The following is a 230,686-nucleotide window of genomic DNA, read 5'->3' as shown; positions in this document are numbered from 1 at the left end:
AGTTTTTTTAATCCATTAGCAATAATACAGCATGAAGCCAACCAATATCACTCGGGAAGAAATGTGGGCCAGACAACATTTATCGATACATGACATTGATTATGCCGCGTGGGAACGGGATAAAGCCATGCTCCACCAGATGGCAAAAGTAAATCAGAGTTGCACGTTTGTTGTTGATGTTTACAAGAGTAAGTATGTATATGCCTCCTCTAATTTCGCAGATTTACTAGGATATGATTCAAACAAAATTGCCACATTGGAAAGGCAGGGAGATTATCTGGAATCCCGGTTCCATCCAGATGACTTCGATCAATTAGTGGATTTACAAATCAAACTGGGACAATTCATTTATAGCCTGCCCGTGGAACAACGAAATGATTATTGCAATATTTACAGTTTTCGGGTACGTAACGCCAAGCAACAATATGTAAGGGTAACCAACAGATTGCAAGTTTTGGAACAAGGACTTTCAGGAAAAGCATGGCTTATACTAGGCAACATGAGTATTTCTCCGGATCAGAAGAATTCAGAACAAGTTGACTGTACCGTTCTCAATCTCAGAAACGGAGAACTATTTTCCCCGGCATTATTATCCTCCCCGACCATCCATCTGACAAAGCGGGAAACGGAAATATTCCACTTGATTCAAAAAGGCTTACTAAGCAAAGAGATTGCCAACAAACTCCAAATCAGTATTCACACGGTAAACATTCACAGACAAAACTTACTACACAAACTGGAAGTACAGAATTCCATCGAGGCTATCAACAAAGGGATCGAATTAGGGCTATTGAAATAATTCGTATTTGTCATCATTTCTATTGACTAAACAGCTACAAAATAGTATCTTTGTAAGAAACAAGAATCATGATCTTTAAAGCTAATATCAAGTTTATGAATTCCGAGACAAACCGCATAGAATACAAACAAGAACTCACTGATGATTTAGAAAAAGAAGCCGTAGCCTTTCTCAATTACCCGGAAGGAGGGGTACTCTATATCGGAATTGAAAAAACGGGTACAGCAATCGGAGTTATTGATATTGATAGCGATATGCTCAAAATCAAAGATCGTTTGAAAAATAACATTACACCATCTTGTATGGGGTTATTCGATATCGCGACGGAAAATATTGATTCAAGGGATGTAATAAAAATTACATTTGCCAGTGGTCCGGAAAAACCTTATTATATAAAAAAGCTTGGAATGTCAGAAAAAGGCACATTCATCCGAGTCGGGACTGCAGCAGAACCAATGCCTGTAAAAATGATTGAATCACTCTTTGCCAAACGAATCCGGAACTCTATTGGCAAGATAAAATCACCCAATCAGAATCTTACTTTTGAACAATTAAAGATATATTACGAGGGGGCTAACAAAGCATTAAATCAACAATTTACATCAAACCTTGAATTGCTCTCTGAAGAAGGACAATATAATTACGTGGCTTATTTATTAGCCGACTTGAATGGAATGTCTATAAAAGTTGCCAAATACGAAGGGGTTGATCGGGTAGACCTAATGGAGAATAATGAATACGGTTATTGCTCGTTGGTCAAAGCGACGAAGCAAGTATTAGACAAGATCAACGTGGAAAATAAAACCTTAGCAAGGATTACCCCAAAAGAACGAGAGGAAAAAAGATTATGGAATTCCGTCGCCCTACGAGAAGCGGTAATTAACGCCATCGTACACAACGATTATACTTCAGAAATACCTCCTAAATTTGAATTTTTTGATGACAGAATAGAAATCACTTCATTTGGAAGTTTACCACAGGGTATGACCGAAAAAGAATTCTTTGAAGGATATTCCGTACCCCGCAACAAGGAATTGATGCGAGTATTCAGAGATTTGGATTTAGTAGAACATCTAGGCTCAGGAATCCCCCGTATTTTAAGGAGTTACGGAAAAGAATGTTTCAAATTCACAGAGAACTTTTTACGCATGACATTCCCAGCTTTAGAAAAGGTTACCCCCCAAGTCACCCCGCAAGTCACCCCGCAAGTTACCCCGCAAGTTACCCCGCAAGTCAAAGAACTTTTAAAAGTATTGACGGGAGAGATGAATCGTTTAGAACTCCAAGAACAACTAAATCTTGCAGATAGAGAACACTTCCGGCGAAGTTATTTAAAACCTGCACTAGAATATGGTGTTATCGAAATGACAAAACCAGATAAACCCAACAGTAGATCTCAAAGATACCGCCTAACAGAGCAAGGGGAACAAATAAAGAAAGATTACAATAGATAAATCAAACTCATTAAATAGCTATAAATAACTATTTCCCCCTCCACGTTGTTGCATTAACTTTGTTCCTCTTTTCGCACAATTTTAATTAAAACAACTAGGAGTCTATGGTATTCAACAAAACGGAAGAACAGGAAAAAGAATATTTACGACAGATTATCAACACTATAAACGATTCGATCAATAACACGGACAAATCCGTCAAGGAACACGTTGACACGTTACAAGAGTACAAGGAATATCTGTGGTCGAATAAAGACATCGATCCACACGAGATACGCTCCATGAGAGAAAGCATCCTACGTCATTTTGCAACAGGCGAGAGCGTCATTGATAAACGCAAACGACTGGGAAAGATTCTGGATATTCCCTATTTCGGACGGATAGATTTCACGGAAAAGAAAGAGGGATGCGAAACAATGGCATTATATATCGGGATTCACACGTTCTATGACCCCAGCCAAAAAGCCAACCTAATCTACGATTGGAGAGCGCCTATATCCAGTATGTTTTATGACCATGAACTAGGGAACGCATCCTATTCTTCCCCCTCCGGAGAGGTTGACGGAGACATTTCCCTCAAAAGACAATATCGTATCCGCAAAGGTAAGATGGAGTACATGATCGAGAGTTCATTGACCGTTCACGATGATATCCTGCAAAAAGAACTGAGTTCCAATGCCGACGATAAAATGAAGAATATCGTGACCACGATACAACGGGAACAAAACCGGATTATCCGAAACGAAGAAGCACAAACGCTCATCATTCAGGGAGTGGCAGGATCAGGGAAAACATCCATTGCCTTGCATCGTATCGCTTATTTGCTTTACACGCTAAAAGGGGAAATTACTTCAAAAGATATTCTGATTATCTCCCCGAACAAGGTTTTCGCCGACTATATCTCGAACGTCCTCCCGGAACTCGGCGAAGAAACGGTTCCAGAAACCAGCATGGAACAAATCCTTTCGGGGGTTCTCGATAACAAATACAAATACCAAAATTTCTTTGAACAAGTAACAGAATTACTAGATAAACCGACACCGGAATTTATTGAACGGATTCAATACAAAGCTTCCTTTGATTTCATCTCGCAATTAGAAAAGTTTGTTCTTTACATGGAGAACAACTATTTTAAGGCAACAGATGTCAAACTGACCAAACATATTACCGTTCCGGCCGAGTTTATCGATGAACAATTCCGACGGTTCAACCGTTACCCGATGCGCCAACGTTTCGAGACGATGACGGACTATATCTTAGAAATGATGTCTTTGAAACATTATTTCAAAGCGACAACTGCCGAAAGGAACCTGTTGAAAAAGGAAATTCAAAAGATGTTTGCCGGGAACAACGACATTCAAGTTTACAAAGACTTTTTCACGTGGATCGGGAAACCCGAAATGTTCAAAATGCGCAAGAACCGTACGCTGGAATACGCAGATCTGGCCCCCTTGGCATATCTCCACATAGCGTTAGAGGGCACTCCTACCCTTTCCCGGGTCAAACACCTTTTGATTGACGAGATGCAGGATTACTCACCCATACAATACAAGATCATTCAGAAACTTTATCCTTGTCGGAAAACGATTCTCGGGGATGCCTGTCAATCGGTAAACCCTTATGGGTCATCAACCGCCGATATGATTCAGAAAGCATTTGTCACGGGAGAAGTAATGAAACTCTGCAAGAGTTACCGATCCACGTTCGAGATCACGAGTTTTGCACAAAGAATTCAAACGAACGAAGAACTGGAAGCCATCACCCGACACGGGGAAGAACCAACTGTCCTCTCTTTCAAGAATTCGGAAGAAGAACTTTCCGCCATCTCGGAATTAATTGTCACGTTCAGAACGTCGACTTACAAATCATTGGGGATAATATGCAAAACCGAGATGCAAGCACAAGAAATCACAGAGAAACTCAAATCGTACACGGACAACCTCTATTTCCTATCCCATCAGAGTACGGCTTTCGCTAAAGGAATCATTGTCACCTCATCCCACATGGCAAAGGGGTTGGAATTCGACGAGGTGATCATTCCGCAAGCGAACGACACCAACTACAACACGCTTATAGACAAAAGTATGCTTTACGTTGCCGTGACAAGAGCCATACACAAACTAACCATCACGCATTGGGGCAAACCCAGTCGATTTATTCCTTAGACCAATCCTTGCACACGTCAATCCACTCCCGGGAACGGGAACAATCCTCCAGTTCTTTGATAGATAACTCAACCGCACTGTTACTTGTCCCCGCAGCCGGGTAAACAATCTCAAAGCGTTTGAGCGAAACATCCAAGAATACACGAGTTTTCTCCGGAACAACAAAAGGGCAAACTCCCCCGGGCGCGTGTCCGACATATTGTTCCACCAACTCTCCCGGTATCATTTTCGCTTTTTGATGAAAATGTTCCTTGTATTTTTTATTATCAATCCTCGCATCCCCGGCCGTAACGATCAATATTGGTTCCTCCCCCAACAGGAAGGACATGGTTTTAGCAATACGCTCCGGTTCACATCCCACGGCAACAGCCGCTTCTTCCACGGTGGCACTCGATTGAGCCAATTCATGCACCCGTTGCCCTAAACCCAAGCTATCAAAATATTGTTTTACTTGTTCCAATGACATAACAATTCCTCTGTAATTATCGTCTAGCAAAGATAAAGTAAAAATAATTGCAATAGAAGTAATCTAAAAATAATCCCGGGTTCAAGCCCGGGATTAACTGCAAAATCCAATTTATTACTTTTGAGAAGTAATTTCAGTTAACAAAAGACTCTTATCAGACTGTTCTTTCACGTTCACGATGATTTTCATTTGTTCAAAGAATCGTTTTATTTTCTCGTCAATACCGGAGACGTAAATCATTTTTATACCGCAGTCCACTAACCACTGGATAAAATAATTCATATTCCGATTTTTCACTTCACTATTCTTTATAGAAACGACCTTATCATCTTCTGTCGTAATTGTAGATACTTTAATCGCCTTTTTCCCGATATTTTCACCGAGGTGGCAGAGTTGGTTATCTTCAAAAAACAAAGCTGCTTTCATAACTTTATTTTAATGGTTTATATCATTATTATCACAAAAATCACACCAGAATTATACGAATGAAGAACAATAAAAGTTTATTTTTATTCTTTAATACATCTCGGTTTTTTCTAAAGAATTTCCCCATCTTTGTAAAGATCAGGAAAATAAAATCTCCCCCTCTTTTTTCACTGTTCTGCCGGGAAAGACCGCACGGGTATGGGAGTCGCTCTGATATTATATGCCTTGGGGATTAATGAACAAACCATGATGGAAGATTACCTCGCCTCTAACGTTTACTTGAGCGATAAATATGCCAAAGAAATCGCCATCCACCCAAATCTAAAATCTGTACTCACTGTCAAGAGAGAGTTTCTGCAAGCCGAACTAGACCAGATCAAGACAACACTCGGTAGCGTGGAAAAATTCCTAAAAACAGTACTTGAAGTAGATATTTCGGCATTTCGGAAACAATTTTTGTACTAAGAATTCTACTTTTGAATTATCTTTGTCGCTTGAAAATACAATGATATGAATCACGATTATTTCAAGCATATATTCTTATACATTATTCCTTTATGGATAATACTCATTTCCGGGTGTAAAAATATCGGGGAAAAAGAGATCGTGATCATATCAACCAATGATATACACGGGAGAATCGAACAATTCCCCAAGTTGGCCACTTTCGTGGAACGCATAAAGACGAAACACCCGAATGTCATTCTAGTGGATGCCGGGGATCGCTTCACGGGCAACCCATACGTGGACCACGCGCAAGAAAAGGGTCTACCCATAATCTCATTAATGAACGATCTGGGTTACGAGATCGGAACGCTAGGAAACCACGAATTCGATTTCGGACAAAAAATCCTTCGTGCCAGAATTAACAATGCATCCTTCCCGATTGTGTGCGCTAACATCAATTCTTCCCGGAGCGAATTAGACAGCATTCCTCCTTATCACGTAATCGAAAAAGATGGCATCAATCTAGGTTTTATTGGCCTTGTACAAACAGGTGTAGACCAAATACCAAGCACGAACCCGGAGCATTTGAAAAATCTTACTTTTGACGATTATCTCGACAAGGTAAAAGATTACAGATCACTCAAGCAACAATGTGACGTGCTGATAGGCCTCACTCACCTCGGGATCGAGGCTGACTCCATTTTAGCGACACAAATGCCGGAACTGGATATCATTATCGGGGGACATTCCCACACGTTACTAGAAACTCCGAAAGAGATAAATAACGTCATGATCGGTCAAACTGGACTCAAGCTGCAATACGCAGGTTTGACCATATTAAAATTCAAAAAGGGCAAGCTCACCGAACGCTCCTATCAATCCTGTTTGATTGATACAATTACACAGGTTGATCCTTACATAGCACGGAAAGTTAACTCTTTCATGGAGCAACCCGAATTTAAAGAAGTCATCGGGGCAACCTCCCTCCCGTTCAAATCTCAAGAAAGTATCGGTAATATCGTGACCGATGCCATGCGATGTTCAGCTGCATCCGACCTTGCCTTTTACAATCAGGGTGGCATTCGTCTTTCCGAACTTCCTCTAGGAGACATCACGCTGGAAACCATCCTCTCCATAGAACCCTTCGGTAACCATATCGTTATTCATGAATTATCCTTGGCTGACATAAAAGCGTTAATACTAAATCATTTCAACCAAGGGGATCATATGATCGACCTATATGTATCACCCGGGAATTACACGATCATCCAGGACCAACAGGGAAAGGGAATAAACGTCATTTTTAAAGACCATCATGGTAGACCACTCGCAGAAAAAAACACCTATAAAGTCGCACTCAATAATTATGTAAGTATTGAATATGATTTTCCAGACAAAGGGAAAGGGCTACATACGGATATTTCCGTAGTAAATGCAATGGTTGACTTTATCCGAACAAATTCCCCTCTCGCTCCAACGGATAAGCGCACTTATCTATCATCCGTTAAATAACACAATCGCAAGACAGGCCTTACACGGTGCCGGAGTGAAATGTTTTTCTCTATTTTAAAAAACGTTCAATAAATGATACATTAAAAAAAGGATGGTAAATAATTATCTAAACACAAGTCCTTTAATGCAGTTTGTTGACAATCAGCATATATTAAAAATGAATGCCGTTGTTTGAAGATTCAATATTTTCACTATATTTGAGATCAATAAATGAACGTTTAATGATATTACACCATTTGTTGTAATACCATTTTACCTGTATGGATTGAGTGATATTTCCCCGGGCGGGAAGTGCGATAAAATCTTGGAATGGGCGAGAAAGAGATGATAAAAGCGATACTTGAAGGTGACCAGAAAGCCTTTAAGCTATTGGTTGACACCTATCAGTTGATGGTTGTCAACACTTGTCATGCTTTCGTACACGATCGGAATGAAGCGGAAGATATTGCCCAAGACGTTTTTATCCAAGTCTTTGAATCTCTAGGTAAGTTTAGATTTGAAAGTAAATTATCCACGTGGTTATACCGGATAGCAGTGAACAGGTCTATTAATCACTGCAAATCTCCCAGGGGACGAGCCATAAAAGTCGATATTGAATCATGGAAACAACAAGAGGTGGCACAATCGGTTGAAATGCCACAACAACAGTTATTGGAAGAACAGGAACAACTGGAATTATTACACCGGGCTATCGACCGACTTCCTGAAAATCAACGCACGGCGCTAATTTTAAATAAGTATGAAGAACTTTCATACAAGGAAATTGCAGAGGTCATGGGGGTTACTCTCTCCTCCGTGGAATCACTTCTTTTCCGTGCGAAAAATAATCTTGAGAAAATATTCAACACGAAATAAAAGACATTGTCATGAAAAAGATAAATAAAAAATATTTGATTTACTGGGTGAACATTATTCTGCTAATGTTGAATACGGCACTCCTCGTATTCTTTTGTTTTACCCCCGAAAAAACAATATATAAGAATGAAGATTCCACCATTTCTAATGAATTCCTTCGCAAAGAATTGGATTTCACGGATGAACAATATAAACTCATTAATGAATTGGATTCAATCGTCTTGAGAAGGCATCAAACCGTTTTAAAACTACTCTGTCAAAGACGCTATCAGATGTTGAACGAACTGGCAAAGCCCAACCCTTCCTTGGAAGAGCTCAACAAAATAGCCACGTCCGTGGGACATTTGCATAAAGCATTAAAAACACAAACGGCTCGTCATTTACTCAATATAAAAAAGGTATGCACCCCGGAACAATCAAAAAAACTCGAGAAAATGTTCATCGATTTATTGGAGATCAACAAACATTGTGCGGAATGTGCAGAAAAATGCACGGATCAAGAAAAATGTAAAAGATGTCCTAAGTTCCATCATTACAAGAACATAGAATCCGATTCACTAGAAATAAACAGGGATTCTATAAAAAATATTACGAAATAATGAAAAAAAGTATCTTGCCAGCGCAAGTTTTTAAAATAAAGTCTGTCATATAACCAAAGAGAGAGAAAATCATGAAAGTTGAAGAGATCATCGAAAAGGACAAGGTAAGGGAAGTGCGTGAGGACTTTTATAACGGGATCATGAAAAAGATGGCCCGGAATAAAATGGATGATGCCGGTCCCGTGATCCGCAAAAGACACCTAGGCATGAGCATTGCCGCGGGAATTGCACTAGGCATTCTGGTGGGCAGTATACACCACCACATGCACAAGACCGATCGGCAAGTGGCGATGCAGGAGTGGCTAGGAAAGTATAATATTAACGACACTAAACTTGAATGTATTGAGGACAGACTTTTTAATTAAAAACAGCTAAACCTACAAGATCTTACTATGAGTTTGAAAAAATTGTTTTTTTTAAGCACGGTCATCTTTTTGATCGGGCATATGAACCTGTTTGCCCAATCTGAAAAGGTCAGCCTATCCGGAACGATACAAGACGCAAAATCCGGTGAAACACTACCCTTCGTCGTGGTCAATATCAAGGACTTAAATCTATGGACCACGTCTGACATTAACGGAAAGTTTTCTTTTAAAGACGTAAAAAAAGGAGAATATACTCTAACCGCATCCTGTCTCGGCTACAAAGATTATGAAATGAAAATTAATCTGAGTAAAAATATTGAAAAATACATCCTAAAATTAGAGGAACAAACCCTAGCTCTAAAAGAGGTCACCGTGACCGCTACAGCCGGGAACAAGTTAAACAGTTCTTCCTCTATTAAAAAAGCAGCATTGGAACACGTGCAGGCTTCCAGTATCGTGGACGTGATGCAATTGTTACCCGGCTCGCTGACCGTCAATCCAAACTTGAACGACATCTCGAGACTGACTATCCGTGACGTCACGGGGAAAGACGCCACCAATGCTTTCGGGACAGCCGTAATCGTTGACGGGGCAAGAATGTCAAATGACGCCAATATGCAAATGGCCTCCACGGCCCTATCAACCCAAGGAATAAGCACGTCGGCAGGAACCGGTATTGACGCCCGCCAGATAGCTGTCGATAACATCGAGTCTATCGAGGTAATCCGGGGAATCGCTTCTGCCGAATACGGGGACTTGAACTCGGGAGCCGTGATCGTTAAAACAAAGGCAGGAAAATCACCTTTGGAGGTTCGTTTCAAGACAGACCCAAAAATCAAACAGGTCTACGCCGGTAAAGGTTTTGCCTTGGGAGAAAATAAAGGATTTCTAAATATTGACGCTGATTACGTGCAATCACAGAATGACATTCGTACCCCGGCAAAGTCTTACAACCGATTGACCGCGCAAATCGGTTATTCCAACGTGTTCAACCCGCAGGGAAGAGCCTTTAGCCTAAACGCTAAATTTAAAGGTCTGACCACACTGGACAAACAAAAAAGTGACCCGGACAAGCAATCCGAAGAAAAGACAAAAGTTGAAAATCAGGAAATCAGCTTGAATATATACGGTAACTGGATGATAAACAAGGCGTGGCTAACCAGTCTGAAATACACCGTAGCCGGTTCCTTGGGAAAACAATATAACTGGGACCACGAACAACATACAACCGTCGGGGCCGCCAACACAAATTCCATGGAATCCGGGGAACACGTGGCAGGTTTCCTCCCCTACGAATATTACAGTGACTTGAAGATCGAAGGAAAACCCGTTTACGCACAAGCCAAATTAACGGCTAATATCTCCGGCAAATACGGGATTTTCTACAATAACTTCATGTTAGGTGGCGAGTGGAGTACGAAAGGAAATGAAGGTAAAGGGAAAAGTTTCGACCCGAACAACCCGCCGACTCAAAATATACGCCCCCGTTCATTCAAAGATATTCCCTATATCAATGAATACAGCGGCTTCGTTGAGGACAAAGTAAAAATTGAAATGGGTAAAAGATCATTAGAACTTTCTGCCGGAAGTCGGTTCACCAAAATTGACACCAAAGGAGCTGATTTTGACGTGATCGTAGACCCGCGTTTTAATGCCCGACTAACATTATTTGAAAATATCTGGAACAAGAAAGGCTGGCAAAGCCTGAGCATTCGTGCCGGATGGGGAATCCAGCATAAAATGCCGACACTTGCCTACTTGTACCCGGACCCGGCTTATATCGACAAAGCTAGTTTCTCATTCAAAGACGATGCCAATGACCATAAATTAGCCGTGATTACCACGAATGTGTTCGAAACGGACAACGATCGCCTGAAAATCCCGAAAAGTAACAACTTCGAGATCGGCGTGGACTTCAAGGTACTCAATGTCAATGCCAGCCTAGCCTACTTCAAGGAAAAATTGACCAATGGATACAATCAAGCCGGTTATGCAGTTCCTTACCAATACCGGGAATACAACTACAGTTCCAGCCTGACCAACCCGGAATACGTGAACGGGGAAGTCGTGGAAAACGGGACACCCGTGGGTTACCGCACCTTGCAAACGTTCGGGGTTTTCCAACGCCCGGACAACGGGATCACAACCGACAAATGGGGTATCGAATACTCCCTTGATTTCGGAAAGATCGACGTGATCAAAACATCGATTCTCGTGGACGGAGCATTTTTCCATACCAAATCATTCGACAATAGTCTTAAAATGAGTTATGAATCCCGATACATAAATAATGAACCTTATCCTTATGTTGGATTATACGTGGGCGGAAACACTGTCGGAAACGGGAATCTCTATCAACGTTTGAACACGAACCTACGTCTCGTAACCCACATCCCCCAATTGCGTCTTGTTTTCACGTTAGGAGCCCAATGCGTGTGGATGGATAAATCAAAAGCCTTATCCAAATACCAAGGACAATGTCTGGCCTACATGAAGGATGACGACGGAAACATCGTCGAAGGAAATGTGGAAAAAGACAAAACCTATAACAAGTATATTAATCCGGTAGCATACATGGACCGGGATGGAGCCATCCACCCGTTCACGGAAACGGAAGCAAACGATCCGGTATTCCAACACATGATCAAAAGCGGTAAATCCACCTATTTCGTGGAGGATTCCCTTGACCCGTACTTCATGTTGAATCTGCGCATGACGAAAGAAATCGGAAGGTTTGCCTCTCTTTCTTTCTATGCAAACAATTTCACGAACGCAAAACCTTGGAGATATTACAAATCCAGTGGTTCTGACTTTAGAGTAAACAGCGACATCAGCTTTGGTGCCGAAATCAGTCTGAAATTTTAACGGATAAAAAAGGAATAAAGATGAAAACATATCATATACTTACGCTTCTGGTCATATTCCTTTTCACGGGATGTCTGAAAGAAGAAAAAATGAGTATCGGAGCCCTAATCAAGGTGAATATGCCGGAAGGTTTTGAAAACACCAGCCCGGAAGGGATTGACGTGAAATTATACAGCACGACATCAGGTCTGACCTACACGAGCAAATGTGATGCCTCTGGTATCGCCACGTTCAACGTGGAATACGGTTTTTACGAGGCTGTTGCCCAACACCGGGAAAGGGGAGAAAACACGATCGACATCTTTAACGGGAGAATGGAGCGAATTGTACTGAGTGAAGGGACAAAAGATGGGGATACTTACACGATAAACCTGACTCATGCCAAATTACAACAATTAATCATCAAAGAGATTTACTACGCCTCCTGTAAAAAAGATGATGGTAAAAATTATGGAAAAGATGCTTATATGTCAATCTACAACAATTCCGACGAGATCGCCTATCTGGACAGTCTTTGTATCGGAACCGTAAACCCTGTCACGAGTACCAGTCCCAGTAACTTCACCAAACCGGACGGAAGTTTATGGGATGAAATTCCGCTATTCATGATGGCATGGCAATTCCCCGGAACAGGCACAGACTACCCCTTACAACCCGGGGAAGAAACGATTATCGCACTTAATGCCATCAATCACGTGGATATTGCCTCGCAATCCGTGGATCTTTCCAAAGTTGGTTTTGCATTTTGGGACCCGCTGTTGACAGGAGCATCCGTTCCCGCACCGGGAGTTGAACCATTAAAAATGATATGGAGAAATAGTGGTAATGCATTTACCATCAGCTTGACAGGCCCGGCTATGGTCATTTTCAAAATTCCAACATCCGAAGCAATCAGCGCACAAGCCTATGCTGAAGATCCCGGAAATATTCAACAAGATCCGGTAAAACCTTCCGCAACAATGAAATTTTTGATGATTCACAAGGATTGGGTAATCGACGGTGTTGAATGCGTGACAAGTGCCAGTAAAGCAAATAAGCGAATCCCTAATAACATCGATGCAGGATTCACTTATATACCGACAAGTTACCTAGGGAATTCCGTTTGCCGAAAAGTGGATGAAGTTGTCGATGGCAGGACCATATACATGGACTCCAACAATTCCAGCGAGGATTTCGAAGTAGTTCCGAATACATTAAAAAACAGATAGACGAACTGTATCTAAAAATGAAGATTATGAAATTCAAAAAAATATATACACTTGGTCTGGGTCTACTCATCGCCGGGATGTCGGCCGTAAATGCCCAAACCCAAGACAACGAGAAGATTTTTTACCGGATGGATCGGGTCAAAGCGAACAATCCTTGGACGAAGTCTTTAAACTACGCTGGATTAACGTTCAACGAAAATCAGGATTTCACCATCGTAGAAATCGACTTTCAATATGGAAAAGGTAGTTTTAGAAATGTGAATGCCCCCACGGCATCCAATAAAACAAACTTGCAAACAGAATCCTTCCGAAGATTGAATAAAGTATTCTTTTACGGGAAATTCAGTTTTGACTACATGAACCGCCTGAAAATGGGATGGTGTAACGTTATCAACCCGTATCGCTCTCCAATATTCTTTGCAGACAGCATGCCGGGACGTCAGACCATGGAAACTTACATTCTGGAAGGCGGCATCGGCTACATGATCGGAAAACACTGGAGCATCGGGGCTAAAATCGATTACCTGACCGCCAGTAACGCCAAGAAGAAAGACGCCCGTAACAAGAACACGTACATGAACTTGAAAGTATACCCGGGAGTAGTTTACCGATCCAAATATTTGAACTTGGGACTGAATTTCATTTATCAGAAGGAGACTGAAAACATTGATATCAGGACAATCGGAACAGGCCGGACACCGGAACTTCTTTCCGTCGAGGGATTGTGGTTCTACACGTCAGAACAGGTGAGTTCAACCGTAAGCATCATCCGGGACATTCGGGATGAAGCGCTAGGAGGTGCCGCACAAGTGGAATTCCATACCCACCGGACCCGATTCTTTAACCAATTCTCCATGCTGGAAAAAAAGCAGGAGATTTTCAAAGCGAACTATAACAAAGAGCGCGGAGGTGAAATGAAACAACGTGCGTACAATTACACCGGAGCATTTAATGTCAGCGGAGAAAAGTACAGCCACTACATTAACCTGCAAGCCAATTTCTCAAATATGCTAGGCTACGAGAATATCCAGCAAAAAGAAGTCATAAACCAAAATAGCACTTGGACACAATTCGGAAAAAAGAATAAATCTTCCATCGAATCCTCCGTTTATGACGTAAACTATAACCTGTTTCGCAATCGCACCGCATATAACAGTTGCTGGAATGCACAAATTGGCGCCAAAGGCTTTTATGCAGAAAGAGAATACCGGCTATATCCAGCTAAATTCCAACAAATATTGAGAAACACCGAAGGTTATCTTTCATTCGAGAAGAATTTCCTTTTCAAAAAAGGGATGTTGGATTGCGGCATAAACGGGGCCTACACCATCGGGGGAGGCACGATGTTAAAAATGAAACAAGAAGCCGAAACCGGCTTGCCGAATATCGACGCATACCCGCAACGAAAAGATTTACTGGAACAGGAATTCGAGTATATCACATCGGATAAAATAGCCGGAGGAGTAAACGTTCGCTACACTTATTTCCTCAACAAGGAGAAAGGGATGAACCTGTACGCTATCGGTAATGTCAATTATAAAAAGTCCACCAGCGGCCTGTATGACGGTAAAGACTGGACAACGTTGCAAGCCACGATAGGACTATCATTCTAGGGGATCAAAAACAACAAATATCAAAAAAGAAATGAGCAAGATTAAGAAAAATTTATGGAGACATGTTACTGCAATTGGGTGTAATTGCAGTCATTGCCGGATTCATTCTGAAAGTATTTTTCGGGGGTGCGCCAGCCGACGTCGAGGCCTACTGCCCGTTCGGGGGACTGCAATCTCTCGTAACCTACTTGAATTCAAACACACTGGCATGTAGCATGTCGATCGTACAGATCATGATGGGGGTAACCCTAGCAATCGGTGTTATTCTTTTCAGTAAACTGTTCTGCGGTTACCTCTGTCCCTTGGGCACGGTAACAGAATGGATGGCCGTTTTGCGCAAAAAGATGAAGATAAACATCAACATCACCACAGGTTCGATTGTCGACAAAATCTTAAGAGCGATCAAGTATATCCTGTTATTCTGGATATTCTACATGACGATCTCAAGCAGCGAACTATTCTGTAAGAACTTTGACCCGTACTATGCTATCGCAACCGGATTCAAAGGCGAACTTACCGCATGGATGGCGTTGATTTCCATCGTCTGCCTATTCCTAGGTAACTTATTCATCAATATGTTCTGGTGTAAATACATCTGCCCGCTCGGAGCGTTGAGCAACGTGTTCAAATTCACGCTCACGTTCCTAGGCTTATTGATACTTTCATTAATTCTAGGCTATTTCGGCCTACCGATGCAATGGTATTGGTTACTCGGTGCAAGCTGCGTGATCGGTTATATCTTCGAAATTGTGTACCACGAAAGCAAGGTATTCCCGTTACTCCACATTACTCGGGATGACGAGAAATGTAACCATTGCGGTTTGTGTAGCAAAAAATGCCCACAACAAATTGACGTGGCGAACCTGAAAGTCGTGAAAGACATCGATTGTACCTTATGTGGTGAATGTATGGGATCATGTAATAAAAATGCTTTACAGATAAACCGTAAACCGGCATTCCGATGGTTACCCGCAATTCTAGTCGTTGTTCTCTTCTTCGTCGGGCTGTGGATGGGTACCCATTGGGAATTGCCGACCATAGATGAACGTTGGGGAGACCCGGCAAAATTGGAACACTTGGAATCCTTCGAACGCGACGGCATGAGAACCGTGAAATGTTTCGGCAGCTCCAAAGCATTTGCCGCACGAATGAAAAACGTCCCGGGAGTTTACGGGGTAACGACCTACGTGAATCGATTCGCCGTCGTGGTTTATTATGATCCGAGTGAAACGAGTAAAGAAAAAGTAGAGAACGCCATGTTTACCCCGGTAAAACGGAAACTGAATACTCCTCCTGCCGGAGTGAAACAAGTAAAAATAGTCACCTTGGGTGTTGAAAAACTATTTGACCAAATGGACGTGACGTTCCTAGGAAACATCATCCGTGAAAAAGAAGGTTTCTATGGAATACAAACCGAATACGACTGCCCGGTAAGAGTGAAATTATTCATGGACATCAATAAACCAATCGACAAAAAAGAATTAAGAAGTATCGTCGAAACCCGTGAATTCGAGATGCCGGTGCATGGTGGTGGAGTTAAGAAGATCGAATGTGACTACGAACTGGTAAACATCTCGAATCAAGTGGACACGATCGGTCGTCAGGCATTCCTTGAAATGATGTTCCCGGCAACCAAATCTCGTTTTCAAATTGCCTTGAAGAAATACGGGGAAGACGCTGCCACGGCAGTTTACGAGATGCCCTATCCGGGATTGGATAAACCGTTAGTTCAGCGCCAAGTACCCTATTTGGGAAGCTTCCTTTCCACGCAAGATGGAGTGATGGAATTCGCCACGGCTCTGAACGGTGACATTCCGGTTATCCGGATCACATACGTGAAAGAGGTTCTGGACGATGATAAAATCTGGGAAATTCTTCAAACCCCGAAATGGAAAATCCATTACACGAACGGGACAACCAAAGAAATTGATGCTACTCTAACCTTTAAAACACCGGGTAAAACCGTTGAATAAACAACCGTTTCCAAGGGGCTTTCAAAAAGTCAATTTTAAAAACTACCCCCACCAGCTCCCCCTTGCACAGGGGGAGAGCTGATTACCAAGCGTTTTCTCCCCCTGTGCAAGGGGGAGTTAGTGGGGGGTAGTTGATAAATACAAATACGACTTTTAACATATCCTCCACGGGAAACTTGAAATCATTTTTTACGATGCTTTTATCTTGTCAGAGTAATCCGTTTGGATTACCCCGCGAGACTTATACCCATACAAATTGTAAATCACCATGATAAAAAACATCATCTACACCATATTACTCACCCTGATCATCAGTCCCTTGGTGGCTCAGGACATCGGTACAGGCCAAACAATTCCGATGGATCCCGATATACGGATCGGGAAGTTGGATAACGGGCTGACCTATTACATTCGTCATTCCAAGAATCCTAAAAACAGGGGAGAATTTTATATCGTTCATAACGTGGGGGCAATGCAAGAAGAGGACAACCAGAACGGCTTGGCCCATTTCCTTGAACACATGGCCTTTAACGGAACAAAGCATTTCCCGAAGAAAACCATGTTGGAATACCTTGCCAGCATCGGTGTACGATTCGGCACCAACGTGAACGCTTTCACGTCCAGAAACGTAACGGCATACAATATCTCCGAAGTTCCCTTAATTCGGGAAACGATCATCGACACCGTGTTGTTGATGCTTCACGATTGGTCCAGTTACATCACCTGCGACTCGGCTGAAATCGAGGCAGAAAGAGGAGTTATCCGGGAAGAGTGGAGAACCCGGGACATCCCCCGTATGCGCCTGTCGGAACAACTGAACCCCGTGATGTACAACCATTCGAAGTATGCCGAACGTAACGTGATCGGTGACATAAATATCATCATGAACTTCAAACGTCAGACCTTGTTGGATTTTTACCACAAATGGTACAGGCCCGACTTGCAGGCCGTGATCGTGATCGGTGATTTTGACGTGAACATGATGGAAAATAAAATCAAGAAAATTCTATCACCACTACCTAAAGCACAACATCCGGTACAAAAAGAAGTGTATTCGGTCCCCGACAACCGGGAGCCTCTCGTTGGCATCTCGACCGATCCGGATGCCGGTGCCATGGTAGTCAGACTCATGTATAAACTGGATCTTCCTTCCCCAAGTGAAAGACAAACGGTGAAGGCCTACAAAACCGACTTGGAAAGAAGCTTTGTGTCGGAATTATTCAAAAAAAGAATCATCAACAAAGCTGCACAAGGCAATCCTTATATCCGTCAGGGATCAGTAAACTACACGGACTTAACGCCCGACAAAAAGATGGTATTCATCATGGGAGCCGTGAAAGACAATAAAGTCAATGAAGCCTTGAACGAACTGGCTATCGAAGTGGAAAGAATAAAAAAGCACGGGTTTACCCCGGAGGAGTTCAACGAACTACAAGCCAACATGCTTAAATCAGTTAAACTCCAAATGAACCAGAGAAAGAATCTTAAAAGCGTAGATATGGTGAAAGCCTGTTTGGCACATTTCACCACAGGCGCCCCAATCCCGCCGAATGATTTCTTAGAAAAGATGTCAGTCTCCACGCTACAAAATCTGACCTTAGAGGAACTGAACCGTACAGCCCTAGAGATGTTCTCCGATGACAATATACTCATCACGATACTCGGTCCCCGACGAGAAAGTATCAGTTATCCCGGCGAACATGAGTTAATCGCTACCGTCCGGAACGCCAAAAACCAAAACATCACGCCTTATGTTCACCGGACTCTAAAAGACACCCGGTTAATCACGAAGACACCGCAATCCGGGAACATTTTAGAAGAGAAGAAGAATGACACGATGGGTACTGTTGAATGGACTCTTTCAAACGGCGCAAAGGTCATCATAAAATCATACCCGAACAAAAAAGACATTGTTGACATCAAAGGATTCAGCGAAGGAGGAACCTCCACTCTGCCGGAAAAAGAACTTGCCAATGGATTCATGGCCAACAATTTCTGCCAACTCATAGGAGTGAAGAATTTCTCCCGGGCCGATTTAAAACAAATCAATGTCGGGAAAGTCATCTCCCTCACGCCGGAAATCGGGGAGTATTACGAAACATTGAGCGGGTATGCAGCCAAACGAGACCTAGAAACCTTGATGCAAATGATCCATCTTTATGTCACGGAACCGAACTTTGACCAACAAGAGTTTAACCATCAAATTGAAAAAATAAAAAGTACACTAAATAATCGCAAGGGCCTCCCAAAAGCCGAGTATAGTCAAGAAGTTCAAGGCGTGAAATACAACCATCACCCGAGGAAAACAAGCCTAACCCTTGAAAAAGTAAACACGATCACCTTCGAAAAGACAAAACAAATATACCAAGAACGTTTTGCCAATGCCGGAGACTTCACGTTCATTTTCACGGGAGACATTGACTTAGAAAAATTAAAACCACTCGTGGAAACGTACATCGCCTCTCTACCGACAACAGGGGTAAAGCAGGAATACAAAGATAACCACGTGCGTTACGCCAAGGGAAAAATCATCCGGCATATCGAGAAAGAGTTGACAACCGACAAAGCTTCAATCAGTGTGCTTTACACGGCAAAACTCCCCTACTCCGCCGAAAACAAAATTCTCTCGGCTGCCTTCCGCTATATTCTCCGGGACAGATACATGAAATCCATCCGTGAGGAAAAAGGGGGAGCATACAGCGTCAGCGTGAATGCCACGGAAGAGGCTGTCCCGACAAACCAGATCACGATAGAGGTGAATTTCGACACGGCCCCCTTCATGGCCGACGAAATGCTGGAGATTGTCCAGAAAGAAATCGATGATCTCGTCAAAAATGGCCCCTCATCTTCCGAATTGGAAAACGCACAACGTTATTTCAACAAACTTTACAAGACAAACATTTCCACCAATTCTTATTGGCTGGAAACTTTATCAGACTATTACCGATACGGAATTGACAATTTCACGAATTACGAAAACACGATGAGTGGCCTAACACCATCAGATATTCGTAAATTCGCCAAAACCGTGTTTGGACAGAAAAATAAAATGGAATTCGTATTATTACCAAAAAAATAACGGGATGAAGAAAACAACATTTATCAAAAGCATTATTGCCGCCCTCTTAATTGCAGGTAGCACGTTTACAGCAAAAGCTGACAAAGGTATGTGGCTGATCCATCTTATGGCCCAAACCAATTACGAGGCAATGAAAGCCAAAGGGGTTGAACTCTCGGCAGAAGAAATATATAGTGAAACCGCTCCTTCTTTAAAGGATGCCATCGTGGCCCTAGATTTCGGAAGCTGCACGGGAAGTATGATCTCCAAAAACGGCTTGATGATCACGAATCACCATTGCGCTTACGACGACATCCAGAAGTTGAGTAGTCTTGAACACGATTACTTGAAAAATGGTTTTTGGTCAAAGAATCAAGGTGAAGAAATCCGTATTCCGGGCAAAACGGTCATGTTCCTAGATCGGGTGATCGACGTCACGGACGAGTACAGGGAAGTACTGAAAAGTTTCGAGAAAGACGACGAGGCAGCTCCTTATACTTCAAGAAGAGCCAACTCCGTGATCGAAAAGAAATACGCGAAGAAAGGGTACGAAGCCTCATGCGCGGCCATGTTACGAGGTAACAAATATTATTTGTTCTACTATAAAGTGTACGAGGATGTGCGCCTTGTGGCGGCTCCTCCCACTTGCTTCGGGGCATTCGGGAAAGACACGGATAACTGGTCGTGGCCACAGCATAAAGGAGATTTTGCCATGTACCGGGTGTACGGTGACAAGGATGGAAACCCGGCCAAATACTCTCCGGACAACCAGCCGATCACGCCGAAATACGTGTTACCCGTGTCAGTAGCCGGGATTAAGGAAGGTGACTACGCCATGGTATTGGGCTACCCGGGGTCAACTGCCCGCTACACGCCATCTTTCGGGGTAAGCGAGAAAATTAACATCACGAATCCAGCCATGATCAAGGTTCGGGACACGAAATTAGCTATCCTGAGGGAAGCCATGAATGCCGACGAGAAGATCAACCTCCAATACGCTTCCAAATACTTCATGAACAGCAACTACTGGAAATACGCCATCGGTGAATGTGAATACACAAAAAAATATGATGTTGTCGGCCTTAAAACAGCCGAAGAGGCGAAACTAACCGCATGGATTAACGCAGATCCCACCCGCAAGGCTAAATATGGTAACCTAATAGAGGAATTACGAGCTTGCTATGCATTCTCCGCTCCCTATATGGCCACCGCCATCTTCCACCGGGAGGCTATCATAAACGGGGCAGACTTAACCCGTCTCGCCATGCGCTTTAAAGGATTCGAAAGTGCCATGGAAAAACAAGGATGTTGTGTCCTACACAAAGACTGCGCACAATGCAAGAACCTGAGACATTTCTGCGAACAATATTTCAAGGACTATGACGAGCAGGTTGACCGCAAGGTCTTCACTGCCATGATCGAGTTATACGTGAATAATATCGACCCGAAATTCTTCCCGGAAGAAATTGGTAACCTCGTAAAAAAATTCAAAGGTGACTACCAGAAACTGACGGACTATGTTTACAAAAATTCCGTACTAACAACGAAAGAACGCTTGTTTGCTTGGTTAGACAAGGGTGTTGACCAAAAAACAATCGACAAAGACCCGGCATACCTGATCACGAAATCCGCCCAAACGAAAAACTACGAACTGCGTGATTATTTAAAAGACAATAACCAAAAAATAGGTGCTTTACGCACGCTTTACATGGAGGCTCTTGTCGAGATGAACAAGGGTACCGTGCTTCCCCCGGATGCGAACTCGACAATGCGAATCACCTACGGAACTGTTGGCGGTTACTCCCCTAAAGACGGAGTGACTTACGATTACCGTTCTTCCATCGATGGTTACAAGGAAAAATACGTGGAAAATGACCCGGAATTTGACTTGAACCCGGACTGCTGGGCTGCCATTCAAAAAGGAGACTGGGGACGTTATGCCGATAAAGACGGAAAACTTTATACCGGATTCGCCACGGATCTCGACATCACAGGAGGAAATTCCGGCAGTCCGGTGATCAATGCCAAGGGCGAATTGATCGGTTTGGCATACGACGGCAACTGGGAATCCATGGCCGGAGACCTTTATTACAATCCGAAATATAATAAATGTGTATGCGTTGACATTCGTTTTGTACTGTGGATTATAGACAAATACGCGGGGGCGTCAAATTTACTAAACGAAATTAGCATTGTTGAATAATAAAAAATTACTATATTTGTTTGGTCAAGGAGTGAGTAATCTTGATACGAAAAGCACACTACGATTATTTAATGTTTTTAATCAATCGGTCACTGAAGCACGCACCAAAAAGTGATCTTAGTTTGATTCCTTGACATAGCGGTCTCCGAACGGGACCGCTTTTTTCGTATTTCACTTACCACACTCTCGCCAGTATTGCAGTATACTCTCTTGGGTGTCTCGTTAGTTAGTCCATTACAAGTCCAGTAAAGATCCGTGACAAATTCTCCGCGTTCGCTCGTTGATTTCCCGTTAACTTCCCGTTGACTTCCCGTTAACTTACTAACGAGACTCCCAAGAGGGTACGACGCGAGTAACCGACAAATATATAGATTGTCCGAAAAACAAGACCATCAAAGGTAACCCGCAAACCAAGGCAAGGTTCTAACATATTATTCACTGACTTCCAACTCACAACGATTTAACATCAAAAATAATCCAAAACATACACGTTCATTAAAAATAATTTCTATCTTTGTCCCGCATTTGGAAAGATGCAGGAGTGGCTGAACTGGCACGCCTGGAAAGCGTGTAAACCTCTAAAGGGTTTCGGGGGTTCGAATCCCCCTCTTTCCGCTAGGAAATATTGAATTTCAGAGAGTTGGAAGTTAATTCTAACTCTCTTTTGTTTTAATAGCATGGTCTGTTTTAGGGTGTTTTTAATGTCGGTTTTCGACTGAAAGTTAAACCAAGAGTTAAAACGAAAACGAAGTTGTTATTCCCAACGTTTTTGTTTTGTCTTCAACAATCACTATCTTTACAGAAAGAAGAATGACAACATGAATTTAATAGAATTAAATATGGATAAAATAATTGCCTTGTGCAAGAAGTACAAGGTTCGTAAATTATTCGTGTTTGGTTCTATCCTCACGAATCGTTTCAACAAAGAGAGTGATGTTGATTTTATAGTTAATTTCGACAAAGCACAAGTAACAGATTATTTTAATAATTTCTTTGATCTGAAATACGCTTTAGAAGATATTTTGGGAAGAGAAGTTGATTTGCTAGAAGAACACGCCATTCGTAACCATTACTTGAAAGAAAATATCGAGCAAACCAAAGCGTTAATATATGGATAACTTTACCAAGAATTTCTAACAAACAAGAATGCAAACAACAGTAAGTAAATCAGGTTGTTCGTTCACGTGTTGCAAAGGTACTACTTGCAAGCAAGGAAACCAAATGAATATTGCAGAATATCAAACATTTATATGTATGATAATATATTGATTTGACATTCTATTTCCAACTTTACCATACAAGGAAATTACACACGTGAATATCTTTAATTACAGAAACATTCTAACAAATGAAGTTATTTTTCATTCTAAAATAGAAATATACCTCTCCAAAGAAGCTTTTTCCGCTTCGGCAACTAGCAAGTAAAAATCATCATGTTGTTGCTCCGTGTGAGAAACCTCCAAAGCCTTGTAATAACGTAACTTCATATCATTATCACTTTTAAGAGTAACGATAGTATAACCTTTTTGCAGTAAATAAAGATTCATCAGAAGTCGAGAAGTACGCCCGTTACCATCTATAAATGGATGTATCCTCACCAGTTCACCATGCAAGTAAGCGGCGATAATAACAGGATGAATATTTTCTTTTTCCATGCTTTGAAATGCAAGCATGAAATCTTCCATTAGTTTCTCTAACAAACAAGGTTGAGACGGTACGTGTGTGCTACCCGAGATCATTACAGGTACGGTTCTATAACTTCCAGCATTCTCTCTATCTATGCCATGTAACACAAGTGCATGAATCTCCTTGATTGTCCTTTGGCTTATTTCAATATCCTGTTGGGCAACCTCCTTTATATAGTCAATAGCCTCTGCATGATTGATTGCCTCCAAGTGTTCACGCATGGATTTACCAGAAATGGTGATTCCTTCATTCACAACAAGTGCTGTTTCTTGTAAAGTGAGGGTGTTTCCCTCTATACGGTTGCTCTCGTAAGTGTATTCTATATCCAAAGCATCTTGTATTTTCTTTAACGCCTCAACAGGTAAAGGACGCAAGGATGATAACCGCACTTTCAATAAATCCACTTCTTTTAATAAATCAACCAACTTGCTATTCATGTTGCCATATTTTTAGTTGATTACAAAGGTAAGAAATTATCAGTGTTTATATCTAGTGGGAAAATACAAAATTCAGGGCGGTATATACATTTGAAAAGAAGTAATAGGAATCCTACCGAGAATTAAGAGAGAAAATACCTCTTTTTCGAAACTGATTCAGAGCTTACTCGTGGCTCATGCAGCCCGGATAGAATAAGCCCCGCTTAAGCTCTGAATAAGCAACGAACGAGAGGTAGTTTCTCGATTACTTCACGGTTAGATTACACTTGATTCTCTACACAAACTGAAGAGCAGAACAACATGAATTTGTTCAAAACTCCCTATATCACATATAGCTAATTACAAAATTTACTTTTAGTAGTAATACAACCGAAACATCCTATTAATTGTCAAACAACACCAAAATTTTGTATATTTACCAATTAAATCAACATTATCTATAAATTATTTGCATGTCGACACCCAATTTAATAATAGGTACATTCTTTATTGTATTGAGTATTATAATCTTCACATTTCCCAATACAATAGCGGGGTACAATACGCTTTCAAATGAAGAAAAGAAAAAAATTAAAGTAAAGCAACTTGCTAAATTCGTATTTAAAGTACTTTTTTCTGTGGGAATAATCATTATTATTGGGAATTACATTTTCACTTGGCTAAAAGTTCCATATTTAAACTATATCCTTCATCCGATTTTGTATATTTTAATGTTAATAATTCTGTTCAGCAACAAGAACAAATATATTCAACAAGATTGAAAAATATAGAATAATACAATTTAGTTCATAAAAAACAACTCTAAAGTCGCCTTACAGTAGAGTGAATATTAACATGAAAAATGTACATGCATGAAGAAGAAAAACACATTTTTAGAACAACAATTATACATTTATAATTAGATAGTTAGATAACATTATTAATCCATCTTGATTTGACTAGAAAATTAAACCATCAGTTAAACCACGCTAAAGACGATCGGAAAGCATTACATGTAATACATACTTTTGTTTGCCGGAGACATCCTTGTGACACGACGAAATTGAAATCACCTCCTATTAATTTTACTTATCGCTCTTTAAAATGGTGGTTATCATCAAGCGATAAGATACGAGTATGCGGTGATAGCACCCAACTGTCACTCAACAACCGGAAAATTCTCATAATTCTGACGAGAAAATAGATTCTAATTCTTCTTATTTTTCACGAGAACTGCAAACAATCCCAATTCTTATCTATTTTTAACGGGAATTCTACAACGATTTTTCCTGCAAGGCGTATCAATAGTACAATTTCACCAGACAGATGATAACATCAAAAGGGAAATAAAGAGATTGCTAGCATAGGTAGAGAGTGAGAATTCCCGGGGTCACAGCCAGGGAGTATAGTGAATGTAGATTGTTGCTAGTCTCGGTGCGGTTACTTCGCGATGAACGTAGCCGCACTTTTTTATTCCATATTATTGAACAATCATGAAAAACTTTCCCGCAGATTACAGATAGTCTAAGATATTTGGTAATTTTGTGGTGAAAATAAAAAAGATTATGGACGATTTACAACATATAGGATATAGCCGGGAGGTCATTGAATTCGTTGCTGTTGCGAAAGAGTTTTGCGGATACCTAGAAGGTTCCCACGAAGAAGATGCCAGCGAGTTACTTTCGAAGCTACAAAAATTCATCCCGCTAATTTACTTGAAAGGCAGTTTGTTACCCTCGTGCGAAAGTGACAACCTCGGTATGATGGAAGAGGTGGTAACCGAGGAGGATTACAACGCCTTGCTCGCGACATTAAGCCGGACACTGGGCGAGAATGACGAATATCTGGAAGTTTTCGACGAGAATATGCAATACAGCGAAACTCCGGTCGTGAACTCGATTTCCGAGAAACTTTGTGATATTTACCAAGATTTGAAAAATTTCATTTCCGCATATCGCAGTGGGATGATCGATGTCATCGAGGAAGCATTATGGCAGTTAAATAACAGTTTTGAATTATACTGGGGGAAGGCGTGTGCCAGCGTATTAAGAGCGATACACTTGGCAATATATAAGGTAGTAGACACGGACGACTCCATGTAAGAGAGATAGACATGGAATACAAGACGAAGATCAGCGAGGAAGAAATAGAAGAATTACCAAACTTCACGTTTGACGGGGAGATCATCGTGATTGATCATGAAGATAAAGTTGACGCGGCCGTGGACGATTTATCGTCCTACCCGTACATCGGGTTCGACACGGAAACCAAACCGGCATTCAAGAAAGGGGTAACACATCAGGTAGGCCTGTTACAACTGGCCACCGACAAACGGGTATACTTATTCCGATTGAACAAATGCGGCCTGTCCGAATCGTTACAGGATCTTTTGGCCAATGAAAATATAATGAAAATCGGTGTCGGGATACGCGATGACATCCGGGGACTTAGGAAACTAGCCAATTTCATCCCGGCAAGCTTTCTGGATTTACAAATATTTGCCAAGGCATTCGGCATAGAAGAGATGTCATTCTCTAAATTAATGTCGATTATTTTCAAGGTGAAAATATCCAAACGACAACGGACGTCAAACTGGGAAGCCCCACGATTGACCCCCGCACAATTACACTACGCGGCAACCGACGCGTGGGGGGCGCTAAAAATGTACAAGGCGTTAAAATCCGGCAATAGCCAACTACAACAAGTGTCCTAGAGTTTGTAAAGTAATACTTTATAAACTCTCTCCCACGGGCACGGAAAAATAAAACGTGGTACCTTTTCCCTCTTTCGATTCGAACCATAATTTCCCATGATTCATTCTCACGAAATCCTTGCAGAGTTGTAACCCCAACCCGCTCCCTTTCTCTTTCTGCGTCCCGTAAGAAATAAAATGTAATCCATCATCCAGCAAGCCTTGTTGATGTTCCTCACTGATTCCCTGCCCTCTATCCTTCACGATTACCGTCAAAAAAGCGTTTTCTTCCCTGCAATCCACATCAATCCTTCCCCCCGTGTAACTGAATTTAATCGCATTGGATAATAAATTACGCAACACGGTCTTCATCATGTTCACGTCCGCGTACCCGGTAAAAGGCCGATCAATATGATTGCAAATTTTTATTCCCTTCGCCTCTGCAATATTCTCCTGCAACACGATCACTTCTTTCGCCGCCTCCGTGAAAGAAAATGCCTGCCTGTACGGCTGTAATAATCCATTCCGGCTATTACTCCATAGCAACAGGTTTTCCAGCAACAGGAAAGCCTCATCCGTGGTCTCCTGCAACATCTTGATAAGATTCTTTATATTATCATCCGGAATTTTCTCCTTCTGGTGATCAAGCGCTTCAAGAATCATTTTAAGTGTACCTATCGGGGCTCGCAAATCATGAGCGATAACGGAATATAGCTTGTCTTTAGAACGGGATACGCTTTGGATACGTTCATTCTGCCTCTCGATGATACGTTGTGATTCCAGTAAAAGCAATTGATTGTTTATTCGCAGGATCAACTCCCTTTTACTCAACGGACGGGAAACAAACTCCACCCCCTCGTAATCAACTACTTTCCGAAAATCTTCGTAACGATTGGGGATCGTCATGTAAAGAATCGGGATCTGTTTGGTCAGGGCGCTCTGTTTCAACTGGCGAACCACGGTAACCCCCTTTCCTTCCTCTAAAGCTAGGCGAATAATAATCATATCCGGCAACCTCAACTTCGCGAGTAGAAACACCTCGTCCGCTTCCAGAGTAGGTAATAATTTAAAATTCTCTCCAGCCAGCAGGCTTTTCATCTTTTCCAAATTCGAAACAGAATCGTCAGCCAAAAGGATTGTATATTCACTATGATCTATATGCATTCACTACAAATTTATAACCAATTTTTGATAAAAGTTCCTCGTAGAGCCGATTAAATGCCATAGCCTTTTGACTTAAATCATCAAATGATTCATTATTACCAATTTCGTTCTCTCCCGACAAATTATTTTTGATCGATTTCCACATCGGGTACATGGTTTCGGAGAAAGTTTGCAATTCAGTTTTCAACAATGCCAATTCACGCTCCATCTCTTTAAAACGAGTCACGTCATGTCCGATCAAGTGAATTTCGGCGTGATCTCGATCTAACCTAACCGAGTAAGCATGCCACTCGATAAATACCACCTCGTCACCATGCATCACCTTGGCATTAAACGTCAACAAATCCTCCGGGAACTTCACCACTTCCTCCAATTTCTTTGATGAAATATCCATTTCAGTCATTAGATCCCCGATCCGACTCCCGATAATATCATCCGGACTATCCCCGAACAAGGAATAAAACGTCTTGTTCGAGAAACTGACATGTAAATGCCGGTTCAGGCGAAGAATGTAATCCACCCGGTTTTCGATAAAGTCCTGATACAAGGCATGATGTTTCACCAATTTTCTTAAAATCAGTTCTTTCTCCAACGCTCCGGATAGCACGGAGGCCACCTGTACCAAAAACGCAATCTCTTCCCCCGACCACGATTCCTCGTGGTGACAGCGGCTCAAGCACAAAAAGGAAAAAAGATGACTGGATATATACAAGGGTAAAAATATAGCGCAATTTACCCCCATCACCTGCATGATATTCTTCAGACTTTCGTTCGTCACGTCATTTATATCCCGAATATATATATAATTATCTCTCTCTAAATCCTGCTCCAACTTCCTGTCATAATAGAAACTGCGCTTCTCTCCAGACTCCGGAAAAACTGACTCCCCGGTACTAGTCCATTCTTCCGATATGGTAAACGTCATATCGTGATTAATACTCACGATATAAACCTGATCGGCACGCTCGTGTTCTCCCAGTTTCTTTAATGCCAGCTTCACGTTTCTATTCAAACCCACGCTCGTGGATAATAAAACGTTTAAATCAGATAAAAATTCCGCTCCTGTTATGTTATTTTCTGTCTGCATACGCTTGTTTGGATCGTTTAGTCCTCAATATTTGTTTCTTTTTCTAGTATTTATACACGAAATTCACACTTCAGGTTACATGATTCTACATTTTTATATAACAAGATTAAAATTCATTTACAAACAACTTTCTATAAGCCAATATATTAAATATAGGCCCTAAATTTAGTCTATAAAAAACTCTGAAAACATTTGGTAACTGAGAAGATTTTTGTACTTTTGTGCCCGGGTAAGTCCTATGCGACCAGCTCCTGTCGAACTCCCCCAGGGTCGGAAGACAGCAAGGGTAGATGGTTGAGCGGTGCGACATAGTAAGCTTACCCTTTTAGGAAATGCCTCTTTAGCTCAGCTGGCCAGAGCACGTGATTTGTAATCTCGGGGTCGTTGGTTCGAATCCGACAAGAGGCTCAAAAGAAGGGAAGAAAAGTGAGTAAGTTCTTTTTTAAGTTGCTGTTGTAGCTCAGGGGTAGAGCACTTCCTTGGTAAGGAAGAGGTCATGGGTTCAAATCCCATTAACAGCTCAGAGGTAGCAGTCAATAAATTGGCTGCTTTTTTGTTTTATTATACTATCATTCAGATAGTTACACTAAACAAATCCTTATCATACAGGACATTGTAATTCAATGTAAGATTCTTATTTTTGGGAATACAAAAGAAGATTTTGTGGAAAAAAGGGTGATTTTTGAGACAAAACATAGTGATTTCAACCCAATGTTTGACAAAATGTTTGACAAATTTGCTTGACAAAACTTCATTTCTACAAATTGAATTTATATTTGAATTTATAATCATATTACCTAACTCTATCCAATTTCTTTTTCTAACTTGTATCTTTCATATTCTCTATTATTTAATTATTAACCTAAATTATTTCTATATTTGATTTATCTATCTAAAATACTTTTACAGGTGTAATTCTATATATACTTGAAAAATAAACCTGTAATATTTCAAAAGGAAACACCAGCCAAAGCTGATGCCTCCTTCCTTTTCAGAGTGGGCAATATCTAAAATATTTTTTGACTTCCTGATTCCTAGGAAAATACAATAATCTTGATTCAAAAAATACCTATTTAACACCAAGTTTCAATATGTGATGTTTGTTTTATATTGTTGGTAGGGGGGGGTGAAAGGTATCTTATGAATAGGAGGGGGAGTGTTTATATTATACTCCCTTCTCATATGTATTTATATATACATCCCTATTACTATTACTGCAACAACAAGGATAATTATAAGAAAATAACCCAAGGTTCTTTGATTTTGTAATTTCTGCTCTTCTTCTGGTGTTATATTTGCAGAGTATGTTTCACCATTACTTTTATTTTCTTGCTGCTTTTGAATAGCAATTTTAATTTCATCAATACTTCTATATCCCTCTTCATACAAATTCTCATCCACAAAATGAAGATATTCCTCCTTTCCATCTACCTTTAAGATCAACAAATGTTCTGTTTTATGAGTTGGTTTGTACAAGGTGCTTTTATTGTCAACCTCTATTAATATGGAATTGTCACCAACTTCTTCCCATCTTCCCTTATCAACCTCTCCTGCTTGTGAGATTAGTAATGTTTGGTCTTTTTGAAAGATATACACTTGTCTATGACCTTCTGAATTTCTTAATAGCACCCAATTTTTATTGATCAAATGTTGTTTGAACACTTCCAAACTGATGAATGGAATTTTATTTGCAATTTTCTTGCTGATAGGAGAGGAATCTATTTTCTTGCTAGACTTGTCTTTTTTCTTACCCAAGCACAATAAAATGATAAATGCAGGTAGTGTTAAGAAGAAAGTAAATACACCCCACCCCCATCTACTCCTGTTTAATTCTTTTGCTCTATAAACTGCCCATATTGTTAATCCAATCTTAATGATAGGCAGTAGTAGCCTCAAAAATGCTATTTCTTGTTGGTTCATGATCTATATTGATTTTGAAGTTTTTATTTGTATCTTGTATTGAATTCTTCTTCTGTGATCATTTCAGTGGTTTCTACAAAAGCATCATTATAGTTTGGATTTTCTTCATTCAAACAGAAACATATTTGCCTGTAGATAGGCAATCCTTCATGAAGATGAACCATTGCTGGTGTACCTTTTTCTTCATTTGCAGGTGTCATCTTAGGAGATTGTACTCTATCTTCCAATTTCCAGAATGGTTCACCTACTTGTTCTCTTACTGAAATTCTACATTTAGGAAAAATATCAGTTAAGTCACTGCCAATCTTGATATCATACATTCCTAAGATTTCCTTTTCTAAAGTCAATATCATAATTCTATCTTGAATACTAGGTTGGCAGCATTCTTTTATTATTAATATTTTTGACTTGATTTTTATTTTTACATAATTGGAATCTTTAGATTCTTTATATAATAAAGTTTCTTCCCATGGAAAAGTTTCTTCCCATGGAATTACAATGACCCTATCCAAATCTGTTTCTTTTGTAATCCTAGACATGATATGATTACTGTTTCCATTGCATATATGCATTCTATATATTGCATACCAAGCTTTATCTGGATTTTTAAAAACATTAGAATGATCTTTTACATGATAATACTCTAGTTTTAATTTCCCCCTTTCTATGTTGTGTCTCTCAAATTTGAGAGAAAAATCTGGAAAAGAGAAAAAATCTTCAAATTTAACTGGAATATTGAAGTTTAACATTTTAAAAATATGTAGTGGAACCTCTTGATTTATTTTGTTTTTGTCCCAAAAGAATCCTTCTATAACTTTGATTAAGATGTTTTTATATATATATTCATCTCCTTTACACAAAACTCCATGTTGGGAATCTATAAACTCTAAAGTACCTTGGACACATGTTGAGTAAAATGTATTATGGACTTGTTTATCTTTATGTCTATTATTTGTAGAAGGGATATATTTAGCACAACTCTTGTAGTATTGCCTTTCAAGGTAGTCCATATATTCCATTTCATCCCCATAGCCATCTTCTAGCATCCAATCTTCAAATCCCATAATTAAATGTTAGTATATTGTTGGTCAATAAAATGAATTATTTCATGTGTTCCATATCCATATTCAATACCTTTTAGGAAATATTCTTTTGCTTTTTCAATATCTTTTGTGTGCTCTTTATATCCTAAAAGGTTGAATACTCCTAGAGCATACAAAGCAAAAGGTTCATTTTGTAAAGCACTCTTTTGAAACCAAAAAAATGCTTTGTCTAAATCTTCACTTCCACCAATGGCATGTATATAACAAAAACCTAATTTAGATTGAGCCTCTTTAAGTCCTTTTTCTGCACTACTTTTATACCAAAATCTTGCTTGTATTGCATGTGCATCATAGACATTTCCTTCTGAATCTTTGATCAATTCTTGTCCTATTAGTTTCATATGATATTGCCCTAATTCATATTGAGCTTTTGTATGCCCTTTTTGAGCACTTTGAAACATCCATTTAAGTGATTCTGTTAGATTCATAGGAGTGCAAAGACTTTGTTTGTAATACAATGCTAGATTGTATTGTGCTTCTTGATCTCCAGTTTCTGCTTTTTGTTTAAGATATTCATAAGCAATGCATCCAAGAGTATTTTCTCTCATTATTCTTGTATTATCCTTCAATCTCCAAAAGGTAATTACACAAAAAGAAGGCATGGAAACTGTAATTTATTTCATTTGGTGGTTCTGGTAATAACCTTGATATAAATAAAAACAGCCCATGCCTAACTCATATATTATCTTGATAATAATATACATGAGAAGACAAGCACTTGCTTTTATCCTTATATCAATTCAAAAATTTACCAGATCTCCAAATGAAGGATAAACTAATGCCTCTTGTTCTACTATGTCTGCTAGAGTGATTACTCACTCCAACTTTACAAAAATAGAAATATTCAGCATTATAAGCAAGTGCTTTAGTGGGCTGCTCTATGACAAAAATAAATTTAATTCACATTAAAGGGTAAAATATCTTCTCTTTTTCTTAAGATGGTGTACAGGTCTAATTCTATATAAAGGTAAAAATTAGAACTGTACTATCATAGGGTGGAGAAGATTTGAATGATTGTTGCACTTAGTTTAGTATATTATATACATCTATGTGCAACATTGTCCCACTTGTTTTCATTTTTATATATAATAATCATTTAAAAACATCTGGGACAATTCCTCCACTTCTTCCAAAATTTCATGATTAAAACAAGGCTAATTAGGCTTTATATTGCCATTTTTATGAATGCTAAAGAGAATCCTATGAAAGGAAGGAGAAAGTGGCTTAAATCAAGGATTTGAGGCCTTATTTGCCATGCTTTAACACTCTTTAATGAATTGGCAAAACAATCTCATTCTGATTGAGAAATGGTGAAGAGTAATCCTCCCTGCTAGGATTCATCACATCTATCCTGTCTTCAATTGCATAGCTATAATAACTCTCTTCTGAAATGATCAGGTGATCAGTTAATTCTATTCCCAAGATGGATGCAACTTGATAAACTCTTTTGGTGATCTTGTCATCCTGCAGGCTTGGTTTAAGATTGCCAGAGGGATGATTATGAACTAGAATTATCCTGCTTGCATTGGCAAGGATTGCAGCTTGAAATATGATCCTAAGATCAACCACAGTGTTACTAATCCCACCTTTACTTACTAGAGCCACACCCAATACCTTTAGTGCTTGATCTAGTAACACTATATACATCTCTTCATGGTGTTCTATCCTATCTTCTAGGAGACTTCTGGCTAGTGAATACACATCTTTCTCATCTGAAATCTTTATCCTGTCTGCTGGTTTTATGTGACACTTGTAAGACAGTTCAACTTCAGCCACATTGAATAATTTTTCTAGTGTTTCCATGTTTCAGCTATATTTAAATTTTGTAACCAAAACATGGAAAAGGAGGTTTGTTTTTTATTGTAGTTATGGAAGGTTTTCTAAAAAATATTTTCCAAAATCAGAATCTTTTAGTGGTAATTTTTTGGTTATCTCTGGAAATAGATGTGAAATATATTCACCTTTTATTATGTAGGGTCTGTTAGCTCCTTTTGCTTTCTTGTCTCTTTTTGTGTACATTAACTTGTTAAATAGTTTTAATGCTTGATTATTTTTGAATTCAACAGGAATAGCTAATAATCTGAATATCTCTTTTAATTCTTTTTCAATGATTTCCCCTGTGTATTTCTCTCCAATTTTAAAACAAGTATTCATGAATTGTTTGAACTTGTGATTGTCATCCAATGCCCAGTACTTTATTCCCAAGTATAACCATCTAAATTCATCTTTTCTTATATTTTGAAGTTTGCCTTCTTTTTGTGTTAATAATTTGCTGGCTAGTAAAGTCCAGTTTATATAACAACCAAGCAACTTGATTCTCTTTAAGAATATTTGAGTATCATAGGTGGTAGTATTGATCATTCTTTCCAGTTCATCCCAATTCCCCTCTATTTCTTTTAATTTTTCTCTTGCCTCAATCAAGAAATTGCTTCTATTCTCTTTTCTTTGTATTTTTTCTTCTTTCTTGATTTCATTTAAACTGGAAATTTCCTTTGCTGTGGACTTGTCTGTTTTCATGCTGATTTCACCCACTTCATGTTTTTCCAAGAGGTATTCCAGTCTTCCTTCACAACTGTACAGGTCATTGATTAATTCCATTTTCTCACATAGGCTGTCTATTAGAAGATGTGATATTTGGTAGTTGCCATGAATATCTTGCCTTACAAGTCCCTCTACTCCTTTTATATCAACCTTTTTGATTGCATCAATAACTTTTTGGAACAAATGTTGAAATCTAGGCTGGTCTCCTTCAATCTTTTTCAAATGTGTAATGATGTGTTGCAAATGTCTTGCCTCTTCTAGTAATTCAAGCCTGTATTTTTGAACATCCACTCTTTTCTTAACAGGCAGATAGTTATGGATGATGGTGTCACTCAAGAGTTGCTTTCTACACCTGCCTGCAATTTGGATGATTTTCTCAATTGATAATAGTGATTGTGTTTTTTGAGTATTGGCAACAGAAATAAGGTGAAAGTCTTCATCAATATCAACTCCAACAAAATATGCACTTGTGATGAAGGTGATCTGCTTGGGGAGTCTATTACCTTTTAATTCAATATAATATTCTCCAACTTCTTTTCTCCCATACATTCCACACAGAACTGCAATTTTGCCTGAAATCTCATCTCCCCCTTCCTGTTTTAATAGTTCTATTATGTTTTTTATACATGATATGGAATTGTAAGCAATCATCACCTTCTGGGAGGAATCTCTTGTTGTGGATAAAATTTGTTTTGCTGCTGTTATGTCTGGACAAGAAGAAGTAATGGATGTTATATTTCTAGCTTTTGGGGAACTAAATTCAGCATGTATGATGTCAATACCTGCAAGCTGGGGATTGGAAAATCCTTTAAGTGTTGCAGACACTAGACACCTGCTTTGAGTGGGATGTTCAAGATAATAATCAATAACATCTTCAGCAACAGGCCTGAAACTGCTGTCTGATTGTAAAGAATCAATCTCATCTATCATTAAGAAGTAATCTTCCAAGTTTTCACCCCTATTTTTCAAGTAATTGATAACTAGGTGAAGGCTGTCTGCAACCACCAAGAATTTTTTGAACATTTTCTCCTTGTTGTTGATCATGTCCATGTATTCATTTATACTACTGTTACTTGTTGTAGTATTTAGGGAGCCAATAGGACTTCCAACATACAAGTACTTGTCTGGATGGTTCCTATACTTGTTATATGCTAGTGCTCTTGTTGGGCAGACAATGATGGAATTTCTCTCACTTCTCAATTCTAATGAAGTTGCCCCAACCCCAGTTCTGTTTTTGTTGAATATCCCAAAAGGTAATTGGTCAATACCTTCCAAGTATTCAGATTCAAAAATTAGAATCCCTTTTTCCCTTTGATGAGATGTGTTATCTTCATCCCCAGAATTTGAAATGGGTTCAACTTGTAAGGTTACAATAGAAGGGTCTATGATTGTGCAATTGTTAATACCTTCTAGAATTTCAGGGTTTGTTTCATGGAGTGGAGTACTGTTTATTATGGCCTGAAGTGTTTTTAATTTTTCATCACTAGGAGTAGTGGGTGGGGTATTTTGTTGTATTTTGGAAGTTTCTTTTCCAGATGAAATTTGTTTTGCCAGTAGGTGTGCCTGTTGGGTCTCCCTGTTCTCCTTGACTTGTTGCTTTATTGTTTCATATTTTACTTTAGCCAGAGCCTTTTGGGGGGAGTTGTTATCATGGTTTGAGTTAATAGCTTCTTTCTTTATTTGAGTTTCTTTGAACTTGCTCATGTCTACCCACTCATGTTCAATATTTTCATTAATCTCTATTGATTTTTCAATTTTATTGTGATCCATAATATAAAAAAATGTAGGGGTCAAGTGAATTTGTTACATGACCCCAATGTTAATAAATTTTAGAGTCATAAGCTACCATCAAAGCAAATTTTTCATTGCTGCATCAATTTCTGAATTTTCAAAGCTATCCAGATAAATTTGTGTTGTTTTCAGATCAGAATGTCCTAAGGATTCTGAAATTATACCAATATTTACTCCAGATCTTTTTAAAACAGTAGCATAAGTATGCCTAGCTACATAAGTAGTTAATGGAAAATTCAAACCTATTTTCTTTCTAATTACTTCTAATTGTGTATTTATATGTCCCAATACTTTTTGTTCTCTATTAAATTTCTGCTGTGCTGTTACATGAATCTTTCTATCTAATATAGGAAAGATGTAATCATCACAAGATGCATCAATTTTCTTATACTTATCAATTATATCCATAGCATTAGGGAGAAGGTGAAAAGTTAATTCTTTTCCTGTCTTGTTTCTCTTATAATACAATCTCATATCCATTATATTAGAATATTTCAAATTAGCAATATCCTTGAAATTAATACCTGCTGTATAATATGAAAACAAAAATATATCTCTAGCAAATTCCAAATAAGGAGAGATATTACCTCCTTTTAAAGAAAGATCAAGATTTACAATTTTCAATACTTCATCCTTACTAATAGCTCTTTTTCTTGTTGGTGTCCACAATCTTCCAACCTTAAATTTCTTAAATGGATTTTCTCTACAAATAAAAATTTTATCTTCTATTGCTTTATTATAAACAGCCTTCAACACACTAAATTTAGTGGCAATGGTGTTACTTACATTACCCTTCTTCCTAAGAAATATCTCAAATTCATTCAAGAATTGAAGATTGATCTCCAAGAAAGAAATATCCAAAGATTTGAAAGCAATTAAAGATTGCAAACAACTTTCATATTTTCCTGCAGTTCTGATAGTCCCCTTTTCCTTCAATTGATCAATTATTTTTCTGAAGTACACAAAAACTGTATTATGGTTTTTGCCTTCCCTACCCAATAGATTATCCATTGTCACTTCATACCCCAAAGCCTCCAAATAAATGATTTTCTTATTAAACTCTTTCAATTTTTCATCTATCAATTGTTGATAATGTTCTTTTACAGGACAATTATCTGATAATTTTTGATTTTCAAAATCCCAATACTCAACATTCAAGGCAAAGCCTATTGAAACATAACTTGCTTTCCTATCTTGAATCATTCTTATACAAGGTGTCACTTTATTCTTTACTGAAACTCTATTTTTCCTACAAATAACACTAATACTAATACTCATACCAATATAATATTGATATAAATTCAATGTGTTGAACAAATGTTTGTCAAACAAAATCATCTCAATCAAACACCCTTATAATATCCTAATTATCAGCAAAGTAAACAGATTTATTTCTTTAATCTTTGACCTTGGTAAGGAAGAGGTCATGGGTTCAAATCCCATTAACAGCTCAAAGGTGGCAGTCAATAAATTGGCTGCTTTTTTGTTTTATTATACTATCATTCAGATAGTTACACTAAACAAATCCTTATCATACAGGACATTGTAATTCAATGTAAGATCAAATAACTACTCGTGATTTCTAAAGTCGAACATAAAAAAGGACGATCCCCAGAGTTTTTTATAAAACCTTCGGGGATCGTCTATTTCTAACTCAGATTCCTTCGCTAAGAATTATTTTACTTTCTCGTAGATATAAAGTTCATGAATTTCTCCGGTATACCCTTCTTCCTTGAACGGACCTTGTGACATACCAAGAACGATTAATGTACCACGATTATTTAAAACAACCAAATCATCATTTACCGGGTCAATTGAAAGACCTTCAATCTCTCCAGAACGACGGAAATCACTCATCTCACGAAACAACTCAACTCTTCCGGCTTTTGCCCCTGCAGCAATTTTACCTTTACGCATTACAGGCTTTCCGTTTTTGTCAAGTTTCACACTGAACGGAGTATCTTTAACCACTTCAGTTCCTTCCTGCAAACCGGTGAAATGCACTTCCGTAATGTCAGCAACATAAATATTATCTGGAATATTATATAAAGATTCTCCATCATCTGAAGTGAAAAGCATTTTCCCGTCAGCGATAAAGATTCCTTGGCACCAGTAGGGAGTCGGACGACATTGCATTTTCGTGTAGTATTGTCCTGTTTCAAGACTATAGCAATACACGTAACGACTATCCACCCAGTCAGACATCCAAACCATATTTTTCTCACGATCAACAGCAAGCCCAGACACCTCTACCTGTCCTGATTCAGGAGACCAAGGAAGATCACGTTTCCATTTTAAAGTCTCTGCGTCATAAATTGACACGGCAATATTGTAACCACGTCCGTATTCGAATTTCTCGATACCGCAATAGATCTCTCCATTGTACACGTCAATATCCCCAAAGTGGTTAGCAATTTTAGGATTCTGGAACGGTTGATCGTTCTTCATGACAAGATTACCTTGCTTATCATACTTATAAAGAACTTTGGTGTCGGAAACATAATAATAGTTACTGTCGATAGCAATTCCTTGACGTCCTGCCACGGGAATAACTCTTTTCAATCGATACTCAGTTCCCAGATGTTGGGCATTTGCAGACATTCCTACAAAAAGTAATGCCAGAGCGAAAAATAATTTATTCATAATCCAATAATTTAATTTGTTGGTAAAAAGATTAAGTATTATTAGAATTTAAGAAGACACATGATTTGCAAGCTATTACCCGTACCAGTTCTTGTTCCAGCATCTTTTACCTTGTCAGGATAAGCCGAAATGGTATAATTTACCTGGAACTTAACATCCTTGATTATTTCATAGGTACAACCTAAAAGGAAGTTATCCTTGTTGTTTGCAGAAGTCTTGGCTGCTTTGTCACGGTACATATCATAACGTACAACCGGTAAGAACTTACCAATCTTATACGCTGCAAGCACATAAAAACCATCTTCCTTCACGTTAGCATCATCACTTTGAATATGGCCGTATTCTGCACGAACATCAAGACCATTCGGATCATAATACCAAGCACCGGTGATAAAACGATTCATCGGAAGATAATCCTTCGCATCTCCATTTTCGTTCAAACCTTTATATTCTCCCCAATTGTAACAACCGATGATACGCAATTTCTCTACCGGACGGATTGTAATACGACCCACAAGATCTTTCGATTTATTGTCATCGTTCAATGTCGGGAGATAACCGTTCGTCAATGATAACTGATAACTCAGATAGCTAAATTTTTGATCTTTGCTTTTGAAAAGGTCTCCATAAGCCATCACTCCAAGATCACGACCATAATCAATAAGATCTGCAGAAGAGATCGCATTACGACACACCATACGGTAACAGATGTTCGAGAAATCCACGGTCTCTAAAGTAGACGGAGAAATATCATAATTCTCGAAACCAAGCGGCAAATAATATTGACCTGCACGGAAATGCAAAGCATCAGTGATATGAGCATTAACAAAAGCGTCCATTACCGTGATCACTTTTTTCTTGTAGGCAGAGTTATCAACCGATCCGGAGAAACACTCCAACTGGGCACGGAAATCAAAGGTTTTTGAAACTTTTTTATCAATGATCAAACGCATACGTTTCAATTGGAATGATGATCTGTTATCCCCATTCTTGTCCCCCCAGTTATAACCGGTTTGAATATAACCAGAGAATTTAGGCAATATCGAAAGAAGTTTATTTACTTGTTTTGTAAGGTCGTCGTTATTGGCTTGTGCGACCTCGCTTTTCGTGTTAGAAGGTTCGTCTTTATCAGACTCGGCCCGGGCAATTGTACATACAAAAAGGGCACAACATAACACCAATACATTTAATAAATAGTTTTTTTTCATAATAACATAAATTAAGTTTATTGTAACTATGCGGGATAATTCTTCACAGAATTATTCTTTAGGATTAATCACATTTTCTCTGATTCCCCACTCTGAAGTATGGAAACGCACTTTCGGATCTCGTACATCATTGCACCGAACAATAACGGCTCCTTCTTTTTCCCAGTACCCTTTCACCGTTAGACCATGCATCGGACCGTCTTCCGGCCCCCGGACAGTTTTATCATCCGGGTTCACCACAATCTTCAAACCACAAGACTGGTTTAGCATATCCATGTCTCCCCGGCTATTTCCCCCCACTACAAGTGGACGAGTTTTAATGAAAGTCGGGATAACATTCGCTTTCCCATCATCTTGCGGAATCGGTAACACGATCTCATTTGTCAACACCCCATCTACCACGACAGACTTCATCCCGAGAATATTTACTTCGGGGATTCCCAATTCCTCTGATAAAAATTTTTGATATAAAAACTCGGGAGAAGCTGTCAATATCCAAACCTCAAATCCATACTCTTTCAAATTAGCTATAAGCTGTTTCATTTCCGGGTAAAACTTTCCTTGATATGACTCCACATAGCAATCATACCCCAACTTTGCCACTTCTTCCGGAGTCATTCCCGCCAAAAAGTGGGCACGATCTTCGACATAAACCTTCCCCACGTTATTACCGTCTTTTACCATCCGATTCAAAATAGCCATTTTTTCCTTGGAAACCTTATCATTTTTGCCCTTATAATATTTATCGGCATAACGATATAAAGCTTCATCCGCCAAATAGTGTGGTGCTTGCCCGATCACAGTTCCATCCCCGTCGAATACCGCTACTTTACGAATATTCATGGTTAAAGTCGTATTCAAGAATGTTTCAATTCTCTCATTAATTTCCTTTGACCACCCTTTGATCTCCCGGTAAGTCTGCGCGTAAATCGAGGACGTAATGAATAGCAACAATATAACCACTATTCCTTTCGTCAAATGTTTTGTATTCATACAATTTATTTTTTATTGTTGATCAGAATAATTCTATTTCTTCACCTCAATAAGGCATCATTATTTTCTATTTTGCACAAGGTATTGTTCCTCCTTGTAAGTAAAGCCGACGAAAACGATCGACAAGGCACAAGCGATAAGCAACAGCACGAACGTCCCGTCCCACCCGAACGAACTTTCCGCCACGTATCCCATCACCACGTTCGCCAGGATAGCCGTCCCGAAGAAGTACCCGAAGAACCCGGTCAACCCGGCCGATGTCCCGGCCGCGTTCTTGGGAGCGAGGTCAAGAGCCTGCACCCCGATAAGCATCACCGGGCCGTAGATGAAGAAACCGATGGCGATCAAGGATAGCGTGACAATCATGTAGTTATCCGAGAATTGCCAGTAAAGGAAGATAAACAAAGCCACCAAGGCCATGAATATGATCGTCGTGATAGCGCGGCGTCCCTTGAACACCACGTCACTCAACCACCCGCAAACGAGGGTCCCGGGGATAGCCGCGAACTCGTAAGCGAAATAAGCCCAGCCGGCCTCTTTAATATCATACCCTTGCGCCTCCTTCAAGTAGGTCGGGGCCCAGTCCAGACAACCGTAACGAACCATGTAAACGAAGGCGTTAGCGATGGCGATAAACCACAACATCTTGTTATTCAGCACGTACTTGAAGAAAATCTCTCTCGTGGTGAGGACCTCTTCCTGTTTCTCGCTGTAATTCTTGGGGTAATCGTTCCGCCATTTCTCTATCGTCGGTAACCCGCAGGACTGCGGGGTGTCACGAATCAACACGTACGCCAGCAGGGCCACGAACAGGGCCACCGCCGCCGGGAAAATATAGGTACCAATGATAAAGTACTTTGAACTGTCCACCCCGTAGAACCACGACCCGAACCACATGGCGCCGTACACGGCCATCGGGCCCACGAGAGCGCCACCCACGTTATGGGCGCAATTCCAGATAGACATTTTCGTCCCGCGCTCCTTCACGGAGAACCAGTGAGTCATCACGCGGCCGCAGGGAGGCCATCCCATCCCGTTAAACCACCCGACTAGGAAGTTCAACACCGCCATGATCACGATGGAGGTCGTGCTTGCCCCGAACAGCTCGATCGGCACGGCCATGAACATCATGGACAGGGCCGCCAGTGCCAATCCTAGAGGAAGGAACACGCGGGCGTTGCTACGATCCGAAACGCTCCCCATCAAGAACTTCGACAGGGCGTAGGCCACCGCGTTCAACGACAACACGATACTCAGCGATCCCTTGTCGAACCCGTAAGGTCCGGCGGGGTCTGTTAGAAACGGCATCGCCATCGAGAAGTTCTTCCGCACGATGTAATAGCCGGCGTAACCGATGAAGATGCCGACGAAGACCTGCCAACGCAGGCTCTTGTAAGTCGAGTCGATCTTACCTTCCGGTAATAAATCCTTGTGAGGTGCTGGTTTTAAAAAATTCCACATGTTATTAGATTTTATTGTAAAAATATTTTGTTATAAACACACTTCCACGTTTTTTTGGCTCTACGGACTTGTTCTACCCTCCCCCCAAAATACATTCTTGTATCGTGTTTCTTTGCCGATTCATAATTATCATTCTTTTAATGGACGCCGCACTTCTTCCTTCCTCGAATGAAATCGAAATCGATTGCTTTCTTTTTCGCAATCGCATTGTTTCATTATGCAACAAATGTATGAGAATTGAATTTTAAAACAAAATGTTTTTCGAAAAAAAATCGTTTGAATTTTGATTTTAACACATTGATTTTCGATATATAATCAAAAAATGCATTAGAGTGATGGAATTAAAATCACTCTAATGCATTGGCTAATATTGATATAGGATGTTCACAACGTTTAGAGGTGGACATTTCGATTTGCCATTTGCATGTTTCGCAATCGGTAACCACGTAATCAATGTCAAGCGCTTCTATTTGCTTGAATAAAGGTTCTCCTATGTCTTGAGAGGTTTTATAATTCTCTTTTTTGAAACCGTAGGTTCCCGCAATACCGCAACATTGCGAATCTAATATGGTTAATTCGATATTCGGGATTAATTTCAACAACTCGATAGAATAGTAAGCCCATCCCAGTTTTTCCATGTGGCAGGGCGTGTGGTAGGCGACCTTGATTTTCTGCCCTGTTTTGAAATTCAATTTTGTTTTCTTTTGGCTTAATAAACGATAGATATACCGGGTAGCCAACTCCACGTCTTCACGAACATCAGCGTTATCAATATCCAACAAGTGAGGATACTCGTCTCGAATCGTAAACGTGCAGGTTGAAGACGTTGCTATCACGGGCATTTTTTTCTCCAACACGGACTTTCGAATCGAATTTATATTCGTACGAGCCTGTTTTTGCGCTTGTTTGATCAATCCGTTGGAAATCAAGGCGACCCCACAGCACTTTTCTTTTTCTAAAAGTTGCACCCCGATGCTAAAAGCATTCATGACCTTAATTAAATCTTTTCCCAGCTGAGGATTGTTGTAATTCACGTAACACCCATGGAAATAGCTTACTTGGCTTGGATAGGCGGCTTGTTTCTCTGCGACTTTTTTATACCAACTTTCGAAAGTGCCGAAAGCGTATTTGGGGAACGTGCGTCGATGGTCGATTTTCATAACCCCATCCAAAATTGCCTTCACCGGCTTTAGGCCCAAAGTTGTATTCACGATCGGGGCAAACGGAGTGGATAACGTTCCGACAAGATCTGTATTGGCTAGAATATAGTCTCGGAGTTTCGGTTGTTTTTTGCTATATTTAATTCGAGCTGCTTGGATAATGTCTCCGATTTTCACGTTCGAAGGACAAGCAACTTCACATCTTTTACAGTTAATACAATATTTCAAGGATTCATCATAGAAGTTGAATTTTTTCAACCGTAGGCGTTCTCCATCGGGGCCTGCTTGTTTGGGACCCGGATAATTGGGATTTACTGCTGCTACAGGACAATAAACGGTACAGATCGTACATTTGATACATTGTTCAAAATTGTTGTCGCTGATATTATGTTGTTGGAGATTCATGGCTTCTTTATTTACTTAAAATCTGTTCTGCTATATACATGGCACTCAAAATGGAAACCCCTGCCCCGCATCCCTCTTTCAAAGGATTGAATCCCTCAAGGATTGCCCCGGCTGCATAAAGATTCTCAAAGATTTTGCCTTCTCGGGTACAACGGAACATGTTGTCGGTTTTGATCCCGAAAGATTGATAAGGTTGTGCATCAAACACATCGCTATTATACCATTGTGTTCTATTCGGGGCAAATGTTACATCGAGATCAAAAATTGGTTCGTATATTTTTTCTGTACTGGCAATCAATCCTTGACTGAAATAGCTTCCTGTGGCAAGAATAAAATTTTGTCCAACGAAAGGAATGTCCCCATGATTGAAAGAGTAAATCTGTGAAATTCTGTTACCTTTTATATCTGCGCGTAAAACATTATCTCCCAGCATGAAAACGCCTCCATTTTGCTGGAAGACAGAACGAAGTTTTTGTTGTGTATGTATACCCGGAACGGAAGGAGGAAGAGTTGGCAAGAGATAGATTGGCTTGTTGATTTCTTTTCGCAAGTAATCTACCACATCTTCCCGGTTCAACCCCGTGATCGCGGGTAAAATAATTGAATCACAATCTCCGCTTTCCGCTTTTAGTATCCGGGCTAATTCTTTTATATTTTCTTGCTTGTCAAATACCCGGGCAATATTAACGGAGCGCATCTCTGTCGGATTCTTGCGCAAATTTTCAAGAGCCGGGAAATTGATAGAATGAATACTGCATTTGGCTCCCATTTTTAGGAATTCATCCGCAATGAATCGCATGTAAAAATCAAGGAATCCCGTGATGTTAAAAAGGCCCGGGTGCTGGATTGGTAAACATTTTTCGTTTTCGCTTATCAATAAGTTTTTAAGCGTGAGCCATGTGGGTTTCAATGTCCCCATTGGAGTCACTCGATAATGATTCTCTTCATGATCCCCTTGGGTAGAAATTCCTGCATTTTTTAAAAATTCTTCCGCTTGTCGGGCTAATTCCTTAAACTTGTTTTCGCCTAGTTTGGCATAAGGATGCGTGGGAGCTTGTTTGACGAGTTCGCTTATCGCATCCAATGGTTTTTGGACGCTTGTCCCGTCGGGTAAATTATTTAACAAATCAAATGACCCGGAAGAAAAATGCAAAGCACTTTGTCCCGATGATATGATAACACATCGCTGACCCCGTTGGGACAAATAAATTCCACTGATTAAGCCGGATAAGCCACCACCGATGATGATTGTATCGAATTTCATGTTATTTCTTAGATGATGATGTTAAACCACAAACGCCTTCATAAATCCAGGCCGTATACTCACTCTCGCGCAACGTGTCTCCCCAGGCAATGGGTGACATCCCTTTCCATCTTTCGTTCAAGAAAGAAGCAAGATCAGCCTTGGCTCTATTCGTGCATACTTTATTCATATCGCTCATTAAACCAGCCGCACGACACGCACAAAGTTCTCCTTGGCAGGTTCCCATACCGACGCGAGTTCTTCGTCTCAAGTCAACCAGATTGTTTACATCCAGCTCGTTTAAGGCGTATTTTGCCTCGCCAACAGAAACCTCTTCGCATTCACATATCAAGCTATTGTCTAATGGCGTATTTTCAGAAAAACGATCGGCCATATCTCCATGCCTGTAAATCGTCGAATTGCGTTGCGTAAGAGGTACGGATATGATTTTTTTGCTGATTTCTTCTATACTCTCCCTTGAACCAGGAAGCTTTTCCGTGGCTGTCGTACAAATGGCAGAAAGGTTGAGTTTTTTGCATATCAAATCTGTTGTCCACTCGGCCATTAACCGGTAGGTCATTAATTTCCCTCCCGTGATCGTGATAAATCCTTCCAACCCGTCACGGGTTGCATGATCCAAGAGCACGATTCCCCGACTTACACTTCGGCCGCTAGGATCGTTGTCAGACGCAACTAGCGGGCGCACTCCGGCATATGCTCTTAATATACGAGTTTGAGCCAGAATGGGTGCCATCTTTTCCCCTTCTTGTAACAGCATGTCAACCTCTTCCGGGGTTACTTTCATGTGATCAATTTCTTCAAAAGGCACTTTACTAGATGTTGTTCCAATGAGGCAGATCGTGTCGCCCGGAACAAGAATGTCAGCATCGGCTGGTTTACGACACCTGTTCAGGACGATATTGTTTACTCGATGTCCAAAAATCAGTAATGCTCCTTTCGAAGGCAACATGTTTATATTAATATCCACAAGTTTTGCTATATTATGTCCCCAGATTCCTCCGGCATTGACAACAATAGTAGCATAATAGGATTTGATTTCGTTTGTTTTATGATCTAGAACTTTTACTCCAATCACCCGATTTTGCTCTCGCATGATCTCGATGACTTCTTGGTATGTGAGTATCGTTGCTCCATGTAATTTGGCGTCCATCACGTTGGATGCTGTCAGGCGAAACGGGTCCACGGCGCCATCCGGTACTCTTACCGCCCCGATAATATCCCGGTTTGCAGATGGTTCTAGACGTAATGCTTCTTTCGGGTCGATGATGTCCGCACGAATTCCCGCCTGCTTACACGCCTCGACAAATTTAGCCTGATAGCTGAGATCATCCTCGGGTAAACTTAGGAATAAACCATCTGTTTCTTCTACACAATGACTGGCAATTTTGCGGAGCGTCATATTCTCTTTGATACATTCTTCTGCGGACTCTTTGTCGGTCACGGCGTAACGGGCTCCACTGTGCAATAAGCCGTGATTTCTCCCCGTGGCACCGGTTGAGATGTCGAATCTTTCCAATAGAAGTGTTTTTATACCCCTGCGAGAGCAATCTCTGGCAGTTCCGGCGCCGGTAGCGCCACCTCCGATGATTATCACATCAAACGATTGTGTAGTTTCGTTCTGCTTCATGTGTATGAAATTTTATTTTTCACCACAAAGAAATGAATAAAACGAAACATATCAAAATTTAAAAGCAACTTTTTTGATCAAAACGAAACAAAAGAAAAGTATTTTTATTTCGAATGAAATAAAATAATCTGAAAAAAGAAATACATGAGGATCTTATTTCAATAGTTTCAAAATTCCATATTAATAAAGTAGAAGAGCATGATTATCATTTAATCGTTTGTATTCTAGGAATGTATTCATCTGTGATTATACGAAGAATTATCACTATAATAATGGTATATGAATTTTGTATATAATAAAAGGTATACTTGAGAAAAAAGAGGAGACAAAAAGCATAACGGGAAAATGCTTTGTCTCCTCACATCACCAACCGATTAACATACCCCAATTGCTTGGGGTTTTCACCAATAATCGCTATATTTGTAACAAACGATGTTCAAAGATAGTACAAATTTGGATGAAAACAAATTTATGTTGGATTATTTTTGATAGAGTAACATAATTTATAGTAATTCTAAATAAAGCGGTATGTCATTTTCAGAAAGATTACAAAAGGTAATGGACGAGCAGGGGTATACAAAATATAAAGTAGCGAAAGCCTTACATATGTCAGCAACAACGATTTCCAACTACTTGAAAAATAAAACAAAACCCGACACTACAAAGTTGGAAGTGATGAGTCGTTTGTTGGGAGTAAATCGAAGATGGCTTTTAACAGGTGAAGGCGACAAATATCGTAAGGGAGATACAGCAACGGCGGAAACTTCTAGAGATTTTCTGTGCGGGATAACGACGAACTCACGGTTCGCCATCTTGTAGAAATTGTAGGCAAACAAGCGTCTTCGTTACAAGCTAGAGATGAAGAAGTCAGAAAGTTAATGACAATGAATGAAGTCTTGTTAGGAAAGTTGACCATCTTGTTGGAAAAATTATTTGAAAAGCTTTAAGAGTCATACAATATTGGATTATACAAACTCCCTGTAATTTATCTTTGCAAGATGAAATATAGAGGTTGTATCCCTTCAAATATTGAAATATAATAAAGAGTTTGTTCAGTTACTTATCCGTTACCTTGATTTAGCAAGCTGCAAATATACTTTAAACAATTCTTGCACTTTAAGTTTTACTTTTTAGAGATGAAAGAATTGCTTTTTTATATGTACTCTTGAATGATAAATGATGCAAGAGTAAACTTCATTATATCTAAAATTTGTCAAATGGGAAGTGTTTACTTTATTTTGACTTCTTATCAATTATAAAAAAAATTAAGAATTATGCGTAGTACATTCAAGTTGTTATTTTACGTCAAGCGTAACGTTCCCAAAAGTGATAACAGCCTACCATTAATGGGAAGAATAACTATAAACAAGGGAATTGTTCAATTCAGTCTTAAAATGAGCGTTCCACCTGAATTATGGGACAGTAAGGCAGGGAAAGCCATGGGGAAAAGTGAGAAAGCGAAAGATATAAACCGGCAGTTGGAACAAATTCGGGTAACAATAAACAATCGTTATCAAGAAATGATACAAGCGGGTGGAGGTGTTACAGCTGAACAAGTAAAAAATGCTTATTTGGGAATTGGTATAAAGCAAGATATGTTTCTCAAGTTGTTCGCTTGGCATAATGAATTATTTGCTCGTAAGGTAGGTAACGGTCGAACCCAGAATACGTACAAAAAATATTGTAATCTTTATAAACTAATGCAAGCTTACATTCTGAAAGAATATAATCGTGAAGATATATCATTAAAAGAATTAAATCTCTCTTTTATTAACGGTTTCGAGCATTTTTTACGTACGGTCCGGGGATGTTGTACAAATACAATTTGGTTGTATATGATTGGAGTAAAGCATATTATCTCCGTTGCACGAAATGAAGGGTTACTTGTTGTTAATCCATTTGCAGGTTATATGATCAGTCCTGAACAAGTGGATCGGGGCTTTCTTTCGGAAGAGGAACTACAATTGTTAATGAAAGCCCCCATGAAAAATAAATCCTATGAGCTTGTGCGTGATCTATTTGTTTTTGCGGCATTTACGGGATTGGCCTATTCCGATATTAAAAATTTAACCAAGAATAACCTGCAAACATTCTTGGATGGCCATTTATGGATCATCACGCGTAGGCAGAAAACAAATGTCGATTCGAATATCCGACTATTGGATGTACCCAAACGAATAATTGCAAAATATGAAGGCAAGACCGGGGATGATCGTTTATTTGCCGTTCCAAGTAACTGGTCATGTAATAATATATTAAAAAACATCGGTAAACAATGCGGATTCAAGATTAAACTTACTTTTCACGTGGGACGTCACACCTTTTCAACTTCGCTTACATTGGCGAAAGGAATGCCCATTGAAACCGTAAGTCGAATTCTAGGCCACACAAATATAAAAACCACGCAGATTTATGCAAAGATAACGAACGAGAAGGTGAGCAGGGATATGGAACTTCTTTCACAGAAATTAGCTGGATTAGAAAAACAACTAACAGCGACAATCTAGGTTTGTTGTGAACAACGAAAAGGATGAATAAATTTGAGAGGTTTTATCCATCCTTTTTATGATGCAAAATACAAGTTAGAACAGCTACTAAGGCATTACCTCTTTATCAATCGAATTTTATTAATATTCTTGTAATTAAGTTATTAGGTAGTTGTAAATGGTTTTTACAATAAAATCTAATAACATGTGGAATTTTTTAAAACCAGCACCTCACAAGGATTTATTACCGGAAGGTAAGATCGACTCGACTTACAAGAGCCTGCGTTGGCAGGTCTTCGTCGGCATCTTCATCGGTTACGCCGGCTATTACATCGTGCGGAAGAACTTCTCGATGGCGATGCCGTTTCTAACAGACCCCGCCGGACCTTACGGGTTCGACAAGGGATCGCTGAGTATCGTGTTGTCGTTGAACGCGGTGGCCTACGCCCTGTCGAAGTTCTTGATGGGGAGCGTTTCGGATCGTAGCAACGCCCGCGTGTTCCTTCCTCTAGGATTGGCACTGGCGGCCCTGTCCATGATGTTCATGGCCGTGCCGATCGAGCTGTTCGGGGCAAGCACGACCTCCATCGTGATCATGGCGGTGTTGAACTTCCTAGTCGGGTGGTTTAACGGGATGGGATGGCCTCCCTGCGGCCGCGTGATGACTCACTGGTTCTCCGTGAAGGAGCGCGGGACGAAAATGTCTATCTGGAATTGCGCCCATAACGTGGGTGGCGCTCTCGTGGGCCCGATGGCCGTGTACGGCGCCATGTGGTTCGGGTCGTGGTTCTACGGGGTGGACAGTTCAAAGTACTTTATCATTGGTACCTATATTTTCCCGGCGGCGGTGGCCCTGTTCGTGGCCCTGCTGGCGTACGTGTTGATTCGTGACACCCCGCAGTCCTGCGGGTTACCGACGATAGAGAAATGGCGGAACGATTACCCCAAGAATTACAGCGAGAAACAGGAAGAGGTCCTCACCACGAGAGAGATTTTCTTCAAGTACGTGCTGAATAACAAGATGTTGTGGTTTATCGCCATCGCTAACGCCTTCGTTTACATGGTTCGTTACGGTTGTCTGGACTGGGCCCCGACCTACTTGAAGGAGGCGCAAGGGTATGATATTAAAGAGGCCGGCTGGGCTTATTTCGCTTACGAGTTCGCGGCTATCCCCGGGACCCTCGTTTGCGGGTGGTTGAGTGACGTGGTGTTCAAGGGACGCCGCGCTATCACGACGATCATATTCATGGCCTTGGTGGCTTTGTTTATCTTCCTTTACTGGCAATTCTCGGATAACTACATGATTGTCACGCTATCCTTGATCGCCATCGGTTTCTTCATCTACGGCCCGGTGATGCTTATCGGGGTGCAGGCTCTTGACCTCGCTCCCAAGAACGCGGCCGGGACATCGGCCGGGTTGACCGGGTTCTTCGGGTACTTCTTCGGGACGGCTATCCTGGCGAACGTGGTGATGGGATACGTGGCGGAAAGTTCGTTCGGGTGGGACGGGACGTTCGTGCTGTTGCTTATCGCTTGTGCCTTGTCGATCGTTTTCGTCGGCTTTACTTACAAGGAGGAACAATACCTTGTGCAAAATAGAAAATAATGAATACCAAATAATTCAAATTTAATAAATTATGGTTAATAAATCATGGAGAATTGCAATGGCATGTAGCATAGCCTTGGCTTTCATGTCATGCGAAAATCAGAAATTTAACGACACGTTTGTTGACTCTGAGCGTGTACATGTAGACACCCTATCAACAGAATTACAAAAAGTACGGGATTACGTTCCCCAGTATGCAGTAGTAGCTCACCGTGGTTCCACGTACTGGACTCCGGAAGAAACCGAAGCTGCTTATCGTTGGGCTCGTGAAATGGGAGCCGATTATCTGGAGGCAGACTTACAGGTTTCTAAGGACGGTGTTATTCTAGCCTTGCATGACACGGACTTAAAACGTACCACAAATATTGAAGATGTTTTTGGTGAAAGATTCCCGGAAAAAACAAGAAGGGAATATTATGACCTTTTAGGTTACAGCGCACAAAAAATCGATTCATTGATTGACGTGGATAAAAAAGCATTCGTTCCCAACTATCCCTGCTCTTATACTTACTACGAATTGATGCTTTTGGATGCAGGAACTTGGTTCAATCAAGATGCTGTTAGTCAAGAACAAGCCCGTAAAGGATTTTCTGAGAATCATCAATACATCTCTACCCTTCAGGACTTGATCATGTATTCCAAAGGATTCAAATTGGAAAGGTATGCTCAAGATGCCCCACTACCCACAGGTCATGTAAATATCTGGGGAGATGCTCTCGAAAATGAAAGAGTCGTAAAAAAGATGGTTGCAACGAATGAAGAATTCAGTAATCCGGTAAACTTCGGTGTAAAAGATAAAGTTGTTCGTTATGAATTCGGCTATGTTAAAGATGATCTCGGTACGAGTGGAAACATCCCCGGAATTTATATCGAATTCAAAGAGCCGTGGTTAAATCCATCTAACTTTGAACAAATGGTATACAACGAGTTAAAAATGGAAAATGTAACCGGATTCGCTGAAAAGCTTAACATGAACATTATCGCCGGAGGTGAAGAATCTGAAAGCAATCCTTTCTACAAAGACGGTAAAATTAACGTTGGTAACACGAATGGAAAAGTTATTCTTCAAACTTTCTCGTTACAAAGTTTAACTCGCGTATGCGACCTATTTGATGGTCAAGTTCCGATGTGTTTCTTGTTATGGAAAGGAACCGGAGCAACAGACTTAACTTACGATGATCCTCAAGGATATGCCTCTTTCATCAACTTGGCAGTAAAATACAAAGCACATTTCATTGGACCCTGTATTGCCGGAGCCCCGAACAACTATCCTGAATTAAATTATCCGTGGCAACACAACTTGATCCACCGTGCAAAAATGAAGAATCACCCGTATTCATTCGATACTTATGACCAAATGGCTAAATATTTCGGCCAATACAACTGGGGAAGTGATGGTGGTTCCCGTTACGAGGCTCCTTACTTGGATGCATTCTTCACGAACCACACGGATATGAGTCTTCAATACATGGTTGACTTTGGTTACAGAAAATCTCCCGCACCAACGGAAATTCCGGATGCACGTGAGGTACTGGATAATTTAGGTTACGAAAAATAATTTTTAATCGATTATTGTAATGAAAAAATACATATTATTACCTGCCATGATGGTAGCCGCGATGTTATCTACCACTGCAGTGAAAGCCCAAGAAGATGTAAATCCTTTATTGAAATATGTCAATAAAGAAAACAATCTTAAAGCAAGCATCGGTGGTCGTATGTTTGCAGACGTAGCTTATTATCACACGGAATGGACCCCGATGAAATCCGGTGCTGCCATCACGGACGCTCGTATTCACGCCTCTTTAACTTACGGAAAATTGTTTATCTACGCGGACTTCGGCTTCGGTAACGGTGAATTCAGCCAAAAAAACCTATTCGCACAATATACCTTCAAAGAAAGTTTAAAAGGAATCCATTTGGTAAAAGCCGGTTATTATAACGAGCCGTCAAGCATGAGCATGATGACCAGCTCATATAACTATCACTTTATCAGCCGCCCGTCAGTTTCCCAAGCATTGGATCCGGGACGGTCACTGGGAGCCACTTACAAATTCTTCAACAGACATTTCTTTGCCGATCAAGGTATTTTCTCTCAATTGAAATACAACGAGCAAGAAGAAGGTTATCAAGGATTTAGCTTAAGTGGACGTTGGTTATGGAAACCTATCAACGATAACAACATCACCTTACAATTCGGTACAGGATTACGTTACCAAAGAATTAACGGTGGAGAGGTTTACCAAGATGGTGTTTATAAAACGAACATGCACGTGGCAGCCAACATGCAAACTTACGTGGATGAAACTACTAAATTTTTAAGTTGTGACCTTCCTTGGGCAAAAGATGCCTTCACGATCAGTCCTGAATTCTTATTCAAGAGCGACCGTGTATTTGCTCGCGGAGAATTCATCTGGAAAAAAGTATGGAAAGACCGTGATGATCAAACCTTGTTTGAAAGTCAATTAGGTGGCCAACAAAGTTGGACGAATGTTGAAGGATGGAGAAGTGGAAACAAATTGCGTCCCACGATCATGAACGGTGGTTACGTGGAATTCGGTTACCTGCTTTGCGGTAAAGCTTATACCTACGATGACGAATACGGTTTATTAAAAGGCATGGGTGACAAAGGCGGTTTGGAACTCGTAGCTCGCTACTCTTGCACGAACTTAACAGATATTACTGACGGGGACATTTTCTTGATTGGTAATCACAAGTTCTACCCGAACGGAAAAGTTGTAGACTATCCCTATTCTTCTAGTATTGACGGGGGTACCATGCACTCGGTAACACTTGGATTGAATTATTCTTTCAATCAATACATTAAAATCATGGGAGAATATCAATATGCTAACTTGAGTAACGTATATTTCCCAGATGACGAGAATTTTCATCAACTGCAATTACGAGTAATGTTTGCATTCTAATTGTCAGGAAAATTTTAGAAAAAGAAATCACACCAGAAGAGCGTGTCCGCATGGCACGCTCTTTTATTTTAAACCCGGAACAAAATAAAGGGGAAGTAACGGGGAAATAGGTCATTCCAAATATCTCACAAATATTCTATCTAAACAGCAAAGCCAGTTGCTAAACGGGTTTAAAACGTGGGGGACACGTCAATTCCTCTTACTTGATAACTTAACTCCCCCTTAACTCTCACTTAATTCAAAATATAATCAACAAAAGTAAGGGTACAAAAGGAAATATCAAGCCGATAAAAGTATGACAATTCAAGTCATCTCACGCCAATATTTTTCTTTAGAACGGGTAACCGATCGCCAAGTGAAACCTTAAACCATCCTTGAACTTGGGGATATTATAATATCCCGACTTATCCGGATTCTTGTAAGGAGTATGCAAAGCAATTCCCAGATCACCCCGGAGTACGATAAAACCAAAGTCATAACGTAGGCCGAAACCTGTTCCCAAAGCAATCTCTTTTAACAAACCTGCCAACTTAAACTCCCCGCCCGGACGTTTCGGGTCATTCCGCAACAACCACACGTTACCGGCATCCAAAAAGATAGCCCCATTCAGTTGATACATGATTTTGAAACGAAGTTCCACGTTCCCTTCCAATTTAATATCTCCCGTCTGATCCAGATAAGCCGTTTTGTTATCACTTTCCTGATGATAGCTACCGGGGCCAATTGACCGGATCGTGAACGCCCGGATACTATTTGCTCCCCCGATATAAAATTGCTCGCTATACGGCATCACCCGGGAATTCCCGTAAGCACAACCGATGCCCCCCATAAAGCGGGTTGCCAGTAGAGAGGTTTCCGTTATCTTACGGTACACGATTACTTCAGAGGTTAATTTCAAGAATTGCGAGTAGATATTACCGAACAACTTCTTGTTTTGCCCCTGATGATTTCCCGTGATATATTGTACGGCGGAAAGAATGTTTCCTGCCGACATAATCGTATTCTGCCAGTACAATCGATTGGGATTCCGTCTTGTTGCCGCCCTGTCATAAGTGTACGAATAGGACATGGAAGGAATCAACTGATTCTTGAAACTCATCGCTATCGCCGGGTTATTCTCCATCGTTTCATCAAATTCTTTCGAAGTCTGCAACAAATGGGTGTACGTGATCTTCAAAGGTGTTATCGTGTGGAACACTCGCCACGAGCTTTGAAAATCATAACTGAGAGATCCCGTGAAAGAAAGCATCCGGAAAAAAGTATGGCGATTCAAAAAATCTACTCCAATCTGGAAATTCGTACGTTCGGCAAACTCCTTGCTACTTTTCAGGAAGTTAGGTACCAGCAAGCGAGGCAATGACAAACCGACGTTCACACCTAACTCGTAAGAATTGATTAACCCGGAATTTGAATTTGTCTTTTTATCCCCGATTTCCCATTCGTAAGCCCCATTCAACTTAAAGGTCAGGTTCTCCCCGCCCCGGAATAAATTCTTATTCGTTATTCCCAACGACAAACCGGGCCCGAGCAAATTATTGGATTTAGAGGAAACATCTACTTCTATTTCCGTCTCTATCGGTAAGTCGTACACGGCATTAATACTAAAGTCCAAACTTCCGAAACCGGACTTTTTCACGCTATCCGCCCGGGTCACGTTCAGGTTGGTATATTTAAAAATCCCAAGCCGGGCCAGACTCGTCTGCGTTCGATTTTGTCGCCAGAACGAATAAGTGTCTCCGGGAAGTAAATGCATGGAACGAGCGAGGACCTTGGGCTTCACGTCCAACGGTTTCGTGTATTTCACCTCTATCCCCTTATAAGACAAGGTATCTTGTGTCTCTGACTGATCGGAATTTTCCAGAACAAGTTCCACGTTTCCCACCTTGTACGGTTGCAAGGCTACCGCCGGGACACCATGTTTCAAAGCAATACGAACATCCGCTACCCGCCTTTCGCGTGTCGTGTCAACCAAAAATTCGATATAATCCGATTGAAAATAATAATACCCGCTATTCCGGAACATTTTAGTTATCCGGGTTCGCTCATCTTCCATCGTGTACAAATTATACTCCGCCCCGGATTTTAACAAGCACTCCCGTTGCGTTCTCTGTATCAGACTATCCATTCTCCCCGTCCAGCCCCAAAATTCAACAGTTCCCAGCAAGTAAGCTTCCGGCACATAAACATTATAACTGATTTTCGCTTTCTTGGGATTCCGTTTGTTCGGAATAATCTCGTAACTGGATTTCACCCCGAAATAACCGTATTCGCTGGCAGCATTCTCCACCACTTTCAAGCGTAGTTCCGGCTGTACATCAGAGATTAACACGGGTTTCTTGGCCAATTTTTTGTATAACCAATGCTTTAATCCCTTCTCTTTCTTCACATTCCAGTTATACACCCACAACCCAACCGGAAACGGGGAACGTATGTAAGGAGCATACAACGGGTTATTAGGCGGGAAACCTAACGGACCGGAAATAGCCGAACTTTTCGGGCCCTCCAACTTTACCCCTTTGGCGGTCTCTATATTCATCTTCTTCACCCCGGTGTATAACACCTCACCTTCGGTCAACCTCTTCGTCTGAGAACAAGAGCTACCCAATATCATGAATACTATAATAACAAATAAACTATTTCCCAGACTTTTCATTTTCTATCGGTTCTATTTTGGATTCTACTTGTACTTTCTTTTTACGGCGGAATATATCCATGAATTTTTGGAAATTCTTTCTTAATACCACACCGATACCGGTTTGCGTCACTTCACCCTCCAAGACACTCTCGTAGCCCGTGTGCCGGAAGATCTTTAGAAAAAAGTTCGGATTCTTTCCAAACACGTACTCGATGGCAATGTCATCCACAAGATTCTCCTCTACTCCCCCGGCCGCAGGGTCATTATCCGTGGAGATTCGCCCCCCGACTTTCACCCGCACCTTATTATTAAACAGTCGTTTCGAAAATTGATAAGAATAATCCGTTTTCTTGGATTCTCCTGCCTCTGACACTTGATTATAGGTATTAATACCAAACGTCAAATCCATATTCTTCAAATGTTTCCGAGACCATTGATTCAATTCATTTTCCACGAAATTATTCAGGGCATTATCAGAAGCATTGGACTTTGCCACCGTCCCCGGCCCGGAATAAGTTCCGTAAATCATCATGTTCATCGCCTCCTTTGAACGCTCCTCGGCTGTCATCGCTGCCAATTGGTTCTGTATCGTTATATCCCCTTCCGCTGCAAGATCAAACGTGATGTCCAGTTTCTCCAACGTGTTTGAAATCTTGATCATGGCATTGAACGTCACTAGGCGGGATTTCTGGCTATCATCCGTCACGCTAGCCGAAATTGTCTCCGCTGCCGTTATATTCAGGGTCGGATTAGCCAGATCCCCAGTCCATTCCACGAAACTACCGTCTTGTATCTTGAAATCCTTCTGCCCGATCACCGGCAGACCGTAAGAAACGATTCCACTCGTCAGAACGTATCTTCCCACGAGGCGGGTCTCTCCCACCGGATTCAATGTATAAGTCAGATTTCCCCCGCCATTTATTGCTACCCGGTTCTGCCCATTCGACGACAGCAACACATTCAACCCAACTAACGGTGCGATATTCACGGACATGAGCAAATCCAGATTCACGGAACTAATCTGCTGCAACTCATCGGCCGCAGCCAATTGAGTCGTGTCGCTGAACGAAACGAAACGCACGACATCCGCACTCCGGTCCGTCAATTCCAAAGGCGAAGATTTCAACGTGTAATAGACTTCACTATTATCCAACAAGTTAATATTTCCCCTGACCTTTAAATTATCCAACATTCCTTTCAATGTTGCCGAGAGATCAACAAACACTTTCCCGTAAACCATGGTCTCCGTATTTTCTTTCACCTTCATGGCCTGAAAATTCTTCGCTTGAACAGAGGCATCCATTTTTATGGCCGAGAAGGATGCGAAATCAACCGTTCCCAATAGTTCTAATCGCTGTTTATTAGGAGCAATCAACCCGAAATGATTAAAATCCAAAAGATTATCATGAATCACGATAGCCGAAGAATCTATTTTAAAGGTCGTCCCGATCATCAAAGCTTCTATGGTTCCGTCCTTGAAACGCAAATCTCCATTTATCAATGGTTGATCCATTTGTCCCTTCACTTGAAAAACCCCGATCATGTCTCCATCCAATTTCATTATACCCGGAGGAGTAAAGGCTCCCGCAACCCGCAAAGGGAATTTAGGGATGTCTATATCCAATGCAATATTTTTATCTTCAACCCCTGTCATTAATCTACCTTTGGTCAAAAGCGCCTTTACCCCATCCACCGACAAGGAAAAATCCACGTCATGCTCTGTCTGTTGCGACAATCGATATTCAATACCTAATCCCAAATCTCCCACACGCTCTTTCCCGTAATAAAATTCGTCCACATTAACCGTCCCATTAACATCAATCACGTTATTTTTGCTATACATCTGCACATCAATCCCTAACAAACCGGATATATCCGGGATAAATGACAGCGCTTTAGACAAACCGCCCAAATCAACACCTTTAATATCTACAATCAAGGAGGCCGGTTTGTGATCTGCATCTTCTTCCGAAATCAAACGAATCCGCTTGTCTCCATTCAGCAATTGCAAGTTAGCTGCCGGAATTTCCCCTTGTTTCAAACGAATAAAATTGCCCCGGTTTATTTGCCATGAAACATATCCCAAGATAAGAGGATCGGGAGAAATACTCACGCTAAAAGCACTATCCTGCAAAGCAATATTAGCCCCGATATTGAATATTTCCCCTTCCTCGTTCGCGTGTTCACGTATTCTCACGTTTATCTGATCATACTCCACGTTTCCTTCCACGGTCAGCTGGGCCAATCCTTCCAATTGATCTTTAGCTCCGAAAACATCCACGCCATAACGTAAAGCCACGTCCTTCTGTTTTGCATACATCAACACACTATCCAGAACGATTCCCTCGATATTCAATCCATAAACCTTCGAACTTAACCCGAAATCATGGGAAACATCTGTTCCTAAATCTATAGCCATTCGTTCAAAACGAATTCCGTTACTTTTCAGGTAACCATTCAATAAATTTTCTTGCTTGGCATCTATGGTTAACCGGAAATCAGGTAACAGTTCGTTCAATCTCACCATGTTAAAATCATGTTTCTCAATCTGCTCAACCAACAATCCGCTAGCTGCACTAAAACGATCGACTAACGTGTAGCCTCCACCATCCCCTTCAAACTTCATGGTCAAGTCTCCCGCCTTGACATCCAACAACGTCTTGTTTCGCAGACCGGAGAAAGTAATATCCAGATTTCCCAACTTACGGGTAGCAAGATCCTGCAAAACAATATTCGAAAAATCAGCCCGTAAAGACGATGTACTGTCCGCCTTCAATTCTGCATCAACATTCAGTCCCAAGGAAAAAGCCATATTTTCCGACATAAAATGTAATCCTTTCAGATCTACATTTTTAATATCTCCATTCAAATTTATCTTGTACGCGTTCTCATCTGCCCGTAACCGGAATTTCATTCCCAAATTCAATTCCTGATTATCACTCCATAGTTCCCCGGTTAACTCCCGATCCTTCAATGCCGCATCCAAAACAACATTTTTATAATCGTATCCATTATAATATAAGGAGGCTAATTCAAAATCCACTTTCGCCATCGCCTCTTTCCAATCAAGGCCCCGGCCCGATGCCAAAAGATTAGCCGTGATCACCCCCAACGAATCATTCGGCATGAATTTATCCAAAGCGAAATCTTTCAAATGAACTTCTGCACGATAGGTATTTTCTTTCCAGCCATAGCCCGCAACAGCACGTAATATTCCTCGTCCGGGATTCAACTCCATATCCACTTTTACCGCCTGATCCGCTATATTAACACCCGTCACTAATGACAGATGATCCGGAATAACCAATCCGGCCTCCCCATCCTCTGACAACAAAGGTGCGAAATACTCTCCCCGATCAACGCCAAACGCTATATCCAATTTTCCCGCAACCTTTTCCATATCTGTCACGAATGTCACATTCCCCTCACTCTTCAAAGAAAAACCTCCTGTTGCACCAACATCAAAATGAGCAATATTCAACTGATCGACCTTACCCTTTATCAATCCAGACAAAGAAAAAACTTTATCCGATAACCAGTTATTTAACTGATCATTGGAGTCCGGCATAAATAATAGCACATCCCGCCCGGCAATATTTCCATCAATCGATAACTGAAAAGGAGTTTCCATACCGAAATCACTTATCCCGGATTCCGCCCGAACATTCATTTTCAATTGACTATTACTCGTTTTTAAAATCAGATTCGACACGTTAGTCTGTTCACTTTCCAAACTGACCCGACAAGACAAATCTCGCAAATCTAATCCATTTCCTTCCTTGAAACGTAAATTTTGAACAATTGCCGCCACCTCTGTTCCTTTATTGAACACGCTATCCACTTTCAACGAAAGCGCTGATATACGAATTGTTTCCGGGAACTGCTCCGCATCAACAGGAACACTCATCGGTTTCATTAAAAAACGATTATCCTCCAACTCGACCGTCTCCACCCGAACTTGCCAAGGCATACTTTCTTCCGTCGCCACCCCTGCTCCACTTTGCTCCCCGGTAGATTCTGCCATCAGTAGATCGCAAAAACCACGAAGCAACATGATTTTCTCTAGCTCAACAGTTTGTTTTTCCAGCCCCACATCCATTCCATTCAGTCGAGCCTCTCCCACCCCAGCATGGAATTCCCCCATAGGCAGCCCCTGCAACTGATAATCAATGCTATCGATTGTTACCTCTCCAACCTTAAAACGCCAGCGAACCGGCTCACTCCCCCCGGTTGTATCAACCGCAGACTCCCCACCGCCTAAATTCATCCGGATTTTTCCTCCTTTTAAAGCAACGAAAGGGATCTCTGCCTCCTGTTGGGACAGATTCAACCGATCCACCCGAAGATTCAGTTCCTTCAAAACGACATTCATTTTCAATCCGGAAAGAGAATCCCCGAAATTAACCGCTGCATTCTCCACGACTAAACGACGTACTTCAACTTCCTTCTTTAAAAGTTTTGTCAATGCAACATTCACCTGAATCACATCGGCATACAGCATCGTGTCTTTTTCCGTCTGTCCCAGATAAATCTTTTCAACGGCCAAGTCGAGTGGAAATTTCAACAAAATCCGCCCAACCGACAGTTTCATGTCCAAATTATTATTCACGTACTGCTCCGCCTTCCCTTTCACAAAATTCTGGATGGCTGGAACATACAAAAGAATCATGATAAGAATTACCAAAGAAAAAAGAACCAAGATAATTCTCAATATATATTTAAAAAGCTTTCGCAAAAATCTCATTTTCCTTTCTTCATCAAAGATTAATCAACTACAAAACTACAATTATTTCTCCAATTCGACCACTAGGGACAAGGCTTTTACCTCACATTTCCCAATAATACTTTTCCTCAACCCACAAACCGAATGCTTAATTTAACGAACAACTAAACCATAGAGTTACGGAGTAGTACAAATTTATATGCAGAATATCATTCCCTAAAACACTATCCGACAACATCTTATTCATAACCATTCGAAATAGTGTTTTTTTCTTCATTTTTTTTTCGTAATCTTGCATTTTGGTAGGCGGAATCTAACATTGAATAGAACCTATCATTTATAAATAAAAAATAATACTTATGTCACTTAAAAGAAATGTTCTTGATTTAAGAAAGAGAAAAGAAATTGTTCTTCAAGGAGGTGGCGAAGAGGCGATTAAGAAGCAAGCTGCAATGGGAAAATTGACAGCCCGGGAGCGTATTGAAGCAATTTTGGACAAAGACTCTTTCCATGAGTACGACATGTTCGTTGAGCATCAGTCCAAAGATTTTGATATGGATAAGAAAGTTCTTCATGGTGATGGTGTCATCATTGGTACCGGAACAATCTATGGAGAACCTGTATGTATTTATGCGCAAGATTTCACCGTAGCCGGAGGTTCTCTTGGTTTGATGCATGCTCGTAAAATCACTAAAATCATGGATCATGCCTTAAAAATGCGAGTACCCTTGATCGGAATCAACGATTCTGGTGGAGCTCGTATTCAAGAAGGTGTTGACTCCTTAGCCGGATACGGAGAAATTTTCTTCCGTAACACCCAAGCGTCCGGAGTAATTCCTCAATTATCTGTAATCCTCGGTCCTTGCGCTGGTGGAGCCGTATACTCTCCCGCCTTGACCGACTTCGTGTTCGTGGTAGACAACATTTCCAAAATGTTTATTACCGGACCTGAAGTTGTAAAAACGGTATTAGGAGAAGTCGTGACTATGGAAGAACTCGGAGGAGCTAGAGTTCACAGTGAAATCAGTGGTAATGCCCATTTCTTCGCTCATTCAGAGTATGAATGTTTTGAACAGATCAAAAAATTATTGACATTCATTCCCTGGAGTAACGAGGCAAAAGCTAAACCTTTCCCCTCCAAACCGCCAAGACCGGAATACAAGATCGAGAAAATCATTCCGTCTGACCCAACCCAGCCTTATGACGTGCGCGATGTAATCCGTGCTGTTGCCGATGATTCAGACTTCTTGGAAATTCAACAAGAATTCGCTAAAAACATCGTTGTCGGATTCGGACGTATCGACGGGGAAACTATCGGCTTCGTGGCTAATCAGCCTTCTGTACTTGCCGGAGTGTTAGACTGTGACTCTTCTGATAAAGCCGGACGTTTTATCCGATTCTGCGATGCCTTCAATATTCCGATCGTAACATTCGAGGATATGCCGGGATACTTACCGGGTGTTGAACAAGAGTATATGGGTGTTATTCGTCACGGAGCGAAAGTTCTTTATGCATATAGCGAGGCTACAGTACCTAAGATTACCGTAATCCTTAGAAAAGCATATGGTGGTGGTTATATCGCTATGAACTCACGTCACTTGAAAGCTGACTTTATGTTCGCATGGCCAACTGCCGAAATTGCAGTAATGGGACCGGAAGGTGCTGCCAACATCATCTTCAAAAAAGAGATTATGGCTGCCGAAAATCCGGAAGAAATGCGTAAAATCAAAGTTGCCGAATATCGTGAAAAATTCGCCAATCCTTACGTGGCCGCCTCTAAAGGCTATATCGATTCCGTGATCGAACCCGAGGAAACCCGGAGATCCTGAAACACTCCATCGAGGTATCCAGCAACAAGTCGGTATTAACCCCGGCTAAAAAACATGGAATTCCTCCATTTTAAACTAAAATTATACCACGATGAGTACACCAAAATACGATTTATTAGAAATCGACGGCTTAAAATATAAAACCCAGTTTACCGAAAAATTTATTAATCGGAAACAATGGGAAAAACCCGATCCGGGAGCCGTTATCACATACATACCGGGATCTATCATCGATTTGTATGTAAAAGAAGGTCAAGAAGTTAAAGCAGGAGATTTGCTTTGTCTCTTGGAAGCCATGAAAATGCATAATAAAATCCTAGCTCCCATAAGTGGTACGGTCACGAAAGTCCATGTCAACAAAGGAGATAAACTCCCGAAAGACGCTTTAATGTTTGAAATAAAATAACCTCAAAGGCTGCCGATTCGGCAGCCTTTGACAAATATCCGATTATGAGTTTCTTCAAAGCCTTGAACATCGTCAAAACCTATGCAAACCACAAGGCATTGGATGACGTGTCAATCAATATCCCGGAGGGAGCCATCTACGGGCTACTAGGCCCTAATGGAGCCGGAAAAACTTCCTTAATTCGAATTATTAACCAAATCACAGCCCCTGATTCAGGAGAAATATTTTTCAGAAATGAACATCTGCAACCGTCTGATGTCAACCGGATTGGTTACCTTCCGGAAGAGCGAGGACTCTACAAAAAAATGAAAGTCGGAGAACAAGCCGTTTACTTGGCTCGCTTAAAAGGAATCAGTAAACACGAGGCGATCGTCCGTCTTAAAATGTGGTTCGAGAAATTCGAGATTGAAGCTTGGTGGGATAAAAAAGTAGAAGAACTATCCAAAGGTATGGCACAAAAAGTACAATTTATCACCACGGTACTTCATGAACCGGAATTGCTGATTTTTGACGAACCCTTTAGCGGTTTCGACCCCATCAACGTTGAATTACTGAAACGGGAAATTCTCGAATTACGCAAGAAAGGAACAACCATCATCTTTTCCACACACAACATGGGATCGGTAGAAGAAATCTGTAGCCATATCGCCTTAATCAACAAATCACGCAAGATCATCGAGGGACCAATCAATCAGATTCGTGAAAAGTATGCCAGTAACACATACCAGCTCAGCTGTCGTTACAACCCAGAATTCTCACCCGCACAAACAATCGGCTCAGAATTCGAGATAGTATCTCAACGTGTCGAAGGAGACCGTCAGGATATTATTTTGCAACAAAACACTTATTGCCCGGCAAACACCCTTTTGTCAAGAGTCCTGCCCCAAACAGACATCATCTCTTATCAAAAGATCATTCCCAGCATGAACGATATCTTTATAAAACTCGTAAAAGAGCAAGCCTAAATAATTTTTAGATTTATGATTTCAAATTTTAAATTAAAATAATTATCCCAGATTGAAAATCAGAATGACGTTTCCCAAACCTCATATTCAATTTTCAATTTTCAATTTTCAATTTTCAATTAAAATGAACAAGATACTCATTATCATAAACCGGGAATTTACCACAAGAGTCCGTAAAAAGACCTTCCTTGTCGTCACCATTTTTGTCCCGATCCTGTTTGCGTTATTCTACGCTTTCCTCATGTGGATGCTACTACGAGACGACAGCCAAGAGCGTACAATTGCCGTTATCAACGAATCAACGTTAGAAACCCCGCTTCAAAAAATCAATAACACGAGTTTCACGTATATCGATCAGGAGATACCGGAAACAGACTATATTGATTTTCTGAAAAAGAACGATTTTTACGCCATTACCCGCATCCCGGCCAATGTCATGACCCATGCCGAAATTCCGGTATTCTCAACGTCTCAAGTTCCCATGGAATTGAAAAACGAGATTGCATCACAATTACGCCAGAAAATAGAAACTGTCAAACGTGCTGAAGTGATTGCTAAAACCCAGATGCCGGATTTGGAAACGGAATTGGATGCCACCAAAACTCCCGTACTGGTGAGGACATTACTTGTCACGGACACTGGAGATGCCAAAGAAAGTTCGTCTGAAATCACGTCAATTATCGGACTGGTTGCCGGGCTAATCATCTACTTCTTTATTTTCATGTATGCCTCTCAAGTAATGAAAGGTGTTATCGAAGAAAAAACGAATCGGATTATTGAAGTGTTAGTTTCTTCGGTAAAACCCTTCCAGTTCCTGTTGGGAAAGATTATCGGTGTGGCTGCCGTGGGACTTGTACAATTTTTGATATGGATTGTTTTGGGAGGAGGTATTATTTTAATTTCTCAAGCTTTCTTCATGCCGAATCTTGACTTGGAAGCTTTAAAAAATGCCAACGACCTAAATATGTTTGCTCAAGGAACGGAAATTAACCCCGAACAATTGGCAATCATCCAAAATCTGGTAAAAACCATTGATCCCATGTTTATCTTGAAATTTGTGGGAGCCTTCTTATTCTATTTCATCGGAGGATATTTATTATATGCATCATTATTTGCCGCCATTGGAGCAGCCGTTGATAATGAAACGGACTCCCAGCAATTCATGACCCCTCTGTCTATCATTCTGGTTGTCGCCCTTTACATCGGTGTTGCTGCCATGAAAAGCCCCGAATCACCCATGGTATTCTGGAGTTCTCTCATCCCATTCACCTCTCCGGTCGTCATGCTTGTACGTATACCGTTTGGTGTTCCTGCATGGGAAATCATCACTTCAATGGGTTTACTCGTCGGTTCCTTCCTTTTCTTCACGTGGTTATCCGGTAAGATTTACAGGGTAGGTATCCTCATGTACGGGAAGAAAGTCACATGGAAAGAATTATACAAATGGCTTCGCTATAAAGCATAAGAAAAGCGACTCTTTCGAGTCGCTTTTTTATCGAGTCCAGTCTTATTAGATCTTGTGGATTACCATTCCAGAACGAAGTTTCGGCTCGAACCAAGTCGTCTTCGGAGGCATGATATTACCGGTATCGGCAATATTGATCAATTGCTCCATAGAAACAGGGTACAAAGCGAAAGCCACTTTCATCTCGCCATTATCAACACGACGTTTCAATTCACCCAATCCGCGAATACCGCCCACGAAATCAATCCGTTTAGAAGTACGCAAATCTTGAATATCTAAGATGTCAGCCAATACATGGTTAGAAAGGATCGTTACGTCCAATACTCCGATCGGGTCATTATCATCGTAACTTCCCGGTTTAGCCGTCAATTTATACCATCTTCCGCCTAAGTACATGCTGAATTCATGTAATTTAGCCGGGTGGTAAATCTCCGTACCCATATCTTCAACCGTGAAATGTTCACCCAATTTAGCCAACAATTGCTCTTCGGTCAAACCGTTCAAATCTTTTACAACACGGTTGTAATCAATGATTTTCAACTGATGATCCGGGAAGTGAACAGCCATGAAGAAATTATATTCTTCCGTACCATCGTGGTTCGGGTTCTTTGATTTGAACTCGGCACCGATACGAGCAGCAGCAGCAGTTCTATGGTGTCCGTCAGCAACATACGTGTAAGGAACTTTCGTTGCAAATAATTCCTCCAAACGTTTGTTGGTCTCCGGGCAGTTGATAGCCCAGAAGTGATGACCGAATCCGTCCTCTGCCACGAAATCATAGTCAGCTTTCCTACTCTTCACGATGTCCTCAACAATAGCGTCGATTTCCGGAACAGCCTTGTAAGCAAAGAATACCGGTTCCAAGTTAGCTTTTACATAACGGGTCAAGATCATACGATCCTCTTCCTTATCCGGACGAGTCAACTCGTGTTTCTTGATAATCCCGTTCATGTAATCCTCACAAGCGGCACAACCTACGATACCATATTGAGTTCTTCCGTCCATAGTCTGGGCGTAGATATAAAATTTAGCATCCTCATCCTGAACCAACCATCCCTTTTCCTGAAACATATTGAAATTCTCCACGCTCTTGTTATAAACAGTCTCGGAGTGAATATCAGTTCCTGCAGGGCAGTCAATCTCAGCTCTGGTAACATGTAATAATGAACGAGGTTTTCCTGCAGCCATTTGTGCTGCTTCCTCTGAATTCATCACATCGTAAGGTAGACACGCCAGTTCCTCACAAACTTCTTGAGATGGTGTACGTAATCCTTTGAATGGTTTTACTATTGCCATAAGTATATTTATGATTTAACGATTTACGATTTAATGATTCCAACCACACAGATCCACGCTTCAAATAGCGCCGTGAAAAATCACAGAATCATAAATCGTAAATCTAAAATTGATTTATTTGTTTACTCTGAATTTCTCGTCACCTTTCTCTATGAAGTTCACGATCTGGTGAGCAGCAGCCAATCCTGCGTTAACGTTAGCCTCTTCTGTTTGAGCGCCCATCTTTTTCGGGGTAGCGAAGAAACGGCCTTCGAATTTGCTGAAACAATCACAATCCGGAGCGATATCCGTGATATAGTGGAAATCAGCTCTTTCTTCCATCAATTTAGCCAAACCTTCCTCGTCGATAACTTCCTTACGAGCGGTGTTCACCAAAACAGCCCCCTTCGGCATATCTTTCAACAAATCATAATTGATTGATTTCTTGGTTTGTTCTGTTGCCGGGATATGCAAAGAGATGTATTGACACATCTTGTACATTTCCTCAGCTGAATGTAACGGGATTGCCCCGGCATTTTTGATTTGCTCATCAGTCATGAACGGGTCGAAAGCGTAAACTTCCATTCCGAATCCGCGAGCGATACGTCCAACGTTTTGTCCAACGTTCCCGTAAGCGTGGATACCGATCTTCTTACCTTTCAACTCGGAACCTGATTTTCCGTTGAAGAAGTTACGAGCCATGTAAACCATCATACCGAAAGCCAACTCGGCCACAGCGTTTGAGTTTTGTCCCGGAGTGTTCATAGCCACTACATTGTGAGCAGTACAAGCAGCCAAGTCGATGTTATCATATCCTGCACCGGCACGAACGATTACTTTCAAATTCTTAGCAGCCTCGATTACTTCTTTGGTAGCTTTGTCTGAACGGATGATCATAGCGTCAACATCAGCAACGGCAGCGATCAACTCGTCTTGTGAAGTATATTTTTCTAATAAAACTAACTCATATCCTTGAGCTTCTACGATTTCTCTGATTCCGTTAACGGCAACCGGAGCAAACGGTTTATCTGTAGCGATTAATACTTTAGTCATGATAATTACAATTTTAAATGAAAAAAGATTTACGATTTCAGACCATCATTGCCTTCATTTTCATGAAAGACAATTCTACATCCGAAATCGTAAATCGTCAATATTAAATATGTTTTGCTTCAAATTCTTGCATTGCAGCAACCAAAGCTTTCACGTCTTCGATTGTACAAGCGTTATAAGTAGAAGCACGGAATCCACCTACTGAACGGTGTCCTTTCAGTCCTACCAAGTTTTTAGTCTTAGCGAAATCAAGGAATTCTTTCTCCAATGACTCGTATCCTTCTCTTAACAAGAAAGGAATGTTCATTCTTGAACGAGAACCTTCTTTTACAACCGGACGGAATACTTTGCTTCTTTCCAATTCAGCATAAAGCATATCAGCTCTTTCGATAGCTAATTTCTCCATAGCTTCAACACCACCCATTGCTTTTACCCATTTCAAGGTTTCTTTCACCCCGAAAATATTGATACATGGAGGAGTGTTGTACATTGATTCTTTATCCACGTGAGTTTTGTATCTCAACATAGTCGGGATCATTCTGTCAGCTACCACGTTGTTCAAGAAATCATCTTTAATGATCACGAAGGTTACACCGGCAGGTCCGAGGTTCTTCTGGCATCCACCATAGATCATGGCATATTTAGACACGTCAACCGGACGGCTGCAAATATCAGAAGACATATCACAAATCAAAGGCACCGGAGAAGTCGGATCATAGAAAATTTCCGTACCGCGGATCGTGTTGTTTGAAGTGATGTGCATGTAATCCACGTCTGAAGGAATCGTGAATTCAGGATAATAAGTAAATCCATCAGCCTCAGAAGAAGCAACGATTTCAACTTCACCCCACATTTTAGCCTCTTTAATAGCTGCAGTTGACCAAGTTCCGGTATTTACATAGGCAGCTTTCGTTTTCAAGAAGTTGAAGGGGATCATGCAGAACTGCATACTAGCACCACCACCCAAGAAAAGAACCGAGTATCCTTCCGGAATATTCAATACTTCTTTGAACAAGGCAACAGCCTCTTCGTAAACAGCTTGAAAATCTGCAGAACGGTGAGACACTTCCATGATTGATTGTCCCGTGTTACCGAACTCTAATACTGCTTTTGATACATTTTCCAATGTAGAATCCGGCAATTTACATGGTCCGGCATTAAAAATGTGTTTTCTCATCTCTAAAATATTTAAGTAGATAATTAATTAAAATCTTGTTTGCAATCGCGTTACAAAGATGCAAAATAAGTCCATATAAAAGACTTTTTTCCGTAATTTTTATTCGTTTTTATTACCGCCTAATAATCAACAGCTTCAACATCTTCGAAAACGTTTTTGCTTCTATAAAAAGACTAAGCACCCGTTCCCGGGTGCTTAGTTATCGTCTAGCTCAAAAGCACCCGACTAAAAGAACGGGGTCTTGACAATTTTAGCTTTCAAAGCTTTGTTTCTTACACGAATGAAGATCTCCGTATCCAGCTTGTGGAAACCACTCTTCACGTATCCCGTACCGATTGACTTCCCGGTCCAAGGAGAAACAGTTCCGGAGCAAACTACCCCGATCTCGTTTCCTTCTGCATCCTCGATTACGTATCCTTGGCGAGCAATACCCTTATCTTGAAGTTCGAACGGCTTCATGTAACGGCTCGGCTTATCCGCTTTCATTTTTTCATGATAAGCACGGTTAATGAAATCATTTCCCGGCACGAATTTCGTGATCCAGCCCAAACCAGCCTCGATAGGAGAATGATCATCGTCAATTTCGTGTCCGTACAAGCAGAAACCTGCTTCCAGACGCAAGGTATCACGAGAACCTAACCCGGCAGGTTTGATTCCGAATTCAGCCCCAGCCTCAAACACGGCATGCCAAAGTTTCTCGGCATCTTTCACGTATGCATAAATCTCGCAACCACCCGCCCCGGTATATCCGGTCGTGGAGAAAATCACTTTATCGATTCCTGCAAACGGGATCTCTTGGAAAGTATAATATTCCATATCTACCACGTTAGCTGTGGTTAATTTTTGCATTGCTTTCAATGCCAAAGGACCTTGAACAGCAAGCTGGCAAATATTATCAGAAGCGTTTTCCAAATCGGTATCCACGTTCATACCTAATTCTTTTGCCCATTTCGTACACCATGCCCAGTCCTTCTCGATATTGGCCGCATTCACAACCAACAAATATTTCTCGGCGCTGAAACGATATACCAAAAGGTCATCCACGATACCTCCCGTTTCATTTGGGAAACAGCTATATTGAACCTTGCCATCCGTAAGAGCCGCCACATCGTTAGAAGTAAGTTTCTGTACCAATTCGAAAGCTTTCGGGCCTTTTACCCAAAATTCACCCATGTGAGAAACATCAAATACACCCACTTTTTCACGAACCGTGTTGTGTTCGTCTTTAATACCGGTATATTCAATCGGCATATTGTAGCCGGCAAAAGGAGCCATTCTTGCCCCAAGCTCCTCATGGAAATGTGTAAATGGAGTAGTCTTCATTTTTTATATCGTTTAAATATTCATTATATTATAAAGTATAACAATAACACTCTGCAAAGTTAAAACTTTTATTGTTCTTGCCTACCCTTTCTAAAAAAATATTAGCACGTCAATTGAATCTTCGAAATCAGAAACAAACCGCCCGTAAACTTATTTGCAATCTCGGTAAAAATGATTACTTTTGCTTAATTCAACTGTGAATAAATTTACTACATATTAATCCTTAGAAACTAATTAAACAATGATTCTAAAAGTAACAGAACAAAATGGTATCACCATTGTCGAATTCGTAGACGTGACTCGTTTCACGTTAGCGTCGGCTGACGAAGTGAAAACGGAACTTAGACCTTTGTTAAATAATAAAGATTGTCGAATGCTCTTCGACTTTCACGACATTGAATTTGTAGATAGTAGCGCCATCGGTTGTATCATCGCTCTTTTCAAAACAGCGAAAAGTGTCGGCTCCAGCCTAAAACTTTGCAACCTCACGCCGGAAGTGTTGAAAATATTTGAACTCTTGCACCTGCAAGTGATCTTCGACATCACCGGAACCCGTGAAAGCTGCATGGCAGACTATGCGAAATAAAAGATAAAGCCTCCCTTTCAGGAGGCTTCACTTTTTATCAAGCTATCGTCAGACAAACACTATCCGATGCAGCTTTCCCATTTTTCGTGGTAGCAAAAGCATATCCTTTCACATTCGCAGGATCCCACTCTTCCGGCAAGGATTCACTCGTGTTCCCGTTCTCTCCACGAGCTCTCAACAAAATAAGCTTACCTCTCTTCAACACGGTTTCGTACAACACGGCATACACCTGATCGTCAGCAGAAGAATAACCTTCCTCACAAATAATTTTTAATTGTATTACGTGTATTTCTCAACCACGAACATCATAAGGAAACAAAAAGAGCAGCCCTGTCGAATTTCTACGACAGGACCGCCCGGAATATATTCTTAGTAAAAAGACCTATACGTAATTAGTCACCCAAAGTAGCAACCATCACAGCCTTGATCGTGTGCATACGGTTTTCTGCCTCGTCGAACACGATAGAGTTCTCTGATTCGAATACTTCCTCGGTTACTTCCAATCCGTTCATTCCGAATTGTTTGTAAACGTCACGACCTACTTGGGTTTCCAAGTTATGGTATGCCGGCAAGCAGTGCATGAATTTGCAGTTCTTGTTTCCAGTCAATTCCATAGCTCTCTTATTCACTTGGTACGGGGTCAACAATTTGATACGCTCTGCCCATACTTCTGCAGGCTCGCCCATAGATACCCATACGTCAGTGTACAAGAAATCGCAACCTTTCACACCTTCTTCTACATTATCCGTGATAGTAACAGTAGCGCCAGTCTCTTCTGCAATAGCCTTGCAAGTAGCAACCAATTCTGCATCCGGTTGCAATTCTTTCGGAGCAACAATACGAACATCCATACCCATTTTAGCTCCACCTACCATCAACGAGTTACCCATGTTGAAACGAGCATCACCAAGATAAGCGAAAGTCACTTTATTCAACGGTTTGTCGGTATGCTCCATCATCGTTAAAAAGTCTGCCAGAATCTGAGTCGGGTGGAATTCATTGGTCAAACCGTTCCATACCGGAACTCCTGCATAACGAGCCAATTCTTCAACAATATCCTGAGCAAAACCGCGATACTCGATACCATCAAACATACGTCCCAATACGCGAGCCGTATCAGCCATAGATTCTTTTACTCCAATTTGAGATCCGGAAGGACCAAGATAAGTTACATGAGCACCTTGGTCATAAGCTGCAACTTCAAAAGCGCAACGGGTACGAGTTGAAGTTTTCTCGAATATCAAAGCGATATTCTTACCTTTCAAACGAGGTTGCTCGGTGCCGGCATATTTTGCTTTCTTTAAATCAGCAGCCAAATCCAACATGTATTTAATCTCTTTCGGAGTGAAGTCTAATAACTTCAAAAAGTTTCTGTTTCTCAAATTAAAAGCCATAACTTTATTTATTTTAGATTTATGATTTTAAATTTCAAATTGAAAAATAACAAGCATCTTTCTTTTATAAAAACGGTCAAAAATAATATATCCTAACGAAAACTAAAACCAATTCTTAGTTTTAAATTCTCAATTATCTTCTGTCATCCTCGTATTCCATTGTAATCTTGGAACCATATCTCCGATCTTCCAACTTGGTTGCCTCCGTGATAACGGATTTTTGCCCTCCGGCTTTCACGAAGCGCAAACAAGCCCGAATTTTCGGGGCCATACTACCTTCCGCAAAAACTCCCTCTTCCAAATACTTCATCGTATCGGCATAATCAAGGAATTCCAATTTTTTCTCTGTTGGTTTCTTGTAATCCTTATAAATATAAGGCACATCCGTCAAAATATAGAATTCATCCGCTTTTACACGGGTTCCAACCATGGCTGAAGCCAAATCCTTGTCGATTACCCCTTCGATCGGTTGAATATCACCTTTCTCATCAATATATACCGGAATACCACCCCCACCGGTCGTGATCACGATGTTTCCTTCACGAGCCAAACGCTCTACCAAATCAGCATTCATAAAATCTTTCGGATCCGGCGAAGGAACCACTCGACGCCAACCACCTTCTACCTTGATCTCTTCTTTGAACACCCAACCTTTCTCTTGAGCTAATTTATCAGCCTCATCCTTCATGTAAATTTTTCCTACCCGTTTGGTCGGATTCTGTAAAGCCGGATCGTTCTTGTCAACAATCACCTGTGATACCATGGAGATCACGTTACGTTGTAGCCCGTGTTCTTTCAAGATATTACGTAAATTACGTTCAATCATGTACCCGATTTGTCCTTGCGTGAAAGCCACACAAACATCCAATGGCATAGCGGCATTGTCATATTTCTCCACACCGGCAGCGTTATCCATCAAAACGTTTCCAACCTGAGGACCGTTTCCATGAGAAATAATCAGATTATATCCTTCTTTTATTAAATATACCAAATTCTCCAAAGTGTCGATGGTATTGGCATTTTGCTCTTCAATAGTACCTTTTTGATTTCCTCTCAAAAGAGCATTACCTCCCAACGCGATAACTGCTAATTTTTTTTCCATTACTCGTATTTTATTTATTATCTTCTTTTCTATTCGAAAAATTCTGCGTCCACAAAGCTAGCGAAATTAGTTATACAAAAAATAGGTAAAATCCTTTTTTATCAAAACACAAAATATTGTAAATCAATTCATTGTATAAATATTCTCCCCGTTTTTATAAATATGCAGCGTAAAAACCGGACTTTTGACCATTCGGAAAAAATTTATCATTTATTTCTCTTAACCGTCTCTTTTTTTGTACCTTTGCGATATGCAAAACGAAAACAAACCATCATCGAGAAATTTGTTCCAGCGATTTGCAAACAAATACACTTTCGTGGGGCTGCTATTTGTTATCTGGATCGCTCTGTTCGATAAATACAGTTTTATCGACCGGTTACAGTTGCGTTCAAAAATCAACCAATTGGAGAACGAACAAAAGTATTACCGGGAGAAGATAGAAGAGGACAAACGTAAGAAAGAGGAGTTGTTGGGAAGCCGGGATAACCTAGAGAAGTTTGCTAGAGAGCAGTATTTAATGAAGAAAGAAAACGAGGATATTTTCATCATTGTAAAGGAATAATCGATTGGGAAGAATTATTGCTATTGATTACGGAAAAAAGAGAGTGGGCATAGCCGTTACCGATCCATGCCAAATTATTGCCAACAGTCTAACCACGGTCAGATCACATGAGGTATTGCAATTTTTGCAGAACTATTGCTTGAAAGAGAAGGTAGACTTGATTGTTGTGGGACATCCCAAGCAAATGGACAACACTGATTCGGAAAGCATGACCTATATCAAACCTTTTCTTACCGCTCTCGGTCGTAAGCTACCGGATATACCCATCGTTATGTATGACGAACGTTTCACTTCCGTACTGGCCCACAAAGCCATGATTGAAGGAGGGGCAAAAAAGAAACAACGTCAAGACAAAGCGATAATCGATGCTATTAGTGCAACGATTATATTGCAATCGTATATGGAATCACAAAGAAATCTGAATATTTAAAAATGCTTTTACCTATTTACATTTATGGACATCCGGTTCTTCGGAAAGTTTCCGAAGACATCACCCCGGAATATGCGGGATTGAGTAAATTACTCGACGATATGTGGCAAACAATGTACGAATCAGATGGAGTCGGACTAGCTGCCCCGCAAATTGGAAAAAACATTCGTATTTTCGTAATCGACGGGTCCCCATTCGAGGAACTGGATCCGGATTGCAAGGATTTTAAGAAAGCTTTTATCAACGCACATATCTTAGAGCGTTCGGGCGATGACGTACCTTTCAACGAAGGTTGCCTAAGTATTCCCGGTATCCACGAAGATGTTATGCGAAAAGACCGGATAAAAATTACCTACCGGGATGAAAACTGGGTAGAACACGTGGAAGAATTCACGGGAACCCGTGCCCGCATTATCCAGCACGAGTACGATCATCTAGACGGGATTGTCTTCACGGATCACCTATCTGCATTGAAAAAACGTTTACTCAAAGGAAAACTGAATAACATCAGTGCCGGAAAATTCAAACAAAGTTACAGGGTAGTATTACCCAAGTAAGTTTATAAGGTCCGTAAGGTTCATAACATCCATGAATTCTTCGGACCTTATCTTGTTTGAGCCAGTCAATCATTCAATTTAAAATCTAAAATTTGAAATTAGTTTGCGCCCTATTTACTGGCATAGATTTCCTTTTCTCTTTCTCGTGATCCCGTTGATCTTGGGAATTACTGCCAGTCAATATTTATCAAGCTTTCCTTCGACGTTCATTTTAGGTGTCATTATTATATCTTTTTCCCTGCTTTTCATTATCCAGAAAGTTCGTTCCGGCCTTCCGTTTGTACTACTCGCTTTTACTGAACTTTTCTCCACGGGGATATATCTATCGGAAACCAAGACACCCTCGATCACTGCAGGCAAAACTTATCAATTAACAGGACGCTGCAATCAAATTCTTTCCCCCGGAAAGCTTGTCATTTCCTCACCTCATTTATGCACGTATTTACAAATTCCAGATTCCATGAAAGTCTCGGTTGGGGATTCCCTTTCCGGGCTGATAAGATTATACCCTTTACAAACCTCACATAATCGCCATGATTTCAATTACAACAACTACTTACAACATCAAGGTATACAGGCCAAAGGCTTTCCGGTTGGTGAAATCCATAAAACCGGACACTCGCAAGACCTTTATTCCGTGTGTCACATGATTCGAAATAACTTAGCAACTAAACTACAACAGGTCATCCCAGATAGCACGACGTACAAGCTATTAGCAGCTCTTTGCCTGGGATGTAGACAAGAAATCACTTCTGATACGAAAGAACTATTCCAAAACACGGGAACGATTCATATTCTTGCCATATCTGGATTACATATAGGAGCTATATTCGCATTTTTCTTGTGCCTATTAAGGTTATTCCATTTTAAAAGTAGAAAATCCCGTTTGATTCTGATTCCGCTAATATGGTTCGTCGCCTGCATTACCGGCCTCTCCCCCTCTGCTTGTAGAGCAGCAACCATCCTAAGCTTTATTACGATTGGAGAGGTATTCAAGCAAGAAACAATTCCCTTGAATGCCATTGCCGCTGCGGCCTTTTTTTCACTTCTTATCAATCCGGAATTACTCTATTCTGTCAGTTTCCAAATGTCATACGCAGCCTACACCGGGATCATTCTAATTTACCCATTGATGCGAATTAAAAAGATGCACAAGTTCTTCCGCCCCTTATACACGCTACTCTGCATTAGTTTTTCTGCACAAGTCATGACATTACCCATCATGGCTTACTATTTCCATTCCATCAGTTTGAACAGTATCTTCATAAATCTTATCGCAGTACCCGCCGCTTCTTTCCTTTTATATGGAGGAATCCTGCTACTTGCATTACCGGGATTCATCAATTTTTATTTGTCATATATCATCATAAGTCTAACACATCTATTTATTTTCAGCCTACAACTATTTTCCAAAATCGTGATAAACTTACCGGATTTATACCCGACGGCAACCCACGTCATACTATTTTATCTCATCATCGTCCTTGTCATCATTTATTTGATCACGAGAAAACGTCACGTCCTTAAATTTATCTGTTATAGCATGAGTATATTGCTCGTTTTTCATGGCTGTTTCACGTTCTATATACAAAACCATCAGGAAATCGTGATTCGTAATCTCTACAAACATTCCGCTATTTTATTGAATTACAAGGGTTATTACACTTACCTCAAAACCACGAATCCCGATGACGGTTTGTCCACTTATATCACAGCCAATCACTTACAAGCTTTACCCACCCATGAGGCTTTTGTCGGACAACAAATAAAATTCATTCGGAATCACCTGTCATCTCCTCAATGTTCTATATCAATAATTGACCACACTTACCCTACATTTTCGAATGAAGACATTGTCATCATTACCGAAAATATTTACCCACCCGACTCACTCAAGTTCCATCCGCAGCAAATTATCATGGACAACTCGAACACGGGTCGCTGCACGCAAGCTTGGCAAAAGTTCTGTCTCAAGAACCAGATCCCGTTTTTCAAGACAAGCGAAGTGGGAACAATTATCTTGAAAATATAGGCATTTTTTTATGGAATTCGGATTATAATGCTTTATTTTGCTCGTTAATTAACACCTAACTAAAATGGACATAGTCATAGCGGGAGCAGGAGAAGTGGGGACACATCTCGCGAATATGCTTAGCAAGCAAGAACATAATATCATGCTGATTGACAGCGATGAAGAAAAATTGGAATTACTGGGTAATCAATTGGATGTTATGTCAATTGTGGGATCTTGTACCTCAATTGGTGCATTGAAAGATGCAGGAGTACACAAGTGTGATTTGTTTATTGCAGTCAATCACCAAGAAGATCAAAATATCAACTCAGCGATCTTGGCTAAAAAACTCGGGGCCAAACAAACCATTGCCCGGGTAAACAATAGTGAATATTTGGAAGACGAGAACAAAGAGTACTTGAAAATGATCGGTATTGATTCGCTGATTTACCCGGAACGATTGGCTGCGGAAGAAATTGTAGCCTCCTTAAAACAGAGTGGTTCAAGGCAGTTACACGAATTCTCTGATGGCCGCCTGCAATTATTAGGAATCAAACTTTGGGAGAATGCCCCGGTACTCAACTTAACCTTGATAAAAATGGCAGAACGTTACGGTGCCCAGCATTTCCGCGTCGTGGCTATCAAACGAGCAGATCACACTATTATCCCGCGAGGAAATGACTCTTTCCGCTATGGAGACTTGGTATTTATTGTAACCAAGCCTTTCTATGTCCCCAATGTATTCGCTCTTTGTGGCAAATCACAATATGAAGTTAAGAATGTTGTTATTGTGGGAGGTTCTCGTATCGGTATCAAAACAGCTTCTCTGTTAGAGAAAAATTACAACGTGAAGATTATCGAAAAGGATCGGGAGAAATGTATTCTCATCGCCGACAAATTAAAATCCACGCTGGTAATCAATGGTGACGGAAGAGATTTGGCCTTATTACGAGAAGAGGGAATAAAAAACACGGATGCCTTTATCAGTGTAACCCACTCGTCCGAAACCAACATTCTGTCCTGCTTGTTAGCTAAAAAGCTCGGGGTAAAAAAGAGCGTGGCTGAAGTCGAGAATATCGACTACATTGATCTGGCAGAAAACATCGGTATTGGCACTCTCGTGAACACGAAATTAATTGCAGCCTCTCATATTTATCGTTACACGATGAACGTGGATGTAAAGCATTTGAAATTCCTCACGTTCTCGGAAGCTGAGGTTTTCGAAGTTACAGCAGAACCGGGTTCCAAGATCACCCGTAAAACTTTGGCAGATATGAATTTTCCGGAGAATGCAACTGTCGGGGGTGTTATCCGTAACGGGGATGCCATTATAGCTAAAGGAGACGTACAGATCGAGGCAGGAGACAAGGTAGTCATTTTCGCCTTACCTAGTGCCGTGAAGAAAGTAATCAAATTGTTTCAAAAATGATCAACTTTAGGTTCATTACCAACATTATAGGGAAACTATTATTTGTAGAAAGCGCATTCCTTATCTTATGCATTATTGTCGCCTTGATATACGGGGAGAACGATCTCATGGCTTTCGTTTACTCTGCGATCATCACGCTGGGAGTCGGGAGCCTCATGACATTTACAGTGAAAGTCAAAGACCGGGTACTTGCTAAAAAAGACGGCTATTTTATTGTAACCTGCACGTGGATCATCTTCACCATCTTCGGTTGCTTACCTTACTTATTCGGAGGAACAATTCCGTCAATTGTTGACGCCATATTCGAAACCATGTCCGGTTTCACAACAACAGGTTCCTCGGTAATAAACAACGTCGAGGCCTTACCACATGCCACTCTATTCTGGCGCTCCCTAACTCAATGGATGGGCGGTATGGGTATCATCGTGTTACTTTTAGCTATCATCCCCGGCTTGGGAATCGAGGGACGTGATCTCTTCGTAGCCGAAGTACCAGGTCCGACACATGACAAATTTACGGCAACCTTCAAATCAACAGCCCGACGTATGTGGTATCTCTATATTTCACTAACTGCTGCCCAAGCTATTTTACTGTTATTGGGAAATATGGATCTCTTTGATGCCATCTGTCACGCATTCACAACAATGGCTACTGGAGGATATTCGACCAAACAAGCCAGCCTTGCCTATTGGGACTCCGCATACATCCAATATGTGGTCATTATATTCATGTTTATTGCCGGAACGAATTTCGGCTTACTCTATGTCATGTTGCACGGCAAATTCCGCAAATTGTTTCATGATGAAGAGTTCAAATTATATCTTTACATCACGTTAGGAGCCAGTGCAATCATCGCAATCGTTCTATTCCTAAACGGTTATGCAAACTTAGAATTAAGCATCCGAGAATCTATATTTCAAGTAGTTACCATTCTGACAACAACGGGATTCGCTACCGCAGACTATCTATTATGGCCACCTCTCACGGGTGCCATCATCTTTGCACTCTTATTCATCGGGGCCTGTGCTGGTTCAACTTCGGGTGGCTTAAAATGTATCCGGCTCAATCTATTATTCAAAAACTCGTTTATCGAAATGAAACGGATCATTCATCCTAACGGAATTATCAATGTCAAGTATAACGGGAAAAGCGTTCACCCCAATATTATGACCGGAGTGATGGGCTTCTTTATCCTGTATATGTTTATTTTCGCTATCTCCAGCCTAATCATGTCACTATTTACTCAGGATATAGCCACAGCTTGTAGCGCTGTTATCTCTAGTATGAGTAACGTGGGTCCCGGATTTGGAGAGATTGGACCTATGGACAATTTTGCGAATCTACACGACTTTGCCAAGATATTTTTATCCATTCTGATGATGGTCGGACGTCTGGAAATATTCACGGTTCTCGTTCTATTCAGTAAAACATTCTGGAAAAAGTAATCTCTACCCCCACAAGATAATTTGGATCTCACCCAAAGAGAGGTATTTTCGGAGCTTAGATTCCGGAATACCTCGTTACTAAAAGAATAGAGAGGCGGATGAAATTATCTGCCTCTCTATTCTTAAAAAATATCCTACAATTCACCCAATCCCTGCCTCGTGACAATAATTTCATCCCCCGTACAATCAATCACTGTCGAAGGAATATTATTCCCATATCCTCCGTCTATGACCAGATCAACTAGACGATTATACTTCTCATGAATCAATTCCGGATCAGTGATATATTCCTCGACTTCTCCTTCAGCAGCTTTCACAGAAGTGGTCAGCAAAGGTCCGCCCAGCTCTTCGACAATAGCCTGAACAATAAAATTTTTGGGTATTCGAATACCTATTGTTTTACGTCTATTCATTAAGACATTGGGCAACTTACTGGTAGCCGGCAACACAAAAGTATATGGTCCCGGTAAATATTGTTTCATCAACCGAAACTCTTCATTACTTACTTTTGCATAAGCAGCGATGTTTCCCAGATCCTTACAGATCATCGAGAAATTTGCTTTCTCTGCTTTCACACCACGAATAGCCGAAACCCGTTGAACGGCCTTCACGCTATTTATATCACACCCGATCGCGTAAATCGTGTCCGTCGGGTAAATGATAACACCACCATCACGCAAGAGCTCAACGATCTTTCGAATCTCCCGATCATTGGGATTGTCCTCGAATAAACGTACAAGCATGATCGTAAATTATGAATTCACTTTCTTATGATCAGCCAAGAACGTAGCCAAACCGGAATCCGTCAGCGGGTGTTTTAACAAACCTTTGATCGCACTCAACGGGCAGGTTGCAACGTCCGCCCCAGCCTCAATACATTGAATGATATGTTGTGTGTGGCGAATTGAAGCGGCCAATACTTGCGTGTTGAAACCATAATAAGCATACATATCCACGATCTTTTCCACCAACTCGATCCCATCACTACTGATGTCATCCAAACGTCCCACGAAAGGAGACACGTAAGTTGCACCAGCTTTAGCAGCCAACAAAGCCTGTCCCGGAGAGAACACTAACGTACAATTCGTACGGATTCCCTTGTTGGTAAAATATTTGATAGCCTTAATGCCATCAGCAATACAAGGTACTTTTACCACGATATTCGGGTGCAAAGCGGCTAATTCCTCCCCCTCTTTAATCATACCTTCATAATCAGTCGCAATCACCTCTGCGCTTACATCACCATCCACGATATTGCAAATCTCAACGTAATGTTTTCTACAATTCTCGTCACCTTTGATACCCTCTTTTGCCATTAAAGACGGATTGGTGGTTACACCATCCAACACACCAAGGTCATTTGCCTCGCGAATCTGGTCAAGATTTGCCGTATCAATAAAAAATTTCATATTCTATCTGGTTTTATTGTTTAACTTCAATATCACGGACAAAATTACAAACAATATCTGTAATCCGATCATATTTAGTTTATAAAGTTCACAAGGTTCATAAAGTTTATAAAGTAACCTTATAAACTCTATAACTCCGTTACGCGATTAGTCCGAAAAGAATCCAGGCTACAAATAAAGTAAATACCACGTTAAACGCTTGCGCCCCCAGAAAAGCATACGTAGAACGACGATTTTCAGAGGTTATCAAGCTTTTGAAATCCGTCTCCAACCCAATAGACATAAATGCCAAGGCAAACCACATACCTTGAATATTCTTCAAAATTGGTTTAGCATCAGACACGACCTCTGGAGCAACGCAGAATGAAAAAACAAGAGAAGCCGCAACAAATCCCAACACGAATTTCGGAAAACGTAACCAAATTACTTTTAACGTCGGTTTCTCTTCTGTAACCTCTTTCTTCGAATAAGACCAATAAATACTAATTAAGAAGGCCGCAACTCCCAATAACACGTTCTGTGAGAACTTCACGATCGTACTTGTCTGCAAGGCTACTTCTCCATATATAGCTCCGGTTGCAGCCACGGCCCCGGTCGTGTCAATCGTTCCCCCAATCCAAGCCCCTGCCATATCCTCAGGTAATCCCATCAACTTAGCCAAACCGGGCATGATCAAAATCATCGGCACGGCCACGACCAACACTAACGATACCACGTATGACAATTTTGTTTTGTCCCCCTTGATAGCTCCGGCAGTAGCAACAGCCGCAGACACGCCACAAATGGACACAGCACTGGAAAGCATCAATGACATTTCTTTGTCAATTTTCATTTTACGACATAACCAAAAGCAGAAATTCCATACGGTAAAGACAACGACACAAGATTGAATCAATCCTAATGCCCCGGCTTTCAACAAATCATCAAAGAGTACAGTCGTCCCAAGTAACACCAAACCGATCTTCACGAATAGTTCAGAAGAAAGTGACTCCTTCAACCACTTGGGAATATAAAATATATTACTAATGAAAAGTCCTATCAATAAACTAAATATCACGGTTTCAAATCCCCAATCCTTTAGAAATTTATTTCCTCCGACAACCATGGCCAAAAGCGTAAGGAAGAACACGACCGGAAAACTTGCAGCAATCATTTTCAATTTTTTACCCGTAAATAACCCGGCAATCAATGCCATCAGGAACATAAAACAGAAAACAATCAGAGCATGTCCCACGTTATCCAACGTGAAAACCTTATTCATTAATGCGTCAGCATCCAGCCAACTGAAAGAAGGCCAATGAGGTTTTAATTGAAATACGACTAAAAGAATTATAAACCACCCCACGATAGTAGAGGTCCAATCTTCGGAAATCTTTAACTTGCTCATCTGGAAATTTATTAATTTAGTGAATAATTTCTGTGGCAAAGTTAATACCGAGAATCAAAAAAATAATCCGTATTTTTACTGATTCTGAATTAGTACATTTCCAATAGGCCCTTAATAGAACCCAAGTAATACTCTTTCCAACCTTCAACGATCTCCTCGAAGACCTCATCTGGAATATTTGTATGTTCTAATTCTACACGAGTCCGGGGACCGTCTTTTTTTAATTTAATGGTCACAATAGAACGTTGATCCGTCTCCCCGAAAAACCATTCTTGAACAAGCAAATGATTGGACTTTACCTCCAGATTCACGCCACAAATATCTCCCTCCCATAAAGAAAACACGAATCCTTCCTCTGCTTTCATTTCCGCGGGATAACCACTCCACAGTTCGATTTGAAAAGGATTCGTCAATGCCGTAAAGACTTCCTCCGGATCAGCCGTAATATCAATTGTATATTTAAAATTCATTTATAATAAAAATATAGACTTTAAACCGAAGACTCAACTATTATGGACCTAACAAACAAGAAGTGTGATAAAATGACTTCTATCACACTTCGCTATTATTTATTTCTTCTTATATTGTTCATTTAGTTGATTTACCACATCATTGGTAATATCAAATCCCTCTTGCGCGAAAAGCACGTTACCGCCTAACGTCGTACTCAGTATTAATTGGAAACCTTTCGCTTTATTATACTCTGTCAAGAAATTTGTGATCGCATCATACAACTTCCGGTTTATTTCCATTTGCTCGCGTTGAGCATTTTCGGTCATTTCCTGTTGCAATTTCTGCAAATTTTGTTGTTTGATCATCAAATCCATCTGGGCTTGTTCGGCTCTTTCACGAGTCATAAAACCACCGTTTTCCACTTTATTCCGAAACTCTGCAGCCTCACGATCGAAGTTCTTCACTTTTATGTTCAACTCTGTCCGATTGGCTTCCAATTTCTTTAAAAACGCTTCATTCAACTCTCTCGATTGAGTATAATTGTTAAGCAATGTGTCCATGTTAATGTAGACAATTCTTGCATCAGCGTTCATAGTTACAGTACCGCCTTGATTGCTCGTACTTTTACTATTTCCACTGAAATGCAAAATATACAAAACTATCACAGCAATCAACAATAACACATTTAATCCTATCGACAAATTCTTCATAAAATGTAACTTTGTTATTAATAAATCGATTCATTGAAATCTCGGCCCACACGAGGCTTGTTTCGAATACAAAGATAATCTTTCTTCCTTTAGTTATCCGATTTTTCTCTTTTTTCTATATAAAAAATTTTCTTTAACAGGTCTATTTCCTCAATATTAATGACTTTCCCTCTCTCCGCCTGCCGACGAGCCCGCATCAATCCTTGTAATGCTGTGATAGACTGAGTTCCAATACCTAACTTCACATCAACCATTCCTTTCATTTCTACCTTACGGGCAAAATCCTCGATCATCATACGCCTGTTCATTTCCTGATCCATCGCTTTCACCGGTTTTGACGCAGCATGTATAGCTTGATTTAGATTGTTCTGGGCATTCATCAAAAAAGCATTCGACTTGTAATCCCCCGTAAGAAAACGCGGCAAGATTAAAACTTCCGACAGTAAAACAGTATCTCGTACCATAAAAACCCCCAGTAAGAAATCATTTTCTCTTAAACTATCCGGAATAACAACTTGCATGGGAACATAGCCTATATGCGAAAAACGCAAGGTATCCCCCACTTGTACACTCAATGAAAATCGCCCTTGTTTATCAACCCCTCGAACCTCTTTCCCCAGCCGAAAGATCGCTTCCGGTAATGGCCGTATACTGTCCCGGTCACAAACTACACCCGTGACAAACACATTGCCTTTATCTTGGCTCTGCCCTTGCACTCCCAAGCAAAAGAATATAAAAAAAAATAGAAGGCTAAACTCTTTCATTTTCCCGAGCGATTTCACTATTCTGCAAAATATTCAATAGCAATTCTCTCGCACGGAATAATTGAGCTTTCACGGTTCCTAACGGAATGGCCAGCTCTTGAGCAATTTCTTCATAAGAATACTCTTCAAAATAACGTAATTCTATCAATTTACGGTAACGCCCTTTCAACATGGCAACTTTTTCCCGCATAAATTCAGCTCGCTGCTTACGGATCGTCTCCTCTTCCGGATTCAACACGTCTGCCGGTACACTATTGATATACCCGCGATCATCAGGGTTTATATCATCCTTATCCAAAGAAACAATTTTGGCTTTTTTCTTCCGAATAAAATCAATCGTGTTATTAGAGGCAATTTTGAATAACCACGTACTAAACGCAAACTGAGGCGAATAGTAATTCAAACTCGTGAAAGCTTTCTCGAAAGCCTCGAACATTAAATCTTCCGCATCAGTTCTGTTATTCACCATCTTCAGTATCATAAAATATACTGAATCCTTATACCTCTTAAATAACTCGGCATAAGCCTGTTCATCTCCCGTTATTGCCCTCTTCACGACCTTATAATCATAAAGAGCTTTCTCTGACAAGTTGTTTGTTAACTCCATTTCCTCTTGTTAAAAAATGAATATCCATTTTCGTACACTCGATAAACAAAACCGATCGTACTAATAATAAACGAAGTTAGGAATAATTTTTTTTGTTTCAGACAAATAGCGCAAATATTTAACAAAATTACATCCGTTAAAAATACTGTCAACTAATAAACGAAGTTAGGAATAATTTTTTTTGTTTCAGACAAATAGCGCAAATATTTAACAAAATTACATCCGTTAAAAATACTGTCAACATGACAAGAAACACGTATATTGGGTAAAAACCTAAGACAATCAAACAAATAGCTGTCAAATAAAAGAACAAACGCACGATCATATCGCCATCTATCATAATCCTCTCCGTCATTGCCAATCTCATCTTGTTAGCATAATAATATGAAACTTCGTTTATTTCTCCTTTTTTGTCACTCTTATCAATTATCACATACGAGTCCGGATCTTTTGTCATCTTTATTGCCCCAAACCTTGATAATTCTCTAACCATATCATTATCGTATCCTAAATACGATTGTGAATTCTTCGCGAACCCACGGTTTTCTATATAATACGATTTTCGGTAAGCCATGTTACATCCATCCCCAAAAATATATTTTTTATTTTTCACCATGACCATCATCTTTATAAAGCGCAAGAAACGAAACATACGCGAATTTCTCACGTTTTGCTCGGTGAAATCATAATTTGCAAAACCGACGACAGCCGCCGTGTTTTCATCAAAATATGACTCCATGGTCTTCACCCAATACATGGAAGAGGGACGGCAATTGATCTCTGAAAACAACAATATATCATGCTTGGCTGCCAATACACCTATATTTATAGCCAATTTTTTAGTAAATCTGAATTTCGTGTCCGGGAATATTCGCGTACACCTCAACTGTGGATAATCTTTCTGTATCTCGGTCAATACATCCTGCGTGTCATCTTCTGAACATTCATCGACCACAATCACCTCAAAATTATCGTATGCTTGCATCAAAAAACTCGGTAAATTCCGCCTCAAACACTCCGCATTATTGTGTGACGTGATGATAACCGACACCCCTTCATGCTCTTGTTTATCTATCGGTTTTACTTTGCGAGACACGATCACACACCGACGAATAACGTGATAGATGTAGGTGAGTGTCAACACAAACAGAAGTATTACCCCATACCTAAAAGCTTCCAGTTCTCCCCAAAAGACTCTCAAACTCTCCATATCATTATATTAACATTCTTTTATCCATAAAAAACAGACAAATATACTTACTTAATAGCGATTTTAACGTATTAATTGAACAATTTTGTGTACATTAGTTCGATTTTACTAACATAAAGCAACTACATTATGGGACAACAAAAAAACAGAGGAATTATAGGGATACTCACCGGCGGAGGAGACGTTCCCGGCCTAAATCCAGCCATCAGAGCGGTAACTATTCGAGCCCTGCGCGAAGGCTATAAAGTTATTGGAATCAAAAGAGGCTGGGGTGGCCTGATTGACATCGTACGAGATCCACAATATGACAACTCCGGTAATTTTTTTGAATTAACAGAGGAAATCGTGAACAAGGCCGGACGCACCGGTGGTACTTTCCTGCACACATCCAGAACTAGGGCTTCCCACGTACCTAAGGCAAATGTACCCAAGCATTTACAGGATAGATACTCGAACGACATCAACGATCTGACCCCGGAAGTATTAAAGAACCTAGAGTTCATGGGTATTGACTACTTGATCCCGATCGGGGGTGACGACACGTTGAGTTATGCGGTACGCTTGAGCAAGGAAAGCGTGAAAGTCGTGGCCATACCCAAAACCATGGACAACGACGTTCCCGGAACAGATTACTGTATCGGGTTCAGCACCTGCATCACCCGTACGATTGCCCTCACGCATGATCTCCGGACATCAGCCGGATCTCACGAACGAATACTGGTTCTGGAAGTCTTCGGACGTTATGCAGGGTTCACGGCTATGCTACCAACCTTAGCCGGAGCTGCCAACCGTTGTGTGATTCCGGAATACGAATTTAACATCGAACGTCTGACCGAACTACTTTGCGAGGATCGTTTCACGAATCCCAGCAAATACTCGGTGGTTCTCGTATCCGAAGGAGCCACTTTTTCCGGTGGCAACATGATTTTCCAAAGTGAAGAAACAGACATGTTCGGACATAAAAAACTGGGAGGTATCGGAAACATGATCTCTCAACAATTAAAAGAACTTACCCCACAGTTTAACCACGGACAAGTAATCAACACCATCACGCAAAGACTGGGCTATCTGGTTCGCTGTGGAGATCCGGATGCACTGGATTCCATCGTACCTATGGCATACGGGAACCTTGCCCTAGATTTAATCAACAAAGGATTACACGGCAGGTTAGTTATCCTAAGAAACGGACGCTATGACAACGCCCCGATCGAGATTGTAACCAGCAGTAAAAAGATCGTGGATGTTCCCAAATTCTACAATACGGAGAGATTACGTCCCCAATACAACAGTTTCGAATTCATGCCACAGATGATACTTTAAAGATAAAGCTCCCGGTTTCCCGGGAGCTTTTCTTTAAGATAAAAGAATTAATACTAACTCTTAGTTTTTAGCTTTTATCTTTTAGCGTTCAGAGTGGTTGAATCGGGTGTAATACTATCTACCTCCACGACAACTTCCGACTCCTCCACGACGGCTCCTACCGGTTCTTGTACTTGTTTCCCCGACTGCACCTTGTTTTTCTGACTATTCCCACAAGAAACAAACATCAAAGTTGCAGTAACCACCATCATGCAAATCCATCCAATTCTTCCAAAAGTTTTCATCATATTCAAATTTAGTTTAGCTAGAAATTCAACGTGAAATTATACGTAATCAAGACGGTATAGGTTACAAAAAGGTGGGTCACCATCACGGCCCCACCAAAGACAATTTAGAATTTTCGAAAATTGTTATGCAAAAACATAACAATAACTTCAAAACAAACGTTTAACTAACTTTATTAAGAAATGCCTCCGGCTCTTTATTAAATTAGATCCCACTCTGAATTTAACAAAAAAGACGTGCCATGCACACCGGAGGCAATCTCTTTTGTGCAATACACGTCTTTATAACTTCAATTCGAGTGGGATGCTGCAAATGTAAGCATTAAATTTCATTTAACAACATTATTTTTACGATAGAATTTGGAAAAAAGAAAATCTCTATATAGCTTTGTCCTCATAAAATAAAAAAGCATGATATACAATCAACACATAGCCCAAACTTGGTGGTGGCACCTCTTTAAACTTCATAGTAAACAATGAGGTTATGTGATTGTATTGCATAATTAGATATAGAGAGAGCCTATTGTTTACAAACAGTAGGCTCTCTTTTTTATTCACCTTTTTTAAATCAAAAATCATGAAACCAATCAAAAAATTTATGCTCACCGAGCAAGAAATGCCAATCCAATGGTATAACATCGTGGCCGACATGCCCAACAAACCCCTTCCCCCTCTTCATCCGGGAACAAAACAACCGTTAAAACCGGAAGACCTTTACCCGCTATTTGCCCAAGAATTGGCAAAGCAGGAGTTCGCTACCGAACGCTACATCGAGATCCCCGATGAAGTCCAAGACTTGTACAAAATATGGAGATCGACCCCTCTCGTACGAGCCTATGCTTTAGAAAAAGCCTTGGACACTCCCGCAAAAATATATTTCAAAAACGAAGGAACAAGCCCCGCCGGCTCTCACAAACCAAACACGGCCATCGCACAAGCCTATTACAATTACAAACAAGGCATCAAACGCATCACCACAGAAACCGGCGGGGGGCAATGGGGTACAGCATTAAGCTTTGCCTGCCAACATTTCGGTCTGGACCTGAAAGTGTTCATGGTAAAAGTAAGCTACAACCAGAAACCCTATCGTAAGTTGATGATGAACACGTGGGGATCAGACGTGATACCGTCACCGAGTAACTTGACAGAAGCCGGAAGAAAAATCCTACGAGAATATCCGGATTCGGCCGGTAGCCTAGGTATTGCCATTTCAGAAGCTGTCGAGCTTGCCGCACAAGATCCCCTAACCAATTACTCCCTGGGGAGCGTGCTAAATCACGTATTATTACATCAAACTATCATCGGCGAGGAAGCACTTCTCCAGATGGAAAAAGCGGGAGATGAACCAGACATCGTGATCGGGTGTTTCGGGGGAGGTTCAAACTTCGCCGGAATCAGTTTTCCATTCATCCGCAGGAACTTGAAGGAAGGAAAACATACCCGGGTAATTGCCGTAGAACCACAATCCTGTCCAAAATTAACCCGTGGTCAGTTCCAATACGATTTCGGTGATACCGTCGGGTTAACCCCCTTACTTCCCATGTACACGCTGGGACATGATTTTCAACCCGCAAGTATCCATGCCGGAGGCTTACGCTATCACGGAGCCGGGGTTATCGTCAGTCAATTACTCAAGGACAAACTGATGGAGGCCGTTGCCATTCCGCAACTGGAGACCTTCGAGGCCGGAATATTATTTGCCAAGACCGAAGGGATAATTCCTGCACCTGAATCCACTCATGCCATAGCACAAGCGATTCGGGAGGCGAAAATTGCCAAAGCCGAAGGAAAAGCCAAAACTATCCTGTTCAATCTATCCGGACATGGTATGATTGATCTCTACGCCTACGAACAATACCTTGGGGGAAATCTCCAGAACTTCGAGCTTTCTGATCAAGAAATAGCTCAATCTCTCGATAAACTAGAGAAAATCATGTGAAGAGCATAGCTATCTGATTTTTTGCTACATTTGCAAAAAAATCAGATAGCATGTTTTATACAGAACTCACTTTCCATATCTCCCCTTACGTGGAGGACATTGCAGATGCGATTATTGCCGAACTCGGCGACCTCGGATACGACAGTTTTTCATACTCGGATGACGGTTTCAAAGCTTACATACCAAGCAAAAACTTCAACGAAGAACAAGTAAAGTCATTAGAAATCCTTTCTTTCTTCCAGTCCCTATACACAATCACCTGGGAAAAAGCAGAAATCGAGAACCAAGACTGGAATAAAATTTGGGAAGAAAACTTCACGCCTATCCTCGTGCAAGACCGGATTCTGGTAAGAGCCGGATTCCATCCCACGATTAAAAACATCGAACACGAAATCATCATTGACCCGAAAATGAGTTTTGGCACGGGTCATCATGCCACGACTGCTCTCATGCTGGAAACGATCTTAGACATGAAACCTAATTTCTCCGGCAAAAAAGTCCTTGACATGGGATGTGGTACTGGAATTCTATCTATCATGGCCGTACAAGCTGGAGCCCAATCGGTTACCGGCATCGACATTGACGAATGGGCTTACAACAACGCCATGGAAAACATTGCCACCAACAACATGAACAATATACGTGTTCTTATCGGGGATGCAACTTTACTAGACGGGGCAGAACACTATGACATCATCTTGGCCAATATCAACCGGAATATATTATTGAATGATATGCCCGCATACGTGAACGTGCTTAATGACAACGGCTACCTCATCATGAGCGGATTTTACACCGAAGATATTCCCGTTATTCGCGAGAAAGCCGAACTTTTGCAACTAACCTATCAATCCAACAAAGTAAAAGACAACTGGACTGCCGTCATTTTCCACAAAAGATAACTTTTGCGGAAAGTTACAGGTCAGCGCAGGTTGTTAAAAAAGAACTTGAAACTTGCCAACCTGTAACTTGTAACGTGGCGTAGCCACATATCTGTTAATATTTTAACAAAGGCTTGCTTTTTCAATTTCAATATGCAATATTTGCATCGTGAAAAACCCAAAAGAAGAATGAAAACAAGGTATACTAATAACTATAAACAGATGATGTGCATGCAAAGGCTTTTTGCAGGCTAACGCACTGTTGTCAAAAAACTGTCGAAAAAAGCCTGTGTGAATACACGGGCTTTTTTCATGTAAAGAAATAAATGATTTAAAAACAATAAATTTATGAACGTATTAAAATTTGGAGGAACCTCGGTTGGCTCCGCGCAACGAATTCAAGAAGTGGCAAAATTAATCTCGGATGACCAACCCAAAATTGTCGTTCTTTCGGCCATGTCCGGAACGACCAACACGTTAGTAGACATAACTAACTATCTGTACCGCAATGATAGGCAGGAAGCTTTGACGACAATCCAAAATCTCGAACTGGATTACCTAATGACCATTAGCGACCTTTACAGTACCGAAGAATTCAAGCACCGGGGACAAGAATTTGTACAAACCATCTTCACCTATCTCCGCTCATTCATCAACAAGGACTTTTACCCGTTACAGGAAAAAGCCGTTGTTGCACAAGGAGAGATCATTTCCACCACACTAATGCACTATTATTTACAAGAACAAGGTATACCTTCCACGCTCCTGTCCGCTTTGGATTTCATGCGTATCGACAAAGACTGTGAACCGGACTATTTTTATATCGAGCAAAACTTAAAACGACTATTATCCAACCCGGCCACGGAACGTATTATCATCACCCAAGGATTCATCTGCCGAAACGCTTACGGGGAAATAGACAACCTGAAAAGAGGGGGGAGTGATTACTCGGCCGCACTAATCGGGGCCGCGCTCAAAGTGGATGAAATTCAGATATGGACCGACATTGACGGCGTACATAACAGCGACCCGCGGTACGTGAAAAATACGAAAGCCATTCGTTCTCTATCTTTTGATGAAGCAGCCGAACTTGCCTATTTCGGGGCAAAGATTCTCCACCCGTCAAGTATTCAGCCCGCTAAAAAAGCCAATATCCCCGTCCGCATGAAAAACACGATGAACCCAAGTGACGAAGGAACCCTGATCACGAAAGAAAGCCCGATCAAAGATTTCAAAGCCGTGGCGGCAAAAGACGGGATCACGGCCATAAAAGTCAAATCCAGCAACATGCTGCTCGCTTACGGTTTTGTACGGAAAGTATTCGAAATATTCGAATCATGGAAAACCCCGATCGACATGATTGCCACGTCGGAAGTTGCCATATCTCTCACGATCGACAGTACATGCCACTTGGAAGACATCAAAAAAGACCTCACGAAATACGGCACAATCGAGGTCGAAGAATCTCTTTCCATCATCTGCATCGTCGGGGATTGCTCGATCAATAATAGCGGACTCGCGGCTCGGGCTCTCACCGCACTGGAAGATATTCCCCTGCACATGATCTCCTACGGGGCCAGCGAACACAGTATTTCTCTACTCGTGAAACAAGCAGACAAGCAAAAAGCACTTGAGGCTCTTAGCGAAAGATTATTAAATAAATGAGTTCATAAACCGACCCACATGAATATAGAAACCATCAAAACATTTCAAACCTTGAAGACCCCGTTTTACTACTACGACACGACTCTTCTACAAGCCACGCTTCAAGCCGCCTCCCAAGCAGCTAACGAACATGGATTCAATTTGCATTACGCGATAAAAGCGAATGCCAACCCACACATTCTTGACATCATTCAAAGCCACGGAATTGGTGCGGACTGCGTGAGTGGTAACGAGGTGGCTCAAGCCGTAGCAAGTGGTTTTCCCTCGGAACAGATCGTGTATGCCGGAGTCGGGAAAAGCGACGAGGAAATCCGGCTGGCTCTTGAAAAAGAGATATTTTGTTTCAACTGCGAATCTTTACCCGAAATAGAGGTGATCAACATGCTGGCCGGAGAAATGGGGAAAAAAGCCTCTGTTGCTCTTCGGGTAAACCCCAACGTGGATGCCCACACGCATCATTACATCACCACGGGAATCGAAGAAAACAAGTTCGGGTTCTACCTTTACGACCTCGACCACGCCATCACGGCCTGCCGGGAAATGGAACACATCAAGCTTATCGGACTACATTTTCATATCGGCTCCCAGATCACCGATCTCACGGTATTCCGAGGACTTTGTTTGAGAGTAAACGAAATACAATCCCGCCTGAAAGAACAGGGAATCATTCTCCCTCACGTGAACTTCGGCGGTGGATTAGGCATCAATTACGATTGCCCCACGTGTGGTCTGATTCCCGACTTTGCCTCTTATTTTCAAATTTTTGCTGATTTCTTCGAGGCCCAGCCGGGTCAGCAACTTCATTTCGAACTAGGCCGATCCCTTGTCGGACAATGCGGTTCCCTTATCTCTCGTGTCCTGTACGTGAAGGAAGGGAAACATAAAAAGTTCGTCATCTTGGATGCGGGAATGAACGACCTTTTACGTCCGGCACTCTACCAAGCTTTCCACCGGATAGAAAACTTGACCTCCGTGGGAGAACATGAAAAATACGACGTGGTTGGCCCTATCTGTGAATCATCTGATTGTTTCGGCAAAGACCGGGAACTACCCCTCACCAACCGAGGAGACTTGATCGCCATTCACTCCTGTGGTGCATACGGAGAAGTCATGGCCTCACGATACAATCTCCGAGAATTACCGGGAAGTTACTTTTCCCGGTAATTCCCCGTGACATTTCTTTCAATAAAAAGAAATTATTATCATTTGTAATGAATATTATCGTATTCCATAAATACGAAATATTCATATAAGAGATATTATAGTATGAATTTAATATACGACTTTGATTTAGACACCCCGGATGAATTACTGGAAATTCTAGCTAGAAATTTGCATCAACGAAGATTGGAAAAAGGACTATCAAGAGACGCCCTTTCCAAGCTAAGCGGCGTACCCACTCCCACGATTGCCAAATTCGAACAGAAACATACCATATCTCTAGCAGCTTTCGTGTCAATGGCCAAAGCATTAGGTTACAGCAAAGATATTAAAGAATTATTGTCCCGCCCTCTCTACAACACGATGGAAGAGTTGGAAACAATCAATAGAAACAAAAACAGAAAGCGAGTACGAAATGAAATGGACCAATAAACTAAATGTACTTTATCACGACAGGATGGTGGGAAAACTCTGCATGACCCCGGATAATTCATGTTGTGCTTTCCAGTACGACAAAGAATGGATTGCCACGGATTAGAAATCATCTGTTTTATCGCCAGCCATTGCGAAGAATTGCTAGCTAGCGACTATCATATCCAACATTGAACAAACCCGCTACAATTTCGTAGTAATGAAAGGGGGTTGTCCCAAAAGTCATTTTATCCTCCAAAAACTCCTCCGTCACTTCGTGCCATCTCCTCTATAAACAGAGGATAAACTGGTGCCTTTACCCAAGACAGGGAGTATTTCAACTCTCCCTCTGTTTATAGAGGGAGTACCCCGAAGGGGGGAGGGAGTTTGAAAAATGACTTTTTGGACAGCTCCTTTTCTACTTGATACGCCAAAGCTCCCACGATCTAAAACATTTAATCCCCTATTCTATAAAATATATAATATTTTACATGAATTTTTATCGTATTTTTAATATACCAACTCCCATTCAACTCCCATTCATTTCCTATTCAACGCTATTTATAATAAAAAATAAGTTATTATTTTATTGTTTTTATAAATTTAATATATTATCTTTACATCGATTTATATACATATATAAATTACAATAAAGATAGTATCACCTTGTGAACCGGATTTGATCACGTTTATAAACCGAACTTGAAAAATAAAAAAGTATGGCATCATTGAAAGACTCTCTACTGGACGGCATATCGGGAAAGCTGGATAAATACATCATTTACCGGGTGGGTAACGAAACGTTTATCCGGAAAAGGCCAAAAAAGGTAAGCAATCCCAAAAGTGAGAAACAACAGATGCAACGGGCAAAACTTCCGGGAGCGCAAACCATGTACAAAGCTTTGGATGGTAGTCTGTTAAAAGAAATCTGCAATCTAGCAGCCCGGTATAACGAGAAACGTTCGGGGTATCACTGGTTCCTAGGCAAAAACATGAACCTGTTCGGGGCAAACAATTACATCGACTACTCCCGTCTGGAGTTTTCGGACGGTAGCCAACAATTGCCTTTCGGAACCACGATGAAACAGACCCAACCCAATGCCGCGGAACTGCATTGGACGGATAACTCCAGCTCGATCACTGCACAATCCACCGATCGGTTAATGGTAGCCGTAATATTTGACAACGAGCCTTATACCCCAGTATTACTGGAAGATATTAATGCCCCACGAAAAGACGGTTACGCACGAGTTACTCTACCGGAAGGCGAATGGCAAACCGCACATCTATACTGTTTCTTCGGACGGGATGATTTGAAAAACTTCTCTCCCGGAATTCATTTTCAAGTGACGAAATCTTAACACAAAAGTATTATGGCAATTTTTGAATCTACTATATTCGAAAACCTATCGGGAACCGTGGGTAACGTGACCAGCTACAAGCTGAAAGACAAACAAGTGGCAAGAGCGAAAATTTTCTCCCGGAAAGATGCGAAGACTCTTCAACAATTAAAGCAAAGAACCCGCATGAAAACCATATCGCTCTTCAAACACCATCTGACCCCGATCTTACCCTCCGGATTCTGCACCTCTTCAAGAAAGGATGCATCCAACCGTTTTTTGGCTCTAAACATGGGGAAAGTTGAAGTCGATGACGAGTTAAACGTAACGATTGACCCGCTACAACTGGCCATTTCCGACGGTCCCTTGGCTTTACCGGTAATCGAGGCAAAAATTGACCATGCCGGGCGCCGGATCATCTTCCGGTGGAAAAAACAGCCGTTAATGCCTTACATGTATAAAAACGACTGCTTATACGGGGCAATCTATGAAACCCAGATGGGACGGAGCCGGAAAGTGATATTGGGAACCAGAGCCGAGGCCGGAGAAACAACCTGGGAGCTGCCTAAAGATTGGAATTCCCATCATCTGGTAATTTATGGTTTTGCAACCACCGCAGACGGTCAAAAGTCTTCCCCTACCTTGGGTGTATTGAAAAGTGAAGAGTTGTAACGATATAACCTTCCTGTAAGACCCGCTTTATAAAATTAATCTTTTTTAAAGACATAAGGATAACCCTGCCCGATTTTGTGACGTATACGCCATAGAATTTGAATATTCTATTAGTCATTCTTTCAAGGACTAGCAGAAGATGGTGAGAGGATATGTCAATTCGTAAACTAAACTAATCAGAATAAAATAAAAAAGAGACGCTATGAAAAAAATTATTTTTTTATTGGCAATGACTACATTCCTGTTCAGTGACTTTGCAATGCAAGCACAAACAAAAAAAGAACTACGGGCTAAAAGAAAGGCGCACAGGGAATGCATGAGGATGCACAACAGAATGGTTCGCGAGCAACAAAACATGATCGCCTACCAAGACGCGGTTAAAGCACTTAAAAGTAACAGTTGGGTATTACAGGCCAACACGTTGTTTAACAATTTCGGGGCAGCCATTCCCGTAACGAACAACTTGAACTTCGTGGCCATGGACAACAATCAAGTTTCATTGCAATTGGCATTCAACGGGTTTAATCCCGGACCGAACGGTTTAGGCGGGATCACGCTCACCGGCTGGCCTTCCAGCATTAACGAAAGAGTTGACAAAAACGGAAATATCACTTACACGTTCAACGTGATGGGCGCCGCTTTATTCGCTCAAGTTACCGTTCGCCTCGGCTACGGGAGTAATTACTCGACAGTAACCGTAAGCTCAAACACAAATGGAAGAGAATTGACATTCTCCGGGAACTTGGTTCCTTACAGCCAGTCAAACATTTTCCAGAGTGGATTCAGTTTTTAAGCAAGCAATTAAAAAAACTCTCGTTTAATATTCAATTACTCAGTCACATTCGTGTGAAAAAGGGGTTCCATGGGGAACCCTTTTTCATTATAGAAAAAACAAACTTTATAAACAAACCGGGCAAAAGCTTTTTTTCATTTTAACCGGGTCAATACATTTCGTATTTTATCGCCTGACGAGGGACGATCCGCCTTGTATTGCATCAAAGTTCCGTCTTTACTGTAAAGCAGGAAATGAGGTATTCCCTTGATGTTCATCATCGTGGCGAATTGATCTCCGGTCACGATATATTGATGACCGTGCATGTTCAATTGTTTCATCTTTTTCTTCCATGCCTCTTTATTCGTATCGAGCGAGATGCTGATAAATTCCACCGCCGGATTCTTTAATTGTTTTTCCAGTTTCTGCAAGTAGGGAACTTCCTGACAACACGGGCCGCACCACGAGGCCCATAAGTCGACGTAAAGATATTTTCCTCGAAAATCCGTTAGCCTGTGAATTTTACCATCCACGTCTTCCAACGTCACGTCGGGCAAAGCGGCTCCTTCCATGGAATATTTTTTGGATTCGAAATCTTTCACCAGTTTCCCCCCTTCTTCCCCTAGATCGGCGGTCATGTTTTTCAAACGCTGTAAACCTTCTTCGAAACCATTTTTATAATTATAATCTGTCACGAAGCTCTGTAAGACCAGACGACTCACGGATTCCACGATAGACTTAACCGTAAAGCGCTCTTTCAATAGTTGAATCTGTTCTTCGGGGGTCTCCCGTTCTTTCTTCAGGTAATTGAACACGAAGGTATTCGTGTTATAAAAACGCAAAGCCATCGGATCATCCAACACCTCGTAAACCGGGGGAATCAGTTCTCTCATACCATCAGGTAATGCCTCGCCATTCCGGGAATACATATACGTCACGCCATCCAAAGCCTGTGCAAAAGATAAATAAGCCTGTATTCGCAGATAGCTCTCCACCATATTGGCGGGCCGGAGTTCTTCTGTCACGTCATTCACACGAGTATGGATTTCACTCATGCTATTTTTTAATTCACTCGCCACGGGCGGATTCTCCCATATCGACCGACTTTTATCCAAGTAAAAACGATTATAGGTGATCAACGCCGTGTTGTTCCGATCCTTTTTATCCGCGGTCATTTCAGCCCGCCGATTCTTGAATTGAATGTCAAGCTTGACTTTTGTTCCCGGTTCAATATACAATGCCTGTTCGAACGGCCACTTGTTTTGTCCGGTTCCCACGATTCCCATTAAGGTCACAATCCGGGGAGTATCGCAATTTAACAGGAGCGAGAAAAACCTTGTTTGAGCGTCAACAGTCAAAGAATCTCTCTTGCCCCCGTCAACAATAAATAATTGATACTCCGAATATTCTCCCGGATTCACCGTTCCGGTAATCTCCGCTGGGCCTTTCTGCCTGCAACCGATGGTTGCAAGCAGAAGAAAAATACTGATTACATATTTCATTTTACCTTATACATTATTTTTATCGGCTTGTAGGCCACGTTCTTGTAAGAATTGATCAGACGACCGGTTCTCGTGTCGTAGATATAGATATACCCGTTTTCTCCGGATTCATCCGAGCGATAAGCTCCCACGTACACTTGGGATTCATCCGGACTGATCGCCATTGTCGTGATCTCTGCATTCGAAATATCATCAATCGTGGCCCACGATTCAGTCGGGAACGAAGTGGACGAATAGTACCAACGATAAATCTTGTTACCTTGTGCGTAGAACAAGCACTGGTAAGAAGGACTGGCCACTTTCGGATCCTCTTTTTTAAGTACCGGGTTAGCTATCACCCGTTGCACATCACGATAATCGACACTAGCTTTCTGGTAATTATCATCAAGTTTATAAATCGTGTTACTCAAAGACGTTTTCCATATCTCCCCGTTCAACTCGGTCAACACAGTAAAGGATGAACCCTTCTCATTTTCAAAAATGGCAATTACATCATGATCTCCATTCCAAATCGGACCAAAATATTGGCAATACTCGGCGGTATAACCATTGTAATAACAAATCGTATGCTGGTTTACATCCCACAGGTAATAATAGGGTTGATACCCCCCGAAGTAACTGTGTTGAACAGAGGAATAAGTTGAAGTCAAAATGGTATGAGTAAGAATCAAACCTTCCATACTGGCCAGATTATAAACCTTGCCGTTCTCAGATATGGCAACAGCCGTACGAGCTTCGTTGTCTGGTAACATCATAACCACGGGAAGGAAATCTGAAAACTCGGGAGCCTTCACGATATTCTCCAATTCAAACGTTTTAGCATTGACCACGTAAACCGAAGGATCATTTTTATAGCTGATAAACAACTGAGATAATCTTTTTGCCATATCCGTGGGGGATTTCGGGAATACCTCTCCGGGATTATTCATTGTCAAACAATGAGTTTCAAAATTTCCCATGGTTCCGTCAGCCATCTGACGCATGAAAGAAAGCATACCCGTCCCGTCGCCGCTTTCACTCAACACCGTAATTCCTTCTTCATAAGGAGAATTAATATGCAACTTGAACTCGTAGAACGCACTACTATGCTCGTTACTCACTTTCACCCGCATCGGGAAGGTTCCCAAATCCTGACAGTCCACGTACAGGACGGACGAATCCGAATAAAACTTGTAATCCATGTCCCACTGGAACGTCAACGGAAGGTCTTTTTCCTTCTGGGTCACATAAGGAGTGATATCAATCACCAGAGTTTGATTTTTGTCCCTGTTATACTCTTTCTGTAAACTATTGGTATCAATGGCGATCTCGGAGATCCGAACCGTGTCAACAGTCGTGTCATCATCAAAACAACCGATTGCCAATAAGCCTATTAGCCATATATATAGATATTTCCACTTCATAATAATCTGTTTTTACTACATGAATAATTCATTTCATCAATACGGTTTCGGAATATCATTCTTCCCGCTTTGCAATAATTCCGGGTTCGCGGCAAAGAAGTCATACATCGGGATCAGAATGTACTTGGTCGCGGCGTAATTATACTCGTCCATCCACCCGTATTGTACATTTTCCAGATTCGGCCCGTACATATCCACCATCCCCTTGTAGGTAGCCGGAGCTGTCTGTTCCATCGCCCGGAAATATTCCATGAATTTAACCCATTTCACGGGGTCCCATACCCCCAACTTATAATTCGGCCACACGACTTTGCCAGACCAATCTTTCCATTGCGGAGGTTCTACGATATTGTTGAAAGAAGCAATAGACACGGTCCCGACCTCTGCCTCCGGTTCAAAATCATCCGTTGACAGCAAACGGAAAGCCACCTGCCAATACCCGTCACTTCCCAGATGTTCACGCAATACCGTTACCGGTAACACGCCATTCACGGAATCCGGTTCGATAATTAATTCGGTCGGCAACGTGTAATGTACTCCCGCCTCTGCCGTAGTCTTGGCAGCCACGGCTTCCACCTTGAAAGAACGCACCTCTTTAACCGGAGCCCCCATGATCTTCACGGGGAGTTTCATCTCGTAGGAAGTAACTTCCAGTTTCGTCACCCCGAAAGAATACACCACACTGTCTTCCGTGAAGTAAATTCCCGTACGGGAAGAATCGAACAACTTGTAATCCTGTTCATTGCAGGAGATCAATCCCATGCCGAATAGCACGAACAGGCAACCGGTGAATATATATGTTATGTTTCTCATATGTTTTCTATTTACCATTTCATCTTCTAAATTCGAACTCTTGTGACGGGATGTCCACCACGTAGATTTTCTTGTCGGCTGTTACGGTCTGCCCCTCGACATTAAGAATATCCAGATTCAATCGTTTCATGTGGTAGAAGGATTGTCCTTCCCCGACAAATTCTTTATACCGATCATCCGTGATCTTGTCAACGGTCAAAGTTTCAGCCGGAAGTCTATCGTCTAAAGCAACTAATCCCCGACTTTCCAACAACTCGTTAAAATAATCAAGAGCTTGATCGTAATTACCCAACTTCAAGGCACTTTCGGCCGCGATATAATACATTTCGGGTAAGCGTATCATGTTGATTCCGCGGATCTCACCTGCCGGACGGTTATATTCCGTGTTATTCAGCACGTAAGTATCTGTCAGTTTATCCAGTTTCCAGTATTTTATCGTGTTGTTATACGTGTACCATGCACCCCAGCGGTAATCATTCCCGGCCCCATTAATCTGGTATAATTGTTGAATATTATAACGCATTTCGAAAGAATACGCGGTCTGGGAATTGTGCAGTATCTTGATCACCGGTTCGGCAAAATTCTTGGAATAAATTCCGAATACCGTTTCCTTGGATGACAATTTTCCCGCCAGATCTCCGGCAATATCCGTGTAATCCAACAGGGAAAGACCGGGAGCTTGTATCACTTGCTGCGCGTAATACAAGGCACTATCGAGTGTTCCTTCCGTCAAGTAAACCCTTGCCAAAGTCGCTTGCACCGCCTGTAAGTTAAAATGGATATTCTGGTCTTTCAGGAAATTAGCGTTCGAAGAGGCTGAGGCATACAGTTCCTCGTCATCCAATAATTGCTCTGCCGATCTCAAATCAGAAATAATCCGCTTGTACACGTCTTTAGATTTCAGAATGTCTGGGGCAAACAAGGAGAACCGGGTTGAATAAGGAATCCCGTCAGCACTTTCGTTCACCGTGATTTGCTCGCTGAAAATACGCAACAGATCAAAATGCATAAAGGCGCGCAGACCTAAGGCTTCTCCTTTATAGATATTGTAAAATTGCATATCCGCAGGAGAGAATTTTTCCAAGTGTTCCAACACGTTATTCGCATAGGCGATATTGGAATACATATCACACCAGATATTATAAAAAAGATCTTCCGCTTTCGTATTCGTATAGTCATATTTTATAAGTGGCTCAACCTCTTCGTTATTTGTAGAGGTATAATATTGAGCCATCAGATCCAAAGCGGAATAACTCAGATTCTGCCCGTACAAGTTCGTTGACCCCATCTTGGCATAGACCCCGTAAAGGGCATTCTCAAATCCCTTTGCATCTTTCAGTAAATCACCTTCCAGTACCTCACCTTTAGGTTGCACGTCCAAAAAGCTGTCACAGGAACTTCCCCCAAGGATTAAGGCTAAAAGTACCATTATATTTTTAAATCCTATCTTCATAATCTTTCCTTTTAAAATGTTGTACTAAGCGTGAATTCAAACCCGTTACTATATAGATAAGTGGTCCCTCGTTCTATTTTCACGTTTGACCAACGCACGATGTCCGTCAAGTTCACTCCTACACGTAAATTCCGTACCCCAATTTTGGAACAGATGTTCGGTCTGAATTCGTAACCGAAATTCACGGTTCCCAACGTGAACACATTTTCTTTTTCCACGAAACGGTCTGTATGTTTCGGGTTCGCCCCCCATCCTTCAGAATCAGCGATATCCTTGTAGAAAGCTATATCACCCGGATTTTTCCAACGACTGCTGAAAACTCGTTTATCTGCATTCTTTTTCGGGTCTGCACCCTCCACTTTCGTGGCACGAGTCGTGTTATACAAGTAAGCGCCACATTCATAACGACCTAACAGATACAAGCTGAATCCCTTGTAAAACAAGTTCGTTGAAACGGTTCCCCGGAATTTCGGTTCTGTATCCCCGATCACGAATTTATCATCCGCGGAGTATTCGAAGGTTCTCTCCCCGTTCAATTTAATAAACACTTCCTGTCCTGTTGCCGGATCAATTCCCGCGGATTTAACCACTTTCAATGCCGAGGTGGATTCACCTTCCTCGTATTGTGCCAGCGGAGTTTTCGAATCTACCTTATTGGCATCTTCATTCGCTTTCTTCAAGGCACTGTTTATTTTCAAGATCCGGTTCCGGTTCATACTTCCGGTAGCCGCAACCTGCCAGTAGAAATCATTTCTCTGCACGAGCATACCATCTACCTGAAATTCCAGTCCCTTGTTTTCCATCTCCCCGATATTTTCTTTGGCAGAAGTCGTTCCGGTGGACGGCGCACGAGAGGCATCCAATACCAAGTCGGTTGTCTTTTTCAAGTAAACGTCAAACGTGAAATTCAATCGACGATCAAAAAGACTGATGTCTGTTCCCACGTTATAGGAAAGTTCCCGTTCCCAACCTAAATCTTTATTACCGATTCCTTGCGGGATAGCCCCGATTCCGTTCAAATATTCCAGATCACCGGAAAATTGATACATGGTCATCGCTTGGAAAGGAGAGAAATTCACCTTACCCGTGTATCCCAAGCTACCCCGGATTTTCAAAATATCAATCTTATTTGAAGTAATGAAACTTTCGTTATGTATGTTCCATCCTAGCCCGGCAGACCAGAAACTACCGTAACGGTTGTTTGCCCCGAATTTTGACGATCCGGTCACCCGATATACCACGTCAGCATAATAACGATTGTTATACATATAGTTTCCATTCACGAAAAATCCCAATTCCGTGCTGACGGCCTGTGTTCCCGTCGGTTTTTGATCCGAATAACCAGCGGCCTGCCCCATGAAATTCAACGCATCATCATAAAAGCCCACTCCTGTCATGGTGGAGGACTCGCTGGTTTCCTTCCGGATTTCCACACCCGCATTCACACTATACAAACTGTTATTATCGGTCATCAGGTTGAATGCCCCTGTCAAGGTTCCGGCGTATGACACACCACTACCATTTTTCTGGGTCAAAGAACCTTTTTTAGAAAGTTCAGTCTCATTTTTAAAATCTTGAGAATCGGGAGATCTAAATACCTCGTTATTAGAATTTGTTACCGTGATATTAAAGTTTCCCGACAAACGGAACAATTTGTTGATTTCCCAACGAAAATCCGTGGTATTCGAGATGGATTTATCCTTTGAAATATCATAATTACCCAAGCTAGCCTCGTACAAAGGATTGTCCAAGTCCCAAGAAAGATTTTTATTATATTCCCCGTACTGGTCATAAATCCGATCATAAGGATTCATTTCCACGTATTTAGAAAAAGCACCGTAAGGTGATTGCTTGTAATTCACCTCGCTATAAGTGGTACGATTCGCCATCGTCAACTTGTTCTGCACGTGATATTCCAATTTGAACCCCAAGTTATAACGACGACGGTAGTCCTCTTTCATAACTCCCTGCACGTTATTGAAACGTCCGGACAGTTCATAACGAATATTGGAGGCTCCACCATACAAACGCAAAGAGTGATCGTGAGAAAAAGCCGTTCTGGCAGGTTGTGACAACCAATCGGTATCTACTCCCCGCTGCACTTCTTGATAACGCTCGTTATATAATTTATCTAACGCATATTGCTCTCCTTCATTCGTGATATTTCCCCAAGCATCTTTTTTTACTTCCGACGTGTACAAACCTGCCAAACGCTCGTATTCCAATTTCTGGGCCGCATTCAGCATATCATAATCTTTCAGATAAGGGAATTGCACGTTACCCGTAAAATTATAAGCTACCCGCATACTGCCTTCCGTCAGTTTCTTTCTTTCCACCACAATAACTCCACTGGCAGCACGAGACCCGTAAAGAGCCGTTGCCGATGCATCTTTTAACACCGTGATATTTTCGATCTCGTTAATATCCAAATCGTACAATTCCTGCATACTGATTTCAACCCCATCCAGCACGATCGTCGGTTGATTCACTTGGGTCGTCCCGTCAGAGAAAGAACTCATACCGCGTAATAATAATTCCGGAACGTGATTCGGGTTAGACCCCAACTCACTTCTTTCTACCAGATTCAAACCGGGCGTTAAGGCTGCCAATGCGGCAACCACGTTCGTACCGGAGATGGTTTTCAACTGCTCGGCAGTCACGCTCTTCACGGCTCCCGTGTAACTGGACTTTGATTTCGTGAAATAACCGGTCACAACAACCTCATCCACCTCGCTCACTTCTTCTTCCATACGTATGGTCATTTCCTTATCCAATTCTACCGGAACAATGGCCGTTTTATACCCTACAAAAGTAAACGTCAAGTCACGTATATCTGCCGGAACCACGATCTCGAACTTACCACTCCCGTCGGAAGCCGCTCCCGTCACTAGAATCTCCCCACGTTTGGCCACAACGGTCACGCCCGGAAGAGGTTCCCCGTGGGCATCCACCACAACTCCTTTTATTTTATTCGTTTTTACCACACTGTCCCGCACGGCAACCGGACGGGCGGGACGGATGATCACGTAATTCTGTTCCAAGTCGAAATCCATGTTCGTCCCCTCCAACACTTTACGAAATAATTCATTCAAAGTATATTTACGAACATCAAGAGTTATTTTACGATTCACATCCAATTCGTTATTGCTGAACATGATCAACAAGCCCGTCTGTGATTCAACCTGTTCAAATACAGTTTCCAAAGTCTGGTGCTGTTTTTCGATCTTCACGCTTTGTGCCACACCCGTTGCTGATAGCTGAAACACAAAACCGATCATAAGTAGTAATGTTAATCTCATGATACATAAACTTTTTTTACATGGTATTTTCCCGTAACGATACCAAGTGTTTCTCTTTTTTTTCATACTTTTGTATTTGAAATTAGTACTCTCATGCTCTTGAAAAAAGCATGAATCTTATTTAAACAAAGCGGGGAGTATGGCCGTACTTCCTGCTTTTTATTTTTCTTGTATTATTATATCCTTCTGATTTATAATAAATTTCACATTTGTCGTCCGTTCTATCAGACGAATAAATTCATTAAAGTCCACATCTTTCCGAATGGCTCCGGTGAAACGGTAGTTTTTACAATCTTCATTCGAGAAAACAAAATGCACATCATACCAACGTTCCAACTTCACCGTCAATAAGTCCAACGGCATATTATGGAAACGGAACATTCCGTCAATCCATGAGGTATATAGTTTCACGTTTACAGGTTTCACTTCAATCTCTTCATTTGTCGTGTCTAATTCGAACTGCTCTCCCGGATGCAAAAGGTATGTCTCGTCGTGATGTTTCACTTCCACGCCACCTTGTTCCAGAGTTACCTGTTCAAGAGAATCTTCTTCATAACTGCAAACATTGAAAGAGGTTCCCAATACTTTCACGCTGGAGCGACAAGTACGCACGATAAAAGGCCATTCTTTACTTTTAGTAACATCGAAATAAGCCTCTCCTTTCAATTCAACCACCCGTTCTCCTTTTTCAAAGTTCATCGGGAATGTCAATTCACTCCCCGAGTTAATCCACACTTTCGTTCCATCACTCAAGACCACCCGGTATTCTCCCCCTTCCGGAACTCTCACGGTACTCCTTTGCCCGCTGTTACCCCCTTGAATTACCAACGTATTCAAAGAGTCCTTACCTATCGTGGCTCCCCCGCTGTTCGTGATATCACGTCCCAGATTTTCGCTTAACTCATACTTCTCTCCACCTTCTAAAACCCAGACGGCTTTCAAACTTCCCGGGGTTATTTGCGCTAACTTCTCCGGCTCGGTCTCTACGGGTGACTGCATCAACAGGATCCCTCCAGTAGTCAGCATAATTGCAACCGCAGCTGCCACGCTCCAACGAATTGCCAGATGACGTTTTTTCCAACCCGGTCGGGAAGAAAGTTTTTGTTCCACATTTTGCCAAGCATCTTTCATCTGAATGGCCTTAAATACTCGATCCGCCTGTACCACGGAACCACACTCTACCAACTGGCGAAATTCTTCCTGCAATTCCACGTTCTCCAAAAGCCACTGATTCAAAAATCCCCGCTCTCCTGCAGTCAATCCCTCTTTACGAGATTTCAAAGCCAATTGTACTATATTTTCTGGTAACATGATGATTTATTCTCCATTGGTTCTATACTTATGACAGGAGAAAAGAAAAAATAGATGACAAGAATTCGAAGAAAAAATCAAAAAAATTACACGAAGAGTAACAATATCGAATATGTTTTTTCGCTTAACTCGGCTCGTAAAGCCGCTAATGCTCTTGCCAAAAGAGTTTTTACCGTGGTCACGGAAATTTCAAATTCTTCTGCGACTTCTTTATGCCGTTTCCCGTCCAGCACGATTCTTTTAAAAACTTCCCGCGTCCGATCGGGTAAACGATCTACCGCTTTATATAATTGATCAATACGGGTATTCCATTCCGACTCATCTAAATATTCATTCTCGGCCATATCTATACTCGAGTTGATGGGTTCCGTAAGAACCACTTTTTTCCCTTCCAACAAATTCAAACAATAGTTACGCACGGATTGATACAAATAAGGACGCAGACTATTTTTTATAGCGTGAAAACGCTTTCCCTCCCAAAACTTAATAAAAACCTCTTGTACGGCATCCTCTGCCTCCTCTTGTTGCACAAGAAAATTCATGGCATAAAATACCAATGGTTTATAAAAATGGTGGAACAATAGTTCTAACCCTCGTCGATCTCCTTTTTTCAAGAGTTGCAATATTTTATCAAACTCGTCCATCCATTACACCCCTAACTTCATTTATGTAAACTTTATTTTTAATAACATAACCCCTCAACAAACGATCAATTAATGATGTTCAGAGGATTGCCTATCTATTCGTTACGAAAATTTTCAAACGTATTAATAATTAGCCATTAAAAAAAATAGTATCTTTTTACAAGTGTCAAAAAATAATGTAAATTTGTATTTCAATAATTGATCGTTTATTTATATTTCACACCACTTGACTACTACATTCTTATTCTCCAAAAGATAAAACAATTTCCCAGTACTAATATCTATTAATACTCTTTATATATATGGAAAAACACACTAAAATGTTTCAAATTCTCTCTTTTATTGACGTAAATCTTCTATTGTTACGTTTGTTGGTAAAAATTTATTGGCATTCCCTCCATTCATGAAGATATCGCGCACGATGGTTGAACTGATAAAAGTATGTTCGGGAGAAGTTAAAAGGAAAACGGTTTCCACGGAAGAATCCATCGCTTTGTTTGCCTGACCGACAGCACGTTCGTACTCGAAGTCAGCAGCAGTACGTAAACCACGAATAATGAAATTAGCTCCCATTTGCTCGCAAAAATCTACTGTCAGACCGGAATAACTCATGACAATGACATTATCTACATCTTCGAAAACTTTACGAATGATGGCAATCCGGGTATCCACGTCCAAGAATTCTTTTTTTACCGCATTAATCCCCACGGCAATAACGATTTTATCAAACATTTTTAATCCACGTTTCACGATTTCTTCGTGTCCGATCGTGAACGGATCAAAGGATCCCGGGAATATTGCGATTCTTTCCATGACGTACTTATTAAATTTCACCAGAGTTACGGATAAAACATCCGATCTCAAGTTACAAATTAAAATCATATTTTCGAGGATTCAAAAAAATTGTTAGTTTTTCTTTGATATTTCAAGAATATCATTAGGAAATTTCTTTTCTTTTCAATAGATTTGATCCAGAATTTAAAAGAACACATAACAATTAATTCTTATAAAACATGGCACGAAAATTACTAATTCGAGATCTTACACTTAGAGACGGTCAACAATCTTCATTTGCAACCCGGATGAACCAAAATCAAGTGGACCGCGTGTTACCTTTTTACAAGGATGCTAAGTTCTACGCAATGGAAGTATGGGGAGGAGCTGTTCCCGACTCTGTAATGCGTTATTTGAACGAAAATCCATGGGATCGTTTGGAAAAAATCAAAGCCGTTATCGGTGATGTATCCAAGTTGACCGCCCTCTCCAGAGGTCGTAACTTATTCGGTTACGCTCCTTACACGGATGAAATTATCGAAGGTTTCTGTAAAAACGCTATCGAATCCGGTTTAGGAATCATGCGTATTTTCGACGCCTTGAACGACGTGAACAACGTGAAATCGACCATCAAATACGTGAAAAAATATGGTGGTATGGCTGATTGCGCTGTTTGCTACACGATTGACCCGAAATATCCGAAATTAAGTTTGATGGACAAGTTAAAAGGGAAAAAGAACCCCGAACCCGTGTTCACGAACGAATATTTCTTGAATAAGGCAAAAGAAATGGAGGCTCTCGGAGCTGACATGATCACGATCAAGGATATGAGTGGTTTGATTAACCCGGCTCGCATTTCCGAGATGATGCAATTATTCAAGAGCAATTTGAAGATTCCGGTAGACTTCCATACTCACTGTACCCCGGGCTACGGATTAGGTGCAGTACTTTCCGCTATTATACACGGTGTTGACATCGTTGATACCAATATCTGGAATTTCGCGGGCGGTCCTGCCGCTCCGGCTATCGAATTGATTTACATTTTCTGTAAGAAATTAGGTATCGAACTGGATGTAAACATGGAAGCTGTTGCTAAGATCAACAAAGAGTTGTACACGATTCGTAAAGAATTGGAGGCATACGATGCTGTTAAACAATTCCCGAATCCGTTCAACCCGCTTACAGATACACTTCCGGCTAACATTGACAAATTATTCGATGATGCTATCGCTGCTGCCAAGAGTAACAACGAAGAGGCATTGTTGGAAGCTTGTCATGCTATCGAAGCTTATTTCAACTTCCCGAAACCGAACGAACTCGTGAAGAAAGCTGAAGTTCCCGGAGGTATGTACACCAACATGGTAGCCCAATTAAAACAATTGAACTCCATGGATATTCTGGAAGATGCCATGAAATTAATCCCGACGGTTCGTTTAGCAGCCGGTCTTCCTCCTTTGGTAACTCCTACCAGTCAGATTGTAGGCGCTCAAGCCGTGAACTGTGCCTTGGACATCAAGAATGGTAAACCGATGTATTCTAACGTATCTAATCAATTCGTGGCTTTGGTAAAAGGTGAATACGGAAAGACCCCGGTACCTGTTGATCCGGAATTCCGTCTGAAAATTGCCGGAACCCGTGAAGAGACCCCGTATGATACGTCAAAATATCAAATGCAGGAAAATCCCGTGTTAACAGAATTCGGTGGGGTGAAATTGGCCGAGAACGAGAAAGAAGTCCTCTTGATGGAACTTTTCCCTGCTGTCGCCAAAAACTTCTTGACAAAACAGAAAGAAGCCCGTTATATGGCCACGCATAAAGAGGAACAAACACAACAAACCGCTGAAGTTCAAAAAGAAGAACCGATTACCGGAAAAGTGGTTGAAGCTCCGATGCCGGGTAACATCTTCAAGATCCTCGTTAAACCGGGTGATGTTGTAAGTAAAGGACAAAACGTACTTGTATTGGAAGCCATGAAGATGGAAAACAACATTACAAGTGATTACGCCGGAAAAGTAAAACGTATCCTGACCCAAGAAGGGAAATCCGTTACTGCCGGGGCTAAATTGATCGAGATCGAAATCTGATTGGATTAGAATATAATAAAGGAGGAGTGGTAAAAGTCAATGTACTTTTACCACTTTTTTATTCTAGCAACATACCATAAAAATTTACTCCTGCCATCAGGACAGGAGTAATATAATTAAAATTCAATCCATTTTTCTCTCGGATCAGCGAGGATTAATATTTAGGAAAACCGATCTCTTCCCCATTCTCTGCGATGTACTCGTCCAATGTCTCACACCCCGTATCCTCGTCTTCTTCGTACTCCAAGGAGAGATTGTTTACCCGGGCAAACTGATGACAGCTTTTGAAATCAGCATATCGTTCCTCAATCTCCTCTTTAAATAACGCAACCCGCTCGGTTTCCGGCATCTCTTCTAAATCCTCTTCATGCTCCTGCAAAATATCCAGAATAAATTCTGCCGCCCAACTACCTAATTCACGTTCCAACACCCAATCAGATGCATGTTCATCCAGTATATGATATATTTCATGTAAATAGGGAGTATCCCCCCAATCTTCATATAGTTGAATCAGGTCGTCATCCTCCCCATATTCTTCTTTTAGCCTTTCTAACACCTCATTATTCATGTCTCTTGATTTATTGTATTCGACGGCTAAATTAAGAAAAAATATTAACATTACATCGGCCATGCAGAATTTGGTTCAACCAAAGGTTCCAAGCTCAACACTGAATTCGGAATCGGAAAATATAATAACTCCTGATTATCCCGTCCGACTAATGATGGCACTAGCTCGAAAGCCTTGTCAAAGCGTACCAGATCCCACCAACGCTTACATTCCGTGGCAAATTCCAACAGACGTTCCTGCAAGATAGCGGCATCATTTTCTTCCGGTGTACCGTTCACAAATTTATGATTAGCATAATTTTCCCCATACGCCCGCTGACGCACCTCTTCCATTTCGGCAGTAGGATCCTGCTTTAAACCGTTTTTTGCCTCCGCTTTCATTAGCAATACATCAGCATAACGATACAAAATAATGTCATCAACAAAATAACGCACACCAGATTCCACGATACCCCGACATTTCATGGCCATCGTTCCATAGTAACTGCGACCGCCGTCTTTCGTTTTATAAATCTCTAGGAATGTTACATCCCGACGACTATCCTCTTCGGAATACTGGGCGCGTAGATGTTTAGAAGGAGAAAGTTCCATCAATCCTCCTCCGGCACCTATCGTCTCCAATATATCCGGTTCTATATCCGGAGACAAGGTGGCAGCTGAAATATGCATCATATCAAAATAGTTGTTACTTGCTTCTACCTTTTTGTAATTGATAGCCATCAACACTTCGTCGTTTCCTTTATTATCATAAGTAAATACCTCCTTAAAATCAGGCAATAAACGAATACCACCTATCTGTTGTATATCTTCACAAGCCTTTAGCGCTGTTTGGAAATCAGCCTCACCCCCATTCATCCGACGGGCCGTCCACAAATAGACATCTGCTTTCAATGCTAACGTGGAAGCTTTAGACCAATGATTTCTCCCCGTCTCGAATGCATCGGAAGGAAATAGTTCAAGCGCATCCTTCAAATCGTCTTTAATTAACGTAAACACTTCTTCCAACGTGGCTCTCGCTTTATGAACAGTGGCTGCATCATATTTTTCCATAGGTTCGGTACGTATCGGAACACCACCCCATATTTTAGCCATCGTGAAATACACGTAAGCTCTCATCGCGTGGGCTTGAGCCAATAACAATTTTCGCGTATCCTCGCTAGAAAACGTGATCTCCGGCACTTTAGTCAAAATCAGATTAGCAGCATTCACCACAGAATAAAGTCCTTGCCAACTTGGACCGAAACTGGCACTCAAATCATTCTCCCGGTACTTCATATAATTATCCCCGACAATCGCCTCGGATTCCAACGTCTCGCTTCGCAATTCGCCCCAAATGAAAAGGTTCTCTACGGATTCTGTTCTTAATTTCACGTACATACCGGCTAATCCTCCCTGTGCATCCGATTCGGTTTGCCAAAAAGAGTCACTCGTGATAACACTTGTCGGATCGACTTCCAACAAGTCGCATGCCCCGATGGAAAGACACATTCCCACCCCAAGAGCTATATGATATAATCGTGTTCTTAATCTACACATAATACTTCTGTTTTTCATGGATTAAAGTGTTATAGATATTCCAGTAATAATATTCCGGGGAATGGGGTAACGTCCGTTATCCTGCCCGCCTTCTTCGGGATTCAGTCCTTTGAAGTCGGTGAAATAATGAAGATTATTTCCCGTCACGTGAACCCGGACTCCGGCAAGACCTATTTTACGTAACAGACGCCTTGGTAATTCATACGCCAAGGTCATTTCCCGCAAGCAAAGGAAGTCACCTTTCTCCACGTAAATGTTACAATTTACCGGAAGGTTATAAGCTTGATTCCAGATGTAACACGGCATAGATGCTTGATCACCCTGTTGCTTCCAAGAGTTCTTGGCCATGTTTTTCGTCAAGTTTCCATCTCCCTGCGAGTTATTATCCATAAAACGAGTGGCATAATTATAAATCTTATGTCCTAGTGTATAGTCAAAACGAACAGAAAAAGTTAATCCTCGAAAACTGAATGAATTGGTAAACCCGCCATTCCATGTCGGATAGAAATTACCAAGATACACTTTATCTTTCGAATCAATCTGACCATTTCCATCCACATCCCGGAATTTGGCATAACCACCGTATTTTGTCTTGTCGTTTCCGGGAATTAACGTGTTCACGATCGGATCGTTTTGGGCCTCTTCGTCAGTAGCATAAACACCTTCCAACACATGCCCATAGATGTCACCTACTCTTCCTCCTTCTTGCAAGCCACCCATCCAAGCATAGTCTTTCTTGGAAGGAACCCACACATATTCTCCACCAATACGGTTATTCTCCGCTCCGTTCTCCGGCAAACGTAAAATCTTATGTTTGGTGTGCGTTGCCGTCATGGCCACGTTCCATTGTAAACCGGACCATGCCGGAAGAACCGCTGCATTCACCTCTAATTCGATACCTTTATTCTCCAAACGCCCAAGATTCGTATAAATACTTGCAAACCCGGTTGAAGGAGGTAAAGAAAGAGAAGTGATCAAATTATCGGTAACTCGCCGATAGTAATCAAACAAAATACCTATCCGATTGTTGAGTAAACCAATATCAGCACCGATGTCAAAAGTTTTAGATTGTTCCCATTTCAGATCAGGGTTCGGGATCACCGAATTCAAAATGGCAGAAGTGCCGTCATATACATTTCCTACCGAATATTCACCCCGTGCTTGGAAATCGGACAAACCGCTGATATTTCCCGTGACACCGTAACTAGCACGTAATTTCAAACTCACGATGTTTTGTAAAGGAGTCCAAAATTTCTCGTTATGTACATTCCAACCAACGGATATTCCGGGGAAGAATCCCCATTTGTGATCATCACCCAGATTAGATGCCCCATCATAACGGGCGCTGAGTGAAACCAAGTAACGATCTTTATAATCGTAATTTACGCGAGCAAAGAATCCGGCAATAACCTGATCACTTTCATCACCTTTTACACTTTTAGCAATAGCCGCAGCATTCAATGTCGGGATCAAATCGGTAGCAGCTCCACTTCCTTTGGCCTCAAGAGTTGATTTTTCTCTACCGAAATAAGAAAATCCCGCTTTCACATCCAGATTATGCGACTCGGCAAATAATTTCTGATACCCCAGAACCAAATCCATCTGTCCTTGCATCGTTTTGTTATAAGATCCCGTGGCTTCTCGCGAATCGTTGTAAGTCATGGAACCGTTCCAGTAAGCCGGGATAAATGAGTAACCGTCATACGTGTATTTATACAAAGATAATTGCGGAGTGAAAGAAAATCCGGGCAAAATTTCCCAATCGGCAGCGATAGAAAGAGACAGATTGTCTTTACTATTTTTCCGCACGTCATTTTTCAAGTGATACACGGGATTCCCGATACTCCGATTTTGTCCCGGGGCCAACGTTCCGTCCTCGTATGTATATTTGGCTGTCGGGGGTGTTGTGGCTGACCGATAGAAAATATCTGCCAAGCCGAATACTTCATTATTGGAAGAAGTCGTGTACATCACTCGTCCGACCACGTTCAAGTTATCCCGCAATTTTATACTCCCGTTCAAACTGAACGACAAACGCTTGTACTTGGTGGTAATCGCGGTTCCTTCGCTATCCATATACCCAAGTCCCGCATAAAAAGTAGATCTTTCATTTCCCCCGGAAACCGTCAAGTTATGCGAATGAGAATAAGCCGTTTGATAAATCAGATCTTGAAAATCCGTATCCTTAAAAATAATAGTCTTAGATGGATCTATCGGGTCAGGCATACTTTCCCAACCTTCATTCAACTTATGTTTGTTTTCTTCTGTTAGATATTGAGTGGTGAAAGAGGTATTTTTAGTCAAATCGTTACCGGTACCAAACCCAAGAGCCGAACCTAAACGATCCATTGCATTGGCATTATACCGGGATGCATAAACCATACTTTTCCGATTCAACTCGATATATTCCCTTCCACTGGCCAAATCATATTTCGCTCCCGGTTCGGAAACAGTCAGTCCATAGGAATAAGTAGCTTGCACTTTCCCCGGCTTCCCGGTTTTCGTGGTCACGATGACAACTCCGTTAGAAGCTCTTGCACCATAAATTGCCGTAGATGCGGCATCTTTTAGCACTTGCAGGGATTCAATGTCGTTACTATTAATATCTGCCAAATCGGTACGAATGATCCCGTCTACAATGTAAATCGGGGCTGCCCCGTTCATGTTATTAATAGAGGTTCCGCCTCGAACAATGATTCGCGGAGCCGCACCGGGTTGACCGGATGTACTTTGCACCTGCACCCCGGATACATTTCCTTGCAGGGCAGTAGCAACATTAGCATAAGGTACATTTTTCAAGGCCTCGGCCGGCAGTTTCGTGATAGATGATGTCACTTTCTCCCTAGCCTGCGTACCAAAACCAACTACGACCACTTCTTTCACTCGAATTCGGGAAGGTTTCATATTAACATTCAACACCTTCTGGGCTGGAGTTAGTTTAAAATCCCGAGGTTCGTACCCGAGAAAAGAGAATTCCAAAGTGGGTTCTTTTTCTGTAAACTCTAGCACGTAATCCCCGTCAACACCCGTGGTAACCCCATGAGTCGTACCTTTTATCAAGACCAGAACCCCGATCATCGGTTCCCGATTTTCATCTAGAACCCGTCCTTTTATGACACGTTTCTCTTCTTTTTCCTTTGTTGCACTATCTTGTGCATAGGCCGAAAACACAAAGGTCAAGCAGAGAAACACACATAAAATTTTACTTACAAGCAAACTTCCTGTTTTTTCCATACCAATTATTTTATATTTATCTTTTAGTCATTCAAACTGCAAGTCACTATTTTACATATTTCTCAAAGATTATACCATATTAAATAAAAAGTATTAACCTCATGTTTTTCAAAATCATACAAAACGAATATTATAGTAAAAAATGAGGAATTTCCCCACCAAGTTGAGGAAAAATGCCACACTTGCAAATTCTCGTTAAAAGCCGAAGAACGTATGAAATATTTCTGTAACTTTGAATGCGGCATAATTCTCCACGAGAAAGCCGATGTGCAATCTTTTATTAGTTTAGTTTTAAACACACATTAATTTGAATATCATGATGAAGAATTTATTACTCATTCTTTGCTTTTTTCCCATGCTGGTATTAGCCCAGGAAGAAGATCAAAGCAAATACATGGTCGGAGCCGTTCCGGAAGTAAACGGAAAAGTTGTTTTTTCACAGGAAATTAACGCTCCGAATCTTTCTAAAGATCAAATTTTTGACGCCATCCTAGCATGGGCGAATACCCGTTTCAAAACAGATAAAGGAAATTGGGGAATGGTTGCCTATTCGAACAAGGAAGAGGGACAAATTGCTTGCTATGGAAACGAATACATTGTTTTTGCTGATAAGACTTTTTCTCTGGACCGGGCAAAAATAAACTACCGGATGAATTTTGTTTGCACTCCCGGTAAATGCAACGTGGAAGTAACCAATATCACCTACCTTTACCCGGAAGATAGCAGGGAACGTCTAGCTGCCGAAGAATGGATCACCGACAAGCAGGCGATGAATAAAGATCAGACCAAACTGATCAACCGGATTGCAAAATTCAGAATCAAAACCATTGATCTGGTTGAAAGTTTGAACGAAGGGGCGCAAAAAAGTTTAGGCGCACAAAATGCCCCCGTAGCCACAACGACAACCACAACGACCCAACAAGTTGCTCCCGTACAAACCGTTGCCACCATATCTGCCGCCCCGGGAGATGCTTTACAAGGCTACAAGCGTATCGCTCCCGACAAGATTCCGGGAAATATTATTAAAATGTTATCCGAGGACTGGATGTTAATCACGGCTGGAAACGACCAGCAGTTTAACCCGATGACGGCAAGCTGGGGAGGTCTCGGAAACCTGTACAACAAACCGGTGACATTCTGTTTTATCAATCCCGCACGCTACACTTATGACATCATGGATAAAGGGGATACCTATACATTAACTTTCTACACGGAAACTTACCGGGAAGCTCTGAATTATTGCGGGCATAATTCCGGTAAAGACAAGGATAAGGTAAAAGAGGCTGGGTTAACCCCGATCACCACTCCTTCCGGTAGCAAGGCATTCTCGGAAGCTTGGATGATTATCGAGTGCCGCAAAATGGTTTCTCAAACCATCAACATTGACGGTATTTCTGACCCGGAACTAAGAAAACAATGGGCCGGTAAAGCCATGCACAAAATGTTTATCGGAGAGATTTTGAATGTATGGGTAAAATAAATCCATAATTGAATTACTTTTATAATAGCTTTGGAAAATCACGATACTAATCTATCGTGATTTTCTTTTTAAAATCACCCCTACTACGAACAGTATCTTATCATCGGAATTAAAAGTGACAAGATTCCAAGAGTGGATATTCACGGGAAATTGACCTCAAACCGGGAAGATTTATTCTCCTTGATTAAAAAATTCGAACAAGAAACGGAATAGTCTATCCCGGAATTTCAATCTTCTCGCCTAAATGACGAGGTTGTTTGTTGATAAAAAAATCGACAAATACTTTTACCCGGGCCAACAATTCCCGCATTCGTGTCTTTAGTCCCTCGTAAGCGCTCACGTCTTTAGCATTATACCCGATAGCATTGTATCCCGTAGTGACGAGCCAGATAGATCGCCCGTTCATTGTGAAATTGCTGAGAAATAACCGTCACGCTATCCTGTCCGAAAACCTCTTTCGAACGTACCATAGAATCAAGCGTTCGCAATCCGGCAAAATCCAGCACCAATGATTCTTTCGGGATGCCTCTATTCACCAAAGAATCTTTCATGGCCTGAGGTTCATTATAATTATGGCGGCGGTTATCTCCACTAATCAATATATATTTAATTTTACCCGACTCGAACAACTCCGCTGCCGCATCAATACGATTCTTAAAATAAGGATTGGTTTTCCCGCCTTTCACCCGGGGAGAAGTACCCAATAACAAACCAACTTTATTATAAGGAATGAATGCTGTATCTCCAAAGACTTTTCCTTCACCGTATTTGGAAATCCGATAATTACAAAATAATATTCCCAAACAACACACGAATACAGGTAAAATAATACCATAAAAGAACACACGCCTCACCACTCGCCACCATTTAGGAGCTTTCATCCGGGAAGGGCTGTCTGTTGAAATATGATCTCGCCGTTTTTTCAATACCATTTTTACCTTCTTTCCTACAAAGATACGGATTCAAGTGATATTTATTACCTTTACTTGTCACAATAAAAACAACTTTTATGCTAACTATCTCACAACTCTCTCTATTTCTTAAAGATAACCAAGCAGATTTTGAAATCATACAACATAACACCCATCCCATCCTTTCTGCAAAAATCCTTACTTACGTTTAATTTCATTTATGGGGCTGAATTCTAAGTCTCTTGCACATTTTCAAGTCCATTCACTATTTTTGGTTATTCTTCTTATCATTCGGCTTGGCAATGGATTCTCTCATTTGCGTATCAGCCTCAATATTCTTCATTTTGTAGTAATCCATGATACCCAAATTACCGCTACGGAAAGCCTCTGCCATGGCACGAGGAACTTCTGCCTCAGCCTCGATCACTCTCGCCCGCATTTCCTGTGCAAGCGCTTTCATTTCATGCTCGGTAGCGACAGCCATCGCACGGCGTTCCTCCGCTTTCGCTTGGGCGATTTTCAAATCAGCCTCAGCCTGATCGGTCTGTAATTCAGCCCCGATATTCTTACCAATATCAATATCTGCAATATCAATAGACAAAATTTCAAAAGCAGTACCGGAATCCAATCCCTTGTTCAACACCACCTTCGAAATAGAATCCGGATTCTCCAAAACCTCCTTGTGCGAGGCTGCAGAACCGATTGAAGACACTATACCTTCCCCGACACGAGCCAGAATAGTTTCCTCCCCGGCGCCCCCGACTAACTGACGGATATTAGCCCGCACCGTAACCCGGGCTTTAGCTATCAACTGAATACCATCTTTAGCAACGGCAGCCACCGGCGGGGTATTAATCACTTTCGGGTTGACACTCATCTGTACGGCCTCGAACACGTCACGACCGGCCAAGTCCACGGCCGTTGCAATTTGAAACGTCAAGTCGATATTCGCTTTAGATGCGGACACCAAGGCATGTACCACTTGAGCCACGTGTCCCCCCGCCAGATAATGAGCCTCCAGTAAGTCACGATAAAGCTCCAAGCCTGCCTTTTTCCCCTCGATCATGGCACGAACGATAACCGTGGGAGGCACTTTCCGCCAACGCATCAAAACCAATTGCAACAAAGATATTTTCACATCAGACACTAACGCTTGAAACCACAAGCCGATCGGAATAAAGTAGAGGATCATCCAAAGTAAAAAAAGACCTCCGGCGATAACCGCTACCAGAAAAAACAAACTACTCTCCATCTTCTATTCAGTTTTTAATTTAACTACTATCTTATTTTTATACACTTTCAACACGACGACTTCCCGGTTTTCTTCGATATACCCGGAACGGGATTCCGCCTCGACCACACTGTCCCCCACCCGTACTTTTCCCATCGGCGCCAAGCGTCCCTGCGTCATCCCAACATCTCCTTCCCGAATGGATTCATCCACACCTTCCACCGTGCTATCAATCTGCGTGTGTAACTGCATACGTTTCCACGTCTTCGATCGCAAGACGTAATAAGTCACTCCGAAACCACAAAGAGCCGTCCCCAACAAAGTGAAATGCCCGACCGTCGTTCCCATCGTAGAATAAGCGATATAAATAGCGATTCCCACGCAAGCAAAACCTAAAATCCCCGCCACGTTCACTCCCGGGAAAACAAGAAACTCAAGTATTAACAGGACAAAACCTATCAAGATCAGCATGAATAAAACAAGCCACTCCATATACAACATTTTTTGCTTGATAAAGATACATTTTTTTATTTAATAATAGCATCATCGTACTGAAATATTTTCCACACCCCCCCCTCCTTCCCAACCGATCAGACCGTGACACCCGAACGTGACAAAGGAAGGCTACACCCTAAAATACCTGTTTAACTACCAATATAAAGAGCAGGAGAATACTCACCTGAGGCAAACCGACCACGTACGACAAGAACAAAGATGATTCAACTCGTCTTTATCTCATCTTTGTCTCGGTTTTATCTCGTCTGTAAGCTATGAACAGGGTATTATAACGGTTCATTCAGGGCGGGAATACCGGAAAATCACATGGTGCAAAAGCACGAACAAAAGCCCAAGAGAAAAATCAGATTTTAATTACCCCGAAATTATTTCCCCGCCCTCTGGCACGGGTTGCAGTGCTAGCGAGTTTGAACCCGCACATTTTCAACATACGATTTTCAATTCTCAATTATTATCTTTTACTTTGTAGCCAATTTTTCATTACCCATGTAGGCAATGAGTCAAGTACATAAAAGAGAGGACGAATGAAATACACTGAATTGGATGACAATGAAGAATTCTACCGCAAAGTAGAATATTACAACAAGGCAAGAACTGAAAAATTAAGCTATCATTATAAAGAAATTCTAAAATTATTGGGAGAAGATCCCGAAAGAGAAGGATTAGTGAAAACCCCATACCGTGTTGCAAAAGCCATGCAATTCATGACACGAGGCTACACGGAAAACCCGGAAGAAATCCTTCGCTCCGCCCTGTTCAAGGAAGATTATCGCCAGATGGTGATCGTCAAGGATATTGAAATTTATTCTCTATGTGAACACCACATGCTCCCGTTCATCGGACACGCCCACGTGGCCTATATCCCGAACGGATACATCACCGGGCTGAGTAAAATCGCACGGGTAGTTGAGGCCTTTTCCAGAAGGCTCCAAGTGCAGGAAAGACTGACGAATGACATAAAAAATTGTATACAGAATACACTCAATCCCCTCGGCGTTGCCGTGGTCATTGAGGCCCAGCACATGTGCATGATGATGCGGGGTGTGCAAAAACAAAATTCGGTAACGACCACTTCCGATTTCAGCGGGGCATTCGAAAAACTCGCCACACGGGAAGAGTTCATCCGATTAATTAGTAACAAATTTCATTAAGAAATAAACATGACGAGTATGAAAAAAGCATTTGTTTTCCCGGGCCAAGGAGCCCAATTCGTAGGTATGGGCAAGGACTTGTACGAGAACTCACCCGAAGCAAAAGAGTTATTTGAAAAGGCAAATGAAATTCTGGGATTCCGCATCACGGACCTGATGTTCGAGGGAACCGACGAAGATTTAAAGCAGACCAAAGTAACTCAACCGGCGATATTCCTTCACTCGGTGATTCTTGCAAAATCGTTAAACGAGAAACCGGACATGGTAGCGGGTCACTCGCTGGGAGAATTCTCCGCACTTGTCGCCAATGGGACACTTTCTTTCGAAGATGGCTTGCGTCTTGTTCACGCCAGAGCGCTTGCCATGCAAAAAGCATGCGAGGCGAATCCATCCACGATGGCCGCCATCCTCGGGTTACCGGATGAAACTGTCGAAAACATTTTAGCTGAAATAGATGATGTAGTTGTTCCTGCCAATTACAACTGTCCGGGACAAATCGTTATTTCCGGAACGACACAAGGAATTGCCACCGCTTGCGAAAAATTAAAAGCAGCCGGGGCCAAACGGGCTCTCCCGTTAAAAGTAGGGGGTGCCTTCCACTCTCCGCTGATGGAACCTGCCCGGAAAGAACTGGCCGATGCCATCATGAACACCCATTTCTCACAACCTTCATGCCCGGTTTACCAGAACGTGAACGCACAACCGGTGTCTGATCCGGAGGTGATCAAAAAGAACTTGATTGCCCAGTTAACAGCATCTGTACGTTGGACTCAAACCGTACAAAATATGCTGGCTGACGGGGCATCATCTTTCTTAGAAATCGGTCCCGGAAACGTACTTCAAGGATTGATCAAAAAAGTAAGTACTGAAGTTGAAACAGCAGGAATGCAGTAGATTTTGTTTAAAACAAAATCTACTGGTTACAAGTTACAGGTTAGCAAGTTACAAGTTCATGAATCTTACATATCAAGAACCGCCTAACTCATAAACTTGTAACCTGCAGAGCCGAAGGATCAACCTGAAACTTGTAACAATTTTAAAGCCTCCCATGGGAGGCTTTAAAATTTTATTTATATCTTTGAACAAAGATAATTCAAGATAAAACCGGGATATGCCAAACAATAAAACAAAAAAACACCGTACGATTCAATACGTGTTTAAAATCAGTACGATCATCATTATTTGTGGGCTCATTGTCTTGTTACTTCCTAAAATAGAGGGCTTTAAATATTCTTACCAAAAAGGAATGCCTTGGAAATACGAGACATTGATCGCACCCTTAGATTTTCCGCTGCATAAAAGCGCCGAGGAACTTGCCGCTGACATTGAAAAAATCAAAGAAGAGCAAGCCCCCATTTTCAACTTCAAAGAAACAAATATTGAAGCCCAGATCAACAAACTTTCAGAAAAAATAAATACATATCGAACCGCGAACAACGGAAAAGATATGGATAAAATCATTCAACAACTACGGGAAATTTATTCCAAAGGCATCCTACTGATGCCGGAAAAAATGGATCCGGCTAAAATCAAAAATATTCTTATCGTCAAGAACAACATTGCCTTCGACGAAAAGTTTTCCAACGTGTACACGCTAAAGCAAGCCTACGAAACATTGGTTAAATACATCGAGAGCCTGCACCTTTCTAAATCAACAGAGGAAGGAATACTCAGTCTAGGCCTGAACAATTACATCAATCCGAACCTCGAATACGATGCCGGGAAAACGGGCCTTGCCATTGAAACCAGCGTGAAAAGCATCACACCAACCCAAGGAATGGTCAATCGGGGAGATATTATCATATCCAAAAACGACCTAGTAACCCCCGAAAAATATAAAGTTTTGGAATCTTTCCGGATAGAACACGAGCAAACTTTGGGATCAACCATTGACCGAGTCCGGATCTCGGTAGCTCAAACCGTGTTGACCTTGATCGCCATCATGAGTTTCTCCATCTTCCTCTATGTCTCCCGGAAACGGCTATTCTACAACAACAGGGATTTCTTTTTCCTGTATAGTATGTTTTTGCTAACCATTGCCCTTGGAAGTATCAGCTACTTCCAACACATCAATATCCTCACGATCCCCGTTTTATTCTTCCCAATCATCGTGAACATTTTATTCGGGACAAGACCGGCTCTTTATCTATTGATCGGTACAAGCTTGCTGGTTTCCTACTACGCTCCCAACAATTATATGTACTTCTTCATGCAAATATCAGCCGGGATCGTAGCCATGTTCAGCCTCTCACACCTGCAACGCCGTTCTCAACTATTTATTGCACTAGGTCTGATATTCTTAACTTATATATTGGTATACGGGGCTTTCACGCTCATACAAGAGGGGACCCTCGCACCCAAACATCTGTTCGCTGTCGTGTTCCTCATCATAAATACCGGCTTGTTAAGCTTAATTTATCCCGCCCTTTACTTGGTAGAACGCCTCTTCGGGTACACGTCTGAAATCAGTTTACTGGAATACTCTAACCCGAATCACCCGGCCTTACGCAACCTGACGAAAAAGGCCCCGGGAACATTCCAACACTCTCTAATGGTTGCCAACCTAGCAGAAGAAGCGATTTATCACATCGGGGGTAGCCCGCTTTTAGCCCGTACCGGGGCATTATACCATGACATCGGGAAAACATACAACCCGATCATGTTCGTGGAGAATCAAACAGGAGGCTTAAACCCGCACGATTCTCTGGATTTTGACGAAAGCGCCCAGATCATTATCAAACACGTGACACAAGGCTTGGAACTTGCCAATAAATACAAATTACCGGAAGTCCTCAAAGACTTTATCCGCACACATCACGGTAAAAGTAAAGTAAAATACTTCTACTACTCATTCAAAAACAAATACCCGGACAAGGAAATAGATGAATCCCTGTTCACTTATCCCGGTCCGGACCCCGTGAGAAAAGAGTGTGCCGTAGTCATGATGGCCGATGGAGTGGAAGCAGCCTCCCGGGCTCTGGAAATAAAGGATGAAGAAAACCTGACCAAACTGGTGAATAACTTGATTGACGGCCTTCTTCAAGATGGACGGTTCTCTAACGCAGACTTGACATTCAAAGACATTTCCACGGTGAAACGAGTATTTACAGAAATGCTTGTAAACGTGTACCATGCCCGTATAGCGTACCCGAAATTACAAACCAAAGCATAACCCTCAAGACCTAAAATATATGACACAAAAACCAATAACCATCAAAGACATTGCAGAGAAATTAAATATATCCGTGTCTACCGTCTCCCGCGCGCTAAAAGACAATCACGAAATCAGCGCGCAAACACGTAAAACCGTGCAGGAACTGGCGAAACAACTCGGTTACAAACCCAATCCCATCGCCGTAGCCCTGAAAACCCATAAAAGTCATTCGATCGGAGTTATTGTTCCCCAGATCGTTAGTACTTTTTTTGCCACAGTAGTGAAAACGATTGAGGAAGTAGCAGACGGTCACGGCTACAACGTTTTAGTCATATCCTCGAATGAAAGTTTCCAAAAAGAACAAAAAAGCGTGGAAGTACTCATGGCCAACCGGGCGGATGGAATTATCCTTGCCTTATCACACGAGACGAAAGACTATGAACACATTAAAATGATACAGGAATCCGGAACACCTATCGTGCTGTTCGACCGTACCACGAATGAACTCAACGTGTCACGGGTCGTGACGGACGGTGTCACGGCTGCATTCCAAGCCGTTCAACACCTCGTTTCCGAAGGTTGCAAAAAAATAGCTTTATTATGCGGTCCCGAAAACGTTGCCATCGGAGGCAATCGCATGGAAGGCTACGAAAAAGCCATGGAGGCCAACCATCTTCCGGCTAAAACAGAACTAATCTGGCACTGTTCCGATTTCACGGTAGAGGCAGGAAAAGAAGCGACACGCCAGTTACTCTCCCGGAAAGAGAGACCAGATGCCATATTCGGCATCACAGACGATTTGGCCATCGGGGCTATTGAGGCGATCAAGGAAAAAGGACTTAACATCCCGGAAGACATTGCCGTTGTCGGTTTCTCCAACACGAAACGCTCACGCTACATGAACCCGACGGTAAGTTCCATCAACCAGTTCCCGGAAAAAATCGGACGGGCTGCGGCCGAACTTCTGTTTGATCAGATTCTGAACAGCAAGCATGCGCAGATTAAAAAAGAAATCATTAACTGCGAACTGATCGTTAGAGAATCTTCGGACAGACTATGTAAAACACGATAAACGCTAACATAATTGCTAAAATCTTAACAATATAAATTAAAACCTTGTTAATTACTCGGTTAAAGATTATTAAACCTAAAAATCAATGGTTTGAATGACTATTTTTGTAGAAATTAATAACAGCAGCCCATGGACGTAGTTGTGGAAAATCTGACGAAATCTTTCGAAAATCAGAAAGCCGTGGATTCAATTTCTTTTAAAGCAAAAAGAGGTGAAATCCTTGGATTCCTAGGGCCTAACGGTGCGGGTAAAACAACCACTATGAAGATCATGGCAGGGCTACTGACACCGGATTTCGGAAATATAACATTCGGGGACTATTCGATTTGGAAACAAGCAGGTAAAATAAAAAACATCATCGGTTACCTCCCGGAACGTAACCCTTTGTATGACGAAATGAACGTGATTGATTTCCTATTTTTTATTTCAAAACTTCACAACATTCCTAAATACAAAATCACGTCACGTGTTTTAGATATGATTCGTTTATGCGGGTTAGACAACGATAAACACAAACAGATCGGAGAATTATCCAAGGGCTTCCGCCAACGGGTAGGAATTGCCCAAGCATTAATTCACGATCCGGAAGTGGTCATTCTCGATGAACCGACAACAGGACTTGACCCCAACCAGATTTTTGGAATCCGTAAAATCATCAAAGAAATCGGGGAAGAAAAAACAGTTATTTTAAGTTCCCACATTCTTTCTGAAATCGAAACAACTTGCGATCAAGTGATGATCATGAGTAACGGGAAAATCGTGGCCAATGGCACGACATCCGAACTTCGTCGCAAATCGGATGCAGAATATTGCCTGAAAATAGGCATCAAGGGTGGGGAAACAACCGACATTCACGAGGCACTGAACGATCTGCCGGGAGTACTCCATATCGAGATTATTCATAAACAGAATTTCGAACTCCAATGTAAACCCGATGTAGAAATCGAAAAGTCAATCTTTAACCTTTGTCAAAAAAACAACTGGTACATCAGCGAGTTAACTCCCGTACAAACCAGATTGGAAGATATATTTCGTAAAGTTACACAAAATGAATAATTCATGGGTGCAGTTAAAGTTATAATAAACAAAGAATTAAAAGTAGCATTCAATTCATTATTGATATACATCGCATACACGGCCTTCCTTTGTGTAACGGGATTCGCTTGCTGGTTCTCCGGGAAAAACATCTTTTCAAGCGGACAAGCTTCTCTAAGCAACCTGTTCAATGTGTTTTACTGGACGCTCTTTTTCCTCATTCCGGCACTCACGATGAAAAGCATTTCAGAAGAACGCAAAGACGGAACCTTCGAACTCTTATTCTCAAAGCCGATTAAAACATGGCAGTTAATCATGGGGAAATTCTTTGCTATACTATTACAAGTAGTTATATGTCTGGCATTGACACTTCCCTACTATATCACGATTGCCTCACTGGGTAACGTTGATCATGCCGTTGGCTTTTGCGGTTACCTAGGGCTTATTCTGGTCAGCGGATGTTACATCAGTATCGGGATGTTCGCCTCGTCCCTCACCCCGAACACGATCGTGGCCTTCTTCATCACGTTTGCTATTGAGATCGGATTCGTACTTTTGTTTGAATTCATTGCGGAACTCTGGGGGGCCGGATTTATAGCAGCATTATTCACGTACCTCTCCATTGGAGAACATTTTGATGCCATCCCCCGCGGAGTGATCGACACGAAAGACTTGATATACTTTATCAGCTTAATTATTATATTTTTAGCATTAGCAAGACATTATATCTGTAAAAATCGGTTTTAATATTTAGTACGAAAGTGATGAAAAAGAAATTGATATATAATCCGACCTACCTGATTTTATCACTGATAGCGGTAAATATTATTTCCTATTTCCTATTTATCAGGATCGACCTCACGAGTAACAAAAAATATTCTTTAAGCCCTGTCAGCAAAACGATGATCAAAAAAATCGACAAGGATATTTCCGTTACCCTATTCATGTCCGAAGGTCTCACGCCCGACAAAATAAAACTCGGACGAGAATTCCGACACTTGCTGAAAGAGTACAAGACAATCAGTAACAAAGCATTCACCATAAACACGATCATACCGAACAACAGTGACAAGGAAGCTCTGGCTGAACAACTAGGGATAGAACCAATGGCCCAGGAAATCGCCGAGAGAGACATGGTGAAAATTCAAAAAGTATACTTTGGAGCCGTCATCCAGATTGGCAACAAAAAAGAGACAATAAACATTCTCCCGACCACGGCGCTAGAATACGAGGTTACCCGCCGTTTAAAAGAAGCTTGCGACACGACGAAACCGACTATCGGTTTCTTACGTGGCCATAACGAAATGTTGAGACAAAAAACTCAATTAATCGAGCATGAGCTATCCCATAGTGCCAAGATTGAATCCATGCGCATAGACCAGTTTACAGATTTGAATGACTACAAAGTAATCTGTATCGTGGGACCGAAAGAGTCATTCAGCAAGGAAGAACTCGTTCGATTGGGGCAATACTTGGAACAAGGGGGAAGACTCTATATTGCTTTGAATCATGCGGTTGGACAAATCAGTTACAGCCAGAATAACGGTTTCATCAACCGGGTCGGCATAGAAGATATGCTGGAAGAATTCGGGCTAAAAATCAACTATGATTTCGTCGTGGATAACTATTGCGGACGCATACTGGTCACTCAGGATCAAGGATTTCTACAACTCCAAAGCGACCGCCATTTCCCGTATATACCTATCATCCAAAACTTCAGTTCTCACGTGATCACAAAAGGACTGAATGCCATGCTATTGCAATTTGCTAGTAGTATCACGAATGTAAAGACGACATCCGCTTACACGTTCACCCCGTTGGCAAAATCATCTTCCATTTCAGGCGTGCAAAAAGTTCCGGTATTCTTCGACATTTATAAAACTTGGACAAGAAAACACGACTTTAATCAACCCAACAATACCGTTGCCGCATTATTAAGCAACGAAGATAACAACAGTGCTATTGTTGTCATTACGGATGCCGATTTCATGGAAGATAAATTCTTTGACCCGTTCTATATCAGTAATATCAATTTTGCCGTAAACTCCATTGAATGGCTGGCTGACGATTCCGGGCTAATTAAATTAAGAAACAAATATATCGAGAATCAGTCACTAAAAGTAGTAAGCGACTCTTATAGAAGATTCTTAAAATATACCAACTTTTTCCTGCCCATCGTGCTGGTATTACTTATCGGACTATACCAATACAGGGAATATAAAAGAAAACGGTTGAGACGCTCTCAACCGGGTCGTATCGATTAGGTGATTACTCACCTAATCGTTTTATTTTTTGATACAAGGCCTCGCTCACCTCGCATAACGGAGATCTTAACTTCTGGCAGGCAATCACGCCTCTGGCATGTAACGCAGCTTTTATTCCCGCGGGATTTCCCTCTTCAAAGAGAGCTTTAAACATCTCACCCAACTGCAAATGAATCTGCCGAGCCTCCCCGTACTCGCCCTCCAATGCCAAATGTAGCATCGTGGAGAATTCACCCGGCATCACGTTTGCAATCACGGAAATAACGCCACTGGCCCCTATAGATACTAACGGTAAGGCAACACCATCATCTCCCGACAGGAAGATAAAATTCTCCGGCATACCGGAAATGATTGCCGTAGCCTGTTCAAAATTCCCGGAAGCCTCTTTAATGGCGATGATATTCTCAAAATCACGAGCCAACTTCAAGGTTATTGCGGCAGTCATATTCACGGACGTACGCCCCGGAACATTATACAAGATCACGGGAAGAGGTGTATGCTCGGCTATCGCCTTAAAATGATTATACAACCCTTGTTGAGAAGGTTTATTATAATACGGGGTAACACTCAAAATGGCATCTCCCAACCGCAGATAAGGCAGCGTGGCAAGATCATGGATCACTTGATTCGTATTATTTCCCCCGATTCCCAAAACAATCGGCAAACGTCCGGCATTCTCTTCGGCAATCACTTGCACGACAAAAGCTCTTTCGTCCGCTGTCATCGTTGCCGCCTCGGACGTCGTTCCCAAAGCTACCAGATAATCCACCCCACCATCAATCACGTAATTCACCAGGTTCCTCAGAGAATGTTCATCCACACGTCCCGTTTCGTCAAATGGAGTCACTAAAGCAACCCCTACTCCCGAAAACTTTTTCATTTCAATACGTATTTATCTTAGTTAATAATTTAAACAATCGCTCCATAAAATCATCTATATCCCGCACCCCGTCAAAATCAATATCATGTCCCGTACCGTAACCAACCTTGCAAGACGCCTTGGCCGACTTCACGATATAATCCCCCCACACATCCGGTTTCAACGACAAATCAATCAACAGTCCCTCCTTCCTGTTCACGACTTCCTGCACCCGTGGATCACGAAATTCTCCCCGGTAAGAAATACCGGAACTATCCAGATAAATAGCATCTTGTATTTGCTCCGTATTCAACTTGGGCTGCCGGATAAAAGCAAGCAAACAAACGTCCATATGTTTAGCCAGAGCCTCCCGCACCTTATTGACAGAAGACACCGGGACATCACCAGCTACCCAAAACACGACACATTTTTTGGCCGTATCTAAATTATAAAACGACAATACCCGTTCATCTTTTACCACTATATTCTTCAAATGGCGCTTTTTAAACCCTTCTGCAATACATTTAAACATACAAAACTATTTATCTGACTCTTACTCCTAACTTTATCATATTCATTTGTACATGAACAGAGTAACACAAATGTAGTAATAAAAACTATATGCACTCCACTTTGTTATTTTTCAAACATAAAAAAAGTATTTGAAAAAATTCCGTTAACTCTTGCAGGAAAAAAGAACATTCTCTATCTTTGCCACGGAAATCAAGAAGGACTCGTAGCTTAATGGATAGAGCACTTGGTTACGGCCCAAGAGGTTGTGGGTTCGACTCCCGCCGAGTTCACTGGGAAAATGAAAACCTTGTAAATCGATTGATTTGCAAGGTTTTTTCTTTTTAATAAAACGAAAAAATAAACCTTGAATTTGCCTATAAGAAATCGAAAAGTTAATCTTCACGAAAATTTCAATAACCTCGAATCGAACACAATTCAATACGCAATTAAAAATCGAAGAAAAATCATGGGGTCAAAAGAATCAACAAGCCAAGGGATGTACCGCCAAAAGCAATGAAATTAACAACGCCTTGACCACGTGAAAAAGTAAAATATGCAATATTATAACGAGATCGCTCGTGAAAAAGGATTCGCTAGCGTGGTTCTTCAACCTAATCAACACGCTCCACGAGAATGCCTCATTGATAATCACAACGAACAAGGCTCCGACAGAGTGGGCAAAAACACTGGACGATGAAGTGCTCGCCTCCGCAATCCTTAACAGACTTTTGTATCGCTGCGAGGTTATAAAACTCTCTGGACAAAGCTATAGTATGAGAAACAGAAAATCCATTTTCAATAAAAAATAAGTAGTGCAAAAAAAAATATAAATCATTTATATTCAACAATATAATTAATAGCATTAACCCTTTGTCTCGACTTCGTTTTGTCGATTTAACTTTACCGGAAAATGTCGATTAAAAATTTGCTTATTACAGGGTGTCCGGAGGGGCCAAGTCTCTCGGCTTATTGGGGTATTTTTAGCGTACGGAGTATTGCGTAAAGAAAATGCCCTAATAAGCCATGGCTTCTCTCTCAAAAGCCTATGGAAAAGCGAGCGGTTGAACACAGATAGCGGTCGATTAACGAGCTTCACTCAATACTGTTAGTCGAGTGAATGAAGTTAGTCGGGTTTCAAAACGGCATTAAGTACCTATACCGATTTTGATTTCGGTAAAGAACCTGTTCTTAACTGATGTTTTGAAATCAATTCCGATTACAAAGAAAGGAATTATAGCTGAAAACAGGCGATTTCGGCGTTTTATGCGTTATTCTGCTGTGGTTTGCTTCAGGGAGAAAAACAAACCTCGCTTAAAACGGTTTATTTGAAATCGGTTTTGGCAAGGTTGGCAGTTTTTTTGAGAGGATTTTGAGGGTTGCGAAACGGTTACGCTTGTTGGGTGCTTTTATTGTTTTTTTTCTTGAAATTTTGCTATCTTATCCCATGCTTTTCTTGTTAAAACAACAAAATCCTCTTTTTCCAAGTCAAAAATTGACACATACTTTTTGCTAATTACATAATGTTGTTTCCATTCTACAAAATCCTTATATAAAAGTAACGTACAAATGTCAGTAGAGTTAATTATATCCGAAAGAATGTGAGAATGGTGTGTTGAAGTTATTGGATTTTCAGGGTCATCAGATTTTCCTTTAAACTGAAGAAGTGTATTGTGTAGTTTTTCTTTTTTTGTCAACTTATGCTTTTTGTTGTAAATTAATAAGTAATCATTCCCAATATTTACTACATTGGGAACTTGTGAGCCTGTCAAAATAAAAACTTGTTTTTTACCATTTCTAATCAATGGAATAAAATTTAGAGACGTGTTTTCGTAAAAGGTGAAAAATCCCTCTTTGTTTTCATAGACTTGCTGAACAGCTTCCTGTCTAATTGCGATCAAATCCATTTCTTGTTGTGTCGCAATTTGATTTATAGTGTCAATTTTTATTGGATTTGTTTGAGGCATACTTTCAAACTCAAATCGAACTAAAATCTGAGACGGATTTCCTTTTTCAAAAAAGATATTGACAATTTGATTTTTTTCATTCATGTAGGATAGGTAGCCACCCGCAATATCTTTTTTATGTGCAAACTTCTCTAAGAATATGTCCGTTCCATACCAAGAAGCTTTCTCTAAACGATATAAAAGTTTACCTTCTTCTAAAACTTTATTTGCATTTTGTCCAAACGAGAGACTTGTTACCGTAAAAACAGTCAAAAGAATCACAAAAACTTTTTTCATTTTTCTATTAATTATCAATTTATTAATGAGTTATTTCCAAAATTAAGTTGAGCAATCCGCAAATTGCACCTAACTCCTAAATATGCGCAATAAATACAACAAAGTTATCAGAAACACGCAATGCGCATTTTGGATATTATTCTGATTTTTACGCTTTTCTATCTACAAAATTACACAAACTTCTTCATACTGCCCTCCGAAGTCGTAAATCCTTAAATGAAAATAGTCATGAATAATACAAATTACCGTCCAAATACAAAAAGAGCGAGTCTTTTGAACTCGCTCTCTCTTCTAAATTCGGCATCGACCTACTCTCCCACCCAAGGGCAGTACCATCGGCGCTAACGGGCTTAACTTCTCTGTTCGGGATGGGAAGAGGTGGATCACCGTCGCTATAGATACCTTTTAATGCAATTGAAAATTGAAAATTGAGAATGGAAAATTATGATTTCCTTACCTCACTGTTTTTCCAACTTTCGTCACTTCTCGTGGCACTCTTGCCAACGTGACAATATCTTTAAAGTTCATCTCTTCATGCTTTCTATCAACCGTCAATCACCTTGATTGACAATCGCTTGGAACGTTAATTAAATCATCTCACCCACCGAACGTCAACTTTCGGGTGATTAGTACCACTCGGCTTTGCCGTCACCGGCTTTACACCTGTGGCCTATCAACGTCGTCGTCTACGACGACCCTGTAAGGAGATCTCATCTCGAGGCAGGCTTCGCGCTTAGATGCTTTCAGCGCTTATCCCGTCCGCGCGTGGCTACCCTGCCGTACGACTGGCGTCATAACAGGTTCACTAGCGGCGCGTCCAACCCGGTCCTCTCGTACTAGAGTCAGGACCTCTCGAATCTCCAGCGCCCACGACAGATAGGGACCGAACTGTCTCACGACGTTCTGAACCCAGCTCGCGTGCCACTTTAATCGGCGAACAGCCGAACCCTTGGGACCTTCTCCAGCCCCAGGATGTGACGAGCCGACATCGAGGTGCCAAACCGCCCCGTCGATATGAGCTCTTGGGGGCGATCAGCCTGTTATCCCCGGAGTACCTTTTATCCTTTGAGCGATGACCCTTCCACGCGGGATCACCGGATCACTATGCCCTGCTTTCGCACCCGATCGACTTGTTAGTCTCCCGGTCAAGCACCCTTGTGCCATTGCACTCTAAGGTTGATTACCAACCAACCCGAGGGTACCTTTGGAAGCCTCCGTTACGCTTTTGGAGGCGACCACCCCAGTCAAACTACCCACCACGCGGTGTCCCCATTACCATGGGTTAGATCCCAGACAAGAGAAGGGTCGTATTTCAACGATGGCTCCTCGATTCCTGGCGAAACCGACTCCTAGCCTCCGACCTATCCTACACGTCCCGTGCCCGGGAACAACGCGAAGCTGCAGTAAAGGTTCACGGGGTCTTTCCGTCCCGTCGCGGGTACCCGGCATCTTCACCGGAACTACAATTTCACCGAGCTCATGGTCGAGACAGTGCCCAGATCGTTACACCATTCGTGCAGGTCGGAACTTACCCGACAAGGAATTTCGCTACCTTAGGACCGTTATAGTTACGGCCGCCGTTTACCGGGGCTTCAATTCAAACCTTCTCGTTTCCGATGAGCTCTCCTCTTAACCTTCCGGCACCGGGCAGGTGTCAGGCCATATACGTCATCTTTCGATTTGGCATAGCCATGTGTTTTTGGTAAACAGTCGCCTGGGCCATTACTCTGCGGCTCTATCACTAGAGCGTCCTTTATCCCTAAGTTACAGGACTATTTTGCCTAGTTCCTTGACCATGAATCACTCGAGCGCCTTGGTATGTTCTACCCGACCACGTGTGTCCGTTTACAGTACGGTTCCTCGTCACTTGAAGTTTAGCGGGTTTTCTAGGGGGTAAATTGCCTGGACGCTATCCACTCGACCGGGGTCTCGTGGTACTATCGGCTCTCGCCTCCGGTGGCGTGCTTGACTACCACCGTCATAGGGTACGGCCTTCAACGCGCTATTCCGTCAGCGCGCGGTCCATTCATCACCCCGTCACCGCGTCACGGTGACGAGAAGCACGGGAATGTTAACCCGTTTCTCGTCGGCGTCCCCGTTCGGGTTAGCCTTAGAGGCCGGCTGACCCCCGGCTGATTGACATTGCCGGGGAATCCTTGGTCTTGCGGCGTGGGGGGTTCTCGCCCCCATTATCGTTACTTATGCCTACATTTGCTTTTCATGCCGCTCCAGTCACTCTCGCGGGTGACCTTCAAAGCTGGCAGGAATGCTCTCCTACCGGTTAGCTCATCACTAACCCCACGGCTTCGGTTGACAGTTTGATGCCCGTGTATTATCCACGCGGGATCGCTCGACTAGTGAGCTGTTACGCACTCTTTAAATGAATGGCTGCTTCCAAGCCAACATCCTAGCTGTCTCAGCGATCCCACCTCGTTTGATCAACTTAACTGTCCATCCGGGACCTTAGCCGGTGGTCCGGGTTCTTTCCCTCTCGTCCGCGGACCTTAGCACCCGCGGGCTCACTCCATGATTTCGTGTTCCAGCATTCGGAGTTTATCCGGATTTGATAGGCGGTGAAGCCCTCGCGTCCAACCAGTAGCTCTACCTCTGGAACAGAACATCACAGGCTGCACCGAAATGCATTTCGGAGAGTACGAGCTATTTCCCAGTTTGATTGGCCTTTCACCCCTACCCGCGAGTCATCCGAAAACTTTTCAACGTTTACCGGTTCGGTCCTCCATCACGTGTTACCGCGACTTCAACCTGCTCGTGGGTAGATCACAAGGTTTCGCGTCTAGCGCCACCAACTCGACGCCCTGTTAAGGCTCGCTTTCACTTCGGCTAACGGGCCTGAAGCCCTTAACCTCGCTGGTGACGACTAACTCGTAGGCTCATTATGCAAAAGGCACGCCGTCACCATATTTCATGGCTCCGACCGCTTGTAGGCGCGCGGGTTCAGGGTCTATTTCACCCCCCTGCTCGGGGTACTTTTCACCTTTCCCTCGCGGTACTGGTTCACTATCGGTCTCTCGGGAGTATTTAGCCTTGCCAGGCGGTCCTGGCGAATTCAGGCAGGATTTCTCGTGTCCCGCCCTACTCGGGATCCCGCTATCTTCGAAAGAGGTGTCGTGCACGGGGCTGTCACCCTCCACGGCTTACCTTTCCAGGTAATTGCACTTCGTCTTCCGTCGAATGTCGCGGTCCCATGACCCCGCTGTCGCCGAAACGGCAACGGTTTGGGCTCTTCCCCGTTCGCTCGCCACTACTGGGGGAATCACATTTTGTTTTCTTCTCCTGCGGGTAATGAGATGTTTCAGTTCCCCGCGTTCGCCTGCATTAATGCATGACCGTCATCTAGACGGCCGGGTTGCCCCATTCGGAAATCCACGGGTCAAGGGTTACTTGCACCTCGCCGTGGCCTATCGCGGCTTATCGCGTCCTTCATCGCCTCCGAGAGCCTAGGCATCCACCGCGCGCCCTTAATTGTTCACGTTCGTTAGCGTCGTGTTCTTAAATAATTTTACCTTGCCATCGTGTCACCACGACAGCGGCTCTGTGTTATTCTACTACATTGTTACTTCGTGGATCAAATGATCCATTAACGTTCCAGCATGTCAAAGAACTTTACAATTTTAAATTTAGCCATTTTAAATTTTAAATTGAAATCTAGAATCTAAAATCTTTAAATCTAAAATTTAACGCCGGGACCAAGGCAACGAGCCTCGTCTCTAAAGATCCCTCGAGGGAATCCCGTTGATAATGAACTGCCGGTAGCGAGCCACATGAGCTCCTGCTCCAGAAAGGAGGTGTTCCAGCCGCACCTTCCGGTACGGCTACCTTGTTACGACTTAGCCCCAGTTACCGGTATTACCCTAGCCCGTTCCTCGCGGTCACGATCTTCAGGTACTCCCGGCTTCCATGGCTTGACGGGCGGTGTGTACAAGGCCCGGGAACGTATTCACCGCGCCATGGCTGATGCGCGATTACTAGCGAATCCAACTTCGTGGAGTCGGGTTGCAGACTCCAGTCCGAACTACGACCGGCTTTAGAGATTCGCTCCGGGTCACCCCGTGGCTGCCCTCTGTACCGGCCATTGTAACACGTGTGTCGCCCCGGGTGTAAGGGCCGTGCTGATTTGACGTCATCCCCGCCTTCCTCGCACCTTACGGTGGCAGTCTCGACAGAGTGCCCGGCTTCAACCGATGGCAACTGGCGATAGGGGTTGCGCTCGTTATGGGACTTAACCCGACACCTCACGGCACGAGCTGACGACAACCATGCAGCACCTTGTATCTAGCCCCGAAGGGAATTCCTGTTTCCAAGAAATGCAAAATACATTTAAACCCGGGTAAGGTTCCTCGCGTATCATCGAATTAAACCACATGTTCCTCCGCTTGTGCGGGCCCCCGTCAATTCCTTTGAGTTTCATCGTTGCCGACGTACTCCCCAGGTGGCTCACTTAATACTTTCGCTTGAACCCTGGCAGTGTATCGCCAAGATCCAGTGAGCATCGTTTACGGCGTGGACTACCAGGGTATCTAATCCTGTTCGCTACCCACGCTCTCGCGCATCAGCGTCAGATCGAGCCTGGGAAGCTGCCTTCGCTATCGGGGTTCCAAGTGATATCTAAGCATTTCACCGCTACTTCACTTGTTCCGCCTCCCTCGTCTCGTCTCGAGGGCGCCAGTTTCAACGGCGTGCTACAGTTTAGCTGCAGTCTTTTACCGCTGACTTGGCGTCCCGCCTACGCGCCCTTTAAACCCAATAAATCCGGATAACGCTCGCATCCCCCGTATTACCGCGGCTGCTGGCACGGAGTTAGCCGATGCTTATTCGTCAAGTACTGGCAAGATCGCACACGTGCAATTTATTCTTCCTTGACAAAAGAGGTTTACAGGCCATGGACCATTCATCCCTCACGCGACTTGGCTGGTTCAGGCTCTCGCCCATTGACCAATATTCCTCACTGCTGCCTCCCGTAGGAGTCTGGACCGTGTCTCAGTTCCAGTGTGGGGGACCTTCCTCTCAGAACCCCTAGACATCGTCGGCTTGGTGGGCCGTTACCCCGCCAACTACCTAATGTCGCGCGTGCCCGTCCCGTACCACCGGAATTTTAAATGAAAGATCATGCGATCCTCCAGTATTATGGGATGTTAGTCCACGTTTCCGCGGGTTATCTCCCGGTACGGGGTTGGTTGCACACGTGTTACTCACCCGTGCGCCGGTCGCCGGCGAAGTATTGCTACTCCCCGCTGCCCCTCGACTTGCATGTGTTAAGCCTGTCGCTAGCGTTCATCCTGAGCCAGGATCAAACTCTTCATGGTAAAAGTTATTTACAGAAATTTTATTCTGGCCGGGTCATGTGTTTCATGAATCTCGACTCTCGTCGATCTCGATTCACGCTCGCTACGTTTTGTTCATTTCAATATCTTAAAGAACTCTTCTTTTCATCTTGTCGCTCCCGTCATCCCCTCATGCCCTCCTCTTGAAAGCGGCTGCAAAGGTAAGGCTTGTTTTTCATTCTCCAAACTTTTCAAGCTTTTTTTTCAAACTTTTTTTCTCGCCCCTCGTTTAACCTCTTTCCCTCGTGCCCTCTCTCTCGAAAGCGGGTGCAAAGATAAGGTAATGATTCCCCCTTTTCCAAATTTTTTCACCATTATTTTTCATCTTTTTTTCAAGCCCCCGACCAATACCGTGACTGGCAAAACGTTAGGAAGAAAAAATTTTACCGGGAAAACGGGAAAGACCACCGGGAAAAGGGAGGGGAAGGCGGCAAGACCGGGAAAAGGGACCACGTTCTCGCCCGGCAAGCACCTTTCATGGACACCCGTGAACGTCTTTGAAACGTCTTTGATTCGAGAGTGACACGCCTTTAACTCCTGTCTTCTACCCGTTCACACCCTGTCATCACCCCTTGCACGGGGTTAAAAGGGGAATGGGCTACCACGAGAACTCGACAACTGCTCTCCAAGAACTCGACAACCACACACGCCAGTGTTCATGCCATGTATATGCTATGTATATGCTATGTTCATGGTATAGCCCAACGACGAACTAGCGCCGAGGAAAACACCGACAGGAGATAGTGAAATTACAAATGCTTTAAAGCCAACTTGATAAGATTCTCAACTGTTTCGACCTTTTCCGAAGCCAAAATCTTGTCCAAAGTCTTCGTCACCTGGGCTCGAGCAAAGCCCAACATCACCAAAGCTGCTTGTGCCTCTTCCCGAACCGCACTCGTAGAAAGACTCAACCCCTCTACAGGAACACCCTCTTTACCTACTTTATCCTTCAATTCTATAATAACACGCTGAGCAGTCTTCACTCCAATTCCCTTCACGCTCTTTATAGCATTTACATTCTCTGTAAGTATCGCTCCAGTTATCTCCTCCACCGACATTGAACTCAACATGACATTCGCAGTGTTAGCGCCAATCCCGGAAACAGAAATCAATGCCCGAAACAAACTTCTCTCCTCCTTAGAAAAAAAACCATACAACAAATGAGCATCTTCCCGCACGATCTGGTGAATATAAAGCATAACCTGATTCTGGGAAGCGATCTTAGAATAAGTATTAACCGAAATATGAATATAATACCCGACCCCGCCACAATCGACAACAGCATTTGCCGGAGTTGCCTCCACTAATTCACCTTTTATATATTCGTACATAAAAATTGAAAATTGAAAATTGAAAATTGAAAATGACAAGGCATTTCAATTTTCAATTCTATGTTTATACTACTAGCGGAAACCGATAAGTTTACGCACTTCTTTCATCGTGGCTACCGCACTAGCCCTTGCTTTCTCGGCCCCGGCCGCAGCAACCTTATCCAGATTATCCGGGTTAGCAGCGTACTCCATGATTCGCTCCCGAATCGGAGAGCAGAAATTAATAATATCTTCCGCCAACTGTTTTTTCAAATCTCCGTAACGAATTTCACAATTATTATACTTCTCGTTGAAATAATCATACGTGTCTTTCGAAGAAACGACATCCATCAAGGTAAATAAATTCTGGATCACCTCCGGTTTCACGCTGTTCGGCTCGGTTGGCCCGCTATCGGTTACGGCTTTCATCACCTTTTTACGTATTGTTGCAGCATCGTCAACCAGATAAATAGCATTTCCCTCTGATTTTCCCATCTTCCCGGAACCATCCAACCCCGGAATCTTGATTCCTTCTCCCGTGTAGGAGAAAGATGCCGGTTCCGGGAACAACTCACTCCCGTATATGGTATTAAATCTCCGGGCAAATTTCCGGGCCATCTCCATGTTTTGCTCCTGATCTTTTCCGACAGGCACTTTATGAGCCCTGTGTATAATAATATCTGCGGCCATCAACGTGGGATAGGTCAACAAACCTGCATTCACGTTATCCGGCTGTTTACGAGCCTTTTCCTTAAAAGTAGTCGTACGCTCCAACTCGCCAAGATAAGCATTCATGTTTAAATACAAATACAACTCGGCAATCTCCTTTATATCACTTTGCACGTAAATTGTCGCCTTCTCTGGATTCAAACCACAAGCGAGGTACTCCGCCAGAATCTTCCGCACGTTCTCCACCACGTTACCCGGGTGCGGATGCGTCGTTAACGAGTGCCAATCGGCAATAAAAAAGAAACATTTATACTCGTCCTGCATTTTTAGAAAATTCTTCACCGCACCAAAATAATTTCCCAGGTGCAAATTACCCGTAGGCCTAATTCCACTTACTACTGTCTCCATTGTCTGAAATTTACGAATTTAAAACATACAAAGATACGGTTTTATTCGTTTTGTACAACTATGTATCAAAATGCCCCGGAAACAATATTCATCATCACACGATATAACCACCTACCCATGAACCAGTAAAATTCATTTTTATTGTACTTGGCGAAAACAACCGTCTCTCGTTTACCTTATCCACATCAACACAATGATTACCAGTACATTACACCTATTTTAAACAAATACACGCTTTTTAAAACGTTTTCAGTAAAGTAAGATATTGATAGACAAGGAGAAAAAAATATTACAAAAATGGATGTTGTTATATTATTTTTCCTACTTTTGAAACGCAAAGTCTAATTAATAATTTTAATTTAAACATGGAAGGTTACGAAAAGAATGACGGTATGGAAATGAATGATCGGGATGAGATCTATTCAAAACCGGTGAGAGCAGGGAAAAGGACTTATTTTTTTGATGTAAAAGCTACTCGTAATAACGATTACTATCTAACGATTACTGAAAGCAAAAAGAAACTCGAAAAAGATGGTTCTCAGAATTACGAAAAGCACAAGATCTTTTTATACAAAGAAGACTTTGATAAATTTGCAGAGGGGCTTGACAACGCTGTCGCTTACATCAAAGCAGCTCTTAACGGAGAAACAATGGCAGTCCAAGAAGAAGTTGAAACAAACAAATTTGACGACATTGATTTTGATGATCTATCCAAATAACCAAAAAAGCTCTTCGCGATGAAGAGCTTTTTTATTATCGTATATATCCGTAAGGAATTTTTGCCAGACCTTCTGCCAGTTGATTGATTCCCTTTTCCAGTTTCCCCTTCAGCAACATTTTCATCATCATGTTCAACTCCGCCTCTGCCGTTATTCGTAACCGGGTATCATAAGGGCCGTTATCCAACAGCTGAATCCATACTTGAAATTCAAAAGGCAAACGTCCATCCCCCTCCAGTTTAATCAATTTCGGTTCTTCTCTCTCCACGATTTTCATTCCCATTTCACCAACACCTTTTACCATAAAAGTGCAGGTATCTTCCGTGGTGCGAACGTCCTCGATCTTGTCTGCCAGTTCCGGCATTTGATTACCGGCCCCCATCTGGCGAGCCGTCTCGATCAATTTCCCGATCTTCGAGAAATCAGAAAGAAACGCGTACACGTCTGCAATCGCACTATTTATTTTCTGAACGTCACTAACAACTCGTGTTGCCATACCTTTTATTTATAAGATTCTGGGCTCAGACGCCACTCCTTCAACTTGGCCACATCGCTCTCCTGCACGTACCCGGTCTTCTGGGCCAGGTCAATCATGGCGTTGTAGTCACTCAACGTATCCAGTACGCAATGAGCATTCGTGAAATTATCTATCGCTTTCTGGAATCCATAGGTGAAAATAGCCACCATTCCCAACACGTCACATCCTGCATTTCTCAACGCCTCCACGGCCTGCAAGCTGGATCCCCCGGTAGAGATCAGATCCTCCACCACGACCACTTTTTGACCTTCTTTATATTCACCTTCAATCAGATTTTCCAACCCGTGATTCTTGGCAGCAGAACGCACGTACACGAACGGCAACCCCAATTCCTGTGCAACCAAAGCACCTTGGGCAATAGCACCGGTAGCCACCCCGGCGATCAATTCCACCTGTGGGTATTTTGTTTTAATCAAATTCACGAACTGGTCCCGAATATACGTACGTACTTCCGGGTAAGACAACGTCTTCCGATTATCGCAATAAATGGGTGATTTCCACCCGGAAGCCCATGTAAAAGGGTGATTCGGTTCTAATTTTATCGCTTTGATCTGTAGCAAATGTGACGCTACTTGTTCTGCAACAGTGTTCATATCTGTCTATTATTTTAATGGTTATTCTTTACTTTCAGGGTGCAAAGGTACAAAGTATTTTTCAAAAGCCATTCGGATAGCATACTGAATCTCGGGATATTCTCCTTCCAGCTTGCCGGATTCAAACAACGTGCTAATTCCCTGCAAACCGGGAACAATCGAATCAATAAAATGAGGTTTTCCCTCGTGCAGACCGCGTAATCCAAACGCACCCATAGCCTGTAACAAACGCACCAGCACGAAATGATAATATATTTCCCGGAACTTTTCCGCGAATCCCGGCTCGCTCTCCGTCAATTCCCGGATATAGAAATCTAATAATTCTTCCTTTTGACTTTCAGGAATTTTCACTATCGCATCATATAATAAGGACGCCACGTCATAGTGCAAAGCCCCTTGCCTTCCTCCCTGGTAATCGATAAAATACACCTCGTTATCAAGGACCATGATATTTCTGGACTGGAAATCCCGGAACATGAAACCATCCGTCCCGGCCATGACCAGCTTCGCTGTCAATCGATCAAAATCATTCTCCAGCCGATCCTCGTCGACCTCCACTCCCGCCAATTTCAAAAAACAATATTTAAAATAGTTCAAATCCCACCGGATACAACGTTCATCAAAAACAGGACGAGGCAGACATCCCGAATAATCCAGTCCCTTTCCTCCCTCCAACTGGAATTTCAACAACTCGGACAAGGCTTTCCGATACAATTCCATGGTATGCTCGCTCAGGAATTCACCCTCTCGCTCCCGCTCCACGACATCCAACAACATATCCGGCCCCAGATCATCCTGTAAATAACAAAACCCGTCCTCCGAAACACAATACACGTGCGGAACATGCAAACGGGATTTTTCAAAATGCCGTGTAAAATCCACGAACAAACGATTTTCCCGCAAATTCTCGTGGTACACACCCACGTATGTCCGGTCTCCCGTGAACACCCGGTAATATCTCCGGGCCGAACCGGACACCGGCAACGGCTCCACTCGCCGTACATCACTACCACTATATTGTTTGAAAAGAGTTTTTATTTTTTCTTCCATAACTCTGATTATTCATTCTCTCTCGTTTCTTTTTCCGACAATCCAACACGTATTTATATCATTCCGAGTAACGTCGATCAGCCATATTAAGCATGTTCGATGTACTAAAAATATATATTAATTTTTATCTCGCAGGCAAAAGTAAAGAAAAAACCTCAATTCACGCCATCATACAATATAAAGGCGAAACTAATGGGGCCGTCTCAAAAAGTCAATTTTAAACAACTACCCCCACTAAGGGGCTGTCCAAAAAGTCATTTTATCATCAAAAAACTCCTCCGTCACTTCGTGCCACCTCCTCTATAAACAGAGGAGGAGCTGGTGACTTCTCCCGAAGACAGGGAGTATTTCAACTCTCCCCCTGTTTATAGAGGGAGTATGGCGAAGCCGGGAGGGAGTTTAAAAAATGACTTTTCGGACAGCCCCAAACCGCTTGGTAATCAGCACTCCCCCTGTGTAAGGGGGAGCTGGAGGGGGTAGTTGACAAATACAAGCAGGACTTTTTAGACAACCCCGTCAAAAAGGATTTATTTAACGACCTTGCAGGAAGAGAATTTCTCGAATTTGCATGTATTTTTCAGATTAACCATCTCTCTATAAGATCGTTATCCTCCGACAAGTGTTTTATTACTCCTATAATACGCTGTTACTCTATTGTTTGGCTAGGTTTTCTCCGTGTCTTCTCCGTGCTTTCTCCGTGTCACTTGCGAGTGATCGCCGGAGGAAACACATTTAAACGCGGCACAAATCAAGACGAAGACATATAGGAACATTGAAGGAACATTGGCATGACCTAGAGGTAATCAAACAACGACAAAAGTTTGTTCAACAAAATTTAAACAGGCTTTAAAGAAAACGATATCCAAAATCGTAATCATTCCAACAGGGATTCTCTTTAACACAAATACCCTTCAAAATCAATCGATTAAGAAGGGTATTTGTGCCCAAGACAAGACTCGAACTTGCACAGCCGAACGGCCACTACCACCTCAAAGTAGCGTGTATACCAATTTCACCACTTGGGCATTTTTTAACGGCGCAAATATATAGTATTTTCTCGTTATCGCAAAACAAATAAGCGGTATTTTAACCCGAATTTCACGAAATAAACAGTAAAAGATACACCCAATTCTTACCGTTTTTTCCAGTAACTAACAGCAAAACAATGCGTTTTATCCAAACTTTCATTTCTCACTTGGTGATATACTTTCACACGATTTTCTTCCTCCTCAACATGACATCCGGCACACACAACACTATCCGGCAACACTTCATGTTCGTAAATAATTTCCAACTCCGTGATCTCGTGGTCCTTCAAGAACTCGTAAGACAAAGAATTAGTAACCCAGCGCACATACGTGGCTTGAGTGACGTGCTTGTTGAAATCGATATTATCGTATGTTGCCGTGAAACGACGGGTGCTTTCGAAGTCTATCGGCATTTTTTTCGTATCCAACTCGAAAGGAATTTCCCGAATACCATCCACGCAGAAAGCGGCGGTCTCCGTCACGCAAGCCGGCAAACGCACGGGACGGCGACGATTTACATCTATCACCATCCACTCTGAAGTAGCCCGCAATAAAACCTCTTCTCCTGCCACCATTCTAAAATCACGAATCGCGAATAAACGATCAATACCCGACGGCCATGTTTCCAACGTCACGTTCTCCCCCTGTTCCGGCATCCGGTTAATCAAAATATGTAATTTGTGCAGCATCCATGTCAATCCTTGCTCGTTCAACGTGGGCACGTCTATTTTCAATGCGTAAGTCTGTACGTTCGCCACGTCATTAAACAGATCGCACAAGGACTTCATGATCAACCGTCCTTCCAAATCCGTATAATGCCCCCGAATATCTATCTCTTCCGAATATTTTACCATCCCGTTCTAATTTTAGATCCTATCGATTGAGTGATTTAATGATTTGCGATTACGTGATTTCCACCCACAACCTCACCCCTCCTTTTTAATCTCCTAATCATTGAATCGTCAATCACAGAATTTTTAATATCACTTTTATATCACGTTTACTTCCGGTTCCAACCATACTCCAAACTGAAGGAACACGGATTTCTTTATCTCGTTAGCCAAATGTGCAATTTCTATGCCAGTTGCCCCGCCCGTGTTCACTAACACCAGCGCTTGTTTGTCGTGTACCCCAGCATGGCCGACAACTTTTCCCTTCCATCCGGCAGTTTCGATTAACCACCCGGCAGCCAATTTCACATGCCCTTCATCCACGGTATAAATCGGCAGCGCAGGATACTTTTCCAGCAAGGCATCCGCAACGGCACGTTCAACCATCGGGTTTTTAAAAAAACTCCCGGCATTAGGTAATACCTTCACGTCCGGCAATTTAGCCTCCCGTATACGAATAATGGCCTGCCGTATCGTTTTTAATGAAAGTTCACCCAAACGGTTTACTTCATCTTTCACGCTCCCATAATGTAATCTGAATTCGGGATGTTTTGCCAAACGGAAAGTGACATACGTTACTAGAAAACGGTTCTTCCACTCATGTTTAAAAATAGAGTCCCGGTAACTGAAACGACATGTTTCGGCATCAATCGTCACCCTTTCACCCTTCACGATATCCACGGCTTCCACCCGGTCAATACATTCCCCGACTTCCATCCCGTAAGCCCCGATATTCTGCACCGGGGTTGCTCCCACATGGCCGGGAACCAGTGAAAGATTCTCCACCCCTCCGTACCCGTGTTCAACGGCCCACGCCACGAAATCATCCCACACGACACCACTTCCTACCCGGACAAACACGTACTTATCATCTTCCCTCACGATCTCGCACCCTTGCATCACGGGATAAAAGACAACCCCGTCAAAGTTCTCCGTGAACAAGAAGTTACTTCCCCCTCCCAAAAGTAGAATTTCCTCCGGATCTAACTCGTATGATCCCACGAATTCCAATAATTCGCTCTCTTGATCACACTTCACAAAATATTTACAAGTCACGTCTATGCCAAACGTGTTATATTCTTTTAAACTAAAATTTTCGTTAATCTCAATCATTCTATTTCTGTCTATTAATCAACTCCACGATCTCTTTTCTCTCGCAAAGGTAAAATATATCAGGAAATAAATCACTAAATTTGCCCCATTAATCCAAAGTGTCTATGATCTCATTACCGCCAGCATTTACAGAAAGGATGCAGCAGCTCCTTGGGAACGAATCGGAAACCTTTTTCCAAGCGTTAGTTTCGGAGTCCCCCACTTCCATCCGGTTAAACCCGGAGAAAACGGCAAACACCGATCTCCCCTTCTCGGAATTACTTTCCCGACAAGTACCATGGTGCAGTAATGGATACTACTTGAAGGAGCGTCCCTCGTTCACCTCCGACCCGTTACTACACGGGGGAGCTTATTACGTGCAAGAGGCCTCCTCCATGTTTCTGCAAGTCGTTCTTCAGCAGATAACCGGGGATACCCCTCTCCGGGTTCTTGACCTATGCGCAGCTCCGGGTGGCAAATCCACGTTACTGGCAAACAATCTGCCCAAAGATTCATTGCTGGTTTCCAACGAAGTAATTAAATCAAGAGCCTCCATTCTCAAAGAAAATATTATTAAATGGGGACATGATCATATTGTTGTCACCAATAGCGACCCCAATCGTTTCACGGGAATGAAGGGGGCGTTCGACATGATTCTCGTGGATGCACCCTGTTCCGGGGAAGGTATGTTCCGAAAAGACGAGAAAGCCATCACGGAATGGAGCGAGAATAATCTGCGTCTTTGCGAAGAGCGTCAAAAAAGAATACTTTCTGACGTGTGGGATGCTCTCGCCCCCGGGGGCTATCTCGTGTATAGCACGTGTACCTACAACCCCGGAGAAAATGAAGATATATTAAACTGGATTTTAACCACGTTCGATGCGTCATCCGTTGAAATCCGGCATAATTTTACAGCCATCACCCCGTCCCCCTCTCCTCTCCACGGGTATCATTTCTACCCGCACAAAACTAGCGGAGAAGGTTTATTCATGGGAGTCATTCAAAAAAATGACGGGACACCCTTTACCATAAAAAAAGAAAAGCGAGCTACCCCGTCCCCCGCGGTCAAACTCCCGGCAGACATTCTCCCCCTCCTGCCGGACATGACAAAATACACGCCTTACATCGCGGGAGAAACATTAGGCATCCTCCCCAAACAACACGCCGAATTTATCCAATACCTTTCCTCCAAAGCCGGGGTCATTTATAAAGGATGTGAAATCGGAGAATGTATTAAAGGGAAGACGAAACCCGCCCACTCTCTGGCCCTGTACCACAAACTGCAACAAAAGCACGTTACCCATCAAGAAGTAGACCTCACCACGGCCCTCCAATTCCTACGCAAAGAAGACATCCGTTTCGAGGCCCCTCAAGGGGAATGGATTCTCATCACCTACAAAGGCATCGGGCTAGGCTGGGTAAAAGAAGTCGGCAACCGGGTAAATAACTACTACCCCAAAGAATGGAGAATTAAAAATTTGATTAAGTGATTTAATGATTTCCGATTAAGAGATTCGATTCATCGGTGACTCTATCATCTTTGATTTAGTGATCCCTTTTTTAATCACTAAATCATCAAATCAATCTGCAATCACCGAATCATCCTTTTATTTACTCTTCCTCCACCGAACAATAGCGCTTGATGATACTGTAAGAATCCGTTAATCCAAGCTCCCCGGCCTTACTCAAATCCACGTTAGCAGCACTCCGATTTCCTTGGTATATATAGAGTAAGCCTCGGTTAAAATAAGCCTCGGCTATATCCTTATCCACTTCCAGCACTTTCGTGTACATATCAATTGCTTTCTGAATCTCACCGCTCTTGGCGTACACGTTAGCAATATTAAACATGGCAAAAACGAACTCCGGATCAATCTCCAAACATTTGTTATTCCCCTCCAGCACTAAAGAATAATCCACGTTTCGCTCCACTTTTTTCTCCTCACCCACGACACGGGAAGTCTTCTCTTCTATCGACTCAATGTAATCGTACATCCGGGAACGGGCGCTTGCCAAGTTCATCAAAGCGAACAGATGATTCGGGTCACGCTCCAACACTGCGCGGAAATCCTCGATCGCTTTCGTGTAATCTCCCCGGTTCAGATACAACGAACCGCGCAGCAACAAAGCATCCGTGACATTCTTGTTTTTCCGAATATCCGAAGACAAGCTCTCGATATAATTATCCTCGAATTCCCTCGGGTAATTAAATTTCTTATTTGAAACTGTCAAGGCCGGGTTATAATTATGCTCCTGATTAAACTTCATGATCCGCTTGTCGAAATATTGCACTTTCCCTTTCCGTAAGGTATCCAACGACAGGTATTGTACGATAAACATATCCTGCAATTCGATAATCACGTTCCGGTCTTGCAAACGTCCGTTAATCACGTCTTTCATCCGGTCATCCCGGGAGTTTATATCTATCAATCGCTTGAAATTCTCCGTAGTATCCACCAAAGCATTCTGATCCCCATCCTTCATTCGCCGGTATCGGTCCATGATCTCCTCAGCCTTGTAACGGTCCTTTTCGGCCGCATCGTAATCCCGCATATCCATACTCGTCGCGGCCCTTGCCAGATACGCCTTCACGAAATCCGGGTATATTGATATACTTTGAGAAAAGTCGTTATAAGCCCCCTCGTAATCCTTGATCTCCATCTTTAACAACCCGCGGTTGAAATAAATCAGTATGTTATCCGGGTTCATTTCCAACACTTGGTCAAAATCTTGAATGGCATTATTCACGTCCCCGATTTCCGACCTCAACAAAGCCCGGTTATAATAAGCATACGCGTAAGTGCTATCCACCTTCAAGACTGCCGTGTAATCCTCCAATGCCTCGGGATATTTCTTCATCTCGTACCACGTAATCGCCCGGCTCATAAGAATCCGCTTGTTTTCCGGGTTAATCTTCAAAGCCTTGTTGTAATCCTCTATCGCATCGTGATACTCTTTTGCTTGAAACCTTAAATATCCCCTCAAACCATAAGCATCATCCGAGAACATATTCAATTTGATGGCCATGTTACAATCCGCAATGGCTCCTTCTTGATCTCCCAGTTTCTCCCGCATGATTGCCCGGTTCAAATATGCCGGTAATAAATTTTTATCGATAATCAACGCCTTCGAATAATCCTTCTCCGCCGCCTTGTAATCTCCCATATCAGCCTCGGTAATTGCCCGGTTCGCGTACACGTAAGCCTCTCCCGGATTGATCGCAATCGCCGTGTTATAATCATGCATGGCCTCCTCGTACTGCTTCATATTATGATAGGCAATCCCCCGGTACATATAAGCATGGAAATAGTTCGGGTTCAGCTCAATCGCCTGCGTGTAATCCCGGATAGCTCCCTCGAAATCATCCAAGTTCAACTTTGCCAGTCCCCGGAAAAAATAAGGTTCGGATAAAAAGGGCTTTATCCGTATGATATTATTGAAATTCTCGATCGCGCTCACGTAGTCGTCAAACATGATCGCACTCTTCCCCACTCGCAACATATTTGCCGTATTCCATTGTGCCGACACCCCCAATGTCGCCAAACAGAAGAATATAATAACGCCAAATTTCTTCATTCGATAAACATATATTTTCGGGGATAAAGATAATAAAAAAGTTCGCATCTTCATCATATCCCCCTTTTACCCTCCCAAAAATCTCTCTCCCGCATGATATTATCAACTCCATCACTCTTTTTCCTTCATACCAAAGCTTACCTACTTGTTCTATGTCCCCGTTACCTCCTCATTAATTGTCCGTTCCTATAAAGCCCTACTTCAACGATAGAATAACGAGCACATAACGGAAATATGCAAGAGAATATATTGATTTAATGAAAATTACACGAATATAAACTAATATACCTAATAACAATCACGAACACCAATATTCATCTTATAATCATAAAAAAAGGCTACCAAAACTGATAGCCTTATAAATATTCAGAATAACTAAATTAATAGTCGTTTCTACGAGTTTCTTTTACATCCGGGATAAATCTCCAAGTATCCGGGTTTAAACTGGTATAAACATCTGCACTACCACCACCAGTAGTATAATATCCATAACCTTTGTAAGTAAATCCTACACCCATAACCAAAGCAGTTGCCATGCTAGACAAATCTTCCATCTGATGCCATTGATCTTTTTTGTGGTTATACTTCCAAACCGTTCTAGAATTTCTTCCCTGACCCGTTGCGATATAACCGTATGGCTCACCGTCATTTCCCGCATTTGAAACAAAAGAAACAGCGTACACACGCGGAATCCGGTCATAATCCTTATCCTGTTTTACACCCGGTTTATCAGTTAAGGAATTATCCATCTTTGTCCATACTCCCGTAGCAAAGTCAAACTTTATAACATCCGTAGCATAATTAGAAGTAGCACCAACGCTCTTGGCTCCCAAACATACATATGCAGCATTATTTACAACAAAAGCAGTTCCGCCATAACGAGATTCTCCCGGGAAAGGAATCTCTTCCCATGTTCCGGATTCACCTGCATTCGGATCAAAGCGATAAAAATCTTTAAATACCCGATTATCCTCACCGTAACCAGTTCCCACGTAACCGTATTTCCCGTCAGAGAAGGCTATAGCATCCCGACGACCTTCAACCTCTGTTGTACCATTGCCATTATTAACAACGATTTTAGAAGACCAAGTTTTATCCCACGCCTTCGTCTTTACGTTGAACCGATAGAAATCATTAAAATATTTACGATCACGGATATTCTCTTTGTCACCAGTATTGCCAAATGAAAAAGCAGGCACATAACCCGTTCCTACATAAGCCCATTCTCCAATCACGAAAGCCACGGCAGAATGACGACCATTACCAAGGTTTTCTCCTTTTCCTGTATTCATTGGTGCCGGAAATTCAGAATTATCTCCTGTTACCTTTTTCCAATTTAATCTACCCTCATCCTCGTCATTAAAATAATACGTATCTGTAAATTCTGCACCTTTAGCACCTAATCCTAAACTAACAAAAACAGTTCCGGTTGCTGGATCCGTAAAACATACGGCTGCCTCTCGGGGTGCGCCACCAAACTCTACCGATTTTTCCCAATCCCCCAGATGATCGTCGTCATCACAAGAAGCAAAGATTAAGCCTAATACTGCCAGAACCAAAAAATTTAATGTTCTCATACTTATCTATTTACCTAGTTATTTAAATTATTTATTTCGTTCTAATTCTCTTCATGCTACAAAAACAGTAGGCAAAACTACACATTTTAAAAACAAATCCAATAAAAAAAAGACGAAATATCTATTGTTTTTCTTTTTTACAATTTATTCAGATAAAATGACCGCAGGTTCTTCCGTATTTTAGAAAATAGTTATACCTTCGCATCTTGATTAAATCAAAACAGATTATAACATGAGAATAGTTTTTCTGGCAGGTCTTTTATTCGCTCTATATTCATGCAACAATGACCTAAACACGATTGGAGATACGATGGTTCCCGCCGAGGGTTACGTGAATATAGAAACTTTTGACATTGAGACATCCACCGTTCGTTTGAATCCATTTCCTACAAGTCTTAATATATTAACTAAAATGTTGGAAAGTAATCAGCTCACTTTAGGGAAAATGACTGATAAAACCACGGGAGTTACAACTGCCACTCCCTATTTCCAGCTTATCGGAAGTGGGAATTCCGGGATTCCGAATTATGATGACAATTACGTTTACGATTCTTTGACCCTTGCCTTTCCATTTAAATATGACGAAACAAAGATTTTGGCAGGAGATACAGCAACTTTACAGACCTACCGAGTCTATCGGCTGAAAAATTTTCCGCCTACGGATTTCGACGATCCCTGTATTTACAGTAATGAAACCCTGCCTCTATATGATCCGGAGACCCCGTTAGCCACGTTGAGCGTCAGGTTGGAAAAACAATTTTTCACACAAAGAGATAAAGAAGCGTATTTCAAGCTAGATGATGCCCTAGGAAGGGAACTTTTCAGCCTCATCCGAAGACAAGATTCAATTCTAGATCAGAGTAATGCATTGGATTTCATGCGTTATTTTGCCGGTTTAACGATCGTTCCGGACAAGGATAATATGGCTTTATTACCAATTGACGGTTCACGCTTGTCTTTAACATGTCATTATCATCTGGATGTAAAGACCGGAACATACTCGTTTCAGCCTTTGGCCGCTTACTCTAGCGGAGGATATTACGCATTCACGAACATCGAACATACACCATCCGATCGGTTTAGTAACGTTTCTTGGTACAATCCTTTACCATATACCCAAGAAAACAAAGCTGTCATTCAAGGTCAGAACGGGTACATGTTAAAGATGAAATTACCCTTCAAATCGGATGTGAATCCCTACCGGACAATCTTAAAGGTAGAAATTGTTTTGGAACCCAAAATTGACAACTTTGAAGACATCCCGGAGCCTACAACAATTCAGGTATTCACTTTAGACAAATATTCCAGAATCTCCGGAAAATTAACCGATTTATCCGGTAATTCGGTATTCGGGTATCTCGAAACAAACCCAAACTACAAAGAGGACCGAAAATATAGAATAGACATCACGGATTATTATAACAGTATGGTAAGTAACGGGACCGGAGGTATAGATCCGGAACTTAATTTACTAATCGGTTTAGCAGGTAGCCCAGTACAAGTCGGTGTCGATGAAATCAATACATTCGTGGGAGCAAACAACCTCACGTTCCAAAGGCTTATCGTTGACAAGACCCCGGTATTACGAATTTATTATGCGAACTATTAGTAAAAAAATTATTGCCGTTTATAACAATGAGTATGAAAAAAATATTTACAAGCATTGCAATATTACTTTTTACCCTCGGAGCATGGGGACAAAACAATATGGGTACCCCTTATTCCAAATTCGGAGTTGGATTATTACCTGATAACTACGGAGCCTATACTGGAATGGGGGGAGTTTCTGCTGCCATGAGGGATAATTATAATATCAACTTCTTAAACCCGGCATCTTACACGGCATTAGATTCAATGAGGTTCTACTTCCAAATGGGTGTCACAGGAGAGTACGTCGATGTTTCTACTTATAAAGATCATTCAAACTATAAAGTGGCTCAAAATGCCTCGCTAAACATGGCATTCCGGGTATACAAAAAAACATTCGTTTCGCTAGGTTTAATACAGAGATCAGACCGGGGATTCGATTTGATCTATTCCTATCCTTTAATAGAGGATCCTACCATGTTTTATGTACAGCAATTAGAGGGATTGGGTGGATTGAACGAGGCTTATTTAGGAGTGGCTTATCAATTGGGACGATTATCCGTGGGGGTAAATGCCTCTTATGTATTCGGTAAAGTTGAAGACCGTCTAACTCTTGTGATGCAACCTGCCACAAGTGGATACTATCTTAAATCACAAACCTTAACTCGCATCAATAGTAGTTTGTTTACATTAGGCTTTCAAATCCCCTTACCATTAACCAAAAAATCAGAACTAACGCTTGGAGGTAGTTTTAATTTTGGAACATCATTGCATGGAAATAGAACTTTTGTTGCCAATAAAATTAGTAATACAAGCGGTGCCATCATAAATGTTAACGACGAAAGCTGGGACAATGGAGAGGTATTTTTTCCTTTCAGAATGATTGTTGGAGCTTCCTATCAATACAATAAAAAATGGGTATTTGCAGGAGATTACACATTCCAAAGAATGTCAGCTTACGAAGAATTCGGAACGAATCAAGAATTCCAAGATTACCATAAAGCAGCCATTGGAGGATCATTACAACCCAACGAGACCGGACGTTATTGGTGGCAAAGAAATAAATACACGGCCGGAGCCTATTTCACTCGCTCGCAACTCAGATTCAATTATACCGACATAAACACTTATGGCGTAACCGTCGGAACTCAAATGCCTCTTCGCTTGGCTCGCCAAGAGTTGATGTTGGGAGTTGCCGTTGATTTAGGAATGCGCGGAACTCACCGAAATAACCAAATTTTGGAGAAATACGCAAAATTAAGAATAAACATTGCCTTTAAAGAAATCTGGTTCATGAAAGCTAAGATTCATTAAAGACACAATATTTCATATTTAGAAAACTAAAACACATGAGAAAACTTTTATTATCAATCGTTGCAGCAAGTATGACCCTTGCAGCATGTAATGCCCAAAGTGGTTACAAAGTTACCGGAACGGTAGAAGGAATGCCGGACGGTAAGGCTATTATCGCAACTGTTAATGGCAGTAGCCTTGACACTTTAGCAAAAGCTGACGTGAAGAACGGTTCATTTGAATTTACCGGAAACGTAAGTGAACCTACCGGTGCTTATATCATGGTTATCGGTCAAAGAGGAGCTATTCCATTCATGTTAGAAAATGCAAATATTACAGTCAATGCTGGACAGGCAGGATTAACTGTTACTGGTAGCGAAGGTCAAAAAATATATGACCAATTCATGGCTATCAACACGACAACTCAACAAGAGGCCATGAAATTGCAACAAGAATATCAAGCAGCTAATGGAGATCAGGCTAAAATGCAGGCTGTACAAGAAGCATACGCAAAATTAATGACGGATGCTCAAGCTAAAGAAACTGAATTAATCAAAGCTAATCCGGATTCTTATGTTTCAACTTTCGTTATCGTATCCAGCATGGGACAAATGGAATACGAGCAGTTGAAAGAAAGATATAACTTACTGGGTGAAAAAGCAAAAGCTAGCGCACAAGGTAAAGCTATTGCTGCTCAAATCGCTAAATTAGAAAGCACAGCTATTGGCCAAATCGCTCCGAACTTCACGATTACTACCCCAGAAGGAGAATCAATCTCTTTGTATGACATCAAGGGTAAAGTGAAATTAATCGATTTCTGGGCTTCATGGTGTGGTCCTTGCCGCGGTGAAAATCCTCATGTAGTTGAAATCTACAAAGAATACCACCCGAAAGGATTGGAAATCTTCGGTGTATCTTTGGATAACAACAAAGAGGCTTGGGTAAAAGCTATCGCTGATGACGGTTTGGTATGGAAACACGGTTCTGATTTGAAAGGCTGGCAATCAGCTCCTGCACAATTATACAGTGTAAGCGGAATTCCTCACACAGTATTATTGGACGAAAATAATAAAATCATCGCCAAGAACTTGAGAGGTGACGAATTAAAACAAAAGATTGCTGAATTATTGAAATAATTTCCAATCCACCTATAAAAGTGCGGCAATCAATTCATGTTTGCCGCACTTTTATTTAACCAACCTCTAACGCTAAAACTTGTATACCATGCACAAGCTCCTTCCCGTAATCGGACTATTTTGTATGCTCCTTTCCTCTCTCCACGGTCAGGCTCAGTCCTCGTGGGCCGATTCGACGCTAAATACCATGAGCCTGGATGAAAAGATCGGACAACTGATCATGGTTGCAGCCTATAGCAACAAAGACAGCGTGTACGAGAACCACCTAGGAGCAACCATTGAAAAGCATCATATCGGAGGTATCATCTTCTTTCAAGGTAGCCCACTAAGCCAAGCTTTGATGACAAACACCTACCAACAGAGCGCTAAAATTCCCCTCATGATCGGTATGGACGCAGAAAACGGGGTCGGTTGGCGGATCAAACCCGCCATGGAATTTCCCAACCAAACCTTGTTGGGAGCCATTCAAGACACGAATTTGATTTACCGTCTGGGAGCAGCCATCGGACAGCAATGCCGGACAATGGGTATCCACGTGAACTTTGCCCCCGTGGCCGATATAAACGTTAACCCTAAAAACCCGGTTATAGGCATCCGGTCATTCGGGGAAAAGAAAGAAGAGGTTGGCAACCGGACCTTACAATATATGCGAGGTCTACAATCCCAGCACGTGATGGCCGTGGCCAAACACTTCCCGGGACACGGGGACACAGACGTCGATTCCCACTTGGCACTACCCTTGATTCGCCACTCCGCGGCACGTATTGACACGGTTGAATTGTACCCCTTCCGCCAACTTTTCGAGGCTGGGATACCGGGAGTCATGATTGCCCACCTAAACGTACCTTCCTACGATACGGCCAATATCCCGGCTTCTCTATCCAAACAGATCATCACGAATCTACTACGCGAGAAATTACACTTCAATGGTCTTTGTTTCACGGACGCCATGAACATGAAAGGTGTCACCAAAGGAAGAACTCCCGGAGAGGCTGATGTAGAGGCTTTAGCAGCAGGAAACGATATTTTGTTATTCCCGGAAAACGTGGAAGCTTCCGTGAGGAAAATCAAAGCAGCCATCCGAAAAGGCGTTCTCTCGGAAGAAATGATCAACGAAAAATGCCGGAAAGTCCTTAAAGCAAAAGCAGAATTCGTACTCCCGTATGCTACACCCGTGGACACCGCCCGACTGACCGAACGATTGAGTTCCCCATCAGCCAAAGCGTTATTACAAGAAACATACGCCAAAGCGATCACGCTCGTGAAAAATGACGCCCTCCTGCTCCCGTTGACACATTTAGACACGCTACGTGTTGCCTCATTGAATTTTGGTGACCGGAAAGCCCCCGTTTTCGAGAGTACACTAGAGAAATACGCTCCTTGTACTCACTTTTCTCTATCTCCCGGCGCCTCAAAAGAAAAAGTGGAGAAACTGATTAAAAATCTATCGGAATACAATTGTGTTATCCTGTATAACAGTGCCGCCCGTAACACGGCATCCCGGCAATTCGGGGCAACCATGGAACTTGTCAATATTATCAAGCAACTGAAAGGAAAACACATCGTGTTCTGCCATCCGGCCACACCTTACGGAATAGACCTGTACAGCTACCTTCCCATGGATGCCATTATCGTGAGTTATTCACATGACACTCCCGCACAACAGTTTGCCGCCCAAGCCATCTTCGGGGGAATCAACGTGAACGGGAAATTACCCGTAAGTATCAACCACTATTATCCCGCCGGTACCGGGTTATCCACCCCGAAACTGCGGTTAGGATATTACCAGCCAGAAAGTTGCGGCATGAATTCACAGACCCTACTTAAAATTGACAGTATATGCCAAGCCGCCATAAAAGTAAAAGCAACTCCCGGCTGTCAGGTTCTCGTAGCAAAAGACGGTTATATTATCTATAACAAAGCCTTTGGTTTCAACACTTATGATAGAAAAAAGAAAAACACGACCGACAACATATACGACATCGCTTCCATCACGAAAATAGCGGCTACTCTTCCGGCTGTCATGATGCTTTATGACCAGCAATATATAACACTCGACTCCCCGATTGTCCGGTACTCATACTCTCTTCGGGAAACTGACAAGCAAGATATTACCGTCAAGGAATTGTTGTTACATTCAGCCGGATTAAGAGCATCTTTTTCTTTCTTCCAGCACGCCATTGACTGGGATAAAATGCAAGGTCGGTTGTTCACGACAAAATACACGAAAACCAATACCCGTAAACTCCGGGATCGACTTTACCTGAATCCCAAATTCACGTACCGGGACAGCACGTTTAATTTCACGGGGGGCGAAGGCTATTTGGTCGTTTCCCCGCATTTCTATATTCACAAGCATTTCCAAGACTCCATTCACGACTTGATTTTAAACTCCAAACTGCTACCCCAGAAAAAATACACGTACAGCGACCTTGGATTCGTACTATTAAAAGACATCGTGGAAGAACAGTCCGCCACACCTTTTGATGTTTATTGCCGGAAACATTTCTTTAAAAGACTGGGAGCCTATAACACGGACTTCAACGCCCATTTTAATCTCGACATGAAAAAAGTGGTTCCCGCCAATAAAGATGATATTTTCAGAAAATCCCAATTACACGGGTACGTGCATGACCCAATAGCAGCACTCATGGGCGGAGTGTCCGGTAATGCCGGTTTGTTTTCCACAGCGGAAGACCTAGCCAAAATCATGAGCGTCTACCTAAATCGCGGGACATACGGGGGTGAACGTCTCATCGATTCTACGACAATCGACCTTTTCACTCAAACACAATTACCTCTCGACCAAAACAGACGGGGTCTCGGATTCGACAAACCGGAAACCTTGCCCAATAAATCAGGCCCGACCTGCAAGGAAGCCCCTTGTACCAGCTACGGACACACGGGATTCACGGGAACCATTGCGTGGAACGATCCGGACAACCAATTAATCTATATTTTTCTATCCAACCGGATTTACCCCAACGAATTCAACGACAAACTTATCAAGGATAATATCCGTACAAAAATTCAAGAGGTCATTTATAAAGCAATCTTGAAATAGAGTTTATAAAGTAATATTTCAAGTATTCGCATAACCAAAAGACTCCTTGGCACATTTATTGTAAATCATCGTGTACAAGGGGTAAAACGCTGTAAATACTTTATGAACCTTATAAACTTTATAAACCTTAATAACTCATTTCATTACGGAAAAAATTCTGTATATTTAGAATGATTTTAAAATAGATAAACCCGTTTAAAATGACGGAAAAATAGATACTTTTGTGCCGGATAAAGAATTTAAATAGTTATCAATAAATAGACCTAATTATGAGTAATTTCTTAACATCGTCGATCGGGAAAAAGGTCATACTGAGTTTATCAGGCCTTTTTCTTATTGCGTTTTTGTGCGTCCACTTAGCACTAAATCTACTTTTGATTGTAGATAATAGTGGAGAGTTATTTAACATCGGGGCCCATTTCATGGCTACGAATCCTATCATTAAAATCGTAGAACCGATTCTTGCCATAGGATTTATTATCCATATCATCTTGGCTTCTATCCTGACTCTTCAAAACAGGGGCGCACGTCCTATCAAGTACGATCTTCGCAGACAATCAGGAAATTGTACATGGTCATCCAGAAACATGTACATCTTGGGTGGTTTGGTTTTGATCTTCTTGTTTGTTCACCTTTGGAACTTTTGGTGGAAAATCAAGTTTGCCGGAGATCCTCTCTTAACCGAGATCAACGTGGACGGTACTACCATGGAAAACACCTATGCTTTGGTTTCCGGACTATTTAAATCAAGTATCATCTACTGTTTCCTTTACATTTTGGGAGGTATTTTCTTAGGATTACACTTGACCCACGGTTTCTGGTCAGCTTTCCAATCTATCGGTTTCTGTAACCAAATTTGGAGAAAAAGACTGGAATGTTTGGCTAAAATCTTCGCTTTCATCATTGCTGCAGGCTTTAGCATCATTCCGCTTTATTTCATGCTTGGACTGGCAAACTAACCATTTTAAATTATAGATTGTAGATTTTAAATTGCATGAATCAACGATCTAAATTTAAAATTTAAAACTTAAAATTTAAAATTACTAAGGTTATGACAGAATTAAACGCTAAAATACCAGCAGGCCCGCTAGCCCAGAAATGGTCGAATCACAAAGCCCATATCAATGTTGTGAGTCCTGCTAATAAAAGAAAACTTGATGTTATCATCGTAGGTACCGGACTTGCCGGTGGATCGGCTGCTGCTAGTCTTGCTGAACTAGGATACAATGTAACCACATTCTGCTATCAAGACTCTCCCCGTCGCGCTCACTCTATCGCTGCACAAGGAGGTATCAATGCTGCTAAGAACTACACGAACGATAATGACTCTGTATACAGGCTATTTTATGAAACTATTAAAGGTGGTGACTACCGTGCTCGTGAGGCTAACGTGTATCGTTTGGCAGAGGTAAGTAACGCCATCATCGACCAGTGTGTCGCTCAAGGTGTACCGTTTGCTCGTGATTACGGCGGTCTTTTGGACAACCGTTCTTTCGGTGGAGCATTGGTAAGCCGTACGTTCTATGCTCGCGGTCAGACCGGACAACAGTTGTTGTTAGGATGCTACGGAGCTATGAACCGTCAAATTGAAAAAGGTAAAATCAAATCATACACCCGCCACGAAGTATTAGACATCGTTATCGTGGACGGAAAAGCAAGAGGTGTTATTGCCCGTAACCTAGTTACCGGAAAGATCGAACGTTTCGGGGCTCATGCCGTGGTACTGGCCACCGGAGGGTACGGTAACGTGTTCTTCTTGTCAACCAACGCCATGGGATGTAACGGTAGTGCCGCTTGGCAAGCTTACAAACGCGGTGCCATGTTCGGAAATCCTTGTTTCGTACAGATCCACCCGACTTGTATCCCGGTACACGGAGACCAACAAAGTAAATTGACTTTGATGTCCGAGTCATTACGTAATGACGGACGTGTTTGGGTTCCGAAAAAATTGGAAGATGCCAAGAAATTACAGGCAGGTACGTTACACCCGAACGATATTCCGGACGAAGACCGTGACTTCTACTTGGAGCGTCGTTACCCGGCATTCGGAAACTTGGTTCCGCGTGACGTGGCATCCCGCGCTGCTAAAGAAAGATGCGACGCCGGATTCGGAGTAAACAACACCGGTAAAGCCGTATTCTTGGATTTCAAATACGCTATCGACCGTTTGGGAAGACACGTGATTGAAGAACGTTACGGAAACTTGTTCCAGATGTACGAAAAGATCACGGCTGTTGACCCGTACAACAACCCGATGATGATTTACCCCGCAATCCACTACTCTATGGGAGGTCTTTGGGTTGACTACAACTTGATGACTACCATCCCGGGATTGTACGCTATCGGAGAATGTAACTTCTCTGACCACGGTGCCAACCGTTTGGGGGCATCAGCCTTGATGCAAGGTTTGGCTGACGGATATTTCGTTCTGCCGTACACGATTGGAGATTATCTCGCACACGATATTCAAACCCCGAAAATCAAAACAAACACGCCGGAGTTCGACGCTGCTGAAAAGAACGTTACCGACCACTTGCGTAGATTGTATGACATCAAGGGTACGAAATCACCGGATCACTTCCACAAAATGTTGGGACACATCATGTGGGATTACATCGGAATGGCTCGCGAGGCTGAGGGCTTGAAAAAAGCAATCAAATTAATTGCCGAGTTGAAAGAAGAATTTTACAAGGATTTGCGCGTAACCGGAGAGTTTACCGCCATGAACAACGAGCTTGAAAAAGCCGGTCGTGTGGCAGACTTCATCGACATCGCACACCTGATGGCATTGGATGCCTTGAATCGTAACGAATCTTGCGGAGGTCACTTCCGTCTGGAATCAGTTACTGAAGAAGGTGAGGCAAAACGTGATGACGAACACTACCAGTATGTTTCCGTTTGGGAATACAAGGGAGACAACAAAGAGCCTGAATTACACAAGGAGGCCCTTGTATTTGAAAACATTCAGGTAGCTCAACGTTCTTATAAATAATCTTAAATGAAAAATCGTTATGGCAGATAAAATATTAAAAGAACTAACCCTAAAGATCTGGCGTCAAAAAGATGCAAAATCAAAAGGTGGGTTTGAAACTTACAAGATTCATGATATTTCAACCGGTAGCTCATTCCTTGAAATGCTTGACATTCTGAATGAACAACTGGTTAGCGAGAACAAAGAACCGGTGGCTTTCGATCACGACTGTCGCGAGGGGATCTGTGGAACCTGTAGTTTATTCATCGATGGACGTGCCCACGGACCGGATGATGACGTGACCACTTGTCAATTACATATGCGTCGTTTCGAGGATGGCGCAACCATCACCATCGAACCGTGGCGTTGCGGGGCTTTCCCGGTAATTAAAGACTTGATCGTGGACCGTGGTGCTTACGAGAAGATCCTTCAAGCTGGTGGTTACGTTTCAGTAAATACCGGTGGTGTTCCTGACGGAAATGCAATTCCAATCGCGAAACCGGCTGCCGACGAGGCTATGGACGCTGCCGCTTGTATCGGTTGTGGGGCTTGTGCCGCTACTTGTAAGAACTCTTCAGCAATGCTTTTCGTGGCTGCTAAAGTTTCTCAGTTGGCACTTCTTCCGCAAGGAAAGATCGAGGCTGCCCGCCGTGCAAAAGCTATGGTGGCTAAAATGGACGAACTCGGATTCGGTAACTGTACCAATACGGGAGCCTGTGAATCTGAATGTCCGAAGAGCATCTCTATCGAACACATCGCTCGTTTGAACAGAGAGTTCTTGAAAGCTAAATTGAAAGACTAATTTTACTTCATGTAATATGAAAAAGACCGCTTTATTGCGGTCTTTTTTTTGCACTGTACTATCTTATTATTCCTTCTCTATTTGTAAATTTGTATCACAAATCACACCAAGTCAATATGAAATTATTCTTTCGTACCATTGGGGAGGGGGTTCCTCTAATTATACTTCACGGTCTATGGGGTGCATCTGAAAATTGGCTTCCCATTGCCCATTTACTAGAAGATAAATTCCAAGTCATTTTACCTGATATCCGTAATCACGGTCAATCCCCCCATGACGAGGCCATGAATTACGAGGTAATGAGTAATGATGTTATTGAACTCGTTGAAGACTTAAAACTCCCCGTACCTCCCCATATCGTGGGGCACTCGATGGGAGGGAAGATCGTGATGGCCTTATTACTGAAAAGACCAGAACTTGTGAATCGAGCCGTGGTCGTGGATATTGCCCCCGTATCCTATTCCCAACGGGACGGGGGAAGTCATAACCGGATTATTGATTTTATGGCGAATTTTGACCTTTCCCAATTACATAGTCGAGAAGAAGTCAAGGAAGCCATTCAACAACATTTCAGAACGGAACGCTCTCAACAATTATTTTTAAAGAACATCAAAAAGACAGCCTCCGGTTTCGAATGGAAAATCAACCACCGGGTAATCAGCAAGCATTTCGACGAGATTAGCGGTTGCCCGTCTTCACTGCCTAACAGCACGTACGACAAAGAAATTCTGTTTATTAAGGGGGAACAATCCAACTTAATCACAGGGAGGGAATGCCTGCAAAAAGAATTTCCGGCTGCCCGCCTCGTCGAACTCCCACAATGTGGTCATTGGATTCATAGCGAACAGCCGGAAAAACTGGCTCAAGCAATTAAAAATTTCCTTATAGAATAATCCCAACCTGTTATCTGCCAAGCAAGCATTTATCCGTAACATACACGACAGCTTGGATACGACTCTCTGCTATCACACTATTAGAGGCAACACCGGGCTCCAACATAACCGCAGTCAAACGAAGTGTATACTCTTTCTTTGAATCAATTTTATTCAATTTATTAATTTTCCCGATAGTACTCTCGTTAAGGGTATATTTACCATTATCATAAGAGAATAATCCACTCTCAAAATACACATCGGCTTCATTATCCTTTGAATACACCTCTATTTTATAATACACGTTTTCACCTTCAAATTTATTCCATTCAATCTCCAGCTGGTTAGGATACCCTGCTTTTATTGATGAAGTAAAATCAATATCTGTTAATCGCATGGATGGAAAATTATCTGCCGTAATAAATTCATCAAATTTCACGTAATCAGAGCCAATACGACAGGAAAAACGTATTCTCCGATCTTCTACCCCGCTAATATCCGCCTCTCCTTTCCAAACATTATTATAATTTTTCAGTTTTACCGACTCATCATCCGATAACAAAGCAAGCACATACCCCGCACGCATACTTCGGTCATTTGAAATCCGGAAACCAAGTTGGGGTTTACTCACATCATCTACAAACTTATTTACCCAGAAAGCGTCGCCTGTCAAGTTTTCAAGGTAAGATGGCTTCGTGATATACTCACGTTCTCCCCATCCATTATTCACCACTAACTTCTTGGACGTACAATTTTCCACGGTCCACGTCTCGGCATTCCCATTCTTCCAATCCACGGCAAGTATATTCTCCCCTTCATCCCGCCACGTTCCTGCCACAGAATCAATCACACCTCGCAAATCAATGCCCTTTATTTCCCCGCTTTTATCAAAACGATTTATTTCCAGCACGTTTTCATCCGAGAATGACGAATAATTTTTACTCGTAGTTCTATTGTAATACCAATCAACACCTGTCATTCGATTGACATCTAACATAAAATCTTTATCATCGTCACTACAACTACCCAACCATAAGCTCCCCACGATGAGACTTAACATTCCTAATTTCTTCATTTCACTCCGTTTTTATATCATTAACCGTAATTCTATTCGCAAAATTAATCCATAAATTATAATCCCCCATTCACAAAATTCCTATCTTTGTTCTTAGTACAATAATTATGCCTAACAAAATAATAAATCATGTTATACCCGTTAAAATTCCATCCAATTCTCAAAAAAAAGATATGGGGAGGTGAAAGACTAGCTTATAAAAGTGAAGAACACGAAGAATCCATTGGTGAAAGTTGGGAAATATCAGCCGTGGAGGACAATATCTCGGTGGTTTCAAACGGAATCCTTGCTGACAACGACTTGCAAGAATTAATCGAAGTGTACATGGGAGACCTCGTCGGGGATCATATCTACGAGAAATTCGGCATTGAATTTCCTCTGTTAATTAAATATATTGATGCGAACGACGATCTATCCATCCAGGTACACCCGGATGACGAGACGGCAAAAGAACGTCATAATGCCTACGGTAAAACCGAAATGTGGTATATCGTTGATGCGGAAAAGGATGCCTCCCTCGTGTTGGGATTCAACCATGAAATTGACAAGGCGACCTATCTTCAGGCATTACACCAGAACAAACTCATGGATTTATTGAATGTCCAAAAAGTAAAGAAAGGGGAAAGTTTCTTTATTCCTGCCGGATTGGTACACGCTATTGGGAAAGGATGCCTGATCGCAGAAATTCAACAGACTTCCGACATTACATACCGAATTTACGACTACAACCGGAAAGATGCCAACGGGAACACACGTGAACTACACACGGATTTAGCCACAGATGTGATCGATTACAGCTATCAACCACAACACCGGGTAAACTATACCCCACAGGATAATCAATCCGCAAAACTCGTGAAATGTCCCTATTTTACCACAAATTTACTCGTATTTGACCGGGACATAGAGAAAGAGTACGTTCACCTTGATTCATTTGTAATCTACATGTGCCTGCAAGGGAAATTCACCATCACAACCGGGGAATGCGAACCGGTATTGGTCAACAAGGGGGAAACCGTTCTTATACCCGCATGCTTTAAAAATCTCACGCTATACCCGGATGACATAACGCAAGTTCTAGAGATATACGTGGAAGAATAAGAGTTAAAAGGCACAATATAAGTAATACTTTTATTAGTAACAACATTGTTAGTAATAAAAATATTACTTATCTTTACATTTGAATCATACTCGAAGAATCATGGAGAATAAGCCTTTTATATTTGGAGTTGCAACATCAGGCGACAATTTCACGGACCGAGAGAAAGAAACGTTACGCTTGGTATTAAATTTTCAGCATGGTGTAAATACGGTGCTAATCTCACCTCGCCGCTGGGGGAAGACCTCTTTAGTACAGAAAGCGTGCAGTTTGGCACAATCAGATAAATTAAAAATCGTCTATCTCGACATTTTTTCTTGTCGCAGCGATCGAGATTTTTATGACGCATTCGCTTCCGCTATTCTCAAACAGACATCTTCAAAATTGGATGAATGGCTCGACCACGCTAAATTGTTCCTTTCCCGTATCAGTCCTAAAATTTCGATGGGGACCGATCCTATGACGGATTTTTCCATATCGCTTGAAATAAATCCCAAGAGCAACAATATCGATGAAATCTTGCAGCTCCCTGAAAAAATAGCCCAAAAAAAAGGTTACAATATCGTCGTTTGTATCGACGAATTCCAGCAGATTGCCGAGTTCAAAGATTCTAAAACCTTCCAGAAGCGATTACGCTCGATTTGGCAATTACAAAAGTCGGTATCGTATTGTCTATTCGGTAGCAAGAAGCATTTGATGAATGAACTCTTCGAAAAAAAGAGTCTCCCTTTCTATAAATTCGGGGATGCTATCTATTTGTCAAAAATCGAGACACGGGATTGGATAGACTATATATGTAGGCGTTTCGAAGCTACAGGCAAACGAATTTCAGAAAAGTTAGCCGAAAAAATCTGCCAAATAGTAGATAATCATTCTTCATACGTGCAGCAGTTAGCATGGTTAGTATGGATTCATACGGACAAAATAGCCACGGAACAAGATTTAGAGACAGCATATCAAGATATTATCGACCAAAATACACCGCTATTCGAAAAGCAAACCGAGAGTCTTACAACTTATCAAATGAATTTTTTACGAGCAATCATAGATGGAGTTCATAGTGAGTTTACCACACAAGAGATTTTGCATAAGTACCAACTCGGCTCGTCGGCCAATGTTAGCATCGTAAAACGAGCCTTGGTAAAGAAAGAACTTATAGAAATAGAAAAACGTCAAGTGATTATTCCCGATCCCGTAATGGCCGTATGGTTGAAACGGGAGTTACGAATGTAATACGGGAAAGAAACAAAACGTGGATTACAGGACAAGTACAGGACATTTAACCCACTGAATAATAATCATCTGTAAGGTTCATAAAGTTTATAAAGTGAAAATTATCTATAAACTTTATGAACCTTATAACTTTATAAACTATCTTATCGCTTCTCTAATGCGAACTAGTCTTTCTAACAATCCTTCAATCAAGTCTAGACGTAACATATTTGCTCCATCCGATTTCGCACAACGAGGATCTGCATGAGTTTCAATAAAAATACCATCGGCACCCACGGCAATTCCAGCCTTGGCTATTGTTTCTATTAATGCAGGCTGTCCCCCGGTTACCCCTGAAGCTTGATTCGGTTGTTGCAAAGAATGTGTCACATCCACAACCACCGGACATTGGCAAGCCTGTTGCATGATACTGATACCACGGTAATCCACGATCAGATCTTGATACCCGAACGTCGTTCCCCGCTCGGTAACCATAACTTGGTTATCTCCGGATTCTCTTACCTTATCCACTGCAAATTTCATGGACTCGGGAGAAAGGAACTGACCTTTCTTGATATTCACGATCTTTCCTGTTTTTGCAGCAGCCACCAGCAAATCGGTCTGGCGACATAAGAAAGCCGGGATCTGTAACACATCCACGTACGCAGCAGCCATTTCCGCATCCTGTTCCGTGTGAATATCCGTCACCACCGGAATACCAAATTCAGCTCTCACCTTAGCTAATATCTTCAATGCCTTCTCGTCCCCGATTCCCGTGAAAGAATCCAAACGCGAACGGTTGGCTTTCTTAAACGATCCCTTGAACACGTACGGGATACCCAAGCGATCCGTCACCTTCTTCACGTGTTCTGCGATATTTAAAGCCATCTCCTCCCCCTCGATCACGCAAGGTCCGGCCAACAAAAAAAACATCTCTTGATTAATCAATTCATTATATACCATAACAATTTTAGATTTTAAATCTCTCCACATTATCTATATTTTCTCCACCAAGCCTTCAAACGCTCCAGAATCTTCACTTCCTGTGCATTCTGTTGGGGTTGGTAGAACTTCTTGTCTTTCAATTCTTCCGGCAAGTATGGTTGTTCCACGAAATTTCCCGGATAATCATGCGGGTACTTGTAATCCTGCCCGTAATTCAAATCTTTCATCAACTTGGTCGGGGCATTGCGCAAATGTAACGGTACCGGAGAATTTCCGGTCTGTTTCACGGTTGCAATGGCCGCATCAATAGCCAGGTAAGCGGAATTACTCTTCGGAGAAGTCGCCAAATAAATCACACATTCCGACAAAGGAATCCGAGCTTCCGGCATACCGATTTTATGTACGACCTCAAAGCAAGTATTCGCGATCAAAATTGCATTCGGGTTAGCCAATCCAATATCCTCCGCCGCAGAAATAATCAAACGACGAGCTATAAACTTCGGATCCTCTCCCCCTTGCAACATACGAGCCATCCAATAAACCGCCGCATTCGGGTCTCCCCCCCGGATGGATTTGATCATGGCAGAAACGATATCATAATGCTGTTCCCCGTCCTTATCATACATCAACGGGTTCTCATGCAGCTCCCGATGTACCGCCTCGTTATCAATGACAATATCCCCCTCTCCCAATCCGTTTACCACCAGCTCCAAGATATTCAACAATTTCCGGGCATCACCGCCACTATAAGAGATCATGGCCTCTTTCTCCTTCACCGTGATATTACGTTTGCTCAAGTAATAATCCTTGGCCACGGCACGGTCAATTAAGTCTTCGAGATCCTTTTTCTCTTGAGACTTTAGTACATACACCTGGCAACGCGATAAAAGCGGGGAAATCACCTCGAAAGAAGGATTTTCGGTCGTGGCCCCAATAAGAGTCACGGTACCTTTCTCGACGGCTGCCAGCAAAGAATCTTGCTGAGCCTTCGAGAAACGATGGATTTCATCAATAAACAGGATGGGATTCGGCGTATTAAAAAATCGCTGTCCCTCGGCTTTCTGAATCACTTCACGCACATCCTTTACCCCTGAACTCACGGCACTCAACACGTAAAACGGACGTTTCAACTGTTCTGCGATAATCATCGCCAACGTCGTTTTCCCCACCCCCGGAGGCCCCCATAAAATAAAGGAAGACACAACTCCCGAATCAATCATCTTCCGTAGCACCTTGCCTGGTCCTACCAGATGTTGCTGCCCGATATAGTCTTCTAAAGACTTCGGTCTCATTCGCTCTGCCAACGGCTTATTCTCCATGTTTCTCTTCTTTCTGTCCACACAAAGATACTCAAAATTTCAGTGGAGAAAAAACATAAAAGGGAGTTCATGCAAAAAGCGGGACCCACTTATCGTGCATCCCGCTTCAATATTTTATTACAGTACTATTTACAGGTCAGTATTCTTTTCCGGAAGTTCGCCATTGATTGCAGCTTTTACCACGCCAATAGCCTCTTCTAAGCCCTCGACAAACTTGTCAAAGTCTTCTTTATACAAGAACACTTTATGTTTCTCGTAGCTTGGATTACCGTTATTATCAAATTTTTTCTTGCTCTCGGTGATCGTCAAATAATAATCATTATTACGGGTCGCCTTCACATCAAAAAAATAAGTTCTTTTCCCTGCTTTCACTGCATTGGAATAGATTTCATCTCTATCATTCGTATCCATTCCGTCGTTTTGTTCGTATCCTTCCATTGTTTCTCAATTTTATTTGACTTTGCACCTCAAATGTAGAAAAAACAAAGTAATAAATAGCCTTTTTTAATCTTTTTTTTTAACGATTCTCGTTTTTACATATAAAAAACATCACAAAACATCATATAAAAACGCATTTCCCCTCCTTTTTTCGCATTTCGAAGCACGAATTCCCTTATTATTAAAATTACAGTTCATTGGTTATCTTTAAAGTATTGCCATCGAGAATCCCGCTCGTTTCCTTGGGAAAGCGAAGTAATATTGGTATATTTGTATATATAAAATAAACCATTATGATAGGAACCTACTTTATTATTATAGCCGTAATTATCGGCTTGGCTTTCTTAGGACTGGGAATATCCACTTTTTTCGGTAAGAAAAAGAAATTCCCGGACACCCATATCGGGAAAAATAAAGCCATGAAGGAACGAGGCATCAGTTGTGCTGCCACGACAGATCGCTTGGAAAGAGCAAATTATAAACCGATTGAAATAAAAAAAGCGAAATAAAAAAGGGAGGTTTTAAAAGCCTCCCTTTCTCATGATCATGTTTCGATCATATTATTTTTTATACATTCCCAAATCCTTCAATTCGAAGTCATTGATAAATGCTGCATATCCGGCAACTTTTGACTGACCGTATTTCACGAAAATCTCGGCAGATTTAGCAAAACGATCGCAACGTTGAGAGTCTAATAATAACAGGTAACCCAAAATGATATATCCTGCCATTTCAACCAAACGACGTGCATGGAAATCCACGTATTCAGTTTCTCCAACAGCCGTTACTTTCGTCACGGCAGCCTCGAATGCCCCGGTCATACCTTTCAATATCTCACGAACATATTCTTGTTCCGGACGGATAGAAGCTTGCTCGTATTCCTCACGGATTTGTTTCAAGAATTGTCCCGTGGTCACACCACGAATGGCTGCTACGACCTGCAACTGAGAAGTTCCCTCATAGATATTCGTGATACGTGCATCACGAACCAAACGCTCAATCGGGTAATCCTTCATGAACCCGGAACCTCCGTGTATCTGCAAAGCGTCGTAAGCAATCTCGTTCGCATACTCGCTGGAGAACAATTTCAATAACGGGGTGAAGATATCAGCCAACTTCTGGTATTTCTTCATCTCCTCACGCTCTTCTTTGTTCAAGGTCCGCTCGTTAGCAATGTGCGTGTAAGCCTTGTACATATCTACAAAACGGCTCGTCTCGTAAAGCACAGAACGTGCGGCTTGTAATTTAGCCTCCATGTTGGTCAACATCTCGTATACAGCCGGGAATTCGATAATTGCTTTACCGAACTGACGTCTTTCTTGAGCATATTTCAAACCTTCGCGGTAAGCGGCCTCTGCAATACCCACAGATTGAGCACCAACACCCAAACGGGCTCCGTTCATCAAAGACATCACGTACTTGATCAATCCAAGTTTACGCTCTCCCACTAATTCAGCCGGAGCATCCTTGAACACCAACTCACAAGTCGGAGAACCTTTGATTCCCAATTTATTCTCGATACGACGAACGGTCATTCCGCCGTTAGCCTTGTCATAGATAAACATGGACAAACCACGTCCGTCATGCGTACCCTCTTCTGAACGGGCAAGTACCAATGAAATGTGAGCGTCACCATTCGTGATGAAACGTTTCACACCATTCAGATACCATTTGCCATCTTTCTCGCAATAGGTAGCTTTTAACTGTACAGACTGCAAATCCGATCCTGCATCCGGCTCGGTCAAGTCCATGGCGTAAGTATCGCCCTTAGCGGCACGGGGTAAGTACTGACGTTTTTGTTCCTCGTTGGCGAACTCGTGAATCGTTTCAGCACAATCCTGTAATCCCCAAATGTTAGCGAAACCGCCATCACCACGGGAAACTAACTCTGCTGCCATCACGTAAGGTACCATCGGGAAGTTCAACCCGTCATACTCACGCGGTAATGACATACCGTACAATCCGGCCTGAGCCAGCATATCATGATTCTGTTGAGTCCCGGCAGCATATTTTACGCGACCGTCAATCACTTCCGGTCCCTCGTGATCCACGCCCTCTGCATTTTCAGCCAGCACGTTACCACAAATGTCTCCCACGATCTCCAACACTCTATCATAATTATCCATTGCATCCTCGAAATCACGCGGTGCGATCTCGCATTTCCCTGCATCCTCGAAATTGCGCTCTTTCAAAGCAACAATCTTCTGCATCAAGGGATGTCCCAAGTGGAACTTTAAATCCTCGTTATCTGTATAGAAATTTGCCATACCTTTTTTAATTTTAGATTTAGTGATTCTGTGATTTAATGATCTGCGATTCTGTGATTAAAAAATCACTCAATCGTCAATCTCTTAATCACTCAATATTATTTGCTGTTCTTCTTATAATACTGGATCATTTTTGGGATAACCACGTTCAAGTCACCCGTGATCACGTAATCGGCAAATTTATTAATCGGAGCGTTTGCATCCGTGTTAATAGCAATTACCATAGAAGACTCTTCCATTCCGGCAGTATGCTGGATTTGTCCGGAGATACCGCAAGCAATATATAATTTAGGACGAACCGTTGTTCCTGTCTGTCCGATCTGACGTTCGTGTTCGCAGAACCCGGCATCAACAGCGGCACGAGAAGCACCTACTTCCCCACCTAAAACAGAGGCCAATTCATATAATAAGTTAAAGTTCTCTTTAGAACCGACACCGTATCCTCCGGCAACAATGATCGGTGCAGCTTTAATGTTCACTTTGGATTTCTCCATGTGGCGCTCGATCACCTTTACCACCAAGTCGGTATCATCCAAATACTCGTCCACGTTCAACTTCTTTACTTCCCCCTGATGTTGAAGATTGAAAATTTCTTTCTTCATCACACCCTCGCGAACCGTAGCCATCTGCGGACGACATTCCGGGTTCACGATCGTGGCTACGATATTTCCTCCGAATGCCGGACGAATTTGGTATAACAAATTCTCGTATTTTTTTCCACTCTTGGCATCGGTATATTCACCGATTTCAAGACTCGTACAGTCAGCCGTCAAACCGCTATGTAATGCAGAGGACACACGAGGACCTAAATCACGTCCCACACTGGTTGCTCCCATCAAAGCCACTTGCGGTTTCTCAGCGTCAAACAAACGTACCAACATTTTCGTGTGAGGTAACGTCGTGTAAGGAGCCAAGCGAGCATCGTCACCTACCCAAAGTACGTCCACCCCATAAGGGAATACTTGTTTTTCAACATCTTTCAGTCCTTCGCCCAAAGCGATAGCTTCCAGCTTCACGCCAAGTTTTGTTGCAAGGGCACGTCCTTTGGTCAATAATTCGAGACTCACGTCAGCAACCGTACCCTCTTCTATTTCGCAATATACAAATACACTGTTCATATCATTTAAAATTTTAGATTTTAGATTTTAGATTTTGTAAATTCCAATTGCCTCGTTTCAGAAGTTTTCAATTTAAAACTTACAATTTAAAATCTAAAATTACCCGATTGTATGGTTAGTTATCAACTCTTTCATCATGGCATCCAATTCGGCATCCGTGCCGGAAAGTACTTTAGCCTCTTTCGCCTGGAACACCACACTCTCGATATTCTTCACCTTGGTCGGAGATCCGCTCAAACCGAGATCTTCCGGATTACTCTGAATATCGTTCACGCTCCATTCGGTCAATTTCAAATACGGGCGTTCGTTCACCAACGCAAAATAATCCTCGTTGGCATCCTGTGCCTCTTGAGTACCCTTCGCGTTCTTGTATTTCATCACGAAACGTGCGTTTCTCGGACGACAAGGAGCGGCAGAACCGTTCACGGTCACCACGCAAGGCATCGGGCAAGTAGCCACTTCAATACCTCTTTCCAAACGACGTTTGATCGTCACGATTTTCCCGTCACAACCTTGAATTTCTTCAGCATAGGTAACCTGCGGTAAAGCCAACTTCTCAGCCACCTGCGGACCTACCTGAGCGGTATCCCCGTCAATAGCCTGACGACCGCAAATGATCAGATCATATTCCAAATTGCGTAACGCGCAAGATAAAGCGTAAGAAGTTGCCAACGTATCCGAACCGGCAAAAGCACGATCAGACAATAAATAACCTCCATCTGCACCCCGGTACATAGCCTCACGGATGATCTCGGCAGCACGGCCGGGTCCCATCGTCAGTACATGAACGGTTGTCCCTTCAATTGTATCTTTTAATCTTAAAGCTTGCTCTAAAGCATTTAAATCCTCAGGATTGAAGATGGCAGGTAAAGCTGCCCTGTTTACAGTTCCGTCTGCTTTCATCGCATCTTTCCCCACGTTTCTCGTATCGGGAACCTGCTTAGCAAGAACAACAATTTTTAGTCCTTTCATATTAATATCCAATTTTATGTTCCAAGTGACATGAAGTATTCCTTTGATCTACAACCGGAGACATGAATTCACGCTACGAAATACTCCATATACCAAATATTTTCAACACTAATAAAATTTTAAGCGTGTAAAGATACTATTTCAACTTATAAAACCAAAATTTTAACATCAACTCTTGCCCCAATGACCATATAAACCATTGAAATAAAATATATAACACACAGACATTTGCGCAAGAATCGACTTTTGGAGTGATTTTATTTTCTATTCTAAACAATTCCCCTAATTTTGTGTCCCGATGATTCAACACTAAAATTATTCACATTATTAAAAATATAAGAAATGAAATACGACTTAATCGTGATTGGTAGTGGTCCCGGAGGATACGTAGCTGCCATTCGTGCGTCTCAATTAGGAATGACCGTGGCCGTTGTAGAACGTGCCGAACTGGGAGGTATTTGCCTGAACTGGGGATGTATTCCCACGAAATCCCTGCTTAAATCCGCACAAGTGTTGGAATACGCCCATCACGCTGCAGATTACGGGGTAAAGATCGAGAATGCCGCACCCGATTTCGATGCCATCATCGCCCGTAGCCGGGGAGTTGCCGATAAGATGAGCAAAGGAATCCAGTACTTGTTCAAGAAGAATAACATCACCGTGATCGAAGGTCATGGAAAACTGACCGCAGAGAAAACCGTAGAGGTGACAAACGCTGCCGGAGAAAAGACCATTTTCGAGGCCCAACATATCGTTCTAGCCACGGGCGCCCGTTCCCGCCAGTTGCCGAATATCCCCCAGGATGGAAAACGGATTATCGGTTACCGTCAGGCCTTAACTCTTGATCACAAACCGGAATCCATGATCGTGGTAGGCTCCGGGGCAATCGGTTCCGAATTGGCATATTTCTACAATGCCATGGGTACCAAAGTATTGTTGGTTGAATTCATGCCGACCATCCTGCCGCTTGAAGACGAGGAAGTATCCAAACAAGTAGGTCGTTCTTTCAAGAAAGCCGGAATCAACGTGATGGTGAAATCTTCCGTGGAAAGCGTTGAAAGCGGAGAAGGTTTGTTGAAAGTGAACATCAAAAACAAGAAAGGCGAGATCGAAGTACACGAGGCTGAAATCGTGTTGTCTGCCGTGGGTATTGCCCCGAACGTGGAAAACATCGGTCTGGAAGAATTGAATATTGAAATGGAAAGAGGTCGTGTAAAAGTAGACGACTACTACCGCACGAACGTGGAAGGCGTTTACGCTATCGGTGACATCGTTCACGGCCCGGCATTGGCTCACGTGGCATCTGCCGAGGCTATCTGCTGCGTGGAACACATCGCGGGAGTACACACGGAACCGATCGACTATTCCAACATCCCCGGATGTACCTACACGACACCGGAAGTTGCATCTGTCGGCCTGAACGAGACAAAAGCGCTTGAAGCCGGTTATGAAATCAAGATCGGTAAATTCCCGTTCACTGCATCAGGCAAAGCGAGTGCAGCCGGGGCAAACGAAGGATTCATCAAATTAATCTTCAACGCTGCCGACAATACCTTGCTGGGGGCTCACATGGTAGGAATGAACGTGACCGAAATGATTGCTGAAATGGTACTTGCCCGCAAGGTAAAAGCTACCGCTCATGACATCATCAAAACGGTTCACCCGCACCCGACAATGAGCGAGGCCGTGATGGAGGCTGCTGCTGCCGCTTACGACGAAGTAATCCATATTTAGTTGCAGCGCAACGTTACAGGTTACAAGGTTACAGGTTTAATAAAATTCAATAATAAATAAACTATGAAGAAAATACAAGTTACATTAGTTACTTTATTACTGACCGGGGCGTCGCTATGCGCCCAAACGATCGGTGAAAAAGAACTGAATGACATCAAGGGGAGTTTCCAGAAAGACGCTTCCACGAAAGCTATTCAGAACGTGTTGACCAATGACAAAAATATCCGGGATAATGCCCTTAACCGGGAGATTCAAGGAAAAATAGACCACTATTTCAAATATCGGGTAAAAGTACAGGGTATCACGGATCAGCAAAGTTCCGGACGCTGCTGGATGTTTACCTCCATGAACGTGTTACGTCCGAGCATCATCGAGAAATACAACCTCACGGGATTCGATTTCTCTCACAACTATCTCTATTTTTGGGATATGTTCGAAAAATCCAATCTTTTCTTGGAGAATATGATTGCCACGGCCAACAAGCCGATGGACGACCGGGACGTGACCTTCATGTTCCAAGCTCCCGTGGGTGATGGCGGTGTATGGAACCTCTATTACAACTTGGGAGAAAAATACGGTGTTGTACCCAAGGAAGTCATGCCGGAAACCGCTCACTCGAACAACACGAGTGCCATGGGATCATTGATCAACGAACGTCTCCGCAAAGGGGGATACACCATCCGAGAAATGGCCGCTCAAGGCAAAAAAATCAAAGAACTGCGTGCAGAGAAAGTATCTGTTTTGAAAGATATTTATCGCATTTTGGCTCTCTGCTTAGGTGAACCGCCAACCACGTTCACTTGGAGATACAAGGACAGAAACGGGGAGATCAAGGAACTGGCAAACTACACGCCTCAACAATTCTACAAGGAGATCACACCTGCTGATTATAACCCGAAGAATTACATCATGATCATGAACGACCCGACCCGGGAATATTATAAAGTATATGATATTCAAAACTACCGGAACACGATTGAAGGTATCAACTGGGTATACTTGAACCTGCCAAACGAGGACATCAAAGAAGCCGCTATCGCATCCATCAAAGGGAACGAGGCCATGTATACCTCCAGCGACGTGGGCAAGTATTTCAACCGGGAAACCGGAATCCTTGATCCGGAAATGTACGACTACAATTCATTGATGGGCGTAGATTTCTCCATGGACAAGAAAACCCGCATCCTGACCCGCCAAAGCGGTTCCGCCCACGCCATGTCATTAGTTGCCGTGGACGTTGATGCGAACGGCAAACCCACAAAATGGGAATTCGAGAACAGTTGGGGCCCGCAAGCCGGACACAACGGTTATCTCACTTTCACCGACAAATGGTTTGACGAATACATCTTCCGGGTAGTTATTCACAAAAAATACTTGGGAGAAAAAGCATTGAAAGCATTAGATCAGAAACCGATTTTGCTGCCGATGTGGGACTATATGTTCTAAAAGAAATTCAAACAAAAAGCATAACGCCCGGAGGAATCTCCGGGCGTTACTTTTATTTTATCAGCTTCCTTCCGTCCATGTCCGCCAACACTCGCATTTGTTGGATGGCAATCCGGTTCAATTTCAACAAACGCTCTTGTTGAGCCATACCTTCCTGAATAAAAACGGCATTCAAATTTTCCATGTTCGAGAGGCAGATCAACTCATTGATCGTGGCATAATCCCGAATATTACCCTTCAAATCCGGGTGCGCCTCCCGCCATTCGAAAGCCGTCATCCCGAACATGGCCACGTTCAGTACGTCTGCCTCATTAGCATACATTTGAGAAACCCGTGCCGGAGAAAGCTCTTCCGGGATCAGATTTTGCTTAATCGCATCCGTGTGGATATGGTAGTTGATTTTTGAAAGTTCCCGTTTGGCCGACCAACCGAGTTGAGCTTGCTCCTGTTCTTTCAGACGCTGGAATTCCTTGATCAAGTATAATTCAAATTCCACGGAAACCCAACTGGCAAATTTAAACGCAATATCCCTTTGGGCGTACGTGCCTCCTCCCGCCCCATTTTTTGTGATAATACCAATAGCTCCCGTTGTTTCCACCCAACGAGACGGACTCATGGTGAAAGCATTGTTTCCCGCCTCGTTCAAAAGGGGGTCGAATTCGACCCCTTTAAAATTGAGATTATTCAATTTCTCCCACAGACCAAGATATTCCAAAGTATTCTTTACCCTCATCCAATTCTTCACCACATCTTTAGGTTCAACCGGGTTCTTCTGACGAGCAATATCTGTGATACAGATGTAGTCTATTCCATTTTCCTGTAACGTCCGGATCATCGTGTCCCGAACCTGTATAACCGCCTTTTTTACCATTTATCCAGTTTTTTAATTTTCAAGTTATCCATTGCATTTTAAACACACCGAATCAGAAGTGTCCTTCCCATCCGCCGCACGGGCAAAAACATAAACAACCAGCCCCTCCGTTTCTGCCTCTTCCGGAAAATCCATGCTCTCGTTCCAATCCTCCCCACGCGTTCCTAATCGCATCACTTTACAGGAATATGTTGCTTCGTGAAGAAGTACGCCATAAATCTCATCATCCCAAAAACAATCTATTGCCTCCACGGCCATTCCTTGATGCGAGAAATGCACCTTCCGGCTCTCGGCCTCCACCTCACAACCAACGACCGGACTGACAAGCGCACCCGCCGCCACGCGAAGTTTCGAGTAATCAATAATACCCCGGTATTCCTGAATAGCTTTCTTATAGCGGACTATTGGTTTCATGGGATTAACCTTTTCAACCGTCACGGCCGTTGTCACGTTCGCACTCGTGAACCCGTTAAAACCTTTCGGGTATTGATTCCCCGGAAATCCCAATCGAATCGCCCGAGCCATCCATCCCTTTCTACTCACCACAACAGCAAACGCCGCAGCCTGTTGCTTTTGCGACTCCGTGCTAGGTTTACGAGAAATACTCGCACCTTTACAATAATTCTTACCGTTAGCCCGCACATAGGCAACCACGTTTCCGAATTTTCCCCGCACCTGACCAATAGAGTTTACAAATTCCGCCATAATCCTTTTATTTAATTAAGACCCGCAATATACGACAATTAATTCTAAAATAAAGCTAAATAGTAGAAAAGTTGAAATAAAAATTTATCTTCAAGTTTTGAAGAATACCTAATCAATACCTTCACAAACCTTATAGGTACCTTATAGAAACATTATATGAACCTTATATATAATAAGGTTCATAAAGTATAGGTATTGTTTATTCAAAATATTATTACTACTATTGCACCAGTATTCATCAATTATTCATTTTTAAATCAGTATTGACATGGACATAACCTCTCCTCTATTTTTAGCCATACTTGCAAACGGACCGGTTAAAGCCGACGGGTATACTTATTTTTTGTACGGAGGGAAAGTCCGGAAATGCAAATCCACCCGGGGACCCAGAAAATCCAGAACAGAGGGAGAGAAGCAAACCACGGACCGATTCACGGAAGCCCGCAAAATGTGGAAAATTTACAAACGGGCTATCGGGGACTTACTAATATGGCGAATCGCGGCCCGGGAGAGAGGGGTTTCCAAGAGCGACTCTTTATTCCATTCAACCAACGGGGGATGCCTACTCCCGGGCAAAGGAGTATGGGCATTCAAAACTTTCCGTTTTTCCATGGGAACACTAGAAGCCCCCGTCATCACCGGCACGGAACGCAACGGGTGGACGGTCACCTTGAACTGGGAAAACGGTATTGATTGCCCGAAAGCAAGTTCGTCAGACCAAGTGTTCGTGGGCTATTTCTACGACACGCTACGACGTTCTCCCCGTCTACTTCGTGACATACCCGCTCGCAGGGGCGACGAAAGCGTAACCATAGAAATCCCCTCCGGGGATCAATCGGAAGGGACACCACTACATCTTTATTTATTTTTTGGAGATAGCGAACTCGCCCGATTTTCACCCAGCGAGTACGCTCAAGTATAAAATCTACCGGGAGAACAACAGTTCCCGGTATTTCGGCAACGGCCAGATCTCGTCGTCCACGAGTAATTCCAGCTTATCCACGTGATAACGGATCTTCTCCAGATAGGGGCGAACCTTTTCCGTGTATTCCTCGGCCCGTGCCACTTCGTCGGCAATCGCGTTGGCTTGTTTGCGAGCTTCCGTCATATCAGACACCATCGTCTGGATCTCCCGGATATGATAGGAAATCGTGCGGATGGCCTCGATTTGCACGTCAGCCACGGATTCATAATCCGGCAAGATATTCTTCAGCGCTGTCACGTTCGTCAACAGAGTATTCTGGTAAGTGATCGCGGTCGGGATAATATGATTCAACACGAGATCACCCAAAACACGAGATTCTATCTGCAATTTCTTCAAATAAATTTCATTCTTGATCTCGAAACGCGCTTCTAGCTCCCGTTCACTCAATATCCCGTTGTCCACGAACAACCGCTTAGCCTTCTCCGAGCAATAAGCCTTTAAAGCCGGGATACAATCCACCACCGTGGACAATCCCCGACGGGCGGCTTCTTCCCTCCATTCCTTGCTGTAACCGTTCCCCTCGAAACGTACGGGTTTGGACTCGATAATGTATTTACGTAATATCTGGAAAATTGCCTCGTCTTTCTTAACGCCTTTCTCGATTAAAGCATCCGTTTCCCTTTTAAAAGCAATCAACTGCTCGGCAACAGCAGCATTCAACGCGATCATCGGTCCCCCGCAATTGGCTGACGACCCCACCGCACGAAATTCAAAACGATTCCCGGTGAACGCGAAAGGCGACGTACGGTTACGGTCCGTGTTATCCAACATGATCTCCGGAATTTTACCCACGTTCAATTTCAACTCGGTCTTCTCGTCCGGACTCATCTTTCGGTCGCTCACCTTCTCCACCAACTCGTCGAGCATTCCCGACAAGTAATTCCCCAAGAACACGGACATAATCACCGGTGGCGCCTCGTCTCCTCCCAGCCGGGCCTCGTTTCCTTGCGACACGATCGATGCTTTCAGCAAATCACCATGTTCATACACGGCCTTGATTGTTGATACCAGAAAGATCAAGAACTGCATGTTCGATTTCGGGTTCTTACCCGGTGACAATAGGTTCACTCCCGTGTTCGTCAACAACGACCAGTTATTGTGTTTTCCCGAACCGTTCACCCCCTTGTAGGGTTTCTCGTGCAACAGCACCCGGAAATTATGACGACGAGCCACTTTCTTCATGGTGGACATCAACAACTGGTTATGATCGACAGCCAGATTCGCCTCTTCAAAAATCGGGGCGCACTCGAACTGATTCGGGGCCACCTCGTTATGGCGGGTCTTGATCGGGATTCCCAAGCAATGGCACTCGTATTCCAGCTCTTCCATGAAAGCCGTAACCCGTGCCGGGATCGAGCCGAAATATTGATCCTCCAGCTGTTGATCCTTCGCGGAAGAATGCCCCATGAGCGTGCGACCACATAATTTCAGGTCAGGACGGGCATTATACAGGGCCTCATCCACCAGAAAATATTCCTGCTCCCATCCCAGCGTGGCTATCACTCGCTGCACGTCTTTATCGAAATACTGGCAAATATCCACCGCTGCCCGGTCGATCATGGCCAATGATTTCAACATCGGTGTCTTAAAATCAAGCGCTTCTCCCGTGTAAGCCACGAATATCGTGGGAATACACAACGTGCGATTGTTAATAAAAGCCGGGGAAGCCGGGTCCCAAGCCGTGTAACCGCGAGCCTCGAACGTGTTACGAATTCCCCCGTTCGGGAAACTGGATGCATCGGGTTCTTGCTGGACAAGTAGTCGCCCGTCAAACGATTCGATCACGTCACCATCCGGCAACAAATCAATAAAAGAATCATGTTTCTCTGCCGTGGCACCGTTCAAGGGATGAAACCAGTGCGTGTAGTGAGTAACGCCCCGCTCAACGGCCCAAGCTTTCATCGCGGCGGCCACCTGATCGGCTAAACCGCGATCAATCGCCAATCCTTCTGACATGGCTTTTTCCAACTTTTTGTAAGCCTCGATGGAAAGATAGTGGCGCATTTTGTCCATTGAAAACACGTTTTCTCCAAACACGACAGAACACCTAGGACGTTCCCCGCACTCCACGGGTTTACGACGGGCAATCTCTTGTAAAGCTAAGAATCTAAATTTCGCCATAAATTTGCATTTTTAGAATTGTACCCTATATTTTCAGGGGTCAAATATATAAAATATTATTTATTTTGAGCAAACACCCCTATATTTTATAACACAATTCTCAAAATTTATATTATTATCAAGACATACCCCCTAAAAAAACACACCCCGCTTATTTATATTCCCTTTATAATATCCGCATCCATAAAAATAAACAATCATCTGAATGACTACATAAACAAAAAAAACGTACATTTGAAAAATATCTCGACACAGGGGATAAAGGCACACAAAATAGCATTATTTATGTCAGAATATTTTTCAACTTCCGGTACAAAGCTTTCGGCGGAAATGCAAGAGGCTATACTAGCCGCAACCCCGAACATGATGGTCATCTTTGATGACTCGTATCATCTGGTTGGCTTGCACAACCCCATTCTCGAACATATTCCTTATCCCCCGGAAGAGATGGTCGGCAAAACATTGGAAGAACTCATCGAAGAACCGGAAAGCCGAAACCACTTTCACGAACAACTGCAAAAGACGAGAGAGGGAAAAACTCCCCGATATTTTGACATCTATCTCCCGGTTAAAAATACGAAGTACTTTTTTGATGTTCACACGGCCCTCCTTCCGAATAATCAAGTAATCGCGTTCATGCGAGACATCACCGATTACACGTTGAGAAAAACAGAGACAGAAAAATTACAGCTCTTTTTAAGCCGAGTACTTGAAAGCATCGAGTTTCCCATTTCAATCAAAGACATGAACACGGAACGTTATATATTCTGGAGTGAACGATCAAGCATATTCGGGCGCACGGCCGAAGAGATGATCGGGAACACGGAAGAACGGTTCACGACCAAAGAACAAGCTCGAAAGATGCAAGAATTCGACCGGAAACTTGCCGCGGAAAAAGCATCTTACCAAGGGGCCGAAAAATTCATCCTCGCCGACGGTCAAGAACACACGTTGCTAATCACCAAGCACCTATTCACGGAAGATAACATGAACTGGCTCGTGTGTACTTCACTGGACATAAGTAATATGCAAAAACAACAGGAAGAAATCAAATCCCTTACCCAAAAATTGATTCTCGCCCTGAATATCACGAAACATGCCCTCTGGATGTACGACATCGAAGAGCAAGTGTTTGTAACCAACTCCCTGCAATTAAAAGGTATTTACAGGGAAACCCTTGAATGGGACTTGAAAATACCCATGATCAAATTTTATAACGCCATTCATCCGGATGACCGAGAACGTGTGGCGAAAGAATTCAACAATCTTATCCGCGGGAAAGTGTACCGGATAAGATTCACCTTCCGGGCCGATTTCAGACACTGCGGAAATTATAAATGGGTCGAGATTAACGCCTTGCAGGAAGAGGACGGAACACACAAAAACACCAATCGTCTAATAGGAACCTCCTGCTCCATCGACGATTACAAGAGACTGGAAACCTCGTTGAGAGATGCCAAGGAAGAACTGGAAATCACAAATTCCTCGCTTTCCTCAGTCCTCAGCCTAGCCCATGTTCTCCCGTGGGATTGCGATGTCCCGTCGCTAACCTTTTCCTGTGATTACGACATCTATCATCATGAAGATGCTCTTTTCGCCATTGACGGTAAATATTACTGTAAAGTCGAAAAGTACATCAATTCTATACATCCTAACTACCGGGAACATATGCGTGACGTGTTCAATGAACTCTTGTCAGGCAAACGCAAGGAATTTCACGAGGAGTACCTCGTGCATTGGTACAATGACCGGGAATACGAGTGGATCAACAAGCAAGGAACCGTTTATGAATATGACAGCGCGGGCAAACCGAAAACCATTATCGGGTCAAGTATCGTGATCACGGAACGCAAACAAATGGAACAAAAGCTATTACACGCCAAGGAACAGGCAGAGGAAAGCAACCGTCTGAAATCCGCATTCTTGGCAAACATGAGCCATGAAATCCGGACTCCACTCAACTCGATCGTGGGCTTTTCCGAGATACTCGCCATAACCGAAAATGAAGCGGAAAGACTGGAGTACATCAAGATTATTAAAAACAACAATAACCTGTTGCTACAATTGATCAACGATATTCTTGATCTTTCTAAAATTGAAGCGGGAACACTGGAATTCGTGTACTCGGAAGTAGATATTAATAATCTCATCGAAGAAATTGCTCAAGCCACCCAACTTAAAATGATGAATCCCGATGTCACGTTCAGCGTGAAAGAACGTTTACCGCGATGTATCATCAAAACGGAACGTAACCGCGTGTCCCAAGTCATAAACAACTTCATCACGAATGCCATCAAATTTACCCACCGGGGAAGTATCAAACTCGGTTACAAGCTATCGTCACCCGACACGCTCTATTTTTACGTGTCCGACACGGGTTGCGGCATCGCCCCCGACAAAAGAGAAAAGGTGTTCGATCGCTTTATCAAACTGAACAACTTCGCTCAAGGGACAGGACTTGGATTAGCCATCAGTGAAATGATTATCACGAAATTAGGCGGTGAAATAGGCGTCGAATCTGAAGAAGGCCAAGGTTCCACGTTCTGGTTTACCTTGCCGTATGTTCCACTGAAATAAATTTATTACCTTTGGGGGATAAAGAAAACGATTAATCATGAAGAAAATTGCCGCCATTCACGACCTGTCTGGCTACGGAAGGGCTTCATTAACCGTGGCCATCCCCATACTGACACACATGGGATTCCAAGTTTGCCCCCTTCCCACCGCCATACTCTCCGCTCATAGCGAATACAAGGATTTCCGCTCGTTGGACCTGACCGATTACATGGAAAGTTTCATCTCTCACTGGAAAGAGCTGCAACTCCAGTTTGACGCCATTTACACGGGGTACTTGGCTTCCGTGAAACAAATGGGCATCGTCAGTGATTTCTTCGAACATTTCAAGAATGACCAAAATTTCATTCTCGTCGATCCCGTACTAGGAGACCACGGGGAATTATATTCCAGCATGACACCCGACATGGTGGAAGGGATGCGTAAACTATGTTCCCAAGCAAAGGTGATCACCCCGAACTTGACGGAAGCCGCCTTTTTGCTAGGCTACAACCCGCGGCAGGAAATCTCCGTGGAAACCGCGATACAATGGAGCAAACAGCTGAGCGAACTCGGCCCGGAACACGTGATTATCACCTCCGCCCCCGGAAGCAACGCAGAGAACGTGGCCACGCTCGCTTACAACCGATTGGATCAACGAACTTGGCGAGTGTTGTGTGATTATATCCCGGCCTCGTATCCCGGCACGGGCGATGCCTTCGCCAGCGTGATCACCGGCTGTATGCTCAACGGAGACAGTCTCCCGGAAGCCCTCGACCGGGCCGTACACTTTATCAATATGGGAATTAAAGCCACCTTCGGTTACGCTCACAATCCTCTTGACGGCATGAACCAAGAAAAAGTACTCCACTACCTCAACGAACCATTACCTTATTACAAGTATGAACTCGTTGAGACAATTGAAAATTGAAAATGGAGAATTGAAAATAATATTTAAACTTATTACATGATTAAAGCTATCATTATTGATCTGGATGGAACCACACTTCCTCGTAACTGGCACCAGATAAGCGAGGAGAACCGGGTTGCACTGGAAGAGGCGGGCCAACAAGGCGTGGTTCGCATCCTCGCCACGGGACGTTCCGTGTTCTCTCTCAACAACACGCTACCCGAAGGCCTTCCGGTGGATTACATGGTATTTTCTTCCGGGGCCGGCATCATGCGCTGGGATAACAAAGAGATTCTTCTCACCCGGGAATTATCGGCCGAAGAAACACTGGACATCGCTACCCACCTCTGGAAATACGATATAAATTTTACCATACAGCAAAGAATTCCCGACAACCATCATTTTTATTACCGAAATATCTCCTCTCTTCACGAAGATTTTCGACGTCGTATCGAGAATTATCCCGGCTTGGGAACTCCCATCTCTTCAACCGACGAGATACAAGGCGGGGCCACTCAATTTCTTGTTATCCTAGACGCACAACAACTTCAACTTCACGGGGACATTCAACAAAAATTATCAACCTATTCCGTGATCCGTTCCACGTCCCCCATCGACAACCAAGCCATCTGGACCGAAGTTTTCGCTCCCGATGTCAATAAAGGTACGTCTTGCCAGCTACTCCTTGATCAGCTAGGTATTCATTACGATGAATGTGCCGGACTCGGGAATGATTATAACGATCTTGATTTTCTCAAACGTTGCGGTCACCCGTTCATCGTGTCCAATGCCCCGAAACCACTACGGGATCAATTCGATAACATGCCCGCGGACGAAGATAACGGACTTGCCGTTTTCATCCGGCACGCTCTAAACTTGTAAACATGATTTATAAACCGAACTTCTTTGTCATCACCGGGGGACCCGGTGTTGGCAAAACGACCTTACTAGAGGCATTGGCCAAACAAGGTTTTCCGTATGTTCCCGAAGTAGCACGGGAGATTATCCGGGAACAAGTCGCCCGAAACGGGAACGCCCTCCCTTGGGCAAATATACCCGCTTACACCCACCTCATGCTTTCCCGCTCCGTGGAATCCTTCGAACAGCACCAAAAACAGGAATCTGTTCTTTTCTTCGACCGGGGTATCCCCGACACCCTCGCTTACGTACACCTCACCCATCAATCCCCATCTCCCGAACTCCAACATACCGTTCAAGATTTCCGCTACAATCCGCAGGTATTCATCCTTCCCCCCTGGCCTGAAATCTACGAAACCGATTCAGAACGCAAACAAACCTACCAAGAAGCCGTCGAAACCTACGATGTTATGCTCGTCACCTACCAACAACTAGACTACATTCCTATAATCGTCCCTAAAGGTACTCCGGAAGAGCGTGCAGAATTTGTTATCAGCGTACTAAAAAAGCATACCACCAATCGTCCATGATGATCTCGTCAACGGGAAAAACGAAAGATGGTATTAACCGAAATAATTACTCTGTATCAACAACATCCGTTCTATAAATATTTACAATCGGACGAGGACAATTTCAGTTGACTACAAATTGTAGTCAACTCATGACCTTTCTTTTCGAGACGAGTTTTTAATACATTCCTGTGTTTCCTTGGATTAGACCTATCTGTTAACACCTTAATTATAGAAAATATTTTCTACAAATTACCACCTATTTTAGCAAGCATTCTACAATAATAAAATTACCCTTTTTATAAATCAAAAAGGTGTGTCGCCAAGCAACACACCTCCTACATATAGTTCAATCTCTTTCTCTTAAATCACCCCTTTGGCAGCAAGCAATTCTGCCATCTGTTGTTGCAACTTCACGGCCTCTTCTCTCGCTCTCACGGCAAAATTTTCGGTCTTATCCGCAAAGATAATCCCGCGAGAAGAGTTCACGATTAACCCGCAATGGGAGTTCATACCGTATTTTGCGACCTCTTCCAAACTACCGCCTTGCGCTCCCACTCCCGGAACCAACAAGAAATGATTCGGAACGATTTCACGGATACCGCTTAACATTTCTGCTTTCGTGGCCCCAACGACATACATCATATTCTGGTCATTTCCCCACTCTTGAGATTTACGCAAAACCCGTTCATACAATTTCACGCCATTCTCCTCAAAGAATTGGAAATCAAAAGCGCCTTTATTAGAAGTCAAAGCTAATAGAATCACCCATTTCCCCTCGTATTTTAGGAACGGGGTCACAGAATCCTCTCCCATATAAGGAGCCACCGTGATAGAATCAAATTCCATCGTCTCCAAGAAAGCACGAGCGTACATCTCGGATGTATTTCCAATGTCCCCGCGTTTAGCATCGGCAATCAAGAAGATCTCGGGATATTTTGATTTGATGTATTTCACCGTTTTTTCCAACGTAATCCACCCGGAAACCCCGTTACTCTCGTAAAATGCGATATTAGGTTTATAGGCAATTGCCACATCTGCCGTTGCATCCACGATAGCTTTATTAAACTCGTACACGGGGTCCTCCGCTCCCATCAGGTGTTGAGGTAATTTCTTTATATCTGAATCCAAGCCCACGCAAAGGAAGGACTTTTTCTTTTTTACCTGTTCAAATAACTCGTTATAAGTCATACCTTCTAACTTTTATCTTTTAGTTTTTAACTTTTATCTTTAAAATCCGCTTTCCTTCAATTTTTCCGTGTTCTCCTCGATCTGCAATTTCTCGATAATTTCGCCCAACTCGCCATCCATAACGGCAGCCAAGTTATAAAGCGTCAGATTGATACGATGATCCGTCACACGTCCTTGCGGATAATTGTAAGTACGAATCTTGGCGGAACGATCACCCGTGGAAACCATTGTTTTCCGTTTTGTAGCTATCTCGTCTAAATATTTCTGATGCTCGATCGCGTAAATACGAGAGCGCAACTCGGTCATTGCTTTCGCCAAGTTCTTCAACTGCGACTTCTCGTCCTGACAAGTCACCACGATACCCGTGGGAATATGCGTCAAACGGATAGCGGAATACGTCGTGTTCACGGACTGCCCCCCGGGACCGGAAGAACAGTAAGTATCTTTCCGAATATCTGCTGGATTCAACACCACATCCACTTCTTCTGCCTCCGGCAGTACAGCCACCGTGGCCGCAGAGGTATGAACCCGTCCTTGAGTCTCTGTTGCCGGAACACGCTGTACGCGGTGTACTCCCGACTCGTATTTCATAATCCCGTAAACACCGTCACCCGTGATGTTCGCCACAATTTCCTTGTATCCCCCGGAAGTTCCTTCACTGTAATTGGTTATTTCTATTTTCCAACGTTTGGACTCGCAAAATTTCGTATACATACGGAACAAATCCCCCGCGAAAAGACTGGCCTCGTCACCCCCGGTTCCAGCACGAATTTCAAGAATCACGTTCTTTGAATCCTCCGGATCAGCTGGTACCAACAACATTTTCACCTTCGACTCCAATTCGGGAATCTTGGCATCCAGCTCCTCGATCTCCATCTCGGCCATCTCTTTCAGTTCCTTATCGGTCTCCGTGTTTAATATTTCCTGTGCCTCATCATAAGAACTCACCGCACGTTTCAACTCGTCTCCCGCCTCCACGATCTGTTCCAGATCACGATACTCTTTATTCAACTTCACAAAACGATTCATGTCCTGTATCACCTCCGGGTCGGTTATCAACTGCCCGATCTCACGGAAACGAATATAAAATGTCTCTAATTTCTCTAATAGGGAATTGTCGCTCATATATATATCTAAATTATAATCGAACGCGAATTTAATAAATTATTAATAGCTTTCAAAAGGATTCTATTCCACATGACAAGGGGCAGCTCGATAAACGAACTGCCCCGGATCAATTTCAGACGTCATACTCTGAACACAAACTAGAAAACATACACTATAGTTTGTCCTTCAACGCATTGTTTAATTTGATAAGAAGAGCCTGATAATGTACTTTCGCGTTTCCGGACATTCCTCCTATTTTACTTCTTAATAAATTCCGGGATTTCACGGCCATATCCTGCAAATAGGCCTTGGAATCGTCAATTGCCGTCGTGGCAACCGTTCTCTGCCAACCGTAACCGGGAGTTCCGAACTGATCGGCCACCATATTTGAGGCCACGTATCCCCGGCCATATTCTTCATCAACCGCACGGAACTGGTCGGCAAAACGACTGATCAAACCACTCTCATCCAACCCGTAAGCCACGATCTCGTCAACAGAAGGTACAAAACCAAAAGGAGAGGCGCTTTTCTTGGTACCGCCATCATTCAATGATGCACAGACCATATCCACCATCGTATTTTGCAAAATCTTGTCTCCCTCTGTCAATGCCTTCCCTTGTAACAAGTTACTCCACGTACCATTATAAAGATCCGTCATAAACTCATTAATCGAGTAAGGAGAGGATGCCACGTGAGAAGAAAGAATCACGTTACCGATCAATCCCTGAATATCCCCGGCCACTCGACTCCGAACGATTGCACTCCCGTCAACACTTAACGGGAAGTGAGCCTTCAATTCCGCATTATTCAACCAATCCATGGATTTAAACTGTTTCAACACCCACGCCATAGATGCTTTCTGACGAGCTTTCGGCACAGCCTCATAACGCTTACCCGGAGTACCTTCTTTCACTTCTGTCAGATAGATTCCCCCGATATTATACATCACGTTCTTCAGATAACGATAATATTGTGTCATAATCTGACCATACAGGGCCTGACGGTGAGAATAATCCGGATCGTCTTTAATCCATCCTTGCAAATTGGAAAGAATATACTTCAGATTCTTCACACCATACTCGCTGGCTTTCATCGGGTCATCACCCAAGTCTTCCTCGATAGCACTCGGGTCATAACGGCTTTGTATCTGTTGGCGACCATAACGATAAATCGGGTCTCCCGCATGTTCGTCCACCCATTGTTCCACGATAGGTTGTTCCTCCCACTCGTCTCTCGTTCCGGGAATATATTGATAATTCCATTTAATCAAGAACTCGTCATAAACACCCAAATTCGGGGGAGTCAATTTCACGCCCTTATCCCCGGGTTGCGCCACGTAATTGAAACGAGCGTAATCCATGATACAAGGTGTCGTCCCGTATTTTTGAGTAAACGATGCAGAACGCAACGAATCAACCGGGAAAGCTGCCGAAGAGGCCATGTTGTGCATGAATCCCAAGCAATGACCTACTTCGTGTGCCACCACGTAGATCAAAGAGGCTTTCACCACGTCATCCGGCAATTTCTTGCCTCTCACGGAAGGATCAAGTTGGGCGGTCTGCACGAAACGCCAGTTGTTGATCAACTGGATGATATTACCGTAAACCAACACAGACGCATTAATAATCTCACCCGTCGTCGGGTCTGTCCAAGAGGGTCCCATTGCATTAGCCGTGGAATTAGCCACGTAACGAATACAGGAATACTTCAAGTTATCCGGGTCAAAATCGGGATCATCCTTCGGGAAATCCTTCGCAACCATCACGTTTTTAAAACCGATTTTCTCGAAAGCGGCGTTCCAGGTAGTCACCGCCTGACGAATCGGTTCTTTCCACAATTCTGGGAAAGCGTCATCCACGTAGAACACAATCTGTTTCACGGGCTCCACCAGCTCGCCCCGTTTGTAAGCCTCCACGTCCTTCGGTTCCAATCTCCAGCGATGAGCCACGGAATAATTCCCGATTTCATCCTCCTTCGTGATAGAAAGACGGGTTTTCGTACTGTTGAAAATCCCCACGCGGGAATCCGAGATTCGGGGAATCATCTTATCTTCCGGCAAAAGCAAGATCGAACGAGTCACCGTGGCCGTGAAAGGATAATCATCCATCAATTTCATCATACCCATCACGCTCAACGACACCCCGTAAGACATCACCGTCTTCACGCTCAGGTTATCATCGAAAGCCTTGATCTCGTCCAAATAAGATGCCTCTTTTTTAAAAGAAGAAGAGATTTTCACCATTCCCCCCATCATGGCATCCGCAAAAAAACTCAAATCTTTCACGTTCGTAGTGAACAATGTGGTCATGTCAATCACCACGGCCGTACTGTCCGGGTTATACGCCTTGACGTCATAGGCATACAAGATCGGGTCACCATACACGTTATTCATCGCCTTCTGCAAATTATCGGTCGTCACGCCCGTTGACACGTAACGCAGGAAAATAGAACTGTCCCGTTTCGTGAATTTCAGATGCAAGGGATTATTCGCCTTGTAACCGATGTCACAAAATTCCGGAGAAGTCACGTTCGTCACGGTTGACGCCAGTAATATCTCACGCTCCATATACTTCAAGGGTATCTCGAAATACAATTTACTGCCTACTTTATGCAACGTGATAAAATCACTTTTTGAAGTCTCCACGTTCTTCCCCTTCAATAACTTCTCGTAAGGACTTACTTTCTTGGGAGCCGGCAGGGTTGCCGTGGCGGTCCCTTTTTTCTTTTTCTTCTTACTCGCCGCGTACAGGTCTGACGACAACGGCATGACAATAATCATTGCCAACAATACAATCATCCATTTTTTCATACATACTGTTTTAAATAATTCGTGTTTCATAAAACACCTTTTTCTTGTTATAGACTAAAAAAGTCAAAACGGTTGACAAGAAGAGTCTCTTTTTCAATTAAAAAAAGACGCCACTTTTTCCTTCAATGCCTCACCTCTCAAGTCCATGGCCACGATCCGACCTTCTTTATCCAACAAATACATTTTCGGAATTCCCGTCACGTTGTAAATCTTCGCCACCGGACATTCCCATCCCTTTAAAGAAGAGACGTGTATCCAAGGTAGGTCGTGCTTTTCAATGGCATTCACCCACGCATCTTTCTTGTCGTCCAACGACACACCATATATCTCGAACCCTTTGTCCTTATATTGCTCATAAACCGCTTTCACATTCGGCACCTCTGCCAAACACGGCCCACACCAAGATGCCCAGAAATCCAGTAACACGTACTTGCCTCTCAATGAAGATAGCTTAACATACTTTCCATCCGGGGCCATCAAATCAATATCGGGAGCAATGCCACCTACGTTGATCGAGCGTAAGCTTGTCATTTTTTCCTTGAGCAACTGTCCCGGATAGGAGGCTTTCACGTCCGGGGTCAGATTGTTATAATAGCGCTCCACGTCTTCAAAAGGATATTCCCTAGCAATGAAGTCCCCGATCACATACGTGATCGCCAAGCTATTACTGTTCGAATCCACGAAGTTTTTGATCCTTTCATCAATCGCTTTTTTCATCATCTCCACCGCTTTATACGTGGAATCCAGTTTCACAGAATCATCTTTTACCTGTACCATCGCAAACATACCGGCCAATCCCATCATGCTTTTTCCCAAAGAAAATCCCGGGCCGTACGGAAAATTTCCTGTTCATGACTTCCCTTGATGGTTACCTTGTAAGCATCAATCTTCTCCCCATTTTTATTCGTCATCTGTGTTGCAACCACCCCGATCGGTTCCCCGTCCAATAAAACCTCTTGTTCATCCTTTCCAAGTGCCAGTATATGTTTATCCACTTGCGGGATGGCCCCCGTCATCTGAAACTGATTATCTTTCACGATAGCAGAATCCATGATCTGAAACTGCTTCTCCCCGAGTTCTTTTTTCAAATACACGACCTTTCCACTCCCGTTCTCCCATGTTCCCGAAATCGTGTAAGTCTTTTCCCGGTTACATCCCATAACTAACAAAAGCACGGCACATAACCCATAACACACATTTTTCATCATACTTCCATTTTTATAATACGACATCATTATCATTCTTCGTACGAAACATATCACTTCATGCCGACTTTAGCATGGAACTCATTCATTCTCCGGAGATATTCTGCATCAACCTCGGCCTGCATCTTCTCATCTTTAAACGTCTCTTTTATATCCGCAACTCGCAACTTGTAACGTTCCTCATATTTCTTCGCATACTCTTCACTCTTTTTCTTATCCCCCAAACGATAGTACCCGATAGCCAAAATATCATAATCGTTTTCCGTGAAAAGAGTCACTTTACCATTACTTCTCTCGTCCGCAACCTCCTGTTTCTTTTGTACAAGCGCCAGATATTTCCGGATAATCTCTTTCTGCGTTTTAGCATCAGCATATTCAATCATATACTTGTACATGGCCGGACGGAAAACATACTCGTCTCTCGTGGCCAGCAATACCTTATCCGCATCAAGGATCGCATCAAGAACCAGAATATCCCCTTCCATCCGTACATCATTAATGGCAAGCTTAGCATACATTTCACTGAAACCTCTCACCGCGGACCCCTGCAACAACTTTTTCAACTTTTCTTCTTTCGCCTTCATCAAGGCCAACGTGTCAGCATTCGTGTTCGCAAGCGTCACGTTCACGATCTCCCGTACGGCATCCGACATTGCCCTTTGCAAGCGTGATTCTATATCATAGCGATTCATCTTGAGCCGGTACTGATACTTGTCCAAGTTCTTGACAACATACTCATACCGTGTTGAATAAGCATCATCCATGTAAGGCAGATACATTTCAAACAACTCTTTACTCATCAATGAATCCAACGGCATGGACTCAATATACTCCCTCACCACTTTTTCTTTCATCTCTTGATCGTACGCCACGTCAAGAGCCTTACAATAATTTTTTATCAACTCCAACGAACGTTCTCCCGCATCATACCGTTTCTGGAATACAGCCAACGTCTTCCCGTCCAATCCATCCTGCAAAGCCGCAATAAGAGCATCCGGTTCCGTGTACCCGACCACCTTATGAACGATACTTTCATCAGCAGGATTAATCACCAACATCGTCGGGAATCCCGGTATGTTATTCTTGTACTTTTTGTACAGCATGATTCCCTCCCCTTTTTCCATATCATACTTACAGCACACGAAATGAGAATTCAAGAATTCCCCAACTTTCGGTTGCGGAAATACATTCTGTGCTAATCCCTTACACGGTCCACACCAAGAGGTATAACAATCCATAAAAATCATCCGATTCTCCTTTACAGCCTTCGACTTCACGGCATCCCACGATTCATTTTCCATAAAGACTGTCTGAGAGTACGTGAGGCCTGTTATAAACAGGCTCACGCATAAAATAAATAGTTTTTTCACGTTTATACAATTTATCAAATTAATTCATCATTTTTCTCCTAATTCTGGAATATCCCAATTCAAGTGTTTCTTACAATATTCCTTAACTAATCTTTCATTCACCAGAACATTATCACTTTGTGAACGGATTTCGGCTTTTTCTTCCGCCGATGCGTACATAATATACCCCACGTAAGCAGCAAAGGCATCCAGACAACTCGATTTACCATACCACTTGTAAATCATTGCATAAAACCCTGTTCCATTCTCTTCGTCATCATAACCATCCATTAAGGTCGCAGAAGAAATTGGTCCCGGACTCACAAGACCATCTGTATAAGGACCTTGATACTTACCTAAATAATCATTATAAGCCCAACCATCTTCATGATCACCAACAAGATAATCATAATAGAAATAAGCAAAAGCATCCCATGCATCACTATTTTTATCTTCAAAAGCATCAGGATTCGGTAAATTTTTCAATGCTTCATAAAAAATCAATGCCGTCCATTCACGTTTTAAAGTTTCTTTATCTGTTTTATCAAATTCAGGACCAACAGGGGCTAAAAGCAAATAACGGCTACCGTTCCACCCATAAGCGGACTCCTCAAATTCCTCTTCTATACCGGGATAATCTTCTTTTGAAGTATAATCCAGACCATCCTCCAACTCACAAGAATGGAACACTCGTCCTTCAAAAGCAATATATAATCCTAAATATTCATCAAGAATGCTAACAGGCATATTTATCATCACTTCATTCTCCAAGAAATCCAGAGCCTTAACGATGTATTCGGCATTAGCCTCCTCGTATTCATAATCAAGAGCACTTGATGTCCAGTTCTCACTTCCGGTCCACGTATAAAACAAATCATTAGCAGAAACATTATATTGACACCATATCCCATATTTATCAAAAAACTCTTTCATCCGCTTCCCATAAACTGTCGATTCATCAAATGAAGGTTTATCGGGAAGCAAAACATCAAAATTCGAATCATCACTACGATCACAGGCCATGGCCGTCACCATAATGCATAGCACTAATATATATTTAAATGTTTTCATCTCTTTCCTATTAAATATTCATTAATTTTCATTTCTAGTAGGACGGGAATTAGGGACCAAATTAGGCGATTGATTACGTTCTACAATTGGGAAATTTAATATAAAAGCGGGATCTTTTTCCTGTAATGTAAACGTAACAAAGGCATCACCACTTGTTCCTCCATAGTTATAACGATGAGTCACTTGTTTTTGTCCTTGTCTCCGCATATCCCACCAACGATGGCATTCCTCAAAACACAATTCACGACGACGTTCGTCCCAACAGAATTGCACAAGAGCATCATTAGAAACAAAATCACCCAAGCTTAACGCCGTATAAGGGTTAATTCGTTTCTCACGCAAAGAATTCAAATACACGATAGCTTTCACATTATCCCCCGCAGCATTTCGACGAGCATAAGCTTCTGCTAAAGAGATATACACCTCACCAGTACGAAAACATTGCATTAACATATTTTGTTTATCATACTGTGGATCATATTTCAATGTTTTATACGTATTATAACTATCCGCATAAGAAGACGAAGTCTTTTTCACTGGCGGTATAAACCAGTAAAGTAAGCGTCGATCTCCCGTTTTAGCCGTCTCATCAGTATCATACATCTCGATAAGTGTTTTTTGTCCCGGATAAAAAGATTGTGAAGATGTCGCAATCCAATACCCGGCAGTATATACTCCATACTTCGCAAAAAGCCCGTAAAATGTTTTACCTGTACTATTAGATGTCGGAGCGGTATTAAAATTCCAAATAATCTCGGGATTATCCGCACGGAAAAAATTAATCACGGCTTTATCCGTACTACCATAAGTTGAACTAGTCGCTTTAGTTTCGCTCGTGATATCTTGCAACTCTGGCTTACGCCCCACCAATTCCTCTCCATACGTTATGGCATTATCCCAATCTTCCATAAACAAATAAATTCGAGTAGCAAGTGCAAGGACAGCATCATAACCAATGGTAAAATAATCACCTGTTGATTTATCTTTCAAATTTTTAATCGCATTTTCTATATCTGAAGTCATCTGTCCCCAAATCTGAGAAATCGTTGCCCTACTAGGAGAAACGATAGTTATATCCGGTTCTAATACCAAAGGCACACACATATCACTCGGTTGGGCTTCATTATACGCTTGTCCATACAAATTCGCCAAATAGAAATAGGCCATAGCACGTGTAAAATAGGATTGTCCCAATAAAATTTCCCGATCCTCATTTTCACCTTCCGCATTTATGGCTCCTTCAAGACAAAGATTTGCAAGCTTCACTTGTTTATATAGATAAAGATAAGCCTCATCCGTAAAATTGTCATTCTCTATCTCAGATTGCCAAGTATAAATATCTCCATAATGAGTCACATTATCAGAGGTAAACGAATAATCAGAGAAACGAGAATAGCTTTCTTGAAATTCGGCATCATCAGTCATAAATAAGACCCATTTAGTCTTTTCATACAAATCCTTAAAATAACCATCACCTTGTAACAACTCCTTATAATGTTTCACGGTTTCCGGAACAATTAAATTTTGAGAAGAACGTTCAAGGAAATCATCACAACCGACTGTTATCCCAATGAACATGATAACAATGAATAATTTATATTTCGCTTTCATATGACCACATTTCAAAAAGTTATGTTCAAATTTAAAGTATAAGTTCTTGTCAACGGCGTTGTTGCAAAAGCCGCTTCCGGATCTGAACCTTCCCACCGTTTATCAGCCCAAGTGAACAAATTGGTTGCTTGTAATCCTATCGCACAATCCGTTATATGCCACTTGGAAACGAATTTTCGAGGTATCAAATAGTTCAATGACAAACTTCTCATTTTCAAGAAATCAGTCTTTGCCACCCGAACCGAAGATTTATCATACATTGTCGTTCCGGCCACCTCATCTTTTCCCGAAACATAATATCTATGTGTAAGTTTATTATACACCCTGCTATTATAAAGTACAGGCATATCCGTTTTATCCTCATCCCCGGATTTCCGCCAACGCATCGCATATTCCTTGGACACATTTGTCATGGGATTAAACACGTAATTCCAGTTACTCCCGTAAATATTCGAGAGACGATTCACCCCACCAAATTGGTAAGTAAAAGTTCCACTTAAACGCAAGCCTTTCCAACCGACACTAATATTAATACCACCTTGACTAGGAGCCGTCATCACCCCGGATTTTACAAGATTTACTTCATCTGCCCAAAGAGAGTAATTCGGGTTATCTTCTCCATCATCATTAATAAAAGAAGTATTCCCATGTATATCACGGAATACCGGATAACCTGTTTCATGATTTAACCCAACAAGATCATACGAATAAAGTGTTCCCAAAGGTTTCCCGACAATCAATGCATTACCTGCCAATTTATCATCATTAGTGACCGCGTGTTCATTGGCTTCAACAAGCTTGTTTCTATTGTAAGAATAATTAATGCCTAAAGCGATATCCCAGTCTTTTGTTTTCAAAGGGATGAAGGTTGCTCCAATTTCAATCCCGCTATTATCCACTCTCCCGGCATTAATCTTGACAGTCTGGATTCCGTTAGTTTGCGACACGTTTTTAGTCATAACCATATCAGTACCTCGTTTTTTATATACATCCGCCACGACTGAAATCCGATTATCCAACAAAGACACATCCAATCCGATATTATACGATTCTGTTTTTTCCCAGCGTAAATCCGGATTAGGCAAATAAGCTATAGTAGATTCATTATGTTCCGTTATGGTATTTTGAGAGCCCACTTTTATCACTAAATCCGGCGATGTTCCGCTATCCACGTTTCCCTGAATCCCATACGAAGCTCGTACAGCCAAATAAGAAATAATATCATTATCCTTCAAAAAGTTTTCATTACTCAACGTGTATTTTCCAGAAACAGACCAGATAGGTAAAAAACGATACTTGGGATTGGAACCAAACTGATTAGAACCATCCATACGTAAATTTCCATTCAACACGAATTTATCTTTATATGAATACGATCCAGTGAAAATCCACGACACATAATTCTTCGTTGATTTTGTCAATACCGGATTAAGAGTTCCCCCGGTAAGCAAAGATACATATGCTGTCGTTATAGCAGGATTAAACGTCTCTCCACGATCCGGTAACCAACCATAATATGTACCAGACAAACCATCCGTCTTTATTTGGCGAATCTCGGATACTGCCATCAAATTTATCAAATGATCTTCCTTTATCACGTAATTAAATTCCAATGTATTTTGCACTGTATAGGTATCTGACTGTGATGTGTTTTTATCATAAATACCACCTGTCGGGATTTTTGAATCATCCTTGATTTTATCCTTTGTTTTATCTCCTTCCGCAGGTACGTATGTTTCATAAAAATCCAAATTATAACCTCGCTCATTAGTCACATAATAAGAATTATCCGTTGCCCAACTTTTCTTCATCGAATGACTATTCTGATAGGATAAATGCAGTTTATATTTCAATCCACCCCAGATATTCCATTCCAAATTCATCTGTGAAGATATTGAATTCACTCGTCCGGATTGTCCCGTTTCACCCATCTCGTTAAGAATATTATAATAGATATAATTTCCCCAATCCCGATAATAACGATTATACGTGTCATAAAAATATAATGACCCATCTTCATTATAACAAGGTATCGCCCGAGACGTGTTATAAGCATAAGTATTCGGATTCACCGAAGAATGAAAGCCAAGCGTATTCTTGGTAGAAACATTAGCTTGAAAACTTAAATAAAGCTTCTCTTTTAGCAACCAAGAATTAAGTTTAGCAGACATCGTAAAACGGCGACTATAATTTTTTATTGCCGTACTCTGTGTATCATCATATCCAACAGACATATAATAACGAGTTCCCTCATTTCCCCCGCTCAAACTTAATGCATGAGTATGAGTAAACGAGTTGCGGAACAAAATATCATACCAGTCAGTATTCATATCAGCCAACTTTTGTACACCTTCTGCAAATTCTTCATACGTGATTTTACGAGCCAACCAATCTATATAAAACCCTTCATAGCCATAATTTACAGGCATGGAATAATAATATGAGTTATCTTCTATAATCTCTTTCGAAAGTTGTAAACGTTCCGTGGCGTTCATCCTCTCTAAATCACTATAGGCCATGCGTTGGTTAATCGCGTAACTTCCCGAATAAGAAATCTTTGGCGGACCTGTTTGCCCTTGTTTGGTCGTAATAACGATAACTCCGTTAGCAGCTTGTACTCCATAGATTGCCGTAGCTGAAGCATCCTTTAGCACTGTGATCTTATCAATATCATTCGGATTAATTCCAGATATGGCATTCCCCACGAGATAAGCGGCATCATCACCATTCAAATCCGTCATATTAATCTCGCCCATGTCATCCTCGGTCAAAATAATTCCATCTAACACCCATAACGGGGCTCGGTTACCCAAAATAGACGACGTACCACGAATTCGAATCTTGGCTGAAGCCCCAGGATCTCCAGAATTAATAATCACATTCATACCAGTAATCTGTCCCTGCAACATATTTTCTATACTAGGGACACCCCCTAATCTTACCTTTGCCGCATCAATAACACTCACGGAACCTGCTACCTGCGATTTCTTCAAATTTTGATAACCCGTAACCACCACCTCATCCATTTCCAACAAATCTTCTTCCATAGTAATCACCCAATCTCCCTTTTTCGGACGATCTTTATAGGCGATCGTCTTGGATTTCATGCCTACAAATGAAAAAACGAGTTCCACGCGTGCCGTTGTATCCGGAACCAAAATAAAGAACACGCCATCAACATTAGTAACAACTCCTGTCGTCGTTCCTTTTATCAAAATAGTTACTCCCGGGATAGGCTTTTTATCCTTATCAATTACTTTACCACTGGCCACGGTCGAATGATTCTCTTTTTTTACTTGAGAGAATTCCTTTAACTTCGGAGAAATTACCACAATTTGATCTTCAATGACATACCAAAGTTGCGTTCCTTTTAAACACTCGGCCAAAACCTCCTGCAAATCTTTATTTTCCACGCTCAAAGAAATCTTTCCCACGTTTTCCAATTCATTGTTACTGTACACGAATTCATACCCGGTAACTTTGGTAATCTCCTTAAGCACCTCTTTAAGAGTTGCATTTTTCATGTCTAAACTCACCCGGACCTGCGAGAACGTGCTTGCAGAAACGGTCGATAGACCCAGAATCAAAATACAAATAAAGACTTTCATAATTCGAAACATTTTCGTAATGACATTAGATCCCCATCCTATGTCAAAATCTCGATTTTTTTCCATAGATTTGTACTGTTTTAATTATTAATAATTTGCCATTCCCCAATGGCAGTTATCTTACACGGGAAATTGTTAGCGCAAGTTCCCGTTTTTCATTCACTCTAACTGCACGACTAGAGTGCGGTCATTCAATTCAAATTTAATATTTGTTGTTAACGCCAATATATTCAACACATTATTAATATTTTCATATTTAGGTAGATTACCCGTAAATCGCATCTGTTTTAATCTCTGGTTCTGAATAAAAACCGTTATATTATACCACCGTTCTAATTTTTTCAAGACCCCCTCTAAGGGTTCATTTTCAAAAACAAACCGTTCATTTTTCCAAGCTATATAAGGCCTTACATCTACTTGTTCAATTCTTAACTCCTTATCAATGCACGTCACTTGCTCTCCGGGATGTAATAACACCCGTTGTTTATCCAACACCACTTCCACAGCCCCACGTACCAACGTAGTTTGTTGATGTTCATCCGGATATGCTTTCAGATTAAAAGCGGTTCCCAATACCCGGACATCAATACCGTTTGTTTTCACGACAAAAGGTTTCAAACTATCTTTCGCTACTTCAAAAAACGCTTCCCCTTCTAATGAAACTTGACGATCCTTCCCCATAAAATGATCCGGATAATGAATTTTTGAATCCGCATTCAAAGTAACCACAGTCCCGTCAGACAAACACAACACAAATTCACCGCCTCGCGGAACCTGTAACGTATGCCATTCCACTTCTTTTATCCGGGTGGTGTCCGCATACACCAATCTCTTACCATCATTCATAAAACTCTCTCCCTCAATCCTAGTACATACCGTATCTTGAGTTGATTCTAACTCGATCACCTCTCCTGTAGCCAAAAATAACATCGCTCTCGAATGCCCATATTCAATAACAGACGAAGTAACATTCTCATTATTCATATCACGTCCTACAAAATACCATACCATTCCCACACAAAACAAAATCATCACAGAAGCCGCACTCACCCGCATCCAATTACCAATTTTTCGACGAGAGACCTGCAATTTAGCTTGAAGTTTTTTCCAATCTTCCACAGAATTATACTTTTGAAATTCCCGTAATCCTCCCTCCACGTAATCAACATTCTGTAATCGCTCAAATAATTTTTGATTCCTCTCATCCAAGCCGAGCCACTCATCAAATTCTTTCCTTTGATCATCTGTCATATTTCCCTTCAAATAAGTCAAAATGGAACGAACAACGTCCCTTCTTCTATATTTTTTAACGATCGTTTAATGATATAAATAATTAGATGATAGATTTTAAAATTTGCACTTACATTAAACTATTAAATATTAGCGCATTAATAAAATATCAACTTGCTCCAAAAGCAATAAAATAGATTGGGATGAAGGCAAAAAAGGAATATAAAAAAACGATCGTTTTTTCATTTACTACTAAAACAGATTAAGTCGGAAAAGGATGACAAAAAAAGTAAATTATTTTTCCATATTTGCTTGGTTCGTTTGTTTATCGAACTAATCGTCATAATATTCTTTGCTATAATAAGCACGAAATTCACCTTCTCTATTCAATCGTGCTCCCGCAATACGCATTTCCCATAGAACATTAAAAACATGACCTGATTGCAAAACCGTTAATGACAATGAACATCTTATATAAAACGATATCTTGCCTTGACCATCAAGAACTGCATCGCTCTCGTTTATCGTACAATCAGAGGTATAAGGACTTAAAGAAACTCGCTCATCACATAGTCTTGCATCATTATTCTCAAGCATACAACTAGAAAAAAAATTGATACAGCAATAGTTATTGATTGGAATTATCCCTGCAATAACCACTTCCCAAGGATCTACAATACACACATCTCCAGTACCAACCACATAATTAACTTCTTCAGCATTAGGAATTACACCTCTTGTCCCTACCAAAATCTCGGATCGTTCATCAATCATAGCGAATAAACCTTCTAACTCATCAAGAGTTAGAACCACGCAAGAATCAGGTAAAACATCCGTTCTGCAATATTGAATTCCATAATTTTGCTTCAATATGGATAAACGATTTTCTACATCATTTCTATCAATAGCATCTTTTGTACAACTAATAAGACCCCAAAGAACAATCCCATAAATAACATTTTTCCTCTTCATGATCATTAAATTTATAGTAATAATTATATTACAGATTTTCTCTCAAAATTATTCCCTTAAGTTTATTTACCAACTAAACTTATCACGATTTCATCATTCCCGAATCTCTTTCATTTTTATTGCATCTACAAAAACCTTATTAAGCCCTTTAAAAGAAAATAAAGAAAGAAGTTCTTGTTTATCGTACTGAATAATTTTAATACAATCAAATACATCGTATCTTCCCAACGAAACCCATTCATCGCTCTCGCTACCAACATCAATTTTCAAATCGAATGTATTTCCTCCATTACAAACAGAAAAATACAATGTCTTATCATCTAAACTTTTTTCATGCCTAGTATCATCTACATTATGAAAAAAAAGTTCATACTTCCCTTGACGAATTATATCTATGGTCCACTCCACCCGTTTATCACCTGTTCCCGCCTCTTTATAATAGGCACTCTGAACCGGAAAACCATAGAACTTCGTGTTGAATCCTACCAACCATTGATTACGATTCTTTTTTCTTTCGCACAAAAAAGGAATATTCACATTATACTTTTCAAACATATCCTGAAGCCAAGTTTTAGTCTCTACAATCTTACATCTTTCATCAACATTATCAACAATAATATCAAGACTATCATCTTGAAAATACAGGGAATCAATATCTCGAATTCCTTCCTTTAATCCCAACTCATGATATACAATCTTCTTGGCCCGAAATCGTTTAACAGACGGTATATTCTGAGACATCGGCATTTCTATCCTATAAGATATACTTGAACTAGTTGTATCATTAACTACAATTTCCTTGCAGGAATGCGCCGGAATCAAATAAAATCCCCCAGGCCTTGTCATAATCACACCAAGCACATCACTCATATTATATATTTTAAAAAGAAAATACTGATTTGCTTGCCATGAATCAATCAAATCTCCAACCCGATAACACTCGGCATCCACTTTGAAAACAGGTAATCTATTGCTATCATATAAATCTGGCAAAATATGGTCGAGATCAACCCCACATTGTTCCATCAAATCCTTACTAAACATCTTTAATTCAACATTCATAAAACGATATTTAGAAAAAAAATCATATATAAAATCATCAAACTTGTCCCTGAATACCCGTGTACATATCAAAGAATATAACTCCCAACCCTTCTTTTTAATGATAAAATGCAATTCCTTAGAAGACAAATTCAGATCATGAATAGCCTCTCTTAAACTATGTCGTGATAAGTAATTCATAGCACGGTATTCATCCATAGGCTCAAAAGATTGCATCAAGCCAAATGAATACCTGGACAACATATTTATCAATATTTCATTAATCATTGGATAATCAACAGACGATACATAATTAAACTCACTTTGTAACATCGACTTAATATTACAGCCGCCATGAGTCAAATTACTATCTAACAACATCTTAAAATGCCATTCGCTTCCATATTTTCTTAATCCCGGATTATATTCTCCATCTATAAAATGTTGATTACAAAGTTTTTCAGTCAAAAAAATCAAACCATTTTGTATTCTTTCACCATCCATCGCATCCGGCTTGGGGAAAGGGTAAAAATCAAGTGGAGTCTCAATAAAGCGTAACCAAGAATAGGGATATTCAAGGTCACTTTTAAGCGCTGTCGAATAATTATATTTAAGTCTCTTCGTTTCAGCATCTATATAAGAACTCATGTTTCTCTTTTCCAGTTTACTTTTAAAATTCAATAAATGTTCTTCCAACACATCAACATCTATACGAAACGAATCCAATAAATATCCATGACTAGGTTCATAATAAATTTCAACCGGGATAGAATCCATCATCACCACTCTTTTATCATATTTTCCCACGCACAAACTGATGCCACTTATAGCGTGTTCATGTTTAAAAATAGTTATTCCTATCTGTTCATTTATTATTTCCCCTTGAGAAATAGCGGTATTTTCCTCATCATGAATAACAACAAGCGAAAAATACGTAAAATCCATATTTCGAAAAAAAGAAAAGCAAGTCGGGGGAACACAAGTCGGATACCACAAAACTTCCGGAGTAAACAATTTATAATTATTTACACAATACGCCGGTTGAGTCCCCAAACTATATATCCCGCGCCTGTTTTCATTCAGACGTTGATATCCCGGAACTGCAAATTGATCAAGATGACACACGTCATTATCAACAATTCCTTCATAACTCACGATAAGATCACAGGTATCTTCCGCTGCAAGTTGCTTATCAACCAAGATCACAGGTCCCTTTCTTTCAAACGACAAATTAACACTACCGTTTTTAATTCCATTTACTGTCAAACCCGGGTTTAAATATAATAACACCGGAATTTGCTCCTCGTTTCTATTTACGATTTTCATTTTACTCTCGACAGCAACACCTTCTTTACCTAAATCACGTAATCGAATTTCATTAGACAATACCCGATTCTTTAAAACATGTTCATATTCAAAATAGAATTGACGATACTCGTTTTTATTTCTCTCGACACGCATAAAATTCCCCATGTAAAAAGCGATAAAAATAACCGATAAAATGAATGGAAACATAGCAAACACAAGCACACTGCGAACTTGATGGATATTATTAGGCAAACGCCTGTAAACAAGAATAGACAATATCAGAAAACAAATACCCATTAACAAATAGATCGTTTGATGCAAAAGAAAACACGTTAACTGTACATGTCCCACAAAATCAGAAAATAAATTAGGAATATAACGAGCAAACGGATCAAATAAATTATTCATCACTCCAGCCCCGCATATCGTCGTTCCCACGCAAAAAAATAACAGAAATAAGATACTTATACCCTGATTATTAATAAAACGAGAAACAAGAATCGACAAACTCAGGAAATAAATTAGCACAGGAAAATTTAATGTTATCCCGTAAAAAAAATAATACGATATATTCAATACTCGAGGATAGTAGATCAGATTATAACATATCATCACGGAATAAATCAACACGTTCACGAGACTAAAAATAGCGACCCGTCCTAGAAATTTTCCAATAATGGTATCACTATTATCCTGTGGGCGAGCCTCTAAAGCTGATATCGTGGTAAATCTCAAACGCCTTAAATCATTAGATACCATAAAAAAGACCATCAACACTTGAACGAAATTGTAATAATAAGCAGTCATGAACGGGATTGAAGAAGGCAATGCCTGAACAACCCACGGCAAATAAAACTCTCCGAATTCAATCTTATCACTCTCTGAAAATGAAATGAAAGTAAAGGATATCGTAGTCAATAATGCAAAAAAAACAAACATATTAAACAATAGGTTTCGCCGTGTTAACTTGATCTCATACAAAGCTTCAAAGATGACATGATGTAGATTCATAAAAAACATTATTACATTTTGTACAATTAAAATAAACTATACAGCAACTCGCCTTCACATATATTTCCCCAACTCATAACATAAACAGCTAAATACTGAAAAGAATGACAAGGAACACTGGGGAAAATTTTCGATTACCTTCGCTCTCTCGTGAAAAAAGAGAAGTATACAAAGCAAACAACGGCTACATCATCCACGACCGCTTCTTCACCATCTGGCTTAGACAACAACCCTATCGATCAAAAAAACATAAATACCACCACCGGATAAAGATGTTGCAACCGCTCCCGCAGATACTTTTTAGCTCGTTGGCGTTGCGTCTTCACAGTTGACTCGGCCACATCCAGTTGCTCGCAAATGGTCTTAATATCCAACATCTCGATATAACTCATCTTGAAAATACGCTGACATTCAGTAGGTAATTCATCAATAGCGGCAAAGATTTCCTCGAAAACATCCGTTTCCACCTGAAAACAAAAAACATCTTCCTCGTCAGGAGATTTCAATCCCAATCGCCGATTCGCCTTCGCACGGACTTGCAATTTTTCCAGATAATTCAATGCCGCATTCTGGACACAATTATACAAGAATGATTTTAACGCCGATTGATTCTCGAATTTCCCCTTGGATTCCCAAAAACGAAGAAACACCTCTTGCACAATATCCCTTGCCGCCTCATCATCTCGCACGAACTTATTGGCGAAATAACATAGCGACGCATAATATTTATGAAATACACTTTCAAATATTTCCGGTTGTTTCACGTTCAGTATATCCACTAATATCTTATTTTAGCCGTTAAACCATCGCGACTCGCCCTACCTCTCGCATCAAAAATACATTTTTCTAACGAGAAACATATAACAAACAAGAAAATTATTTAATCAAAATAAACATGAGCAACAACTACACCTCGTCCCCTACCGCCAATCCCACGCTGACAGAAGCCCGGTTCCCTTTGCTATTCATGGCAAAACCATGTACCACGACATCGCAAACATCCCAACCCGCGGGTAAATCCCAACTCAACTCCCCGGATGCACCCCGAGTTCCCAATGGAATGACCTCCCCATCCCGATCTTCCGTTCGCGAAACCACCCCGTAAAGCAAATCATCACCAAAAGCGTAAGGCATCAATCGTTGTCTCTCCCACCGAAATACCACCCGGTTCTCCCCGGCCTCTAATTTTGCTGATAAAACCGGTGGCATCAACGTACCACCGGAAATTTCCAGTTTCAAGAGATCATAACTCACCTTCAACTCGTCATCCACGAATATTTTCCCCACGTTTGCCTTCACGAAACAATTCAACCCCTCTTTTAGCGAAGAGCAACAAAAGCCTTGCGGCAACACGTGATAAAAATGGCTCCCCACCTCCCGGACTGCCTTCATCCGGGCTCGTTGTTTCAATTGAGCCAAAGACTTTCGGTCCCGTCGATAAATACCTTTCGCCCGAACCACGTTCTGTTCCTTTAAAGCATACAAGGTCACGTTCCCCACGGACTTTCTCGCCCGGTGGAACAAAATGGAATTAAATATAGCCATATGTACTTTACTATTTGTTTATTTTGAAATACTTGCTTGCCGAAAACCGTTTCCGATCCCCGGTCCCGAAAAAACAATATAAATGAGCCGTCTTCCAACTCCCACCGGGTAACTTGACGGGAGCCCAACCATCCTTCCGACAGGCTGTGATCCCGCCAAGCATCACAACCTGAAAAGGATCATCATCAAAAATAGCACCCACCATCAAGCGATCGGACCCTTGAGCCATCAAGGTAAGGGAATTATCCAACCACGAAAATTCCACCCCATCCTCTGACACCGCCTTTATTTCCAGCGAATAAGGTAATTGCTGAATCCCGTGTGCCAACCGTAACAGTGAATAATCAATAAAACCATTCTCCCCAAAGGCCGCAATATTAAAGTGCATGAACAAATGATAACCGGAACGTCGTCCCTCTTCTTTCGCCGCCAAATCATACACCTCCTTTAAAATCCCGCTTTTGACTGATTGATAAAATGCTTGCACGGCAGGGAACTTGGCCCGCTGCCGCAATTGTTTCTCAGTCTGTGGATCACGCACATTCACCGGTTTCCTCCGGGCATACGTTTTTTCCCCAACCGTGTAAACAATCAACCCGTCAATCTCTCCCGAAAAACCTTTCAATAATGAACTATCAACTAACTCCATAACCTCGCTATTATTAATTACACATTCCCCAATCATCAAGCTACATAGCAAAATATCCTCCCATACCACGAATATACAACACGAACCTACCGAAATCCAAATAAAAAGGACAAAAAGATTTATTTTATCGAAGATGAATGCAACATGAATGCAGGATGAATACTCCGTGGTCTAAATGAACTAATTTAAATGGAGATTTTCGAGAAGATAGCCTCGGGACAGGGAAAACCCCTACCGGACCTCATGAATCCCGACCTAGGCAACCCGCGTCACAAATCCTTGAAAAAACGAGCCGTCTCTTCAAGCGTGTGAAAATGAAAATCGGGAAAAAGAGACAACACCTTCGCGCTGGAATAACGGGATTTATGTTGAGACGAGCGAGCCGTTTCCTTCGTGAAAGCCGGTTTCTTTCCCGTGAACAGAGCCACGAAAGCCAGTAACCGCCACGCCAAACCTGTCATCCACGGTGCCATCCGAATACGAGGCGGGCGCTTGCCCACGACACGGGCAATCACGGTAAACAACTCCCGATAAGAATAATTTCCCCCACATAACACGAAACGCTCTCCCCGAATAGCACTGTCTTTCGCCAAACGAATCATCAACTCGCAGACATCCCGCACATCCACGTATCCATTCACGCCTTCCGTGTAGAAAGGCATCCCCTTACTCGCCTGTTCAAACAACTTGACACTACTTCGTCCCCGTAACCCCGCCCCCAAAATAATAGCCGGGTTCACGATCACAACATCCAGTCCTTGACGGACATACTTCCAGACAATTTTCTCAGCCTCCCCTTTACTGCCGGAATAAAGCGAGTGGACCGATCCCGGAATCTCCGGTGTATTCTCGTCAATCACGACGCTCTCGTTGGGAGCGTCCCCCAAAGCGGCAATCGAACTCACGAAACACAGGCGTACCCCACGTTCCAAACAAATCTTACAAATATTTTCCGTCCCCTTGATATTCGTTTCCAGCAAAGTATTCCGATCGCTGCCATTGAAAGAAACCATGGCCGCACAATGATAAACAGTATCCACTTTTTCCACAAACGGGGCCACAGATTCCCCATCCAACACATCCCCAACCACCCAAGTCACCCGGGATATGGCATCTTCCGGTGAATCAAAATAACACGAAAAGAGAGCCATCGTCTCTTCAACGTGGCTCTTATCTCTTTTTAGCGCGATGATCGTCTCACCGCATCGTGCCAAATGACACAACAAATGGCTACCCAGTAAACCGGTAGCCCCGGTGACCATTACTGCCAATTAAACACGAAATTTTGTTTCACATCCGGGTGTAAACTCAAATGCACGGGGCAAGTATGTGCCACACGTTCGAGAATCTTTTTCTCCTTCTCGGAATAACCGTTGGCCGGCATGTTAAAGATCACGTCTATCTCGGCAATACGACGAGGTTCTGCCGCCATCTTCTTGGTAATCTCGATCTCGGCTCCCGTCAAATCAATACCGTTATTTTTAGCATAAATTCCCATGATTGTCATGGCACAAGCGGCCAATGACGTGGAACACAAGTCGGTTGGAGAGAAAGCCTCACCTTTCCCGTTATTATCTGTCGGTGCATCCGTGATAATCTTTGTACCACTCTGCAAATGCGTACACTCCAAACGCAAATCTCCTAAATATTTTGCTTTTACTGTTGCCATATCCTTTTTTCTTTTATGTTTTATTTTTCAAAGATAGTAAATTTCACACAAAATCATCCATCCGAAAGAAAATTTGATATTTTTTCCGGAAATCCGAATTTCTAGCACAATTTTTGATAATACACAAATATCCCTATTGACACTTTTCTTATGCCGGGTGGCTTTTCATATTCCTACCACACCACACACACGACAAAAGCCACCCGGTTCTTTAAAACAAATCGATAGCTTCTTTAATGTATTCTAGACACATCGAGGCCCCGGTAACCACAACCAAATCGAATCGTATTTCCCGATGAATGTTCTTTTTCGTTAGATAAGCGGCACCCGCAGCTTGTAGATTCCTCTTTTTTCTGTAATCCAGCAAATCAAAAAGTGACACATTGTCATCTGCCCGGGTTTTCACCTCCACCACGACCAGCACCTCCCCGTCAAGACACACGAAATCCAATTCCCGATGTCCCACCCGCCAGTTTCTCTCCAAAACCGTATACCCCATATCCAAAAGATACCGGTTCACCTTTTCTTCCCCGTATTCGCCCAGTTTATTATGCCACGCCATAGTACAGTCTTCCCCTAATTTACAGCCTAAAAAGAGTTTCGCAATGTTATATAAATCTATCATAAAAGCAAAATTTTTTAGTCAAAAATCCTATACCCCGCATCGTTTTTAAGATTCAAGTGGTTTATTTCGAGAGAGGTTTATTCCAAAGTAGTTTTGAAATCTGAACCAAAATGCCTATCTTTGTATGGTTTTTGGGAAAAGTAGTAGTTATGGCTAAAAAAAGAGTTTTATTCATTTCTCAAGAGATAGTTCCTTATCTGCCGGAATCAGAAATGGCAAATATTGGAAGATTTCTACCTCAAGGGATACAAGACAAAGGTAAAGAGATTAGAACATTCATGCCCCGTTACGGCTGCATCAATGAAAGACGGAATCAACTTCACGAGGTAATTCGCCTTTCTGGAATGAACCTGATCATCAACGACACGGATCATCCGCTAATCATCAAGGTCGCCTCGATTCAAGCTGCACGAATGCAGGTTTATTTCATCGACAACGAGGATTATTTTCAACGTAAGCACACGATCTCCGACGAAGAAGGAAACTTTTTCCCGGACAACGACGAAAGATCTATTTTCTTCGCCCGGGGAGTATTCGAAACCGTGCGCAAACTAAGATGGGCCCCCGACCTGATCTACTGCCAAGGGTGGTTCACAGCGCTGGTTCCCCTTTACCTGAAAAAAGAATATCATGATGACCCTGTTTTCTCCAAAACGAAAGTGGTATTCTCTACTTATAACGACAAATTTGAGGGAAAACTAGATGAAAAATTCGGGGAAAAAGCGATCACGGAAGGGGTTGCCCGGAAAGACGTGGCACTTTTAAAAGACCCGACATACACGAATATTAATAAATTGGCATTCCAATACGCTGACGGAATCATTTTCAACCACAAAGACGTGGACGATGAACTCCGTACCTTTGCCACCGATCTGAAGAAACCTACCTTGGAATACCCGGGTGAGCAAAGTTACATCGAGGCTTATTCCGACTTTTTCGACAAGATTATTGAATAACAATATAAACAAGCGGCAATGGTTGTTATGCCGCTTGTTTTCATTAATATAAATCATTAAAACATAACATTTATGTGTGGTATTGTAGGATACATCGGGCCCAAAGAAGCCTGTCCGATCTTAATTAACGGTCTGAAACGTCTGGAATACCGGGGATATGACTCTGCCGGAATCGCGTTGATCCATAATAATAACATCCAAGTTTACAAGTGCAAGGGAAGGGTGCAAGACCTGGAACATCACATGGAACTGGAAGACACCAGCGCAACGATCGGTATGGGACATACTCGCTGGGCTACCCACGGGGAACCAAATGACGCGAACGCTCACCCCCATACTTCTATGAACGGTCTTTTCTCTATCGTTCACAACGGAATTATCGAGAATCACGCTTTATTAAAGGAAAAATTACAGGCCAGAGGCTATTCATTCCAAAGTGAAACCGACACGGAAGTACTAGCAAACCTGATCGAGTACATTTACACGAAAGGCCAAGTCAACGCGGAGAATGCCGTGCGTCTCGCTTTGACCAAAGTTATCGGGGCCTATGGACTGGTTGTTTTATGCAAGAACGAACCGGACCAGCTTGTGGTGGCAAGAAAAGGTAGCCCGCTCGTGATCGGCGTGGGTCAAAGCGAATATTTCGTGGCCTCGGATGCAACACCTATCGTGGAATACACGAAAAACGTGATCTACTTAAACGATGACGATGTTGCCATCTTGAAGAGGGACGAAATGATCCTGAAAACGATCAAAAACACCCCTGTTTCATTAAGCATTCAGCAAGTGGACATCGACATCGAGAAAATCGAGAAAGGCGGTTTCCCGCATTTCATGCTGAAAGAAATTTTTGAACAGGTAAATTCAATATACGACACGATCCGCGGACGCGTAAATGCCGAGGCATCGGAAATCTATCTGGGAGGTATCTCCGAAATTATCCCGAAGATGGTCAACGCCCACCGCATTATCATTATCGGTTGCGGTACGTCATGGCACGCCGGAACGGTAGGCGAATACATCTTGGAAGAATTCACCCGAATCCCGGTAGAAGTGGAATACGCATCGGAATTCAGATACCGGAACCCGATCGTGGACGCCAACGACATTGTTATCGCCATTTCACAAAGTGGTGAAACGGCCGACACGCTGGCAGCCATCAAGTATGCCAAAGCACACGGGGCCACGGTTATCGGCATCTGTAATGTCGTGGGATCAAGTATCGCCCGGGAAACCGATGCTGGGGTGTACACTCACGCGGGTCCGGAAATCGGGGTTGCCTCCACGAAAGCATTCACGGCTCAAATATCCGTGTTGGCCATGATGGCCTTACAGATCGGCCACCGCAAGGGAACATTATCCGACGAACTGTACAAAAAATATATCAACGAACTGTATAACTTACCGGACAAGGTGAAAGCGATTCTGGAAAAGAATGACAAGATCAAGGAGATAGCGGCCATTTACAAGGACTCCACGAACGCCATTTACCTTGGAAGAGGTTGTCAATTCCCGGTTGCCCTAGAAGGTGCGCTAAAACTGAAAGAGATTTCTTACATCCACGCGGAAGGTTACCCGGCAGCAGAGATGAAACACGGTCCGATCGCCTTGATCGACGAGAATATGCCGGTTTTTGCCATCGCCACGAATGACAACTATTACGACAAGATCGTTTCCAACATCAAAGAGATCCAGTCCCGGAAAGGACACGTGATCGCTCTTGTCAATGATAACGACGCACAGGTGAAAAAACTGGCGGAACACGTGATCGAAATTCCTGAAACACTGGAATATCTTTCCCCACTTCTGAACGTGATTCCATTACAGCTCATCTCCTATCACATTGCCGTAATGCGAGGCTGCAACGTGGATATGCCGAGAAACTTGGCTAAATCCGTGACGGTAGAATAAAGTTAAAAAGATACCAAAAAACAATCACAATATAGCCGTTTTTTGGTATCTTTTTCTTTCTTTTTAGGCATAGTACCATTGCCATAATATTAGATTAATCTATACTCCAATATAATTTATTCTTATTCCAATAATCCATAACAACATTTGGATTAATTGACTACATTTATCTGTTTATTTAATTGCGTGGATTAACAGATATTTACTATGAATTTCATTCAACAAAAATACTACACGGATAATCTATTGAACGCTTTGCCCGATGGAATTATCACCATGTTACCCGATGGTAAAATTTCTCATATCAACTTACAGGCCCAAACAGAGCTACATATCAACACGTCTTCCTCAAAGAAATATCAAGAAGACAATTTATACATATCCGATCTGTTATCCCTTATGCAACTTGATCAAGACATTTTACCCCGGATTCTCGATGAACTCGAAAAAGGGAAATCAAAAATAGACCTCATGCAGAACACCTGCATCAAAGAGAAAGCCACTCACACGCTTTTTCCCGTGAGTGGGCAGTTCTTTTCTTTTCGTATTAATGATGAAACAGTTGAAATTATCTTCTATTTTCACAATACCACGAATGAACTCACTCAAGAATACATATTGACCACCGCCTTGCGACGTTCGAAAATATACCCGTGGTTCCTAGACATCGATCATGGTGTTTTCGTCCTTGACCCTCGATATTTTGAATATCTAGGCATAGAACCCGGCCCCAACAATTCATTAACCATGGAAGAGTACACGAACATGGTTCATCCCGACGATCGCCAAGCCCTGAATGATGCCTTCGCCATACAATTCAGCGGAAATGTCGTATTCGAAAAACCGGTCCCCTTCCGTCTCTCACGCGGAAACGGACAATGGGAATGGTTTGAAGGACAATCCACTTACATCGGCAGGCTATCCGGATTACCCTATCGTTTAGTGGGTATCTGCATGAGTATTCAAGAACATAAAAACATCGAAGAGACACTAACGGCCGCACTAAACAAAGCGGAAGAAAGCGATCGGTTAAAAAGTGCCTTTCTGGCCAACATGAGCCACGAAATCCGTACTCCGTTGAATGCCATCGTCGGTTTTTCCGACGTACTCGTTTCCACCTTGGGAGAATTATCCGAGGAAGAATGTCGAGGATATGTCGAGCTGATTAAAAACAATAGCTCCCAGCTATTGATGCTAATCAGTGATATTCTTGACCTCGCCAAGATTGAATCTAACACGATGAACTTCATTTTCTCGAAAACATCACTCAATGCCATTTTCGAAAACGTCTTCCAAGAACAGAAAATGAATAATCATTCAAATTTAAAGAACATAAAATTCGAATTGCACACCTCATCCCAAACCACGTATATCGTGACAGACCCCATGCGCCTGAAGCAAGTTTTGGGTAATCTTACAAACAATGCTTTCAAATTCACCCGGAAAGGCTATATTCACTTGGGATTTGAAGTTTTGGAAGGAAAGATACAACTATACGTGGAGGACACAGGACAAGGCATTTCACAGGAACATATCGAACATATTTTCGACCGCTTTTACAAGATCGATTCATTCAAAGCCGGAACCGGCTTGGGACTTTCAATCTGTAAAACAATTGTAAACCGTTTACAAGGAGACATTACAGTCCGATCTGAAATTGGCAAAGGAACCCGCTTTCTGGTTGACCTCCCCGTAAACATGAATATTCATGAGAACAAATAATTCCACACGGTAGGCACCGTATAAAAAAGCATATACTCTCGTGCCATTTCCCAATGTACACGAGAGTGTATGCTCGTTTTTACCTCTTTTCCTCTATCAATTAGTCGCTTCCAGTGATTTCTGCCATTTCCAAGCATTCGCCAGCGTTTCCTCGATCGGCGTGACAGCCTTCCATCCCAGCTCGTTATTGGCCAAAGTCGTATCGGCCCAAACCTTCTCGATATCCCCGGCACGGCGTCCCACGACCTTGTAATTCACTTTTACCCCGGTTGCCCGTTCAAAAGCGTGAATAATTTCCAGCACGGAAAGCGCCTTTCCCGTACCGATATTGAAAAACTCGTAATTTTTCTTATTCTTCCCATCCAACAAGCGACGGATAGCCACCACGTGCGCTTGGGCCAGATCTACCACGTCAATATAATCGCGTAACGGAGAACCATCCGGCGTGTTATAATCGTCACCGAACACGCTCAATTGCTCACGAATTCCGATAGCCGTTTGTGTCAAATAAGGAATCAAATTATTGGGTACTCCATTGGGCAATTCCCCGATAAACGCTGTCGGGTGAGCCCCGATCGGGTTAAAATAGCGCAATGCCAGAGCTTTCATGTCAGGTTCCACCCGCATCAAATCCCGAATAATATCTTCACTCATCACCTTCGTGTTCCCGTAAGGAGATTCAGCCTCGTGACGAGGTGTTTTTTCCGTTACCGGCAACACATCGGCCTGTCCGTACACCGTACAGGAAGAGGAAAACACCAAATTCGGCACCTTAAATTCCCGCATACAAGTCAACACGTTCATCAAAGAGTTCAAATTATTGAAATAGTACTCCAAAGGCTTGCTCACCGACTCTCCCACGGCCTTCAAAGCGGCAAAATGAATCACGGCCCGTATATCCGAATGGCGGGCAAAGAAATCCCGTGTAACCTCACCATCAGTAAGGTCTATCTCTTCAAACTCGGGACGTATCCCAGTGATCTTTTCTATCCCGTCTAGCACTTCCAGACTCGAATTCACGAGATTGTCAGCAATAATTACATCATAACCATTTTTCTGAAGTTCGACCACCGTGTGGGAACCTATATACCCTGTACCTCCTGTCACAAAAATTTTCATACGCCAATAATTTTATCTCAATTTATAACATTCTGAGTGTCTGCAATAGACACAACAAAGTAAATAATAATAATCCGAAATGCCTAAAATGAGTTTGACAACCTTACGTTTTTTCTTACCTTTGCGACATGAATAAATATGTTGAACACATTGAAGAATTGCTCTATCTACATGATTGCGTGATCGTTCCGGGATTCGGAGGGTTCATTTGTGACTACACGTCCGCAAACATCAATGAGAAAACGGGGACTATTGTTCCCCCGTCTAAAAAAGTCGTGTTCAACAAGCACCTGAAACAAAATGACGGACTTCTGATTGATTGGATCGCACGTAAAGAACAGATTGATTACGAGAAAGCGCAACGACGTCTGGCTTTATTTTGTGAAGAGATCAAGGTACGCTTGAACCAGAAACAAAAAGTGGACTTCGGTACAATCGGAACCTTTTCGGTCGACCGCCGGTTCAACGTTCTCTTTGAATCCAAGAACCACAACTTCCTGCCGGACGTGATCGGTATGGAATCCTTGCCTTTGGCAACTGTCAACGGGAAAAAGATCCGTAAAACTCAAGATGAACTGATTAACACCGAATCCGGTAACCTCGTTACCCGTTTATTCAAATTCGGTTTGTCGGCAGCCGTCGTGGCCGGAATCGTGGTGATCTCCCAACAGGACATCTTCCAAGGAAACGGAATGACGAACATGACAAACATGCAACCCTCCCCGGTGAAAAACAAAACGATCATCGTGGAAGACCCTGCCGTGATCTCTCCGAACTATGACTTCGTGGATTACGACCCGGTTATCGATCTGCCCGGGTTGTCAGTTTCACGATAAGCACAATCAAATAAGCCGGGAAAACGATAAACAACGCAACCCACTTCAATAATAGGAAGAGTACCACAAGTATTCCCCAGAACCTCCAGTTCCATTTTTTCTTGAAATCATAACAAGAAATCAAGATATAAACGGGGATCATACAAGATAATGCTTTCACACCCCAAACAGCAAAACCGATGATCACGGCCCCCAAGAAACAATATAAAAGAGCATTCCCGCTCCACGAAAAGCTGGTTAACTTCAACGAGAACATCGGGATTTCACTGATCAGCAAAATGGCCAGCACCAAGGCCAAAAGAGCCAACAACCACGGTTTACCCCACATCGCCATGAAAAACTCTTCCTGATGATAACGGGTAAATACCAACATCACCCAAAACAAAGCGTTCGACGGGGTCGGCAAACCGATAAACGAATGAGTTTGTCGCACATCCAAATTGAACTTAGCCAAGCGATAAGCCGAGAAGGCCGGAACCAGAAACGGCACGTACATAAGCACCCCCTGCCAAGAATTCACCGCAAACAACTCCCCGCCACTATATCCCAAATCGCGAATCAGGAAAAAAGCCATCACGGAAGGCATCACCCCGAAACTAACCATGTCGGCCAAGGAATCCAGTTCCTTGCCCATTTCAGATTTCACATGCAGCAAACGAGCGGCAAAACCATCAAAGAAATCAAATACCATCGCCAAAATCACGAGCCAAGCAGCAAGGTACAGATGCCCGTGAAAAGCAGCATAAATAGCCACCGTGCCGGACGTAACGTTCATACAGGTAATCAGATTAGGTATATGTTTCTTCATGGTACTACTTTTTATGATCTGAACACGAAAATAGTTCTTTTTACGATAGATAAACTACATTTTTATTACTTTTGTTGCAAATTCGTTTTAAATATGGCTAAATTTCTCATTATCAGGTTCAGCTCCATCGGAGACATCATCCAATGCATGAATGTCGTAAACGGCATCAAGAACCATTTTCCCGATGCTGAAATTCACTGGATCGCCCGAAAAGACATGGGTTCTTTCCTTAACATGGACAAACGCATCGACCGGGTATGGGGATATGATAAGAAAACGGGATTCAAAGGTTTATTACAAATGGCCCGTCAACTGAAAGCCGAGAAATTTGATTATATCTACGACGCACACAGCAACATCCGCTCCAACATCTTGAAAGCCGTGTTACTCCCGCCCTTTTACCATCTTTTTCCAAGAGGACCGCATTACACGCTACGCCACAAGGACCGCTGGAAACGATTTTTGCTTTTTAAACTACGGATAAACAAATTCGACAAACCGTTCCGGGGCATCGTTTCTTACCAAAAACCACTAGCCACATGGGGAATCACGAATTTTGAATCCGATTACTGTGATTGGAATTTTCCGGCAGAATACGAGGAACGTTTTCACCGTACGCTTACCCCGAAGACCATCACACTCATTCCTTCCGCCAACTGGGAAATGAAACGTTGGCCGGTTAGTAACTGGCAGCAAGTGATCCAACTTATGCCCGACTACCGTTTTATCATTCTGGCAGGCCCGACCGACACGTTCTGCGAGACCATCAAGGCTATCGCACCCGAAAGAGTCAACAACCTGACAGGAAAAACCAGTCTATTGGAATCCTGTTACCTCGTGAAGCAATCCAACCTCGTGATCAGTGGGGATACCGGTTTTCTTCACGCTGCGGACCTGTTCCACACGAAAGCCATCGCCTTGATGGGCCCGACGGCCTTCGGCTACCCCACGGGCAAACAAGTCGAAGTCATCGAAGTCGATCTTCCCTGCCGCCCCTGTACCAAAGACGGTCATGGTAAATGCAAACAATCCATCTGGCAAAAATGTATGGTCGACATTCTTCCCAAACGAGTTGTCAACACAGCCTTAAGAATTTTAAATCTTATGGATTAAATGATTCAATGATTTCCGATTAAGTGATCCCTTTCTATCCTTTTTTTAATCACCTAATCATTAAATCGTCAATCACTTAATCATTTCAATTGTCTTGTTTCAGTACCACATAGAACGTCGTACCCTCATTCTCCACGCTTTCAAAAGTGATCGAGCCACCCATCGCCTCTATAATCTTGTAGGACATCGCTAAGCCTAGTCCCGTTCCCCCGGACTTCGTCGTGAAATTAGGCTCGGAAATTCGATCCCGGATACTTTCCGGAATTCCGCAACCGTTATCTTTAACAAGCAAAATGATCTTGCCTAACACCGTTTTCAGTCGCACCAACACGTGCCCTTCCCGTCCTTCCGGGATACTCTGTTCCGCATTCTTCAACAAATTCACGATCACCCGGTTCACCTGATCCCGATCACCATACACGGAAACATTCGGCTCTATATCACATTCCATGACATCCACGTTCTCATGGAACAACTTTGCACAGCCGTTTACCAATTCACTCAGGTCGAACCACTCGTTATTCGCCTCCTGTAACTTGGCAAAATCAGAGAAAGCCGAGGCAATCGATGCCATGTGATCAATCTGTTCGATCAACACGGCTGAAATATCCTTAAATCGCTGGCGCACTTCCTCCATATCCCCCTTCTGCAACGTGCGCTGCATAAACTGCAAATTCAACTTCATCGGGGTCAACGGGTTTTTGATCTCGTGAGCAATCTGCCGGGCCATCTCCCGCCAAGCGCTCTCCCGCTCCGACTTCGCTAACTTCTTCACGTTCGCCTCCAGTTTATCAACCATCTCGTTATACTCCTTCACCAGCATACCAATTTCATCCCGCTCGTGGTACACAATCTTCTCGTTCTTTCCCCCCACCCTCATCTGACGCAATTTCTCATTCACCACTTGTAGCGGTTTCGTGATCCGTTCGGCCACGATACTCGACAGAATAAAGGCAAGCACCATCACGATCATGGCAATATTTACCGCTATAATCACGATCAGCAAAATATCCTTATTCAGTTCCTCCCCACGGGTAAAATACGGGATACTCAACACGTACCTCTCCCCACTCTCCAGCACCAATGGCATATACACCGCCATGTATGCCAATTCCACAATTCGCTCATCCTGTACAAAATTAATCTGTCCCCTCTTAACAATCTGTTCAAAAGCCTTCGGGTTCAGCAATGTCCCATCAAATCCCTTCTCGAATATCACGGGCCGGGAAGTCGCCACGAGAGCCCCATCCCAGTTATAGATATTAATATCTACCCAAAGCACCTCGGACATATCTTTCAATTTTTTCAATATCTGGGGACACTTCGCGGCATCCACGCAATCATTATGTTCCAACTCATCCGTTATATACCGCGACAACTCGATCACCTTCGAACTATGCCGACGTTCAAAACTCTCGGCATTCACGATAATACTCATGATCGTCATGATCAGGAACAACGCTCCGATCAACGTGATGATATTCTTTTTAATTCTCAACGTGAGACTCGTCTGTCGGAAACTTCCCCATCCCCCGTCAAACCGGAAGAACATCCCGTAAGAAGTCAAGATACCACTGACAAAAATAGCATACAACAAATTCAAGTAGTAGAGTGCAAACACGTCATCACCCAAACTTACGATACATACCCCATCATTCTCCACGGGAATCACCATGTGCGAGAACCCGTCCATGTTCATAATCCGGGCGTGCTCGATCTTCCCGAAACGTTCCAGAGAACGGGGATAACTAAAATCCCCCTTGGAATCCACCAATACCCCATTCTTGTACTTTGCGTAAGAATAGGGATAACGGGCCTCCTTCTCGACCCCGATCTCTCTAGATAGAATTTGAGCATACCCGATCCCTTCATGACGGTTTTTCGACTCGAAACGAATATACACGCAACTACCACCCCGAGGCGTGGAGAAAGAAAAACGCCCGAGGTACTCAACCACCCCGTCAAAATCTTTTATATTGAAAAACGACGTGTACCCAACACGGGTTCCCAAACTATCAATTAGCTTGTCGTAATACTTGTCACAACCGTATTTTTCGTAAGTAGGAGTCAACAATATCGTGTCCCGTGGATCACATATCATCGCCTTACAAGTATAATAAAATCCCGTCATATCCAATAACTCGCTTGAAATATAAGCCGCCAATAAGTCCGTATCCCCCACTGTCACCAGCGAATCCACTTTCTGGCTTTGTTTTATTTCCTCGTTAACTTCCAATAACTTATGCTCGAAAATCGGGTCTCTCTCCTTGATAATCTCGTTCGCAAAACTCGCCCTCACCCCTTGTTCCCGATGAATCTCACTACTCTTTGCCAAGAAAATGATGTAAATACAGACCACCACGAGCGCGATCATGAAAATACTCTTCTGGGCATCCTGTTTCATCAGATACACCCCCAGAATAAACAACAGGTAAAGCGACAACGGGAAAAGACACTCCAACGGGGACAGTGAGAAATTAAAGAAATAACAGAGTGCCGCACAAAAAACAAGCACACCAGTTACTCCAAAAAACGCCTGACTGATAGAGAACAAATTCTGGAAATAACGCACAGAACTGTTGATTAAAACGATAAATCCCATCCCGGCAATAATCAACGTGATAAAAGCCACGATTGACGAGAAATCGACATTGATGAAACGGGCAATATTCAAGCTGACCTGCGTACTCTCGATTAACGTGTTAATCGAAAAGTGTAACAAATTCGTGTAGAAAAACACGCCTATCACGAATCCTACGAGGAATATATATTTATAACGCACCAAACGAGGCTCGTCATACTTAATTTTCAGCTTGTTAAAGGTTATAAAGAAATAATGTGCCAAACAGAACATCGTGACAAACAAATCTCCCACTGACACGATAAACCGTCCCCCAACCTGACTAGTCGTGAAAATAGGCAAAGCATAAAGAGTTTGCGGAACCTTGTATTCAACCATCAAGGCACGCATCAGCACGATAAAGCAGAAAAAACCGAACACGTGAAACAGTTGCATCCGGAACGATCGGGCCCTATCCAGCGATATTTCGTAAGCATAAAACAACAAGAAAAGAAACATGATATAGGGGATCAACAAGAAATAAGTGGGCACAACATCCCCATGCTCCACTCGACTCTCTATCTTGAACAAAGGCCTCCCGTCACGGTTGTACACGAGTTCTCCCCCATCTTCCCACGTCTCCCGGATAATCACCTTACTCGCGTCATCCAAATTTTCCCCCAATGACGGGTTAAAATGACTTTTCACGTAGTTACTCGAATACGGGTAATCCTCCTTTATAAACAGAAGTGCGTAATAAACCGTGTCCCCAACGGCATGCTTACGAACATCAAAATAAAGATTATTAATCTTCACCAAATCATTTCCCGCTGACAATATCTCGTACAAACGAGGCGAACCGATTCTCTCGTTACTCCAGTAAACCAACTTACTCCCCTTAAAGCCGACCAACACAGACTGTTTACCCTTCCATTCCGGATTTTGCCGTTCCGCCTCGTGATCCAGCTTCCGCAATTGATCGTCAATTCGTTTCTCCTCGAACTTCAACCGTTCTTGAAAAAGAAACAGTTTCTTATCCACGGACCAATCGTTCAGAGAATACTCCCACAAAGAGGCCACGGCCAGACAGAACATGGCTAGTGACAGTACGAGCCAAAACTTCTTCATGCTTTTCACCCTCGCTTTATTCATGATGATAAGGTTCTCCTTTCAATATAGTCATTGCCCTATATAATTGCTCCGTGAAGATTATCCTCACCATCTGGTGAGAAAAAGTCATCTTGGATAGTGATATTTTCATGTTTGCACGTTTATATACTTCTTCCGAAAAACCGTAAGGTCCCCCGATGATAAATACAAGTCGTTTCATACTTGTCAGCATCTTCTGTGCCAAAAAGTCCGCAAAAGCCTTTGAAGTGTACTCGTTTCCCTTTTCATCCAACAAAATCACATAATCCACCGCCTCCAACTGCCCCAACAACAATTCTCCTTCTCGTTCTTTTTGCTGTATCTCACTCATGTTTTTCGTGTTCCGCACATCCGGGATCACCTTCATCTCGTAAGGAATATAATATTTCAAACGTTTCTCGTACTCGGCAATCCCCGCCCGTACAAACTCCGCATCTGTCTTTCCTATCACTAACAAACAAACTTTCACACCACGAATTTTATCAATTATACTAATAAGTTCATCTACACGCAAATGTAAATAAATTTACGGTATCTCCCACGAACCTTCAAAAAAAAGCCCCTCAATATTTGCCCGAATTTCAATAAAACACTATATTTGCACCCGTTAAAGGCTAACCACTTTAACACACGCAAGTGTAGGTCCTATAGCTCAGCTGGTTAGAGCACCTGACTCATAATCAGGGGGTCCTTGGTTCAAGCCCAAGTGGGACCACAGAAACAGAGAGAGTTACGAAAGTGACTCTCTTTTCTTTTTGTCTGTTTTGAGGGTGTTTGGAGCAAATGTGGGCGTATGGTAAAAAAGAAACAATGGAAAAATCTGCGTGTGGAAAACAAATTTCACACGCAGATTTTCCACTTGAGCCACTTTTACAGCAAACCAATTCCTCGTCACTTGACACGAGGTGACGAGGAGTTTGACATAAAAACAAGCATTACATTCATGTACTATAAAGTTGATTCCTCCTGAATGAACCAAGCCCATCACCCGCAATCTCTATTTGAAAGTATAAAAAATCATTACTGATTGCCTTTCAGTTTCTACCTGCCGGAAAAATTGTTTCATCCTTTTCGTTAAAACCACCCCTTCCTTTTCCATCTTATCTTTCATGGCTAACAATTCTCCCGGGGTATATACAGCCACCAGTTTCTCCCCGCACTCGCCCCATAAATCATCTGGATAAATCATATCCCCTCTCATCGCTACATTTTTAGGCATATAAAAAGCCTTCTCCGTTTTTTTGTTATACATCAACTTACCTGTTTCGTAAGTAATTACAAACCAATTCTTTGTTTCATATATTTCATCTTTCGAGAAATAGCCCTTTTCCCTTTTCAAACGTGCCACCCAAGTGAGATAATCTTTATGTCCCGGGTCAAAATCATCCGGTACGGAACAATGCACCTTAGTCACAAAACGAGGTTGCAATTTATGCCCGTCATATTCAAAAATCGTATCACACAACGGGGCCACAAAAGAAATCCTCCCGTCATAAATAGTTATCGGATGAATAGAAAAATCAACCACTCCCATCGGGAAACGGACGTAATGAGGACGCAAAGTATCAAATTTCGTGAACTCCTTATCCGAAATAAAATAACAGAGCCTGTTCAGGCTACACGCAAAATATCCCAAATAACGATCTTTTTCCAAGGGATACACCCGCCGCATGTAGTGCATGTAATCCTCACATACCCCACTTCCTTTAAAATTACCTTCAAAATCATAGGTCACATAGCGTTTCCCCCAAAGACCGTCATACACTCCGATCTCTCGCTCCAACGGATCTACCCGAACCCAACCAATCACTCCATATTGCTCCTTACCGTCTCCTTGACTACCGATTTGCCGCAAAAACTTACCGGAAATATCAAACAATAAGATATTTTCCATTTGGTCCCGTATACCCCTGACCACAACCAAATCATCATAAATGGCCAAATTCTGGATTTCGACCCCATTCTGAGCGTTCATTTCCAAAGGTACCGCTTCCCACGATTTGATAAAACGATCCCACTCTTTCGCATCATTCAATTCAACCACGTTGTGTTCATCTAAAATAACCGGTTGATTCTGGGCACACACGCTACCCACCCACAAAAACAGAAACAAGAAAAAATAATTTCGCATCACTTTACCTTTCATTTGTTCAACACTTTTTCGATTCTCATACTCAACATGGCGTATATTTTTCGGACCGCCTCATCCTCGTGCCGTCCGGCCAACACTTTCAATCGTTCTCCAAGTTCCTGCACTTTCCATTTCACGACAGGAACAGAAACATCAGCCACCTTCTCAAACAAAGTGTTTACACACGCTACCTGCATATCCATCCGGGAAAAAGAGATTTCACTATCTACCTTAAAATCACAGAATAACATGGAGAACAAGTCACCGAAAAACATATCCAACGTGTAGACGTTCTCCAAGCACACCTGCTCCATATCCTGCATACGTTTCAACACTTCCGGGGACAACAATTTTTGAAATACAGTTGTCATCTGCCGAATGTAAGTTGTCTTTACATCCCAAGAACATCCCTTCGCCAAAGGAGAAATCAACCCTCTATCACCGGCAAATAAATACTCGCCCAATAAAGCCATCGCTTCCCGCTGCTCCTCTACCGACAAGGGGACATTCCCTCTTTTCTCTCCCAAGCAGGAGACTATTTGCAATAAATACTCACCGTATTTATCAATTACTTGCCGATTGGCATCCATGATCGCCCAACCCGAATCATATCGTTTGTCCGAATAAACGATATTTCCCAATGCCTCGTTCAACCGGAGTAAATTATTCAAAGCGAATCCCAACGTTTTCAACGGTTCCGAAGACAGATCTCCCGCTCTAACCTCTATCCCCTGTGATGCGGGAAACATATATCCCGCTGAACATTTCTGAAACTTTTCCCGCAAAGCCTCGCGATCCGTATAGGCGTTTTTGCTCGCGGGAAACTCCCGATACCCCCACTCGATTGCCAAACAGTCATAGTCACCGATCCGAGGCATAAGCTCCCTTGCCGCCACCTTGTCTGACTTTTGAACAGCATAATTATACGGGTTATTATCCATAATAGAACCCGTGTACCCATGCTGCTTCAACCAAGCTACACTTTTCACCTGCTCCGCGGTATAAGCGGCACTTCCCGCCAAATTTTCTTTCAACCCCAACACGCTCCCCACAGCCCGAATCACCTTGCTCCGCAAAATTTCACCCACCACGTCAGGGTGAAAAAACTCTTTCCGGATACGATCGTCAACAGTTCCGCACTCCAGCACATACCTCCACAACTCCTTGGGCAAAAAGCCATGTCCTATATTAACCCGACAAGATAGAATTTCTCCTGTTTTTGGATGAAACGTGTAGCCTGTTCGGATTCCAGCCTCATGTAAATCGTAGGCAATAACGGCTCTCTGTTCTTCCAACACGGTTTTCGAATCCGCCATTTTCACCCGTAAGGCATTTTTAAAACCGGCTTTTTCAAAAGCGGCATTCCATGCCAGCACCCCCTCTTTAATATACGGCACAAACTCGGCAGGACAGCAAGTATCGATATAAAACACAACCGGATGGGCAGGATCTACCAATTTCCCTTTCCGATACTCTCCCCGGTCGTTTTCCGTTACCCCAAGATTCCATTTCCGAATAATCGAATCACTTTCTGCCCGATAAGGATTCTGGGAATAATCCAAGAATGAAATCACTTGGTAGCCGAAACGCCTGTCGGCAAAACGCTCCCTCATCTCCCGTTCAGGCAGTAACGTCACAACACAACCGATTTCCAACGCTAAAAAACCCCGGGGAGGGATCACGTTATCCAACAACCGTTCGGGAGAAAATCCACACATCCGGTGTATCGTAAAACTTACTCCATCCGAAAATTCATGTACGCCCAAAATTCTTGCCCGAGAAGCATCCTGTTCTCTAATTTGCGAAGCGGTCACCTTAAACCAATCATCCCCGGTTTTCAACATGTCCGTGATATCTATTATATATCCCTTTTCGTCAGCTGAATAGGCTACTACAGGATAAATGATATCTACCGGTTGCTTATTTGATTTACACAAGGCCTTGTACAACTCGTTATTTTTATCCGCAACCCGCTCGGAGAACAAGCGACGTTGAATGTAAATCGAATGATCTTCTACTTTCTGCAAATACACGACCCCCATACTTTCCAATGGTCGGGCTACCATATCGAATCCTTTGTTCACTTGAGCCCGGATTTCCAATTCACGGCCCAGCAAACGTTCCGGAATCTCTATATACACCTTTGCAGAATCCCGGTAGACAGGAAGAACACCGGAGATCTTTTCCATTTTCCCGTGAAAAAATTTCTCAAAAGCCAGTGGTTGCTCTACGGTATTTTGACCAACACCTTTTCCTATCGTCCAACAACAGATTACCAAACACAGCAAACACAACCTATACCCTATTTTCATACTCAATCATTAATTTTGTAAAGATTCGATACTTTCTAACAATAAGGCGATCCGCCTTTTTTCCTTTCCCTCTAAGCCTGCCATATAATTCCGCCCCTCTTCCAAGATCTTTCCGATCTCTGCCAACCCCTCCACCAACACCCGAGAAGGAACGTACCCCGTTTTTTCAAACAAAGCCTTCAACTCTTTCACGTAAGCAGACTGAACAACATAACGGGCATCCGAAACAGCGGTATTTTCCCGCCACTCTCTAAATATCCACCGATGCAATTCTCCCAAATACTCATCCAAAGTATACACTTCGCCCGGCATATATTCTTCCATGCGTGCTATCGTCGCAAACTTTCCCACTAAAGTTTCCATCGTGGTTTGATAAAAATTGTTCATCAGCACCCGCGTATCCTCCCCGAGACTTTTTCCCAAGGAATCCCGGTACAACCAATCGCAAGGTGTCAAGACGTACCGCCCGAGGAACGTCATAACCTTCGACATATAATCACGACCAACCGGTTTATAGAACCTCGTTGTATCCCCCTCACATTTCAACATCCCGCCAATATCCCGAAGCACGTGATCCACGAATAAGGAATATTGTTGGATCATCCCGTGAAACCGGGATTTCACGATATGATACGTTTGACGATCCGTACACTTCCACATATCAGCCATGGCCATCAATTGCTTTAAATTCTCTATTCCCAAAGAATTAAACTCGACATGATCGTTTCCCAGGTCTTCCGATTGCGCCCTGGCATCCAGGCCCGCCTCGAAACGTTTGGAAGAATCACGTAACTCCTGCCTTACCCATTCGTTCCATTCCTCTCCCGTACGGTCCGGTAAGTAACGGTACCCCCAATCAATGGCGAAACAGTCGTATTCCCCGATGCGGGCAACCCGGTTTTTCAAACGGACATGATCTTCCTCCCTAGCCACATAATTAAAACGCATATAATCCATAATGGAAGAACCCATCCCATGTTTTTCCAAAAAAGCATCATCCCGAAGTTGTTCCACTGAATAAAGGCTGCTACCTATAAAATTATGTTCCAATCCCAACGTATGCCCGATTTCGTGAGAAACAACCATCTTAACAAGTTCCCCGAGCAGGCTATCCGGCACTATCGTTTCCCGGGCAAGTTTATCATTCGTACCACATTGGGCAAAATACCATTGTTGCACCAGATCCCATACGCTACTGAATATTCCGACATGACTGGTTATAATCTCACCGGATCTCGGATCGACTGTCGATGGCCCGTAAGCATTCCGCACCGGAGAAACTTTCCACGAAATAAAAGAATAACGGGAATCATATTCCGAAAAATCAGGATTTTCCTCCGGGGTCGGGGCCAGCTCTCCGCGGATCGCATTTTTAAACCCGATCCGTTCAAATGCCTTCTGCCAAGCGTTCACCGCTTCGATAAAATAGGGTACCCAACGAGAAGGCGTTTCCCGATCCACGTAAAAAACGATCGGTTTCACGGGCTCCACCAATTCTCCCCGCGCATAAGCCTCCGGGTCTCGAGGCTCCAACCTCCATCGTTTCACACAAGAGATCCGGGACAAGGCAAAACGACTTTTTGAAAAATCAGTTTTTGCAAAACTGAAATACCCCACGTCACTATTCTTCTGACGCCTTTCCAACGGCTGACGGGGCAAAAGAGCCAAGCAAACGCCGATTTCCCAACTTGTCGTATAGCTATTGCCTGATCCATTCCCTCCCACCATGGAATACTCCTCCACGGAAAAACTCCTGCTGGAACGAATCAGTATATTCCCGGGAAATCCTTTTATCTCGCCAATACGGTTCTTTTCACTTTCGGCCATCCCCATTTTCAACTCAAAACTGAACGGGCCCAAATTGAACAAGGGATTATTCATCAACAACCGGGACACCTCCACCAATACCGAAGAAGAAGTCTTCACCAGCACGGGCAACACCCCGTTTAACATGAAATCTCCCCGTTGCCGGGCCACATGATGAATCCCTCCTTTCCCCGGGTCCACTCCCACCCGGTCACACAGAGGCACCTGTAATAAAACCTCGTTACCCTCTTTTTGAAAACGAACAATCAGCGGCCCAAAGAGATCCCCGGAATACCCATAACGTCGGTCTTCTTCTCTTTTCTTCAATGCAGCCGATTCCAATATAGTCGTCGTTACAAGCATATCACGCCCGAATAACGAATCGGGTATTTCCCAAAAGATCCGTTCCCCTTGACGGTAAGTAGTAAACATTCCGGGAATAACCTTCAAAGAGTCCTCCGACGGACGGGAATTAAAAAAAGCATTGATCTCTTGTTGGGCTACCGAGTGAAAATATAATCCACCACAAAACAACAATATAAATCCTATTTTTTTCCACATACAATACTCATTTTTCCGTAACATCCCATGTTTTTATTCTCCAAAATAAACCGGATCAGAATACAACGATGCCCGGGTTGACACCCCGTCTTCTGCAGCAACAAGCTGGAATAAGGTGTAAAACAAACGCCATCCTTTTCGCTGATGAGCTTTATAATCCAACACGTTTTGGGCACCGAAAGAGGCTGACACCTCCATCGTATCAACTTTGACACCCTGTTCGTTGATCTTTGTAAAGTCCGTACCAGCGGGACGACTCATTTGTGTAAGTGCTACAGAATGCCACACGCGATCCCCCTTTTTTAATCGCTGTTCTATTTTAATATCCCCGGAAAGGAGCACCGTAGTCCCCATCACCCCGGCTTGAATACTGACATTCTCGTTATTCATTCCCCGGGAACACGCTACAAGATACTCGTGCGCTTGCCCGTCTGCAATCAATTCAACCACTTTCTCTTCCATCGCTGTTCCACGCCGATCGGCCCAATGTCGAACCACCAAAGTCACAACCTCCCCCGGCTTACTATCTAAAACGGTTGCCGTGAAACGAACAGTGAATTTACCCCCATCATGCGAAACGTCAAAGACCGGAGACATCAAAACCGGAGCCCAATCCTGGGGTAACGATGCATCAGATTTCAATACAAGCCCTTTGGCTGATACTTGCCCCATACGCATATACCATCCCTGCCCCGTCATGTAATCATGCACGAACGCATTTATTCCTAAAGACTTACAAGCATCCCCGAACAAGGAGGCATCCCCTTTGACCGTGGTTTCCAAAACTCCTTGAACCCCATCCCGGTCGACTATCCGTTCCACCCCCACGTACGCGATAACGGAGCGTGCCACGGAATTATCCTGCGCTTCCCAACTAGCCACAAAACTTCTCTTTTCCTGATCTACTTGATAAGGCGGAAAAGTTTTCAAACGAGGCAAATCCATCGTGTACCCCTGAGCTTTGGAATGCAATGGCAACACAATACACAAGGAAAAAACATATAACAATATTTTATTCATACCGATAAATCTATTGATACAAGAAAGTGTCCCAAGAGTATGAATCCAAGCTCTTGGAACACTCCTTTCCAGTATCTGAAAATCAATAAAAAAAACTTCTTACACCTTCGCGCTATACCCGAAATCAACAATCTTGCCGAATCCCTTGTGTTCAACAATTTCACTGTCCGGATCAACCTCTGCAGCCGTGGTCAGTTTCATCTCTAAAATTCCCCCCTCATTTCCACCATAATCCAATGAAGCACCTAAATAATACGGAAAATAATTCCACATCCATTCAGATTCATAATCATTTGGATCCGCCGAGTACCCCGTGTCATAAAGCGAATTCTTAAACTTTAATCCGGTAATTCTCACGTTGGGATCCTTGTGCTCATAGAG

At 42.2% G+C, this 230,686-nt stretch carries 175 protein-coding genes, 6 tRNA genes, 3 rRNA genes, 1 other RNA gene and 4 pseudogenes (1 of these 189 only partly in view); 86 read left to right on the top strand and 103 right to left on the bottom strand.

The features are described 5' to 3' along the window. Positions 1 to 31: 31 nt before the first annotated feature. The 3 genes from R8806_RS19440 (at position 32) to R8806_RS19430 (ending at position 4,418) form a co-directional block, all read left to right on the top strand. Positions 32 to 799, top strand: coding sequence for a response regulator transcription factor (locus R8806_RS19440; protein ID WP_183312887.1), 768 nt, complete (start codon positions 32 to 34; stop codon positions 797 to 799). 95 nt (positions 800 to 894) lie between these two features. Then, positions 895 to 2,253 carry a Fic family protein gene (locus tag R8806_RS19435; protein WP_151412223.1) on the top strand — a complete coding sequence of 453 codons (1,359 nt, stop codon included), beginning with the start codon at positions 895 to 897 and terminating at the stop codon, positions 2,251 to 2,253. Between the two features lie 104 nt (positions 2,254 to 2,357). Next, entirely contained in the window at positions 2,358 to 4,418 is a 2,061-nt protein-coding gene (locus R8806_RS19430) for a HelD family protein (protein WP_124317720.1), read from the top strand. Here R8806_RS19430 and R8806_RS19425 read toward each other — a convergent pair. Both R8806_RS19425 and R8806_RS19420 read right to left on the bottom strand, forming a co-directional pair. Beyond that, positions 4,408 to 4,884 carry a YbaK/EbsC family protein gene (locus R8806_RS19425; RefSeq protein WP_124317721.1) on the bottom strand — a complete coding sequence of 159 codons (477 nt, stop codon included), beginning with the start codon at positions 4,882 to 4,884 and terminating at the stop codon, positions 4,408 to 4,410. The genes R8806_RS19430 and R8806_RS19425 overlap by 11 nt on opposite strands. A gap of 114 nt (positions 4,885 to 4,998) precedes the next feature. Then, positions 4,999 to 5,310 (bottom strand): hypothetical protein, encoded by a 312-nt coding sequence (locus tag R8806_RS19420; RefSeq protein ID WP_124317722.1) that lies wholly within the window; start codon positions 5,308 to 5,310, stop codon positions 4,999 to 5,001. A 168-nt stretch (positions 5,311 to 5,478) separates the two neighbouring features. Between R8806_RS19420 and R8806_RS19415 the strand changes: the two are divergent. From R8806_RS19415 to R8806_RS19355, 13 genes and pseudogenes are all read left to right on the top strand, one after another. Continuing rightward, positions 5,479 to 5,775 (top strand): annotated as a pseudogene (locus tag R8806_RS19415) (tyrosine-protein phosphatase); the annotation flags it as partial. A gap of 45 nt (positions 5,776 to 5,820) precedes the next feature. Further along, the gene (locus tag R8806_RS19410; RefSeq protein WP_124317724.1) at positions 5,821 to 7,269 is read left to right on the top strand and encodes a bifunctional metallophosphatase/5'-nucleotidase; all 1,449 of its coding nucleotides are present in this window, start codon (positions 5,821 to 5,823) and stop codon (positions 7,267 to 7,269) included. Between the two features lie 309 nt (positions 7,270 to 7,578). After that, positions 7,579 to 8,124, top strand: coding sequence for an RNA polymerase sigma factor (locus R8806_RS19405; RefSeq protein ID WP_124317725.1), 546 nt, complete (start codon positions 7,579 to 7,581; stop codon positions 8,122 to 8,124). 11 nt (positions 8,125 to 8,135) lie between these two features. Then, positions 8,136 to 8,723, top strand: coding sequence for a Spy/CpxP family protein refolding chaperone (locus R8806_RS19400; protein WP_151412224.1), 588 nt, complete (start codon positions 8,136 to 8,138; stop codon positions 8,721 to 8,723). 71 nt (positions 8,724 to 8,794) lie between these two features. Beyond that, on the top strand, positions 8,795 to 9,088 hold the full coding sequence (locus R8806_RS19395; protein ID WP_124316666.1) for a hypothetical protein: 294 nt from the start codon (positions 8,795 to 8,797) through the stop codon (positions 9,086 to 9,088). Positions 9,089 to 9,115: 27 nt separating this feature from the next. Continuing rightward, on the top strand, positions 9,116 to 11,953 hold the full coding sequence (locus R8806_RS19390) for a TonB-dependent receptor (RefSeq protein WP_124316665.1): 2,838 nt from the start codon (positions 9,116 to 9,118) through the stop codon (positions 11,951 to 11,953). 20 nt (positions 11,954 to 11,973) lie between these two features. Continuing rightward, on the top strand, positions 11,974 to 13,161 hold the full coding sequence (locus R8806_RS19385) for a DUF4876 domain-containing protein (RefSeq protein WP_124316664.1): 1,188 nt from the start codon (positions 11,974 to 11,976) through the stop codon (positions 13,159 to 13,161). Between the two features lie 26 nt (positions 13,162 to 13,187). Further along, complete coding sequence (locus R8806_RS19380; protein WP_124316663.1) at positions 13,188 to 14,774, top strand: DUF6850 family outer membrane beta-barrel protein; 1,587 nt, start codon at positions 13,188 to 13,190, stop codon at positions 14,772 to 14,774. Between the two features lie 62 nt (positions 14,775 to 14,836). Then, a complete protein-coding gene (locus R8806_RS19375) occupies positions 14,837 to 16,747 on the top strand; it encodes a 4Fe-4S binding protein (RefSeq protein WP_317715739.1) in 1,911 nt (636 codons plus the stop codon). A gap of 268 nt (positions 16,748 to 17,015) precedes the next feature. Beyond that, positions 17,016 to 19,826 carry a M16 family metallopeptidase gene (locus R8806_RS19370; RefSeq protein WP_124316661.1) on the top strand — a complete coding sequence of 937 codons (2,811 nt, stop codon included), beginning with the start codon at positions 17,016 to 17,018 and terminating at the stop codon, positions 19,824 to 19,826. A 4-nt stretch (positions 19,827 to 19,830) separates the two neighbouring features. After that, positions 19,831 to 22,008 carry a S46 family peptidase gene (locus R8806_RS19365; protein ID WP_124316660.1) on the top strand — a complete coding sequence of 726 codons (2,178 nt, stop codon included), beginning with the start codon at positions 19,831 to 19,833 and terminating at the stop codon, positions 22,006 to 22,008. Positions 22,009 to 22,535: 527 nt separating this feature from the next. Further along, positions 22,536 to 22,623, top strand: a tRNA-Ser gene (locus R8806_RS19360). A 203-nt stretch (positions 22,624 to 22,826) separates the two neighbouring features. Beyond that, complete coding sequence (locus R8806_RS19355) at positions 22,827 to 23,126, top strand: nucleotidyltransferase family protein (RefSeq protein ID WP_124316659.1); 300 nt, start codon at positions 22,827 to 22,829, stop codon at positions 23,124 to 23,126. A 243-nt stretch (positions 23,127 to 23,369) separates the two neighbouring features. On the opposite strand, the gene R8806_RS19350 is transcribed toward R8806_RS19355, so the two are convergent. Then, positions 23,370 to 24,131, bottom strand: a complete 762-nt coding sequence (locus R8806_RS19350; protein ID WP_124317940.1) for a Fic family protein — start codon at positions 24,129 to 24,131, stop codon at positions 23,370 to 23,372. A 452-nt stretch (positions 24,132 to 24,583) separates the two neighbouring features. Between R8806_RS19350 and R8806_RS20085 the strand changes: the two genes are divergently transcribed. From R8806_RS20085 to R8806_RS19340, 3 genes are all read left to right on the top strand, one after another. Beyond that, a complete protein-coding gene (locus R8806_RS20085) occupies positions 24,584 to 24,892 on the top strand; it encodes a DUF3784 domain-containing protein (RefSeq protein WP_124317939.1) in 309 nt (102 codons plus the stop codon). A gap of 783 nt (positions 24,893 to 25,675) precedes the next feature. After that, on the top strand, positions 25,676 to 26,212 hold the full coding sequence (locus R8806_RS19345; protein WP_124317938.1) for a DUF5063 domain-containing protein: 537 nt from the start codon (positions 25,676 to 25,678) through the stop codon (positions 26,210 to 26,212). 11 nt (positions 26,213 to 26,223) lie between these two features. After that, positions 26,224 to 26,823 carry a 3'-5' exonuclease gene (locus R8806_RS19340; RefSeq protein WP_087421625.1) on the top strand — a complete coding sequence of 200 codons (600 nt, stop codon included), beginning with the start codon at positions 26,224 to 26,226 and terminating at the stop codon, positions 26,821 to 26,823. Positions 26,824 to 26,841: 18 nt separating this feature from the next. Here R8806_RS19340 and R8806_RS19335 read toward each other — a convergent pair whose 3' ends face one another. Both R8806_RS19335 and R8806_RS19330 read right to left on the bottom strand, forming a co-directional pair. Further along, positions 26,842 to 27,966 (bottom strand): hybrid sensor histidine kinase/response regulator, encoded by a 1,125-nt coding sequence (locus R8806_RS19335; protein WP_124317937.1) that lies wholly within the window; start codon positions 27,964 to 27,966, stop codon positions 26,842 to 26,844. Then, positions 27,950 to 29,053, bottom strand: coding sequence for a hypothetical protein (locus R8806_RS19330; RefSeq protein ID WP_151412225.1), 1,104 nt, complete (start codon positions 29,051 to 29,053; stop codon positions 27,950 to 27,952). The genes R8806_RS19335 and R8806_RS19330 overlap by 17 nt, the downstream gene beginning before the upstream one ends. 227 nt (positions 29,054 to 29,280) lie before the next feature. Here R8806_RS19330 and ffs point away from each other — a divergent pair. The 3 genes from ffs (at position 29,281) to R8806_RS19315 (ending at position 29,574) form a co-directional block, all read left to right on the top strand. After that, positions 29,281 to 29,379: signal recognition particle sRNA small type (ffs, locus tag R8806_RS19325), an RNA gene on the top strand. An 8-nt stretch (positions 29,380 to 29,387) separates the two neighbouring features. Continuing rightward, positions 29,388 to 29,461 (top strand) — tRNA-Thr (locus R8806_RS19320). A gap of 41 nt (positions 29,462 to 29,502) precedes the next feature. Continuing rightward, positions 29,503 to 29,574 (top strand) — tRNA-Thr (locus tag R8806_RS19315). 667 nt (positions 29,575 to 30,241) lie between these two features. On the opposite strand, the gene R8806_RS19310 is transcribed toward R8806_RS19315, so the two are convergent. From R8806_RS19310 to glpA, 13 genes are all read right to left on the bottom strand, one after another. Then, positions 30,242 to 30,973: a hypothetical protein gene (locus R8806_RS19310; protein ID WP_124318444.1), complete on the bottom strand. Its 732-nt coding sequence runs from the start codon at positions 30,971 to 30,973 to the stop codon at positions 30,242 to 30,244. A 23-nt stretch (positions 30,974 to 30,996) separates the two neighbouring features. After that, positions 30,997 to 32,037, bottom strand: coding sequence for a hypothetical protein (locus R8806_RS19305; protein ID WP_151412226.1), 1,041 nt, complete (start codon positions 32,035 to 32,037; stop codon positions 30,997 to 30,999). A gap of 2 nt (positions 32,038 to 32,039) precedes the next feature. Beyond that, positions 32,040 to 32,624, bottom strand: a complete 585-nt coding sequence (locus R8806_RS19300) for a tetratricopeptide repeat protein (protein WP_164720087.1) — start codon at positions 32,622 to 32,624, stop codon at positions 32,040 to 32,042. A gap of 721 nt (positions 32,625 to 33,345) precedes the next feature. Next, a complete protein-coding gene (locus R8806_RS19295) occupies positions 33,346 to 33,879 on the bottom strand; it encodes a JAB domain-containing protein (protein WP_124318059.1) in 534 nt (177 codons plus the stop codon). Positions 33,880 to 33,942: 63 nt separating this feature from the next. Further along, positions 33,943 to 36,387, bottom strand: coding sequence for a DEAD/DEAH box helicase family protein (locus R8806_RS19290; protein WP_124318060.1), 2,445 nt, complete (start codon positions 36,385 to 36,387; stop codon positions 33,943 to 33,945). A gap of 78 nt (positions 36,388 to 36,465) precedes the next feature. Then, entirely contained in the window at positions 36,466 to 37,686 is a 1,221-nt protein-coding gene (locus tag R8806_RS19285) for a site-specific integrase (RefSeq protein WP_151412227.1), read from the bottom strand. Between the two features lie 396 nt (positions 37,687 to 38,082). Beyond that, complete coding sequence (locus R8806_RS19280) at positions 38,083 to 39,051, bottom strand: YncE family protein (RefSeq protein ID WP_124317655.1); 969 nt, start codon at positions 39,049 to 39,051, stop codon at positions 38,083 to 38,085. 41 nt (positions 39,052 to 39,092) lie between these two features. Then, positions 39,093 to 40,259 carry a porin gene (locus tag R8806_RS19275; RefSeq protein WP_124317654.1) on the bottom strand — a complete coding sequence of 389 codons (1,167 nt, stop codon included), beginning with the start codon at positions 40,257 to 40,259 and terminating at the stop codon, positions 39,093 to 39,095. A 51-nt stretch (positions 40,260 to 40,310) separates the two neighbouring features. Then, positions 40,311 to 41,252 carry an HAD family hydrolase gene (locus R8806_RS19270; protein WP_124317653.1) on the bottom strand — a complete coding sequence of 314 codons (942 nt, stop codon included), beginning with the start codon at positions 41,250 to 41,252 and terminating at the stop codon, positions 40,311 to 40,313. Between the two features lie 60 nt (positions 41,253 to 41,312). Next, entirely contained in the window at positions 41,313 to 42,713 is a 1,401-nt protein-coding gene (pgtP, locus tag R8806_RS19265) for a phosphoglycerate transporter protein PgtP (protein WP_151412241.1), read from the bottom strand. Between the two features lie 347 nt (positions 42,714 to 43,060). Then, positions 43,061 to 44,278 carry an anaerobic glycerol-3-phosphate dehydrogenase subunit GlpC gene (glpC, locus tag R8806_RS19260; protein ID WP_124318380.1) on the bottom strand — a complete coding sequence of 406 codons (1,218 nt, stop codon included), beginning with the start codon at positions 44,276 to 44,278 and terminating at the stop codon, positions 43,061 to 43,063. 7 nt (positions 44,279 to 44,285) lie between these two features. Next, positions 44,286 to 45,542 (bottom strand): glycerol-3-phosphate dehydrogenase subunit GlpB, encoded by a 1,257-nt coding sequence (gene glpB, locus R8806_RS19255; protein ID WP_151412240.1) that lies wholly within the window; start codon positions 45,540 to 45,542, stop codon positions 44,286 to 44,288. 1 nt (position 45,543) lies between these two features. Beyond that, positions 45,544 to 47,169, bottom strand: a complete 1,626-nt coding sequence (gene glpA / locus R8806_RS19250; RefSeq protein WP_124318288.1) for an anaerobic glycerol-3-phosphate dehydrogenase subunit A — start codon at positions 47,167 to 47,169, stop codon at positions 45,544 to 45,546. A gap of 528 nt (positions 47,170 to 47,697) precedes the next feature. Between glpA and R8806_RS19245 the strand changes: the two genes are divergently transcribed. The 5 genes from R8806_RS19245 to R8806_RS19225 all read left to right on the top strand — a co-directional run bounded on the left by R8806_RS19245 (position 47,698) and on the right by R8806_RS19225 (position 54,188). Next, the gene (locus tag R8806_RS19245) at positions 47,698 to 47,988 is read left to right on the top strand and encodes a helix-turn-helix domain-containing protein (protein ID WP_317715737.1); all 291 of its coding nucleotides are present in this window, start codon (positions 47,698 to 47,700) and stop codon (positions 47,986 to 47,988) included. Between the two features lie 455 nt (positions 47,989 to 48,443). Continuing rightward, entirely contained in the window at positions 48,444 to 49,676 is a 1,233-nt protein-coding gene (locus tag R8806_RS19240; RefSeq protein ID WP_124317651.1) for a site-specific integrase, read from the top strand. A gap of 184 nt (positions 49,677 to 49,860) precedes the next feature. Further along, entirely contained in the window at positions 49,861 to 51,261 is a 1,401-nt protein-coding gene (pgtP, locus tag R8806_RS19235; RefSeq protein WP_151412241.1) for a phosphoglycerate transporter protein PgtP, read from the top strand. 31 nt (positions 51,262 to 51,292) lie between these two features. Continuing rightward, complete coding sequence (locus R8806_RS19230) at positions 51,293 to 52,819, top strand: glycerophosphodiester phosphodiesterase family protein (RefSeq protein WP_151412188.1); 1,527 nt, start codon at positions 51,293 to 51,295, stop codon at positions 52,817 to 52,819. Between the two features lie 19 nt (positions 52,820 to 52,838). Continuing rightward, positions 52,839 to 54,188 (top strand): porin, encoded by a 1,350-nt coding sequence (locus tag R8806_RS19225; protein ID WP_124316057.1) that lies wholly within the window; start codon positions 52,839 to 52,841, stop codon positions 54,186 to 54,188. A 331-nt stretch (positions 54,189 to 54,519) separates the two neighbouring features. On the opposite strand, the gene tamL is transcribed toward R8806_RS19225, so the two are convergent. Beyond that, positions 54,520 to 56,841, bottom strand: coding sequence for a translocation and assembly module lipoprotein TamL (gene tamL / locus R8806_RS19220; protein ID WP_124316056.1), 2,322 nt, complete (start codon positions 56,839 to 56,841; stop codon positions 54,520 to 54,522). Then, positions 56,822 to 61,492: a translocation/assembly module TamB domain-containing protein gene (locus tag R8806_RS19215; RefSeq protein ID WP_164719567.1), complete on the bottom strand. Its 4,671-nt coding sequence runs from the start codon at positions 61,490 to 61,492 to the stop codon at positions 56,822 to 56,824. Before R8806_RS19215 ends, tamL begins: the two co-directional genes overlap by 20 nt. A gap of 413 nt (positions 61,493 to 61,905) precedes the next feature. On the opposite strand from R8806_RS19215, the pseudogene R8806_RS19210 reads away from it, so the two are divergent. The 4 genes and pseudogenes from R8806_RS19210 to R8806_RS19195 all read left to right on the top strand — a co-directional run bounded on the left by R8806_RS19210 (position 61,906) and on the right by R8806_RS19195 (position 66,211). After that, a pseudogene (locus R8806_RS19210) lies at positions 61,906 to 63,449 on the top strand (acyl-CoA carboxylase subunit beta). Positions 63,450 to 63,466: 17 nt separating this feature from the next. Continuing rightward, on the top strand, positions 63,467 to 63,781 hold the full coding sequence (locus R8806_RS19205; RefSeq protein WP_124316054.1) for an acyl-CoA carboxylase biotin carboxyl carrier protein subunit: 315 nt from the start codon (positions 63,467 to 63,469) through the stop codon (positions 63,779 to 63,781). 44 nt (positions 63,782 to 63,825) lie between these two features. Continuing rightward, on the top strand, positions 63,826 to 64,746 hold the full coding sequence (locus R8806_RS19200) for an ABC transporter ATP-binding protein (RefSeq protein WP_124316053.1): 921 nt from the start codon (positions 63,826 to 63,828) through the stop codon (positions 64,744 to 64,746). A gap of 124 nt (positions 64,747 to 64,870) precedes the next feature. Next, on the top strand, positions 64,871 to 66,211 hold the full coding sequence (locus R8806_RS19195; protein WP_124316052.1) for an ABC transporter permease: 1,341 nt from the start codon (positions 64,871 to 64,873) through the stop codon (positions 66,209 to 66,211). A gap of 45 nt (positions 66,212 to 66,256) precedes the next feature. On the opposite strand, the gene R8806_RS19190 is transcribed toward R8806_RS19195, so the two are convergent. The 4 genes from R8806_RS19190 to gcvT form a co-directional block, all read right to left on the bottom strand. Next, positions 66,257 to 67,507 carry a DUF1015 domain-containing protein gene (locus R8806_RS19190; protein ID WP_124316051.1) on the bottom strand — a complete coding sequence of 417 codons (1,251 nt, stop codon included), beginning with the start codon at positions 67,505 to 67,507 and terminating at the stop codon, positions 66,257 to 66,259. 114 nt (positions 67,508 to 67,621) lie between these two features. Further along, entirely contained in the window at positions 67,622 to 68,539 is a 918-nt protein-coding gene (locus R8806_RS19185; protein WP_124316050.1) for a 3-phosphoglycerate dehydrogenase, read from the bottom strand. A 103-nt stretch (positions 68,540 to 68,642) separates the two neighbouring features. Then, complete coding sequence (serC, locus tag R8806_RS19180; RefSeq protein WP_087421601.1) at positions 68,643 to 69,716, bottom strand: 3-phosphoserine/phosphohydroxythreonine transaminase; 1,074 nt, start codon at positions 69,714 to 69,716, stop codon at positions 68,643 to 68,645. A 225-nt stretch (positions 69,717 to 69,941) separates the two neighbouring features. Continuing rightward, positions 69,942 to 71,039, bottom strand: coding sequence for a glycine cleavage system aminomethyltransferase GcvT (gcvT, locus tag R8806_RS19175; protein ID WP_124316049.1), 1,098 nt, complete (start codon positions 71,037 to 71,039; stop codon positions 69,942 to 69,944). A gap of 241 nt (positions 71,040 to 71,280) precedes the next feature. Between gcvT and R8806_RS19170 the strand changes: the two genes are divergently transcribed. Further along, positions 71,281 to 71,625, top strand: coding sequence for an STAS domain-containing protein (locus tag R8806_RS19170; protein WP_124316048.1), 345 nt, complete (start codon positions 71,281 to 71,283; stop codon positions 71,623 to 71,625). 37 nt (positions 71,626 to 71,662) lie between these two features. Here R8806_RS19170 and R8806_RS19165 read toward each other — a convergent pair whose 3' ends face one another. From R8806_RS19165 to R8806_RS19155, 3 genes are all read right to left on the bottom strand, one after another. Further along, positions 71,663 to 71,854: a hypothetical protein gene (locus R8806_RS19165; RefSeq protein ID WP_124316047.1), complete on the bottom strand. Its 192-nt coding sequence runs from the start codon at positions 71,852 to 71,854 to the stop codon at positions 71,663 to 71,665. 163 nt (positions 71,855 to 72,017) lie between these two features. Continuing rightward, positions 72,018 to 73,019, bottom strand: coding sequence for an ornithine carbamoyltransferase (locus tag R8806_RS19160; RefSeq protein WP_124316046.1), 1,002 nt, complete (start codon positions 73,017 to 73,019; stop codon positions 72,018 to 72,020). Between the two features lie 133 nt (positions 73,020 to 73,152). Beyond that, positions 73,153 to 74,121 carry a carbamate kinase gene (locus R8806_RS19155; protein WP_151412190.1) on the bottom strand — a complete coding sequence of 323 codons (969 nt, stop codon included), beginning with the start codon at positions 74,119 to 74,121 and terminating at the stop codon, positions 73,153 to 73,155. A gap of 316 nt (positions 74,122 to 74,437) precedes the next feature. On the opposite strand from R8806_RS19155, the gene R8806_RS19150 reads away from it, so the two are divergent. The 6 genes from R8806_RS19150 (at position 74,438) to R8806_RS19125 (ending at position 80,555) form a co-directional block, all read left to right on the top strand. Continuing rightward, positions 74,438 to 74,683: an FtsB family cell division protein gene (locus tag R8806_RS19150; protein ID WP_229783039.1), complete on the top strand. Its 246-nt coding sequence runs from the start codon at positions 74,438 to 74,440 to the stop codon at positions 74,681 to 74,683. A 4-nt stretch (positions 74,684 to 74,687) separates the two neighbouring features. Beyond that, entirely contained in the window at positions 74,688 to 75,113 is a 426-nt protein-coding gene (gene ruvX, locus R8806_RS19145; RefSeq protein ID WP_124318475.1) for a Holliday junction resolvase RuvX, read from the top strand. A 2-nt stretch (positions 75,114 to 75,115) separates the two neighbouring features. Beyond that, positions 75,116 to 75,670, top strand: coding sequence for a peptide deformylase (def, locus tag R8806_RS19140; RefSeq protein WP_151412191.1), 555 nt, complete (start codon positions 75,116 to 75,118; stop codon positions 75,668 to 75,670). A gap of 103 nt (positions 75,671 to 75,773) precedes the next feature. Next, positions 75,774 to 77,702: a ComEC/Rec2 family competence protein gene (locus R8806_RS19135; RefSeq protein WP_164719580.1), complete on the top strand. Its 1,929-nt coding sequence runs from the start codon at positions 75,774 to 75,776 to the stop codon at positions 77,700 to 77,702. Between the two features lie 64 nt (positions 77,703 to 77,766). Then, positions 77,767 to 79,110, top strand: a complete 1,344-nt coding sequence (gene trkA / locus R8806_RS19130) for a Trk system potassium transporter TrkA (protein WP_087421583.1) — start codon at positions 77,767 to 77,769, stop codon at positions 79,108 to 79,110. Then, positions 79,107 to 80,555, top strand: coding sequence for a TrkH family potassium uptake protein (locus tag R8806_RS19125; protein ID WP_124316225.1), 1,449 nt, complete (start codon positions 79,107 to 79,109; stop codon positions 80,553 to 80,555). Before trkA ends, R8806_RS19125 begins: the two co-directional genes overlap by 4 nt. 134 nt (positions 80,556 to 80,689) lie before the next feature. On the opposite strand, the gene R8806_RS19120 is transcribed toward R8806_RS19125, so the two are convergent. From R8806_RS19120 to R8806_RS19085, 8 genes are all read right to left on the bottom strand, one after another. Continuing rightward, complete coding sequence (locus tag R8806_RS19120; protein WP_124316226.1) at positions 80,690 to 81,298, bottom strand: L-threonylcarbamoyladenylate synthase; 609 nt, start codon at positions 81,296 to 81,298, stop codon at positions 80,690 to 80,692. 9 nt (positions 81,299 to 81,307) lie between these two features. Further along, entirely contained in the window at positions 81,308 to 81,964 is a 657-nt protein-coding gene (gene fsa, locus R8806_RS19115) for a fructose-6-phosphate aldolase (protein WP_027201604.1), read from the bottom strand. Between the two features lie 139 nt (positions 81,965 to 82,103). Then, entirely contained in the window at positions 82,104 to 83,351 is a 1,248-nt protein-coding gene (locus R8806_RS19110; protein ID WP_124316227.1) for a YeiH family protein, read from the bottom strand. An 89-nt stretch (positions 83,352 to 83,440) separates the two neighbouring features. After that, positions 83,441 to 83,821, bottom strand: coding sequence for an SRPBCC domain-containing protein (locus R8806_RS19105; protein ID WP_124316228.1), 381 nt, complete (start codon positions 83,819 to 83,821; stop codon positions 83,441 to 83,443). 99 nt (positions 83,822 to 83,920) lie between these two features. Further along, entirely contained in the window at positions 83,921 to 84,514 is a 594-nt protein-coding gene (locus R8806_RS19100; protein WP_124316229.1) for an OmpH/Skp family outer membrane protein, read from the bottom strand. Between the two features lie 89 nt (positions 84,515 to 84,603). Further along, positions 84,604 to 85,278 (bottom strand): hypothetical protein, encoded by a 675-nt coding sequence (locus tag R8806_RS19095; protein WP_124316230.1) that lies wholly within the window; start codon positions 85,276 to 85,278, stop codon positions 84,604 to 84,606. After that, the gene (locus R8806_RS19090) at positions 85,265 to 85,885 is read right to left on the bottom strand and encodes an RNA polymerase sigma factor (RefSeq protein ID WP_027201599.1); all 621 of its coding nucleotides are present in this window, start codon (positions 85,883 to 85,885) and stop codon (positions 85,265 to 85,267) included. Before R8806_RS19090 ends, R8806_RS19095 begins: the two co-directional genes overlap by 14 nt. A gap of 148 nt (positions 85,886 to 86,033) precedes the next feature. Continuing rightward, positions 86,034 to 87,095 (bottom strand): glycosyltransferase, encoded by a 1,062-nt coding sequence (locus R8806_RS19085; protein WP_151412192.1) that lies wholly within the window; start codon positions 87,093 to 87,095, stop codon positions 86,034 to 86,036. Between the two features lie 129 nt (positions 87,096 to 87,224). Between R8806_RS19085 and R8806_RS19080 the strand changes: the two genes are divergently transcribed. Then, entirely contained in the window at positions 87,225 to 88,415 is a 1,191-nt protein-coding gene (locus R8806_RS19080; RefSeq protein ID WP_124316233.1) for a 6-phosphofructokinase, read from the top strand. Positions 88,416 to 88,489: 74 nt separating this feature from the next. On the opposite strand, the gene R8806_RS19075 is transcribed toward R8806_RS19080, so the two are convergent. Then, on the bottom strand, positions 88,490 to 88,702 hold the full coding sequence (locus R8806_RS19075; RefSeq protein ID WP_124316234.1) for a hypothetical protein: 213 nt from the start codon (positions 88,700 to 88,702) through the stop codon (positions 88,490 to 88,492). Between the two features lie 574 nt (positions 88,703 to 89,276). On the opposite strand from R8806_RS19075, the gene R8806_RS19070 reads away from it, so the two are divergent. From R8806_RS19070 to R8806_RS19030, 9 genes are all read left to right on the top strand, one after another. Further along, positions 89,277 to 90,638, top strand: coding sequence for a TrpB-like pyridoxal phosphate-dependent enzyme (locus tag R8806_RS19070; protein ID WP_124316235.1), 1,362 nt, complete (start codon positions 89,277 to 89,279; stop codon positions 90,636 to 90,638). A 50-nt stretch (positions 90,639 to 90,688) separates the two neighbouring features. Then, complete coding sequence (prmA, locus tag R8806_RS19065) at positions 90,689 to 91,540, top strand: 50S ribosomal protein L11 methyltransferase (RefSeq protein ID WP_124316236.1); 852 nt, start codon at positions 90,689 to 90,691, stop codon at positions 91,538 to 91,540. A 327-nt stretch (positions 91,541 to 91,867) separates the two neighbouring features. Next, entirely contained in the window at positions 91,868 to 93,184 is a 1,317-nt protein-coding gene (locus R8806_RS19060) for an aspartate kinase (RefSeq protein ID WP_118305589.1), read from the top strand. Positions 93,185 to 93,202: 18 nt separating this feature from the next. After that, positions 93,203 to 94,348: a diaminopimelate decarboxylase gene (gene lysA, locus R8806_RS19055; RefSeq protein ID WP_124316237.1), complete on the top strand. Its 1,146-nt coding sequence runs from the start codon at positions 93,203 to 93,205 to the stop codon at positions 94,346 to 94,348. Between the two features lie 102 nt (positions 94,349 to 94,450). Beyond that, on the top strand, positions 94,451 to 94,777 hold the full coding sequence (locus R8806_RS19050) for a helix-turn-helix domain-containing protein (protein WP_124318481.1): 327 nt from the start codon (positions 94,451 to 94,453) through the stop codon (positions 94,775 to 94,777). Then, entirely contained in the window at positions 94,761 to 94,883 is a 123-nt protein-coding gene (locus R8806_RS19045) for a HipA N-terminal domain-containing protein (protein ID WP_221230359.1), read from the top strand. Before R8806_RS19050 ends, R8806_RS19045 begins: the two co-directional genes overlap by 17 nt. Positions 94,884 to 95,475: 592 nt before the next feature. Next, the gene (locus R8806_RS19040) at positions 95,476 to 96,117 is read left to right on the top strand and encodes a DUF6266 family protein (RefSeq protein ID WP_124318402.1); all 642 of its coding nucleotides are present in this window, start codon (positions 95,476 to 95,478) and stop codon (positions 96,115 to 96,117) included. A gap of 12 nt (positions 96,118 to 96,129) precedes the next feature. Further along, positions 96,130 to 96,768 (top strand): hypothetical protein, encoded by a 639-nt coding sequence (locus tag R8806_RS19035; RefSeq protein ID WP_124318401.1) that lies wholly within the window; start codon positions 96,130 to 96,132, stop codon positions 96,766 to 96,768. Between the two features lie 202 nt (positions 96,769 to 96,970). Beyond that, positions 96,971 to 97,561 carry a DUF4251 domain-containing protein gene (locus tag R8806_RS19030; RefSeq protein WP_087419841.1) on the top strand — a complete coding sequence of 197 codons (591 nt, stop codon included), beginning with the start codon at positions 96,971 to 96,973 and terminating at the stop codon, positions 97,559 to 97,561. A gap of 134 nt (positions 97,562 to 97,695) precedes the next feature. Here R8806_RS19030 and R8806_RS19025 read toward each other — a convergent pair whose 3' ends face one another. From R8806_RS19025 to coaD, 8 genes are all read right to left on the bottom strand, one after another. Beyond that, positions 97,696 to 99,042, bottom strand: coding sequence for a TlpA family protein disulfide reductase (locus R8806_RS19025; RefSeq protein ID WP_124318191.1), 1,347 nt, complete (start codon positions 99,040 to 99,042; stop codon positions 97,696 to 97,698). Further along, positions 99,039 to 100,445 (bottom strand): hypothetical protein, encoded by a 1,407-nt coding sequence (locus R8806_RS19020; RefSeq protein WP_124318190.1) that lies wholly within the window; start codon positions 100,443 to 100,445, stop codon positions 99,039 to 99,041. Before R8806_RS19020 ends, R8806_RS19025 begins: the two co-directional genes overlap by 4 nt. Positions 100,446 to 100,481: 36 nt before the next feature. After that, entirely contained in the window at positions 100,482 to 101,258 is a 777-nt protein-coding gene (locus tag R8806_RS19015) for a DUF4843 domain-containing protein (RefSeq protein WP_167513948.1), read from the bottom strand. Positions 101,259 to 101,277: 19 nt separating this feature from the next. Then, the gene (locus R8806_RS19010) at positions 101,278 to 102,711 is read right to left on the bottom strand and encodes a RagB/SusD family nutrient uptake outer membrane protein (RefSeq protein WP_124317610.1); all 1,434 of its coding nucleotides are present in this window, start codon (positions 102,709 to 102,711) and stop codon (positions 101,278 to 101,280) included. A gap of 11 nt (positions 102,712 to 102,722) precedes the next feature. After that, positions 102,723 to 106,076, bottom strand: coding sequence for a SusC/RagA family TonB-linked outer membrane protein (locus tag R8806_RS19005; protein ID WP_124317611.1), 3,354 nt, complete (start codon positions 106,074 to 106,076; stop codon positions 102,723 to 102,725). Between the two features lie 93 nt (positions 106,077 to 106,169). Further along, the gene (locus R8806_RS19000) at positions 106,170 to 107,321 is read right to left on the bottom strand and encodes a FecR family protein (RefSeq protein WP_124317612.1); all 1,152 of its coding nucleotides are present in this window, start codon (positions 107,319 to 107,321) and stop codon (positions 106,170 to 106,172) included. Positions 107,322 to 107,407: 86 nt separating this feature from the next. Further along, positions 107,408 to 107,935, bottom strand: coding sequence for a sigma-70 family RNA polymerase sigma factor (locus R8806_RS18995; protein WP_229783047.1), 528 nt, complete (start codon positions 107,933 to 107,935; stop codon positions 107,408 to 107,410). Positions 107,936 to 108,304: 369 nt separating this feature from the next. After that, positions 108,305 to 108,778, bottom strand: a complete 474-nt coding sequence (gene coaD / locus R8806_RS18990; RefSeq protein WP_027202944.1) for a pantetheine-phosphate adenylyltransferase — start codon at positions 108,776 to 108,778, stop codon at positions 108,305 to 108,307. A 200-nt stretch (positions 108,779 to 108,978) separates the two neighbouring features. On the opposite strand from coaD, the gene R8806_RS18985 reads away from it, so the two are divergent. Then, the gene (locus tag R8806_RS18985) at positions 108,979 to 110,823 is read left to right on the top strand and encodes a biotin/lipoyl-containing protein (protein WP_124315962.1); all 1,845 of its coding nucleotides are present in this window, start codon (positions 108,979 to 108,981) and stop codon (positions 110,821 to 110,823) included. Between the two features lie 154 nt (positions 110,824 to 110,977). Here the strand turns inward: R8806_RS18985 and R8806_RS18980 are convergent, their stop codons facing one another. The 3 genes from R8806_RS18980 to R8806_RS18970 are packed head-to-tail and all read right to left on the bottom strand — an operon-like array spanning position 110,978 to position 116,160. Then, positions 110,978 to 111,391: a hypothetical protein gene (locus tag R8806_RS18980; protein ID WP_124315963.1), complete on the bottom strand. Its 414-nt coding sequence runs from the start codon at positions 111,389 to 111,391 to the stop codon at positions 110,978 to 110,980. 50 nt (positions 111,392 to 111,441) lie between these two features. Then, complete coding sequence (locus R8806_RS18975) at positions 111,442 to 112,926, bottom strand: RagB/SusD family nutrient uptake outer membrane protein (RefSeq protein WP_229783046.1); 1,485 nt, start codon at positions 112,924 to 112,926, stop codon at positions 111,442 to 111,444. A gap of 21 nt (positions 112,927 to 112,947) precedes the next feature. After that, positions 112,948 to 116,160, bottom strand: a complete 3,213-nt coding sequence (locus tag R8806_RS18970; protein ID WP_124315964.1) for a SusC/RagA family TonB-linked outer membrane protein — start codon at positions 116,158 to 116,160, stop codon at positions 112,948 to 112,950. Between the two features lie 316 nt (positions 116,161 to 116,476). Between R8806_RS18970 and R8806_RS18965 the strand changes: the two genes are divergently transcribed. Continuing rightward, positions 116,477 to 117,640, top strand: a complete 1,164-nt coding sequence (locus R8806_RS18965) for a DUF4468 domain-containing protein (protein WP_124315965.1) — start codon at positions 116,477 to 116,479, stop codon at positions 117,638 to 117,640. A gap of 214 nt (positions 117,641 to 117,854) precedes the next feature. Here R8806_RS18965 and R8806_RS18960 read toward each other — a convergent pair. The 3 genes and pseudogenes from R8806_RS18960 to R8806_RS18950 all read right to left on the bottom strand — a co-directional run bounded on the left by R8806_RS18960 (position 117,855) and on the right by R8806_RS18950 (position 120,295). Further along, positions 117,855 to 118,494 (bottom strand): annotated as a pseudogene (locus tag R8806_RS18960) (SanA/YdcF family protein). A 322-nt stretch (positions 118,495 to 118,816) separates the two neighbouring features. Next, on the bottom strand, positions 118,817 to 119,803 hold the full coding sequence (floA, locus tag R8806_RS18955) for a flotillin-like protein FloA (RefSeq protein ID WP_027201591.1): 987 nt from the start codon (positions 119,801 to 119,803) through the stop codon (positions 118,817 to 118,819). 3 nt (positions 119,804 to 119,806) lie between these two features. After that, on the bottom strand, positions 119,807 to 120,295 hold the full coding sequence (locus R8806_RS18950; protein WP_455786254.1) for a hypothetical protein: 489 nt from the start codon (positions 120,293 to 120,295) through the stop codon (positions 119,807 to 119,809). 527 nt (positions 120,296 to 120,822) lie between these two features. Here R8806_RS18950 and folE point away from each other — a divergent pair. The 7 genes from folE to R8806_RS18915 all read left to right on the top strand — a co-directional run bounded on the left by folE (position 120,823) and on the right by R8806_RS18915 (position 128,974). Further along, entirely contained in the window at positions 120,823 to 121,449 is a 627-nt protein-coding gene (gene folE, locus R8806_RS18945) for a GTP cyclohydrolase I FolE (RefSeq protein ID WP_087421569.1), read from the top strand. An 18-nt stretch (positions 121,450 to 121,467) separates the two neighbouring features. Further along, the gene (gene fabD, locus R8806_RS18940; protein ID WP_087421885.1) at positions 121,468 to 122,343 is read left to right on the top strand and encodes an ACP S-malonyltransferase; all 876 of its coding nucleotides are present in this window, start codon (positions 121,468 to 121,470) and stop codon (positions 122,341 to 122,343) included. A 217-nt stretch (positions 122,344 to 122,560) separates the two neighbouring features. Further along, positions 122,561 to 124,621 (top strand): HD family phosphohydrolase, encoded by a 2,061-nt coding sequence (locus tag R8806_RS18935; protein WP_124315966.1) that lies wholly within the window; start codon positions 122,561 to 122,563, stop codon positions 124,619 to 124,621. Between the two features lie 19 nt (positions 124,622 to 124,640). After that, positions 124,641 to 125,675, top strand: coding sequence for a LacI family DNA-binding transcriptional regulator (locus tag R8806_RS18930; protein ID WP_118305592.1), 1,035 nt, complete (start codon positions 124,641 to 124,643; stop codon positions 125,673 to 125,675). Between the two features lie 129 nt (positions 125,676 to 125,804). Further along, complete coding sequence (locus R8806_RS18925; protein ID WP_124315967.1) at positions 125,805 to 126,731, top strand: ATP-binding cassette domain-containing protein; 927 nt, start codon at positions 125,805 to 125,807, stop codon at positions 126,729 to 126,731. A 3-nt stretch (positions 126,732 to 126,734) separates the two neighbouring features. Then, positions 126,735 to 127,457, top strand: a complete 723-nt coding sequence (locus tag R8806_RS18920) for an ABC transporter permease (RefSeq protein ID WP_124315968.1) — start codon at positions 126,735 to 126,737, stop codon at positions 127,455 to 127,457. Between the two features lie 17 nt (positions 127,458 to 127,474). Next, positions 127,475 to 128,974: a GldG family protein gene (locus R8806_RS18915; protein ID WP_124315969.1), complete on the top strand. Its 1,500-nt coding sequence runs from the start codon at positions 127,475 to 127,477 to the stop codon at positions 128,972 to 128,974. Between the two features lie 4 nt (positions 128,975 to 128,978). Here the strand turns inward: R8806_RS18915 and dapA are convergent, their stop codons facing one another. Both dapA and R8806_RS18905 read right to left on the bottom strand, forming a co-directional pair. Next, a complete protein-coding gene (gene dapA, locus R8806_RS18910) occupies positions 128,979 to 129,854 on the bottom strand; it encodes a 4-hydroxy-tetrahydrodipicolinate synthase (protein WP_124315970.1) in 876 nt (291 codons plus the stop codon). Position 129,855: 1 nt separating this feature from the next. Further along, positions 129,856 to 130,365: a DUF6913 domain-containing protein gene (locus R8806_RS18905; RefSeq protein WP_124315971.1), complete on the bottom strand. Its 510-nt coding sequence runs from the start codon at positions 130,363 to 130,365 to the stop codon at positions 129,856 to 129,858. Positions 130,366 to 130,563: 198 nt separating this feature from the next. On the opposite strand from R8806_RS18905, the gene R8806_RS18900 reads away from it, so the two are divergent. Both R8806_RS18900 and R8806_RS18895 read left to right on the top strand, forming a co-directional pair. Further along, a tRNA-Arg gene (locus R8806_RS18900) sits at positions 130,564 to 130,636 on the top strand. A 288-nt stretch (positions 130,637 to 130,924) separates the two neighbouring features. Then, positions 130,925 to 131,155, top strand: a pseudogene (locus tag R8806_RS18895) (ATP-binding protein); the annotation flags it as partial. Between the two features lie 597 nt (positions 131,156 to 131,752). Here the strand turns inward: R8806_RS18895 and R8806_RS18890 are convergent. The 6 genes from R8806_RS18890 to trpS form a co-directional block, all read right to left on the bottom strand. After that, on the bottom strand, positions 131,753 to 132,586 hold the full coding sequence (locus R8806_RS18890) for a hypothetical protein (protein ID WP_317715735.1): 834 nt from the start codon (positions 132,584 to 132,586) through the stop codon (positions 131,753 to 131,755). Positions 132,587 to 132,881: 295 nt separating this feature from the next. Beyond that, positions 132,882 to 132,992, bottom strand: a 5S ribosomal RNA gene (gene rrf / locus R8806_RS18885). Between the two features lie 200 nt (positions 132,993 to 133,192). Then, positions 133,193 to 136,079 (bottom strand): 23S ribosomal RNA (locus R8806_RS18880). Positions 136,080 to 136,385: 306 nt separating this feature from the next. Next, positions 136,386 to 137,910, bottom strand: a 16S ribosomal RNA gene (locus tag R8806_RS18875). The 16S, 23S and 5S rRNA genes sit together here, the layout of an rRNA operon. 767 nt (positions 137,911 to 138,677) lie before the next feature. Then, on the bottom strand, positions 138,678 to 139,259 hold the full coding sequence (gene ruvA, locus R8806_RS18870; protein WP_124316955.1) for a Holliday junction branch migration protein RuvA: 582 nt from the start codon (positions 139,257 to 139,259) through the stop codon (positions 138,678 to 138,680). Positions 139,260 to 139,331: 72 nt separating this feature from the next. Next, on the bottom strand, positions 139,332 to 140,315 hold the full coding sequence (gene trpS, locus R8806_RS18865) for a tryptophan--tRNA ligase (protein ID WP_118305801.1): 984 nt from the start codon (positions 140,313 to 140,315) through the stop codon (positions 139,332 to 139,334). A gap of 365 nt (positions 140,316 to 140,680) precedes the next feature. On the opposite strand from trpS, the gene R8806_RS18860 reads away from it, so the two are divergent. Next, a complete protein-coding gene (locus R8806_RS18860) occupies positions 140,681 to 141,034 on the top strand; it encodes a DUF3276 family protein (protein ID WP_027201276.1) in 354 nt (117 codons plus the stop codon). Positions 141,035 to 141,068: 34 nt separating this feature from the next. Here the strand turns inward: R8806_RS18860 and R8806_RS18855 are convergent, their stop codons facing one another. The 6 genes from R8806_RS18855 to murB all read right to left on the bottom strand — a co-directional run bounded on the left by R8806_RS18855 (position 141,069) and on the right by murB (position 146,246). Next, a complete protein-coding gene (locus tag R8806_RS18855; protein WP_124316954.1) occupies positions 141,069 to 141,530 on the bottom strand; it encodes an SRPBCC family protein in 462 nt (153 codons plus the stop codon). A 5-nt stretch (positions 141,531 to 141,535) separates the two neighbouring features. After that, complete coding sequence (pyrE, locus tag R8806_RS18850; protein ID WP_027201274.1) at positions 141,536 to 142,165, bottom strand: orotate phosphoribosyltransferase; 630 nt, start codon at positions 142,163 to 142,165, stop codon at positions 141,536 to 141,538. A 21-nt stretch (positions 142,166 to 142,186) separates the two neighbouring features. Beyond that, positions 142,187 to 143,215, bottom strand: a complete 1,029-nt coding sequence (locus R8806_RS18845) for an aminoglycoside phosphotransferase family protein (protein WP_124316953.1) — start codon at positions 143,213 to 143,215, stop codon at positions 142,187 to 142,189. A gap of 941 nt (positions 143,216 to 144,156) precedes the next feature. Then, a tRNA-Leu gene (locus R8806_RS18840) sits at positions 144,157 to 144,240 on the bottom strand. Positions 144,241 to 144,347: 107 nt separating this feature from the next. Beyond that, the gene (locus R8806_RS18835) at positions 144,348 to 145,097 is read right to left on the bottom strand and encodes an acyl-[acyl-carrier-protein] thioesterase (RefSeq protein ID WP_124316952.1); all 750 of its coding nucleotides are present in this window, start codon (positions 145,095 to 145,097) and stop codon (positions 144,348 to 144,350) included. Between the two features lie 135 nt (positions 145,098 to 145,232). Then, positions 145,233 to 146,246 (bottom strand): UDP-N-acetylmuramate dehydrogenase, encoded by a 1,014-nt coding sequence (gene murB / locus R8806_RS18830; protein WP_164719659.1) that lies wholly within the window; start codon positions 146,244 to 146,246, stop codon positions 145,233 to 145,235. Positions 146,247 to 146,350: 104 nt separating this feature from the next. Between murB and R8806_RS18825 the strand changes: the two genes are divergently transcribed. Further along, the gene (locus R8806_RS18825) at positions 146,351 to 147,715 is read left to right on the top strand and encodes a methyltransferase RsmF C-terminal domain-like protein (RefSeq protein ID WP_164719657.1); all 1,365 of its coding nucleotides are present in this window, start codon (positions 146,351 to 146,353) and stop codon (positions 147,713 to 147,715) included. A 121-nt stretch (positions 147,716 to 147,836) separates the two neighbouring features. On the opposite strand, the gene R8806_RS18820 is transcribed toward R8806_RS18825, so the two are convergent. Together R8806_RS18820 and R8806_RS18815 are read right to left on the bottom strand one after the other, a co-directional pair. Further along, a complete protein-coding gene (locus tag R8806_RS18820; RefSeq protein WP_229782959.1) occupies positions 147,837 to 149,858 on the bottom strand; it encodes a tetratricopeptide repeat protein in 2,022 nt (673 codons plus the stop codon). A 323-nt stretch (positions 149,859 to 150,181) separates the two neighbouring features. Continuing rightward, the gene (locus R8806_RS18815) at positions 150,182 to 151,378 is read right to left on the bottom strand and encodes a Kelch repeat-containing protein (protein ID WP_124317355.1); all 1,197 of its coding nucleotides are present in this window, start codon (positions 151,376 to 151,378) and stop codon (positions 150,182 to 150,184) included. A gap of 232 nt (positions 151,379 to 151,610) precedes the next feature. Between R8806_RS18815 and R8806_RS18810 the strand changes: the two genes are divergently transcribed. The 8 genes from R8806_RS18810 to R8806_RS18775 all read left to right on the top strand — a co-directional run bounded on the left by R8806_RS18810 (position 151,611) and on the right by R8806_RS18775 (position 163,124). Next, entirely contained in the window at positions 151,611 to 152,987 is a 1,377-nt protein-coding gene (locus R8806_RS18810) for a DUF4270 family protein (protein WP_124317354.1), read from the top strand. Positions 152,988 to 153,019: 32 nt separating this feature from the next. Then, positions 153,020 to 154,279 (top strand): hypothetical protein, encoded by a 1,260-nt coding sequence (locus tag R8806_RS18805; protein WP_124317353.1) that lies wholly within the window; start codon positions 153,020 to 153,022, stop codon positions 154,277 to 154,279. A 71-nt stretch (positions 154,280 to 154,350) separates the two neighbouring features. Further along, complete coding sequence (locus R8806_RS18800) at positions 154,351 to 155,394, top strand: TlpA disulfide reductase family protein (RefSeq protein WP_164719711.1); 1,044 nt, start codon at positions 154,351 to 154,353, stop codon at positions 155,392 to 155,394. Positions 155,395 to 155,482: 88 nt separating this feature from the next. Next, positions 155,483 to 158,458 (top strand): glycoside hydrolase family 3 N-terminal domain-containing protein, encoded by a 2,976-nt coding sequence (locus R8806_RS18795; RefSeq protein WP_124317351.1) that lies wholly within the window; start codon positions 155,483 to 155,485, stop codon positions 158,456 to 158,458. Between the two features lie 269 nt (positions 158,459 to 158,727). Further along, positions 158,728 to 159,417 (top strand): succinate dehydrogenase cytochrome b subunit, encoded by a 690-nt coding sequence (locus R8806_RS18790; protein ID WP_124317350.1) that lies wholly within the window; start codon positions 158,728 to 158,730, stop codon positions 159,415 to 159,417. 92 nt (positions 159,418 to 159,509) lie between these two features. Next, entirely contained in the window at positions 159,510 to 161,450 is a 1,941-nt protein-coding gene (locus tag R8806_RS18785; RefSeq protein ID WP_124317836.1) for a fumarate reductase/succinate dehydrogenase flavoprotein subunit, read from the top strand. Positions 161,451 to 161,469: 19 nt separating this feature from the next. Continuing rightward, complete coding sequence (locus tag R8806_RS18780; RefSeq protein ID WP_027201261.1) at positions 161,470 to 162,231, top strand: succinate dehydrogenase/fumarate reductase iron-sulfur subunit; 762 nt, start codon at positions 161,470 to 161,472, stop codon at positions 162,229 to 162,231. Between the two features lie 116 nt (positions 162,232 to 162,347). Next, positions 162,348 to 163,124 (top strand): alpha/beta fold hydrolase, encoded by a 777-nt coding sequence (locus R8806_RS18775; protein WP_124317837.1) that lies wholly within the window; start codon positions 162,348 to 162,350, stop codon positions 163,122 to 163,124. 10 nt (positions 163,125 to 163,134) lie between these two features. Here the strand turns inward: R8806_RS18775 and R8806_RS18770 are convergent, their stop codons facing one another. Then, positions 163,135 to 164,178, bottom strand: coding sequence for a hypothetical protein (locus R8806_RS18770; protein ID WP_124317838.1), 1,044 nt, complete (start codon positions 164,176 to 164,178; stop codon positions 163,135 to 163,137). 129 nt (positions 164,179 to 164,307) lie between these two features. Between R8806_RS18770 and R8806_RS18765 the strand changes: the two genes are divergently transcribed. Beyond that, entirely contained in the window at positions 164,308 to 165,279 is a 972-nt protein-coding gene (locus tag R8806_RS18765) for a type I phosphomannose isomerase catalytic subunit (protein WP_124317839.1), read from the top strand. A 100-nt stretch (positions 165,280 to 165,379) separates the two neighbouring features. Beyond that, a complete protein-coding gene (locus R8806_RS18760) occupies positions 165,380 to 166,510 on the top strand; it encodes an AAA family ATPase (RefSeq protein ID WP_124316071.1) in 1,131 nt (376 codons plus the stop codon). Between the two features lie 138 nt (positions 166,511 to 166,648). Here R8806_RS18760 and kdsA read toward each other — a convergent pair whose 3' ends face one another. From kdsA to R8806_RS18745, 3 genes are all read right to left on the bottom strand, one after another. Then, a complete protein-coding gene (gene kdsA / locus R8806_RS18755) occupies positions 166,649 to 167,452 on the bottom strand; it encodes a 3-deoxy-8-phosphooctulonate synthase (RefSeq protein WP_124316072.1) in 804 nt (267 codons plus the stop codon). 29 nt (positions 167,453 to 167,481) lie between these two features. After that, a complete protein-coding gene (locus R8806_RS18750; RefSeq protein ID WP_118305819.1) occupies positions 167,482 to 168,753 on the bottom strand; it encodes a replication-associated recombination protein A in 1,272 nt (423 codons plus the stop codon). A gap of 129 nt (positions 168,754 to 168,882) precedes the next feature. Continuing rightward, on the bottom strand, positions 168,883 to 169,191 hold the full coding sequence (locus tag R8806_RS18745) for a DUF3276 family protein (RefSeq protein WP_027201254.1): 309 nt from the start codon (positions 169,189 to 169,191) through the stop codon (positions 168,883 to 168,885). A 293-nt stretch (positions 169,192 to 169,484) separates the two neighbouring features. On the opposite strand from R8806_RS18745, the gene R8806_RS18740 reads away from it, so the two are divergent. Beyond that, positions 169,485 to 169,700, top strand: a complete 216-nt coding sequence (locus R8806_RS18740; protein WP_124316073.1) for a hypothetical protein — start codon at positions 169,485 to 169,487, stop codon at positions 169,698 to 169,700. Positions 169,701 to 169,751: 51 nt separating this feature from the next. Here the strand turns inward: R8806_RS18740 and R8806_RS18735 are convergent, their stop codons facing one another. The 3 genes from R8806_RS18735 to R8806_RS18725 form a co-directional block, all read right to left on the bottom strand. Then, positions 169,752 to 171,458, bottom strand: a complete 1,707-nt coding sequence (locus tag R8806_RS18735) for an Acyl-CoA dehydrogenase C-terminal domain-containing protein (protein WP_124316074.1) — start codon at positions 171,456 to 171,458, stop codon at positions 169,752 to 169,754. Between the two features lie 98 nt (positions 171,459 to 171,556). Beyond that, on the bottom strand, positions 171,557 to 172,576 hold the full coding sequence (locus R8806_RS18730) for an electron transfer flavoprotein subunit alpha/FixB family protein (RefSeq protein WP_124316075.1): 1,020 nt from the start codon (positions 172,574 to 172,576) through the stop codon (positions 171,557 to 171,559). 99 nt (positions 172,577 to 172,675) lie between these two features. Beyond that, positions 172,676 to 173,548, bottom strand: a complete 873-nt coding sequence (locus R8806_RS18725) for an electron transfer flavoprotein subunit beta/FixA family protein (protein ID WP_124316076.1) — start codon at positions 173,546 to 173,548, stop codon at positions 172,676 to 172,678. 342 nt (positions 173,549 to 173,890) lie between these two features. On the opposite strand from R8806_RS18725, the gene lpdA reads away from it, so the two are divergent. Together lpdA and R8806_RS18715 are read left to right on the top strand one after the other, a co-directional pair. Further along, positions 173,891 to 175,282, top strand: coding sequence for a dihydrolipoyl dehydrogenase (gene lpdA, locus R8806_RS18720; protein WP_124316077.1), 1,392 nt, complete (start codon positions 173,891 to 173,893; stop codon positions 175,280 to 175,282). A gap of 63 nt (positions 175,283 to 175,345) precedes the next feature. Beyond that, positions 175,346 to 176,728, top strand: coding sequence for a C1 family peptidase (locus R8806_RS18715; protein ID WP_124316078.1), 1,383 nt, complete (start codon positions 175,346 to 175,348; stop codon positions 176,726 to 176,728). A gap of 52 nt (positions 176,729 to 176,780) precedes the next feature. On the opposite strand, the gene R8806_RS18710 is transcribed toward R8806_RS18715, so the two are convergent. Then, the gene (locus R8806_RS18710) at positions 176,781 to 177,599 is read right to left on the bottom strand and encodes a KilA-N domain-containing protein (RefSeq protein WP_124316079.1); all 819 of its coding nucleotides are present in this window, start codon (positions 177,597 to 177,599) and stop codon (positions 176,781 to 176,783) included. Positions 177,600 to 177,623: 24 nt separating this feature from the next. Next, positions 177,624 to 178,304: a hypothetical protein gene (locus tag R8806_RS18705; protein WP_124316080.1), complete on the bottom strand. Its 681-nt coding sequence runs from the start codon at positions 178,302 to 178,304 to the stop codon at positions 177,624 to 177,626. Between the two features lie 268 nt (positions 178,305 to 178,572). On the opposite strand from R8806_RS18705, the gene R8806_RS18700 reads away from it, so the two are divergent. Then, positions 178,573 to 179,226, top strand: a complete 654-nt coding sequence (locus tag R8806_RS18700) for a hypothetical protein (protein ID WP_229782958.1) — start codon at positions 178,573 to 178,575, stop codon at positions 179,224 to 179,226. A 3-nt stretch (positions 179,227 to 179,229) separates the two neighbouring features. Here R8806_RS18700 and R8806_RS18695 read toward each other — a convergent pair whose 3' ends face one another. After that, a complete protein-coding gene (locus R8806_RS18695; protein ID WP_124316081.1) occupies positions 179,230 to 181,410 on the bottom strand; it encodes a glutamine synthetase III family protein in 2,181 nt (726 codons plus the stop codon). Positions 181,411 to 181,695: 285 nt separating this feature from the next. On the opposite strand from R8806_RS18695, the gene R8806_RS18690 reads away from it, so the two are divergent. Genes R8806_RS18690 through R8806_RS18675 form a run of 4 tightly spaced genes read left to right on the top strand, consistent with a single transcriptional unit; the run spans position 181,696 to position 186,321 of the window. Further along, complete coding sequence (locus R8806_RS18690) at positions 181,696 to 183,987, top strand: PAS domain-containing sensor histidine kinase (RefSeq protein WP_124316082.1); 2,292 nt, start codon at positions 181,696 to 181,698, stop codon at positions 183,985 to 183,987. 37 nt (positions 183,988 to 184,024) lie between these two features. Continuing rightward, the gene (locus R8806_RS18685; RefSeq protein ID WP_124316083.1) at positions 184,025 to 184,894 is read left to right on the top strand and encodes a pyridoxamine kinase; all 870 of its coding nucleotides are present in this window, start codon (positions 184,025 to 184,027) and stop codon (positions 184,892 to 184,894) included. A 36-nt stretch (positions 184,895 to 184,930) separates the two neighbouring features. Further along, on the top strand, positions 184,931 to 185,755 hold the full coding sequence (locus tag R8806_RS18680) for an HAD family hydrolase (protein ID WP_124316084.1): 825 nt from the start codon (positions 184,931 to 184,933) through the stop codon (positions 185,753 to 185,755). Between the two features lie 2 nt (positions 185,756 to 185,757). Continuing rightward, positions 185,758 to 186,321: an AAA family ATPase gene (locus R8806_RS18675; RefSeq protein ID WP_124316085.1), complete on the top strand. Its 564-nt coding sequence runs from the start codon at positions 185,758 to 185,760 to the stop codon at positions 186,319 to 186,321. A gap of 342 nt (positions 186,322 to 186,663) precedes the next feature. Here R8806_RS18675 and pyrF read toward each other — a convergent pair whose 3' ends face one another. The 18 genes from pyrF to R8806_RS18585 all read right to left on the bottom strand — a co-directional run bounded on the left by pyrF (position 186,664) and on the right by R8806_RS18585 (position 210,301). After that, a complete protein-coding gene (pyrF, locus tag R8806_RS18670) occupies positions 186,664 to 187,491 on the bottom strand; it encodes an orotidine-5'-phosphate decarboxylase (RefSeq protein ID WP_151411520.1) in 828 nt (275 codons plus the stop codon). Between the two features lie 39 nt (positions 187,492 to 187,530). Then, a complete protein-coding gene (gene prfA, locus R8806_RS18665) occupies positions 187,531 to 188,616 on the bottom strand; it encodes a peptide chain release factor 1 (protein ID WP_027201230.1) in 1,086 nt (361 codons plus the stop codon). A 154-nt stretch (positions 188,617 to 188,770) separates the two neighbouring features. Continuing rightward, on the bottom strand, positions 188,771 to 191,407 hold the full coding sequence (locus tag R8806_RS18660) for a zinc-dependent metalloprotease (RefSeq protein WP_124316619.1): 2,637 nt from the start codon (positions 191,405 to 191,407) through the stop codon (positions 188,771 to 188,773). A 93-nt stretch (positions 191,408 to 191,500) separates the two neighbouring features. Beyond that, positions 191,501 to 192,211 carry a peroxiredoxin family protein gene (locus R8806_RS18655; RefSeq protein ID WP_317715733.1) on the bottom strand — a complete coding sequence of 237 codons (711 nt, stop codon included), beginning with the start codon at positions 192,209 to 192,211 and terminating at the stop codon, positions 191,501 to 191,503. Beyond that, complete coding sequence (locus R8806_RS18650) at positions 192,208 to 192,615, bottom strand: DUF4369 domain-containing protein (RefSeq protein WP_317715731.1); 408 nt, start codon at positions 192,613 to 192,615, stop codon at positions 192,208 to 192,210. Before R8806_RS18650 ends, R8806_RS18655 begins: the two co-directional genes overlap by 4 nt. Positions 192,616 to 192,665: 50 nt before the next feature. After that, complete coding sequence (locus tag R8806_RS18645; RefSeq protein WP_124316621.1) at positions 192,666 to 193,982, bottom strand: thioredoxin family protein; 1,317 nt, start codon at positions 193,980 to 193,982, stop codon at positions 192,666 to 192,668. A 27-nt stretch (positions 193,983 to 194,009) separates the two neighbouring features. Then, positions 194,010 to 195,032: a hypothetical protein gene (locus tag R8806_RS18640; protein WP_124316622.1), complete on the bottom strand. Its 1,023-nt coding sequence runs from the start codon at positions 195,030 to 195,032 to the stop codon at positions 194,010 to 194,012. A 21-nt stretch (positions 195,033 to 195,053) separates the two neighbouring features. Beyond that, entirely contained in the window at positions 195,054 to 196,643 is a 1,590-nt protein-coding gene (locus tag R8806_RS18635) for a RagB/SusD family nutrient uptake outer membrane protein (RefSeq protein ID WP_124316623.1), read from the bottom strand. An 11-nt stretch (positions 196,644 to 196,654) separates the two neighbouring features. After that, positions 196,655 to 200,317, bottom strand: coding sequence for a SusC/RagA family TonB-linked outer membrane protein (locus R8806_RS18630; protein WP_124316624.1), 3,663 nt, complete (start codon positions 200,315 to 200,317; stop codon positions 196,655 to 196,657). A 93-nt stretch (positions 200,318 to 200,410) separates the two neighbouring features. After that, positions 200,411 to 201,502 carry a FecR family protein gene (locus tag R8806_RS18625; RefSeq protein ID WP_124316625.1) on the bottom strand — a complete coding sequence of 364 codons (1,092 nt, stop codon included), beginning with the start codon at positions 201,500 to 201,502 and terminating at the stop codon, positions 200,411 to 200,413. A 312-nt stretch (positions 201,503 to 201,814) separates the two neighbouring features. Further along, a complete protein-coding gene (locus R8806_RS18620) occupies positions 201,815 to 202,453 on the bottom strand; it encodes a hypothetical protein (RefSeq protein WP_124318478.1) in 639 nt (212 codons plus the stop codon). A gap of 93 nt (positions 202,454 to 202,546) precedes the next feature. Beyond that, positions 202,547 to 205,213 carry a M1 family metallopeptidase gene (locus R8806_RS18615; protein WP_167513904.1) on the bottom strand — a complete coding sequence of 889 codons (2,667 nt, stop codon included), beginning with the start codon at positions 205,211 to 205,213 and terminating at the stop codon, positions 202,547 to 202,549. A gap of 839 nt (positions 205,214 to 206,052) precedes the next feature. Next, positions 206,053 to 206,592, bottom strand: coding sequence for an RNA polymerase sigma-70 factor (locus R8806_RS18610; RefSeq protein ID WP_124317263.1), 540 nt, complete (start codon positions 206,590 to 206,592; stop codon positions 206,053 to 206,055). A 127-nt stretch (positions 206,593 to 206,719) separates the two neighbouring features. Continuing rightward, positions 206,720 to 207,358 carry a hypothetical protein gene (locus R8806_RS18605; protein ID WP_124317264.1) on the bottom strand — a complete coding sequence of 213 codons (639 nt, stop codon included), beginning with the start codon at positions 207,356 to 207,358 and terminating at the stop codon, positions 206,720 to 206,722. A 10-nt stretch (positions 207,359 to 207,368) separates the two neighbouring features. After that, positions 207,369 to 208,007: a DUF6266 family protein gene (locus tag R8806_RS18600; protein ID WP_124317265.1), complete on the bottom strand. Its 639-nt coding sequence runs from the start codon at positions 208,005 to 208,007 to the stop codon at positions 207,369 to 207,371. 269 nt (positions 208,008 to 208,276) lie between these two features. Continuing rightward, positions 208,277 to 209,269 carry an NAD-dependent epimerase/dehydratase family protein gene (locus tag R8806_RS18595; protein WP_124317266.1) on the bottom strand — a complete coding sequence of 331 codons (993 nt, stop codon included), beginning with the start codon at positions 209,267 to 209,269 and terminating at the stop codon, positions 208,277 to 208,279. Then, positions 209,269 to 209,676: an OsmC family protein gene (locus tag R8806_RS18590; protein ID WP_027201228.1), complete on the bottom strand. Its 408-nt coding sequence runs from the start codon at positions 209,674 to 209,676 to the stop codon at positions 209,269 to 209,271. The genes R8806_RS18595 and R8806_RS18590 overlap by 1 nt, the downstream gene beginning before the upstream one ends. A 211-nt stretch (positions 209,677 to 209,887) precedes the next feature. After that, positions 209,888 to 210,301, bottom strand: a complete 414-nt coding sequence (locus R8806_RS18585; RefSeq protein ID WP_229782957.1) for a YraN family protein — start codon at positions 210,299 to 210,301, stop codon at positions 209,888 to 209,890. A gap of 149 nt (positions 210,302 to 210,450) precedes the next feature. Here R8806_RS18585 and R8806_RS18580 point away from each other — a divergent pair, with 149 nt between their 5' ends. The 3 genes from R8806_RS18580 (at position 210,451) to R8806_RS18570 (ending at position 214,890) form a co-directional block, all read left to right on the top strand. After that, positions 210,451 to 211,257 (top strand): glycogen/starch synthase, encoded by an 807-nt coding sequence (locus tag R8806_RS18580; RefSeq protein WP_087422227.1) that lies wholly within the window; start codon positions 210,451 to 210,453, stop codon positions 211,255 to 211,257. Positions 211,258 to 211,329: 72 nt separating this feature from the next. Then, entirely contained in the window at positions 211,330 to 213,168 is a 1,839-nt protein-coding gene (gene glmS, locus R8806_RS18575) for a glutamine--fructose-6-phosphate transaminase (isomerizing) (RefSeq protein WP_087421967.1), read from the top strand. Between the two features lie 207 nt (positions 213,169 to 213,375). Then, positions 213,376 to 214,890, top strand: a complete 1,515-nt coding sequence (locus R8806_RS18570; protein WP_124317910.1) for a PAS domain-containing sensor histidine kinase — start codon at positions 213,376 to 213,378, stop codon at positions 214,888 to 214,890. A gap of 96 nt (positions 214,891 to 214,986) precedes the next feature. Here R8806_RS18570 and galE read toward each other — a convergent pair whose 3' ends face one another. Continuing rightward, positions 214,987 to 216,009 carry a UDP-glucose 4-epimerase GalE gene (gene galE, locus R8806_RS18565; protein ID WP_124317911.1) on the bottom strand — a complete coding sequence of 341 codons (1,023 nt, stop codon included), beginning with the start codon at positions 216,007 to 216,009 and terminating at the stop codon, positions 214,987 to 214,989. A gap of 128 nt (positions 216,010 to 216,137) precedes the next feature. On the opposite strand from galE, the gene R8806_RS18560 reads away from it, so the two are divergent. Continuing rightward, positions 216,138 to 216,845 (top strand): HU domain-containing protein, encoded by a 708-nt coding sequence (locus tag R8806_RS18560; protein WP_124317912.1) that lies wholly within the window; start codon positions 216,138 to 216,140, stop codon positions 216,843 to 216,845. Here the strand turns inward: R8806_RS18560 and pssA are convergent. Then, positions 216,811 to 217,653 carry a CDP-diacylglycerol--serine O-phosphatidyltransferase gene (pssA, locus tag R8806_RS18555; RefSeq protein ID WP_124317913.1) on the bottom strand — a complete coding sequence of 281 codons (843 nt, stop codon included), beginning with the start codon at positions 217,651 to 217,653 and terminating at the stop codon, positions 216,811 to 216,813. The genes R8806_RS18560 and pssA overlap by 35 nt on opposite strands. A 93-nt stretch (positions 217,654 to 217,746) precedes the next feature. On the opposite strand from pssA, the gene R8806_RS18550 reads away from it, so the two are divergent. Then, positions 217,747 to 218,766 carry a glycosyltransferase family 9 protein gene (locus tag R8806_RS18550; RefSeq protein ID WP_124317914.1) on the top strand — a complete coding sequence of 340 codons (1,020 nt, stop codon included), beginning with the start codon at positions 217,747 to 217,749 and terminating at the stop codon, positions 218,764 to 218,766. Positions 218,767 to 218,851: 85 nt separating this feature from the next. On the opposite strand, the gene R8806_RS18545 is transcribed toward R8806_RS18550, so the two are convergent. Together R8806_RS18545 and rlmH are read right to left on the bottom strand one after the other, a co-directional pair. Beyond that, a complete protein-coding gene (locus R8806_RS18545) occupies positions 218,852 to 222,478 on the bottom strand; it encodes an ATP-binding protein (RefSeq protein WP_124316070.1) in 3,627 nt (1,208 codons plus the stop codon). Beyond that, positions 222,471 to 222,944 (bottom strand): 23S rRNA (pseudouridine(1915)-N(3))-methyltransferase RlmH, encoded by a 474-nt coding sequence (gene rlmH, locus R8806_RS18540; protein WP_124316069.1) that lies wholly within the window; start codon positions 222,942 to 222,944, stop codon positions 222,471 to 222,473. Before rlmH ends, R8806_RS18545 begins: the two co-directional genes overlap by 8 nt. Before the next feature lie 172 nt (positions 222,945 to 223,116). Between rlmH and R8806_RS18535 the strand changes: the two genes are divergently transcribed. Continuing rightward, a tRNA-Ile gene (locus tag R8806_RS18535) sits at positions 223,117 to 223,190 on the top strand. Positions 223,191 to 223,268: 78 nt separating this feature from the next. After that, positions 223,269 to 223,445, top strand: a complete 177-nt coding sequence (locus R8806_RS18530) for a hypothetical protein (protein WP_164719573.1) — start codon at positions 223,269 to 223,271, stop codon at positions 223,443 to 223,445. Positions 223,446 to 223,472: 27 nt separating this feature from the next. On the opposite strand, the gene R8806_RS18525 is transcribed toward R8806_RS18530, so the two are convergent. The 5 genes from R8806_RS18525 to R8806_RS18505 form a co-directional block, all read right to left on the bottom strand. Next, positions 223,473 to 224,621, bottom strand: a complete 1,149-nt coding sequence (locus R8806_RS18525) for a 6-bladed beta-propeller (protein ID WP_124316068.1) — start codon at positions 224,619 to 224,621, stop codon at positions 223,473 to 223,475. Then, on the bottom strand, positions 224,618 to 226,918 hold the full coding sequence (locus tag R8806_RS18520; protein WP_124316067.1) for a DUF5117 and DUF5118 domain-containing protein: 2,301 nt from the start codon (positions 226,916 to 226,918) through the stop codon (positions 224,618 to 224,620). Before R8806_RS18520 ends, R8806_RS18525 begins: the two co-directional genes overlap by 4 nt. Before the next feature lie 9 nt (positions 226,919 to 226,927). Next, positions 226,928 to 229,285, bottom strand: a complete 2,358-nt coding sequence (locus tag R8806_RS18515; RefSeq protein ID WP_164719571.1) for a zinc-dependent metalloprotease — start codon at positions 229,283 to 229,285, stop codon at positions 226,928 to 226,930. 33 nt (positions 229,286 to 229,318) lie between these two features. Next, complete coding sequence (locus R8806_RS18510; RefSeq protein WP_124316065.1) at positions 229,319 to 230,305, bottom strand: hypothetical protein; 987 nt, start codon at positions 230,303 to 230,305, stop codon at positions 229,319 to 229,321. Between the two features lie 99 nt (positions 230,306 to 230,404). Further along, positions 230,405 to 230,686, bottom strand: the 3' portion of a protein-coding gene (locus tag R8806_RS18505; RefSeq protein WP_164719570.1) for a PKD-like family lipoprotein. Its footprint extends 1,428 nt past the window's final position; the window shows 282 of its 1,710 coding nt (coding positions 1,429-1,710); the start codon falls outside the window, past its right edge; it ends in the stop codon at positions 230,405 to 230,407.

Origin of the sequence: Butyricimonas faecihominis, from assembly GCF_033096445.1 — a bacterium.
Lineage (GTDB): Bacteria > Bacteroidota > Bacteroidia > Bacteroidales > Marinifilaceae > Butyricimonas > Butyricimonas faecihominis.
This window is presented reverse-complemented; position numbering and strand designations above follow the sequence as displayed.

Excerpts from the sequence above, each read along its gene's own strand:
- R8806_RS18560 (WP_124317912.1), top strand. The coding sequence starts at position 216,138 with ATGAATAAATATGTTGAACACATTGAAGAATTGCTCTATCTACATGAT.
- glpC (WP_124318380.1), bottom strand. The coding sequence starts at position 44,278 with ATGAATCTCCAACAACATAATATCAGCGACAACAATTTTGAACAATGT.
- R8806_RS19425 (WP_124317721.1), bottom strand. The coding sequence starts at position 4,884 with ATGTCATTGGAACAAGTAAAACAATATTTTGATAGCTTGGGTTTAGGG.
- R8806_RS19420 (WP_124317722.1), bottom strand. The coding sequence starts at position 5,310 with ATGAAAGCAGCTTTGTTTTTTGAAGATAACCAACTCTGCCACCTCGGT.
- R8806_RS18710 (WP_124316079.1), bottom strand. The coding sequence starts at position 177,599 with ATGGTAAAAAAGGCGGTTATACAGGTTCGGGACACGATGATCCGGACG.
- R8806_RS19245 (WP_317715737.1), top strand. The coding sequence starts at position 47,698 with ATGTCATTTTCAGAAAGATTACAAAAGGTAATGGACGAGCAGGGGTAT.
- R8806_RS19105 (WP_124316228.1), bottom strand. The coding sequence starts at position 83,821 with ATGAATTTTAAATATACAATTGATATTACGGCTGATCCGGAGGAAGTC.
- R8806_RS18925 (WP_124315967.1), top strand. The coding sequence starts at position 125,805 with ATGGACGTAGTTGTGGAAAATCTGACGAAATCTTTCGAAAATCAGAAA.
- pssA (WP_124317913.1), bottom strand. The coding sequence starts at position 217,653 with ATGAAGAAACATATACCTAATCTGATTACCTGTATGAACGTTACGTCC.
- R8806_RS18860 (WP_027201276.1), top strand. The coding sequence starts at position 140,681 with ATGGAAGGTTACGAAAAGAATGACGGTATGGAAATGAATGATCGGGAT.
- R8806_RS19060 (WP_118305589.1), top strand. The coding sequence starts at position 91,868 with ATGAACGTATTAAAATTTGGAGGAACCTCGGTTGGCTCCGCGCAACGA.
- R8806_RS19375 (WP_317715739.1), top strand. The coding sequence starts at position 14,837 with ATGTTACTGCAATTGGGTGTAATTGCAGTCATTGCCGGATTCATTCTG.
- R8806_RS19215 (WP_164719567.1), bottom strand. The coding sequence starts at position 61,492 with ATGATTCTTTTGTATGTTCCAGCCATCCAGAATTTTGTGAAAGGGAAG.
- glpB (WP_151412240.1), bottom strand. The coding sequence starts at position 45,542 with ATGAAATTCGATACAATCATCATCGGTGGTGGCTTATCCGGCTTAATC.
- R8806_RS19440 (WP_183312887.1), top strand. The coding sequence starts at position 32 with ATGAAGCCAACCAATATCACTCGGGAAGAAATGTGGGCCAGACAACAT.
- R8806_RS18820 (WP_229782959.1), bottom strand. The coding sequence starts at position 149,858 with ATGATGAAGATGCGAACTTTTTTATTATCTTTATCCCCGAAAATATAT.
- gcvT (WP_124316049.1), bottom strand. The coding sequence starts at position 71,039 with ATGAAGACTACTCCATTTACACATTTCCATGAGGAGCTTGGGGCAAGA.
- R8806_RS19330 (WP_151412225.1), bottom strand. The coding sequence starts at position 29,053 with ATGCAGACAGAAAATAACATAACAGGAGCGGAATTTTTATCTGATTTA.
- R8806_RS18780 (WP_027201261.1), top strand. The coding sequence starts at position 161,470 with ATGGCAGATAAAATATTAAAAGAACTAACCCTAAAGATCTGGCGTCAA.
- R8806_RS18655 (WP_317715733.1), bottom strand. The coding sequence starts at position 192,211 with ATGATGGGATTGGCCGGTATGTTTGCGATGGTACAGGTAAAAGATGAT.
- R8806_RS19305 (WP_151412226.1), bottom strand. The coding sequence starts at position 32,037 with ATGGGATTTGAAGATTGGATGCTAGAAGATGGCTATGGGGATGAAATG.
- R8806_RS19090 (WP_027201599.1), bottom strand. The coding sequence starts at position 85,885 with ATGGAGTTAACAAACAACTTGTCAGAGAAAGCTCTTTATGATTATAAG.
- pyrE (WP_027201274.1), bottom strand. The coding sequence starts at position 142,165 with ATGAACACTGTTGCAGAACAAGTAGCGTCACATTTGCTACAGATCAAA.
- kdsA (WP_124316072.1), bottom strand. The coding sequence starts at position 167,452 with ATGGTATATAATGAATTGATTAATCAAGAGATGTTTTTTTTGTTGGCC.
- R8806_RS19200 (WP_124316053.1), top strand. The coding sequence starts at position 63,826 with ATGAGTTTCTTCAAAGCCTTGAACATCGTCAAAACCTATGCAAACCAC.
- glpA (WP_124318288.1), bottom strand. The coding sequence starts at position 47,169 with ATGAAGCAGAACGAAACTACACAATCGTTTGATGTGATAATCATCGGA.
- R8806_RS18515 (WP_164719571.1), bottom strand. The coding sequence starts at position 229,285 with ATGTGGAAAAAAATAGGATTTATATTGTTGTTTTGTGGTGGATTATAT.
- lpdA (WP_124316077.1), top strand. The coding sequence starts at position 173,891 with ATGAAATACGACTTAATCGTGATTGGTAGTGGTCCCGGAGGATACGTA.
- def (WP_151412191.1), top strand. The coding sequence starts at position 75,116 with ATGCTTTTACCTATTTACATTTATGGACATCCGGTTCTTCGGAAAGTT.
- pgtP (WP_151412241.1), bottom strand. The coding sequence starts at position 42,713 with ATGTGGAATTTTTTAAAACCAGCACCTCACAAGGATTTATTACCGGAA.
- lysA (WP_124316237.1), top strand. The coding sequence starts at position 93,203 with ATGAATATAGAAACCATCAAAACATTTCAAACCTTGAAGACCCCGTTT.
- R8806_RS19285 (WP_151412227.1), bottom strand. The coding sequence starts at position 37,686 with ATGAGTATTAGTATTAGTGTTATTTGTAGGAAAAATAGAGTTTCAGTA.
- R8806_RS18800 (WP_164719711.1), top strand. The coding sequence starts at position 154,351 with ATGACCCTTGCAGCATGTAATGCCCAAAGTGGTTACAAAGTTACCGGA.
- R8806_RS18775 (WP_124317837.1), top strand. The coding sequence starts at position 162,348 with ATGAAATTATTCTTTCGTACCATTGGGGAGGGGGTTCCTCTAATTATA.
- R8806_RS19225 (WP_124316057.1), top strand. The coding sequence starts at position 52,839 with ATGAAAAAATACATATTATTACCTGCCATGATGGTAGCCGCGATGTTA.
- folE (WP_087421569.1), top strand. The coding sequence starts at position 120,823 with ATGAAATACACTGAATTGGATGACAATGAAGAATTCTACCGCAAAGTA.
- floA (WP_027201591.1), bottom strand. The coding sequence starts at position 119,803 with ATGGAGAGTAGTTTGTTTTTTCTGGTAGCGGTTATCGCCGGAGGTCTT.
- R8806_RS19020 (WP_124318190.1), bottom strand. The coding sequence starts at position 100,445 with ATGAAGTGGAAATATCTATATATATGGCTAATAGGCTTATTGGCAATC.
- R8806_RS18890 (WP_317715735.1), bottom strand. The coding sequence starts at position 132,586 with ATGAAAAAAGTTTTTGTGATTCTTTTGACTGTTTTTACGGTAACAAGT.
- R8806_RS19335 (WP_124317937.1), bottom strand. The coding sequence starts at position 27,966 with ATGCATATAGATCATAGTGAATATACAATCCTTTTGGCTGACGATTCT.
- R8806_RS18600 (WP_124317265.1), bottom strand. The coding sequence starts at position 208,007 with ATGGAGTTAGTTGATAGTTCATTATTGAAAGGTTTTTCGGGAGAGATT.
- serC (WP_087421601.1), bottom strand. The coding sequence starts at position 69,716 with ATGAGAAAACACATTTTTAATGCCGGACCATGTAAATTGCCGGATTCT.
- R8806_RS18980 (WP_124315963.1), bottom strand. The coding sequence starts at position 111,391 with ATGAATAATGAGGTGTTAGAAAGGCTAAAAGAAGAATATGGGGAGGAT.
- R8806_RS19230 (WP_151412188.1), top strand. The coding sequence starts at position 51,293 with ATGGTTAATAAATCATGGAGAATTGCAATGGCATGTAGCATAGCCTTG.
- glmS (WP_087421967.1), top strand. The coding sequence starts at position 211,330 with ATGTGTGGTATTGTAGGATACATCGGGCCCAAAGAAGCCTGTCCGATC.
- R8806_RS18660 (WP_124316619.1), bottom strand. The coding sequence starts at position 191,407 with ATGAAAAAATGGATGATTGTATTGTTGGCAATGATTATTGTCATGCCG.
- R8806_RS19040 (WP_124318402.1), top strand. The coding sequence starts at position 95,476 with ATGGCATCATTGAAAGACTCTCTACTGGACGGCATATCGGGAAAGCTG.
- R8806_RS19400 (WP_151412224.1), top strand. The coding sequence starts at position 8,136 with ATGAAAAAGATAAATAAAAAATATTTGATTTACTGGGTGAACATTATT.
- R8806_RS18695 (WP_124316081.1), bottom strand. The coding sequence starts at position 181,410 with ATGGCGAAATTTAGATTCTTAGCTTTACAAGAGATTGCCCGTCGTAAA.
- R8806_RS19005 (WP_124317611.1), bottom strand. The coding sequence starts at position 106,076 with ATGAAAAAAAAGAGAAACACTTGGTATCGTTACGGGAAAATACCATGT.
- R8806_RS19155 (WP_151412190.1), bottom strand. The coding sequence starts at position 74,121 with ATGGAAAAAAAATTAGCAGTTATCGCGTTGGGAGGTAATGCTCTTTTG.
- R8806_RS18915 (WP_124315969.1), top strand. The coding sequence starts at position 127,475 with ATGAAAAAGAAATTGATATATAATCCGACCTACCTGATTTTATCACTG.
- R8806_RS18630 (WP_124316624.1), bottom strand. The coding sequence starts at position 200,317 with ATGGAAAAAAATCGAGATTTTGACATAGGATGGGGATCTAATGTCATT.
- pyrF (WP_151411520.1), bottom strand. The coding sequence starts at position 187,491 with ATGACTTATAACGAGTTATTTGAACAGGTAAAAAAGAAAAAGTCCTTC.
- R8806_RS18905 (WP_124315971.1), bottom strand. The coding sequence starts at position 130,365 with ATGTTTAAATGTATTGCAGAAGGGTTTAAAAAGCGCCATTTGAAGAAT.
- R8806_RS18625 (WP_124316625.1), bottom strand. The coding sequence starts at position 201,502 with ATGACAGATGATCAAAGGAAAGAATTTGATGAGTGGCTCGGCTTGGAT.
- R8806_RS20085 (WP_124317939.1), top strand. The coding sequence starts at position 24,584 with ATGTCGACACCCAATTTAATAATAGGTACATTCTTTATTGTATTGAGT.
- R8806_RS18795 (WP_124317351.1), top strand. The coding sequence starts at position 155,483 with ATGCACAAGCTCCTTCCCGTAATCGGACTATTTTGTATGCTCCTTTCC.
- R8806_RS18765 (WP_124317839.1), top strand. The coding sequence starts at position 164,308 with ATGTTATACCCGTTAAAATTCCATCCAATTCTCAAAAAAAAGATATGG.
- murB (WP_164719659.1), bottom strand. The coding sequence starts at position 146,246 with ATGATTGAGATTAACGAAAATTTTAGTTTAAAAGAATATAACACGTTT.
- R8806_RS19080 (WP_124316233.1), top strand. The coding sequence starts at position 87,225 with ATGGGACAACAAAAAAACAGAGGAATTATAGGGATACTCACCGGCGGA.
- R8806_RS18580 (WP_087422227.1), top strand. The coding sequence starts at position 210,451 with ATGGCTAAAAAAAGAGTTTTATTCATTTCTCAAGAGATAGTTCCTTAT.
- R8806_RS18545 (WP_124316070.1), bottom strand. The coding sequence starts at position 222,478 with ATGAATAAAGCGAGGGTGAAAAGCATGAAGAAGTTTTGGCTCGTACTG.
- R8806_RS19390 (WP_124316665.1), top strand. The coding sequence starts at position 9,116 with ATGAGTTTGAAAAAATTGTTTTTTTTAAGCACGGTCATCTTTTTGATC.
- R8806_RS19405 (WP_124317725.1), top strand. The coding sequence starts at position 7,579 with ATGGGCGAGAAAGAGATGATAAAAGCGATACTTGAAGGTGACCAGAAA.
- R8806_RS19355 (WP_124316659.1), top strand. The coding sequence starts at position 22,827 with ATGAATTTAATAGAATTAAATATGGATAAAATAATTGCCTTGTGCAAG.
- R8806_RS19345 (WP_124317938.1), top strand. The coding sequence starts at position 25,676 with ATGGACGATTTACAACATATAGGATATAGCCGGGAGGTCATTGAATTC.
- R8806_RS18590 (WP_027201228.1), bottom strand. The coding sequence starts at position 209,676 with ATGGCAACAGTAAAAGCAAAATATTTAGGAGATTTGCGTTTGGAGTGT.
- R8806_RS18985 (WP_124315962.1), top strand. The coding sequence starts at position 108,979 with ATGGCACGAAAATTACTAATTCGAGATCTTACACTTAGAGACGGTCAA.
- R8806_RS18570 (WP_124317910.1), top strand. The coding sequence starts at position 213,376 with ATGAATTTCATTCAACAAAAATACTACACGGATAATCTATTGAACGCT.
- R8806_RS18700 (WP_229782958.1), top strand. The coding sequence starts at position 178,573 with ATGGACATAACCTCTCCTCTATTTTTAGCCATACTTGCAAACGGACCG.
- R8806_RS18855 (WP_124316954.1), bottom strand. The coding sequence starts at position 141,530 with ATGGCAACACGAGTTGTTAGTGACGTTCAGAAAATAAATAGTGCGATT.
- R8806_RS19380 (WP_124316663.1), top strand. The coding sequence starts at position 13,188 with ATGAAATTCAAAAAAATATATACACTTGGTCTGGGTCTACTCATCGCC.
- R8806_RS18620 (WP_124318478.1), bottom strand. The coding sequence starts at position 202,453 with ATGAAGAGGAAAAATGTTATTTATGGGATTGTTCTTTGGGGTCTTATT.
- R8806_RS18605 (WP_124317264.1), bottom strand. The coding sequence starts at position 207,358 with ATGGCTATATTTAATTCCATTTTGTTCCACCGGGCGAGAAAGTCCGTG.
- R8806_RS19350 (WP_124317940.1), bottom strand. The coding sequence starts at position 24,131 with ATGAATAGCAAGTTGGTTGATTTATTAAAAGAAGTGGATTTATTGAAA.
- R8806_RS18725 (WP_124316076.1), bottom strand. The coding sequence starts at position 173,548 with ATGAAAGGACTAAAAATTGTTGTTCTTGCTAAGCAGGTTCCCGATACG.
- R8806_RS19160 (WP_124316046.1), bottom strand. The coding sequence starts at position 73,019 with ATGGCTTTTAATTTGAGAAACAGAAACTTTTTGAAGTTATTAGACTTC.
- dapA (WP_124315970.1), bottom strand. The coding sequence starts at position 129,854 with ATGAAAAAGTTTTCGGGAGTAGGGGTTGCTTTAGTGACTCCATTTGAC.
- R8806_RS19050 (WP_124318481.1), top strand. The coding sequence starts at position 94,451 with ATGAATTTAATATACGACTTTGATTTAGACACCCCGGATGAATTACTG.
- R8806_RS19205 (WP_124316054.1), top strand. The coding sequence starts at position 63,467 with ATGAGTACACCAAAATACGATTTATTAGAAATCGACGGCTTAAAATAT.
- R8806_RS19280 (WP_124317655.1), bottom strand. The coding sequence starts at position 39,051 with ATGAATAAATTATTTTTCGCTCTGGCATTACTTTTTGTAGGAATGTCT.
- R8806_RS19365 (WP_124316660.1), top strand. The coding sequence starts at position 19,831 with ATGAAGAAAACAACATTTATCAAAAGCATTATTGCCGCCCTCTTAATT.
- R8806_RS19410 (WP_124317724.1), top strand. The coding sequence starts at position 5,821 with ATGAATCACGATTATTTCAAGCATATATTCTTATACATTATTCCTTTA.
- R8806_RS19025 (WP_124318191.1), bottom strand. The coding sequence starts at position 99,042 with ATGAAATATGTAATCAGTATTTTTCTTCTGCTTGCAACCATCGGTTGC.
- R8806_RS18550 (WP_124317914.1), top strand. The coding sequence starts at position 217,747 with ATGGCTAAATTTCTCATTATCAGGTTCAGCTCCATCGGAGACATCATC.
- R8806_RS18975 (WP_229783046.1), bottom strand. The coding sequence starts at position 112,926 with ATGTGTAGATTAAGAACACGATTATATCATATAGCTCTTGGGGTGGGA.
- R8806_RS19340 (WP_087421625.1), top strand. The coding sequence starts at position 26,224 with ATGGAATACAAGACGAAGATCAGCGAGGAAGAAATAGAAGAATTACCA.
- R8806_RS18635 (WP_124316623.1), bottom strand. The coding sequence starts at position 196,643 with ATGAAAGCGAAATATAAATTATTCATTGTTATCATGTTCATTGGGATA.
- galE (WP_124317911.1), bottom strand. The coding sequence starts at position 216,009 with ATGAAAATTTTTGTGACAGGAGGTACAGGGTATATAGGTTCCCACACG.
- R8806_RS18825 (WP_164719657.1), top strand. The coding sequence starts at position 146,351 with ATGATCTCATTACCGCCAGCATTTACAGAAAGGATGCAGCAGCTCCTT.
- prmA (WP_124316236.1), top strand. The coding sequence starts at position 90,689 with ATGTTTTATACAGAACTCACTTTCCATATCTCCCCTTACGTGGAGGAC.
- R8806_RS19435 (WP_151412223.1), top strand. The coding sequence starts at position 895 with ATGAATTCCGAGACAAACCGCATAGAATACAAACAAGAACTCACTGAT.
- R8806_RS19240 (WP_124317651.1), top strand. The coding sequence starts at position 48,444 with ATGCGTAGTACATTCAAGTTGTTATTTTACGTCAAGCGTAACGTTCCC.
- trpS (WP_118305801.1), bottom strand. The coding sequence starts at position 140,315 with ATGGAGACAGTAGTAAGTGGAATTAGGCCTACGGGTAATTTGCACCTG.
- R8806_RS19370 (WP_124316661.1), top strand. The coding sequence starts at position 17,016 with ATGATAAAAAACATCATCTACACCATATTACTCACCCTGATCATCAGT.
- R8806_RS19385 (WP_124316664.1), top strand. The coding sequence starts at position 11,974 with ATGAAAACATATCATATACTTACGCTTCTGGTCATATTCCTTTTCACG.
- R8806_RS18510 (WP_124316065.1), bottom strand. The coding sequence starts at position 230,305 with ATGAATAAAATATTGTTATATGTTTTTTCCTTGTGTATTGTGTTGCCA.
- R8806_RS18750 (WP_118305819.1), bottom strand. The coding sequence starts at position 168,753 with ATGGAGAATAAGCCGTTGGCAGAGCGAATGAGACCGAAGTCTTTAGAA.
- R8806_RS19170 (WP_124316048.1), top strand. The coding sequence starts at position 71,281 with ATGATTCTAAAAGTAACAGAACAAAATGGTATCACCATTGTCGAATTC.
- coaD (WP_027202944.1), bottom strand. The coding sequence starts at position 108,778 with ATGGAAAGAATCGCAATATTCCCGGGATCCTTTGATCCGTTCACGATC.
- R8806_RS19295 (WP_124318059.1), bottom strand. The coding sequence starts at position 33,879 with ATGGAAACACTAGAAAAATTATTCAATGTGGCTGAAGTTGAACTGTCT.
- R8806_RS19030 (WP_087419841.1), top strand. The coding sequence starts at position 96,971 with ATGAAAAAAATTATTTTTTTATTGGCAATGACTACATTCCTGTTCAGT.
- R8806_RS18730 (WP_124316075.1), bottom strand. The coding sequence starts at position 172,576 with ATGAACAGTGTATTTGTATATTGCGAAATAGAAGAGGGTACGGTTGCT.
- R8806_RS18650 (WP_317715731.1), bottom strand. The coding sequence starts at position 192,615 with ATGATGAAAAATGTGTGTTATGGGTTATGTGCCGTGCTTTTGTTAGTT.
- R8806_RS18810 (WP_124317354.1), top strand. The coding sequence starts at position 151,611 with ATGAGAATAGTTTTTCTGGCAGGTCTTTTATTCGCTCTATATTCATGC.
- R8806_RS18690 (WP_124316082.1), top strand. The coding sequence starts at position 181,696 with ATGTCAGAATATTTTTCAACTTCCGGTACAAAGCTTTCGGCGGAAATG.
- pgtP (WP_151412241.1), top strand. The coding sequence starts at position 49,861 with ATGTGGAATTTTTTAAAACCAGCACCTCACAAGGATTTATTACCGGAA.
- R8806_RS18520 (WP_124316067.1), bottom strand. The coding sequence starts at position 226,918 with ATGAAAATAGGGTATAGGTTGTGTTTGCTGTGTTTGGTAATCTGTTGT.
- R8806_RS18525 (WP_124316068.1), bottom strand. The coding sequence starts at position 224,621 with ATGAAAGGTAAAGTGATGCGAAATTATTTTTTCTTGTTTCTGTTTTTG.
- fsa (WP_027201604.1), bottom strand. The coding sequence starts at position 81,964 with ATGAAATTTTTTATTGATACGGCAAATCTTGACCAGATTCGCGAGGCA.
- R8806_RS18965 (WP_124315965.1), top strand. The coding sequence starts at position 116,477 with ATGATGAAGAATTTATTACTCATTCTTTGCTTTTTTCCCATGCTGGTA.
- R8806_RS19120 (WP_124316226.1), bottom strand. The coding sequence starts at position 81,298 with ATGCTTGTACGTTTATTCGAGGACAATCCCAATGATCGGGAGATTCGA.
- R8806_RS19035 (WP_124318401.1), top strand. The coding sequence starts at position 96,130 with ATGGCAATTTTTGAATCTACTATATTCGAAAACCTATCGGGAACCGTG.
- R8806_RS19270 (WP_124317653.1), bottom strand. The coding sequence starts at position 41,252 with ATGAATACAAAACATTTGACGAAAGGAATAGTGGTTATATTGTTGCTA.
- R8806_RS19075 (WP_124316234.1), bottom strand. The coding sequence starts at position 88,702 with ATGATGAAAACTTTTGGAAGAATTGGATGGATTTGCATGATGGTGGTT.
- R8806_RS18715 (WP_124316078.1), top strand. The coding sequence starts at position 175,346 with ATGAAGAAAATACAAGTTACATTAGTTACTTTATTACTGACCGGGGCG.
- R8806_RS19110 (WP_124316227.1), bottom strand. The coding sequence starts at position 83,351 with ATGAGCAAGTTAAAGATTTCCGAAGATTGGACCTCTACTATCGTGGGG.
- R8806_RS19300 (WP_164720087.1), bottom strand. The coding sequence starts at position 32,624 with ATGAGAGAAAATACTCTTGGATGCATTGCTTATGAATATCTTAAACAA.
- R8806_RS18770 (WP_124317838.1), bottom strand. The coding sequence starts at position 164,178 with ATGAAGAAATTAGGAATGTTAAGTCTCATCGTGGGGAGCTTATGGTTG.
- R8806_RS19010 (WP_124317610.1), bottom strand. The coding sequence starts at position 102,711 with ATGAAGATAGGATTTAAAAATATAATGGTACTTTTAGCCTTAATCCTT.
- R8806_RS19190 (WP_124316051.1), bottom strand. The coding sequence starts at position 67,507 with ATGGCAATAGTAAAACCATTCAAAGGATTACGTACACCATCTCAAGAA.
- R8806_RS19095 (WP_124316230.1), bottom strand. The coding sequence starts at position 85,278 with ATGAAAGAGTTTAGCCTTCTATTTTTTTTTATATTCTTTTGCTTGGGA.
- tamL (WP_124316056.1), bottom strand. The coding sequence starts at position 56,841 with ATGAAAAGTCTGGGAAATAGTTTATTTGTTATTATAGTATTCATGATA.
- R8806_RS19100 (WP_124316229.1), bottom strand. The coding sequence starts at position 84,514 with ATGAAGAATTTGTCGATAGGATTAAATGTGTTATTGTTGATTGCTGTG.
- R8806_RS19290 (WP_124318060.1), bottom strand. The coding sequence starts at position 36,387 with ATGGATCACAATAAAATTGAAAAATCAATAGAGATTAATGAAAATATT.
- R8806_RS18640 (WP_124316622.1), bottom strand. The coding sequence starts at position 195,032 with ATGAAAACATTTAAATATATATTAGTGCTATGCATTATGGTGACGGCC.
- R8806_RS18785 (WP_124317836.1), top strand. The coding sequence starts at position 159,510 with ATGACAGAATTAAACGCTAAAATACCAGCAGGCCCGCTAGCCCAGAAA.
- R8806_RS19000 (WP_124317612.1), bottom strand. The coding sequence starts at position 107,321 with ATGTTACCAGAAAATATAGTACAATTGGCTTTGAAATCTCGTAAAGAG.
- R8806_RS18805 (WP_124317353.1), top strand. The coding sequence starts at position 153,020 with ATGAAAAAAATATTTACAAGCATTGCAATATTACTTTTTACCCTCGGA.
- R8806_RS18675 (WP_124316085.1), top strand. The coding sequence starts at position 185,758 with ATGATTTATAAACCGAACTTCTTTGTCATCACCGGGGGACCCGGTGTT.
- R8806_RS19185 (WP_124316050.1), bottom strand. The coding sequence starts at position 68,539 with ATGACTAAAGTATTAATCGCTACAGATAAACCGTTTGCTCCGGTTGCC.
- R8806_RS18835 (WP_124316952.1), bottom strand. The coding sequence starts at position 145,097 with ATGGTAAAATATTCGGAAGAGATAGATATTCGGGGGCATTATACGGAT.
- ruvA (WP_124316955.1), bottom strand. The coding sequence starts at position 139,259 with ATGTACGAATATATAAAAGGTGAATTAGTGGAGGCAACTCCGGCAAAT.
- R8806_RS19070 (WP_124316235.1), top strand. The coding sequence starts at position 89,277 with ATGAAACCAATCAAAAAATTTATGCTCACCGAGCAAGAAATGCCAATC.
- R8806_RS18970 (WP_124315964.1), bottom strand. The coding sequence starts at position 116,160 with ATGGAAAAAACAGGAAGTTTGCTTGTAAGTAAAATTTTATGTGTGTTT.
- trkA (WP_087421583.1), top strand. The coding sequence starts at position 77,767 with ATGGACATAGTCATAGCGGGAGCAGGAGAAGTGGGGACACATCTCGCG.
- R8806_RS18530 (WP_164719573.1), top strand. The coding sequence starts at position 223,269 with ATGGTAAAAAAGAAACAATGGAAAAATCTGCGTGTGGAAAACAAATTT.
- R8806_RS18685 (WP_124316083.1), top strand. The coding sequence starts at position 184,025 with ATGAAGAAAATTGCCGCCATTCACGACCTGTCTGGCTACGGAAGGGCT.
- R8806_RS18920 (WP_124315968.1), top strand. The coding sequence starts at position 126,735 with ATGGGTGCAGTTAAAGTTATAATAAACAAAGAATTAAAAGTAGCATTC.
- R8806_RS19275 (WP_124317654.1), bottom strand. The coding sequence starts at position 40,259 with ATGAAAAAAAACTATTTATTAAATGTATTGGTGTTATGTTGTGCCCTT.
- fabD (WP_087421885.1), top strand. The coding sequence starts at position 121,468 with ATGAAAAAAGCATTTGTTTTCCCGGGCCAAGGAGCCCAATTCGTAGGT.
- R8806_RS18585 (WP_229782957.1), bottom strand. The coding sequence starts at position 210,301 with ATGATAGATTTATATAACATTGCGAAACTCTTTTTAGGCTGTAAATTA.
- R8806_RS18930 (WP_118305592.1), top strand. The coding sequence starts at position 124,641 with ATGACACAAAAACCAATAACCATCAAAGACATTGCAGAGAAATTAAAT.
- R8806_RS18705 (WP_124316080.1), bottom strand. The coding sequence starts at position 178,304 with ATGGCGGAATTTGTAAACTCTATTGGTCAGGTGCGGGGAAAATTCGGA.
- R8806_RS19430 (WP_124317720.1), top strand. The coding sequence starts at position 2,358 with ATGGTATTCAACAAAACGGAAGAACAGGAAAAAGAATATTTACGACAG.
- R8806_RS19125 (WP_124316225.1), top strand. The coding sequence starts at position 79,107 with ATGATCAACTTTAGGTTCATTACCAACATTATAGGGAAACTATTATTT.
- R8806_RS19085 (WP_151412192.1), bottom strand. The coding sequence starts at position 87,095 with ATGGAGAGTTTGAGAGTCTTTTGGGGAGAACTGGAAGCTTTTAGGTAT.
- R8806_RS19395 (WP_124316666.1), top strand. The coding sequence starts at position 8,795 with ATGAAAGTTGAAGAGATCATCGAAAAGGACAAGGTAAGGGAAGTGCGT.
- R8806_RS18760 (WP_124316071.1), top strand. The coding sequence starts at position 165,380 with ATGGAGAATAAGCCTTTTATATTTGGAGTTGCAACATCAGGCGACAAT.
- R8806_RS18790 (WP_124317350.1), top strand. The coding sequence starts at position 158,728 with ATGAGTAATTTCTTAACATCGTCGATCGGGAAAAAGGTCATACTGAGT.
- R8806_RS19310 (WP_124318444.1), bottom strand. The coding sequence starts at position 30,973 with ATGAACCAACAAGAAATAGCATTTTTGAGGCTACTACTGCCTATCATT.
- R8806_RS19195 (WP_124316052.1), top strand. The coding sequence starts at position 64,871 with ATGAACAAGATACTCATTATCATAAACCGGGAATTTACCACAAGAGTC.
- R8806_RS18735 (WP_124316074.1), bottom strand. The coding sequence starts at position 171,458 with ATGGCAAATTTCTATACAGATAACGAGGATTTAAAGTTCCACTTGGGA.
- R8806_RS18845 (WP_124316953.1), bottom strand. The coding sequence starts at position 143,215 with ATGGAAGAAAAAATAAAAACTCTTTTCAAACAATATAGTGGTAGTGAT.
- R8806_RS19045 (WP_221230359.1), top strand. The coding sequence starts at position 94,761 with ATGAAATGGACCAATAAACTAAATGTACTTTATCACGACAGGATGGTG.
- R8806_RS18595 (WP_124317266.1), bottom strand. The coding sequence starts at position 209,269 with ATGGTCACCGGGGCTACCGGTTTACTGGGTAGCCATTTGTTGTGTCAT.
- R8806_RS18935 (WP_124315966.1), top strand. The coding sequence starts at position 122,561 with ATGCCAAACAATAAAACAAAAAAACACCGTACGATTCAATACGTGTTT.
- prfA (WP_027201230.1), bottom strand. The coding sequence starts at position 188,616 with ATGAGCGACAATTCCCTATTAGAGAAATTAGAGACATTTTATATTCGT.
- R8806_RS18680 (WP_124316084.1), top strand. The coding sequence starts at position 184,931 with ATGATTAAAGCTATCATTATTGATCTGGATGGAACCACACTTCCTCGT.
- R8806_RS18815 (WP_124317355.1), bottom strand. The coding sequence starts at position 151,378 with ATGAGAACATTAAATTTTTTGGTTCTGGCAGTATTAGGCTTAATCTTT.
- R8806_RS18745 (WP_027201254.1), bottom strand. The coding sequence starts at position 169,191 with ATGGAAGGATACGAACAAAACGACGGAATGGATACGAATGATAGAGAT.
- R8806_RS19015 (WP_167513948.1), bottom strand. The coding sequence starts at position 101,258 with ATGAGAAACATAACATATATATTCACCGGTTGCCTGTTCGTGCTATTC.
- R8806_RS18740 (WP_124316073.1), top strand. The coding sequence starts at position 169,485 with ATGATAGGAACCTACTTTATTATTATAGCCGTAATTATCGGCTTGGCT.